This window comes from Sphingobium sp. LB126 (assembly GCF_002795205.1).
GTDB lineage: Bacteria > Pseudomonadota > Alphaproteobacteria > Sphingomonadales > Sphingomonadaceae > Sphingobium > Sphingobium chungbukense.
In genome coordinates, this window is the sequence record NZ_NETV01000003.1 from 57672 (window position 1) to 282894 (window position 225223).

Annotated in this window: 228 protein-coding genes and 11 pseudogenes (2 of these 239 only partly in view); 137 read left to right on the top strand and 102 right to left on the bottom strand. The window is 63.0% G+C overall.

Annotated features, from left to right (window positions below; all coding sequences use genetic code 11):
• The 3 genes in view from CAF53_RS21705 to CAF53_RS21715 are tightly spaced (each overlapping or abutting the next) and all read left to right on the top strand, a layout consistent with a single transcriptional unit that may run on beyond the window.
• Positions 1-260, top strand: the end of a protein-coding gene (locus tag CAF53_RS21705; RefSeq protein ID WP_100239605.1) for a CusA/CzcA family heavy metal efflux RND transporter. It extends 2812 nt beyond the left edge of the window; the window shows 260 of its 3072 coding nt (coding positions 2813-3072); its start codon lies off the left edge, out of view; its stop codon occupies positions 258-260.
• Positions 253-552: a DUF3240 family protein gene (locus tag CAF53_RS21710; RefSeq protein ID WP_020819433.1), complete on the top strand. Its 300-nt coding sequence runs from the start codon at positions 253-255 to the stop codon at positions 550-552. The genes CAF53_RS21705 and CAF53_RS21710 overlap by 8 nt, the downstream gene beginning before the upstream one ends.
• Complete coding sequence (locus CAF53_RS21715; protein WP_020819434.1) at positions 549-1796, top strand: TolC family protein; 1248 nt, start codon at positions 549-551, stop codon at positions 1794-1796. The genes CAF53_RS21710 and CAF53_RS21715 overlap by 4 nt, the downstream gene beginning before the upstream one ends.
• 7 nt (positions 1797-1803) lie before the next feature.
• Here the strand turns inward: CAF53_RS21715 and CAF53_RS21720 are convergent, their stop codons facing one another.
• The 7 genes from CAF53_RS21720 to CAF53_RS21750 form a co-directional block, all read right to left on the bottom strand.
• On the bottom strand, positions 1804-2664 hold the full coding sequence (locus tag CAF53_RS21720; protein ID WP_020819435.1) for a class I SAM-dependent methyltransferase: 861 nt from the start codon (positions 2662-2664) through the stop codon (positions 1804-1806).
• Complete coding sequence (locus CAF53_RS21725; protein ID WP_237229880.1) at positions 2661-4085, bottom strand: efflux transporter outer membrane subunit; 1425 nt, start codon at positions 4083-4085, stop codon at positions 2661-2663. Before CAF53_RS21725 ends, CAF53_RS21720 begins: the two co-directional genes overlap by 4 nt.
• Before the next feature lie 98 nt (positions 4086-4183).
• Entirely contained in the window at positions 4184-5308 is a 1125-nt protein-coding gene (locus CAF53_RS21730; protein ID WP_020819437.1) for an ABC transporter permease, read from the bottom strand.
• A gap of 6 nt (positions 5309-5314) precedes the next feature.
• Positions 5315-6472: an ABC transporter permease gene (locus CAF53_RS21735; RefSeq protein WP_021223102.1), complete on the bottom strand. Its 1158-nt coding sequence runs from the start codon at positions 6470-6472 to the stop codon at positions 5315-5317.
• Positions 6469-8241, bottom strand: a complete 1773-nt coding sequence (locus CAF53_RS21740; protein ID WP_020819439.1) for an ATP-binding cassette domain-containing protein — start codon at positions 8239-8241, stop codon at positions 6469-6471. Before CAF53_RS21740 ends, CAF53_RS21735 begins: the two co-directional genes overlap by 4 nt.
• Position 8242: 1 nt before the next feature.
• A complete protein-coding gene (gene hlyD / locus CAF53_RS21745; protein ID WP_020819440.1) occupies positions 8243-9274 on the bottom strand; it encodes a secretion protein HlyD in 1032 nt (343 codons plus the stop codon).
• On the bottom strand, positions 9271-9879 hold the full coding sequence (locus CAF53_RS21750) for a TetR/AcrR family transcriptional regulator (protein ID WP_020819441.1): 609 nt from the start codon (positions 9877-9879) through the stop codon (positions 9271-9273). Before CAF53_RS21750 ends, hlyD begins: the two co-directional genes overlap by 4 nt.
• Before the next feature lie 231 nt (positions 9880-10110).
• On the opposite strand from CAF53_RS21750, the gene CAF53_RS21755 reads away from it, so the two are divergent.
• The 9 genes from CAF53_RS21755 (at position 10111) to CAF53_RS28325 (ending at position 16791) form a co-directional block, all read left to right on the top strand.
• Positions 10111-10455: a metalloregulator ArsR/SmtB family transcription factor gene (locus tag CAF53_RS21755; RefSeq protein ID WP_025160953.1), complete on the top strand. Its 345-nt coding sequence runs from the start codon at positions 10111-10113 to the stop codon at positions 10453-10455.
• A 10-nt stretch (positions 10456-10465) separates the two neighbouring features.
• Complete coding sequence (locus CAF53_RS21760) at positions 10466-11002, top strand: arsenate reductase ArsC (RefSeq protein WP_020819443.1); 537 nt, start codon at positions 10466-10468, stop codon at positions 11000-11002.
• Positions 10999-11445: an arsenate reductase (glutaredoxin) gene (gene arsC, locus CAF53_RS21765; protein ID WP_020819444.1), complete on the top strand. Its 447-nt coding sequence runs from the start codon at positions 10999-11001 to the stop codon at positions 11443-11445. The genes CAF53_RS21760 and arsC overlap by 4 nt, the downstream gene beginning before the upstream one ends.
• Positions 11446-11458: 13 nt before the next feature.
• The gene (gene arsB / locus CAF53_RS21770) at positions 11459-12532 is read left to right on the top strand and encodes an ACR3 family arsenite efflux transporter (protein WP_025160954.1); all 1074 of its coding nucleotides are present in this window, start codon (positions 11459-11461) and stop codon (positions 12530-12532) included.
• On the top strand, positions 12529-13311 hold the full coding sequence (arsH, locus tag CAF53_RS21775) for an arsenical resistance protein ArsH (protein WP_021223100.1): 783 nt from the start codon (positions 12529-12531) through the stop codon (positions 13309-13311). The genes arsB and arsH overlap by 4 nt, the downstream gene beginning before the upstream one ends.
• Before the next feature lie 412 nt (positions 13312-13723).
• Positions 13724-14701, top strand: coding sequence for a hypothetical protein (locus tag CAF53_RS21780; protein WP_037485697.1), 978 nt, complete (start codon positions 13724-13726; stop codon positions 14699-14701).
• On the top strand, positions 14698-15051 hold the full coding sequence (locus CAF53_RS21785) for a DUF3768 domain-containing protein (protein ID WP_020818778.1): 354 nt from the start codon (positions 14698-14700) through the stop codon (positions 15049-15051). Before CAF53_RS21780 ends, CAF53_RS21785 begins: the two co-directional genes overlap by 4 nt.
• Positions 15052-15135: 84 nt before the next feature.
• Positions 15136-16014: an ATP-binding protein gene (locus CAF53_RS28320; protein WP_020818777.1), complete on the top strand. Its 879-nt coding sequence runs from the start codon at positions 15136-15138 to the stop codon at positions 16012-16014.
• 225 nt (positions 16015-16239) lie between these two features.
• Complete coding sequence (locus CAF53_RS28325) at positions 16240-16791, top strand: hypothetical protein (protein ID WP_020818776.1); 552 nt, start codon at positions 16240-16242, stop codon at positions 16789-16791.
• Between the two features lie 362 nt (positions 16792-17153).
• Here the strand turns inward: CAF53_RS28325 and istB (CAF53_RS21795) are convergent, their stop codons facing one another.
• A complete protein-coding gene (istB, locus tag CAF53_RS21795) occupies positions 17154-17882 on the bottom strand; it encodes an IS21-like element helper ATPase IstB (protein ID WP_066698823.1) in 729 nt (242 codons plus the stop codon).
• Entirely contained in the window at positions 17869-19407 is a 1539-nt protein-coding gene (gene istA, locus CAF53_RS21800) for an IS21 family transposase (RefSeq protein ID WP_066698826.1), read from the bottom strand. Before istA (CAF53_RS21800) ends, istB (CAF53_RS21795) begins: the two co-directional genes overlap by 14 nt.
• A gap of 189 nt (positions 19408-19596) precedes the next feature.
• Here istA (CAF53_RS21800) and CAF53_RS21805 point away from each other — a divergent pair, with 189 nt between their 5' ends.
• From CAF53_RS21805 to CAF53_RS21835, 7 genes are all read left to right on the top strand, one after another.
• A complete protein-coding gene (locus CAF53_RS21805; RefSeq protein WP_020818775.1) occupies positions 19597-20061 on the top strand; it encodes a DUF736 domain-containing protein in 465 nt (154 codons plus the stop codon).
• A 191-nt stretch (positions 20062-20252) separates the two neighbouring features.
• Entirely contained in the window at positions 20253-20519 is a 267-nt protein-coding gene (locus CAF53_RS21810; protein WP_020818770.1) for an AbrB/MazE/SpoVT family DNA-binding domain-containing protein, read from the top strand.
• 11 nt (positions 20520-20530) lie between these two features.
• Positions 20531-20929 (top strand): type II toxin-antitoxin system VapC family toxin, encoded by a 399-nt coding sequence (locus tag CAF53_RS21815; RefSeq protein ID WP_197672744.1) that lies wholly within the window; start codon positions 20531-20533, stop codon positions 20927-20929.
• A gap of 208 nt (positions 20930-21137) precedes the next feature.
• Positions 21138-21656: a hypothetical protein gene (locus CAF53_RS21820; RefSeq protein ID WP_020818772.1), complete on the top strand. Its 519-nt coding sequence runs from the start codon at positions 21138-21140 to the stop codon at positions 21654-21656.
• Positions 21653-22126 (top strand): DUF6878 family protein, encoded by a 474-nt coding sequence (locus CAF53_RS21825; RefSeq protein WP_015460584.1) that lies wholly within the window; start codon positions 21653-21655, stop codon positions 22124-22126. The genes CAF53_RS21820 and CAF53_RS21825 overlap by 4 nt, the downstream gene beginning before the upstream one ends.
• A 3-nt stretch (positions 22127-22129) precedes the next feature.
• Complete coding sequence (locus tag CAF53_RS21830; protein ID WP_015460585.1) at positions 22130-22519, top strand: hypothetical protein; 390 nt, start codon at positions 22130-22132, stop codon at positions 22517-22519.
• Between the two features lie 4 nt (positions 22520-22523).
• Positions 22524-22829 carry a hypothetical protein gene (locus tag CAF53_RS21835; RefSeq protein WP_015460586.1) on the top strand — a complete coding sequence of 102 codons (306 nt, stop codon included), beginning with the start codon at positions 22524-22526 and terminating at the stop codon, positions 22827-22829.
• Positions 22830-22968: 139 nt separating this feature from the next.
• Here CAF53_RS21835 and CAF53_RS21840 read toward each other — a convergent pair whose 3' ends face one another.
• Positions 22969-23841, bottom strand: coding sequence for a nucleotidyl transferase AbiEii/AbiGii toxin family protein (locus tag CAF53_RS21840; protein ID WP_015460587.1), 873 nt, complete (start codon positions 23839-23841; stop codon positions 22969-22971).
• Entirely contained in the window at positions 23834-24505 is a 672-nt protein-coding gene (locus CAF53_RS21845; RefSeq protein WP_020818773.1) for a hypothetical protein, read from the bottom strand. Before CAF53_RS21845 ends, CAF53_RS21840 begins: the two co-directional genes overlap by 8 nt.
• A 312-nt stretch (positions 24506-24817) precedes the next feature.
• Here CAF53_RS21845 and CAF53_RS21850 point away from each other — a divergent pair, with 312 nt between their 5' ends.
• The 9 genes from CAF53_RS21850 to CAF53_RS21895 all read left to right on the top strand — a co-directional run bounded on the left by CAF53_RS21850 (position 24818) and on the right by CAF53_RS21895 (position 31858).
• Positions 24818-25513: a hypothetical protein gene (locus tag CAF53_RS21850; protein WP_015460589.1), complete on the top strand. Its 696-nt coding sequence runs from the start codon at positions 24818-24820 to the stop codon at positions 25511-25513.
• 11 nt (positions 25514-25524) lie between these two features.
• Positions 25525-25809 (top strand): hypothetical protein, encoded by a 285-nt coding sequence (locus tag CAF53_RS21855; protein ID WP_015460590.1) that lies wholly within the window; start codon positions 25525-25527, stop codon positions 25807-25809.
• A 390-nt stretch (positions 25810-26199) separates the two neighbouring features.
• Positions 26200-26739 (top strand): DUF736 domain-containing protein, encoded by a 540-nt coding sequence (locus CAF53_RS21860; protein WP_015460591.1) that lies wholly within the window; start codon positions 26200-26202, stop codon positions 26737-26739.
• A 168-nt stretch (positions 26740-26907) separates the two neighbouring features.
• Positions 26908-27222 (top strand): type II toxin-antitoxin system prevent-host-death family antitoxin, encoded by a 315-nt coding sequence (locus CAF53_RS21865; protein ID WP_031297199.1) that lies wholly within the window; start codon positions 26908-26910, stop codon positions 27220-27222.
• A gap of 871 nt (positions 27223-28093) precedes the next feature.
• A complete protein-coding gene (locus CAF53_RS21875) occupies positions 28094-28423 on the top strand; it encodes a single-stranded DNA-binding protein (protein ID WP_100239606.1) in 330 nt (109 codons plus the stop codon).
• Positions 28424-28476: 53 nt separating this feature from the next.
• A complete protein-coding gene (locus tag CAF53_RS21880; RefSeq protein WP_020818465.1) occupies positions 28477-28806 on the top strand; it encodes a hypothetical protein in 330 nt (109 codons plus the stop codon).
• Between the two features lie 32 nt (positions 28807-28838).
• Positions 28839-29441 carry a hypothetical protein gene (locus CAF53_RS21885; protein WP_020818466.1) on the top strand — a complete coding sequence of 201 codons (603 nt, stop codon included), beginning with the start codon at positions 28839-28841 and terminating at the stop codon, positions 29439-29441.
• A gap of 670 nt (positions 29442-30111) precedes the next feature.
• Positions 30112-31110 (top strand): DUF2493 domain-containing protein, encoded by a 999-nt coding sequence (locus CAF53_RS21890; RefSeq protein ID WP_020818467.1) that lies wholly within the window; start codon positions 30112-30114, stop codon positions 31108-31110.
• A 181-nt stretch (positions 31111-31291) separates the two neighbouring features.
• Positions 31292-31858 carry a hypothetical protein gene (locus CAF53_RS21895; protein WP_020818468.1) on the top strand — a complete coding sequence of 189 codons (567 nt, stop codon included), beginning with the start codon at positions 31292-31294 and terminating at the stop codon, positions 31856-31858.
• A 2-nt stretch (positions 31859-31860) separates the two neighbouring features.
• Here the strand turns inward: CAF53_RS21895 and CAF53_RS21900 are convergent, their stop codons facing one another.
• Positions 31861-32124 (bottom strand): hypothetical protein, encoded by a 264-nt coding sequence (locus tag CAF53_RS21900; protein ID WP_015460598.1) that lies wholly within the window; start codon positions 32122-32124, stop codon positions 31861-31863.
• Between the two features lie 585 nt (positions 32125-32709).
• On the opposite strand from CAF53_RS21900, the gene CAF53_RS21905 reads away from it, so the two are divergent.
• From CAF53_RS21905 to CAF53_RS21915, 3 genes are all read left to right on the top strand, one after another.
• Positions 32710-33921, top strand: a complete 1212-nt coding sequence (locus CAF53_RS21905) for an IS256 family transposase (protein ID WP_011950834.1) — start codon at positions 32710-32712, stop codon at positions 33919-33921.
• Positions 33922-34152: 231 nt separating this feature from the next.
• Complete coding sequence (locus CAF53_RS21910) at positions 34153-34644, top strand: hypothetical protein (protein WP_020818469.1); 492 nt, start codon at positions 34153-34155, stop codon at positions 34642-34644.
• 366 nt (positions 34645-35010) lie between these two features.
• The gene (locus CAF53_RS21915; RefSeq protein WP_020818470.1) at positions 35011-35235 is read left to right on the top strand and encodes a hypothetical protein; all 225 of its coding nucleotides are present in this window, start codon (positions 35011-35013) and stop codon (positions 35233-35235) included.
• A gap of 119 nt (positions 35236-35354) precedes the next feature.
• On the opposite strand, the gene CAF53_RS21920 is transcribed toward CAF53_RS21915, so the two are convergent.
• The gene (locus CAF53_RS21920) at positions 35355-35573 is read right to left on the bottom strand and encodes a hypothetical protein (protein WP_020818471.1); all 219 of its coding nucleotides are present in this window, start codon (positions 35571-35573) and stop codon (positions 35355-35357) included.
• Between the two features lie 554 nt (positions 35574-36127).
• On the opposite strand from CAF53_RS21920, the gene CAF53_RS21925 reads away from it, so the two are divergent.
• The 5 genes from CAF53_RS21925 (at position 36128) to CAF53_RS21945 (ending at position 42760) form a co-directional block, all read left to right on the top strand.
• On the top strand, positions 36128-36418 hold the full coding sequence (locus CAF53_RS21925) for a hypothetical protein (protein ID WP_025160433.1): 291 nt from the start codon (positions 36128-36130) through the stop codon (positions 36416-36418).
• Entirely contained in the window at positions 36408-38714 is a 2307-nt protein-coding gene (locus CAF53_RS21930) for a type IV secretion system DNA-binding domain-containing protein (RefSeq protein ID WP_020818473.1), read from the top strand. Before CAF53_RS21925 ends, CAF53_RS21930 begins: the two co-directional genes overlap by 11 nt.
• Positions 38714-41785, top strand: a complete 3072-nt coding sequence (gene mobF / locus CAF53_RS21935) for a MobF family relaxase (RefSeq protein ID WP_020818474.1) — start codon at positions 38714-38716, stop codon at positions 41783-41785. Before CAF53_RS21930 ends, mobF begins: the two co-directional genes overlap by 1 nt.
• Positions 41786-41834: 49 nt before the next feature.
• The gene (locus CAF53_RS21940) at positions 41835-42035 is read left to right on the top strand and encodes a hypothetical protein (RefSeq protein WP_020818475.1); all 201 of its coding nucleotides are present in this window, start codon (positions 41835-41837) and stop codon (positions 42033-42035) included.
• Positions 42036-42190: 155 nt separating this feature from the next.
• Complete coding sequence (locus tag CAF53_RS21945; protein WP_239659584.1) at positions 42191-42760, top strand: hypothetical protein; 570 nt, start codon at positions 42191-42193, stop codon at positions 42758-42760.
• A gap of 20 nt (positions 42761-42780) precedes the next feature.
• Here CAF53_RS21945 and CAF53_RS21950 read toward each other — a convergent pair whose 3' ends face one another.
• Positions 42781-43980 carry a tyrosine-type recombinase/integrase gene (locus CAF53_RS21950; protein ID WP_020818477.1) on the bottom strand — a complete coding sequence of 400 codons (1200 nt, stop codon included), beginning with the start codon at positions 43978-43980 and terminating at the stop codon, positions 42781-42783.
• 145 nt (positions 43981-44125) lie between these two features.
• Positions 44126-44656: a hypothetical protein gene (locus CAF53_RS28330; RefSeq protein ID WP_063619123.1), complete on the bottom strand. Its 531-nt coding sequence runs from the start codon at positions 44654-44656 to the stop codon at positions 44126-44128.
• 132 nt (positions 44657-44788) lie between these two features.
• On the opposite strand from CAF53_RS28330, the gene CAF53_RS21965 reads away from it, so the two are divergent.
• Together CAF53_RS21965 and CAF53_RS21970 are read left to right on the top strand one after the other, a co-directional pair.
• Positions 44789-45463: a hypothetical protein gene (locus CAF53_RS21965; RefSeq protein WP_020818478.1), complete on the top strand. Its 675-nt coding sequence runs from the start codon at positions 44789-44791 to the stop codon at positions 45461-45463.
• The gene (locus CAF53_RS21970) at positions 45456-46319 is read left to right on the top strand and encodes a nucleotidyl transferase AbiEii/AbiGii toxin family protein (protein ID WP_020818479.1); all 864 of its coding nucleotides are present in this window, start codon (positions 45456-45458) and stop codon (positions 46317-46319) included. Before CAF53_RS21965 ends, CAF53_RS21970 begins: the two co-directional genes overlap by 8 nt.
• Before the next feature lie 20 nt (positions 46320-46339).
• On the opposite strand, the gene CAF53_RS21975 is transcribed toward CAF53_RS21970, so the two are convergent.
• Positions 46340-46939 carry a hypothetical protein gene (locus tag CAF53_RS21975; RefSeq protein ID WP_020818480.1) on the bottom strand — a complete coding sequence of 200 codons (600 nt, stop codon included), beginning with the start codon at positions 46937-46939 and terminating at the stop codon, positions 46340-46342.
• A 178-nt stretch (positions 46940-47117) separates the two neighbouring features.
• Here CAF53_RS21975 and CAF53_RS21980 point away from each other — a divergent pair, with 178 nt between their 5' ends.
• The 3 genes from CAF53_RS21980 (at position 47118) to CAF53_RS21990 (ending at position 49417) form a co-directional block, all read left to right on the top strand.
• Complete coding sequence (locus tag CAF53_RS21980; protein ID WP_020818481.1) at positions 47118-48038, top strand: hypothetical protein; 921 nt, start codon at positions 47118-47120, stop codon at positions 48036-48038.
• A gap of 282 nt (positions 48039-48320) precedes the next feature.
• Positions 48321-48794: an Hsp20 family protein gene (locus CAF53_RS21985; RefSeq protein ID WP_020818482.1), complete on the top strand. Its 474-nt coding sequence runs from the start codon at positions 48321-48323 to the stop codon at positions 48792-48794.
• Positions 48795-48898: 104 nt separating this feature from the next.
• Entirely contained in the window at positions 48899-49417 is a 519-nt protein-coding gene (locus CAF53_RS21990; RefSeq protein WP_025160432.1) for an Hsp20/alpha crystallin family protein, read from the top strand.
• A 123-nt stretch (positions 49418-49540) separates the two neighbouring features.
• Here CAF53_RS21990 and CAF53_RS21995 read toward each other — a convergent pair whose 3' ends face one another.
• From CAF53_RS21995 to CAF53_RS28335, 3 genes are read right to left on the bottom strand one after another with little or no spacing between them, the layout of a single operon-like run.
• Positions 49541-49957 (bottom strand): hypothetical protein, encoded by a 417-nt coding sequence (locus tag CAF53_RS21995; RefSeq protein WP_100239607.1) that lies wholly within the window; start codon positions 49955-49957, stop codon positions 49541-49543.
• On the bottom strand, positions 49921-50190 hold the full coding sequence (locus CAF53_RS22000; RefSeq protein ID WP_020818485.1) for an usg protein: 270 nt from the start codon (positions 50188-50190) through the stop codon (positions 49921-49923). Before CAF53_RS22000 ends, CAF53_RS21995 begins: the two co-directional genes overlap by 37 nt.
• Positions 50187-50423 (bottom strand): hypothetical protein, encoded by a 237-nt coding sequence (locus tag CAF53_RS28335; protein WP_021224284.1) that lies wholly within the window; start codon positions 50421-50423, stop codon positions 50187-50189. The genes CAF53_RS22000 and CAF53_RS28335 overlap by 4 nt, the downstream gene beginning before the upstream one ends.
• 272 nt (positions 50424-50695) lie before the next feature.
• On the opposite strand from CAF53_RS28335, the gene groES reads away from it, so the two are divergent.
• Both groES and groL read left to right on the top strand, forming a co-directional pair.
• Positions 50696-51010 carry a co-chaperone GroES gene (groES, locus tag CAF53_RS22010; protein WP_037485676.1) on the top strand — a complete coding sequence of 105 codons (315 nt, stop codon included), beginning with the start codon at positions 50696-50698 and terminating at the stop codon, positions 51008-51010.
• 56 nt (positions 51011-51066) lie between these two features.
• Positions 51067-52686, top strand: a complete 1620-nt coding sequence (gene groL, locus CAF53_RS22015; protein ID WP_020818487.1) for a chaperonin GroEL — start codon at positions 51067-51069, stop codon at positions 52684-52686.
• A gap of 393 nt (positions 52687-53079) precedes the next feature.
• On the opposite strand, the gene istB (CAF53_RS22020) is transcribed toward groL, so the two are convergent.
• Positions 53080-53889, bottom strand: coding sequence for an IS21-like element helper ATPase IstB (gene istB, locus CAF53_RS22020; protein WP_024018982.1), 810 nt, complete (start codon positions 53887-53889; stop codon positions 53080-53082).
• Positions 53889-55352 carry an IS21 family transposase gene (gene istA, locus CAF53_RS22025; protein WP_162833671.1) on the bottom strand — a complete coding sequence of 488 codons (1464 nt, stop codon included), beginning with the start codon at positions 55350-55352 and terminating at the stop codon, positions 53889-53891. The genes istB (CAF53_RS22020) and istA (CAF53_RS22025) overlap by 1 nt, the downstream gene beginning before the upstream one ends.
• Before the next feature lie 283 nt (positions 55353-55635).
• Here istA (CAF53_RS22025) and CAF53_RS22030 point away from each other — a divergent pair, with 283 nt between their 5' ends.
• Positions 55636-56022 carry an STAS/SEC14 domain-containing protein gene (locus CAF53_RS22030; protein WP_020818488.1) on the top strand — a complete coding sequence of 129 codons (387 nt, stop codon included), beginning with the start codon at positions 55636-55638 and terminating at the stop codon, positions 56020-56022.
• A gap of 46 nt (positions 56023-56068) precedes the next feature.
• Here CAF53_RS22030 and CAF53_RS22035 read toward each other — a convergent pair whose 3' ends face one another.
• Positions 56069-56497: a hypothetical protein gene (locus tag CAF53_RS22035; protein ID WP_125445839.1), complete on the bottom strand. Its 429-nt coding sequence runs from the start codon at positions 56495-56497 to the stop codon at positions 56069-56071.
• A gap of 135 nt (positions 56498-56632) precedes the next feature.
• Between CAF53_RS22035 and CAF53_RS22040 the strand changes: the two genes are divergently transcribed.
• Positions 56633-56839, top strand: coding sequence for a hypothetical protein (locus tag CAF53_RS22040; protein WP_020818490.1), 207 nt, complete (start codon positions 56633-56635; stop codon positions 56837-56839).
• Between the two features lie 6 nt (positions 56840-56845).
• Here the strand turns inward: CAF53_RS22040 and CAF53_RS22045 are convergent, their stop codons facing one another.
• The 6 genes and pseudogenes from CAF53_RS22045 to istA (CAF53_RS22070) form a co-directional block, all read right to left on the bottom strand.
• On the bottom strand, positions 56846-59647 hold the full coding sequence (locus tag CAF53_RS22045; protein WP_020818491.1) for a conjugal transfer protein TraG N-terminal domain-containing protein: 2802 nt from the start codon (positions 59645-59647) through the stop codon (positions 56846-56848).
• 16 nt (positions 59648-59663) lie between these two features.
• The gene (locus CAF53_RS22050) at positions 59664-61064 is read right to left on the bottom strand and encodes a conjugal transfer protein TraH (protein ID WP_025160431.1); all 1401 of its coding nucleotides are present in this window, start codon (positions 61062-61064) and stop codon (positions 59664-59666) included.
• 65 nt (positions 61065-61129) lie between these two features.
• Positions 61130-61951: a conjugal transfer protein TraF gene (locus CAF53_RS22055; protein WP_025160430.1), complete on the bottom strand. Its 822-nt coding sequence runs from the start codon at positions 61949-61951 to the stop codon at positions 61130-61132.
• Between the two features lie 145 nt (positions 61952-62096).
• Positions 62097-62309 (bottom strand): annotated as a pseudogene (locus CAF53_RS28340) (conjugal transfer protein TraN); the annotation flags it as partial.
• 81 nt (positions 62310-62390) lie between these two features.
• Entirely contained in the window at positions 62391-63173 is a 783-nt protein-coding gene (gene istB, locus CAF53_RS22065; RefSeq protein WP_100236963.1) for an IS21-like element helper ATPase IstB, read from the bottom strand.
• Positions 63163-64686 carry an IS21 family transposase gene (gene istA, locus CAF53_RS22070; protein ID WP_100236964.1) on the bottom strand — a complete coding sequence of 508 codons (1524 nt, stop codon included), beginning with the start codon at positions 64684-64686 and terminating at the stop codon, positions 63163-63165. Before istA (CAF53_RS22070) ends, istB (CAF53_RS22065) begins: the two co-directional genes overlap by 11 nt.
• Before the next feature lie 536 nt (positions 64687-65222).
• On the opposite strand from istA (CAF53_RS22070), the gene CAF53_RS22075 reads away from it, so the two are divergent.
• Positions 65223-65672 (top strand): hypothetical protein, encoded by a 450-nt coding sequence (locus CAF53_RS22075; RefSeq protein WP_020818510.1) that lies wholly within the window; start codon positions 65223-65225, stop codon positions 65670-65672.
• A gap of 167 nt (positions 65673-65839) precedes the next feature.
• Entirely contained in the window at positions 65840-66334 is a 495-nt protein-coding gene (locus tag CAF53_RS22080; protein WP_020818511.1) for a hypothetical protein, read from the top strand.
• Positions 66335-66374: 40 nt separating this feature from the next.
• Here CAF53_RS22080 and CAF53_RS22085 read toward each other — a convergent pair whose 3' ends face one another.
• The gene (locus CAF53_RS22085) at positions 66375-67328 is read right to left on the bottom strand and encodes a transglycosylase SLT domain-containing protein (protein ID WP_021223069.1); all 954 of its coding nucleotides are present in this window, start codon (positions 67326-67328) and stop codon (positions 66375-66377) included.
• Between the two features lie 110 nt (positions 67329-67438).
• Here CAF53_RS22085 and CAF53_RS22090 point away from each other — a divergent pair, with 110 nt between their 5' ends.
• From CAF53_RS22090 to CAF53_RS22135, 10 genes and pseudogenes are all read left to right on the top strand, one after another.
• Entirely contained in the window at positions 67439-68734 is a 1296-nt protein-coding gene (locus tag CAF53_RS22090) for a hypothetical protein (protein WP_020818513.1), read from the top strand.
• 100 nt (positions 68735-68834) lie between these two features.
• On the top strand, positions 68835-69359 hold the full coding sequence (locus tag CAF53_RS22095; protein WP_037485683.1) for a hypothetical protein: 525 nt from the start codon (positions 68835-68837) through the stop codon (positions 69357-69359).
• 284 nt (positions 69360-69643) lie between these two features.
• A pseudogene (locus CAF53_RS29245) lies at positions 69644-69874 on the top strand (CopG family ribbon-helix-helix protein); the annotation flags it as partial.
• A 124-nt stretch (positions 69875-69998) separates the two neighbouring features.
• The gene (locus tag CAF53_RS22105; RefSeq protein WP_021224639.1) at positions 69999-70262 is read left to right on the top strand and encodes a type II toxin-antitoxin system RelB/DinJ family antitoxin; all 264 of its coding nucleotides are present in this window, start codon (positions 69999-70001) and stop codon (positions 70260-70262) included.
• Complete coding sequence (locus CAF53_RS22110; protein WP_020818517.1) at positions 70249-70530, top strand: type II toxin-antitoxin system YafQ family toxin; 282 nt, start codon at positions 70249-70251, stop codon at positions 70528-70530. Before CAF53_RS22105 ends, CAF53_RS22110 begins: the two co-directional genes overlap by 14 nt.
• Positions 70531-70561: 31 nt before the next feature.
• Positions 70562-70744 carry a hypothetical protein gene (locus CAF53_RS28350; protein ID WP_020818518.1) on the top strand — a complete coding sequence of 61 codons (183 nt, stop codon included), beginning with the start codon at positions 70562-70564 and terminating at the stop codon, positions 70742-70744.
• Entirely contained in the window at positions 70741-71109 is a 369-nt protein-coding gene (locus CAF53_RS22120; RefSeq protein WP_020818519.1) for a hypothetical protein, read from the top strand. The genes CAF53_RS28350 and CAF53_RS22120 overlap by 4 nt, the downstream gene beginning before the upstream one ends.
• 37 nt (positions 71110-71146) lie before the next feature.
• A complete protein-coding gene (locus CAF53_RS22125) occupies positions 71147-71518 on the top strand; it encodes a hypothetical protein (protein WP_020818520.1) in 372 nt (123 codons plus the stop codon).
• Positions 71515-71775, top strand: coding sequence for a hypothetical protein (locus tag CAF53_RS22130; protein WP_020818521.1), 261 nt, complete (start codon positions 71515-71517; stop codon positions 71773-71775). The genes CAF53_RS22125 and CAF53_RS22130 overlap by 4 nt, the downstream gene beginning before the upstream one ends.
• Positions 71772-72745 (top strand): annotated as a pseudogene (locus CAF53_RS22135) (tyrosine-type recombinase/integrase). The gene CAF53_RS22130 and the pseudogene CAF53_RS22135 overlap by 4 nt, the downstream one beginning before the upstream one ends.
• Before the next feature lie 10 nt (positions 72746-72755).
• Here CAF53_RS22135 and CAF53_RS27630 read toward each other — a convergent pair.
• The 3 genes from CAF53_RS27630 to CAF53_RS22150 form a co-directional block, all read right to left on the bottom strand.
• A complete protein-coding gene (locus CAF53_RS27630; RefSeq protein WP_197672745.1) occupies positions 72756-73019 on the bottom strand; it encodes a hypothetical protein in 264 nt (87 codons plus the stop codon).
• 426 nt (positions 73020-73445) lie between these two features.
• Entirely contained in the window at positions 73446-73658 is a 213-nt protein-coding gene (locus CAF53_RS22145; protein WP_020818524.1) for a hypothetical protein, read from the bottom strand.
• A 167-nt stretch (positions 73659-73825) separates the two neighbouring features.
• A complete protein-coding gene (locus CAF53_RS22150) occupies positions 73826-76099 on the bottom strand; it encodes a TonB-dependent receptor (protein ID WP_235589629.1) in 2274 nt (757 codons plus the stop codon).
• 589 nt (positions 76100-76688) lie between these two features.
• Here CAF53_RS22150 and CAF53_RS22155 point away from each other — a divergent pair.
• From CAF53_RS22155 to CAF53_RS22175, 6 genes are all read left to right on the top strand, one after another.
• A complete protein-coding gene (locus CAF53_RS22155; protein ID WP_235589628.1) occupies positions 76689-77210 on the top strand; it encodes a helix-turn-helix transcriptional regulator in 522 nt (173 codons plus the stop codon).
• A gap of 83 nt (positions 77211-77293) precedes the next feature.
• Positions 77294-77602, top strand: a complete 309-nt coding sequence (locus tag CAF53_RS22160) for a hypothetical protein (protein WP_020818527.1) — start codon at positions 77294-77296, stop codon at positions 77600-77602.
• Positions 77603-77643: 41 nt separating this feature from the next.
• Positions 77644-78117 (top strand): hypothetical protein, encoded by a 474-nt coding sequence (locus CAF53_RS27635; protein WP_020818528.1) that lies wholly within the window; start codon positions 77644-77646, stop codon positions 78115-78117.
• Positions 78118-78239: 122 nt separating this feature from the next.
• Positions 78240-79079 carry a JAB domain-containing protein gene (locus CAF53_RS27640; protein WP_158500939.1) on the top strand — a complete coding sequence of 280 codons (840 nt, stop codon included), beginning with the start codon at positions 78240-78242 and terminating at the stop codon, positions 79077-79079.
• Between the two features lie 500 nt (positions 79080-79579).
• A complete protein-coding gene (locus CAF53_RS22170; protein ID WP_020818598.1) occupies positions 79580-80032 on the top strand; it encodes a MucR family transcriptional regulator in 453 nt (150 codons plus the stop codon).
• On the top strand, positions 80029-80457 hold the full coding sequence (locus tag CAF53_RS22175; RefSeq protein ID WP_020818599.1) for a hypothetical protein: 429 nt from the start codon (positions 80029-80031) through the stop codon (positions 80455-80457). The genes CAF53_RS22170 and CAF53_RS22175 overlap by 4 nt, the downstream gene beginning before the upstream one ends.
• 226 nt (positions 80458-80683) lie before the next feature.
• On the opposite strand, the gene CAF53_RS22180 is transcribed toward CAF53_RS22175, so the two are convergent.
• Together CAF53_RS22180 and CAF53_RS22185 are read right to left on the bottom strand one after the other, a co-directional pair.
• Complete coding sequence (locus CAF53_RS22180) at positions 80684-82057, bottom strand: hypothetical protein (RefSeq protein ID WP_031293519.1); 1374 nt, start codon at positions 82055-82057, stop codon at positions 80684-80686.
• Entirely contained in the window at positions 82058-82627 is a 570-nt protein-coding gene (locus tag CAF53_RS22185; protein ID WP_013849886.1) for a recombinase family protein, read from the bottom strand.
• Positions 82628-82767: 140 nt separating this feature from the next.
• On the opposite strand from CAF53_RS22185, the gene CAF53_RS22190 reads away from it, so the two are divergent.
• Positions 82768-85737: a Tn3 family transposase gene (locus tag CAF53_RS22190; RefSeq protein ID WP_015449292.1), complete on the top strand. Its 2970-nt coding sequence runs from the start codon at positions 82768-82770 to the stop codon at positions 85735-85737.
• Between the two features lie 243 nt (positions 85738-85980).
• Here the strand turns inward: CAF53_RS22190 and CAF53_RS22195 are convergent, their stop codons facing one another.
• From CAF53_RS22195 to CAF53_RS22240, 10 genes are all read right to left on the bottom strand, one after another.
• Positions 85981-86766 carry a 2OG-Fe dioxygenase family protein gene (locus CAF53_RS22195; RefSeq protein WP_100239608.1) on the bottom strand — a complete coding sequence of 262 codons (786 nt, stop codon included), beginning with the start codon at positions 86764-86766 and terminating at the stop codon, positions 85981-85983.
• Positions 86763-86909 carry a DUF2474 domain-containing protein gene (locus tag CAF53_RS22200; protein ID WP_100239609.1) on the bottom strand — a complete coding sequence of 49 codons (147 nt, stop codon included), beginning with the start codon at positions 86907-86909 and terminating at the stop codon, positions 86763-86765. Before CAF53_RS22200 ends, CAF53_RS22195 begins: the two co-directional genes overlap by 4 nt.
• Positions 86909-87916, bottom strand: coding sequence for a cytochrome d ubiquinol oxidase subunit II (gene cydB / locus CAF53_RS22205; protein WP_100239610.1), 1008 nt, complete (start codon positions 87914-87916; stop codon positions 86909-86911). The genes CAF53_RS22200 and cydB overlap by 1 nt, the downstream gene beginning before the upstream one ends.
• A gap of 2 nt (positions 87917-87918) precedes the next feature.
• Entirely contained in the window at positions 87919-89340 is a 1422-nt protein-coding gene (locus tag CAF53_RS22210) for a cytochrome ubiquinol oxidase subunit I (protein ID WP_100239611.1), read from the bottom strand.
• Positions 89328-90326, bottom strand: a complete 999-nt coding sequence (locus CAF53_RS22215) for a carbon-nitrogen hydrolase family protein (RefSeq protein WP_100239612.1) — start codon at positions 90324-90326, stop codon at positions 89328-89330. Before CAF53_RS22215 ends, CAF53_RS22210 begins: the two co-directional genes overlap by 13 nt.
• Positions 90327-90345: 19 nt before the next feature.
• On the bottom strand, positions 90346-91725 hold the full coding sequence (locus CAF53_RS22220) for a PLP-dependent aminotransferase family protein (protein WP_100239613.1): 1380 nt from the start codon (positions 91723-91725) through the stop codon (positions 90346-90348).
• A 204-nt stretch (positions 91726-91929) separates the two neighbouring features.
• The gene (locus CAF53_RS22225) at positions 91930-93426 is read right to left on the bottom strand and encodes a catalase (protein WP_100239614.1); all 1497 of its coding nucleotides are present in this window, start codon (positions 93424-93426) and stop codon (positions 91930-91932) included.
• A 147-nt stretch (positions 93427-93573) separates the two neighbouring features.
• Positions 93574-94704 (bottom strand): histidinol-phosphate transaminase, encoded by a 1131-nt coding sequence (hisC, locus tag CAF53_RS22230; RefSeq protein ID WP_100239615.1) that lies wholly within the window; start codon positions 94702-94704, stop codon positions 93574-93576.
• Positions 94697-95413, bottom strand: coding sequence for a sterol desaturase family protein (locus CAF53_RS22235; RefSeq protein ID WP_242443566.1), 717 nt, complete (start codon positions 95411-95413; stop codon positions 94697-94699). Before CAF53_RS22235 ends, hisC begins: the two co-directional genes overlap by 8 nt.
• Positions 95414-95613: 200 nt before the next feature.
• On the bottom strand, positions 95614-97014 hold the full coding sequence (locus tag CAF53_RS22240; protein WP_100239617.1) for a PLP-dependent aminotransferase family protein: 1401 nt from the start codon (positions 97012-97014) through the stop codon (positions 95614-95616).
• A gap of 112 nt (positions 97015-97126) precedes the next feature.
• Between CAF53_RS22240 and hemA the strand changes: the two genes are divergently transcribed.
• The 4 genes from hemA to CAF53_RS22260 are packed head-to-tail and all read left to right on the top strand — an operon-like array spanning position 97127 to position 101285.
• Positions 97127-98350, top strand: a complete 1224-nt coding sequence (hemA, locus tag CAF53_RS22245) for a 5-aminolevulinate synthase (RefSeq protein ID WP_100239618.1) — start codon at positions 97127-97129, stop codon at positions 98348-98350.
• A 13-nt stretch (positions 98351-98363) separates the two neighbouring features.
• Positions 98364-100349 (top strand): DUF2849 domain-containing protein, encoded by a 1986-nt coding sequence (locus tag CAF53_RS22250; RefSeq protein WP_100239619.1) that lies wholly within the window; start codon positions 98364-98366, stop codon positions 100347-100349.
• Entirely contained in the window at positions 100336-100899 is a 564-nt protein-coding gene (locus CAF53_RS22255; RefSeq protein WP_100239620.1) for a DUF934 domain-containing protein, read from the top strand. The genes CAF53_RS22250 and CAF53_RS22255 overlap by 14 nt, the downstream gene beginning before the upstream one ends.
• Before the next feature lie 56 nt (positions 100900-100955).
• A complete protein-coding gene (locus CAF53_RS22260; protein WP_242443567.1) occupies positions 100956-101285 on the top strand; it encodes a DUF983 domain-containing protein in 330 nt (109 codons plus the stop codon).
• Between the two features lie 58 nt (positions 101286-101343).
• Here CAF53_RS22260 and CAF53_RS22265 read toward each other — a convergent pair whose 3' ends face one another.
• The 7 genes from CAF53_RS22265 to CAF53_RS22295 form a co-directional block, all read right to left on the bottom strand.
• Positions 101344-101697, bottom strand: a complete 354-nt coding sequence (locus CAF53_RS22265) for a hypothetical protein (RefSeq protein WP_157801339.1) — start codon at positions 101695-101697, stop codon at positions 101344-101346.
• Entirely contained in the window at positions 101678-101839 is a 162-nt protein-coding gene (locus CAF53_RS27775) for a ribbon-helix-helix domain-containing protein (RefSeq protein ID WP_242443568.1), read from the bottom strand. Before CAF53_RS27775 ends, CAF53_RS22265 begins: the two co-directional genes overlap by 20 nt.
• Before the next feature lie 278 nt (positions 101840-102117).
• Positions 102118-102501, bottom strand: coding sequence for a hypothetical protein (locus CAF53_RS22275; protein WP_100239623.1), 384 nt, complete (start codon positions 102499-102501; stop codon positions 102118-102120).
• Positions 102502-102651: 150 nt separating this feature from the next.
• Positions 102652-103656, bottom strand: coding sequence for an aliphatic sulfonate ABC transporter substrate-binding protein (locus CAF53_RS22280; RefSeq protein WP_197707532.1), 1005 nt, complete (start codon positions 103654-103656; stop codon positions 102652-102654).
• Positions 103653-104471 carry an ATP-binding cassette domain-containing protein gene (locus CAF53_RS22285; protein ID WP_100239625.1) on the bottom strand — a complete coding sequence of 273 codons (819 nt, stop codon included), beginning with the start codon at positions 104469-104471 and terminating at the stop codon, positions 103653-103655. Before CAF53_RS22285 ends, CAF53_RS22280 begins: the two co-directional genes overlap by 4 nt.
• 8 nt (positions 104472-104479) lie before the next feature.
• Positions 104480-105148: an ABC transporter permease subunit gene (locus CAF53_RS22290; RefSeq protein WP_198771971.1), complete on the bottom strand. Its 669-nt coding sequence runs from the start codon at positions 105146-105148 to the stop codon at positions 104480-104482.
• A gap of 363 nt (positions 105149-105511) precedes the next feature.
• Positions 105512-107035, bottom strand: coding sequence for an MFS transporter (locus tag CAF53_RS22295; protein ID WP_100239627.1), 1524 nt, complete (start codon positions 107033-107035; stop codon positions 105512-105514).
• A gap of 208 nt (positions 107036-107243) precedes the next feature.
• Here CAF53_RS22295 and CAF53_RS22300 point away from each other — a divergent pair, with 208 nt between their 5' ends.
• Both CAF53_RS22300 and CAF53_RS22305 read left to right on the top strand, forming a co-directional pair.
• Positions 107244-108161 carry a LysR substrate-binding domain-containing protein gene (locus CAF53_RS22300; RefSeq protein ID WP_100239628.1) on the top strand — a complete coding sequence of 306 codons (918 nt, stop codon included), beginning with the start codon at positions 107244-107246 and terminating at the stop codon, positions 108159-108161.
• Between the two features lie 76 nt (positions 108162-108237).
• On the top strand, positions 108238-109056 hold the full coding sequence (locus CAF53_RS22305; RefSeq protein WP_100239629.1) for a metallophosphoesterase family protein: 819 nt from the start codon (positions 108238-108240) through the stop codon (positions 109054-109056).
• Between the two features lie 16 nt (positions 109057-109072).
• On the opposite strand, the pseudogene CAF53_RS22310 reads toward CAF53_RS22305, so the two are convergent.
• The 6 genes and pseudogenes from CAF53_RS22310 to CAF53_RS22335 all read right to left on the bottom strand — a co-directional run.
• Positions 109073-109956: pseudogene (locus CAF53_RS22310) on the bottom strand (aminotransferase class I/II-fold pyridoxal phosphate-dependent enzyme); the annotation flags it as partial.
• Positions 109957-110074: 118 nt separating this feature from the next.
• Positions 110075-111280 (bottom strand): MFS transporter, encoded by a 1206-nt coding sequence (locus CAF53_RS22315; protein WP_100239630.1) that lies wholly within the window; start codon positions 111278-111280, stop codon positions 110075-110077.
• Positions 111277-112209: a hypothetical protein gene (locus tag CAF53_RS22320; RefSeq protein ID WP_197707533.1), complete on the bottom strand. Its 933-nt coding sequence runs from the start codon at positions 112207-112209 to the stop codon at positions 111277-111279. Before CAF53_RS22320 ends, CAF53_RS22315 begins: the two co-directional genes overlap by 4 nt.
• 60 nt (positions 112210-112269) lie before the next feature.
• Positions 112270-112977 (bottom strand): HAD-IA family hydrolase, encoded by a 708-nt coding sequence (locus tag CAF53_RS22325; protein WP_100239631.1) that lies wholly within the window; start codon positions 112975-112977, stop codon positions 112270-112272.
• Positions 112974-113879 (bottom strand): 4-hydroxy-tetrahydrodipicolinate synthase, encoded by a 906-nt coding sequence (gene dapA, locus CAF53_RS22330; protein WP_197707555.1) that lies wholly within the window; start codon positions 113877-113879, stop codon positions 112974-112976. The genes CAF53_RS22325 and dapA overlap by 4 nt, the downstream gene beginning before the upstream one ends.
• A gap of 68 nt (positions 113880-113947) precedes the next feature.
• Positions 113948-114598 carry a 2-dehydro-3-deoxy-6-phosphogalactonate aldolase gene (locus CAF53_RS22335; RefSeq protein WP_100239633.1) on the bottom strand — a complete coding sequence of 217 codons (651 nt, stop codon included), beginning with the start codon at positions 114596-114598 and terminating at the stop codon, positions 113948-113950.
• Positions 114599-115009: 411 nt separating this feature from the next.
• Here CAF53_RS22335 and cyoA point away from each other — a divergent pair, with 411 nt between their 5' ends.
• From cyoA to CAF53_RS22385, 10 genes and pseudogenes are all read left to right on the top strand, one after another.
• On the top strand, positions 115010-115936 hold the full coding sequence (cyoA, locus tag CAF53_RS22340; RefSeq protein ID WP_242443570.1) for a ubiquinol oxidase subunit II: 927 nt from the start codon (positions 115010-115012) through the stop codon (positions 115934-115936).
• Positions 115936-117912: a cytochrome o ubiquinol oxidase subunit I gene (gene cyoB, locus CAF53_RS22345; RefSeq protein WP_198771972.1), complete on the top strand. Its 1977-nt coding sequence runs from the start codon at positions 115936-115938 to the stop codon at positions 117910-117912. The genes cyoA and cyoB overlap by 1 nt, the downstream gene beginning before the upstream one ends.
• A 2-nt stretch (positions 117913-117914) precedes the next feature.
• Positions 117915-118535, top strand: a complete 621-nt coding sequence (gene cyoC, locus CAF53_RS22350; RefSeq protein ID WP_100239634.1) for a cytochrome o ubiquinol oxidase subunit III — start codon at positions 117915-117917, stop codon at positions 118533-118535.
• Entirely contained in the window at positions 118535-118906 is a 372-nt protein-coding gene (cyoD, locus tag CAF53_RS22355) for a cytochrome o ubiquinol oxidase subunit IV (RefSeq protein ID WP_100239635.1), read from the top strand. Before cyoC ends, cyoD begins: the two co-directional genes overlap by 1 nt.
• Positions 118907-119073: 167 nt before the next feature.
• Positions 119074-120282: pseudogene (locus CAF53_RS22360) on the top strand (malic enzyme-like NAD(P)-binding protein); the annotation flags it as partial.
• 57 nt (positions 120283-120339) lie between these two features.
• The gene (locus CAF53_RS22365; protein WP_100239637.1) at positions 120340-121506 is read left to right on the top strand and encodes a phosphoserine transaminase; all 1167 of its coding nucleotides are present in this window, start codon (positions 120340-120342) and stop codon (positions 121504-121506) included.
• Positions 121506-122702 (top strand): aspartate aminotransferase family protein, encoded by a 1197-nt coding sequence (locus CAF53_RS22370; RefSeq protein WP_100239638.1) that lies wholly within the window; start codon positions 121506-121508, stop codon positions 122700-122702. The genes CAF53_RS22365 and CAF53_RS22370 overlap by 1 nt, the downstream gene beginning before the upstream one ends.
• An 11-nt stretch (positions 122703-122713) precedes the next feature.
• Positions 122714-123919 carry an amino acid aminotransferase gene (locus CAF53_RS22375; RefSeq protein ID WP_197707534.1) on the top strand — a complete coding sequence of 402 codons (1206 nt, stop codon included), beginning with the start codon at positions 122714-122716 and terminating at the stop codon, positions 123917-123919.
• A gap of 85 nt (positions 123920-124004) precedes the next feature.
• Positions 124005-125396 (top strand): PLP-dependent aminotransferase family protein, encoded by a 1392-nt coding sequence (locus CAF53_RS22380; RefSeq protein ID WP_242443571.1) that lies wholly within the window; start codon positions 124005-124007, stop codon positions 125394-125396.
• A 221-nt stretch (positions 125397-125617) separates the two neighbouring features.
• Positions 125618-126868, top strand: coding sequence for a DUF6438 domain-containing protein (locus CAF53_RS22385; protein WP_157801340.1), 1251 nt, complete (start codon positions 125618-125620; stop codon positions 126866-126868).
• Between the two features lie 57 nt (positions 126869-126925).
• Here the strand turns inward: CAF53_RS22385 and CAF53_RS22390 are convergent, their stop codons facing one another.
• Positions 126926-127384 (bottom strand): Rrf2 family transcriptional regulator, encoded by a 459-nt coding sequence (locus CAF53_RS22390; protein ID WP_100239641.1) that lies wholly within the window; start codon positions 127382-127384, stop codon positions 126926-126928.
• A 110-nt stretch (positions 127385-127494) separates the two neighbouring features.
• On the opposite strand from CAF53_RS22390, the gene CAF53_RS22395 reads away from it, so the two are divergent.
• The 6 genes from CAF53_RS22395 to CAF53_RS29095 all read left to right on the top strand — a co-directional run bounded on the left by CAF53_RS22395 (position 127495) and on the right by CAF53_RS29095 (position 131325).
• On the top strand, positions 127495-127929 hold the full coding sequence (locus CAF53_RS22395; RefSeq protein ID WP_100239642.1) for a group III truncated hemoglobin: 435 nt from the start codon (positions 127495-127497) through the stop codon (positions 127927-127929).
• The gene (locus tag CAF53_RS22400) at positions 127926-128612 is read left to right on the top strand and encodes an alternative oxidase (protein ID WP_100239643.1); all 687 of its coding nucleotides are present in this window, start codon (positions 127926-127928) and stop codon (positions 128610-128612) included. The genes CAF53_RS22395 and CAF53_RS22400 overlap by 4 nt, the downstream gene beginning before the upstream one ends.
• 1 nt (position 128613) lies before the next feature.
• On the top strand, positions 128614-128886 hold the full coding sequence (locus tag CAF53_RS22405) for a DUF1971 domain-containing protein (protein WP_100239644.1): 273 nt from the start codon (positions 128614-128616) through the stop codon (positions 128884-128886).
• 37 nt (positions 128887-128923) lie between these two features.
• Positions 128924-130135: an NO-inducible flavohemoprotein gene (gene hmpA / locus CAF53_RS22410; RefSeq protein ID WP_100239645.1), complete on the top strand. Its 1212-nt coding sequence runs from the start codon at positions 128924-128926 to the stop codon at positions 130133-130135.
• 14 nt (positions 130136-130149) lie between these two features.
• On the top strand, positions 130150-130614 hold the full coding sequence (locus tag CAF53_RS22415) for a hypothetical protein (protein WP_100239646.1): 465 nt from the start codon (positions 130150-130152) through the stop codon (positions 130612-130614).
• A gap of 168 nt (positions 130615-130782) precedes the next feature.
• Positions 130783-131325 (top strand): TetR/AcrR family transcriptional regulator, encoded by a 543-nt coding sequence (locus CAF53_RS29095; RefSeq protein ID WP_197707535.1) that lies wholly within the window; start codon positions 130783-130785, stop codon positions 131323-131325.
• A 258-nt stretch (positions 131326-131583) separates the two neighbouring features.
• Here the strand turns inward: CAF53_RS29095 and CAF53_RS22425 are convergent, their stop codons facing one another.
• Together CAF53_RS22425 and CAF53_RS22430 are read right to left on the bottom strand one after the other, a co-directional pair.
• Positions 131584-133836 (bottom strand): nitric-oxide reductase large subunit, encoded by a 2253-nt coding sequence (locus CAF53_RS22425; RefSeq protein ID WP_100239648.1) that lies wholly within the window; start codon positions 133834-133836, stop codon positions 131584-131586.
• Positions 133837-133877: 41 nt separating this feature from the next.
• Complete coding sequence (locus tag CAF53_RS22430; protein ID WP_100237111.1) at positions 133878-134225, bottom strand: cupin; 348 nt, start codon at positions 134223-134225, stop codon at positions 133878-133880.
• A gap of 87 nt (positions 134226-134312) precedes the next feature.
• Here CAF53_RS22430 and CAF53_RS22435 point away from each other — a divergent pair, with 87 nt between their 5' ends.
• The 3 genes from CAF53_RS22435 to CAF53_RS29100 all read left to right on the top strand — a co-directional run bounded on the left by CAF53_RS22435 (position 134313) and on the right by CAF53_RS29100 (position 136512).
• The gene (locus CAF53_RS22435; RefSeq protein WP_242443572.1) at positions 134313-135251 is read left to right on the top strand and encodes a Crp/Fnr family transcriptional regulator; all 939 of its coding nucleotides are present in this window, start codon (positions 134313-134315) and stop codon (positions 135249-135251) included.
• 378 nt (positions 135252-135629) lie between these two features.
• On the top strand, positions 135630-136256 hold the full coding sequence (locus CAF53_RS22440) for a DJ-1/PfpI family protein (protein WP_100237113.1): 627 nt from the start codon (positions 135630-135632) through the stop codon (positions 136254-136256).
• 121 nt (positions 136257-136377) lie between these two features.
• Positions 136378-136512, top strand: a complete 135-nt coding sequence (locus CAF53_RS29100) for a hypothetical protein (RefSeq protein WP_277949214.1) — start codon at positions 136378-136380, stop codon at positions 136510-136512.
• A gap of 143 nt (positions 136513-136655) precedes the next feature.
• Here the strand turns inward: CAF53_RS29100 and CAF53_RS22445 are convergent, their stop codons facing one another.
• The 3 genes from CAF53_RS22445 to CAF53_RS22455 form a co-directional block, all read right to left on the bottom strand.
• Positions 136656-138044, bottom strand: coding sequence for a pyridoxal-dependent decarboxylase (locus CAF53_RS22445; protein ID WP_197707536.1), 1389 nt, complete (start codon positions 138042-138044; stop codon positions 136656-136658).
• 60 nt (positions 138045-138104) lie between these two features.
• Positions 138105-138512 carry a hypothetical protein gene (locus CAF53_RS27220; RefSeq protein ID WP_157801341.1) on the bottom strand — a complete coding sequence of 136 codons (408 nt, stop codon included), beginning with the start codon at positions 138510-138512 and terminating at the stop codon, positions 138105-138107.
• A 236-nt stretch (positions 138513-138748) separates the two neighbouring features.
• Positions 138749-139681 (bottom strand): LysR family transcriptional regulator, encoded by a 933-nt coding sequence (locus CAF53_RS22455; RefSeq protein ID WP_100239651.1) that lies wholly within the window; start codon positions 139679-139681, stop codon positions 138749-138751.
• A 231-nt stretch (positions 139682-139912) separates the two neighbouring features.
• Here CAF53_RS22455 and CAF53_RS22460 point away from each other — a divergent pair, with 231 nt between their 5' ends.
• From CAF53_RS22460 to CAF53_RS22475, 4 genes are all read left to right on the top strand, one after another.
• Positions 139913-140935, top strand: a complete 1023-nt coding sequence (locus tag CAF53_RS22460; RefSeq protein WP_100239652.1) for a nitrilase-related carbon-nitrogen hydrolase — start codon at positions 139913-139915, stop codon at positions 140933-140935.
• A 111-nt stretch (positions 140936-141046) separates the two neighbouring features.
• Positions 141047-141823: an alpha/beta hydrolase gene (locus CAF53_RS22465; RefSeq protein ID WP_100239856.1), complete on the top strand. Its 777-nt coding sequence runs from the start codon at positions 141047-141049 to the stop codon at positions 141821-141823.
• A 30-nt stretch (positions 141824-141853) separates the two neighbouring features.
• Complete coding sequence (locus CAF53_RS22470; protein ID WP_100239653.1) at positions 141854-142201, top strand: RidA family protein; 348 nt, start codon at positions 141854-141856, stop codon at positions 142199-142201.
• A 119-nt stretch (positions 142202-142320) separates the two neighbouring features.
• Positions 142321-143493, top strand: coding sequence for a benzoate/H(+) symporter BenE family transporter (locus tag CAF53_RS22475; protein ID WP_100239654.1), 1173 nt, complete (start codon positions 142321-142323; stop codon positions 143491-143493).
• 163 nt (positions 143494-143656) lie between these two features.
• Here CAF53_RS22475 and CAF53_RS28360 read toward each other — a convergent pair whose 3' ends face one another.
• The 3 genes from CAF53_RS28360 to CAF53_RS22490 all read right to left on the bottom strand — a co-directional run bounded on the left by CAF53_RS28360 (position 143657) and on the right by CAF53_RS22490 (position 145218).
• A complete protein-coding gene (locus CAF53_RS28360; protein WP_275503972.1) occupies positions 143657-143983 on the bottom strand; it encodes an HU family DNA-binding protein in 327 nt (108 codons plus the stop codon).
• Positions 143984-144029: 46 nt separating this feature from the next.
• Positions 144030-144206 (bottom strand): hypothetical protein, encoded by a 177-nt coding sequence (locus tag CAF53_RS27645; RefSeq protein WP_197707538.1) that lies wholly within the window; start codon positions 144204-144206, stop codon positions 144030-144032.
• Between the two features lie 550 nt (positions 144207-144756).
• The gene (locus CAF53_RS22490; protein ID WP_100239657.1) at positions 144757-145218 is read right to left on the bottom strand and encodes an SRPBCC domain-containing protein; all 462 of its coding nucleotides are present in this window, start codon (positions 145216-145218) and stop codon (positions 144757-144759) included.
• Positions 145219-145369: 151 nt separating this feature from the next.
• On the opposite strand from CAF53_RS22490, the gene CAF53_RS22495 reads away from it, so the two are divergent.
• From CAF53_RS22495 to CAF53_RS22515, 5 genes are all read left to right on the top strand, one after another.
• Positions 145370-146698: an FAD-dependent oxidoreductase gene (locus CAF53_RS22495; protein ID WP_100239658.1), complete on the top strand. Its 1329-nt coding sequence runs from the start codon at positions 145370-145372 to the stop codon at positions 146696-146698.
• Between the two features lie 2 nt (positions 146699-146700).
• The gene (locus CAF53_RS22500) at positions 146701-147000 is read left to right on the top strand and encodes a hypothetical protein (protein ID WP_100239659.1); all 300 of its coding nucleotides are present in this window, start codon (positions 146701-146703) and stop codon (positions 146998-147000) included.
• A gap of 56 nt (positions 147001-147056) precedes the next feature.
• Entirely contained in the window at positions 147057-147545 is a 489-nt protein-coding gene (locus tag CAF53_RS22505; protein WP_100239660.1) for an MSMEG_0572/Sll0783 family nitrogen starvation response protein, read from the top strand.
• Between the two features lie 138 nt (positions 147546-147683).
• A complete protein-coding gene (locus CAF53_RS22510) occupies positions 147684-149099 on the top strand; it encodes a DUF1116 domain-containing protein (RefSeq protein WP_100239661.1) in 1416 nt (471 codons plus the stop codon).
• 93 nt (positions 149100-149192) lie between these two features.
• On the top strand, positions 149193-149918 hold the full coding sequence (locus CAF53_RS22515) for a DUF2877 domain-containing protein (protein ID WP_197707539.1): 726 nt from the start codon (positions 149193-149195) through the stop codon (positions 149916-149918).
• Between the two features lie 35 nt (positions 149919-149953).
• Here the strand turns inward: CAF53_RS22515 and CAF53_RS22520 are convergent, their stop codons facing one another.
• Together CAF53_RS22520 and CAF53_RS22525 are read right to left on the bottom strand one after the other, a co-directional pair.
• On the bottom strand, positions 149954-151168 hold the full coding sequence (locus tag CAF53_RS22520) for an MSMEG_0565 family glycosyltransferase (protein WP_157801343.1): 1215 nt from the start codon (positions 151166-151168) through the stop codon (positions 149954-149956).
• 28 nt (positions 151169-151196) lie between these two features.
• Positions 151197-152723, bottom strand: a complete 1527-nt coding sequence (locus CAF53_RS22525; protein ID WP_100239664.1) for a protein FdrA — start codon at positions 152721-152723, stop codon at positions 151197-151199.
• A gap of 239 nt (positions 152724-152962) precedes the next feature.
• On the opposite strand from CAF53_RS22525, the gene CAF53_RS22530 reads away from it, so the two are divergent.
• Positions 152963-153586 carry a hypothetical protein gene (locus CAF53_RS22530; RefSeq protein WP_100239665.1) on the top strand — a complete coding sequence of 208 codons (624 nt, stop codon included), beginning with the start codon at positions 152963-152965 and terminating at the stop codon, positions 153584-153586.
• A gap of 146 nt (positions 153587-153732) precedes the next feature.
• Entirely contained in the window at positions 153733-154392 is a 660-nt protein-coding gene (locus CAF53_RS22535; RefSeq protein WP_100239666.1) for a cupin domain-containing protein, read from the top strand.
• 60 nt (positions 154393-154452) lie between these two features.
• Here CAF53_RS22535 and CAF53_RS22540 read toward each other — a convergent pair whose 3' ends face one another.
• From CAF53_RS22540 to CAF53_RS22570, 7 genes are all read right to left on the bottom strand, one after another.
• A complete protein-coding gene (locus tag CAF53_RS22540) occupies positions 154453-155973 on the bottom strand; it encodes a lyase family protein (RefSeq protein WP_197707540.1) in 1521 nt (506 codons plus the stop codon).
• Entirely contained in the window at positions 155970-156986 is a 1017-nt protein-coding gene (locus tag CAF53_RS22545) for a pyridoxal-phosphate dependent enzyme (RefSeq protein ID WP_100239668.1), read from the bottom strand. The genes CAF53_RS22540 and CAF53_RS22545 overlap by 4 nt, the downstream gene beginning before the upstream one ends.
• Complete coding sequence (locus CAF53_RS22550) at positions 156983-158314, bottom strand: adenylosuccinate lyase family protein (protein WP_100239669.1); 1332 nt, start codon at positions 158312-158314, stop codon at positions 156983-156985. The genes CAF53_RS22545 and CAF53_RS22550 overlap by 4 nt, the downstream gene beginning before the upstream one ends.
• Positions 158311-159225, bottom strand: a complete 915-nt coding sequence (locus CAF53_RS22555; RefSeq protein WP_100239670.1) for a hypothetical protein — start codon at positions 159223-159225, stop codon at positions 158311-158313. Before CAF53_RS22555 ends, CAF53_RS22550 begins: the two co-directional genes overlap by 4 nt.
• Entirely contained in the window at positions 159212-160018 is an 807-nt protein-coding gene (locus tag CAF53_RS22560) for a phosphosulfolactate synthase (RefSeq protein WP_100239671.1), read from the bottom strand. The genes CAF53_RS22555 and CAF53_RS22560 overlap by 14 nt, the downstream gene beginning before the upstream one ends.
• 327 nt (positions 160019-160345) lie before the next feature.
• Complete coding sequence (locus CAF53_RS22565) at positions 160346-160756, bottom strand: OsmC family protein (protein ID WP_100239672.1); 411 nt, start codon at positions 160754-160756, stop codon at positions 160346-160348.
• 74 nt (positions 160757-160830) lie between these two features.
• Positions 160831-162228 carry a PLP-dependent aminotransferase family protein gene (locus CAF53_RS22570; protein WP_100239673.1) on the bottom strand — a complete coding sequence of 466 codons (1398 nt, stop codon included), beginning with the start codon at positions 162226-162228 and terminating at the stop codon, positions 160831-160833.
• Positions 162229-162581: 353 nt separating this feature from the next.
• Between CAF53_RS22570 and CAF53_RS22575 the strand changes: the two genes are divergently transcribed.
• The 5 genes from CAF53_RS22575 to CAF53_RS22595 are packed head-to-tail and all read left to right on the top strand — an operon-like array spanning position 162582 to position 167271.
• Positions 162582-163592, top strand: coding sequence for a Nit6803 family nitrilase (locus CAF53_RS22575; protein ID WP_100239674.1), 1011 nt, complete (start codon positions 162582-162584; stop codon positions 163590-163592).
• Entirely contained in the window at positions 163582-164679 is a 1098-nt protein-coding gene (locus tag CAF53_RS22580; protein WP_100239675.1) for an MSMEG_0568 family radical SAM protein, read from the top strand. Before CAF53_RS22575 ends, CAF53_RS22580 begins: the two co-directional genes overlap by 11 nt.
• Positions 164676-165224, top strand: coding sequence for an MSMEG_0567/Sll0786 family nitrogen starvation N-acetyltransferase (locus CAF53_RS22585; protein WP_100239676.1), 549 nt, complete (start codon positions 164676-164678; stop codon positions 165222-165224). Before CAF53_RS22580 ends, CAF53_RS22585 begins: the two co-directional genes overlap by 4 nt.
• A complete protein-coding gene (locus tag CAF53_RS22590; RefSeq protein WP_100239677.1) occupies positions 165221-166219 on the top strand; it encodes a sll0787 family AIR synthase-like protein in 999 nt (332 codons plus the stop codon). The genes CAF53_RS22585 and CAF53_RS22590 overlap by 4 nt, the downstream gene beginning before the upstream one ends.
• Positions 166216-167271 carry a Pnap_2097 family protein gene (locus tag CAF53_RS22595; protein WP_197707541.1) on the top strand — a complete coding sequence of 352 codons (1056 nt, stop codon included), beginning with the start codon at positions 166216-166218 and terminating at the stop codon, positions 167269-167271. The genes CAF53_RS22590 and CAF53_RS22595 overlap by 4 nt, the downstream gene beginning before the upstream one ends.
• A 102-nt stretch (positions 167272-167373) precedes the next feature.
• Here CAF53_RS22595 and glyA read toward each other — a convergent pair whose 3' ends face one another.
• Positions 167374-168687: a serine hydroxymethyltransferase gene (glyA, locus tag CAF53_RS22600; RefSeq protein WP_100239678.1), complete on the bottom strand. Its 1314-nt coding sequence runs from the start codon at positions 168685-168687 to the stop codon at positions 167374-167376.
• 951 nt (positions 168688-169638) lie between these two features.
• Here glyA and istA (CAF53_RS22605) point away from each other — a divergent pair.
• Positions 169639-170955 (top strand): annotated as a pseudogene (istA, locus tag CAF53_RS22605) (IS21 family transposase); the annotation flags it as partial.
• A 71-nt stretch (positions 170956-171026) separates the two neighbouring features.
• Here the strand turns inward: istA (CAF53_RS22605) and istB (CAF53_RS22610) are convergent.
• On the bottom strand, positions 171027-171887 hold the full coding sequence (istB, locus tag CAF53_RS22610; protein ID WP_067739292.1) for an IS21-like element helper ATPase IstB: 861 nt from the start codon (positions 171885-171887) through the stop codon (positions 171027-171029).
• Positions 171884-173146: an IS21 family transposase gene (gene istA / locus CAF53_RS22615; protein WP_067739295.1), complete on the bottom strand. Its 1263-nt coding sequence runs from the start codon at positions 173144-173146 to the stop codon at positions 171884-171886. Before istA (CAF53_RS22615) ends, istB (CAF53_RS22610) begins: the two co-directional genes overlap by 4 nt.
• A gap of 151 nt (positions 173147-173297) precedes the next feature.
• Between istA (CAF53_RS22615) and CAF53_RS22620 the strand changes: the two are divergent.
• Both CAF53_RS22620 and istB (CAF53_RS22625) read left to right on the top strand, forming a co-directional pair.
• A pseudogene (locus CAF53_RS22620) lies at positions 173298-173528 on the top strand (IS21 family transposase); the annotation flags it as partial.
• The gene (gene istB / locus CAF53_RS22625; RefSeq protein WP_066698823.1) at positions 173515-174243 is read left to right on the top strand and encodes an IS21-like element helper ATPase IstB; all 729 of its coding nucleotides are present in this window, start codon (positions 173515-173517) and stop codon (positions 174241-174243) included. The pseudogene CAF53_RS22620 and the gene istB (CAF53_RS22625), both read left to right, overlap by 14 nt.
• A gap of 347 nt (positions 174244-174590) precedes the next feature.
• On the opposite strand, the gene CAF53_RS22630 is transcribed toward istB (CAF53_RS22625), so the two are convergent.
• The 3 genes from CAF53_RS22630 to CAF53_RS22645 form a co-directional block, all read right to left on the bottom strand.
• Positions 174591-175997 carry a PLP-dependent aminotransferase family protein gene (locus tag CAF53_RS22630; RefSeq protein ID WP_019054406.1) on the bottom strand — a complete coding sequence of 469 codons (1407 nt, stop codon included), beginning with the start codon at positions 175995-175997 and terminating at the stop codon, positions 174591-174593.
• Between the two features lie 388 nt (positions 175998-176385).
• Positions 176386-176814, bottom strand: a complete 429-nt coding sequence (locus tag CAF53_RS22640) for a DUF983 domain-containing protein (RefSeq protein ID WP_026149967.1) — start codon at positions 176812-176814, stop codon at positions 176386-176388.
• Between the two features lie 371 nt (positions 176815-177185).
• Entirely contained in the window at positions 177186-178007 is an 822-nt protein-coding gene (locus CAF53_RS22645; protein ID WP_081609996.1) for a glutaredoxin family protein, read from the bottom strand.
• A 74-nt stretch (positions 178008-178081) separates the two neighbouring features.
• Here CAF53_RS22645 and CAF53_RS22650 point away from each other — a divergent pair.
• Positions 178082-178336: pseudogene (locus CAF53_RS22650) on the top strand (MerR family transcriptional regulator); the annotation flags it as partial.
• 66 nt (positions 178337-178402) lie between these two features.
• A protein-coding gene (locus CAF53_RS22655; protein ID WP_086012684.1) for an IS3 family transposase occupies positions 178403-179574 on the top strand; the annotation gives its coding sequence in 2 pieces (ribosomal slippage) (positions 178403-178667 and positions 178667-179574; 1173 coding nt in all).
• 160 nt (positions 179575-179734) lie between these two features.
• Here CAF53_RS22655 and CAF53_RS22660 read toward each other — a convergent pair.
• Both CAF53_RS22660 and CAF53_RS22665 read right to left on the bottom strand, forming a co-directional pair.
• Positions 179735-180397 carry an aminotransferase class I/II-fold pyridoxal phosphate-dependent enzyme gene (locus tag CAF53_RS22660; protein ID WP_100239680.1) on the bottom strand — a complete coding sequence of 221 codons (663 nt, stop codon included), beginning with the start codon at positions 180395-180397 and terminating at the stop codon, positions 179735-179737.
• Positions 180398-180418: 21 nt separating this feature from the next.
• Positions 180419-183592 (bottom strand): Tn3 family transposase, encoded by a 3174-nt coding sequence (locus tag CAF53_RS22665; protein ID WP_100239681.1) that lies wholly within the window; start codon positions 183590-183592, stop codon positions 180419-180421.
• On the opposite strand from CAF53_RS22665, the gene CAF53_RS22670 reads away from it, so the two are divergent.
• Positions 183591-184232 carry a recombinase family protein gene (locus CAF53_RS22670; protein WP_100239682.1) on the top strand — a complete coding sequence of 214 codons (642 nt, stop codon included), beginning with the start codon at positions 183591-183593 and terminating at the stop codon, positions 184230-184232. The genes CAF53_RS22665 and CAF53_RS22670 overlap by 2 nt on opposite strands.
• A 9-nt stretch (positions 184233-184241) precedes the next feature.
• Here CAF53_RS22670 and CAF53_RS22675 read toward each other — a convergent pair whose 3' ends face one another.
• From CAF53_RS22675 to mdlC, 4 genes are read right to left on the bottom strand one after another with little or no spacing between them, the layout of a single operon-like run.
• On the bottom strand, positions 184242-185483 hold the full coding sequence (locus CAF53_RS22675; RefSeq protein ID WP_100239683.1) for an MFS transporter: 1242 nt from the start codon (positions 185481-185483) through the stop codon (positions 184242-184244).
• Positions 185483-187663 carry a TonB-dependent receptor gene (locus CAF53_RS22680; RefSeq protein ID WP_011950713.1) on the bottom strand — a complete coding sequence of 727 codons (2181 nt, stop codon included), beginning with the start codon at positions 187661-187663 and terminating at the stop codon, positions 185483-185485. The genes CAF53_RS22675 and CAF53_RS22680 overlap by 1 nt, the downstream gene beginning before the upstream one ends.
• Before the next feature lie 51 nt (positions 187664-187714).
• Positions 187715-189154, bottom strand: a complete 1440-nt coding sequence (locus CAF53_RS22685) for an aldehyde dehydrogenase (RefSeq protein WP_011950712.1) — start codon at positions 189152-189154, stop codon at positions 187715-187717.
• A 31-nt stretch (positions 189155-189185) separates the two neighbouring features.
• Positions 189186-190787 (bottom strand): benzoylformate decarboxylase, encoded by a 1602-nt coding sequence (gene mdlC, locus CAF53_RS22690; protein WP_011950711.1) that lies wholly within the window; start codon positions 190785-190787, stop codon positions 189186-189188.
• Between the two features lie 284 nt (positions 190788-191071).
• Between mdlC and CAF53_RS22695 the strand changes: the two genes are divergently transcribed.
• The 3 genes from CAF53_RS22695 to CAF53_RS22705 are packed head-to-tail and all read left to right on the top strand — an operon-like array spanning position 191072 to position 194292.
• On the top strand, positions 191072-192484 hold the full coding sequence (locus tag CAF53_RS22695; RefSeq protein ID WP_011950710.1) for an FAD-binding oxidoreductase: 1413 nt from the start codon (positions 191072-191074) through the stop codon (positions 192482-192484).
• Between the two features lie 13 nt (positions 192485-192497).
• On the top strand, positions 192498-193319 hold the full coding sequence (locus tag CAF53_RS22700) for a class I SAM-dependent methyltransferase (protein WP_011950709.1): 822 nt from the start codon (positions 192498-192500) through the stop codon (positions 193317-193319).
• Between the two features lie 52 nt (positions 193320-193371).
• Complete coding sequence (locus CAF53_RS22705; protein WP_100239685.1) at positions 193372-194292, top strand: LysR family transcriptional regulator; 921 nt, start codon at positions 193372-193374, stop codon at positions 194290-194292.
• Positions 194293-194404: 112 nt separating this feature from the next.
• Here the strand turns inward: CAF53_RS22705 and CAF53_RS22710 are convergent, their stop codons facing one another.
• The 7 genes from CAF53_RS22710 to CAF53_RS22740 form a co-directional block, all read right to left on the bottom strand.
• Positions 194405-195112 (bottom strand): EthD domain-containing protein, encoded by a 708-nt coding sequence (locus CAF53_RS22710; RefSeq protein WP_011950706.1) that lies wholly within the window; start codon positions 195110-195112, stop codon positions 194405-194407.
• 24 nt (positions 195113-195136) lie between these two features.
• Complete coding sequence (locus tag CAF53_RS22715) at positions 195137-196822, bottom strand: CocE/NonD family hydrolase (protein WP_011950705.1); 1686 nt, start codon at positions 196820-196822, stop codon at positions 195137-195139.
• A 28-nt stretch (positions 196823-196850) separates the two neighbouring features.
• A complete protein-coding gene (locus tag CAF53_RS22720; protein WP_041380309.1) occupies positions 196851-197783 on the bottom strand; it encodes a 3-keto-5-aminohexanoate cleavage protein in 933 nt (310 codons plus the stop codon).
• 43 nt (positions 197784-197826) lie between these two features.
• On the bottom strand, positions 197827-198732 hold the full coding sequence (locus CAF53_RS22725; RefSeq protein WP_041380311.1) for a 3-hydroxyacyl-CoA dehydrogenase family protein: 906 nt from the start codon (positions 198730-198732) through the stop codon (positions 197827-197829).
• Positions 198729-199529, bottom strand: a complete 801-nt coding sequence (locus tag CAF53_RS22730) for an SDR family oxidoreductase (RefSeq protein ID WP_011950702.1) — start codon at positions 199527-199529, stop codon at positions 198729-198731. The genes CAF53_RS22725 and CAF53_RS22730 overlap by 4 nt, the downstream gene beginning before the upstream one ends.
• The gene (locus CAF53_RS22735; RefSeq protein WP_041380312.1) at positions 199526-199876 is read right to left on the bottom strand and encodes a cupin domain-containing protein; all 351 of its coding nucleotides are present in this window, start codon (positions 199874-199876) and stop codon (positions 199526-199528) included. The genes CAF53_RS22730 and CAF53_RS22735 overlap by 4 nt, the downstream gene beginning before the upstream one ends.
• Before the next feature lie 84 nt (positions 199877-199960).
• Complete coding sequence (locus CAF53_RS22740) at positions 199961-200833, bottom strand: cyclase family protein (protein ID WP_197707542.1); 873 nt, start codon at positions 200831-200833, stop codon at positions 199961-199963.
• Positions 200834-200953: 120 nt separating this feature from the next.
• On the opposite strand from CAF53_RS22740, the gene CAF53_RS22745 reads away from it, so the two are divergent.
• Positions 200954-201718: an IclR family transcriptional regulator gene (locus CAF53_RS22745; protein ID WP_011950699.1), complete on the top strand. Its 765-nt coding sequence runs from the start codon at positions 200954-200956 to the stop codon at positions 201716-201718.
• On the opposite strand, the gene CAF53_RS22750 is transcribed toward CAF53_RS22745, so the two are convergent.
• Positions 201715-202164, bottom strand: coding sequence for a MarR family transcriptional regulator (locus CAF53_RS22750; RefSeq protein WP_011950698.1), 450 nt, complete (start codon positions 202162-202164; stop codon positions 201715-201717). The two genes, CAF53_RS22745 and CAF53_RS22750, sit on opposite strands and share 4 nt — an antisense overlap.
• Positions 202165-202252: 88 nt before the next feature.
• On the opposite strand from CAF53_RS22750, the gene CAF53_RS22755 reads away from it, so the two are divergent.
• Genes CAF53_RS22755 through CAF53_RS22775 form a run of 5 tightly spaced genes read left to right on the top strand, consistent with a single transcriptional unit; the run spans position 202253 to position 207346 of the window.
• A complete protein-coding gene (locus CAF53_RS22755) occupies positions 202253-203941 on the top strand; it encodes an FAD-dependent oxidoreductase (protein ID WP_011950697.1) in 1689 nt (562 codons plus the stop codon).
• Positions 203938-204996 carry a maleylacetate reductase gene (locus CAF53_RS22760; RefSeq protein WP_011950696.1) on the top strand — a complete coding sequence of 353 codons (1059 nt, stop codon included), beginning with the start codon at positions 203938-203940 and terminating at the stop codon, positions 204994-204996. The genes CAF53_RS22755 and CAF53_RS22760 overlap by 4 nt, the downstream gene beginning before the upstream one ends.
• Positions 204997-205056: 60 nt before the next feature.
• The gene (locus CAF53_RS22765; RefSeq protein ID WP_011950695.1) at positions 205057-205986 is read left to right on the top strand and encodes an intradiol ring-cleavage dioxygenase; all 930 of its coding nucleotides are present in this window, start codon (positions 205057-205059) and stop codon (positions 205984-205986) included.
• Positions 205983-206693, top strand: coding sequence for a CoA transferase subunit A (locus tag CAF53_RS22770; protein ID WP_100239688.1), 711 nt, complete (start codon positions 205983-205985; stop codon positions 206691-206693). The genes CAF53_RS22765 and CAF53_RS22770 overlap by 4 nt, the downstream gene beginning before the upstream one ends.
• A complete protein-coding gene (locus tag CAF53_RS22775) occupies positions 206693-207346 on the top strand; it encodes a 3-oxoacid CoA-transferase subunit B (protein ID WP_100239689.1) in 654 nt (217 codons plus the stop codon). Before CAF53_RS22770 ends, CAF53_RS22775 begins: the two co-directional genes overlap by 1 nt.
• Before the next feature lie 23 nt (positions 207347-207369).
• On the opposite strand, the pseudogene CAF53_RS22780 reads toward CAF53_RS22775, so the two are convergent.
• Positions 207370-207686: pseudogene (locus tag CAF53_RS22780) on the bottom strand (transposase); the annotation flags it as partial.
• 374 nt (positions 207687-208060) lie between these two features.
• Here CAF53_RS22780 and CAF53_RS22785 point away from each other — a divergent pair.
• The 10 genes from CAF53_RS22785 to CAF53_RS22830 all read left to right on the top strand — a co-directional run bounded on the left by CAF53_RS22785 (position 208061) and on the right by CAF53_RS22830 (position 215732).
• Positions 208061-209563, top strand: coding sequence for a 2-hydroxymuconic semialdehyde dehydrogenase (locus tag CAF53_RS22785; protein WP_100239690.1), 1503 nt, complete (start codon positions 208061-208063; stop codon positions 209561-209563).
• A gap of 28 nt (positions 209564-209591) precedes the next feature.
• Positions 209592-209807, top strand: coding sequence for a hypothetical protein (locus tag CAF53_RS22790; protein ID WP_100239691.1), 216 nt, complete (start codon positions 209592-209594; stop codon positions 209805-209807).
• 1 nt (position 209808) lies between these two features.
• Positions 209809-210714 (top strand): VOC family protein, encoded by a 906-nt coding sequence (locus CAF53_RS22795; RefSeq protein ID WP_100239692.1) that lies wholly within the window; start codon positions 209809-209811, stop codon positions 210712-210714.
• A 19-nt stretch (positions 210715-210733) separates the two neighbouring features.
• Complete coding sequence (locus CAF53_RS22800) at positions 210734-211378, top strand: class II aldolase/adducin family protein (RefSeq protein WP_277949220.1); 645 nt, start codon at positions 210734-210736, stop codon at positions 211376-211378.
• A complete protein-coding gene (locus CAF53_RS22805; RefSeq protein ID WP_100239694.1) occupies positions 211375-212172 on the top strand; it encodes a fumarylacetoacetate hydrolase family protein in 798 nt (265 codons plus the stop codon). The genes CAF53_RS22800 and CAF53_RS22805 overlap by 4 nt, the downstream gene beginning before the upstream one ends.
• Complete coding sequence (locus CAF53_RS22810; RefSeq protein ID WP_100239695.1) at positions 212169-213107, top strand: acetaldehyde dehydrogenase (acetylating); 939 nt, start codon at positions 212169-212171, stop codon at positions 213105-213107. The genes CAF53_RS22805 and CAF53_RS22810 overlap by 4 nt, the downstream gene beginning before the upstream one ends.
• 14 nt (positions 213108-213121) lie before the next feature.
• Entirely contained in the window at positions 213122-214162 is a 1041-nt protein-coding gene (gene dmpG, locus CAF53_RS22815) for a 4-hydroxy-2-oxovalerate aldolase (protein ID WP_100239860.1), read from the top strand.
• Entirely contained in the window at positions 214155-214922 is a 768-nt protein-coding gene (locus CAF53_RS22820; RefSeq protein WP_100239696.1) for a fumarylacetoacetate hydrolase family protein, read from the top strand. The genes dmpG and CAF53_RS22820 overlap by 8 nt, the downstream gene beginning before the upstream one ends.
• Positions 214923-214975: 53 nt before the next feature.
• Entirely contained in the window at positions 214976-215443 is a 468-nt protein-coding gene (locus tag CAF53_RS22825; RefSeq protein ID WP_157801346.1) for a MarR family winged helix-turn-helix transcriptional regulator, read from the top strand.
• Positions 215444-215540: 97 nt separating this feature from the next.
• A complete protein-coding gene (locus CAF53_RS22830) occupies positions 215541-215732 on the top strand; it encodes a 2-hydroxymuconate tautomerase family protein (RefSeq protein ID WP_100239698.1) in 192 nt (63 codons plus the stop codon).
• 163 nt (positions 215733-215895) lie between these two features.
• On the opposite strand, the gene gtdA is transcribed toward CAF53_RS22830, so the two are convergent.
• From gtdA to CAF53_RS22845, 3 genes are read right to left on the bottom strand one after another with little or no spacing between them, the layout of a single operon-like run.
• A complete protein-coding gene (gtdA, locus tag CAF53_RS22835) occupies positions 215896-216966 on the bottom strand; it encodes a gentisate 1,2-dioxygenase (protein WP_100239699.1) in 1071 nt (356 codons plus the stop codon).
• A 10-nt stretch (positions 216967-216976) separates the two neighbouring features.
• Positions 216977-217477, bottom strand: coding sequence for an aromatic-ring-hydroxylating dioxygenase subunit beta (locus tag CAF53_RS22840; RefSeq protein ID WP_242443574.1), 501 nt, complete (start codon positions 217475-217477; stop codon positions 216977-216979).
• Positions 217478-218731, bottom strand: coding sequence for an aromatic ring-hydroxylating dioxygenase subunit alpha (locus tag CAF53_RS22845; protein WP_100239701.1), 1254 nt, complete (start codon positions 218729-218731; stop codon positions 217478-217480).
• Positions 218732-218823: 92 nt separating this feature from the next.
• Between CAF53_RS22845 and CAF53_RS22850 the strand changes: the two genes are divergently transcribed.
• The 4 genes and pseudogenes from CAF53_RS22850 to CAF53_RS27230 form a co-directional block, all read left to right on the top strand.
• On the top strand, positions 218824-219582 hold the full coding sequence (locus tag CAF53_RS22850) for an IclR family transcriptional regulator (RefSeq protein WP_197707543.1): 759 nt from the start codon (positions 218824-218826) through the stop codon (positions 219580-219582).
• Positions 219583-219597: 15 nt separating this feature from the next.
• Positions 219598-220305 (top strand): fumarylacetoacetate hydrolase family protein, encoded by a 708-nt coding sequence (locus CAF53_RS22855; RefSeq protein WP_100239861.1) that lies wholly within the window; start codon positions 219598-219600, stop codon positions 220303-220305.
• The gene (maiA, locus tag CAF53_RS22860; RefSeq protein ID WP_100239703.1) at positions 220302-220934 is read left to right on the top strand and encodes a maleylacetoacetate isomerase; all 633 of its coding nucleotides are present in this window, start codon (positions 220302-220304) and stop codon (positions 220932-220934) included. Before CAF53_RS22855 ends, maiA begins: the two co-directional genes overlap by 4 nt.
• Before the next feature lie 115 nt (positions 220935-221049).
• Positions 221050-221175, top strand: a pseudogene (locus CAF53_RS27230) (IS3 family transposase); the annotation flags it as partial.
• 28 nt (positions 221176-221203) lie between these two features.
• On the opposite strand, the gene CAF53_RS22865 reads toward CAF53_RS27230, so the two are convergent.
• The gene (locus CAF53_RS22865; RefSeq protein WP_081435224.1) at positions 221204-221485 is read right to left on the bottom strand and encodes an SDR family NAD(P)-dependent oxidoreductase; all 282 of its coding nucleotides are present in this window, start codon (positions 221483-221485) and stop codon (positions 221204-221206) included.
• Between the two features lie 36 nt (positions 221486-221521).
• On the opposite strand from CAF53_RS22865, the pseudogene CAF53_RS22870 reads away from it, so the two are divergent.
• Positions 221522-222044: pseudogene (locus tag CAF53_RS22870) on the top strand (transposase); the annotation flags it as partial.
• Here the strand turns inward: CAF53_RS22870 and CAF53_RS28365 are convergent.
• Entirely contained in the window at positions 221984-222334 is a 351-nt protein-coding gene (locus CAF53_RS28365) for a tyrosine-type recombinase/integrase (protein WP_347337870.1), read from the bottom strand. The pseudogene CAF53_RS22870 and the gene CAF53_RS28365 overlap by 61 nt on opposite strands.
• A gap of 87 nt (positions 222335-222421) precedes the next feature.
• Positions 222422-222901: an Arm DNA-binding domain-containing protein gene (locus CAF53_RS28370; protein WP_011950688.1), complete on the bottom strand. Its 480-nt coding sequence runs from the start codon at positions 222899-222901 to the stop codon at positions 222422-222424.
• Positions 222902-223166: 265 nt separating this feature from the next.
• Here CAF53_RS28370 and CAF53_RS22880 point away from each other — a divergent pair, with 265 nt between their 5' ends.
• Complete coding sequence (locus CAF53_RS22880; protein WP_011950687.1) at positions 223167-223514, top strand: hypothetical protein; 348 nt, start codon at positions 223167-223169, stop codon at positions 223512-223514.
• A gap of 501 nt (positions 223515-224015) precedes the next feature.
• On the top strand, positions 224016-225223 hold the 5' portion of the coding sequence (locus CAF53_RS22890) for a Tn3 family transposase (RefSeq protein WP_100239704.1). Its footprint extends 1711 nt past the window's final position; 1208 of the gene's 2919 nt are visible here — the first part of the coding sequence; its start codon is at positions 224016-224018; its stop codon lies beyond the right edge, outside the window.

The window sequence follows — 225223 nt, forward strand, 5'->3', positions numbered from 1 at the left end:
GCGCCGATGGGCGGAGCATGACCGAGACGGTGCGCCTCGGCGCCGAACGGCGCCTGCGTCCCGTCCTGATGACCGCCAGCATCACGGCCTTCGGCCTTGTGCCGCTGCTGTTCGCGACCGGCCCGGGATCGGAGATCCAGCGCCCCCTCGCCATCGTCGTGATCGGCGGCCTCATCACCTCCACCCTGCTGACGCTCATTCTGCTGCCGATCCTGTTCGAGCGTTTCGGCGAAAGCGCGGGAGAAACCGACAATGGCTGACATCCTGCTGACCTTCCATTGCGCCTCGCATGACGCCGATAGCGTGACTGACGCACTCCGCGCCGCCTGCGACGCGCCGATCCATATCGCCGAGCAGGCGGTGCGCGGCTGGGACTTCGGCGACGCCAGCACGGCGGAACGGGTGTCGGGCCTTCTGCGCCGCAACGCGCTGGAACTGATTGTCGATGAGGACGCTCTGGGGACACTGGTTGACGCGGTCACCCAATCGAAGCGGTCGCTGCCAGTGCGCTGGCACGTAGTCCCGGTGTCAGCCCGGGGGAGGATCGCATGAGATCGCCGATCATCCTCGGGGCGCTTGTCGCATTGCTCACACCCGCTGGGGCGCTTGCCCAGCGCGCCGATTTGCCGCCGAGCGAAAAGGTTGCCGAAGCGCTGGACAATCATCCGGCCGTGGCGGCCGCGCGGGCACGGGTGGACGCCGCCCGTGCCGACCGCGACATGCTGGCGAAGGGGACCCATGAGATTGCCGTTACCGGCAGCTATGTTCGCCGCAGCGTGGACAGGGAAGGCGGCTATGACGAGTTCGACGCCACGATCGCCCGACCGTTCCGCCTGCCGGGCAAGGCGGCGCTCGATCGCGAGGCGGGCGCCCTGGGCATAGAGGTCGCGGAAAACCGGATGGAGGATGCCCGGCATCAGACGGCTTTGCTGCTCTCCGGCTATTGGAACGACTGGCTGGTCGCCGGCGCGCTGTATCGCAACGACCTCGATACGGTGCGCTGGCTGGAAAAGGAGCTGTCCGCGCTGCGCCGGCGCGTGGCGCTGCGCGATGCGGCGGCGCTCGATGTTGATCAGGCCATGGCGGCAATGGCTCAGGCCCAGGCCCAGGCCGCGAACTCGCTCGCGGCGCGCGAACAGGCGCGTGTGGCGCTTGCCGCGAATTTTCCAGAAATACCGCTGCCCATCGAGCCGCCGGAAACGTCCGTCGCGATGGTTCCGGCCCAGAGACTTGCGGCGATGCGGGATCTGGTGATCGAACGCAGCCATGAAATCCGCGCCGCCGAGCGCGAGGCGCAGCGGCTGGCGGTCGTTGCGCAGCGTGTTCGCGCGGACCGGATTGCCGATCCGTCCTTCGGCGTCCGGCTGTTCAGTGAGCGGAGCGGCATGGAGCAGGGCGCGGGGGTGGTCATGTCGATGCCGCTGGGCGGCGGTCACAGACGCGCGGCGGCGGACCGGGCTTCCGCGGAAGGCAATGCCGCGCAGCTTGAGCATATGTCCGTCCAGCGGACCGTGAGGGCCATCGCGGATGCCGATCTGTCCAGCGCCACATTGCGGCTGGAGGCGTGGAAAAACACGGATCTGTCAGCGCAAAGCGCCGCTAGTGCGCTGGCCCGAACCGAACGTGGCTACCAGCTCGGCCAGATCGACCTTGCCGACCTGCTCTATGCCCGCCGTCAGGCGGGTGAAGCGCGCCGGTCCGAGATCATGGCGCGATCGGAAGCGGCCCGCGCCCTGCTCAAGCTGGAAATCGATTCGCATAGCCTGTGGGTGGTTCACGATGAGGATGGCGGTTGACGCCAGGTCACGCGCGGGCGCTCACCAGCCAGGCTTTCGCGCCCATGCGAACACCTTCATTATCGCAATTGCGCTCGAACAGTTCGACCAGGCTGCGGTGAACGGCTGCGCGTGTGTCGTCCCCGCTCGCCCGGACGAGATCGCCGACCTGCATGCCGTCGAGCACGAAGCGGGTGGCGCTCTCGGGATCGCTGCCGGGTCCGCCGACGCGCTGCTCGCCCGTCCAGGCGTCGAACGATATGTCACAGAAGCCGGCGCTTTGCAGAAGATCGGTGACATAATCCTGCTCGCCCAGCGCGAAGGGGCCGGGCTCGCGCGGCTGCGGCGTGGGCAGGTCGATATGCCGGCGGATCGCGGCCATGACATTGCGCTGCCACGGATTGTCGGCGATCGGCGCCCACACCGCGATGTCGAGCCGTCCACCGGCACGCAGCATCCGGCGCAGATTGGCGAATGCGGCATAGGGTTCGGGAAAGAACATCGTGCCGAAGCGGGAATGCAGCCGGTCGAAGGGGGCTTCTTCGGGCATGGCCGTCGCGGCGTCGCCTTGTTCGAAGCGGATGTTGGCAAGACCGGCGCGCTGCGCCCGATCCGTTGCCGCCGCCACCAGTTCGGGCGATATGTCGAGGCCGAGCGCCAATCCCGTGTTGCCCGTCCTTTCGGCGATCCGCCTCGTCGTCCAGCCGCCGCCGCAGCCGATATCGACCACCTTCTCCCCGGCAACATAGGCTGCTCGCGCGAGCAGCGCTGCGCCGATCGGTTCGATCATGCTCTCGAAACGGTCGAGCTGGGCGAGCCAGCGTGTGCCCGCTTCCCCCGCCCAGTCGTGCGCGGCCGGTTCCTTGCTGTTCCCGTCAGCGTCATTCATTGCCCTTCTCCCACTGTGGCACCAATTGAAACGTGTTTGGAAGTCGGCGCATCGGGCAAGTCCCAGCCCCCACCGATCGCCTTGTACAACGCCACCAGTTGCACCGCCGTTGTGGCATGCGCGCGGGCACAGGCGGTTTCAGCTTCGTGCAGGAGGCGCTCGGCCGCAAGCAGTTCAATCCCCGCGATATCGCCGGCGGCAAAACGGGCCTCGGCGTGGCCGACACTTCGACGCGCAGCGTCCAGCGCCGTTTGACGCCGCGCGAGCGCATCGCGTCCGGCGTCATAGTCGCTCAAGGCGCGCTCCGCGTCGCCCAATGCGGCCAGGACGGCCTGTTCATAGCCCAGCGCGGCCTGCCGCTGAACGGCCTCCCGCGCGCGTATCTCCGCGCGCACGCGGCCGCCGTCGAACAAGCGCCAGGAAATGAGCGGCAGGATGGAGTAGCGGGTGCTGGAGGTGTCGAACCAGTCGCCCGTGCTAAGCGCCTGAAATCCGCCGCCCGCTGCGATAGAGAGCTTGGGAAACAGTTCGGTGGTCGCCACGCCGATATCGGCGGTGCTGGCGGCGAGGCGCCGTTCGGCAGCCAGAACATCGGGGCGACGCCGCAATATATCGGCCCGTTCCCCCACGGGCAGCGCCGGCAGTATGAGAGACGATGCAGTTGCATCGAGCAGCTTGAGTTCACGTTCCGGCGGTGAGCCGAGCAGGACACCAAGGCCGAGCACTGCCGCACGCTGCCGCGCCTCTATGCCCGGCAGCAGGGCGTTGGCGGCGGCCCAGCGTTCATGGGTTGCGTCCACGTCGGCACCGGCAACATCGCCGAGCGCCGCGCGACCGCGCATGAGTTCCAGCGTCTGGTGCAGCGTCGCCACCGTCGCCCGCTGCGCGCGTAATTCTTCTCTGGCGCCGGTCGCCTCGAACCATGCGCGTGCGACTTCGGCCGCGATCCGCATACGCACGCCCTGCGCCTCCGCTTCACTTGCCTGCAAGCGGGCGTTCGCGCCTTCCAGCGCCCGCCGGTTCGCGCCGAACAGGTCGAGTTCCCAGGCCGCGTCGAAGCCGGCATCGTAGATCGTCTGAGACGCATCGAGGCCGGGAATGGACCCAACGGGCAGCGGGCCGTTCTCGCTTTGCCGACGCTGGTTCACACTGGCGCCAGCAGAAACCGTGGGCAGTTGCCGGCCAGCGGCGCGGTCTCGCAGCGCGCGCGCCTCGTCGATCCGTGCGGTGGCTTGACGGATATCGAGATTTTGCGCCAGTGCGGTATCGACCAGCCTCTCCAGTTCGGGATCGCCCAGGGCCCTCCACCAGCGGTCCAGGTCCGTTGGCGCCGACGCTTCCCCAACCGGCCGGCTCCAGCCACTACCCGTGTCAACGGCAGGTGGCGCCCGGTAGTTGGGGCCGACCATACAGGCCGTCAACGAACTGCAGCCAGCTATCAATATTGCGTAGCGCGACCATCGCGGGGAACGTCCGCCCGTATCAGACAATGACGGCGCATGACTGTGGCGGGGCGATCTCATTGCAGGCGTCCTCGAACGAAGATGGTGGCCATGGTGAGCGACACCAGGGCGATCATCGCCAATGGCCAGAGGCTGGCAAATATGTCGCCCGGCGCCATGGCTTTGAGAAAGCTGCCCTCGACGATGACCAGGAAATGGGTGAGTGGAATCGCCTGCGCCAGCCATTGCAGCAGCATGGGCATGTTCTCGACCGGCGTGGCAAATCCCGACATCAGGACGGATGGCACGCCGATGGCGAAGGCGCCCAGGATGGCCTGTTGCTGGGTCGCGCTGATCGCCGAAATCATCAGACCGATGCCCACCACCGACAGGATGAACAGGACCAGGCTGACAAACAGCAGCGCGAACGACCCGTTGAACGGAATCCGGAACGGTCCCGCGGCCGCGGCCATCATCAGAAGTCCGAGCATGGTGCCGATGACCAGCGCCGGCAAGGATTTGGACAGGATGATTTCCGGCGTGGAGGTTGGTGAGACCAGCAACTGGTCGAAGGTTCCCAGTTCGCGTTCACGGGCGATCGACAGCGAGGTTATGAGCAGTGCGCTGAAGAACGCCAGGATGCCGGAGAGGCCCGGGACGATGAACCAGCGATACGTCAGATTGGGATTGAACCAGTTGCGTACCGCCACTGGCGTCGCAGGACCTGTGCCGGGGTTGGCCTCCGCGCCGACTTCGGCGGCGATGGCGGAGAGATAACTGGCGGTGATCTGTCCCGAATTGCTGCGCCGGCCGTCGATCAACAGCTGGATACGGCCGCTGTCTCCGGCAGCGATTGCGCGCGAAAAGTCCGGCTGGATGTCGAGCGCCGCGATCACCTTGCCCTGGTCGATCAGGCGTCCCAGTTCCTGACCGTCGGTCACGCGATAGACCTGGGTAATGAAGTCGGCCCGATCGAGCCGCGCGATCAGTTCATGCGACCAGCGGCCCGCATCCTGATTATGCACGGCAATATCGACGTTGCGCACTTCGAGCGTCGCGGCGAAGGCGAACACCAGCAGTTGCAGCAGCGGCGGCATGAACACCACCATGCGGCTGCGCGGATCGCGCAGGATGCTCAGCACTTCCTTGACGAACTGGGCTCGCAGCCGGGTGAAAGAGAGATAGCCATTGTGCCGCGTCATGGCTCGTCACTCCAGATTCTTGCGCGTGGCGCGCTTGGCCAGGAGGAAAAACAGGACGCCGATGGCGCCCATCGCCAGCAGGTTCGGCACGAAGACGGCCCAGATGTCGCCGGCCAGAAAGACGGTTTTTAGCGAAGAGACGAAATAGCGCGCCGGTATCGCCCAGGTGATGGCCCGGATCGGCGCGGGCATCGCGTCGATCTCATAGAGAAAGCCCGACAGCATGAAGGCCGGCAGAAAACCGGAGAACAAGGCGATCTGCGCGGCCAGGAACTGGTTGCGGGTGACAGACGAAATCAGCAGCCCTTGGCCCAGCGCCGGCACCATGAAGGTGGCCGAAAGCAGCAGGAGCGCCGCCAGCGATCCGCGCAGCGGCACGCCGAACACGAAGACCGCCAGCGCGGTCGCACCGAGCGTGGCCAGCATGCCGAGCGCAAAATAGGGCAGGAGCTTGCCGATCAGGATCTCCGCGACCGATGCGGGCGTGGAGAGCACCGCTTCCATCGTGCCGCGCTCCCATTCGCGCGCCACCACCAGCGCGGTCAGCATGGTGCCGATGATGGTCATGACGATGGCGATCGCGCCGGGCACCAGCGCGCGGCGGCTTTCCAGTTCGGCGTTGAACCAGTAGCGCGGCTCCATCGTGACGGCTGCGCGTGGCGTCTCGCCATCAAGCCCGCCCCGCCAGGTCTGCACCACGCCCTGCGCATAGTTGGTGACATAGTTGGCGGTATTGGGCTGCGAACCGTCGGCGATGATCTGCACCAGAGGCCGCGTGCCGCGATCGGCCAGGCGCTGCTCGAAATCCTGCGGGATCACCACAAATCCGCGCAAATCGCCCGAGACGACCTGGTCGGCGACTTCGCGCCGGTCATGGGCGAAGGTGACGTCCAGATAACGGGTGCCGGCGAAGGCGGCGGCCAGCGATTGCGCCGAAGCAGATTCGGATTCCTGCACGACGCCGATGCGCACCGCGCGCACATCGAGTGATACCGCATAGGAAAACAGCAGCAGCAGCACGACCGGAAGGGCGAAGGCGATCAGCAGCGTGGACGGGTCGCGCATCGCCTGCAGGCTTTCCTTGAACACCAGCGCCCAAAGGCGCTTCGGATCGAAGCGGCGCATGGCTTGAAGGTCCGTTCGCGATCCGCCCGCGCCGTTCATGCGGCAACTCCGCTGCGGGCTTCGTCAGCGCGGTCCTCGGCTTCGACCAGATGAATGAAGGCGTCTTCCATGGTCGGGTCCGGACGGAGATCGCTTACCGCGCTGCGTTTGAGGGCGTCCGGCGTGTCGAGCGCGATCAGCCGGGCGCGATAGAGCATCGCCACCCGGTCGCAATATTCCGCCTCGTCCATGAAATGGGTGGTGACCATCACCGTCACCCCCTTGCGGGCAAGGCCGTTGATATGGGTCCAGAATTCGCGGCGCGTGATGGGATCGACGCCCGAAGTCGGTTCATCCAGGAACAGCACGGGCGGGCGGTGCATCACCGCGCAGGCCAGCGCCAGACGTTGCCTGACCCCGAGCGGCAGGGACTCCGGCGCCGCCGACAGCCAGGGTTGCAGCCCGAAGATGTCGATCATCTCGTCGATCCGCGCCTGCCGCGCGGCGCCTTTCAGGCCATAGACGCCCGCGGAGAACTCCAGGTTCTGCCGCACGGACAGCAAACCATAGAGCGAGAATTTCTGCGCCATATAGCCAAGCTGGCCTTTGGCAGCACCGGTCGCCCGGCGCAGGTCCAGCCCCACCACCTGCGCTTCGCCGCTGGTGGGTTTGAGCAGGCCGCACAGCATCTTGAAGGTGGTCGATTTGCCGGCGCCGTTCGGCCCGAGCAGACCGAATATCTCGCCCTTGCGGACCTCGAAGCTCACCATGTCGGTGGCGGTGAAATCGCCGAAACGCTTGGTCAGATCGCGGCAGGAGACGGCAACGTCTGAAGCCAGTTCGACCGGCGGCATCCCTTCGGCAAGCGCCGATGTGCCGCCCGGACCGCCGCCCAGAAGATCAATGAAAGCATCCTCGAAGCGGGCAGGCACCGCTTTCAGTTGTGCGCCGACCCGATCGGCGAGCGCGCTAATTTGCTCGGTTCCCGCATCGGCGCGCAGCACCACGCGGACGCCGGCGCCCTGGATCACCCCGTCGCCGACACTGTCCAGGCTGAGCACTTCGGCTAGCACGGCCCGCCGCCGCTCGCCGACCTGTTCCAGCCGAAAGCTCCGGCTTGTAAGGCGCGCGGTCAGCTCTCCGGGCGGTCCGTCATAGGCGAGCCGCCCTTCGTTGAGCAGCAGCACGCTGTCGCAGCGTTCGGCTTCGTCGAGATAGGCGGTCGACCAGACTACGGCCATCCCTTCGTCGGTCAGCGCCTGCACCATGCGCCACAGATCCTGACGGCTGACCGGATCGACACCGACACCCGGTTCATCGAGCAGCAGGACAGCAGGCCGGGCCATCAATGCGCAGGCGAGACCCAGCTTCTGCTTCATGCCGCCGGAGAGCTTGCCCGCCAGGCGTCCGGTAAAGGGGGCAAGACGTGTGAAGTCGAGCAGTTGGGCGAACAGGTCGGCGTGTCCATCGGCGGCCATACCGCGCAACTGCGCATAGAGCCGCATATTCTCCATGACCGACAGGTCTTCGTAGAGGCCAAAGCGTTGCGGCATGTAGCCGGTCGCGACATGGATGGCGTCATTGTCGTCCACCACATCGAAGCCCGCTACCCTGGCGTGGCCGCTGTTCGGCACCAGCAGTCCTGTCAGGATACGCATCAAGGTGGTCTTGCCCGCGCCGTCCGGCCCGACCAGCCCGGTCAGTCGGCCATAGCTTATCTGCGCGCTGAGATCCTGTAACGCAGGCGCACTGCCGAAATGCTTGCTCAACCTGTCGATGACGACCGCGACATCGCCATTTTGCTCCTGTGGCGCGGTGGCGGGCGGCACGTCAGCGGCCTTTGGCGCGCGCGCCGGAGGTTTGTCCGACTACGACCTCGATCGTTACCGGCATGCCCTGACGCAGCGCGGCATCGGCATTGGTGACCACGATCCGCAGACGATAGACCAGATCCGTGCGCAGATCGGTCGTTTCTACCGTTTTGGGCGTGAACTCGGCGCGAGGCGAAATGAACCCGATCTGGCCTTGATAGAGTTTGTCGGAGGAATCGCTGCGAACGCGCACCCGCATTCCGGGCGCGATACGCCCCAGATCCGGTTCGCCGACATAAGCCCGCACATAAACCGGAGCATCAAGGCTGAGGCTATAGACCGGGCTTTGGCTGACAGCCATGCTGCCGGGTTCGCGCACCCGTGCGATGATCGTGCCGGTGCCGGGTGCAAGCAGAACCGTGTCGGCGAGCGCGGTGGCGGCTTGAGCCCGTGCTGCCTGTGCGGCGGCGAGGCGCGCTTGCCCCGCCGCGATGTCTTCCTTGCGGAAGCCTTCGGCGGCTTGCGAATGCGCGGCCCGGGCCGCCTTGACACTGGCGGCGGCCTGATCGCGCGCAGTGCGCGCGGCATCGACCGTCTTTTGACTGGCGGCTCCCGACGCGAGCAACTGGCTCTGCCGATCAAAATTACGCTCCGTGTCCCTGGCGACGGCCAGGGCCTGATTGAGGGCCTCCTGCGCCTGCGCAATCTCCTGCGGCCGCAGCCCGCGGCGCAGTTTGTCGAGGTCTGCCTGTGCGGCCGCTACGGCGGCGTCGGCGGCCGCGAGCGCTTCCTCGAACGGCTGCGCGTCGAGAGTCGCCATATGTGCGCCCGGCTCGACATGATCGCCTTCATCGAACAGCATCTGCGCGACGCGGCCGGACTGGCGGAAGGCCAATTGCACCTCCCGGATGTCGACATTGCCGTACAGATTGAGGGCGTCGCCGTCGCGGCTGCCCCGCTGCATCCACAGCCATCCAGCACCGATGATCACGATGACGGCCGCAATGATCAGGATCCGCTTTGTCGTGCCGGACAGGCGGATGTTCTTCATGATGATGCTCCGACGCCGCGCAGATAGATGGCGAACACGCCGGGCGCATCGCTGCGGATGCGGGTCACATCGTCCGCCAGCATGGATTGCATGACCAGGCCCTGGACCGTGCCGATGAACAGGGTGGCCGCGGCTTCCGGATCGAGGTCCGCATGCAGTTCGCCCCGTGCCTTTCCGGCGTCGAGCAGGGTATGCAGCCGTTCGCCATAATGGCGGATCAGGGTCTGGGCCATGCGCTTGGGAAGCGTCTCGCCCGGTCGCTGCAACTCCCCGAACAGCATTCGCGGTACACCCGGGTGATCAGACACGAAATCGATATGCGTCATGAAAACCGCTTCAAGCGCGGCAGCCGGAGAGGCGGCTTCCTCGACCGCCTTGTCCACGCGGCCGAGCAAGCGCTCGGTCACCCAGGACATCACCGCCTGCAGGATGGCGTCCTTGGTCGGGAAGTGGCGGAAGAGCGCGCCCTGGGTCAGACCCATCCGCTGGGCGATGGCCGTCGTGGTGATGTCGCTCGGGTTCTGTTCCGCGGCCAGGCCGACCACCGCCTCCACGGTCGCCGCCCGTCGCTCGTCAGCGGGAAGATGTCTGGACCGCCCGTTCATAGCTTGCGCCTTCAAAAGATAGTAATCTATTACTATCTATCTGTCATGAGCGTCTGGCGCAAGATGGTTCCGCCTGGATCGAGGCTGTCGGCCCATCCGCATGAGTGCATCATGGTCACTCAGACCATCGGCCATCTCCATAGTGGTATATGATTCTATACTTCTCGAAATGTAGATTGACCGCGCAGGCGCCTACTATTATTCGATGAGTTTGGAAGGATGGAATCGACCATGAAGGAGTTCAATCCGCAGGACTCGGCCGTCGAGGCGCTTGGCGCGCTGGCGCATGACACGCGCCTGTCTGTCTTTCGTATGTTGGTGAAGGCAGGGCCCGATGGACTGATCGCCGGCGCCATCGCGCAGGCCGCCAATGTGCCTCCGTCCACCATGTCGCATCATCTGGGTATTCTTGAACGGGCGGGACTCGTGGAGTCCGAGCGGGAAAGCCGGCTCATCCACTATCGCGCCGATTATGAGGGGATGCGCCGGCTGCTGGCCTTCCTGATGGAGGACTGCTGCCAGGGCGTCCCTGAAATGTGCGCCGATCTGTTCGGCGAGCTCGACTGCAAGGCCTGAGGTTACTCCCATGTCCGACACGATCGGCCCCGGCAAGACCTACAACGTGCTCTTCCTGTGCACCGGTAACAGCGCCCGCTCGATCTTGGGCGAAGCCATCATGAACAAGCTGGGGGAAGGGCGTTTCCGCGCCTGGAGCGCCGGCAGCCAGCCCAGGGGCGAAGTCCATCCGATGGCGCTCTCGGTTTTGAACGGGCTTGGGTTCGACACAGCGGGCATGCGTTCGAAAAGCTGGGACGAGTTCGCCGTGCCGGACGCGCCGCAATTCGATTTCATCTTCACCGTCTGCGATAACGCCGCAGGCGAAACATGTCCCGTGTGGATCGGCCATCCGATGACGGCGCACTGGGGCATCGAGGATCCGGCCGCCGTCGAAGGCGATGATCAGCGCGAGGCCTTCATGCAGGCCCTGCGCTACTTGCAGAACCGTATTTCGCTGTTCCTCGCGCTCCCGCTCGCCAGCCTCGACGAGATGGCGATGCGGCGCAAACTCAGGGAAATCGGCCAGAGCGAGGGCGCCAGCGTCAGGGCAGGAGCATGCGAATGACCCACCCGGAGACGCCTGTCGACATCGTCATCTACCACAATCCTGAATGCGGAACCTCGCGCAATGCGCTGGCCATGATCCGCAATGCCGGCATCGAACCGCATGTCATCGAGTACCTCAAGACTCCGCCTTCGCGTGCCTTGCTGGCAAGCCTCATCGTCCGCGCCAGCGTCACCCCGCGCGCCCTGCTGCGCGAGAAGGGCACGCCCTTTGCCGAACTGGGACTCGACAATCCGGATCTCACTGATGCGCAGTTGATCGATGCGATGATGGAACATCCGATCCTCATCAATCGGCCGCTGGTCGTCTCGCCGCTGGGCGTGAAGCTTTGCCGTCCGTCCGAGGAGGTCCTCGACCTCCTACCGGCTGACCAGCGCAGCGCCTTCGCCAAGGAAGACGGCGAACAGGTGATCGATGCCGCCGGCAGGCGTGTCACCGGTTGAACGAGGGATCAAGATGACCGCACAGCCCAGGCGTGAACGCCTGTCGTTTCTCGATCGGTATCTCACCTTGTGGATTTTCCTCGCCATGGCGCTCGGCGTGGGTCTGGGATCGACCTTCGAAGGATTGCCAAGGGCGATCGACAGCCTGTCCTGGGGGACCACCAACCTGCCCATCGCCATCGGCCTGATCCTGATGATGTATCCGCCGCTCGCGCGGGTGCGCTATGAGGAACTGCCGCGCGTGTTCGAAGACAAGCGGGTGCTGGCGATCTCGTTGATCCAGAACTGGATCATCGGCCCGGTGCTGATGTTTGCGCTCGCCGTCATCTTCCTCAGCGACAAGCCGGAATATATGACAGGCCTGATCCTTATCGGCCTCGCCCGTTGCATTGCCATGGTCATCGTCTGGAACCATCTCGCCAAGGGCGACAACCAGTATGTGGCTGCGCTGGTCGCGTTCAATTCAATCTTCCAGATCCTGTTCTTCAGCGTTTACGCCTGGTTCTTCCTCGCCTTTTTGCCGCCGCTGCTCGGGCTGGAGGGCAGCGTTATCAATGTCAGCTTCTGGACCATCGCCGAGGCGGTGCTGATCTATCTCGGCATTCCCTTTCTGGCTGGATTTCTCTCCCGCAAATGGCTGGTCAAGGCTAGGGGGAATGAATGGTATGAAACCTGCTTTCTGCCCAGGATCGGCCCGATCACGCTCGTCGCGCTGCTGTTCACCATCGTCGCCATGTTCAGCCTCAAGGGCAATGAGATCGTGACACTGCCGGGTGACATACTGCGGATCGCCATCCCGCTCACCATCTACTTCGTGGTTCAATTCAGCATCAGCTTCTTCATGGGCAAGCTGATCGAGAGCGACTATCCGCGCACGACGGCGGTGGCGTTCACGGCCGCGGGCAACAATTTCGAACTGGCGATTGCGGTCGCCATCGCCGCCTTTGGACTGGCTTCCCCGGTCGCCTTCGCTGCGGTGATCGGGCCGCTGGTCGAGGTTCCGGTGCTGATCCTGCTGGTCAACGCCGCCTTCTGGTTCGGGCGGCGCTGGTTCCCCGACAGCGTGCCGGCGGAGGTCCGGGCATGAACGAGACGAACCACAGCCGATTGCGGACGCTTGCCGATCCCGACCGTCTTCCAGCGCTCAAGCCTGACTATGTTCATCGGCGTCCAGCCCTGGGCCTGGGGGATCTCAATCCGCCGCCGCGCATCCTGCTGCTCTACGGATCCTTGCGCGAACGGTCCTATTCGCGGCTTGTGGTGGAAGAGGCGGCGCGTCTGCTCCAGTTCTTCGGCTGCGAAACGCGGATTTTCGATCCCTCCGATTTGCCGATGCCCGATCAGGTCCAGGATGACGATCATCCGGCGGTTCACGAACTGCGGGCGCATGCGCTCTGGTCCGAGGGCCAGGTCTGGTGCAGCCCGGAACGGCACGGCCAGATCACCGGGATCATGAAATCGCAGATCGATCACCTGCCGCTGGCTTTGAAGGGCATGCGCCCGACGCAGGGTCGCGCCCTTGCCGTCATGCAGGTCTCCGCAGGTTCACAATCGTTCAACAGCGTGAACAGCTTGCGCGTCCTCGGCCGCTGGATGCGGATGTTCACCATCCCCAACCAGTCGAGCGTCGCCAAAGCCTTCACCGAGTTCGACGAGGCCGGGCGGATGAAGCCGTCGAGCTATTACGACCGGATCGTCGACGTGATGGAGGAACTGGTGCGTTTCACTGTCCTGCTCCGCCCGCATGTCGATCAACTGGTCGATCGCTATTCGGAGCGGGTCGAAACGGATCGACCGGTCATTGCTCCGGCGGAAATCCTCGCCTCGATCGATGGGACTCTGGTTCCGCCACGACAGAAGGCATGATGCCCAATGGCCCCGCGCGTCTCGGTATCCAGAACGAACTGGCAGACATTTATGGCCGTTTGAGTGCCTTCGACTGACCGGGTCTGGACGAGGGCGTGACGGCTTGCTGCTATGCCGAGTCCGAAAGGAGCTGGATCGCCGGTGCCCAGGATGGGGCGTGGGCGGCTTTCTACATCAGCGGCGATGCGACGGATTATGGGAATGGTTCGAGGCTGAGCGCACTTTTCCGCAAAACGCCGCCGATGACGCCTGTTGTGCGCCGGCGGTGCCAATAGCGAAATCAGGCTGCCGCGGCCAACGGCGCGCAACAATATCTCATGGACGTGGATCGATGCCGGAGCCGTCCAGATGAGAGGGGAGTGGGAAGGAGTGATCGAGCCAAAGCTCTGCTCAAGCCCATTTGGATATCCCCATGTGCGATCTCACCTCAATCCCGGCCGAGGCCGGCTCCGCTCCCGCGCGCCTGCTCGATTATATTCGCGTCGATGCGCCGCAGCCCGTCGTCCTGGCCTATGGCATCGGTGTCGACAGCACCGCGCTTCTTCTCGAACTTGAAAGCCGGGGCACGCCGCCTGACCTCGTGATCACCGGGGATCCTGGCGTCGAGAAGCCGGAAACTTATGCCTATCAGAAGATGATCGCCGCCTGGATGGCGGCGCGAGGAATTCCCTATGTGACGGTGCGCTACACACCGCGCCGTTTCAAGCATTGGCCGCCCTATTTCGATCTGCTGTCCAACGTTCTGACGAACGCCACCTTGCCGAGCATTTCGCTGGGGCGCCATTCGTGCTCGCTCAAATGGAAGGTCGCCCCGCAGGACGCCTTTCTCAAGCAGTGGGAACCGGCCAAGGACGCCTGGGCGCGCGGCCAGAAGGTCGTTCGCCTTATCGGCTACGACGCATCGCCGGCTGACACGCGGCGCTATACCCATGCCTCGACCATCACGAGCGATCTTTTCGAATGCCGCTACCCACTGCGCGAATGGGGCTGGGATCGCGCGGCCTGCATCGCCCGGATCGAAGCCGCTCAGCTTCCCGTCCCGCCAAAATCGAGCTGCTTCATCTGCGGGGCGATGAAGCCGGACGAAGTTCGCGCCCTTCCGTCCTGGTGTCTGCGCCTCATCGTGCTGGTCGAGGCGAGAGCGGCCCCGCGTCTCAGGACCGTCGAAGGCCTGTGGCGCCGCTCGACGCGCACGCGGCCCGGGCGCATGACCGATTTCATCCGCGCCGAAGAGTTGCTGCCGGCCGCCGACATCGACGCGATCATCCACGACGCGCCTGCCGACCTCATCCGGTTCCAGGATGTGGCGGCCCATGTCCCGCTCCCCGACCGTCCGGCCATGGCGGAGTGGCTCGAGCAGTTCAACGCCGGCCTGAAGGAGGCAGCATGACCATCTCCGTTACAGAACAGATCGCCCGTTTGAACGACCGTTGCCGCCAGGGTTTCGATCCGACCGCTCGCCTTGTCGTGACCCGCGCCTGCCTCGCTCGTCTCGCAGGCGAAGAAGACGCGGTTCGTGAAATCATTGCCCAGGCTGAACTCCTCGCCGCCGTCCGCCGGTATGACTTTGGCCCCGGCGACGGCCCGGAACGAGACTTCGGCGCCTTCGATCTTCGGGGCGAACGCATCTTCTTCAAGATCGACTATTATGATCCCGCCCTCGAATTCGGATCGGAAGATCCAGCGGACGCATCGCTCACGCGGCGCGTGCTCACGATCATGCTCGCCGAGGATTATTGAGGGCTTCGATCGCGCCCTTCGGCGGTCCGGGAAAAGGGGAGGGGGACTGCAGGCGGAGAATTTCCACTTGTCGAGGAGCCCCAGATGTCCCTTCCCGCCACGATCAACAGCCAGGTCGATCCTGCCGCCGTCACCAGAGTCACCCGCCTCTTCAATAACACGCTCGGCGATATTCTCTCCGAGCTTATCCAGAACGCACGCCGGGCGGGTGCGAGCGCGGTCGACCTCAAGGTCATCGACGCCGATGGGACTGCGTTTCTCGCCATTGCCGACGATGGCGCCGGGATCGAGGATCCATCGGTCATTCTCGCCCTCGGTCGGTCGGGTTGGGGTGACGAGATCGCGCGGCGGGAGGATCCTGCCGGCATGGGCGTGTTCAGCCTTGCCGGTCGCGATGTCGAGATTCGCTCCTGCCCGCGCTCGACTGGCGAGGGCTGGTCGATCCGCATCGCTTCAGGCGATTGGGAGTCCGGCGCGCCCATCGCCGTTGCGCCCTGCACCCACCCGTTCGGAACCGAGATCCGGGTGCCGATTGACGCGCAATGGCTCAAGTCACTCGAGACTATTGCACAAAGCGCCGCGCGTTATTGCCCGCTTCCGGTTCGGCTCGACGGCCAGGATCTACTCCGCGAGGACTGGCTGAAGGGCGCAGAGACGATCATCGAGCAGGACGGCGTCCGCATCGGCATCTATCGCAACTATCTTCACCGGCATTTCAGCCCGAGCATCAACTTCCATGGCGTGACTGTCGCGTCGCTCCTTCCAACGGTCGCGGAAAAGGATCGCCACTGGGCGGCCAAGATCGACATCGTCGATGCTCCGGAATTGCAGCTCGTACTCCCGGCCCGCAAGGAGATGGTCGAGAATGGCGCGCTGCAGAGCCTGCGCGCGGCGATCCGCCTCGCCATCTACCGGCATATCCAGGCGCTCGGCAGTCATCGTCTGGCCTTCGCGGACTGGTGAGAGGCGGCCGATCTCGATGTTCAGCTTCCCGAGGCACGGGGTGAGCTATTCTCATGGACGCCGGCGGTCGCCGACTACAATAGCGGGTCCGGTCGCCAGCACCTGACCTCGACGGACGATCTCGTCCTGATCGATGATTTTGGGCCACCGCTCGAGCAGTGCGCTGCTTTCGCGCTCTCGAAGGACGGCCGCTATGAGGGACGGCTCGCCGAATCCGACGAGGCGATGGTGGGCTATGGCTGGTATGACCGGCTTCCCCGGATCACTGATCTCCGCTTCGAGATCGACAAGGGGGGCGAGACGCTTGTGCTCGGTGGGTCGGACCTTCCCGGTATCGACAGCGGCACGGTCGAGCGACTGGATCTCGTGCTGACGATTTCTGGCCCCGCCCCTGAAACGCTTCATATACCGGCGCCTGTCGCCATCGAATATGACGATGGCCTCTTCTGGAGCTTTGAGGAGGCTAATATTCTCCTGGCGGCACCCACGGCCGTCACGCCTGCCGAACTGGTCGATCTGCTCGACGGCGCCTGCTTTTGCGCCAGCGACGATCGCGAGGCTGATAGCTGGGATACGCAGCACGATCGTTTCCTGCTCGATGCGCAGGAAATGGCGACCCGTCTCCTTCTGGGCGATGAAGCGGCCCTGCTCGAGCGCCTGCGCGCCGTCCTCGCCTACCGGACCCAATGGTTCGTTCCGGAAGGCTCCCGGTTCGTCGCCGTTATCGGACGCGAGGCCATGGATCTACGGATTGAGCGGGTTTCGGCGAGCAGCTGATCTGCTGCCCGACGATTGGCGTCGGGGGTGGGGTTGATCAGGCCGGGACCAGGCGGGGGCTGTTCGGATCGATCCATGGATCGACCGGATCGTCCCGAGGCCGCGGACGCGGGCCTCGGCTATGGCGCTTGCGCGCTGGCTCGGCCGAACGGCCGAGGATGTAAATAGGCGTCGAACCGGGACCCCATATCGGCGTCGAAGAGGGACCCCCTTTGGTGATGTCGGGCGGTTGTCCCGGTAGTCCATAGGAGGGACCCACGGCCGACGCCGCGCGCCTCCCCAAGCGCTGGCGGTGGCGGCCGTGGGAGGTTCCTGTGGACCCACCGGGTCAACCGCCGGGTGGGGGGTCCGGGGGGAGGGTTTTAGCTGCGGTTCCTGAGCCGCCAGCTATCGTTGCCGGTCTCGACGATGTCGCAGTGATGGGTGATGCGGTCGAGCAGCGCGGCCGTCATCTTCGGGTCGCCGAACACGGTTGGCCATTCGCCGAACGCCAGGTTGGTGGTGATGATCACCGAGGTGCGCTCGTAGAGCTTGCTAACAAGGTGGAACAGCAGTTGGCCGCCGGAGCGTGCGAACGGCAGATAGCCGAGCTCATCGAGCACGACGAGGTCGAGACGCGAGAGCTGGGCCGCGAGTGCGCCGGCCTTGCCGAGACGGCTCTCCTCCTCGAGCCGGTTCACCAGATCGACGGTGTTGAAGTAGCGGCCGCGGGCACCGGCACGCACCACGCTGGCGGTGATGGCAACCGCAAGATGGGTCTTGCCGGTCCCGGTGCCGCCGACCAGGACGATGTTGCGCTGGCCGGGCAGGAACGCGCCAGCATGGAGCGAGCGCACCAGCTCCTCGTTGATGGGCGTGCCTTCGAACACGAACGCGTCGAGGTCCTTCACCACCGGCAGCTTGGCCGCACTCATGCGATAGCGGATCGATGCCGCGTGGCGGTGAGCTGCCTCGGCACGCAGCAGATCGGTCAGGATCTCCATGGCGGTGCGCTTGCGCTGCACGCCGGTGGTGACCGCCTCATCGAACGCGCTGGCCATGCCCTTAAGACCGAGGCCGCTCATCGCGGCGATCATCTCATGCCGCTGCACGGGCGCCTCGCAGCAGGTCGTAGCGGGCGCAGTCGGCGGTCGGTGGGTGGCTGAGCGCGAGTGCGTCGGACGTGGTGATCGTCCTCGGCCGGGGCGGCTCACGCCGCCGCGCCAGGATGTTGAGGATCACATCGTCGCTGGCAGCGCCGGCAGCAAGCGCTTCGCGGATCGCAGCCTCGACCGCCTCAAGGCCGTCGGTGAGCACGGCGGACAACACGCGCACGAAGCGCCGGTCGGCTTCATCGCCAGTCCCGAGCTTGCGCCTGAGCCGTGCAAGCGCTGGCGGCAACTCCCAGCCCTGGAACGGTGCCCCGTTCCTGAGTGCGCCCGGCTTCTTGGCCAGCACTGGCAGGTAGTGCCAAGGATCGAGGATCATCCGATCCCGGCCGAAGAAGCGGGGATGCTCGGCCACGACCTCGTCGTCCAGGCGGACCACGATCCGGTCGGCGTAAGCGCGCACCTGCACCGCCCGCCGTGCCGCCTTGGCCATGACCGAGTAGCGGTTGCGGTCGAAGTTTATGAGGCAGGTGCCGGTCACCGCGTGCGGCGTCTCGTGGAAGCCGTCGAACGGCGCCAACATCGCCTGGAGCGCCGGACGTTCGGCGTCCCATGCCTGGGCGATGGTCAGCTCCTTCTGATCGGGGTGCTGGTGCAGCGCCGCCCACCGGCGGCACTCCGCCTCCAGCCACCCGTTCAGCTCCTCCAAGCTGGCGAAGCGTAGCCGGGGCTGGAAGAACCGCCCGCGCATCGTCTGCACCTGATGCTCAACCTGGCCCTTCTCCCAACCTGCTGCCGGCGAGCAGGCGGTGGGCTCGACCATGTAGTGGTCGGCCATGATCAGGAAGCGCCGGTTGAAGACCCGCTCCTTGCCAGTGAACACGGTCGTCACCGCGGTCTTCATGTTGTCGTAGATCCCGCGCGTCGGCACGCCGCCGAAGAACGCGAACGCCCGCGCATGGGCATCGAACACCATCTCCTGCGTCTCACGGGGATAGGCTCTCACGTACACAGCCCGCGACGCGCACAGCCGCATATGTGCGACCTTCACGCGCATCGGCTTGCCGGCGATCTCCACATCCTCGTGGCTCCAGTCGAACTGGTATGCCTCGCCGGGCCGGAACATCAGCGGGATGAACGCCGCAGCGCCGTCACCTGCATCCTTGCGCCGCTCGTCCAGCCAGCGCTTCGCATAACGCCGGACAGCATCGTAGGAGACCGTCAAACGCTCTCCTGAGCTTGTCGGTAGGCCCTCGCGCACCAGCAGATCGTGGATCCGCGTCATCCGCAGCCGTTCGCGCCGGGGCCGCACCTCGTTCTCGGCCAGCAGAGCGTCCAAGCGCTCCTGGAAAGGGCCGATCCGGGGAAGTGGCTGCACCGAGCGCCGATACGCGAAGCCCGCCTCAGGAGCGCGGATCGCCTTCCTCACCACTTTGCGCGACAACCGCAGATCCCGCGCGATCGCCTTGATCGACTTGCCATCGGCGTGCTCGCGCCGGATCCTTACTACCGTCTCCAAAATCAACATCCCGATCCCGCCGTCTGGTCATCACCAAACGGACGCACCTAAACCATCGAGATGGGGGTCCCTTTTAGACGCCGATCACCCCCATAACGGGGTCCTTCTTGCACGCCGATCCACAGGCCGAGGAGAGGAGGGGGAGGAAGGACGGTGTCCCGGACACAGTGTTCGAGACCATCATCCAGGAGACTTTCCATGAACATTGGTTCGATCAAGCAGAATGAAGGCGGTATTTTCGTCGGCAAGATCGAGACGCTGACGATTGCGATGACGATTGCGCTGCGCGAGGTGCACTCGGCCAATCCGAAGGCGCCGAAGTTCGAGGTGCTGGCGCTGTCGGCATCGCGGGCGTGGGTGCAGGTTGGGGCGCTGTTCGAGCTGTTCTCGAACGGCACGGGCGAGGCGTTCCTCAACGGGAAGATCGAGGATCCGAGCCTGGCGGCGCCGCTTTACATTTCCGCGTTCCGCCAGGAGGACGGCAGCTACAACGTGGTCTGGTCGCGTCCGACGCGGCGGCGCGACCTCGCCTCGGAGATGGCGCGCAAGGCCGATGACGCGCTGCCGCCGCTGCCCGGCGAAGGCGAAACCGCCGGCGCGCCGGCCCAGGGCGCCGAGGCCGGCCTCGGCCAATCCTCCGCAGAGCACGCCTTTGCAAGCTGAGCACCGTCCAGTCGTTGCTTCAAGAGGCCCTCGCTTCCATCGCGGAGCGGGGGCCTTTTGTATTTCTCCATGACAGAGGGCCGCATCACGCTCGGCTCCGGTGACTGGTACGGCAACACCCGGCATGGGCTACAATCTTGACATTTCCCCAGTACAATGCATATGTTCATGCATATGCAAAGGAGGTCGATATGGCCCGGAAAAAAGCAGTTTCCGTCCCTCCACGAGAAGCCAAACTGTTCCGGAACAACAAGAGTCAGGCTCTGCGCATCCCTGCCGATTTCGAACTTCCGGGTGACCGCGTGATGATCCATCGCGATGGCGACCGCCTCATTATCGAACCGGTACGCCGCAAGAATCTTCTGGAAGTCCTCGCATCCCTGCAGCCGCTCGGGCCCGATGATCAGTTTCCCGATGTCGAGGACACATTGCTCCCGATAAAGGCCATCGACCTGTGAGCGGGCTCTATATGCTCGACACCAATACCGTCTCCGAGCTTGCCCGCAATCCGCAAGGATCGGTTGCCGCACGCATCGCCGAAGTGGGCCCGGATGCGATCTGTGTCAGCATCATCACCGCGGCGGAACTCCGCTACGGCTGCGCCAGAGCGGGTTCGCCGCGGCTGCTGGCGCAGATCGAGGCCATTCTGGACAGCCTCCAGATCCTTGCCCTCGATGTCCCCGCCGACACTGAATATGCCGGTATTCGCGCAGAGCTGGAAGCAGCCGGCAAGCCTATCGGGCCAAATGACTGGTTCATCGCTGCCCATGCCTATGCCCTGGAAGCGGTGCTGGTGACCGCGAATATCACAGACTTCTCGCGGATACGCGCACTCAAAGTCGAGAACTGGATCGCCGACCTTCATTGACCGGATGCCGGGCAATCACCGCATGGCTTTCGTCTAGCGCATCGGCTCGCTCCAGCGGCGGGCCGCCGCCACACGCTTCGCGATCGACCCTAACCCTTGAGATGACCTTCAGCTCCATAGCGGATCGGGGGGCCTTTGCCGTCCATTGACCTCATGGCCGGAGAGAGGAGGGGGGTGTGCCTTTGTGTTCACGCAACAGGAGAAGGCCATGTCCGACATCATCGACCTCGGCGGCGCGCCCGGACACGAGGATTGCGCGCAGCTCGGCCACACCCCCGACTTCGAGCGCCTCAACCGGCTTGAGGTCGCCGCCTATCGGGCCGCCGTCATCGCCCGCTTCGGCCCGCCCCCGGACGGGTGTGCCCTCGTCTTTATCACCAACCGGCACGACTTCGGCATCTATCGCACGCTCGGTCTCAAGGTCGATGCGGGCGCTTATCGTCGCGATCCCTCGGTCGCGGCCTATGTCGAGGCCGCCCAGGACGGTCTCGCCAGCTGGGTCGAAGCCGGTTTCGCGCCGCCGGTCCGCTACGACGACGGCCGTGCCCCCGCGGTCGACCGGGACCGTATCGACGACATCGTCATGGGTGCGTTGCTCGCGACGCGGCCCGACCCGTTGGGACGGTTCCCCATTCCCGACTTCGAGATCCTTCATCGCAATCTCGCCGCCGCCTACCCTCGCTGCGCCGAGGCCGCGAACCGCTCGCTTGAGGAGACACCAGTATGATACCGACGCAACTTACCTCCGACCAGGCCGCCATTCAGGCTCGTATCGAGGCCGAGATCGCAGAGCATGCCGCCGCCGTCCGGCGTGTCGAAGCGCGCTGCAAGAGCGCGTTCCTGCCTATCCTGCGGGAGCATGGTATCACACGCGTCGACATCAGCTATGATGGTGGCGGTGATGAAGGCATGATGGGCGATGTCACCGCCTATGGCGGCCAGTCTGTCCGGGAATTGCCTTCGGTGCTGTGCGACCATTACGCCGTCGACTATGGTGGAAACGTTCGCAGTTCCGCATTGCAACTGGAGGACGCCCTGTCGTCTTTTGCTGAAAATGCCGTCTGCGACCATCATGGTGGCTGGGAAAATGGCGAGGGCGCCTACGGAGAGATCGTCATCGATGTCGCCTCGGGAGGCGTGACCATCACGCATAATGCCCGGTTCATCGACTACGACACCACCGAGACGGAGCTGTGATCCATGTCTCACTGCTATTTTCATGCGCTCAGCTCGGCGCGCCGCTGGGGCGGCGTGCCGGGCGACTATATCGCCCTTCATCAATGGTTCGATGAATCCAAGAAGATCATCGCTGATCCGCGCCACCGGGCGCTCAGGCACCATGCCGAGGGGATTTTCCTGCTCGAGACGATTTTTGGCGTGACCGTTCGCAACAGCGACGGACGTCAGGTGCCGGTGCGTCTGATCGGGGAGGCGCACGTCACCGAAGATCTGGGGCGCATTCCGTCTTTCGCCGACTGGGCACGGCTCATCCAGCCGATGCCCTGGATGTTGCGCGGCAATCCCGCCGGCTCGCCGGGGCTGGATCCTGCTATTTCCGGTTCACCCGCACCCAACGCTGCTGTAGCCTGATCTCATGGATCAGGGACCCTTCAGCAAGGCCGCCGCAGACAACGCCCTCGATCGTCTCATCGCAATTGCCCGATCCGACACCGGCCAATCACGCCGGGTCGCAAACTTCCTTCTGGCCTGGTGGAACGGCGAGGATTGCGGGCACTTTCCTATCGCCGATCTGTTCGGCGTCGACGCGACGATCGCGACCCACATCACGACGATCGTCGGTTTCCTCGGTCAACATGAAGGCGCGATCTATCCGGATGCCTTCGGCTGCAAGGCCGAGATGATCGAACTGGTCGGCCGCTGGCGGGATTTCGGCGACTAGAAGTTTTCCAACGTGCAGAGCAACCCGCTCGTTATCGATCTCCTACTGTTGCTCGGGCAGGAGATGACCCGAGTTGCCATCGCGCACGGTTCCATAGGTCTTGAGTCAGGCGTCGAGCGCTTGCCCTGGCGACGGGCAATCATGCATTCGCATTCTGTCCGGGGGGCGGAACCAGCCGGTCCAGCTTCGCCATGAAGAAGCGCTCGCTCCACAGGTCGATCGATTTGAGTTCAGCCGGACGCAGGAAGCGGCGCACATCTTCGGCCGCCGCTTTCCAGTCGAGACCGGCGATCGTGCTGCCCAGCGCGTCCTTCAGCCAGGGCATATTGACGGCAATGCTCTCGTCACCAGCCCACGGTCCGGCTTGAATCAGCGCCGCGCGCAGGAGCGGCAGATTGGGGGCAGTTCCCTTTGCGACATACCAGGAGAAATCGTACCAGTCCCTACCTTTGAGGAAGCCCCGGCAGAGCAGCGCATGGATCTTGAGCGCGAAGTTGGACGGCAGATCCTGATGTCGCACTTCATAGTCGGCCGGAAAATCGAGATAGGTGGCATCTTCGCCGGAGCCGGCGGGGGGATTGACATCGATTTCCAACTTGATGCGGATCGTCCGGGGCTTGCCTGTCCCGGCAAAGATAAGGTCGAGCTGGCTGGCGATCGAATCATTCTTGAGGAGCGCCTGGCGGATCGCGCTGTCCATTTTCGCCTTGGGCCGCGCGTCGAGCTTCAGGCCGAACTGGCCGAACACGTCGACCAGAACCGTGAGATAAGGCGACCAATCGAAATCCGGATCGGGCGCGCGGAGGAGGAAATCGAGGTCTTCTGAAAAACGCGGCAGGCCATGAAGGATACGCAGCGAGGTGCCTCCCTGAAACAGGGCGACATCGAAGAAATCGCCGCGCCACAGGGCGTAAAGCGCGATCTCCTGGAGGATTTCCTTGACGGCATTTTCCTCTTCGAGGGCGTTGGCCGCATCGTAGCTGCGCAGCTTTTCCTGGATGATGTCAATCATGATTGGAAGCCTTTCGGGCCATGACGGCGTATTCGAGCGCGGCGAGAAAGGCGTTCTCGGCCTTGTGCTTGTAGGTGGATCTGAGCTTGGCGAAATCCTTTCGTCGAAGCGAGACGAGCCTGTCCGGGTCGATCCGCATGCCATGGGTCAGCCATTCGACCCCGCTCCATTGTTCCTTGCGCAGGGCAACCAAGTCCATCAGCGCCCGCAAAGGCTGGGCGACGAAGGCGGTGAGTTTGCCCATCTGGACCCGATCAACGCCGATCAGGAACCGATAATCGGCAATGGCGAGAGGGTGGAAGCTGAACGCCCCGAAGTCCGGCGTGTCGAAGTGCAGCGTTTTGCGTCCCGGTGTCACGCTGGCGGTGGTGAAAACCGCTTCGGGAATCCAGCCATGCCAGGTCAGCGCGCTTTCGAGCGAGATATAGCTGCCTGGTACGAGACTCTGGGCAATGGCGAAGGGATGTACGGTTTGGCTGCGATAGTCTCGCCCCAGAAGATATGTGCCGCGCTTCACCCGAAGCAGGGAGCCATCCTTGAGGGCACGGTTTACGAGGCCGTAGCGCCGCGCATCCCCGCCGCCCAGCAACCGCCCAAGCTGGCGTTCGCTCAGGATATGGTCGGCCAGCCCTGCTGCCGTGATCTGCTGTGCCAAGGATGACATGAATTTCCTCATACTTCCAAATTGTGAAAGTTTCCAGAAATTATCGGATGAGCGGCCAGAATGAGCAAAACCTTCCCCGGCGCGCCGCAGGCCTTGTCTCCCGACGTGCTGGTGTCGGCGATACGCTTGGACTCGCTGACGGTGCCCACGCCTTCTGTAAGCCACTGACCGAGACCGAGGCTCTCCTCCGCGCGCCTCGCCGCATCTGCGCTTCGCGCACGCAAAGAGGAGCAGGGAAGGGGGAAGGGGCAGGACATGTCTCCGAGGCCGGAGACCTGACTGTCCCGAACCTATTTTTCGCGAGGAGCGAACATGGCCAACCATTTCGTCAAAGCGAGCTTTGTGCTCACCGTTACCGAGGCCGAGGCCGAAGTCCTGCGCCAGATCGAAGATGCTACAGGAATTCTCGATGATTCTGGTTTCGAGCAGGATGAACTTGCCGCAGCTTATGCCGCGCTCGGCGAATCCTTCACGTCGTGCTTCCCGTCGATCGAGGCCGATCCCTTCGGTGGATTTCGCGCGATCTTCAGCGATCTCGATTATCCACGCCTCAGCTTCTCGCTGCAGGTCGATCCGTCCGATGGGTCAGGCCGTTGCAAGGTCTGGTTCTACGGCGACCAGGTCGATGTCGAAACCGCCGCGCTGCTGATCCAGGCGACCGCGAAATCGGCTCTGCCGTTTGGCTTCGAATATGCGCTCGATTGCGATCGCCTGCGCCCCGGTGAGTTCGGCGGCGGCTATGTCGTCATCCGCGAAGACGGGCTCGAGTTCGCAGGTTCGTCCCGGCTCCTCGATCGCGCTATCGCGCGCGGTCACCACGAAGGTGTCGACGGATACGTCCTTGTCACGCGCGACGCAGAGGCCGGCCTGCTCTTCTGGAACAGCCATTCGGGCTTCGGCTCGCTTGCTGGCGCCACGGTGTTTTCCGAGGCCGAGGCCGCGAACTTCGATCCGCCCATTGCCGACGACCAGCCCGAATGGCTGGCGCTCCCGGCCCCACTCAACTGAAGGAGCCGCACATGCGCTACATCATCGCCCTTTATGAGATTGACCGCGCCTATGGTGGAGCAGAAGAGGGTGGCTGGTGGTACGACACCGGCGAGTTGGCCCGCCTTCTCGCGCTGGCGCCGACCGAAGCGCGGGCCATCCAGTTGGCTGACCGCGCCAACCGCCTGCTCGAACGGCTACAGCGTCATCGTCGCCGCGTCGATTCCGTCCTTTATGATGGCGGCCGTTATACTGCCATCGTCTTCGAATGGACGGCGCCCCCGGCCTTTCCCGAGGTCCGGCCGCACTACGCCTGAACGCGACTGTCCGCCGTTGACGGGCCACCATCCCAGATTGCGGTCCTGCGGAATAGCTGCGCACGGAAGAAGCCCAGTCGAATTCCGGCATCCTGGAGCCAACTCGCCAAAGCCAGCGGCCTGACGCGCGAGCGTTTCGCGATGGCCGATCATCTCCTGCGTCTGATCTGCTGCCCGACGATTGGCGTCGGGGGTGGGGTTGATCAGGCCGGGACCAGGCGGGGGCTGTTCGGATCGATCCATGGATCGACCGGATCGTCCCGAGGCCGCGGACGCGGGCCTCGGCTATGGCGCTTGCGCGCTGGCTCGGCCGAACGGCCGAGGAGAGGAGGGGGAGGAAGGACGGTGTCCCGGACACAGTGTTCGAGACCATCATCCAGGAGACTTTCCATGAACATTGGTTCGATCAAGCAGAATGAAGGCGGTATTTTCGTCGGCAAGATCGAGACGCTGACGATTGCGATGACGATTGCGCTGCGCGAGGTGCACTCGGCCAATCCGAAGGCGCCGAAGTTCGAGGTGCTGGCGCTGTCGGCATCGCGGGCGTGGGTGCAGGTTGGGGCGCTGTTCGAGCTGTTCTCGAACGGCACGGGCGAGGCGTTCCTCAACGGGAAGATCGAGGATCCGAGCCTGGCGGCGCCGCTTTACATTTCCGCGTTCCGCCAGGAGGACGGCAGCTACAACGTGGTCTGGTCGCGTCCGACGCGGCGGCGCGACCTCGCCTCGGAGATGGCGCGCAAGGCCGATGACGCGCTGCCGCCGCTGCCCGGCGAAGGCGAAACCGCCGGCGCGCCGGCCCAGGGCGCCGAGGCCGGCCTCGGCCAGTCGTCGGCAGAGCACGCCTTTGGTGGCGAACAGCCCGAAGGCGGCCGGCGTCAGCGTCGTCAGCGTACGGCCGAACAGGTGGAGGAACCCGAAACCGTCAGCTGAAATCCCCCCGTCGTGCCCGGTCCCGCGCCTCCAGGCCGGGCACGATTCCCGCAGGGTCCGCTTCGTTTCACGCGAAGCGGACCCTGTTCTTGTTTGGCGGCGGTATTTCTCGAACTTACTAAAATTGCCATATTTGGTATATGCCGATTATTCCGCCTGGACCGTGCCATGAATGCGGAAACCTTGCGGTCGACAACGAAGAAGAAAGTTCCGCGGACGGCCTTCCACAATCATACCGGTCAATATCCGGATATCAGCCAGCGAGAACCAATCACCGTCACAAAACATGGGCGTCCAGACATCACTATTGTCGAGGCCGCCTATTTCGAACGGCTCGCCGCTGGACAGATTCTTGCGGTGTTCGATCTTAACGCCGCCGATGCCGATCAAATGCCCGACGCGCATCGGGATCTTTTCGAGGCCGCGAAGCCCTCCGCCGAAGAAATAGGACAGGACGTTTGGAACGATGACGCCGCTCCTTAAGGTCGGCGACATCCTCCACTGTGTCTATCTCTTCACCCGTGACCAGTAGGCCGGTCGGGACGAGGGCATCAAGACACGTCCAGTCATTGTGATCGCTGTGCAGAGTCAGCGCGCTTTCACGGCCGCGATCGCCACGAAGAGCGACAAGGCGGGCCAGGAGCTGGCCATTCCCGACGCCGTTGGCGATCCCGCCGGCTCGCGCACGGCACGTCAGTGGTCATCGACCAGTATAATCATTTCACCTGGCTCGGCTTCGATATCCGCCCCGTTACAGCCGAACCTTCCCGGTTCCCATCCGGCGGCCGTGACAGTCCCCACCGCAGCACCGGTGATCACCTGCCGCCGTGACGGCTGCGATCAGCGGCGCCCTTCCTGCCGAAGCGCGGGATCCGGCGCGCTCGCCCGGGACGGACCCGCCGGCCAATCTCATCGTCTCTGGAATGTGGCCCGGCCTCCGGCTGCAGGCGGCCCGCGGGATCATCGAGGCGGTCGGCGCACACCGCGCCCACTGGCGGCCGCCTTGACCGGAGCCCGCGACCGGGCAAAGCAGGAGGCCCATCGCCCGGCCATCGGCCGCGCTGGTTGAGGGCAAGCGGCCGGGATCGAGCCTTCCACAGTCGGTGCGTCCCCGTCTCCTGTCCGCCATCCGGCCACCCGCTTGTCGGGATGAACGCTACGCCCGTGCGGGACCGTCGCAACCCCCGATTTTGCGGCCGTGTTGAGGCCTGGCGGCCTCTGCCCGCACCACCCGAAAAATCGCAGGTTCCCCGTCGCTGGCGCTCCGGTGCGGCGCTCCCTCGTTCACGGGCTTTCGCGACTGTTCATCCCAGCGGGGTCGGCCCGCTGACGGACACGCGAAAGGTACACGACCATGAACAAGGTTTTTCTCTCAGGCCGCATCACCTCTGACATCAGCCGCTTCGGCACCGACAGCAAGGGCGGCGTCAGCTTCAGCCTCGTCACCTCCAAGCCGGTGATCAAGGACGGCCAGGTCCAGAAGGGCGACAACGGCTACACCGAGACCTACGACGAGTTCCACACGGTGAAGGCCTTCAACGGCCTCGGCAAGTCGGTCGCCAACCACAAGAAGAAAGGCGACAAGCTGATGGTCGTCGGCGAGATCCGCTACAGCCGCAACGAGCGCGATGGGCGCACCTACTACAACACCGACATCGTCGCCGAGGAAATCGAGTTCCTCTGATCCCTGACGGGCGGCCGTCAGCGGCCGCCCTCCTCATTTCCACGGAGAGCACAATGTTCCATCTCGCCACCTTCGATGAGATCGCCGGCATTGCCCACGGCATCGAGACCACGAACCCCGCCATGGTCGACCGCATCCGGCGTGCGGCAGACCGCCTCAACCGCTACGAGATCGCCGCACGCCTCGCCCAGGCGATTGCCGAAGCCGCCGACGCGGCCCACGTCCGCGCGTTCGAACAAGCCCAGTTCGGCGAAGCGAGTGCCGATGCGATCGTCGACAGCGAATATTACGACGACCTCGCCGCGGCCTGGTCGCTGGTCGCCGGCGAGCACCAGCTGATCAGCCCCGATGCCATCTTCGCGCATGACGGGTCAGTTCACTGACCCGTCCTTCCGCTCAAGCAAGGATTCCGCTCATGGCCACACAGCCCGCCCCCAGACCCGCCGTACAGCATTGCTACGGCGTCCTTCTCCATCACCGCCTCGCCTGGTGGCTCGTCGAGTTTCCCGAACTCGACGCGGCGCCGGTTCGCGCGCGCAAGCTCTCGGGCCGGCTCACGCCGGCCCTCGCCGACTGGCTTCGCTCGGAGACCGGCGATGCCGGTCTTCCCGCCGAGGTCACGGCCCTGCACCCGGACAGCCGTTGCTGGTCGGGCGAATTCTCCTGTGTGCGCGCCGCCGGGAGCGTCGATCTGTATGACATCGACGCGCATCCCTGGGGCAGCGATGCCGGCGAACTCGAGCTTCGGTTGGCGCGCACGATGATCGATGCGACGATCCGGCCGCTTCCGTCCGGCTTCACCTCGGTCTTCTTCGATCTTCCTTCGGAGAATCAGCCGGTGCTTGCCATTCGCCTCAGCGGCTATAGCTGCGCCACCTTTGAGCTGATGACCGCTCGATACATGCCGACCTATCGGCCGCGCTCGCCGTGGCGCGACATTTCGAACGACGCCGTCTCCGACAGTGGCAGCGACATCCTTGGGTGGCGTGAGGCCGCGGACTGGATCGGCCCCGTCTGATCGCTGCCGACGTCGAATGTCCGGGACGGGTGCCAGCCATGTCCCGGGCGCCGGCGTGACCACCCCTCGCACGGCGGAAGCCGCGATGCCGAAGTTCCTGCCGGCATGAGCGCATTGGCTCGCAGGATATTGCCCATATGCCTGATCTCGGGGCGCTGCGCTCCCGATTGCGGCATGGCGCAACATGGGGATGGGGCGGTTGCATGGATGGTTGGCGCATCCCGTCCTTCGCCAGGGCAGAAGGACGGGACCGGGGCTCTATTCGCTAAGCCGCCGCCCGCGCATGCGCGCGGTCCCCGGCTAACCTCACGGAGCCGAGGCCTGAGCCTCGTCTCCGCCCGTCCGGGTTACGATCCCGCTTGCGGTTGTTCTCGCCGGTGAGGTTTTACACCCCTATTCCTCTCTTGTGTCTGCCTAGTGTGGCATGCGGGGTTGGCGGTCCGTCGAGCATGAGCGGTCCCCCCCAATTTTGACGGCGCCGCCGCGCCGCTGACGCGTCCCGGCAACCCCGACAAAATCGGTTCCCCCACTCCCCGCTGGCGCGGCGTTAACCGGGGTCCGGCCTGTGGCCGGCTTCCCGGTTAACGTGCCTGACCTCCCTGACCACCGCATGCCCTGAGTCAGGTCTCATCCGAGGGGATGAGACAGCAAAAACGCCATGGAGGCTCACATGACCAAGTCTTTCACGAACTTCGCCGACCTCGCCAGCTTCATCGCCGGCGAAACCGGCCATCACGGCCAGAGTTCGATCTACGAGGGTGCTTTCATCGAGCACGACGAACGCGCCAAGCTGTCGCCCGTCGACGAGACCGAGCAACGCGAGATGCCCGATCCCGAGCAAGCCCGCGCAGCGGTGGAAATGGTGATGGCGACGCTGTTCGACGTGTTTCGCGACACGCGGCTCGAGCCTTTCGCGAGCGACCTCGCCTGGGGCTTCGTCAACAGCTTCCATGTCGTCGCCAAGCGTCTCAGCGACCGCGAGGACGACGCGGCCAAGGAGCTCGGAGATCTCGCCCGCAGCTTCGATCCGAGCGAGATCTACGCCTCGCAGCTCGAGGAGGCGCAGCTGCTGTGCCAGACACTGCAGGGGTGCCGCGATGCGATGGAATGCATGCGCGACCATGCCGCCGAAGTCTATCGCGTCGAGACTGGCCGTCCCTACTCGCCGACCCGCGGCAGCCGGGTGTCGAGCGGGGTCACCGCCTCGATGATCGATGCCCGCAACTATCTCGCCGAGCGCGCCCGCGAGCGCCGCGAACAGTTCGCGCCCGAAGGTCCCGTCGTCGCCTTCTCCGGCGGTCAGGTCTGGGACGATCACGAGATGCTCTGGCGCGGTCTCGACTCCATCAAGGCCCGCGTGCCGGAAATGATCCTCGCGACCACCGCGCAGACCAAAGGCTGCGACGCGATCGCCCAGGCCTGGGCGGCAGCGCGCGGCGTGAAGGTCATCCTGTTCCGGCTGGATCGCCGTCTCGGCGCCAAGGCCGCCTTCGTCCGCAACGATCGCCTGCTGGCGCTCAAGCCGGTCGAAGCGGTCATCTGCGAGGGGTCGGGCATCCAGATGAACCTCGCGCAGAAGCTGCGGCAGGCCGGCGTTCCGCTCCATGTCGTGAAGCTGGACCAGCAGGCCCCGCGCCCGGCACCGCAGCGTCAGCAGCGCTGGGCCTGAGCCCGCGCCCGAGAGAGGCTCCGGCATCCGCCGGGGCCTCTCTCTTCCTTTTGCGCGCGACATGCGGAGCGCGGGGGCATCGAACCCCCGCGCTCCGCCGGGGCGAACGCCATGCGGCATCAAGCCGCGTCCAGAGAAAAGGGGGATGAAAGGGTGGCGGTTTGCCCAAGGAGACAAAGTCATGTCCATCCTCTTTCGCATCGCCGTTCCTGCCGACGACACCCTCGCGCCGGTTGCCGTCATCACTGCCCGCCAACTCGCCGCGCTGCGCCGCATCCTTCGCGCCGAAGGCGACCGAATCGGCACCGCGCTCATCGAACCCGACGACATCATCGGCGACAGTTTCGAGGTCCGGGTCTGCCCGCTCGCGCTGGCCACGGTGACGGCCATCTTCGACCATGATCCGGCGGTGATCAGCGTGGTCGAGGAAGCGCAGTTTCGTGCCCGCCGGGTCTGCGTTCACCACTGCGCCAACTCGGCCGAAATAACCATGAGGGTCGCGCTTACATCCGATAGCGGGCTTGAACTCGATCTTGCCTATGGCAACGCCTATGCGCTTCTCGAAGCCTTGGGCGTGGACGCCGAGAGCGTAGGAGAGATCGCCCTTTCGCAGCTCAGGGAGCGCATTGCCGACCCGGCTACGTCACGGCGCGCGATGCGCTTTGGCGTCGAACAGTATCTGCCCCGGCTGAAGCGTCTGGCGGATAGCGCCGATGGAACGGACGACGCCCGCCTCGCCTGGGCCTGATTTCAATGAATTTCCCGCGACAGATCATTGCGAGGGCCGCCCAGCAATCGGTCGATCGCCATCTGCAAATGCGGGGTGCAATTGGTGTCCCGGATCGAATCGAGCACGCCCAGAGCCTCGCGCATCAAGACCAGCGCATAAGCGCGCTGCATCCTCGCATCGCCACCATCGCCTTGCCCAATTTCGCCGCGCAGCATTCGGATCGATAGCATGACCTGCTCCACGAAATGTCGATCCGATGCCTCCAAATCTTCCGGCTTGATCATCCGACTTCCCCTCGCCTCCGCCGAGGCGGAAACGAGAGAGCCATTCCCGCCCAACGCTCCCGCGCGAAGGCGCGGGAGCCGGGGCTTAAGAACACGTCGAGACATGCGCCTACGCTTTTAGAGCCGAGGCTCCTGGACATATGCGCAGGCACCCCGGCGTGAAATCACACCGTGTGCCGTTCTCGACAGGGTTCTTAAGCCCCGGCGCTGCCGTTTTTGCAGCACGCCGAAGCGCCTAGCACAGCGACGAGGACCAACCAAGCGGCACCCCGTTCGCCGGAGTAGCGCCGGGGATTTACTGCCGGGTTACCCGCTCGACTTGCCGGGCAGGAGGCAAGCACGCGTTCGCACATCTCGGCATCAGACGGGGCTTCATCGCCATAGCATGACGCTGGGTGTTCCTCGGCCGTCAAGGATCAGCGGTCGTTAGCGTCCGCGCTCGTGGTGTAATTTCTGGTGTAGATTGAGATGATCGCATGGGGTGGGGCATGCCCCACCCCATGCGATTTCGATCTCGGTGGCCACCGGGCTCATCGGTAAGGTGGAGTTACCACACTTCACACGCCCACCGAGGAGTTGATCCCGATGACCGACGACAGACTACCGCTTGCCGAGCTGATGGCGAAGACTGGAGATGGAGATTTCCTGCGCACGATCGCCGAGAGCGTATTACAGATCATCATGGAGGCCGACGTCGATGGCCTGGTCGGCGCTAGCCGACACGAGCGCTCCGGCGACCGGACGACCTGGCGGAACGGCTACCGCGACCGCAGCCTCGATACCCGGCTCGGCACGCTCAACCTGAGGATTCCCAAGCTACGGACCGGCGCCTACTTCCCTGGCTTCCTGGAACCCAGGAAGACCGTCGAGAAGGCGCTGGTCGCGGTGATCCAGGAGGCGTGGATCGCCGGCGTCAGCACCCGGCGTGTCGACGAGCTGGTGCAGGCCATGGGCATGACCGGCATCTCCAAATCCTCGGTGTCCAAGCTGTGCAAGGATATCGACGAACGTGTCCATGCCTTCCTTAAGCGGCCGCTCACCGGCGACTGGCCCTACCTCTGGCTCGATGCTACCTACCTCAAGGTGCGCGAGGGCGGGCGGATCGTCAGTGTCGCCGCGATAATAGCCGTTGCCGTCAACACCGAGGGCAAGCGCGAAATCGTTGGCCTTCACATTGGACCCTCCGAAGCCGAGCCATTCTGGTCGAGCTTCCTCAAGGACCTCGCACGCCGCGGACTGACCGGCGTGAAGCTGGTCATCTCCGATGCCCACGAGGGCCTCAAGGCAGCGATCACTCGCGTGCTCAGCGCCACCTGGCAGCGGTGCCGCGTCCACTTCATGCGCAATGCCCTGGCCTACGTGCCCAAGGGCCAGAACACCGTCGTCGCCGCTGCCATCCGCCAGGTCTTCCTCCAGCCCGACCATGCCGCCGCGACACAGGTCTGGCGCCAGGTCGCCGACCAGTTGCGTACCCGCTGGCCAAAGCTCGGCGCCTGCATGGACGATGCCGAGCACGACGTGCTGGCCTACATGACCTTCCCCGAGCAGCACCGCGTCAAATTACATTCCACCAATCCACTGGAACGCCTGAACAAGGAAGTGAAGCGCCGCGCCGATGTCGTCGGCATCTTCCCGAACGAGGATAGCATCATCCGCCTCGTCGGCGCCGTCCTGCTGGAGCAGAATGACGAATACCAGCTCCAGCACCGCTACATGCAGATCGAGGGCATGGCCGCCCTTGCTACACCAATGATCGAGGAGGCACAGCCGCTACAGATTACACCCAAGGCCGCCTGAAAATGCAGCCCGCTGGCCACACCCAATTCTACACCACATTGACGGACGCGACCCAGCGGTCCCCCCGATTTTGCCGCCGCTCCGCTGCGCTACCCGGCAACAAAATCGGTTCCCCCGCTGCCCGCTTCGCGGCGGCCATGCCGTCCCTGACCGCCTCAACACCGCGTCCCGCTGAGCCCATCCTCATCGATGAGAGATGGGGAGCACGGCATCATTCTGATGGAGGCTCTTATGGACAACCTTTCCGACGATCTCCGGGCGCTGTTCAACGCTCCGATCTGCCCGTACTGCGCGACGCTCTACGATCCTGAGCAATATGACGAGGTCGATGAATGCGCCCGCTGTTCGAACTGCTGCAGGGCATACCAGGTCGCGGCCGAACACCGCCCACCACAGCCGCACATTCCGCAAGATGACCCGCTGTCGGCAGCCGCCCAATCAGATAGTCTGGCCCAGTTTCGGGACGAGGCGGGCCGCGTTTCGAAAGCCATGATGCGCCAGACCGCCGGAGGAAGCTACCAAATGTACGAACGCTGGTTCACAGAAGCGCTCGGGCCTGCCATCGACAAGCTCGATCCGGTGCTCCGGCCCCAGGCAATCACGATCGCCAGCGAGCTTGGCTATATCGCCGATACCGAGGTCATGGCGGCCGGCTTCGGTCCAGGCCTATGCTCGATCAGCGGCATCGATGAGCATTTTTGCCATTGCGGCCGGCATCCCTGACGACATCGGGGCCGGGTATCCGCTCGGCCCCTTCTTCTCATCCATCGCCGAACTCGTTCCGGCTCGCTCGCGTGCCGCGCGGACCCGTCGGTCCGCACGCCGCTACGCCTTGCCGCAGCGTCCCGACGAGGGGAAACATCTCTCACAGACTTCCCATTATGTCGGACGGCCGAGACCGCCTCAAGGACGGTGGGGCCCCACCATTTTCTTCGGCGGATCGAGCGCGGCGCTTCTCCTTCGGCGTTGGCGGCCGCCGAAGAAAATCGTGACCCCCACCGCCGCTCACGCGGTCGCTTCGCGATCCTTGACCCGGCCTCGGCCGCCCGACGCGCCGCTCCTGTCATTCAAGACCGACAGGAGCCTATCATGCAGATCATCTCGACCAGCGCCGCCGCCGACAACGCCGCCTTCTTCGCCGCCATCGCGAATGCCGAACGCCGCGCGCTTCACAGCTACTTCGACCAGCATGTCGTGGCGGACGAGGAGGCCGGCTACATCACCATCGACGAGGGCGATTACGGCGCGCTGCCGATGACGATCATAGACCGGATCGTCCACAGCGTGCCGGGCGGACGGCTTGACGAATTCTGAGACAGATGGGGAGGGGCGCGTCTGCGCCTCTCCCTTTTTTTGCTGTGGGGTCAGAACGGACATGGAGGGCATCGAGCCCTCCATGTCCGTGCCGCGAGCATGCTCGCGGCGGGGGCTGTTCACGCCGTCAGGCGCTTTTCCACTTCGTCTATCCCGAGGCTCCGAATCCGGCCGAGAAGGTTCCCCAGCCGCTTTGTCTCGAGTTTGAGAAGACCGGTCTTCTCGATGGCCTGAATGGCTGCCTCGCGTTCCTTCTCTTCCAGTCTTTGCCGCCGCTCTTCGAGCTTGCGGACATCCTTTTCGATCGCGGCTCTTTCCTGTTCCAATGTGCGTGCCATGAAGGGCCTCTTGGTTCACGCTGATCGGGCTATGAACCGCGACACTATAGCCTCTCGCGACCGGCCTCGAAAGCGGAACGTCGCCGATGTTTTTCGGTGCACTTTTCCTCGTGCAAACAAATCCCATCAGCGTCGTTCACAACGCTAAGACGCGCAGACTGGCAGTCTCGCTTCGCGTAATCACGCCTTGCACGCCGTTCCGTCCAAAGGACGGCGAGGCGCCCCGCCGAAGGCATTTTTCATCCCAGACCATCTGTGTCACATGACGACCCGAGGGTGGAGATCTGCCCTGGTACAGAGCAGCACACCCTACGCACCAGGGTGCAGGAGCTTTCTTCGCGTTTTCAAGAAGATGAGGCGAAAACCGCGCGTGTTCGCCTGTGGGACGCATGTGGCGCCCACACGCAAACCGCTATTTTGCGGGCATTTCAGTGTGTTACGCGAGAACACGGGCCGCTCGCCAGATCGAGAATTCTTGCCATGCGGGCATGGCTGAACTATAAGACGGGCAGGTTTCTGAGACCCCACCAGCCTCCCTGCTAGGAGGCCTGGTTTTGATGACCCCCAACAAGCATTGCACGGTCAGGCTCGACCGCAGCAAATATGACCGTCTAGTCGCGATCGCGGCCGAGCGCGAATGCACCGCCTCAGACCTCATCCGGCACGCGGTCGACGCCTTCCTTGGAGCCGGCCAGATTCTCGCTGGAAGCCAGCGGCGGCTCGCGCGGATCAACGAGTTTCAGCACCTCGCTCTCGACATCATCATCCGCGAGCAATTCCCCGAATATCGCGATCGCATCCTCGCTGAAACCGACAAGCGTCTGGAGACCTACCATGGCGCGTAAGGACATTCGATCGAACGGGCGCAACATCCCCCTCATTCATCACAGCGCGCGCGGAAATGTGCAGCGCAACTCAGGCAATTTCACGCGCGGAAGCCAGCTCCTCACGCACGAGATGCTGATGTGGTTCTCGGGCGCGAAGCTGCCCTTCCTGCTATGGTTTTTTGTCTTCCTCATAGCCTTCTGCCTCATCCTCGCCGTGAAGCTCGACGAGCACGGCGTCCAGCTCATCGGAATGAAGCTCTATTCGGCCTTGTGGAACTGGATCGACCTCGATCCGAACAAGCGCGTCAACGTCACGCTTCCCAGCGGAGACGTCCTTCGCACCGTGATGCCGGCAGTCCCCTACATCCCCGAGGTGATCAGGGCATGGACCGTCGCCATGAGAGGACTGTTGGGCGCGTTCCTCATCTCGGCCTTCATCACCATTCCGTTGACCATTTGGTTCATCGACATCTCGCATCGACGCGGCCGCGCGATCCTTCAGGAACGGCATGAACGCGGCGCCATGCTTGTCGACCACGATATCCTTCTCAACGAGATCAATGAATATAATCGCGAGAAGTTCGAAACCGAGGCGGTCGAACTCTTTCCCGGGAAGTCGCCGCGGGACGTCCTCGCGCTTCCCTTCGCCGTGCGCAAGGCAGCCGGAATCCACCATCCCTACAAGCTCGCCGACATCCCTTTCCCCCATCGGCTCGAGCAGTCGCATGCGATGCTATTCGGAACGACCGGCGCCGGGAAAACGACACAGCTTCGCGATCTGATTGTGCAGATGCGCCAGCGCCAGGACAACGCCGTCGTTTTCGACCTCACGGGCGCCTACGTCGAAGCGTTCTACGACCCGGAACGCGACACGATCCTCAACCCGATGGACCAGCGCTGTCCCGCCTGGACCATCTTCAACGACTGCACGAGCTACAGTCATTTCACGGCAGCGGCTGCCTCTCTCGTTCCGTCCGACGGCGGATCGTCCGAGCCCTTCTGGGCGCTCGCCGCGCGCACTCTCTTCATCGAAATGTGCATCAAGCTCCGCGAGCGCGGCCAAACGACCAATCTCGCTCTCTCCGACAATCTGATGACGGCCGACCTGAAGCGCGTGCACCGCTATCTGGCCAACACAATCGCGGACCCGCTGACCGCCCCGGAAGCTGCACGGATGGCGGAATCGATCCGGGCTGTCTTCAATACCAATGCGCAGGTCCTGCGGTTCCTCCCCGACGAGGGCGAGCCTTACTCCATTCGCAGGTGGATGACGGCCGACAAAAGGCCCGGCGCCATCCTCTTCATCACCTCCGATTATGAGGACCTGGAGCTGAACCGTCCGCTCCTGACGCTCTGGACGAACCTGTCCATCACGAGCCTCATGTCGATGCCGCGGACGAACAGTCTGCGCACCTGGTTCGTGTTCGACGAACTCGCCGCGCTCCACCGTCTGCCGGCCATCGAGAAGGGACTTCAGACCGCACGCAATTTTGGCGGAGCAATGCTCCTCGGCCTCCACAGCTTTCCGAAGCTCGTCGAGGTCTACGGCGAAGAAGGCGCTCGAAATCTTGCTTCGCTAGCACGCACCAAGCTGATCCTCGCCACCGGCGAATATAAGACCGCCGAAGAATGCTCCCTCTACATCGGAAACCGTGAGGTTCGCCAGATGGATGAGGCCTATTCTTACGGCTATAACAACACGCGCGACGCTTCGACGCTGACTCCGCGAAAGCAGGTCGAACCGCTTGTCCTTCCCGACGACATCACCAACCTTCCGGCGCTTCACGGATATGTCAAATATCCGGACGGATTCCCCGCAGGACGGATCAAGCTCGAATGGAAACGATACCCCGTTGTCGCCGAGGGCTTCATGCCTCGCGCCAATGTTCAACCCGTTCGATCAAGGCGCGGAGAAGGGGCGTTCGAGGAGGATGGGGCAGGGGAAGCCGGCGGGCGGGACGGCTCGTTGCTGGTGATCGACGAGATTCTGGAATCTCCCAATCTCGCGCGGGATTTGGCCGCCGGGATATTGTCGGCGGAAGCAGAAGAAGAGGGGAACGCGGCGGCACGGGCGGCGCAGGGCACGGACGACCGCGGTGATCAGGGATCGGTAAAGGGTGAAAGCGCCGAAAAGGCGCCCGCGGCACCGGCCCGATCAGACGAGCAGGCTGTTGCGGCGCGGGATCGCGACGATCGGAGCGATGGCCATCGGCAGGGTCAGGGGACGCCCCAGGTCGAGGATCAGACGCTCGCCGAACTGCGTCAGGACTTCTCGGCCGGCCGTGACGACAACGATCTCGATATGGGCATCTGATGCTCTCCGTCGCCCCGATCCGCTCGGCCGCCGGGTCCGCGAATTATTTCGCGAAGGACGACTATTACACCGTCGAGGATTCGTCCGAGGTCAGCGCCTGGGCAGGGGAAGGGGCCGACATCGCTGGTCTCTCTGGCGAGGTGTCGAAGGACGCCTTCGAAGGGATTCTAAACGGGTTCCTGCCGAGCGGGGAAGGGGTCGCCCAGGTCGAGAACCGCCGGCACGGCCTCGACCTTACCTTTTCGATGCCGAAGTCCGCGTCGGTGATGGCCTATGTCGCCGGCGACAAGCGCGTGCTCTCCGCCAACATGGCGGCCGTCAAGCAGACGATGGCCTGGGTCGAAAAGAACCTTGCCGAAGGCCGGCGCGACGTCGACGGCCGCAAGGTTCCGGTCCAGACCGGCAATCTCGTCTATGCGCTCTTCCAGCACGATACCAGCCGGGCGCTCGATCCGCAGGGCCATATTCACGCTGTGATCGGCAACATGACGCAGATGCCCGATGGCAAGTGGCAAGCCCTTCACGCCGACAAGATCTGGAGCCACAACAGCATCATCGGCGCGATTTACCACAGCTACCTGCGGACGGCGCTCGAGAAGATCGGCTACACTGTAGAGCTTCGCGGCAAGCACGGAACCTTCGAGATCGTCGGCGTGCCAAAGGCCGCGCGTGAGGAGTTCAGCCAACGGCGCGAGGACATTCTCAACAAGGCGGCCGAAACCGGCATAACATCCCACAAGGGCCGCGACCAGATCACGATCAATACCCGCGATCCCAAGCTCGACGTCGAGGATCGCGGCGCGCTCAGGCAAAGCTGGATCGAGCGGGCCGCTGCGCTCGGTTTCGACGGAAAGGACCTGCGCGCGGCCGCGGAAGCGCGTGCTGGCATGATGACCGCGGTCGGGCCGCTCGAGCGCGGCTATCGCGCGATCGTCGATGCCATCGATCTCGCGCGCAGCCGGCTCGGCGATTTCCTTCGCCCACACGACCCGTTAGTCGACCATGCGCTCGCGCGCGCGGTCAAGTCACCCGAAGAGGCCCGCACGCAACTCGCGGTCGCATCGGCCGTCCGCATCCTGTCCGAACGCGAGGCGGCCTGGCCGCTTCATATGGTGTCGAAGACTGCGCTCGATCTCGGTCTCAAAGGCGTCACCGTCGAAAGCGTCGAGCGCCGGATCGATCAGCTCGTCCAGAATCGGCAGATCGTGATGGGAACTGCCCATGCCACGGACCGCGACGGCAAGATGGTGACGACCCAGGAGGCGCTGCGCATCGAGGAGAAGATCCTCGACCTGGTGAAGGAAGGCAATGGCGCCGCAAATCCCGTCCTGTCTGCTGCCGACGCGCCCGCGCGCCTTCAGGCAGTCGCGGAGCATCCACTCAATCCCGGGCAGCTTGCCGCCGCGACCCTGATCCTCTCCTCTGACGATCGCACGATCACGATCCAGGGAAAGGCGGGCACGGGCAAGTCCACGATGCTGCAGGCGGTCTCGCGCGTCGCGGAGGCCGAAGGCCGTACGATCCGGGGTCTCGCGTTCCAGAACAAAATGGTCGGCGATCTCGCCGAGGGCGCCGGCATCCAGGCCCAGACGATCGCCTCCTTTGTCCTCGCCCACGAGCGCTTCATCGCCGAACGGAACACGCCGCGCTATGAAGCGGCGCGGGAAAGGCTCGCCGGCACCATGCTCCTCGTGGACGAGACCTCGATGGTCTCGGCAAGCGATATGCTGAAGCTTCACCAGATCAGCGCGGCGATGGGCGTCGACAAGCTCGTCCTCGTCGGCGACAGGCAGCAGCTCTCCTCGATCGACTGGGGCAAGGCCTTCGCCATGATCCAGGCTGCCGGCGCGACGATGGTGCGGATGACCCAGAATATCCGCATCGGGAAGCCGGGCCAGCCGCTAACCGAAGAGCAGCAGAAGCTGAAGGTTGTCGCCGAACTCGCGAACGTGGGAAAGGCGGGCGCCGCCATGAAGGTGCTCGGCGAGCATATCGTGGAAGAGAAGGATCCGGCCGCCGCCGCGGCCGATAGTTGGCTCGGCCTTTCACCGGAAGAGCGTGAGGCGACCGCCGTATTCGCATCAGGCAGAGACGCGCGCGAGACTATCAACAAGCGCATTCAAGCCGGATTGATCGCCGAAGGAAGCGTCAAGGGCGAGGCGCTCCAGCTCACAGTCTATGATCGAGTGAATACGACGCGCGAGGAATTGCGCTATGCGTCGACCTATCGCCCCGGCCAGACCCTCGAGGTGGGTCGGGGCGGGGCGCAGGATGTCGGCATCCAGGCCGGGCGATACGATGTCCTCAAGGTCCATGCCAGTGGCAAGGTCGACCTCGCAGACGGACGGCGCAGGATCCGCTTCGATCCGCAGAAGCTGTCGCCGGCAGAGCAGCGGGACCGGCTCCAGCTCTCCGAGAAAAAGCCGCTCGATATCCACGAGGGCGACCGCATCCGCTGGACCGCGAACGACAAGGGCCGCGGGCTTCACAACGCCACCCTCGCCCGGGTGGTGAGCGTCGACGGCTCCGGCGTCACGGTAGAGACGGCGGGCAAGGAGCAACTGACCCTGCCGATGGGCGATCCGATGCTCTCGCGCCTCGACCTCGCCTACTCGCTGAACATGCATATGGCGCAAGGCATCACAACCGACAGGGCGATCGGCGTCATGTCCTCATTCGAGCGTTTCCTGTCCAACCAGCGCCTGTTCAATGTCCTCGTGACGCGCGTGCGCGACGGCCTGACGATGATCGTTGACGACAAGGAGAAGCTGGCACGGCAGCTCGACATGAACCCGGGCAACAAGACCTCTTCGCTCGAAACCGTCGGCCGCCTCGACATAGATGGGAACATGGCCAAGGGCGCGAAGGCGCGCGAGGATTTCAATCCCGGCCCGATCGACGGCGTCGACCTGTCCGATCTCCCGCCGCTGCCTGACGACCTGCCCCCGCTCCCTGACGCCGGCGCCGCAGCGCCGGTCGGAAAGGACCAGGCAGCGAAGCCCGAACCGAAGCCCGACCGGGCGGAACAATTGCCGCCGCTGCCCGAGCGCAGCCTCGGCCTCGATTTGTAGCATGAAGCCGCCGGCGCGGCGCCGGGGGCGAAAGGAAGGAGACGAAACGATGGCATGGGAATTTGAGCAGGCCGGCAAGTTCGGCAGCGAGAAGGCGGCTGACGATTATGCCAGGCGCAACAATCTCGATCCGCGCGATGTGCAGATCACCCGCAAAGGCGGGGAAGTGGAGCTCAGCATCCGCCGATCGGCGCTCGACGGGCGCAACCTGCGCGACAATGGCGAAGGCCGGCGGGATGGGTGGGGCTGAAGGAGGCGGTCATGGAATTCACTCAGCGCCGCGGCGACGCGCCCCCTCGGGCAATCGGAGGATAACCGCGCATGGGCATCGACGATCGAGACTATATGCGCGAGCGGCAGCGCGCGCGGAGCGGAAGCACGCGCTGGAATGACCGAGCCGGGCGCGTGGAGGGCGCCTGGTTCGACCCGGCCATTCGAAGCTTCGACTATCAACGCGGACGCTGGCGGGGCTCCAGGCGTTCCAGCCCTGTTCGATATATTCCCTTTGCCCTGAGCCTCCTCCTCATTCTGATCCCCCTCTACGGCGAAGCTCAACGGGCGGGCTGGCTGCCGGATCGCGAGGCGGCGATGCCATTTCCGGAATCAGGGTCGGTAACTGTGGCGAGTTGGGCGATGCACGAACCCGTTAGCAGCTTCCTCACCGTCGAGACGGCGGACAGCAATGCCGTCGTGCAGCTCATCGACCCGACCACCGGCCGACACGCCATTTCGATCTATGTCTCGAAAAATGACCGGATTCGCGTGCCGGTGCCGCAGGGCACATTCCGGCTCCGGCTCATCGAAGGTCAGAAGTGGCACGGACCGGTGCGCTATTTCGGGTCGAATACATCCTACGAGACAGCCGCTGAACTCATGATCTTTGCACCTCGGGCCGGCCACATCATTGACCTTCATCGGAGGCCCGATGGCAATCTCAAAACGCGTATGATGTTGTCGCGCCCCGAAGCTCTGTGATTCCGGACGCGTAAGTGTGGTCAGCGGCGCACGCGCGATAGGACCCGGGCGGCGACATTGCTGCGAACCGCGAGCTTGCGGCCATAGCGTAATGCCGTAGCGGGCGAGCTCCAGCGCAGCGCCTGGGCTATTCCCGCGCCGTCCTCTCCGGCAGCAAAAAGGTCCTGGGTCAGGCCGACGCGAAGGGAGTGAGTGGACAATGCCTGCACCGCGGCGGTCAACTCGCTGGCGGGGAGACTCACCAATCCCAGTTCGAATGCTGCAAGCGCGACGCGTCGGTAGATGCCGTTGACGCCCTGGCGTGTCAGCGGCGCCGTTCCGATGGAATAGGTCGTTCGGGCGAGCGCCGTTTCAGAATCGCTGGCGCGTACGCGCCGCCGATCGACTCCGACCCTGCGGAACAGGGGGCCTTCCTCGATACCGCTCGCTTCCAGCCAGGCGCCGACCCGCCGCATGGTCTCGGCCGACAGCCATGCCCAGGCGCCTTCGCCTTCCTGGTCGGTCTTGGAGAAGGGGATGAACAGCGTCGCCGAACCATCCTGCTGGGGATCGATATGCACAGCTTCGACCACCGTGAGTTCGCTTACGCGCAGCCCCGCGTCATATCCGAGCGATAGCAGGGCAGCGTCGCGCAGCCCCTGCAGGTCGCCGCCGCAGGCATCGAGAAGCGCAGCGAGGGTGAATCCCTTGGTGACATGGCTGTCCAGTGCCTTGCCGAGCCGCAATGGCGCTGCCTGGCGCTGCAAGGCTCCTCTGCGCCTGCGGACGGCCTTGAGCGCCGCGCGCACCATCGGTGCGTCGGTAGGCGCGGCTTCGCCCGCCAATCCCATCATGCGGTGGACCGTGCCGAGGCTAGCGATCCGGCGCGCGAGCGTCGCGGGCTTCTTGCCCCTGCCATCGAGCGCATTCACATAGCGAACCAGATCTTCGGGATCGGCGGGCAGCGGTGAGCGGCCTTCCTCACCGCACCAGCCGCTCCAGCAGTCGAGATCGGCGGCGATCGCCGCCTTTGTCGCGTCGGCCATGGCCGCCAGCGTCGTCTCGAGTCCGAGTTGGCTGATCGGCGGCAGATCCGCTGGAACGATGCTGGCGATCGTGCGCAGCAGCCGCATGTCGACGGTCTCGGGATCCGCGTTTGGCGATCGCGTCGGCAGCGCGGCATCGTTGGTCCGGACCACCACGATTTCGGCGTCGGAACGGCTGGCGGGTTTTTCGGCCATCGTTGCTACGCGCCCTTGCGCCGGGCATTGTGCTCATGCGGCACAAGGCGCGGCACATTTGTGCCGCGTGATTTCGCTGCCATTTTCGCGATCGTCATTTTGGCCCTTCCCTGCTGTTTCCGCGCACTTGTTCTTACCATAACGATCAATTATGGTAAGTGACAGATCGCGCGGGGAGGGCGGTTTTTGGGGCTGTTTTACAAGCTTTTCCGATAATGCTGATCAGAGCGCGATATCGACGCGCGTGCAGGACGGTCACGATGCCCGACGGATCCATCCGACAGAAACGCCAAAAGACATAGTGATGCTCATGGCGGCCGAAAAAGCCCTCGACCCCGAATTCTGCCGGAATGGCGCGCCATCGCGTTTCGCGCCTAGCGATCCGATCGAAGCAGTCGAAGAGGCCGCGAATGTAGGCATCCGCCTTGGGCCTCGCCCCAGCGGTCGCGTACAGGCATAAATTTCGCCCAGCCGCCCTCCGGCGCATTGAATGCCTGCGTAAGCTCTGCCTTGAGGCGACCAAACTGCTCGGCTTGAGCCGTTCCTTGTCCCGGCGGATGAGGTCGCGGACATATTCGCTGACATTTTCGTAGGAGCCTTCGGCGCCGACATGTGCCATGACGAAATCGCCTAGTGCGCCCCTGATCCGAACATTGAGCGTAACAGGCTTGCTCATGGCGATAACCTCCTGTTTGATATTCTGGACAGGATCAAGGGCAGACTAAGCAATGCTGGGTGCCTCCGCTGCTTCCCGCCCTTCGTCAGAAAATTCTGGAAACTTTCATACATTGGAAGTATCGGGAATTTCATGTCCTCCCTGGCGCAACAGATCACGGCAGCGGGTCTGGCCGATCATATCCTCAGCGAACGCCAGCTCGGCAATCTGCTGGGCGGCGGAGACGCCCGGCGCTACGGCCTGGTCAATCGGGCGCTCAAGGATGGTTCCCTGCTCCGCGTGAAGCGCGGCACCTACCTGCTGGCTAAGCGCTATCGGGCCGAAACCATCCATCCCTTCGCCATTGCGCAAGGTCTGATGCCGGGTAGCTATGTCTCTTTCGAAAGCGCGCTCGCCCATCATGGCTGGATCCCCGAAGCGGTCTTTGTGACCGCGGGAGTGACGCCTGGCCGCAAAACGCTCCGCTTTGAAACGACAGACTTCGGCACGTTCAGCTTTCATCCGCTCGCTATCGCGGATTATCAGTTCCTGGCCGGCGTCGATCGCGTGCAGATGGGCAAGCTCATCGCCTTCGTCGCACAGCCGCTGCGGGCCTTGTTGGACCTCGTTGCCCTGCGCAAGCAGCAGTGGGCGGGCATCGAGTGGCTGACCCATGGCATGCGGATCGACGAGGACATGCTCCTCGGGCTCCGACGGAAGGATTTCGCCAAGCTGAAACCGGTCTACAAGCACAAGGCCGTGAACAGCTTCCTCGCCGCGCTCGAAAGCACTGTCATGGCCAGGAAGGTCCGCTCAGCACATGATTGACATCATCCAGGAGAAACTGCGCCGCTACGATCCCGCCAATGCGCTAGAGGAAGAGAATGCGGTCAAGGAAATCCTCCAGGAAATCGCGCTCTATGCCCTTTGGCGCGGCGACTTCTTCGACGTCGCGCTATTCCAGGGCGGCACGTCCCTGCGCATCCTGAACAGCCTACCGCGCTTCTCGGAAGATCTCGACTTCCTGCTGCGCCAGGCCGACCCAGACTTCGACTGGACGCCTTATCTCAAGACCCTGATCGAGGTGTTCGGCCAGTTCGGGCTGAAGCTCGATGCTCTGCCCAGGGCGAAGATGGACACGGCTATCCGCCAGGCGCTGATCAAGAACGATTCCATCGCGAGCCAACTCGACCTGTCTTTTGCGGGCGCTGGTAAGCCAAAGACGATCCGGATCAAGCTAGAGATCGACGTCAACCCACCTGCGGGTTCGGGCGAGGCGTCCAGCTATCTCGATTTTCCAGCGGACCACGAAGTTCGGCACCAGGATCTGCCGTCCAATTTCGCTCTCAAGATTCATGCCTTGCTATGCCGGGGTTTCCTCAAGGGTCGGGACTGGTTCGATTTCTCCTGGTATGTCGCCAAGGGAGTAACGCTCAATCTGGCCCTCCTGCGCAATGCCCTCATCCAGGCCGGTCCCTGGGCGGGAGATAATCACATCGCCGTCGACATGCCCTGGCTGAACGAAGCGCTGGGCAGCACGATTGCGAAGATCGACTGGAAGGCCGCCGCTGACGACGTGCGGCGTTTCCTGCGGCCGGCCGAACTCAGGTCGCTTGATCTGTGGAGTGAGCGCTTTTTCCTCGCCAAACTGGAAAAACTGACGTCGACTTCTGGTCACGCTTGAGCGGCAAACCTCCAGCGCTATCATGACACCGCCGCGCGAGGCTGGCCGTGCATTCCGCGAATGTAGAAGTCTCGCTGATGCTCACTCGTGGCGACGTTGGGATGCAGCGCGGCCCGGACGGCGGGCGTTATCGTATAGACCGCATGTCGCTGCGCCCCGCGGTTCTCATGATCCACCAGGAAACCCTGATAGTGGCGTTCGATAAGACCCGCCCGCACCAGCTCGGACACGGCCCGGCTGATCGCCGTCATGCCCGTATCCCGAATGCGCTCGCTGACTTGCGCTTCCACGATCCGTTCAGCTTCAGCCGTGTCGGCCGGCAGCTCGCCCTTCGCGGCGAGCGCCGCCCGCACCTTGCCGGCGGTCGCGCGACGCTGATGGTACCGCGCCCCGCTCGGCGCGATCGCGGTCGCCAGCCATTCACGGATCGGTACCAGAGCCTCGCCATCGCGCACGAGCGGCCCGGCCTGCCCATTCGCCCGGGCGACCCGCGAAATAAGGTCGAGCACCATGAAGGTGTAGCGCGGACGCGCTGAATGTTCGGCGATCGTGCGGACGATATCGGGTATTCCGATTGTCCGGCGGGCGGGCGGAGGTGCGAAAAGGTCCTGCTGAAACATGGAACGAATCAAGCACAAAGTTAGACTCATGTGAATCCCCCAATTACTCACAAAGACGGTCATTTGGCGATTTTGCCACCAGTGTCACTTTACCGCTGGGCAAGGTAAAGTGACGTAGTTGTCATTGTTCGGCGCTTCCCTCTCTCACGCGCGGATGAAGCTGTGCTAGAGCGTGGCGATGGATCTGGACCAGTTTCGCTCCTCCGCTGCCTCCATAGCCGCGCCGGTCGCTCGCCCATTGTTCCGGCTCACAACGGATCTCGACCTGCCGCCGCTGCCCGGGCATGCGGCCGCATCCTCGCGCCACTCCATGGCGAACCTGCTGGAGGAACTCATCGACGCTGCGGGCTGCAATGAAATTCCAGCCCCCGCCCGCGCACCCGATCAGCCCTCTATCGTTGACCTGTTCGGAGCGTTGAAGACGGCCGCTGCCGGCTTCGAAGTGGCTCCCGGCGTGGGCCTTGCCGAACACTTCTGGACGCACCCGGTCGCTCTACATAATGGCGAGGCCGCCGCCTCCCTTCTGCGCACCGCACGCAACGGGCATTCCATACACGGTTTCGCCGTCCTCTATGCCACCGATGTCCGGCCGCCATTGCTCTATGGCCCCAATATGTCGCCGCTGCGTGTGACAGGAACGATCGGCACCGAAAGCGACATCGAGGGTCCTTACCTCGCGCTCGTTGCCTTCGAAGGCGAGCCGGACGGTCGCGCCGCAGCGATCGAAGCGTACGCAGCCCCGATCTTCCATGCTCGACGGTTCATCCTCGTTCGTTCGGAACTCGATCGGGATGTGCTCCGCGCTCTCGAGCATCTTCAAGCGGCGCTGGATGCCCACGGCGTCGAATGTGCGATCCACCGCGTCCGACCGGGTGCAGACGACGAACGAACCCTGATTGAATTGGTCATCTCGAACGCGGTAGGTGGCCGGCGCATGCGGCTGGCGATCGATGCGACGCGTGAGGCCACGCGGTGCCAGGCCGAGCGTACATCTCCCGGGTTCGTGGTAACGCACCGGAACTGGAGGGACGGCAGCTTCATCGCTTGGCTCGCGCAAACGGTAATAGCTGACGGTCGAACAATCCCCGCAATTGCATAACCAGGCCCATCGCGAGAGGCAGGCTCGCGTCACTATCCTCGCTACCCCATCGCGATGCGGTTCCGTCTCCGCCTGCAGCGGGTTCAATATCCGCTTTTTCGTGGAAGCCAGCGCGGTTCGATCAGAGGTACCGCCAACGTGCGATCAGGCTCTTGAATCGAACTTTGGCCTCACTAGCTCTGCAATACCGGACGCCATCCGGGTCCGGATGGACATAGAGGGCGTCGGCTCTCGCATACCGACGCTTCTCATGCCCAAATTGCTTCGTTGGAGGATTTGGAAATGAGAACCAACTTCGACTTTACGCCGTACAGGCGATCAACGGTCGGCTTTGACCGTCTTTTCAACCTGCTTGAGGCGGGAGCACGCGAGGACGACGGCTATCCGCTCTTCGATATTGTGAAGCTTGGCGATGACAGCTTCCGCATCACCTTGGCGATCGCAGGGTTCAGACCCGACGACATCGAGATCGTGGCGCAGCAGAACCAGCTCACCGTGACCGGCAAGCGCGCCGATGATGCGGACAAGGGAGAGTATCTCCACCGAGGCATCGCGTCTCGATCGTTCGAGCGACGCTTCCAGCTTGCCGACTTCATCGAGGTCGGAGCGGCGAGCTTCGAACATGGACTGCTCTCGATCGAACTCCGGCGTGTCGTTCCTGAAGCAATGAAGCCGCGCCGAATCGAAATCGGCGGCGGAGCCCCGGACGGTCGCCAAATCGGCGAGGCGAAGGAGAAGGCGAGCGAAGTTGCCTGATCCCGCCGCCGGCCTGCCGGCGCCGCTTTCGTCCCTCCCGCCAGCGGCGGCCGGCAGGTGCCGGCAGGTATCGACAGGATCCAGCCAGAAAGGAGATGCTTATCATGGCTTTTCGTGATCTCATTCCCTGGAGCCGGCAGGAAAACCGGCTGCCTGTCTCGGTCAGCGCCGAACAGGACCGGGACACTCATCCGCTGCAATCGCTTCACCGCGAGGTGAACCGTCTCTTCGACGACGTCTTGCGTGGCTTCAACATGCCCGCCTTTGCCGGGTTTGATCGGCGCGCCGGCTGGCCTCACCTAGAGCTCGGCGAGACGGACAAGGAAATCCGTGTAACGGCCGAACTTCCCGGCCTGGATGAGAAGAATGTGGAGGTGCTGGTCGAGGACGGCGCGCTCACTCTTCGCGGCGAGAAGAAGGCCGAGGTCGAGGACAAGGACCGCGGCTATTCTGAACGAAGCTATGGCCGCTTCGAACGTCGGATCAGCCTTCCGAACGGTGTCGAACACGACAGGGCGAGCGCAACGTTCAAGAACGGCGTCCTGACTGTGACAGTGCCACGCTCCGATAAGCCCGACGAGAGTGTGCGCCGAATTCCGATCAATGGCGGTGCGGCGTCATGAGATAGGCCGGGGGCGCTCTGCTCCCGGCCACCGGCGCTCCGAAGCTCCTGCCCCGGAATTTCAGGAAGCACCATGAGCCAATTTCTCGATTAGCGGGCGGAAACGGGTCTGGTTACCAGACCGTCACCTGGCTTCACGGTCCTGGCGGTGCGCTGCCAGGTCGAGGGCGGTGAGAACACGGTCGATCACTGCTGCTTTGCTCGCGGCCTTTGGAAGTTCGCGAACGGCGAATTGCTGCATCTTCGTCAGATCGTCTCTGGGAATGCTAATCTCGATCGGTAGCATGCCCAACCGTTCGGGATCGACACCCTGTGCGGCTCGGCCCGATGCAAGCAGATGATCGAGCAGCCGCTTACGATCGGCAAAAGTCCAGCGCAGCGCCTCGAGCTCCTGCGGACTGATGGATAGCAACGCGATCGCGAACTCCATGATATCGTCGAACGGCAGGCGCACGCGCGCACCATCCTTGCGGCCGCGTCGCATCCGCTTGAACACCCCTTGATTCACTGAATCGAAATCACGCCGTCGACGGCGTTCCATTCCGTAGGGCGTATCAGCCCTTCATGGGCTATGCGCACAGAATGGAGCGCCGCCTCGATCTCGCGACGCCAGTGGTCGAGAAAATCGAACAGCACGGGAAAGTCTGGAGCGAGATCATATTCCTGCCAGACGAATAGCTGGAGAAGCGAAGGCGCGTCCGGACGATAATAGTGGATTTCCGCAGTCGTCAGGCCATAGCCGCGCAGCTGCGCAATAAATCCCCGGTCGATCACGGCGACGGCTGCGGCCGCTCATGGCCCTGATCAAGCGTGTGCATCGCCGCAAGAATTTCGTCGACTGGGATGGGACGCCTTGCTCCAGGGGGCTTGCGCAAGCCAGGCTGGTTTCTGACCGCGGACCTGTCGGACGCCCAGGACGCCAGAATTGCGCGCTTCACTTCCGGTTCCAGGCTCGGATGCCGGGCAACTTCAAAGGGATGAAGAAAACGGGAAAATGGTTGCGACATTGCTGTGCCTCCTTTCCTTCTCGTCGCTCCATTGTTGTTCGTGGCGCCACGTCCACCGCTGCAAATCTTGGTGCGCGCGTGAGTCGCGTCAAGAGGGCATTCGCGATGACCAAGGCACTGAAATCAGGGCAATTGGCACTCACTCGCGCAGAGTGCCAATATTTTTCGTTGCACCCCTTGAACGGAAAAATCTCCTTTCCTAGCTTCGGAAAGCCTGTCGTTCAGATGAACGAGAGGGCCATCACATATTGTTTTGCATCCGGAGGTTATGCATGCATTTCCGCCCCTTGCACGACCGTGTGGTCGTCCGCCGCATTGAAGCCGAGGAAAAAACCTCGGGCGGCATCATCATCCCCGACACCGCCAAGGAAAAGCCGCAGGAAGGCGAAGTCGTCGCCGTCGGTCCCGGCGCGCGCGATGACAACGGCAATCTCATCGAACTCGCCGTGAAAGCCGGCGACCGGGTCCTTTTCGGCAAATGGTCGGGGACCGAGGTCAAGATCGACGGCGAGGACCTGCTCATCATGAAGGAAAGCGACATCCTCGGCGTGATCGACAATGTCGTCCCGCTCAAGCAGGCGGCCTAGCAGGACCGCCATTCCTCAAGCATTCAGGAAGGAACAAGGAAAGGAGTTAAGCCAAGATGGCTGCCAAGGAAGTGAAATTTGCGTCGGACGCGCGTGATCGCATGCTGCGCGGCGTGGATACGCTTGCGAATGCAGTAAAGGTCACGCTCGGTCCCAAGGGCCGCAATGTCGTGATCGAGAAGAGCTTCGGCGCTCCGCGCATTACCAAGGACGGCGTCACCGTCGCCAAGGAGATCGAGCTCAAGGACAAGTTCGAGAACATGGGCGCGCAGATGCTGCGCGAAGTGGCCTCGAAGCAGAACGACAAGGCGGGTGACGGAACCACCACGGCCACTGTGCTCGCCCAGTCGATCGTGCGCGAGGGCTCGAAGGCGGTGGCCGCCGGCATGAACCCGATGGACCTGAAGCGCGGCATCGATCTGGCGGTCGGCGCCGTGGTCCAGGATCTCGCTGCGCATGCCAAGAAGGTCAGCGCCAACAGCGAGATCGCCCAGGTCGCCACCATATCGGCCAATGGCGATGCTGAAGTCGGCCGCATTCTCGCTGAAGCCATGGAGAAGGTCGGCAATGAGGGCGTCATCACAGTCGAGGAGGCGAAGAGCCTCGCGACCGAGCTCGAAACGGTCGAGGGCATGCAGTTCGATCGCGGCTATCTCTCGCCCTATTTCGTGACCAACGCCGAGAAGCTCAAGGTCGAGCTCGAGGACCCCTATATTCTCATCCACGAGAAGAAGCTGTCCAACCTGCAGGCCCTCATTCCGCTGCTGGAGCAGGTGGTTCAGTCGGGCCGGCCGCTTCTCATTATCGCCGAGGACGTCGAAGGCGAGGCGCTGGCCACGCTCGTCGTCAACAAGCTCCGCGGTGGGCTCAAGGTCGCGGCCGTCAAGGCGCCTGGCTTCGGCGATCGCCGCAAAGCGATGCTCGAGGATATCGCAATCCTCACCGCCGGCAATGTGGTCAGCGAGGAACTCGGCACGAAGCTGGAAAACGTAACGCTGGGGATGCTCGGCCGCGCCAAGAAGATCATCATCGACAAGGACAACACCACCGTCGTCGATGGCGCAGGCGCACGCTCGGACATCGATGCCCGGGTCGCGCAGATCCGTGCTCAGATCGAGACCACGACCAGCGACTATGACCGCGAAAAGCTGCAGGAGCGCGTAGCCAAGCTAGCAGGCGGCGTCGCGGTCATTCGCGTCGGCGGTGCGACCGAAGTCGAGGTCAAGGAAAAGAAGGATCGTGTCGATGACGCGCTCCACGCCACTCGCGCCGCGGTCGAGGAAGGCATCCTGCCGGGCGGCGGCATCGCTCTGCTCCGCGCGCTGAAGGCACTCGACGGTCTCAAGGCGGCCAACGACGACCAGCAGTCCGGCATCGACATCGTCAGGCGGGCTCTGCGCTCGCCGGCGCGGCAGATCGCCGACAATGCGGGCGAGGACGGCGCCTTCATCGTGGGCAAGCTTCTGGAAAGCAGCGACTACAACTGGGGCTTCAACGCCGCCACCGGCGAATATGAAGACCTGGTGAAGTCGGGCGTCATCGATCCGGCCAAGGTCGTGCGTACCGCCCTCCAGGACGCCGCCTCGGTCGCCTCGCTGCTCATCACTACCGAGGCGCTCGTGGCCGAGCTTCCAAAGGAAGATAAGGCCGCGCCGATGCCGGCGATGGATTACTGACCTCCTGGGCGGGAGGGCATGGCCTTCCCGCCCTTGCTCGCACATCTCTCGAATGCAAGCGGGCCTGCTACATCGACTATCTCCCATTTCTGACCGGACCGGAATCAGGGTAGCTTCGGTCGAGAAATTTCGTAGGATTGTAGGGCGACATTTACGGAGGCCGGTTGGCGTCAATTATGATGGCCGGTAAGCGGCCGCACCGAGTGGTGGGATTTGGGTATCACGCGAGCCTTGTAGTGGCAACGGGCCTTGGGCAACCGGATGTTGGTAATTGTCGCTGGCGCCGGTGGTGAAGGCAGCTGTGGCATTGCGGGAGTAATTGACGGTGGCGACAATTACCTGGTGTCGCAATGCCTTATGCGGAATGCTCCCTGGACGCGAGGTTGGCGACAATTACGATGGCCGGTCCGATGCCGGGCCGGTTGGGTGATTATTGGCTGGTTCGATGCGACTGATGGCGGAGCGTTTTCGGTAGCTCTCGCCGTTCATCTCGATGATGGTTGAGTGGTGAACGAGGCGGTCGATGGCGGCGACACTCATGGCGGGATCTGGAAAAACGTTGTCCCAAGCGGAAAATGGCTGGTTGGCGGTGATCGCGATCGAATGGCGCTCGTAGCGATGGGCGATGAGCTCGAACAGGGCGCTGGTCTCGACCTGATCCTTGCGGACATAGGACAGATCGTCGAGCACGATGAGGTCGTACTTGTCGAGTTTGTCGAGCATGGAGGGCAGACTGAGATCGCGGCGCGCAGCCTGAAGTTTCTGGACCATATCGGTGGTGGAGCAGAACAGGACCCGGCGCCCAGTATCGATAAGCGTATGGCTGATCGCCGAGATGGCGTGCGTCTTGCCGGTGCCCGACTGTCCGAAGAACAACAGGTTGCCCCCATTGTCGATCCAACCATCGCCTGTTGCGAGCGAGAGCAGATGGGGTTTGCGCACACCAGGGGCAGCGTCGAAATCGAAGGTGGCGAAGGTCTTGCCTGCTGACAGGCCGGACTGGTCCCGATGCCGCTGGATACGCCGCGTGGTGCGTTCGGCCATCTCGATCTCGAGAAGCGAGGCGAGCAGTTGAACAGCAGGCCATCCATCCCGATCGGCGGTATCGGTAAGCCGCTTCCAGTTGCGGTTGATGCTGGGCAGGCGCAGGGCCTTGAGCATGGTGGGCAGCACGGCTGCGGCTTGATCCTTGGTCCGGGTCATCAGCGCAACTCCATGCTGGTAAGCAGGCTGTTATATCCGCGCGGATCCGGTGGTGGGATCGTCACCTCGTGCCTGGCTCGAAGGGTCGGAAGAAACTCCTGCCTGAGCGCGGTGACATCGGGGAGACGACCAGCATCGAGTGCCGCGTCGATGCGCAGAGCCAGCGCGTCGACACAATCTCCTCTTGCCGCGATATCGAGCAGGGCGACGGTGTCACGGCAGGCTTGGTGGGCATCAAGCTGGTCGTCGAAGGCTTGCCATGCCCGCCTGTAGGCGTGGGCGGGGAACAGGGCGTCGCGGTATACCAGGTTCCGCAATGCCCCGGGCTTGCGCCTCAGGTTGGCGATCATGTGGCGAAAATCGATCTGGTGGCCTCTTTGGGGATGCGGCATACGGACCCGTGGGGTGGTCATCACCTTGTCGGGGCCGAGGAATAGATCGATGCGGTCATCGAAGAGATGGGCGTGCAGCCGACGACCGACCAGGCGGGAGGGGACCGAATAGATGACCCTGTCGATAGGAACGGTGCCGTTACGGCTGACATCAACCGCGATCATGGCAAAGTCTGTGGTGCGGTGTGCTGGCAGGCGTCCCAGCAGGCGGCGTTCCTCGTCGACGAGCCTGGCCTTGCGGCGGTTCTGCTTGGCGACTTCGGCTTCTACAAAATCGCGCCAGGCGCCGAGGCTGTCGAAGTCCCGGCTGCCCCGGCGACGCAGGGCTTGGTCGAGGCGTCGCTTGAGATGGCCATGAGGGCCTTCGATCGAGCCGTTCTCGTGGGCCTCGCCGCGGTTGTTGCGGGTCGCGATCATGCCGTAATGACGGCAAAGGTCGTCGTAGCTGCGGGTGAAATCCCGCTGCGCATCGGCGTCGAGGTTCTTGTAGGCAGCGGACAGGGAATCGCTGCGGTGCTCGACCGGGACGCCGCCCAGCTTCCACAGCGCATCCTGCAGATGCTCGGACAGGGCGGCAAAGCTCTCGCCCCCCAGTACGACAGCGGCATGCTCCCAGCCACTGCAGGCCAGGCGGAAATGATAGAGCCGGTGGGCGAAAGGCTCGCCGGTGATGGTGACCTTCAGGTCGTCGCAGACCGTGAAATCCGATAGGCCCTGCCGCCCGCTCTCGTGGCGCTGCGGGAAGAATATCTCCTTCTCCTCGCCATGCAGCGCCCGCCAGCGGGCAATCCGACGTTCGAGCGTGCGCCTGATCCTGTCGGGAACGGCCTCTTCGCCAAACTCGTCCTGTAGCGTCTCGAAGATGGTGACGGCGAGAATGCCGTCGATCTTGAGCAACTCCTCGATACGGGGCCAGAAAGGCTCAAGAGGATCGGCGCGGGTGCGCCAATGGCGTCCCTGCTTCTTCTGGGAAGGCAAGCGCGGATCGTTCTCGATCCGGCGTGCGCTACGCTCGCTAATACCGGCCTTGGCGGCCGCAACGGACTGGGTGTGATGGCGACGTTCAACCATGAAAAGAAATACCTGCTGATCGGAAAGGTGGTGGCCCGGCATCGCAACCCATCGCTTCAATGTTCGATGAGTGTTCCGATACCACCGCTCGCCGCAGCCCGATCCGCACTCCCGCCCAGGGGAGAAAAGATCGCCATCGGTTGTCTGGCCTGCTCTCCGGTCGGGGCTCCGCCCCTCCCTGCGATCAGGCCAGACAACCGATCCTACCGGCCATCATAGTTGCCGCTGAACCGGCCATCGTAAATGTCGCCGCGCAGTAGGATGGTGCTGGCAGGAGATCAGAATGCACGAGTTTATCGACAGTTCGGACGACGTGCTCGCCCTCGCAGTCTCAGGCAAGATCACCGGCTCGGATCTTGACGCGATCATGACCCGATTGGACAGCGCGATGGCGCGACACGAAAAGGTGCATATGTTCGTTGAGACGCGGACGATCGACGGCATCGAATTGTCGGGCTTGCCCGCTTACACCGCCCGGGCAATGCCCCTCTTCGGGAAGCTCAACCGCTTCGGACGCGTTGCCATCGTTGCAGATCAGGCCTGGATTCGCTTGGCCAGCCGCCTTGAAAGCGCAATTCTCCCGTTCATCAGCTACCGCGTGTTCGAGCCCGATCAGCGCGCCGAGGCACTCGCCTGGGTTGACCCTGCGAAGACGCAAAGCGGGGCCTGAACACGAGCTGCAGCACTGAGATCGGCCGCTTGGTCCACGATCCCTGCTATCTTGACGCGGGGCGATCAAGCACCGGACATCCCCTCGCAGCCTCGCGATGGATCGCGGCAACCATGGCATTTTGGCGGTCGCTTCTCTCCCGCTGAAAGCGGTCAACCGCCGCTTGCCGCGCCCGAGCCTCATCAACTGTGAGATCCGTCTTTCCCAGATCCGGCAATTCGCTTCCGGCTTTCGCGCTCTGCGCGCGATACCATTGAACGAATTCCTGGGTGAGCTCGGGCGAAAACGCCCCGCCGTGCCGCTCGGCATAAGCAGCCTCCGCTTCGATCGCAGAGGCCATATCCCGGAGTTTCATCGCCGCCGCCTGTGCCTTGGCGGCGCACTCCCGTGGTGGCAGCGCACTCTCCTTTGCCGTCGCAAGGCCACCTTGGGCCAGGAGGGCGCTACCGGCAATGACAACTGCCATCCATTTCATCTCGAACCCCCTCCGCGCAACCTTGCGTTTGACCATTCCTAATCGGGCAAAGCGGCGCGCCGTATGGCCGTTCGGACAGTGCCGCCCCTTGTGAACAAAGATTGAACATGCTAGTGAACTTCCTGGGAGTTCACCATGCGAACCGTGAAATTCGACATCGAAACCTATAATAGGACCAAGGCTTCGGGCACGCCGGTCTGCACGCATGTTGACGAGGAATATTGCGAAATAGGGACGGCTGTCGATCACGATGGCAATCCTACGCTCGGCGGTCGCATCGGCTATGCATTGGCCTATCTGCTCATGGCTGGCTGCGTCGGCTATTTCGTCCTGTTCGTCTAAAGCTCCTCATTCTCGCAGCTTGGGATCATGGAAGAAGCCATGGTCCCTGCCCCGGTTTACCTCGCTTTGAACATCGACCGCGCCTTGGATGCGTTGACCGCGCATGGATTGGGCAGCCTCACGCGTCAGGTCGATATCCGCCCTGCCCTCTTCGATTATGTCCGCTGCCGTCGATGACTGGCCGCCTCCGGGACCGGCCGGCACTCCGGCTAGCCCGCGAGGCTGGTAGGCCGCCCGAACGTCGGCAGCGCTATCGACGGAGGGATGGTGCACATCGACGAGATCGGGCGCATGGAGCCTGCCCTCGATCTCGGACCGGATCGACGCCTGCTTTTCGTCCATCCAGCGCGTGATCATCTCCTGCCGAACCGCTCGCTGCTGATCGGTCAAGTCGGTCGCCCAGAGCTCCGGCGCGTCGAGCCCCGGATTTGCGACCTGCTGGTGGCGATACCATTGGGCGAGATCCTGACTCAGGTTCTCGCTCAATTGCATTCCATGCGTCTCCGCATAGCTCGCGTCGCGCGAGAGCTGCTGCGACAGCTCATCGAGCCGTCGCGCGGTTTCCGAATAGGATTTCGCCAGAGCCAGGGAATCTTCGGTGCTGACCGACGACGAATCCGTCCTTGAGCCACGGGCGAAGACACCGCTCCGAGCATAGGTGCCTTCCGACGTCGAAGCGCCGCTACCGTTCGCATGCTCGTCACGAACCCCGCTTGACGAGGTGTTGCCGCTCTCACTGCTCCGAGAATCGTCCGTCGTCCAATTCATGGTGTCCATCTGGCTACCCGACTTGGACACATTGATTCCGAGCCCCGGCAGCCCGCGCCCACCCGAGCCTCCGTTGCCGCCACCGCGGCGGCCGCCAAGGCCGGCCGAAAGTGCTCCACCGATCTGATCGGATATCTGCGCTTGGCGATCGTGCCGCCCCGAAACGCGCTCGCTTTGCGAAATCGTCGATCGCTCTTCCAGGCCCTGGGTACTGCTGCCCGTGCGCCGATCGAACTGCTCTACAGAGGCATTCGCCTGATTGCCGCTGCTCGATTCCCAACCCCGCGTATGCTCGGTTGAGCTTCCGAACGTGCTGCGGTTCGCATGGGTCGCGGTCAGAATCTCGTTGGCGGCATTCTCATAGGCACGCGCCTGGCGATGCGCCTCGCTGGCCATTTCGCGCCATTCAGCGACCGATCCCGATGTCATCGTCGGCGTGAACCCAAGGCGCGAGATGGCCGCGGATGTATCATATACCTCCTGGCCGTTGCCGAACCCCGTCACCATGGCGCCATTGTCCTGACGCCACCCGAAGCTGGCGCCGCCGCCCATATAGGTGGGCGCCGTCGACCATTGATCGGCCTGCCGCATGTTCGACGTGGCATTCGCCCAGCTCACGTTGCCATACGAATAGTTGCCGGTCGTCTGTTCCAGCGCCGCCGCTTCCGCAGCGTTCTGCGCCGGCGCGAGCATGGACATGGAATGCCCGGCAATCGACATCGCGCCGCGCGCGAGGCCTGCCGCGAGAAAGGGCACGCTCATAAGCATGAAGCCAGCGATCGTGGCGGTCTCGCCATTCACCGCCCCGATCCCCGCATAGCTTGCGAGCGTAACGCCGCCTTCCGCGACGCCTGTCGCTGCCGACGTCGCCCGCGTCATGCAGATCATGTGAAGGATGACGTAAAGCGGCCCCCATGCGGCGAGATAGAAGAACCCTGTCACATAGCCCTTCAGCGTCGAGACGCCCGTCTGAGGCATCAGGAAGAGCGGGAAAACGACCGGGAACATGGCGAAGAAGACCACCGTCAGCACGATGTTCAAAATCGGAACCCATGCCATCGCCTGCTGAGCGATCGAATTATAGGTGTTGCGCGCCTGAATGTCGGCACGGGTCTGCGCGAAGGTGTCGATCTCTGCGGCGCCCGTCCCGCCGGACATCGAATTTCGGGCCTGCATGAAAGCATTGATTGCTGTGTTCTGGCGCATCACCTCAGCAAAGTTGTTGCTCGTGCCCGTGAAGGCCGCACTGACGATGGGAACGTCGTGTTTGAGCTTGTCCGCCGCCAGAGCGTTGCTGAGCTTGGGATAGACCTCCTTGCCCCAAAGAGGCGCGTTGGCCTCGATCATTGGACCCCATTGCGCGTCGAGCGCCTGGTACGCCTGCCGGCAAGTGATGATGAAGCTGTTAACCGTTCCGTCACCTTGTCGCTCAAGCCATTGCTGCGATCGGGCTTCCGAGCCCGGCCCGACCGCAGCCCAGAGATCGGGCGCCTTCGCAAGATTGGTCAGCGACTTCTGATAAAGCATCACATCGCCGAACAGGCAGTTCTTGAAATGGTTTTCGAGGTTGGTCGAGAACTCCGCATCGCGAATGATGAAGTTGCGCGTCGCATCGAACAGTCGCGCGCCATACACCATGCCGTTCGTCGAGTAGTTGAGCTCGCTCGGCATGACGAAGACGGTCTCGGCCGTCCGCGTCAGCCAATCGCCCACCTGTGTCGTGAAGCTCGCAAGCACCCCCAATCCCATCGGTACATTGTCGACCGTCGATGGCGTCAGGCCCGGGTTGATGCGATCCGTTACCTTGATGTCCACCGTCGGGACCATCAGGCAAAGATAAATGGCCGTCGCTTGCAGGAACCAGTTCAGCCACGCCTTATAGTTGAGCGTGAAGGCCACCACGAGCAGCGAATAGATGAGGCCCATGACCATGACGACGCGGATGAGCGAGCGATAGCCACCGCCTCCCGACCACGCCGCGACTGCGTTGAAGATGTTTACGAGATACTCGCCGCCACCAACCGTGAAGACCTCAAGCATCGGTCTGCCCCCGCGCCTAGTTCAGACCCTGTGCGTTGAGGCCGCGCGAAAAGTTCAGCGCGGCCGCCATACCGGGCGTCATGGAATTCTGGAGCGTCGATTCCAGCATAATGCTTCGGTTGATGATCTGCATCGTCACCTGGAGCTTGTTGTTCAGCCGGACGTCCCGTTGGCTGAATTTCGCCCGGGTAGACGCGATTTGCTGTTTCCACTGCGTCGCGGTCTCTTGATCGAAGGTCTGATAATGAACCTTCGCCTGCTCGACCCGGTCGAGCATATTGTCGAGCATCGCCGAAAGCAGGTCGACGGCGACGATCTCGGACAGCGTCTCGATCTCGCCTTCCGTCAACGCATAATGCGCATAGGCCTGAACTCCCAGGATCTTATAGATCGGAACCGTGGCGAGGTTGAGGAGCTGCTTCTCGGCGGCGTCCAGCGGAGTATCGGAGCGGATCTTGTCGCTCATCGACCTGATCATCGTGGCGATCCGCGGCCGCAGCGCGGACGAAGCGGGGACGGAGAGCGTCTGCTCCCCCACATCGTAGCAATTCTCGTCGTTGCACTTCAGTATCTTGACGGGCGGCGCGTCGGCCGTGCCATCGAGCAACGCAGTGACGACCGCTTCTTCGGCAGGTCCGAACATCACGACCTTCCCGCCCACGCTCGGATCGGTCGACGGCGTGGTCACGACCGTTCCCACCAGCGTCATGATATATTCGGAGAATGTCTTGTCGAATGCGCCGAACTTCGCCGATTTCTTAAGGGCCTCCCATGTGTAGTTATGCGGTTCTCCGACCAGCTGGTCTTTCATCGACGCGTCTGTGTTTCCCGCGATGGTCGAATCCCGCCTGTTGCCGTTGTTGCAACCCTGGCGGGCTGCCGCCCAGTCCGAGAATACGCCCTGGCTGTTGCCGACGGCTTCGCAGATCGTCGCGCGCGTGGTCTCCATCTGCGGCCAGATTCCGCCGACCAGCGCCTGCGCCGTCTCGCAGCTCGAGATGTTCATCTGATTGAGGAGCTGCGCCTTCTGGCTGAACTCGTCCATCACCTTGCCGATCTCCGGCGAAACAGAATCGATGGCGAGCTTGAAGGCAAAGCCGAGCGCATTGTTGGCGGTCGCCTTCAGCATCGCGATGATCTCGCTGGCATTGATGAAGGAGAAGCTCCCACTGAAGAGGTCGATACCTCCACATCCCGCACGCGCGCTCGGAAGCTGAAGATTGAACGGCTGGACGCTTTTCTGCGGGAAGCGGGTCCAGACATTACCCAGCGAGTAATAGCCCGCCGATTGACCCTGAAACGCCGATGGGCCGGTGACGTTCGCCGCGCCGCCCACGTCCGAAAAGAAGCTGTTCATCTCGGAGGCGACGTCGGCCCGGGCGGTCCCGGTGCACGCGAGATTGGCCATAGCCAATATTCCCGCCCAGGCAGCGGACGAGCGAAGCACACGGCCGATCAAGCCGCGACGGCGAACCTGTTCCATCAGAAGTCGCTCCCCACCTTGGTGTTCGTCAGCGCGAAAATGCGATCCATGATCTCGTCGGCGCTGAGAATCCCATATCCCACCGGAATCGTGCGTTTGGTGACGGTGTCGAACAGTACGAGCGCCGGCGTCTCGTTACCCGGGACGCCCATGCGCGCGCGCTGGCCCGCATCGACGACATAATTTGGAAAATCGCGGCTCGGCCCGCCGTCCATCGAAACCGCCATCACCGCCATGCCGTGACTGTCGGCCACCGATCGCAGGATCGGTGAAAACAGGTCGCATGCGCCGCAGCTCTGCGCATAAAAGTAGAAGAGCCCGTAGCGTTGGCTAAGGTTCGCCATAACCGCATCGCGATCGGCGCGCCGGTTATCGAGCCAGGCTCGCTTGCCCACCGTCGAAACAGGCCGCTGCAGCGTGTAGTCGAGATCGGGGTTCTGCCACAGCGCGCGCTGCCAGGTGTCTGAGAAGGTCGAAGCACGGTCGAGCTGCTCGCGCTGAAATCGGACGTAAGCGATGACATTTTCCTCGGTCGGATCGAGGATCGCCCGTGCCTTGAGCTCGTCGAGCTGGCGGGTGATGGCGGACATGCGCTCGACCGCGCTCGACGGGACCGGGACGGCTTGCTTCTCCGGCTCCGTCGCTCGCGGCTTGCTGCAATAGAACCATTGACCGAGCCTGCGTTCTGCACAGTAAAAGTCATCGCCGGCATCGGCCCGCTCGACGCCATCCGACGCTCCATCGCGCGGCTGGGCCGCCGCGGGAACAGCCAGGCCAGCGAGCGAAAGCGCCAGAAGCGGCGCCGCCATGATTGGATGCATGGACAAACTTCCTTTCTGATAGATGCTCTCACCCACGAGCCTCATGCGCGGGAGGGAACGGGAAAGGTCGGCCGCGGCGGAGACGTCCGTAGGCGCCGCGCCGGTCGATTCCACCGAAACGCTGCGCATCGCGTCCTTGACCATGCTATTTGCCGTGCAGGTCATAGTACCCCTGAATTTTCAGCTGGATCTGGGTCATCGTCTCGACTTCGTCCGGAAGCCGCGCGGCATCGACGAACTCGGCATAGACCTCGGTGAAATCCATGAGGGAAAGGTCGAGCCTGGCGAATTCCTCGATCGTAAAGCCAAGGCACTGCTCCTTCTTGGGAGCGCCCCAGGGCTTGCTGAGCTGAATTTGTTGATTACCGTTGAGAAGTGACCCGGGATTTCCACCGAGAAGTGACCCGCCTGATATTATGTTTCGGATGTCATTGATGGGTCAAGGTGCAGGTTTCTCCTTTCTGGGTTTGGCCTGGTGGGCCGAGCTGTTTTTGAACCGGAAGCTGTCGTTGCCGGTTTCCAGGATATGGCAGTGATGGGTGAGCCGATCGAGGAGCGCGGTGGTCATCTTGGCGTCACCGAACACGGTGGCCCATTCGCTGAAGCTCAGGTTGGTGGTGATGATGACGCTGGTGCGTTCGTATAATTTGCTCAGCAGGTGGAAGAGCAGTGCGCCGCCTGATGCGCTGAACGGCAGATAGCCTAGCTCGTCGAGGACGACGAGGTCGGAGTGGACGAGCCGGTTGGCGATCTGCCCGGCGCGCCCCTGGGCCTTTTCCTGTTCCAGGGCATTGACCAGCTCGACCGTGGAGAAGAAGCGGACGCGCTTTCGATGATGCTCGATAGCCTGAACACCCAGCGCCGTGGCGACATGGGTTTTGCCGGTGCCCGGTCCGCCGACCAGCACGATATTGTCGGCAACGTCGATGAAGTCGCAGCGGTGCAACTGGCGCACCAGCGCCTCATTCACCTCGCTGCTGGCAAAGTCGAAGCCGGCGAGGTCGCGATAGGCGGGGAACCGCGCGACCTTGAGCTGATAGGCCACAGACCGCACCTCGCGTTCGGCTGTTTCGGCTTTCAGCAACTGGGAGAGGATCGGCACCGCCGCCTCGAAGGCGGGCGATCCCTGCTGCATGAGGTCGGTCACAGCCTGGGCCATGCCGGGCATTTTCAGGCCGCGCAGCATCACGACGAGGGCGCCGGTGGCGGGATCATGACGCATGACGGTTCTCCCGGCGCAGGGCATCGTAGCGTTCGACATTGGCCATCGGCTCACTGACCAGCCTCAACGCCTGTGGCGCCGTCACCGGCGGCGTCGAGAGCGGCTTTCCATCAAGCAGCCGGTGCAGCAGGTTGAGGATGTGCGTCTTGGTCGGAACGCCTGCATCCAGCGCCATGGCGACGGCGGTCAGCACCGCCTGCTCGTCATGATGGAGGACCAGCGCCAGGATCTCGACCATCTCCCTGTCGCCGCCGGGGTTGCGCAGCAGATGCCGTTGCAACCGCTGGAAGGCATCGGGCAGTTCGAGGAACGGCGCGCCGTTGCGCAGGGCGCCGGGCTTGCGTTGAACGACGGCGAGATAATGACGCCAGTCATAGACGGTGTGGCCGGGACCATCATGGGATCGGTCGATGATGCGCTGATGCTCGCATATGACCTGTCCCTCTGCGACGACCAGGAAGCGATCGGGATAAACCCGAAGGCTGACGGGCCGATTGGCGAAGGACGCCGGAACGCTGTAACGGTTGCGTTCCAGGTGGATCAGGCAGGTTGGCGAGACCCGTTTGCCATATTCGACAAAGCCATCGAACGGTCTGCCCACCGGCATCAGGCTTTCCACTTCATCGCCCCAGGCATCGGCGACCGAACCCGGTTCGATCCCGTGCGGGATATCCTGCCACAGCGCCTTGCAGCGCTCCTCCAGCCACAGGTTCAGGGCATCCAGGCTTTCCGCCTGCGGCGTGGGTTGCCATAGCCGATGACGGGCATCCTGGACATTCTTCTCGACCTGGCCCTTTTCCCAGCCCGCTGCCGGATTACAGAACTCGGCCTCGAACAGATAGTGACTGACCATGGTGAGGAAGCGGTTGTTGACGTTGCGCTCCTTGCCGCGCCCGACCTTGTCGATGGCGGTGCGCATATTGTCGTAAATCCCACGGCGCGGAACGCCGCCCAGCACGCGGAATGCGTGATTATGGGCATCGAACAGCATCTCGTGGGTCTGGAGCAAATAGGCCCGCACGAGGAAGGCCCGGCTGTAGCTGAGCTTGAAGTGCGCCACCTGCAGCTTGGTGCGCACGCCGCCGATGATCGCCCAGTCCTCGCTCCAATCGAACTGGAATGCTTCCCCCGGTGCGAAGGACAGCGGCACGAATGTCCCGCGCCCGCTCATCTGTTGCTCACGACGATAATCATCGCGCCAGTCCCGGGCAAAGGCCGCCACCCGATTGTAGGAGCCGTCATAGCCCAGGCTGACCAGATCAGCATGCAGCTGCTTCATCGTCCGCTTCTGCTTGCGGGTCCGACCCATCTCCCGTCTCAGCCAGGCTGACAGCCGCTCCGCGAACGGGTCCAGTTTGCTCGGCCGATCGGGCACCTTGAACCGCGGCTCGATCGTGTCCGAACGTAGATATTTACGGATCGTATTACGTGACAGCCCGGTACGCCGCGCAATCTCGCGGATCGAAAGATGATCGCGGAAATGCCAGCGCCGGATAACGCTCAATAACGCCATGTCCAACACTCCATGACCCCTCGCTCGTCAATGCCAGGGGTGAGTTCAACATGGGTCACTTCTCAGTGGAAATATCGGCCCTTCCCGGGTCACTTCTCAACGGTAATCAACAAGGAGGCGAACAGGAGGGCGGCGATCACGACGATCGCCAACTCTGCGCGCCCGGTCTCTTTCAGGACTGACTGCATGTTGGGTTCCCTTCAATTGGAGACGCGACGAGAACCGCGCCCAGGGAAAGCTGACCAACCCGCGGCCGGGTCGTCACGGGCAGCCGGGGTGACGGGGGAAGAATCTTTCGCCGATCGAGGCCCTGCCCCGAACGCCGGGCGGCCTGCCCGCTCATTCGGGGCATGGCGCCCCGGATTACGGGGCAGACTGGCCCGGAATGCGGGACAACTTGCCCCGGAAATTGCGGCGCTGGTGGCGTCCCGGTAGACTCGGGGCTACGACTCAGCAGATATTAACCATCGAGACTCCAGGCTCCGTCGCAGTAGTCAGCGCCATGCTGCCTTTCAGGAAGAAGGATTCATCTCGACGTGGGGACGACGGCCGCCGAACACGAAGGCTTTGTGCTCGATGTCTCCGGATATCTCTTTCGGCTGACCACCGAGTGCCTGCGCCTATTCTCCAATGAGACGAACGAGCATCAGACGCTCGTATCGCTGGTCGCGGCGCGGCTCGCCGAACCGGGTGCCGCGGGCAGGCATGAAGTGCGCACGATGCGCGAGCATTTCGCGGCGATTCCGACCCATGGCGACGTGAAAATCCGGCTTCCGCTCTCTGATGCGAATGCCCAGGCGCTTGAGGAAATGCGGCAGGCTCTCGGCCGCCGCCTCGACACCACACTGACGATCGGCGACGCGCTTTCGGCGCTGCTGTTCGACTATGTCGTCGAGCTCAAGACCTCGCAGATACTGGACCGGTTGTCGCTTGAGCAGCGCCTTGACGGGGGCGAACCGGGGCGCACGAGCACGCGGCTAAACTAGGAAATCGCCCGATCTTCGCGAGCTATATCGCGGTATCTGCGCTGGAATATTGCGCTCACTCTGGCTCCAACGACGCTTGCAAAGCGGGATTCACCGTGTTTGCCTTGTCCCCTAACGGGGAGGTTCGGGGGCTAATGTCGTCTCGCGCCACAGCTGGATCATAGTTCGTGCTCGAGCCGGATGACGAAACGATCCTGCGCGATTTCGTACCGCTCATTCGGTGCATGATGGACCGAAAGGACATCCCGCAACGCAAGCTCGCCGCCCTCACCGGCATCAGCAAGACGCGCCTGGGACTGCTGCTGCACAGCGACCCCACGAAGCGGTCGCCCATGACTGTGGACGAGCTTCAGATCATCCTGCACGCGCTCGGAACCGACATCGTCGCGGCCTATGTGCGCATCAAGGCAAGCGGGACGATCCCGCAGCCCCTGATCGAGCGCCATGACGTGCTCTTCACAATGATCTGCGACGCATTCGTCGACATGCCGGAAGGCCTGATCGTTCTGCTCGAAGAACTCGAAGGCATCGATGGCTCGGAAGTCCGCCCGGAATGGGCGGTGCCGGTCAGGCGAGCCGTCGTCCGGAAACTGCTGGACGAGGTGAGCGCCAAGCTGGCCCGCCGTGCACGCCTGGCCGAGAGCGATGACTTCCGGATCTAGCCCGACCGGATTCGGCGCCGGGCCCTTCCCCGCCGCGCTCCTAGAAGAGCGAGACGCTCGCGACGCGCGCGGGCGGCACCGACCGAGGCGGGAAGACGCTTGCGGTCTGGCGCGGCAGCACGGTTGCTTGCCGGTAGACGCCGCTCAAGCGCGCCCAGTTCATGAGGACATTGTCGACATAGGCCTGCGTCTCGGCGATGCGCGGCACGAGCCCGCCACGGACGCGGCCAGGCCCGGCATTGTATGCGGCAAGCGCCAGATGATAATGGCCGAACCTGTCGAGTTGCTGGCGAAGATATCTCGCTCCGCCGCGCAGATTATCCTCGACGCTATAGCGGTTCACTCCCAGCGAGGCAGCCGTCCCGGGCATCAGCTGGGTCAGGCCGAAGGCGTTCTTGGGCGACAGCGCATCGGTGCGATAGCGGCTTTCGCGAATGATCATCGCATCGAACAACCCGACCGGAATGCCGTATTCGCACGCGATCCCGCTCATCAGCTGATAATAGCTGGCGCGCCTGCTCTCAGCGTCCGCCCTCAAGAATCCTGTCGGCCGATAGGGAAGGACGCCGCAGCCTGGCTCGAAGCGATTGGCCGCGAAATCGAAGCTCGCGCCGCCGCGCATCCACGCAGGAACGGGGATGGCAGGCGCCGGCGGCAACCATTCGGCGGAGGCGGCCGAGCCTTCACTCCCGGCGCTTCCGCTTGCTGCCTGCTCGAGCGCAACGCCGCTGTTCGTGAAGCTGTTCGCCATCTGGAATTCCACCCACCGGCGGCTGAGGTCATGCACCCGAAAGTCCGGCGGACGGGCACCGGTCGACACCGGGTTGGGCACGCTCGGGGGTTCGGCGGCTGCATCCGGCCGGCTCTCCGGCCCGGGCGCGGTCATCGTGATGAGCTGCACTCTGCGCGCGGGCTTGGCCTCTTTCCCCTGGGCTGCCGCGCCCCCCGACACGACCAGCGCCACAATGCCGAAACCGATCCCCAACGCCCTCATTGCACCCTCCCTGCTACCGAAACAGGCCAAGGGAAGATCAGCGGCCGCCGGGTTGTCAATCCGCGTGCCCGAGCAGTGTCAGCCTCAAAAATCAAGATCAGGAGGCGCCGATGTGGCTGATCCCGCGCAATACGGACGGGACCCGCGCAGGGAGAATTGCGCTTCCCGCGCCCGTCCGAGAGGCTCTCGTCCGCTGGTATGTCGGACAGGGTTCGCGCGCCGACGAGGAAGCGGGGATCATGCTTGTCCAGCAGGCGCGCATCGGCGAGAGGTGGATCGCCTGCGACTGTTTGTCGGCCGACGCTCCGCCCCCGATCCTGACGCCGGCGTTCCTGTCGGAAGCAGAAACCTACTATCTGCGCCGTCTCACCAGCGTTAACCGTCCCGAACACAGGGCGGACTGCCCGTTCTTCCGCGATCAGGCCACCAACCGGCTGAGCGAAGTGCGAACGCAGGAGAGCCCGGCCGATCCGCCGACCGGCTATTTCGAGGTGCTGCGCCCGGCGCCCGAGAAGCTGGCGCAGCGTCCCGAAGAGGAAAGCAGCGACGACAGAACGCGCCAGGCCTCGGTGCCAAGGCTCGCCCGATTGCTCTGGCGTCTTATCAACCTCTCCGGTCTCAATCGTACGCTCTGCCTCTCCGACGAGAACCCGGAACATTCGATCAGCGACGAGTTCAAGACGCTGGCCATCGCGGCGCAGCGCGTCGAAATCGCACCGGGCATCGAGCTCGGCCGTGCCCTCTGGACGCATGCACAGGCGCTCCACAGCAAGCGCATCTATGCCCGCTTGCGCGAGCTCTCCCGAGTCTGGCCGCCCGGGCATGCGCCCCAGGGCTTCCTCGCGCTCTTCACGCAGAAGTTCGAAGGTTCGACGATCCATGTCGCCGGGAGCGATCCTGTCGTGCTGGCGAACCGCGTCCAGTCCCCCTCGATCCGCGGGAACACGATCAAGGGCCCCTATCTGACGATCGTCGTGGCGGGCCAATATCCCGAAGCGCATGGCTATGCGCCGCTTCGCGGCTATGCCCAGCCGATCTACTCGGGAAAGCGCTTCATCCCTGTCGATTCCGAGTTCGAGCGCGCGGTGCTGCGTGACCTGCTGCGGCTGCGCTGGTCCTTCGATCGCGCAGGGCTCGACCTTCTCCTCGAAAAGCCCGTGTTCGACACGCTCACGCCAATCGGATCATGCCGCCCGGATTTTCTGTTGGAAGCGCGCTCGCGCAGCACCGGCGAAACGCGGGAGATCATCGTCGAGGCAATGGGATCCACCGATGAAACCTATCTCGCCGCGAAAGCCGTGACCCACCCCCGCATGCAGCAGATCGCCCCGGTTCTGTGCGTCTCTCCGGACGACGTGGAAGAGGCGCGGATCGCGCCGCTCGTGCGGAAGGCGTTCGGCTTGTGACCGGCCCCTCTCGTTCCGTTTCGAGAGAGCGGCCTCGGACCGATGGCGCCTGCCGCTTTCTCATCGCCCGTTCATGGCATTCTGTCTGGAGGATAACGCTGTGCAGGACCGGTCCGCCGATTATGCGGCGCTCGCCGCTCACCTCAATCCCGACGATCCTGGCGACGGCGCCCGCCAGATCGATGCCACCATCATCGCCTATCAGCGTGCCCGATGCCGGCCCGGCAACCACGGACAGCTCGTGCGGCACCTCGGCATGCTGCTCATGCTGATCGCTGAAACGATCGCCGTGTTTCATGGGATGCTATGGCTCGAGCCGACCGCGCTCGCGCCCTATTTGGGCTTCATCCTAGAGGTTCCGCTTTGGACCGCGGCTCCTGTTGCGGCCATAGCCATCTGGCTCGCCTTTTTCCTGTCCTACCGCATCGAAGAGAAATCTGGTCAGGAGCTGCCGGAGCCGCCCGCCGCGATCCGCGACTGGCTCGAGGCGCACGACCATCGCCACGGAATTGCCTGGTGGCACGAGACGAGATGGCCTTGGCCCAAGCTGCGCGCCCACCGGCGCGAAATATTCGGCTATGTGATCTGGCGCAGAACGCCTCTGCCCTTGCGAGCTGCACCTTGAGGGTTGGCGGGCGTCGGCAGCTTAGGGAAGGGGCGCGGAGAGTGGCGCAAAGCTATCACCCTCGGTGGGCACGAATTCCGCAAACGTGCTCGCCTTCTGGGAATGTGGTCCGAAAAGCATCCGAAATCCCCGGCCCTAACATCCTGACGAAGCCTGACAGCGGACATAGCCAGACTGACGCGGACACATCGAACTCGCCGTCGCGGTCGACGCTAGAATTGGTCGGCGCAGCCCAGATAAGGTAGCTTAGCGCAAGGTATGCCTGGTGCTACGGAGGTCGCGCTATGGTGGCGCCAACATCAATCATACTCGATGACGCCCTTAAGGGGCGCGTCCAGCACCTGGCCGAAGTGCGTCGACGCAGCTCGCATTGGATCATGCGCGAAGCCATCGCACAGTATGTCGAACGTGAGGAAAAGCGCGAGGCATTCCGCCAGGACGCCATACGGGTGTGGGACGAATATCAGCAGACGGGCCTGCATCTGACGCTTGAGGAAGCCGATGCCTGGTTGGCGAAGCTCGAAGCCGGCGAGGACGCCTCTCAATGTCAGGGTGCGATGCAGCAACCGGATTCACCTCTAGCAATTTCACCCAAAGTGTATTACACTGAAATACAGATTTCAGATGCAGGAGTTTATCATGGCGGCAAGCCGTATGGTGCAGGCTCGCGTTCCTGGCGACATTCAGGATGCGGCCAGTCAGGTTATTCGGGCTTCGGGCCTGACGGTCAGCGACGTGGTGCGCGTGTTGATGACCCGGATCGCGCAGGACAAGGAGATTCCGGCGGCGCTGTTCCAGCCCAACGCGGAAACGCTGGCCGCCTTCGCCGAGGTCGAGCGCGGCGGCCTCGAGCGGTTTGCGTCCGTGGATGCGCTGTTCGCCGATCTTCATGCGGACGATTGAGCGCACCACGGCGTTTCGCCGGGACTTCAAGCGCGAGGCGAAAGGGCCGCGCCGCAATGTGCTGGATACCGATTTGCGGCGGATTATCGAGGCGCTGGCTACGGATGCGCCGCTGGAAGCGCGGCACCGGGATCATGCCTTGACCGGCAACTGGAAGGACTATCGGGACTGCCATGTAAAGCCCGACCTGGTGTTGATCTACCGGCTCATTGACGATGACCGGCTGATCCTCGCCCGTCTCGGCTCCCATTCGCAGCTCGATCTGTAGGCAGATGGCTTGCCGCCGATATGGAGGCCCTATGACCGATGAACTACCCGACAATCCGCCGATGGACGAAGCGTTCATGGCTGGCATGAGGCCATCCCGGCGTGGGCGCAGCGCCGAGCTGCTGACTATCGCCGACCGCGCCGCGGCGCATGTGAAGCGTCCCTATGTTGACCATGCCGAATTGCTCTACGACGAAAACGGGTTACCGAAATGATCCCCGGCACTTCGGCCACGACACCCCCGCAGCGCCGCCCAGTCATTCTGCACGTCAGCTTCGATGAGGCCGGCGCGGCGATCGGCCGCTTGCTCGCCATCGCCATGCCGCCGACGCGCGCGGCCGAGACCGGCGCATCATGGAAGGTCGCGGATTTTCTCCTGGCCTGGTGGAACGGCGACGAGTGCGGGCATTTCCCGATCATCCACTTGTGCAACGTCGATGCCGTTATTGCCGAGGATATGCTTACGATCATGGCCTATCTGGCGCAGGAGTCGACGACCTACGCCGATGCCTGGGGCTACCGCGACGCGATGGGCGACCTTTGGGTGCGCTATCGTGGCGACCCGGCCGAGGCCGTTTAAACGTGCCGGAGATCCACCGCCATCAATGGGAGGCGATATGACCGACGACGAGCTTCTGGACGACAACGCGGCCGAGCGCGCCCAAGCGGCGGCGCTGCGCGACCAGGCCCGCGCCGGGGGCTTGCGCTTCGAGGCGTATCTTACCAAAGATCAGGCCGACTGGCTGTTGGAGCAGATCGAACGGGGCAGGTTTGCCGATCCTTCCGAGGCGGTGTTCCTGACCGTCCAGAACTTCATCGAAATGGAGCCGCACGGCGATCTACGCGACGAGTTGCTGCGGCGTCGTATTCAGGCCGCGATAGATGATCCGCGGCCGGGGATTCCGCACGAAGAAGTCTGCGCCAAAATAGAGCAATGGATCGCCAAGCCGCGTCCCGAACCGGCGCGGTGGCAGAGGGCGGCGCAATGACCGCGCCCTCCCCTGCCCGGTTCAGCGCCGAGGACCGCGCCGTGCTGCTGGCCGTGAAAGGCGTCGGCCCCACGGTTCTTGAGCGCCTGGAAACGCTTGGCATCGCCAGCATGGAAGCCCTGGCGTGCCAGGGCGCGGACGAGGTGTGCCGGCGCATCGCGGCGATGCTGGGCGCAAGCTGCTGGTCGAACAGTCCGATGGCGCGCGGCGCGATCGAGCGGGCGATCGACGCGGCCCGCCAGGAGCGCGCGCGATGAATCAGCTCGCCCCCCTGGCCTCGCCTGCATCGTCGCTGCGCTGGCGCTGCCGGCGTTGATCGCGGCGGCCGACGAGCGCGCGCAGCTTCGATTCCTTGAGTTCTTCGCCGTTGCGATCCGCAATCCCCACACGCGCCGCGCCTATATGCGCGCGGCGGGCGAGTTCCTGGCCTGGTGTGAGGCGCGCGGTGTCGCCTCGCTCGCCCAGGTGCAGCCGCTCCACTTCGCGGACTGGATCGAGGCGCTAGGCGGCGAGCTGGCCCCGCCCAGCGTCAAGCAGCAGCTCGCCGGCGTGCGCCGCCTGTTCGACTGGCTGGTGACAGGCCAGGCCGTGCCGGTGAACCCCGCCGCGTCGGTGCGCGGGCCGGCGCACAGCGCGCGGCGCGGCAAGACGCCCGTTCTCGCCCCCGACGAGGCGCGCCAGATACTCGACACCATAGACGTTGCCACCCATGCCGGCTTGCGCGACCGCGCGCTTATCGGCCTCATGGTCTATAGCTTCGCGCGGATCGGCGCGGCCGTCGCCATGACCGTTGACGATGCTTTCGTCCAGAACCGCCGCCTATGGGTCCGCCTGCACGAAAAGGGCGGCAAGCGGCACGAAATGCCGTGCCACCACAACCTTGAGGAATATCTGCTCGCCTATATCGACGGCTGCGGCTTGCGCGAGCGCGCCAGGGGGCCGCTGTTCCGCACGATCGCGCGCGGCACTAAGCGCCTAAGCGATGCCCCCCTCGCCCAAGCCAATGCTTTCTTGATGGTGCGCCGCCGCGCGACCGCGGCGGGCATCGGCACCGCGATCGGCAACCACTCGTTCCGCGCGACCGGCATCACGACCTATTTGAAGAACGGCGGCACCTTGGAGACGGCCGCGACTATGGCGAACCACAGCTCCACCCGCACGACGCAGCTCTACCACCGGCGATCCGATGACGTGACGCTGGACGAAGTGGAGCGGGTGTTGATTTGAGCCGGCAGGATCAGGCGTGGCGGCTGATATTCGCGCCGTGGTCGCCTTGCATCATCTGCATGGCGCTCTGTAGCATCGCCAGGGTCATGGCGTCGTTTCGGGATTGGGCGCCTGCAATGCCGTCCCGCGCGAGCTGCACGAAGTTGACCCGTTCCCAATCATCGAGCGCGATCGGTGCGCCCTGCCCTGTCCCAACGGGTATCTTCACCGTCATTCCGAGAAACGCCGAGCTGTCATCCAGCGACATTTCGCCTCTTTTGATCTTGCCGTTCATCCAGTCGAACAGCTCCTGGCGCGTCATGCTGGTGAAATCAGGCGGCGCGGCGCTGCCTGGCCCGGTTTGAGCGGTGCTTGCCGGCGCGGTGGAGAGAGCCGCCGAGAATGAGGACGAGCTGGTGCGATCGGCCGATGATGGACGCTGACTCGCGGCCAGATAGTTGTTCGCTGTTTCAATTCGCACGAGAACGCCCTTTCCGCCAAGCCAATCGCGGACGATTGCAGGACATGGTTAATTTCAGGTGAAACGGCGTGGGATTTGAGCCGGCGAGAGACCGGACCTTAAGTATCGCCCCGCGCGGTCGCATTGTTCACGGGTAGACTATTTTCGCCGGGGGCCTTGAAGTGACGACGATCGGTGCAGCTACCAGCGCGATGCCCTATATAAAATCGCGCCGCCCAGATTGAATTATCGGTCAAGGCATCAAATGGACGCTTCACCGCTGAGGAAGTTACCGCAAGGCTTGAGGCGCGCGACGTCAGACAGCTTCGCCACGCGCAGAGCTATGAAAACCTCCTTGATGGCAAGGGGACGTATTTCGGCCACTCCGTTGGCAATAAGACCGTTTGGAAGCCGGAACTGGCGGCGCAGCAGATCAACGCTGCCCGCGCCGCTCGCGTAAAGCCTTATCTGCACATGTCCGGCCCCGTCAGCATCGAGGCGCTGAACGTCGATTCCGCCGTCAGAGCGCAGGGGATGATGAGGCAGCGCGCGGGGATCCAGATGTTCGGCCTAGAGCAAACGGTACGTCTGCCGTGTACCACGACCGGTTGTCGATCTATGGCATTACTCATGCCGCAAAATCACCACCGCGCCTCGAGCGCGATCCCCAGCACGCGCGGGTTTCCAAGGACCGCACGCGGTAGCCCGTCGAGGCGATAGTGATAATATCGATCGTCGAAAAGGTTGCTGGCAAAAGCGGACATCGTCCAGTGCCCTGTCTCATAGGCGACCCGCGCGTTCACCAGCGTGCGTCCGCTGGCCCGCGATGCGCTTTGTGGTAGGCGAACCTCGGTAAAAACCGCTGAACGATGGCTGGCGTTCAAGTTAATGGCCACTCGATCGACGGGACGAATGTTGACGCCGCCGGCGAGCGTCCAGCGCGGAGCATGAGCGAATTCAAGGCCGTCATAGTCCGTCACGCTGCCGACCGTCGTGGCAAATTCATCGAACCTCGTGCGCGAGTAGCCCACCGAGGCGTACCAGTCGAAAGCGCCGCTGGGGCTGTGCGTCGCCTCGATCTCGAACCCATAGAGATGGGACGAGCCGGCATTGACGATATGCGTGTCGTATATGCTCATGCCGAAGTTCGCTGAAACCTGCTGATCCTTCCAGTCGACATAGAAGGCGTTGGCATTCAATGTCAGCCGCCCATCGAGCCACGCGGAACGCAGCGACAGCTCGTAGTTCCAGGTGAATTCAGGATCGTAGGAAAAGGTCGCCGAACGCGCGATATTGCCGCTCGAGCCGCCTGACCGATAGCCTCGTTGGACCGTGAAACCAGTCTTGAGGTTCGGCGTCCAGGCCATTTGGATCCCCGCCTTCGGCAAGAACGCATCGAAGGTCCGATCGGTAGCGGCGGCCGAACCGCTCGCTTGGGCTACGATGCCGGCAACGCCCTGGTTGATTGCAACCACCGCGCGGTACAGCGGCGACCCGGTGGAGCCGAAAGCCCTCGGATCAGGATAGGCCCCCGCGAACCGCGCGGTCTGATCGATGCCCAAGCTGTTCGTTTCGTGGTCGTAGCGAAACCCCACGGTGAACATGAGCCTCTCGGTCAGCCTGAATTGAACATCGCCGAACAGGGCATAAGATCGCACGTGACCAGAGGCATCCGCTGAGAAATCGACCGGAATCGCTGCCAGCGCCCGGCTGTAGAGTCCGGCAACCAACTGCGCAGTCGGCGCGTCGATGCCACTGCTTCGCAGCAATGCGCTTATCGTGTCGACCGGCGTCGGAACGCTGTCATCGCTCGCCGTCGCGCTTCGGTTCCTTCGATCGTAGAAGAATGCCCCCATCAATCCGCTGAGGCGATCCCCCTCATAGTTCAGCCGGAGTTCCTGGGAGAACGTCCGATAGCGATTCTGCTGGTCGTAGGCGCCCCCATCGGCGGCCGTCATGTCGTTGTCGGAGCGATTGAACTCGCTAATCTCATTGAAGGCCGTGATCGCCGTCAGGGAGAGACCTGCGCCCAAATCGAAGCGCAGATCCGCGGTCGCGATATCGGTGCTCGCCTCACTGTCGTTAGGACTGTCGGAGAAGTTCCACCGACGGTCGAAAAAGTCGGGCACAGACGTATCGGTGAAGCTGAACGAATAGCCGCTGTAGCGGTCATAGCGCGTGTAGCCGAACCGCGCCTCGAAGCCCGGAACGGCCGTCGGCGTCCACAAGAGCTTTGCTCGGACCTGGGTCGTATCAAGAGGATTCTCGTGCGCGCGCCGTGTCGGATTCCAGGTAAATCCGTCGGCGTCTCGCTTTTCCACGCTGACGCGGAATGCGAGCTCTCCGGATACGATCGGACCGCCCAGCGCGGCGGCGAACTGCGTCTCATCGGCGTCCGTTATCATGGCGCGAGCGCGCAGCTCCCATTCCATTGTCGGTTCGGCTGTCCGCATGATGACCGCCCCGGCCAGGGCGTTCAGCCCTAGCAAGGTCGACTGTGGGCCTCGCATAATCTCGACCTGGCGGACGTCCCACATATCCGCCGGCGACGCATGAACCATGGCGGCCGGCACGGCAGCTCCATCGACAAATATCGTGGCGAGAGCTGCCCCCTCGCCGCCCATGATCCCGCGGTCGGCGATGCCTCGGATAGTGAACCCGCCGGCGCTGAACGTCTCCGTCACATTCGCCGTGCGCGCGTACACCTCCTGGAGTGATAACAGATTCTCCTCCTCGATGCGCCGAGCGGTGGTCACGGCCACGCTGCTGGGCGTGTCCTGCAGGGATCTCCGTGCTTTCTCCCCTGTCACGATGATTTCGGAGTAGGTGCCGACATGGCGCTCCTGCGCACGCGCAAAGCCACTCCAAGACAGAGCGGCCAGACCCACCACTCCCCACAACAAACAACGCACCACGATGGCCCCCCAAAGCAAATCCTTCGCCAGTAGATAAAGGCGTCGCCCGCTTGCAACAGGATTGATGAAAGGTTCGGCGATTGCCCGCGCGACCTGTGTTTCAGCCCGTGCAATCCGTGACTTTTTGCGGTGACGGCGAGACCAGACCCGCTTTGGGGAGCGTAGCTGGAGAGGCTACAGCAAATCTTGTTCGCAACTTGACTATCGTCAATGATGCGAACCGGGACGGTCGCATTGCCCGAGAATTCGAAGGGGGGAATCTTGAATAGTCGACCCATAGCCTTTGCGGCGGGAAGAAATAGCCGATGAATGGCCGACAAAAGGTCTTTCCGCCTGTGCATCGGGGGAGCCGCTTGTCAGGCCTCACCGCCGATGGCGCGTTCTCGGTCTCTTGCGCACCCGCACGAGCCATCATGGCTTTGCTCACATGCCAAGGGGTGGCGATCAGGAGCAAAATCGGATTACGTCGCCGCCATGTCTTGTCGAACGCATCCTTCCGGACGGGCCTGCCCGAAGCCGTCAGCGGGACCGCGCAGCCTCGCGCCACCCCTATGATCGCTCCTCGGCGAGAACGAAGACGGTGATGTCGATGACGATGCACGAAGATGACGACCTGGCACGCTGGCTGCGCCTGACCGAAAAGCAGCGCGCCTGTCTCGACCTGCTCATCGAGCGTAAGACCTCGAAAGAGATCGCTCGGATCCTCGGAATTTCCAAGCCGACCGTGGACCAGCGCATCACCGCTGCCCGGATCATCCTCGGCGCGGCCAATCGCGACGAGGCAGCTCTCATCTACGCGCGTCTCAAACAGCTATATGACCGGATCACATATGACTCGGTGCAGGTTCCCTCGCCGCCGACGCTGGTGCCATCCGACTTTCCGGACGGCGATCCCGAACCGGTCCTGAAGCTGAGCGACAGTGCGGCGCCCACCTTCGGCGCCGGCCAGGGATCGAGGGACTTCTTCCTGCCGTTCCGGGACGGATGGAGACACGATCACAGCATTCAGGCGCGCGTCATGATCATGGTGGGAATTCTCGTCGCCTTGGTCATCGTCGTTTTCCTGGGGCTCGGCATCGCGGAAGCGCTGACGCGGCTCGTCTCCAACTGAACCTGTTCAACTTGACCCACGGTTCGCCGGCGCGCGGGTGCGCGCCCGGCAAAGGAGAACTTATGCCTCAATCCATACCTCTGATGGCCGCCCGCCTGCAGCGCGACGTGCCGACTGCTGAATCCAAGGTCGACGACGCCATCATCGCCCTGTCGTCGCTGATGACGAGCATGGTGACCGCGCGGCGCGAAAGCGGTGCGCCCGCGAAGACCGGCCAGGCGACCATCCTGCGCCTCGCCAAGGCGCAGATGTCGCTTGTCGATGTGAGCAGCGACGTCCTGCGGATCCATGGCGACCTGCTCGAAATCGGCAAGGAAATGGGCAGTTACGATCTGCGCGATTGCCCCTCCGGCTCGGCGGAAACGACCCCGCATCTCGCGGCCGTAGCCTGACGGCGATTGACCGGGAGCGACTGGCATGAAAAGCGGGAACGATGCGCATAGCAATCTTCATCGCCCTTCTGTTGGTGGCTCTCGGCTACGCCGCCTGGCGGGGCGGTGCTCCGGAGCGGGTCATGGTGGGGATTGCCATCCTGATGGTCCTGCTCGATCGCCTGCTGGTCTCGACAGGTCAGGTGGAATATCATTCGGTCGACCTGGGTTACCTGGTGATCGACCTGATTGGTTCGGCGGCGACCATCGCCTTGGCGCTTCTGGCGCATCGCTTCTGGCCCATGATCGTTGCCGTCCTCCATGTCCTGCCGCTGCTGGCGCACATCAGCCGGGCGCTCGACGTCTCGATGAACCCGATTGCCTATCTCACGATGCAGGTCGCTTCGTCCTGGCTGCTCCCGCCCCTTCTCATCCTCGCAACCTGGCGGCACCAGCAGCGCTTGCGGCGCAGCGGCAGCGATCCGTCCTGGCACGTTTTCTGGCGTCCATCGAGCCGAATGACGGTGAGCGGCTAGCCGCCGCGCTGCTGCAGGAATTCCGCAGCATCGGACGGATCCTGGCCCAAACGCCAGAAGCGCTCGAGCGGGTTCTGGGTCACCACCCTTCGATCGCGGATATCCTGCTCGGCGCCCGGGACATGTTCCTTGAGGGTCTGCAGGCCGACCTGACAACGCAGCCGGTCGACCCTGCCTGCCCCAAGCTCGGCCAATATCTCATGGCCTCGATGGGATCGCTGCCGGACGAGGTGCTGCGCATCCTTTTCCTGGACGCTTCCTACCGCCTGATCGCGGACGAGCAATTGCACCATGGGTCCGTCCGGCAGCTCGAGCTTTATCCCAGAACGATCTTTCGGCGCGCGATCGAGCACGGCGCCACCGGACTCATTCTCGTCCACAATCACCCGAGCGGCGACGCGACCCCGAGCGAAAACGACATCGTCGCGACGCGCAGGCTTTCCGACCTTGGTCGATCGCTCGATATCGAGATCGTCGATCATATTGTCGTCACGGCGACCCACGCCCAGCGCGTCGCAGCGAGCGGGCGCATAGGATCTGATCGTGCGCCCGCCTGCGCCCATGTTCTGCGCGACAATCCCGGGTCGGGAGGCGGCGGACAACAGCAAAGTGCGTCAACCGCGCTCGCAAATGCGCGCCGAGCCTATAAGCGCCGCCAGTTCCGCCGAGAGCTGATCGGGTCGCCAAAGCTCTTCGGCGAACCGGCCTGGGACATGCTGATCGACCTCTTCATTCACGAAAGCGAGGGCAAGAAGGTGGCAACGAGCGCCCTTTGCCTCGCTTCGACCGCGCCTCCCAGCACTGCGCTGCGGCTGGTCAACAAGCTTTGCGAGGCAAAGCTGCTCGTGAAGATAGACGATCCCGACGATGGCAGGCGCCAGTTTGTCGAACTGACGCCCGACACGGCCGCGCGTCTCGAAAACTATTTTGGCGCGGATGAGGGAGGGATGCAGGAGGGTTGAGGCGCCGTCTGGAAATGGATTGGACGGGCGCAGCGTTGGGGGGAGGAGAATCCCGGAGAGGTTCACGATCGCATTGCCGCCGGCTCGCGACGTTAAATTGCTGTTAACCATCCTGTCCTATTTCGAGGCAAGGGGGCCAGCGGCAGGTCGCGGTGTGGGGGTAACGCGACCTGCCAATCAGGCAATGACATCAGGGACTGATCATTCGAAGCGCCGGGCGCACTTCGGGCCTACCGCACCGGGCTGAATCATCTCGCGCGGCGCACCGATCGCCAAACCAGGTCCGGGCGAGCGGTCGGCAGGCAAATGGCGAATGGCGCTACGAACCAGCATTAGCCGGCGGACAGGATAAAGCGCCGCTTCAAAGCGACCTGGCCTCGGTTGCAATCGATTATTGGACTGTTCGCCGTATCATTTTCACCGATGGACGCGCTTAATTCGAGCAGATAACAGGTCCCGCCGCGATCATTACGGATGCGGCGGTAAGCAGGAGCAGGGCTGTGAGCGAGGAAGCGGGGCGCAACGAGAATCTCATTACTTTGACGGCTGACATCGTTGCGGCGCATGTGACGAACAACAAGGTCGAAGTCGGCGATATTCCTCGGCTGATCGGATCGGTTTACGACGCTCTCGCCAGCGTCGGCCAGCCCGGCAAGCCTGAGCAACAGGCCCCAGTCCCCGCGGTTTCGATCCGCGCTTCGATAAAGCCGGATTACATCGTCTGTCTGGAGGACGGCAAGAAGCTCAAAATGCTGAAACGCCACCTGATGACCCACTATCAGATGACCCCTGACCAGTACCGGGCGAAGTGGGGGCTGCCTGCCGACTATCCCATGGTCGCGCCAAATTATGCCGAGCAGCGCCGCGAGCTCGCGAAGAAGATCGGCCTCGGCCGGCAACCGACCGTCCGCCGCGGCCGCGGCAAGCGCAAGAAGCTCTCCATCGCTACATGAGTATCGTGGCCGCAGGGCTGATATTCCTCTGCACGCCCACCCTTGTCGCCGATGGCGATGGCCCGGTCTGGTGTGCCGAGGGTCCACGCATCCGCATCGCGGGCATCGCCGCGCGCGAACTGGATGGTACTTGCCGTCGCGGCCATCCCTGTCCCCGCGCTGGACCGATCGCGGCGCGCAATGCATTGGTGGAGCTGCTTGGCGGCTCGCGCGGTGAGGTTCGGATCGCCAACGCAGGCATCAGCCATATCCGCGTCCGCGCAGCGCCAATGCGCTGTCTCTCGACCGGTCCGGCGGGCGGCGCCAGAACCGGTGCCTTCTGCACTCTTGCCGATGGCCGCAACCTCAGCTGCGCGATGCTTGCGACCGGCACCGTCGCGCGCTGGGAGCGCTACTGGCGTTCCGACCAGCGTTGCCGGCCCTGACAACGCCAGATCTCCTGAGCAATATTTACATCGTGGCCGGATATGTACCTACCGGTGGAGTAATAAATTCTGGAATAAAGTGTCGGTTTGTTTCCAACAGCCCCGGGGGGTCGAAAGGATCAAGAGTCTTGTTCTCGCGAGTATGAATTCCTTTACTGAGGGCATCGCGTGGAAGGTACGCCAGACAACGCTAAGCGAGAACATTTCAAGAACCGCATGATGGCCGTTACCGCCGGAGGTCGCTAAGCCCCAGTTCTTCCCACATCCATGTAAAGTCATAGGTGCCCATCGGATCGGCGGTGCCCGATTTTGCCGCGCCATTTTCGATATATTTGAGCCAGTCGGCTACCTTTACCCGCCCCGCCTTTGTACAGGCCAGAACGCGTGGCGTCTTGTGGCTGAGGGCTGGGACCGGCTCATCGAGCGTTTTCGTATATTCACGGGTCAGCATATCGTGAACGATGCGCTCCATTTCATGCGGTGGAATATCCAGCGCCTCGTCCTGTGGCGTGCGGGCGGCATCGTCGGCCATAACCTGATCGAGCGTCCGGATTTCGGCCATAGGCGCGCTCACGCAATCACCAAGCCATTCGCCCATCTGGGTAATTGCTCGCTCCGCGCGGGCGGCACTGTTTACCTCGACGATCAGCTTGCGCCCTGCCAGTTCCACATTGGCAAAAACCGGCGTGCCGTCATCCATGGTCGTGACGAAGGCCCGCTTGCCTTTGGTCGCTTGCGGCTTCTTGTTCTTCGTCGCTGGTGCCAGCCAGTTCCAGAAACTGTCGCTGGCAGGTTCCAGCCATTGTGCCGCGTTCAGCCTTCGGATCAGGCTCTTGCCGACCACGCCTTTCGCCAGCGGAAAAACGATACGGTGGAACACCAGGTCATCGCCGTCGGCGTTGACCATATCCGGCGCGCTGCCGGGCATGGCCTTGCCCAGACAGTCGAGCAGCCACATGTTCGTGAACATCGGTCCCGATGCTCCCAGAAGCGCGTCCCGATCGGACGGGTCCAATTCCGCAGTGTCCTGAGTTTCGTCGGCAAGTCGGGAAAATGCCTCGACCACTCGCACGGCGCCCTCAGCGCTGAACGGCAACAGCGCTCCGGAAATGCCATGGCGCCCGTTCACGTCGACAACCCTTGCGGCGATCTTGTCCCAGTTGACCAGGGTCTGGGTTGCACCGTGTTCGCGCACCGTCACCGGAGCAACGTCGCGCAGCAGATCGCGCAAGGTCATCGACTGACCAGGCACGACTTCGCTGACCTCATAGAGCGACATGACCGTATCGCGTAACGCGCGCATATAGGCCTTGTTCGGCGCCTTTTCGTTCCAGCCCCGGCGCTTGAGATAGTCATCGACCAGATTGCGACCGTCGGGTTCCAGTTCCTGCGTAAGCAGATCTTCAAAGGCGCAGCCCCATAGCGGCCCTTGCCAGTGATCGCCAATTATCTCGAATATGGCGTCAGGCTCGAGTCCGGTCGCTTCGCTCGCCGGATCGAGATGCGCGGACAGCATTTCGGCCAATGCCTCATCCCATGGCGCGCGATCCGCATATTTCATCAGGCCGGAAAGATCGTGAGCCGATTTCGATCTGGACATTCAGATGGGCCTTTCCACGCCGAGGCGGCGCATTTCTCGATAGATGGTCGATCGGCCGATGCCGAGTTGTCGTGCTGCTTCTGTCGGCGAGATGCTCGCTTCGACCAGTTTGATGGCGGCATGTACCTTGGACATGTCGAGCGGCTGACGGCCGGGCAACTTGCCTTTGGCGCGCGCGGCGGCGATCCCATCCCTGGTTCGCTCGGAGATCAGTCTCCGCTCGAAATGGGCGATGGCCCCGAACACATGGAAGATGAGTTCGCCGGCGGCCGACGATGTGTCGATCTTTTCCTCAAGACTCAGGAGCGCGATGCCCTGGCCGCGTAGCGTCTCGACCGTGGTGAGCAATTCGGCGAGCGAGCGCCCAAGCCGATCGAGGCGGACCACCGCCAGCGTGTCGCCCTTGCGGGCATAGGCGATCAGTTCGGCCAGACCGGGCCGCTCCATGCTCTTGCCCGACATGACGTCGGTGAACACCTTGATCGCGCCGGCCTCCTCCAGACGCATGGTCTGTCCAGCCACGTCCTGATCGCCGGTGCTGACGCGGGCATAACCCAGAATATCGCCCATCCCGTGCGTCTCCCAAACGGTCGTTCTGTGGACGATCTGAAGGGCGATCGCTTCGCCCCATCCATATCCGTCCACATACTATGTCTCTTTACTCATGGCTGTCCATAGGCCCAGATGACCTTTTGTGGACGGGAATCGGAATGACGAAGCGTAAGCATCAACTCCTGACCGAGAGCGAACGCGATCAGATCCTCGCCATCCCGAGCGAGCGCGACCATCTAGCCCGGCTCTACACCTTCGAGCCTTCGGACATCGAGATCATCGGCGCACGACGGGAGCGACGGAACCAGTTGGGTGTCGCGCTGCAACTCGCGCTCTTGCGGCACCCGGGCATCACACTGGCGCAGTTGATACAGGACAAGGGAGCGATACCCCATGATCTCGCCGCCTTCGTCGCGGAACAACTTGGTCTACACGTAACCGACCTGGCCAACTATGCAGCGCGGGATCAGACGATGACGGACCATGCCCGCGAGCTGGCGATGCGAGCGGGCCTTCGTGGACCAACCCGCGCCGACATTCCCTTCATGATCGAAGCGGCCGCGAAAACGGCATGGGCGACCGACAAGGGGATGACGATAGCGATCGGCGTTGTCACCGCCCTTCGCGAGGCCCGGATTCTACTGCCGTCCATCTCCACCATCGAACGCGCCAGTAGTGCGGGACGCGCGCGTGCCCGCAAGCAGGCTGCCTACGCCCTGATCGCTGATCTTAGCGCCGAACAGGTCCACGCCCTCGACCAGGTCTTTGACGACGCCGGCGGCATGAGCCAACTCGCTTCGCTCAAGACCATTCCCGTTGCGGCCAGGCCCGATCACATCCGCCAGATTCTCGACCGCCTGCGGCAAGTGCGGAAGATCGGCATCTCCCCGGACGTGGCTGGCCGCATCCATGCCGACCGATTTCGGCAATATGTCAGGGAAGGCCGCGCTTCGCCTGCCTATATGATCGAGCGATATATTCCCTCCCGACGGCGCGCTACGCTGGTTGCGTTCCTGCTCGACCTCGAGGAACGACTGACCGATAACGCCTTGGAGATGGCGGACAAGCTGATCGGCAGCATCTTCACCCGCGCGAAGAACGCCCAGGCGCGCAGCTATGCCACCACGTCAAAGAATGTGGCGCGGCTGATGCTGATCTTTCGCAGGACAATCGACGCATTGACCGATGCGGTCGATACCGGCGAAGATCCAATGGAGGCCCTGGACGCATCGGTCGGGTGGAACACCCTCCTGAAGGCGAGGCCAGAAGTGGCGACAATCGCGGAAACCGCCAACCTTGATCCGCTGACGGTGGCGGCCGACCGCTATGCGACGTTGCGCAAGTTCGCCCCCGACCTGCTTGAGGCGCTCCAGTTCAGGGCCGGAAAGGGCAGTGCAAAAACGATCGCCGCCATCGAGATGCTGCGCGACCTCAACAGGTCGGGCAAACGCGATCTGCCTGCCGACGCTCCGATGCCCTTCCGCAAGGAATGGCGGAAAATCGTCGTGGGCGATGACGGCAAGATCAACCGGCGTCTCTGGGAAATCGCGACGATCGCGCATCTGCGCAACAAGCTGCGTTCCGGGGATGTCTGGGTGGAGCGATCGGCAGGATACCGCCGGTTCGACAGCTACCTGCTCAGCGAACCCCAGGCGAAGCCGATCGTGTCGGCTCTCGGTCTGCCACCCACAGCCGGCGAATGGCTCGAACAGCGGGGCCGCGAACTTGACTGGCGGCTTAAGAAATTTGCCCAGCGCCTGAAGCGCGACGCTCTGGAGGGTGTGCGATATCGCGACGACCGCCTCCAGATATCCCCCGTTCGCACGATCGCGACGCCCGACGCCGAAGCGCTGGCCGACCGGCTCGATGCCATGATGCCACGCATCCGCATCACCGAGCTACTGCATGAGGTGGCGCAGGAAACCGGCTTTCTTGCGGCGTTCACCAACCTGCGTACCGGCGAGCCGTGTCCCAATGAAAACGCGCTGCTCGCCACGATCCTCGCCGATGCGACCAATCTCGGCCTGTCGCGCATGGCGGCGGCGAGTCAGGGCGTCACGCGCGATCAGCTCCTCTGGACCCATGACGCCTATATCCGCGACGACAGCTACCGCGCGGCGCTGGCCCTCCTCATCAACGCGCACCACCGCCTGCCATTCTCACGAGTATGGGGCGACGGCACCACGTCCAGTTCCGATGGCCAGTTCTTCAGGGCCGCGAAGCGCGGCGCGTCGGGCGGCGATATCAACGCCCGCTATGGCGTCGATCATGGCTTCAGCTTCTACACCCATAATTCTGATCAGCGCGCGCCCTACCACGTCAAAGTGATCTCGGCCGCGACGCATGAGGCGCCCTATGTCCTCGACGGCCTCACCAGCCACGGCACCGATCTCAGGATCGTCGAGCATTACACCGACACCGGCGGGGCGACCGATCATGTCTTCGCCCTGTGCGCGATGCTGGGATTTCGCTTCTGCCCGCGCCTGCGCGACTTCCCCGACAGGCGGCTCGCGCCGATCGCGCCGGTCACGGCCTATCCGTCCATCACCCCGCTGTTGGGCAAGCGTATCCGCACCGACATCATCGGTGAGCAATGGGAAGACGTGCTGCGCCTCGTAGGGTCGATCAAGGCCGGCCATGTCGCGCCATCGGTCATGCTGCGAAAGCTCGCTGCCTACGAACGGCAGAACCAGCTCGATGTCGCGCTACAGGAAATCGGCAAGATCGAGCGGACGCTGTTCATGCTGGACTGGCTAGAAAATCCCGATCTGCGCCGGCGATGCCATGCCGGTCTCAACAACAGCGAGCAGCGCCATGCCCTGACGCAGGCGATCTACACATTCCGCCAGGGCCGCATCATCGACCGCAGCCACGAGGCGCAGCAATATCGGGCGTCCGGCCTCAATCTGCTCGTCGCCGCGATCGTCTATTGGAACACGATCTACATGGATGCCGCCGCCCAGCATCTACGATCAACATCGGTCGCGGTGCCTGATGATCTACTCGCCCATACGTCCCCAGTAGGTTGGGAGCATATTGCTTTCTCGGGCGATTTCCTCTGGGATCGAGCAGCCGCTTCCGCTGGCCGCAAGGCCCTCAATCTGCCGCCGGATAGCCGCGCCGCCTAAGCGTTCGCTGATTGTTCGCCCTTAGCGTTGTTTAGCGTACCATCCACGCTATGCCCTCATATGGGGCGACGCTGCAGACGGTTGCGCGGCAGGCTCGCCCGGGCCACCTCTGCCTTCCCTGTGGTCAGGCCCTCCGTGTAGATTGTCGGGAATCATGGATTGAGGCGCTTGGCATAGTGGAGAGGCCGCCGCTTCACCGCGGTCGCAGATGATGCGTCAATGTGGCGCGCCGGCGATCCCTCGTCAGCGATGGTTCGCTGAGGCAGACGATCGCGATTGGCTGATCTGCTGAGGCTGGAAGGTCAACACCAGCGCGTCGCGGATCGCGGGCGCGCTTGGATTCGTCGGCTTGATCGAGGTCACCACATGCTGCACTCGCCGGTCGTCGACAATCACCATTTCCAATGGTGAATCCAGTTCGATTTCGGCGATCCTGCGGCCATCCATACCGCGAATGCCGGTTACGCCACCCAGCATATTCTGGCGTGCAACGAGCATCATGATGACGAGTGCGACCCCGTCCCGATGCAGGCCTTCGGGTGTCGGCGTCGCACTCTCGAAGGTCTTCGCCTCAATCCGGAACTGGTGCATTTCGGCATGCCAACATGGGTTGGGCGTGTCCACGATCCGGCGTCCCAGTGCGTCGCCCAGGCGCAGGAGTGCGTCCGTGATCGGTTGGTCCGCGATCTGCGGTTCGACTGGCGAGAACCAACGATCGACGCCGCCATTGAGCTGGTTGTGAAGCCGGCTCTGATAATGCGGCTGGTGCGGCTTGCGAACGACCGCACCCCATTCGACGGCAAAAGCGGCGAACCGGCGCTTTCGGTAAGTCCCTCCGTCTCCCATCCATCGATCGGGATCGAGCCGTTCCCAGCTCTCGGCGTAGGGACGAAAGCTTCCGGACGGCACGCCGAGCAATTCGCCGCACTGCGCCGACGAAATATACGCGAACCCGCGGGTCTTGAGCTCGTAGATCAGTCGGCTCGCAATATCGTCATGCTTCACGAGACCGGAAGTCTGGCGTGTCATCCAGTCGTCAGCCCCGCAAGCCCCATCAGCCAGCGAAACGCCATGGCGACCACGCCAAGGGCCAGGACGCTTGCCGCCCAGATCAGCACCAGCCAGCCGAAACGGCCGAGCCACAGGCGGCGCGAGTGAGACGCGGAGCGCATCAGTGATACCCCTCCCCCGCCCGGACCTTGCCGCGGAACACGTAATAGGACCAGGCGGTGTAGGCGAGGATGAACGGGATGATGAACAGCGCGCCGACCAGCGTGAAGCCCATGCTCTCCGGCGGCGAGGCCGCCTCCCAGATCGAGATGCCCGGCGGAATGATGTGCGGCCAGAGGCTGATCGCCAGCCCGGTATAGCCGAGGAACAGCAGGAACAGCGCCAGAACGAACGGCGCGGCCTGGCTGTCGCGAGAGAGCGACCGCAGGATCAGGCCGGTAGCGATCAGCACCAGCAGCGGCACGGGCATGAGGTAGAAGAGGTTCGGCAGCGAAAACCAGCGTGTCGCCACATCCGGATGCGTAAAGGGCGTCCAAAGGCTGACGACGATGATGAACGCGAACAGCACGAGAGTGACGGGCCGGGCGAGCACCCGCATGCGCTGCTGAAGCGCGCCTTCCGTCTTCATCACAAGCCAGGTACTGCCGAGCAATGCGTAAGCGACGAGCAGCCCGGCGCCGGTGAACAGGCTGAACGGCGTCAGCCAGTCGAACAGGCCGCCGGCATAAGCGCCCTTCTCGACCCGGAAGCCGTTGATGAAGGCGCCGAGTGCCACGCCCTGGGAGAAGGTGGCGATATACGAGCCCCATGCGAACGCCTGGTCCCAGAAGGCCTTGTGGCCTTCGTCCGCCTTGAACCGGAACTCGAAGGCCACGCCGCGCCAGATCAGGCCGGCTAGCATCAGCACCAGCGGGAGGTAGAGAGCGCTCAGGATGACCGAATAGGCGAGCGGGAACGCAGCCAGAAGTGCGGCGCCGCCCAGCACCAGCCAGGTCTCGTTGCCGTCCCAGACCGGCGCCACGGTGTTGACCATGGTGTCACGGTCCTCGCGGGCAGGGACGAACGGCGACAGGATCCCGATCCCGAGATCGAAGCCATCCATGATGACGTACATCATCAGGCCGAAGGCGATGATGATCGCCCAGATGAGCGGAAGGTCGATACCCATCGTCAGTCTCCCTGGCCAATCGGGTCGATGTCGTCGCGGGCCGCGGAAAGCGGCCGTGCGGGTCGCAGGGCCTGGCCTTTCTCATGCTCGACCGCACCATCTCCGCTTGCGTGCGGCCCTTTGGCGGCCAGCTTCAGCATGTAGCTGATGCCGGTGCCGAACACCGCGCAGTACATGACGATGAACAGGATCAGCGTCGACGACAGCGCGAGCGCGCTGTGGTTGGACACCGCATCCTTCGTGCGCATCACCCCATAGACGACCCATGGCTGACGGCCGATCTCCGTCGTCATCCAGCCGGCGAGGATCGCAATGCTGCCCGACGGTCCCATCAGCAGGGCAAAGCGGAGGAACGCGCGGTTCTCGTACAATCGGCGGCGCCAGCGTAGCCAGAGCGCCCAGACCCCGAGCAGCAGCATGAGCATGCCGAGCCCGACCATCACGCGGAAGGTCCAGAAGACGATGGTCGAGTTGGGCCGATCCTCCGGCGCGAACTCCTTCAGGCCCGGAATCTGGCCATAGAGCTCATGGGTGAGGATCAGGCTGCCGAGATAGGGCACCTCGACCGCATAATGCGTCTCCTGCGCCTTCATGTCGGGCACGCCGAACAGGATCAGCGGCACGCTTTCGCCCTTCTTGCTCTCCCAATGGCCCTCGACCGCGGCGATCTTGGCGGGCTGGTACTTGAGCGTGTTGAGCCCATGCGCGTCGCCAACCGCGATCTGGATCGGCGCGACGATGAGCATCATCCACATCGCCATGGAGAGCATAGTGCGCACGGCCGGGGTGTCGCGCCGCTTGAGCAGGTGCCATGCACCGGAGGCGCCGACGAACAGCGCCGTCGAGAGATAGGCCGCGATCGTCATATGGACGAGGCGATAGGGGAAGGACGGGTTGAAGATGACCTTCAGCCAGTCGACCGGCACGACGCGGCCGTTTATGATCTCGAAGCCCTGCGGCGTCTGCATCCAGCTGTTGGAAGCGAGGATCCAGGTCGCCGAGATGAGCGTCCCGATCGCCACCATGATCGTCGCGAAGAAATGCAGCCCGGGCCCGACCTTGTTCCAGCCGAACAGCATGACGCCGAGGAACCCGGCCTCGAGGAAGAAGGCGGTGAGCACCTCATAAGCGAGCAGCGGCCCGGTGATGCTGCCGGCGAAGGCGGAGAAATAGCTCCAGTTGGTGCCGAACTGATAGGCCATGACCAGGCCGGAAACCACGCCCATGGCGAAGTTGACGGCGAAGATCCCGGACCAGAAATGGTAGAGGTCGCGATAGACCGTGTCCTTCTTCCACAGCCACAGCCCCTCCAGCACGGCCAGATAGCTGGCGAGACCAATGGTGATCGCTGGAAAGATAATGTGGAAGGAAACCGTGAAGCCGAACTGGATACGGGCCAGTTCGAGCGCCGTTAATCCGAACATTCCATCGTCTCCCCTGCCGCACCATCGACGTCTTGTGGAGCCAGACTATCGCCCTGCCGCGCGAATAAAACCGCCGATTTCTCTCGCGTATCCACGGATAGCTGGAAGACATCGGGCCGGGCATAATGACCGACGACATCGAGGTCATATTTGCCGCGGACGATCATCTTGCGATCGATATCGGCAATGCGGATCATCTCGCCCGAGAAATCCGGCTCGACGAGCACATTGCCGAGCGGATCGACGATGCACGACCCGCCGCGAATGAGCACCGTCTTGGGATCATCGCCCTGGATAGCTTCGTAGCCGGGCGGAGCGTCCGCGCGGGTGAGATATTGGCAGGCCGAGATCACGAAGCAGCGGCCCTCGATCGCGATCGTGCGCATCGTCGGCAACCAGGTGTCGCGATCGTCGACGGTCGGCGCGCAATAGAGCTCGATGCCCTGCGCATACATCGCCGTTCGCAGCAGCGGCATGTAATTTTCCCAGCAGATCACGCTGCCGATACGGCCGAGCGGTGTCTTGGCCACGCCGATGGTCGAGCCGTCGCCGAAACCCCAGACCAGCCGCTCGAGCGCCGTCGGCATCAGCTTGCGATGCCTGGAAAGCAACCGGCCGTTCGGCCCGTAGGTGAGCGCGCTGCAATAAAGCGTGCCGCCATCGCGTTCGATCACGCCGACGACGAGGTGGATGGAGTTCAAGAGGGCGATCTCGCCGAGCCGTGCGGCTTCGGGACCGGGTATTTCGATCGCGCTCTCATAATAAAGGCGGAAGTCCTCCCTGCCCTTCTGGCTCCGGCTGCCGAGCCGGGCCCCGAAGTCCAGGCCCTTTGGATAGCCACCCACAAACGCCTCGGGAAACAGGACGAGCGACGCACCCGAGCTGGCCGCATCGCGCGCGAGGTCGGCAAGCTTGGCGATGGTCTTCGGCGTGTCGAAGAGAATGGGAGCGGCCTGAACAACAGCGGCCTTGAACGTGTCGGTCATGGGACGATCCTCAAGGGTGCTAGACAACGGCCTTTGTGCCGAGCGACGGCTCGGAGATCAGGCTCGCCAACTGGGTCAGTCCATCTTCCAGAGCGCCCCTGTCGGGCGCGACGCCGATGGAGACCCGGACGGCTTCTACGGGGTGCGCGGTGATCGCGAAGGTCGAGGCCGGCACGATCGAGACGCCGGCGCGATCGGCATGGTCGGCAAAGTCCGAGGCGCGCCAATGCTCGGGAAGAAAGAGCCAGAGGTGATGGCCATGGGGGTCGGCCGAAAAGCGACATCCCGCGAGAATGTCGGCGGCCAGTTTCTGGCGCACCACATTCTCCTCGGCGATCGCGTTGGTCACTTCATCCAGCGCGCCCTCGACGATCCAGCGGCTCGCCAGCGCAGACATGAGCGGCGGCGCCATGAGGATCGTCGCACGCAATACGGCGGCGAGCCGGCGAGCCTTTCCCGCGTTCGGCGCGATCACATAGGCGATGCGCAGCGCCGGCGTCACGCATTTGGACAGCGTGGCGATATGCCAGGTGATATCGTCTGCCAGCTCGACCATCGCGGGCAAGCGCACCGGACGCAGCGGCGCATAGGGATCGTCCTCGAAGATCACGACGCCATATTCGCGGGCCAGCGCAACCAGCGCGCGCCGCCGCTCTTCGGGCAAGGTCGCGGTGGTGGGGTTGTCGATCGTCGGCACGACGTAGAGCGCCTTCGGCTTCTTGTCCCGGCACGCCTTTTCGAAAGCGTCGGGGATGATGCCGTACTCGTCCATCGCGAGGGGTTCCAGGACGAGGCCTTTCTGGGCCGCGACCGCCTTGATGCCCGGATAGGTCATCGCGCCGGCTGCCACGACATCGCCGGACGACAGCAAAAGCTCGCAGATCGCGAAGAGTGCGCATTGCGCGCCTCCCGTCACGATGATCCGCTCGGGCGTCACCGGCTCGATGCGCCTGGCAAGCCAGGAAGCGGCCGCCTTGCGATCGGCCTCGATGCCGTTGCTCTCCTGATAATGGAGCGTCATCAGCCCTCGCGGGCTGCCGAGCACGCCGGTGACGCCCTGGGGAAATATCTTGCGGAAATCGGTCGAACTGGGCTGCGGCGGGATATTCATGCTCAGATCAAGAACCGGCGGGGGCTGTTCGGGCGCCTCGCCGCCGTCCATGGTCTCGCTGATAAAGGTTCCCCGGCCGGCATGCGCCTGGATCAGCCCACGCCTGCGCGCCTCGTTGAAGGCCCGAGTGACGGTCGTGAGGTCAACGTCCAGCGCCTCGGCGATCGCACGCTGCGACGGAACGCGCTCGCCGCGCGCCACCCGGCCGGACCGGATATCCGCCTCCAATGCGTCGACGATGCCGAGATATTTCATCGGCGAGGCTTCATTGAGGTGCGGTCGCCACATAGGCTCAATCCCTCATCGTGATGTATGGCAATGGAACATACATTGCTAAATAGCATGTATGGCTCACGAGGAAAAGAGCAGATTACAACCCAGATCCGGCTCTTTGGCGACGCAGGCTCCGGAGCGGGGCAGGAACAGGTTTTCAAGCAGGGCGAACCCGACGGCGCGCGGAGGAACATCCCCCGCGCTCCGCTGTCAGCGCACTCAGCCTTCGCCCATGCCCTCCGCGGGCTTGGGGGCCGCGCCGGAGCGCACCTTGTCGTCAATGCGCTGGCCGACGCCCGCATCGACACTCTTCCAATATTCGATGGCGCGCCCCAGCACCGGCTCGCGCACACCGCCGAGCAGGCTCGCGGCAACCTGGTCGACCAGCGCGGTACGCTGCGCATCGTTGAACACGGTGCGTACCAAGGCGCCTGCCTGACCGAAGTCGTCGTCCTCGGCGTGCAGCGTATAGGCGCTGCGCACCATCTCGCCATCGGCTTCCCAGCCGTCTTCGGTCGGCCCCGTCTCGTCGGCCCAGGACCGGCCGCCGACGTTCGGCACATAGGTTGGCGCGGCACCGCTATGGTCGAATGCCATCTGGCCATCGAACATATAGGTGTTCACCGGAACCTTGGGCCGGTTGACCGGCAGCTGGTGGAAGTTGGTGCCGATCCGGTTGCGCTGCGCGTCGTTATAGGCGAACGCGCGAGCCAGCAGCATCTTGTCGGGCGAGAGGCCGATGCCCGGCACCGTGTTCCCCGGCGAGAAGGCCGCCTGCTCGATCTGGGCGAAGAAGTTCACCGGATTGCGGTTGAGCGTCATCGTGCCGACCGGGATCAGCGGATAGTCGGCATGCGACCAGGTCTTGGTCAGGTCGAACGGGTTGAAGCGATAGGTCGCTGCATCCGCATAGGGCATGATCTGCACCGATAGGTTCCAGACCGGATATTCGCCGCGCGCGATCGCCTCGAACAGGTCGCGGCGGTGATAGTCCGCATCGGCGCCGGCCATGGCGGCCGCCTCGGCGTTGTCGAAGAAGCGCATGCCCTGGGCGGTATGGAAATGATATTTCACCCAGAATTTCTCTCCCGCGGCGTTGATCCACATATAGGTGTGCGACCCATAGCCGTTCATGTGGCGCCAGCTGCGCGGCAGCCCGCGCTCGCCCATCAGATAGGTGACCTGGTGCGCCGTCTCCGGATTGCTGGTCCAGAAGTCCCACTGCATGTGGTTGTCGCGCAACCCCGAGTCCGGCAGGCGGCGCTGGCTGCGGATAAAGTGCGGGAACTTGATCCCGTCACGGATGAAGAAGACCGGCGTGTTGTTGCCGACCAGGTCGTAATTGCCTTCGTCGGTGTAGAATTTGAGGCTGAAGCCGCGCACGTCGCGCCAGGTATCCGGGCTCCCGGACTCGCCCGCCACGGTCGAGAAGCGGGCAAGCATATCGGTCTTTGCCCCCTTCTGGAATAAGGCCGCCTTGGTATAGGCCGAGAGATCCTCGGTGGTCTCCAACACGCCGAACGCGCCGGATCCCTTCGCATGCGGCTGGCGCTCCGGCACCTTCTCGCGATTGAAGTGCGCCATCTGCTCGAGAAAGTGGACGTCATGGAGGAGAATGGGGCCATTCGGGCCGATGGTCAGGGAATTGCGGTCGCTTCGGGCCGGAGCGCCGCTGCCCGTCGTCGAGCCCGCCGCTGTTACGCTGTTGTCAGCCATTGGAATTTTCCTCTTATCTGCTGCTGGAATTCAATTCTTGAAGACGATGTCTTCCTAGCGATTGTTCTTCCTTTTTGCTCACGAAGATAATCCGCCACAGTGATCGAATGACGACATGACAGCGTTGCGGATAGCGCGGCCTGAGCTTCAGCCGGGTATCTTGGCGTTCCCTCTGGTCTCGTTATCGTTCAACGCCGGCGCAGCGGCATCTTTCGCAATCCGATCGATCGCGCGGAGCAGGCCATCATTCTCGAGCGTCGTCCCGATCGTGATTCGCAGGCACGCGTCGAGGCGCGCCTGGTCGAACCATCGGACATGGATATGCTCCGCCGCGAGCGCTTCACAGAGACCGGACGCCGGACCCAGGCTCTCTGGCACCCGCGTCAGCACGAAATTGGCCTCGGACGGAAAGACATGGAAGCCCCGCCCGCGCAACGCGTCCGAGAGGCGCTGACGTTCGCCACGGACAAACTCCCAGCTTTTGCGGGTCGTCTCGACATCGCCGAACGCGACGGTCGCGACATGCTGGGCGATCGCATCGACATTGTAGCTGTCGCGGACTTTCGTGAGCATCGGGTCGACCAGGCTCGCTGCGCCCAGGCCGTAGCCGAGACGAAGACCTGCCAGGGAGTGGCCCTTGCTCAAGGTGCGCACGAGAAGGAGATTGGGGTGATAGTCGAGCAGCGACACGAGGTTATGCGCATGCACGGGATCCATGAAATCGACATAGGCCTCGTCGACCAGCAACACGCCCTGAAACTCGGCAGCTAGCCGTGCGATCGTGCCGGACGGGATGAGCAGGCCCGAGGGCGCCTGCGGGTTCGCGAGCAGCGCCAATCGTGCGCCGGCCTTGTTCCAGCGCTCGGCGAGATCCGCGGGGAGCTGCCAATCGTCTTCGAGTACGGCGCGGGCGACCGGACAATCCTGGATCGACGCGAGCACACCATAGAGATTGTAGCCCGGCTCGACGACGCCAATGGCATGCCCGGGGGCTGCGAAGGTCGTGATCGCCAGCCGGAGCAACTCGTCGCTGCCGTTGGTGGCGATCACCTGCTCCACATCGCAGCGATGGTAATTGGCGATGGCGCCGCGAAGTTTCGCGGCTCTCGGGTCGGGATAGCGCTGGAGCATCGCCGGGGTGATGTCCGAAAGCGCCTGCATCACCGCATTCGACGGGGCCAGCGGGTTTTCGTTCGTATTGAGCTTGATCGCGGGCGCGCATGGCTGCTCTCCCGGCACATAGCCGGTCATGCGGCGGATATTGGAGCGCTCATACATCGCGTGACAGCCCGTCCTTTCCGGAACGCACCGGGACCGGCGCGGCGGACATGCGGGCAACCCATGGCCAGCGGCGCCCGGCCGCCTCGTCATAGCCCAGGTTGAAGACGGTCGGGCTTTTCATCGGCCGGTCGCGACGCTCGTAGAGCGTTCCGAACAATCGGTCCCAGGTGAAATTGGTGATGCCGTAATTGCCGTTCTCATCATGGAAATGATGGGCAAGGTGGCGCGCCTTCATCTCCGCGAACAGGCGATTGCGCGGCTTGTAGGGGAGATGCTCGACGCAGTGAACGAACTCGTAGAAGCAGGTGATCAGCAGACCCGCTGCGAATGCCATCATCGCGGCGCCGAAGCCGCCGATGAACCAACCGATCGGCATCGTCGCCACGGCGATGGTCGGAAGCGTTGTATAGAGCGCGCCGAACAGAACCTCGAGATGGTTCGGGTCGATGTGGTGATCGTAGTGGATGCGCTTCCACACGCCCGCCGTCAGCGGCGACTTGAACATCCAGCGACTGTGCAACACCCAGCGGTGCAGCACGTACCAGACCAGCGGATAGATGAGGCCTGCCGCGACCACCGCCGCGACGTTTTGCAGGATGGTCGACGGCCGCATCCAGGCGAGGACGCCCGCGGCTAGCGCGAGCAGCAGATACGCCCACACCGCCGGATATTGGAAAAAGGCGACCGTCAGGCTGCGAAGCGTCATACGATCCAGTTGATGTCGGCGCTTCCATATCGGTTGCTGCATAGCGTCATGTGTCCCTTCATGCGCCGAACCGCACGATTCCGGCTTCGGGGGGCGGCAGGGAGCCGGGCGCCGTGGCTAATGGGGTGCCCCAGCAATCGTGCGATTCGACGCCTGATTATATGCAGATTGATTGCATACACTGTCAATGCAATTCCGCGCTACACGACCAGCGAGGACATGGCGGGAGACTGCTGCAGGAGGTCCGCGATCGTGGAAAGACCCTCGCTCAGGCGATCGCGCGTTTCAGGCGCTCCGAGCCCGAGGCGGACAGCTTCGACCGGCTGGATGACCGTGAAGGAATCGCTCGGCACGACGCCGATGCCGGCCTGGCGGAGCCTGGCGGCGAATTCTCCGCGCGTCCAGGGGGGCGAGAGCGGGAGCCAGGAATGGAAGGCATGCTTCGCCGTCACCAGCCCATGATCGGCAAGCAGGCGGTCAGCGATCGCGCGCCGCGCCTCGGTTTCAGCCCGGATGGCAGCGACCACCTGACCCGCCAGCCCGGTCTCGATCCAGCGCGTGGCGATCGCCGCGCCGAGCGGCGAGGCGATCGATGTCGTCGCTCGAACGGCGCCGGACAGCCGCACCGCGGCCCGCAGGTCCGGCACGACCACATAGGCGACCCGCAGCGCCGGCGAGAGGCATTTAGACAGGCCGGCGACATGGTAGACGATCTCGGGCGCCAGCGCCGCAAGTGGCGGGAGTGCGCTTCCGGACAGTTTCCCATAGGCGTCGTCCTCGATGATCGAGACGCCATATTCGCGGGCGATCTCGACAATCGCCTTTCGCCTGTCGAGCGGAACGGTCGCGGTCGTCGGGTTGTGAAGTGTCGGCGTGCAATAGAGGATACGCGGCTTGCGCGTGCGGCAAACCGTCCGGAAATCGTCGGGATCCAGCCCGTCGCGATCGATTGCAACCGGCGCGAGCTCGATCGACAGGTGGGCCGCCAGCGAACGAAAGCCCGGATAGGTCAGCGCCTCCACGGCGATCGGACCGGCCTTGGCGCCGAGCGCAGTGACCAACGACAGGAGCGCGCTCTGCGCGCCTGGACAAACCAGCAGACGGTCGATCGACACATCGGGCAGGCGATCCGCCAGCCAGTCCACGCCGGCCTGTCGATCGATCCCGGCGCCGCCGACATCCTGATAGCGCAGGATCAGATCCATGCCGCCATCGGCTTCGAGGTCTCCAATGCCCGCCCAGAGCTGCGCGCCGAGCGACGGATCATCGAATTTCGGCGGTAGGTTCATGCCCATGTCGACGAGACCGGATGCAGGGCGCATCGGGACGCGGCTGGCCCGCCCCGCGCGCACATAGGTTCCCTGCCCGACCCGCCCCTCGATCAGACCGCGCTTGCGCGCCTCCGCATAGGCCCGGCTCACGGTCGTGAAGTCGATGTCGAGCGCGTCGGCGAGCGCGCGCTGGGGCGGCAGCCGGTCGCCGGCGGCGAGCGCCCCCTTCTGGATATCGCTGGCGAGCGAGTCCGCGATGGCGAGATAGAGCGGACTCGCTCCTGCCGCGATTATAGGGCGCCATTCGTGCGCGGGCCGTTCGTCATCCATTGTGCAAACTTTCGTGTCCATATATATGGATATTGTATGTTGCATTGATTCGGCGCAAGACCGAAATGTGTTCCCCACCCCTGCAAGGGATAGCAGAAGCAAGGCAAAGACCATGGATTATGTTGCGCGGTTTGAATCGCTGATCGGCGAGATGAAGCTCGACGGACGGTATCGCACTTTCATCGAGCTCGAACGGTTGGCGGGCGAATTCCCCACCGCCTTGTGGCGCCAGCCCGATGGCGACGCTCGTCGCGTCACGGTCTGGTGCAGCAACGACTATCTCGGCATGGGGCAGAACCGCGACGTCCTGGCCGCCATGCACGGCGCCATCGACCAGTTCGGGGCGGGCACCGGCGGCACGCGCAACATCTCCGGCACCAATCGCAGCCACGTGGCTCTTGAGACGGAGCTGGCCGATCTCCACGACAAGGAGGCCGCGCTGATCTTCACGTCGGGCTGGATCTCCAATCTGGCGGCACTCGGCACGCTGGGCCGGATCCTGCCCGATTGCGCGATCTTCTCCGACGCGCTCAATCATAATTCGATGATCGAGGGCATTCGCCGCTCGGGCGCCGAACGTTTCATCTTCCGTCACAATGACGCCGCGCACCTCGATGAGCTGATGAGCGCAATCGACCCCGATCGTCCGAAGATCGTGGCGTTCGAGAGCGTCTATTCGATGGACGGCGACGTGGCGCCGATCGCGGCGATCTGCGACGTCGCCGACAAGCATGGCGCGATCACCTATCTGGACGAGGTCCATGCCGTCGGCCTCTACGGTCCGCGCGGCGGCGGCATTGCCGAGCGCGAGGGGCTTGCGCATCGGCTGACCGTGATCGAAGGCACGCTCGCCAAGGCGTTCGGCGTGATGGGCGGCTATGTCGCCAGCTCCTCGCTCCTCGTCGACGTGATCCGCAGCTGCGCCGACAGCTTCATCTTCACCACCTCGATCTGCCCGCATCTGGCGGCCGGCGCCGCGGCCGCGATCCGGCACCTGAAGGACAGCGGAGAAGAACGCGCGCGGCAGCATGCAGCGGTGAGCCGGCTGATCGCGATGCTGCGTGCGGCCGACATGCCGGTCCCCGACACGCAGAGCCATATCGTGCCGTTGATCATCGGCGACGCGCATCTCTGCAAGGCGACCAGCGACCTGCTTCTCGCCGAGCACGACATCTACGTCCAACCGATCAACTATCCGACCGTCGCGCGTGGCCAGGAGCGCCTGCGCCTCACGCCGACCCCGTTTCACACCGAAGCGCATATGAAGGCGCTGGTCGATGGCCTTGTCGCCGCGCGCGCCCGGCTGGGATGGAACAACCGGCTGCTCGCCGCCTGAACGAGGAAAAGTGATGGCAACGCATTTTGTAACGGCCAGCCGGCTGCGCGATGGCGCGTCGGTATGGCTTGGTGACGCCGCAACCTGGGTCGATACCGTCGAGGCGGCGACGCGGTTCGAACAAGACATGCTTGAGACCGCGCTCGAGGCGGCCCGCGCGGACCAGGCGGAGCACCGCGTCGTGGACGTGCACTCCGCGCCCGCGCCCCTCACCTATCGCGAGCAGATCCGTGCCCATGGGCCGAGTGTCCGATCGGACCTCGGGACCCAGGCGGGGCGGCCGGCGCGCGCCGACACCCTCCCCCCGCCACCGTCGGCGCTCGACCGGTCGCCCTACGCGGGCATCTATCGTTACGACGAATATGACCGCCAGTTCCTCCGCGACCGGGCCGCGCAGTTCCGGCGCCAGGTCGAGCGGCGGCTCGCCGGCGAGTTGACCGAGGACGAGTTCAAGCCGCTTAGGCTGATGAACGGGCTCTATCTGCAGCTCCATGGCTACATGCTGCGCGCCGCTTTACCCTATGGCGTGGTGAGCGCCGCGCAGTTGCGCCAGCTCGCTTATGTCGCGCGCCATTTCGACCGCGGTTACGGGCATTTCACCACCCGCCAGAACATCCAGTTCAACTGGATCCGGCTGGAGGATACGCCCGACATCCTCGCGCTGCTGGCCGAGGCCGATCTTCACGCCATCCAGACCAGCGGCAATTGCGTCCGCAACGTCACGACCGACCATTTCGCCGGCGCGGCCGCGGAAGAGGTGATCGATCCGCGCCTGTTCGCCGAGATCCTGCGGCAATGGTCGACAGACCATCCCGAATTCACCTACCTGCCGCGCAAGTTCAAGATCGCCATTACCGGTGGCCCGATCGATCGGGCGGCGATCCACGTCCACGACATCGGCATCATGGCGCACCGAAACGAAGCTGGCGAGCCCGGCTTCAGCTTCTATGCCGGCGGCGGGCTCGGGCGCACACCGGTGGTGGGCGTGCGGGTGCGCGACTGGCTGCCGGTCAAGGATCTGCTACGCTATGTCGAGGCGATCCTGCGGACCTACAACGCGCTCGGCCGGCGCGATAACATCTACAAGGCGCGCATCAAGATCCTCATCAAGGAGATGAAATCCGAAGCCTTCATCCAGATGATCGAGGACGAATTCGCCGCGATGGCGGCGGACTATAACGTCCTCGAACCGGAGATCATCGCCGCCCTCCAGGCTCGGTTCGTCGAGCCGCCGTTCGAAAGCCTCCCGGCCGAGTCCGAAGCGCTCGAGGCAGCCCGTAGCCGTGACACCGCCTTCGCGGCCTGGCTGGAGACGAACAGCTATCCGCACCGCGTGCCAGGCTATGCCTGCGTGACGGTTTCGCTCAAGCCAACGGGGGGCATCCCTGGCGATGTCAGCTCCGAGGAAATGGAGCGCATTGCCGATCTGGCCGACGCCTATTCCTTCGGTGAGATCCGTGTCTCCCACGAACAGAACCTCGTCCTCCCGCATGTCCGCCGTGACGATCTCCATACCCTATGGTCGGGGTTGGTCGAGGCAGGGCTCGCCAGCGCCAATATCGGCCTGTTGACGGATATCATCGCCTGCCCCGGCCTCGATTATTGCAGCCTGGCGACATCGCGATCGATCCCCGTCGCCCAGCGCATCGCGGAGCGCTTCGCCGCTCCCGGACGGCAGCGTGAGATCGGACCGCTCGACCTCAACATCTCCGGCTGCATCAACGCCTGCGGCCATCATCATGTCGCCCATATCGGCCTGCTCGGGGTCGATAAGGCCGGCGAGGAATTTTATCAGATCACGCTCGGCGGCGCGTCCGACGACAAGGCTTCGATCGGCTCGATCATCGGGCCGGCGATTTCTTCGGAGAAAGTCGTCGATACGATCGACGCGATCGTCGACGCCTATATTGCGCGTCGCGAACCCGGCGAACGCTTCATCGACACCTATCGCCGCCTGGGCGCCGCACCGTTCAAGGCGGCCGCCTATGCTGGCGATTGAACGGAGGCTGCTGATGCCCGTCATCGACATGGAGGCAAGGCCGGTCTCCGATACCTGGATCGACGGCGCCCTCGATCATCGGATCGCGGCCGAGCCGCTGGTTGTGCCGATCGCGACGCTCGTGGTGCTTTCTCCGGGGGAGGTCGAGGAGGCCCGGCCGATCGGCGTGCGCGTCACGCCGGGCGCCGAGATCGAGCGCCTGTTCGCCATGGTCGATCATCTCGATTTGATCGTGATCGAGTTTCCGAGCTTCCGTGATGGTCGTGGCTTCACGCTCGCAACGACACTTCGCGGCCGCCACCGGTTCACGGGCGACCTCCGTGCCTCGGGCCAAGTCCTGCCGGACCAGTTCGCGGCGCTATGCGCCTGCGGGTTTTCGACGATTGAGACCTCCGCATCCCATCCGCCGGAACAGTGGCAACGTGCGCTCGCCGCGACGGGCGCAACGGACCGGTCGGCAGGACCGTTGCTGAAACGCCTGCTCACCCGGAGCGATACGGCCCAACAGGAGATGCTGCACCTTCCAACAGAAGCTGGGGAGCCTGGATGAGCGGGACAGTACATCGCCTGGCGGCCGGGTCTGGCAGAGGGTTGAGGTTCGGTCCTATGCGGACAGGTCTTCGCGGACGGTGCCCGCGCTGCGGGAAGGGTCGGCTGTTTACCGGCTTCCTGACGCTGCGGGATGGGTGCGAGACGTGCGGGCTCGATTTCACCGAAACGGAATCCGCGGACGGACCGGCCTTCTTCGTGATCTGCTTCGGATGCTTTCCGGCGGTGATCTTCGCGCTGCTGCTCGAGATCCTGTTCAACCCACCCTATTGGGTCCATTTCCTGACATCGGGACCGGTGTTGCTGCTGGGTTGCCTGATGCCTCTGCGCCCGATGAAGGGCTGGTTGTTCTGCAGAACCTACCTCGCGAACATCCGTAAGAAGTGACGCTGGCGCACCTCGGAGATCGCGCGCGGCCGCGCCTCAGCGCGGCGGTTTCCTGAACTCACGAGTGGAAGCGGCTTTGCTCTCTCGAAATCCACCAGTCCATTTTCGCGTTGGCTTCGACGTCCGACAACTCGGGAAACGGCTCGCCCAGATGGACAAGCGCGCTCTCGACATCGCCTGCGGCATCATCTTCACCGTTGCGCTCGAGGAGCACCAAGGCCGCGCGTAGATGGTGCATCGCGGCTTCGTTGCGTGGATCAGCTTCAGCAGTCTCGTTCTGCTCGAGAACAGCGACCGCCAGCCTCAAATATGGAACGGCGTGTAAACGCTCCGCCTCGACGAGCAATTTGACCGCCTCAGCCGCGAGAGACGTTGCGGCCACCACATTAGCTTCAGGGCTCACCGTTGGCATGGTCCTCACCCGCCTCCTTTTCTCGGCGTCTAAGCTCGGCCTGGACCGCTTCGCGGATGAAGGAGGCGATGCGTCGGCTACCCACCAGCGCCTCGATACGCTGAAGGGTTTCTACAGGTAGCCTGATCGTTGTCGGCTTCATTCCTAAAGGCGGACGTCCCATCGCTCCCGTCGCTATCGACGACGGGACCAACCTCAAAGCAGATCATGTAGACGCTATCGTTTTTACGATTAAACGCCATCGTTTATTAGATAAACGATGGCGTTTAATCTCGCAAGATGGATTCCACACTCTTTGCAAACGGGGAACCGGAGCAGGATGTGGAATCGGCCGAACCCGCCCACCCTGGGTGATTCGGGTTGTTCCTTTCTTTCGGGTGCGGCGTGAAGACAGCATTCCGTCATGGCAGGCACGATCGCCTAGGCTATTGAATGCGTCGCAAACATGATCTTGGTCGAGCGAGCGGCGATCCGGAATGGCTGCACCATCGGGGAGACGAGGTATCTGGCCGCCGAGCGCCCGTCGTGCAGCAATTCGAGCAATGTCATCTCGTCGCCAGTGGGGCAGGCATCGGGGGCGTTCGATGCCTCGAAGCGCCGGCCAAGGCCTGCCTCGAATATCGAGAAGAGGCCGTCGAAGACTGGGGCGAGCAGGCCCAGATAGGATCGTTCGAGCTCCGCATAGAGGCTGCTCTGGACAGGCAAGCCCTGGTCGCGTGCTTGCCGCCACCGACGCGCGGCCGCCAGGATCGGCCAATCCAGTTCCGTTTCCGGCACGGCAGCCAGCTTGAACGCGCGACTCATCACACTCCTCCAGACACTCCCCTTTTTCCACGCTCGCGTTTTGCGAGTCATTCGCTGCGCCTACTGTGCGGTTATGTCAGGAACAAGACGGATCGCTCCCTGGAGCGGTGAAGCGGGGGAGAACCTCGCCGACGAATGCGCGACGATCCATTATCGCCCTCCCGCCCCAGATGGTGCCGGCGCCCGCCATGCCGCAGAGCGGACATCGACGGCCTTCGGGATCAGCTTGAGCTTAAAGAACAGGTCCGCAATCTCCTGTTCCTTTCCAAGCGTTTCATCGGAGATCGCGCCAGCGCCGAACTCGCTGCGGTCTGCCGCGCGCTCCGCGACTTCCCGGGACACGCCGATCTGAGCGGCGAGAATCGCGGCGAACGCCTTGCGATTTCTCTGAGCCCACTGACCGGCCTCGTTGACCGCCGAGAGGGCCGCCTCGAGGACAAGCGGGTTATGCTCGGCCAGCGGCCTTGCGGCCATGTAGAACATGATATTGGGCGCCAGGCCCGTCGCGTCGGTGATTGAGCGCGCTGCAGTGTTCAGTTCGGCCGCGGAAAGATAGGGATCCCAAGTCCCCCATGCGTCGATCGCGCCACGCTCGAACGCCGCTCCTGCGTCGGCCGGCGTCAAATAGACGGGTACGATGTCGCTATAGCCAAGGCCACTCGTTTCAAGCGCGCGAAGGACGAGATAGTGGACATTGGATCCCTTGACGAAGGCGACGCGCTTGCCCTTCAGGTCTGCGACCGTTCTGATGGTGCTGCCCTTGGGAACGATGATGGCTTCGCTTCTGGGCGATGGGGGCTCGCATCCGGCATAGAGGATGTCGGCGGCGGCCGCCTGGGCAAAGATCGGCGGCGTCTCCCCGACCGGTCCGAAGTCGGCGGCGCCGAGATTGATGGCTTCGAGCATTTGCGGACCGGCGACGAACTCCTTCCAGGCCACGGACCAGCCCAAAGGATCGAGCTTGCGCTCGAGGATGCCCGAATCCTTCAAGTACATGATAGTGCCGATTCCCTTCTGGAATCCGACCCTCAAGGTCTTGCGGTCGGCGCTGCAGCTGGTCAGCGCCGCGAAGCCGCCAACCGCCAGCGATCCTGCAAATATGCCGAATCCTCTGCGGGTTATCATGTGTAGTTCCTTCCGGATATTCAGGATCAATTGTCTTCGGTGAGCAGCTCTTCGAGAATGCTGCTTTGGATCTTCGCGAGTTCGGCTGAATCGCGCGTTCTCGGACGGGCGACGCCAACGCGGACGTCTTTCACGATGCTGCCGTCGTCGATAACCAGGACACGATCAGCAAGGCTCACCGCCTCCTGGACGTCATGCGTCACAAGGATGGCCGTGAAACCCAACTTGGCCCACACCCGCGCCAGCAGCGACTGCATGGAAAGGCGGGTCAATGCATCGAGCGCCCCGAGCGGCTCGTCGAGGAGCAGGATGCGTGGCCGGCTTACGAGCGCTCTCGCCAGCGCGACCCGTTGACGCTGCCCACCAGACAAGGCCGATGGCCATTCGAACTGCTTGCTCTCCAGGCCGACCTCGCGAAGCACGTCGCTCGCCAACGCCTTTGAGTGTGCCTTGTCGGCTTCGCGAATTCCTACCTCGACGTTCGCGAGCACGCGCGCCCAGGGCAATAGCCTTGGCTCCTGGAACATCATCCGGAGATAACCGCCTTCCCCCTCCCCGCCCCCGATCCGGTCGAACGCGATGGTGCCGGCATCGGGCGTCTCAAGTCCGGCGATCAGCCGCAACAGCGTGCTCTTTCCTGATCCAGAGCGCCCTACCACCGCGACGAACTGACCCGATGGGATCTCAAGGTCGATGGCGCGCACTACTTCCGTCTCGCCAAATCGCTTTCGGATGCCCAGTATGGACAGTGCGGTGCCGCCGTCCGCGAGTGCGTCCGCGCCGGGTGTGTCGCCCGATGCCGCGGCGCCCGATAGCCTCTCCTTGATGTGGCGGATGTCCTGCATCTGTGACGCTATCCGCCGTGGAACGCCGGGTGCCACGAGAGGGTCAGCCGTTCCATGATGCCGGCGGCTGTGTCGGCCAGCTTCCCGAGCAGGGCGTAGATGACGATGCTCAGGATGACGACGTCGGTCTGCATGAACTCGCGAGCCTGCATCGCCATGTATCCGAGGCCGGAGGACGCTGCGATCGTCTCGGCGACGACCAACGTCAGCCACATGATGCCGAGCGCGAAGCGCAGGCCCACAAAGATGGACGGAAGCGCGCCGGGGAAGATCACCCGGCGGAACAGCGTCGGTCCACTCATACCGTAGATGCGCCCCATCTCGATGAGCTGGGGATCGACCGAGCGGACGCCATGAAGCGTGTTCAGATAGATCGGGAAAAATACGCCGAAGGCGACAAGGAACAGCTTTGCGGTTTCGTCTATGCCGAACCAGAGAATGACCAGCGGGATGAGCGCGAGATGCGGAATATTCCGGATCATCTGCAGGGTCGTGTCGGTCATCTTGGCGCTCAGGCTCGACAGGCCATTAGCCAGGCCGAGCGCGAAACCGATCGTTCCGCCAACCAGGAATCCGATGCCGGCGCGCCAGAAACTGACCCCAAGGTTCCGCTGAAGCTCACCGGAGAGTAGCAGCCGATATCCCGCCGCCACGATGCTGGTCGGGGCCGGGAGCATCCGTTCCGGGAACACGCCGCTCGTAGATGCGACCTGCCAGGCGCCAACAATGCACAATGGCACCAGCCATTGGATGAACGTGTCGGAAATCTGGGTTTTCGCCCTCTCTCCCTTCCGGATCGCGGAATGGGACCTCATGGCAAACAGGGGGCGAATGAGTTGTCCATTATAGGAAACTGCTATGTCTTATACGATATGCCGTCAACCTTGCGTGCGGCTCGAAGAGCCCACCTTTTGGGTGAAGCGCGATGCACGCGAAGCTGAGCGGGTGGAGCCGTTTGCGCGAGCAGCAAGCCCCAGCCCAATCCATCCGATAGAGCCATCTGCGGCTGCGATCGGAGTCTCCTGGCGATCTCGGTTAAGCTAGCGCACCTCCCGCATCAGCCTTCCGACGAGGATAGCCGCGATCGCGGCACCGATGGCGGCGGCTATAAGCGCCGTCGAAAAGCCGGCACGATAGGCAAGCTGCGCTTGGGCTATCGCTAGTTCGCGCGCAGTTCCCGTCAAACCGGCAAGGGCCTGTGGCAGATCTCCGGAAACGACGGCGTCGGCAAATCGACGATCAATGGTGCATCCCGCCCCGGACCGGCATGCCGAGGCGGTCAGATGCCCACGTGTGGCTGTCGACAAGATGCCGCTGAGCAGCGCGAAAGCGAGGAGGATACCGGAGAATCGCGAAGTCGTGCTGATCCCCGAAGCCATTCCCGCCCGGTCGCGCGGCGCCACGCCCATGATCGCCTTCTGGGTTTCGCCATTGAGCAGGCCGCCGCCAGCACCAAGGATGAGCATGCCGACCATCACGATCATCGACTGGCCCAGAGAAGCACCCCAGCTGGTCAATGCGTTGCCGGCAGCAACCACTAATAGGCCGAGAACGAGGACTTGCCGCGATACGAGTCGACGACCGAGCTTCCGTCCGACATAGGGAAAGGCGAGCATCGCCAACGCGAATGGCAACATGGCGAAACCGGCTTCAAGCGGCCCTCTGCCCATCCCGTTCTGTAGAAACTGGGGCAGCAGCGAAGCCATCACCTGGGCGGAACCGGCATAGGCGAACATCGCCAGCACCGCGCCGATGAAGGCGGGTCGGCGGAAAAGCTGGAGATCGAGCATGGGGCGGACTTGGGCACGCTCGACGGCGACGAACAGCGCGAAACCGCAGATGCCCAGCGCGAACCCGATCAGCGTCACCGGTGCCCCCCAGCCATGTTCCTGGCCGTAGATCAGGGCCGCGGTCAGGAAGAACATGGAGAGGGCGAACAGTGCTATTCCAGCAGGATCGGGCTTCCCGGCATCTGGATCGCGCGATTCCTCGATCAGCAGTACAACGGCGGTACACAGCGCAATGCAGATCGGCGCATTGATGAAGAACGCCCACCGCCAGCCGAGCAGGTTGGCGATGACACCGCCAATGATCGGAGAAAGCGCCATGGTCAGCCCCATCATGCCGCCCCAGATCGCCCAGGCGCGGCTGCGTTCGGCTTCTCCATGAAAGCTATGGCCGATGATCGCCAACGCCGGCGCAAGAAGGAATGCGGCGCCAACGCCCTGAAGGGCGCGCGCCACGGACAGCCCCAGTGCCGTCGTGGCGATACCGCAAAGGATCGATGCGACGGCAAAGAACACGACGCCCGCAAAGAAGACACGGCGTCGTCCGAACCTATCGGCAATGCTGCCCGCCGGCAGCAGCAGCGACGCGAAACACAGCACATAGGAGCCGATCACCCATTCGATATCGGCGAAGCTCGCGCCGAGATCCCGTGCGATCGTCGGGAGGACGATCCCGACCACGTTGGTGTCGAGCACGGTCATGGCGCAGCCAGTGGACGCGGTGAGCAGCACCAGCATCGGATTGACCGCGCGCCGCACCTGAGCAGTGGGGATCATATCGCCTTCCCTCCGAGGTAGCGGGTCGGCAGCTCGCAAGCGGGAGCGGATACAAGGAGAGAGAAGGCAAGGCCCTCCCGGCGGTGGCGGGCTCTAGGCATGAGGGGTTCCGATCAATTCGGCGCTGCTTATGGCGCCGGCCAGAATTCATGTCATTGTCAGAGAAATACAATTTAATTAGGTATATCCTAATTAAAAGGAACGCCCCATGGAGCTTCGGCACCTACGCTATTTTGTGACGCTCGCTGAGGAGCTTCATTTCGCACGCGCAGCAGAACGCCTGGGGATCGCGCCTCCGACGCTCACCGTTCAGATTCAGGAGATCGAGCGGACGCTGGCAACCAGGCTCTTTGCGCGGACCAAGCGCTCGGTCGCGCTGACCGCAGCGGGAGCCATCTTCCTTGACGAAGCGCGGGCGGTTCTCGCCCGTTTCGCACAGGCCGAGAGTGTCGGGCGCCGCGCGGGCCGCGGCGAGGTCGGTCGGATCGAGATCGGCTATGTCGGTTCGGCGGCCTATGCCAGCGTCCTGCAGGCCCAGATCCGCCAGTATCGCGCGGCCTGGCCCGGCGTTGAGGTCAACGCCCATGAACTCGCCATGGCCGGTCTTCCCGCCAGTGTCGGCGACGGGTCCATTGATATCGGGTTCATCCGGCTGCCATTACCGCTTCCCGCCGGCGTCAGCCGGCACGTGCTCCTGCGGGATGAATTCTGTGTCGCGCTGCCAGCCGAGCATCCGCTCGCCTCCACGCGAGGGCGCATTCGGGCAGCCCAGCTCGCGGGTGAAGCCTTCATCCCGCCTGAACAGACCGCCGGCACGTATGAGATCGGGCGGCGCGGCCACTTCTCCCCGCGCATCATGGACGCGCCAGGCAATCTGATCGCAGTCCTGGCCCAGGTATCGCTTGGCGCCGGGGTGTCGATCCTTCCGAGCGTGGTGGCTTCCGTGGTCCGGATGCCGAACCTGGTGTTTCGGCCAATCGCCGGCGAGCAGATCGTGTCGGAGGTCGCTGCGATTTTCCGGACCCATGACCCCTCGCCTGCCGTCAGGCAATTCGTGCGTCAGCTTCTCCAGGCGGAGGCAATCGAAATGCACTTCGGATCGTCCGACGACGCGACAACTGATTGAGCCGTGCGCCATCAGTGCTTGAGAGCCGGCCAGCCGTTTCTTATGAGGCACGCTGACTCGCATCTCCGAACACCCCATGGTTCCCGTTCAAGGGGTGGCGGTTTCGGCGGTTCCATCACGATTGAGCTCGCCGCAAAGGTATCTTCTGATGATCGACGTAACCTTGTTGCCCAGCCCGGAAACCACGAATGCCGATCTCGTCTACGCGATCGGCGATGTACATGGACGGCTCGATCTGTTGGACAAGATGGAGCGCGCGGTCGCCGCTGATATCCAGGCCGTGAAGCCGTCGAAGCCCGTCATCTGCTACCTTGGCGACTATATCGATCGAGGCCCTCACTCCGGCCAGGTCATAGACCGGTTATCCAGTCCGTTCGAGGACGATGTTTCGCGGGTTTTTCTTCGGGGAAACCATGAGGACCGGATGATCGACTTCCTGGAGGCGCCGAGAGAGAACGGCCCCGGATGGATGAAATATGGGGGGATGGACGCGTTCGAGAGCTATGGCCTGAGCGTACCGGAGATACATGATGACGATGATTGGCTGACACTGCGCGATAGGCTGTTGGAGGTGCTGCCCGCCAGCCATCAGGAATTTCTGCAGGGACTTCGGCTCGGTTTGGTCTGGCGCGACTATCTGTTCGTTCACGCCGGCGTCGATCCGGCCCGGCCGTTATCGATGCAGGCCCCTCACGATCTCATGTGGATCCGCGAACCGTTCCTCAGTTCCGACCAAGATTGGGGCATGAGGGTCGTGCACGGGCATGTGATCGTTGACGAGCCCGTGTTTCGGGCGAACCGCATCGGGATCGATACCGGCGCCTATAAATCGGGTCGACTGACCTGTCTCGCGATCGACGAACTCGGAACCCGCGTCATCGAGGCTGCCGAGTAAGCCGCTCATCTGGTCGTCAGGCGCTAATCCCCGCTGCGCGGCCCGAAGCCTGGAATATATCCAGAACCTCTTCCACCTGAGCATCGCTGTGCTCGGCACATGACGAGCACCACAGAATGAACATACCTGCTGGTGTTGCAGGCGGACGCGCGGTGTTCACGTAGGGTCCGGCTTCCAGCAGCCCCTGCCATAACGCGATGGCCTGTGCCATGTCGGTCAGGATTACCGCGATGGTGGCCGATTGCGCCTGCTCCGTGCCAGGCTTTTAGCCCATCTCGCGCAAACCCTGATGCAGGCGGCGGGCGTTCTTCGAGAGATGCGCGCGCTTCTCCCTCCGGTGTATCGTTTTACGGATTGAGGTGGCTGCGGCCGCGACCACCCTTCGGCGGCAGCAACGCAGTGAATATATGACGGCGGCCGATCAGTCACAGCAGGTCGAATTTCAGGTGTTCGATACGCAAAAGCCGCCGACGGTACCAACCGACTTGGAAAAGGTGCCCATCACGAAATCAATGTCGCCTTCGCGCCCAAGCTCCTCGAAGACGCCTTTTAGGTCGTCGAGTTTTCCTGGCCGAGCCGGCAAACGGCTCAGGCGCTGGTCGAGGTCGTCAACCGGGTTATGGCGGAACCGCACGTCCTCTGCAGCACAGCGAGCAATCAACATGGATCGAGGCGTGGCTGTCGGCGTCGAGGATGATATAATCGTCCTTCCCGCCATCGTCGAAATCATGCCCAGGTGGGCTTAATAGCCTGTCGAAAGGACGATCGCGTGTTCCGTCCCGTAGAACTCGTTGAGCCGGCCTCGCAGTCAGCGTGTCCGGAATAGGTGCTGTTCAAAACGCGGCTCCTCGCGGTGCCGCCACCGAACTTGTCGAGCGCATTCTTGCCCGCAGCAGCAACTCAAGAATCGCCCTCGCACGCATTCAGTCCACTAAATGCCTGATCCGCACTGTCATTGGTTGCGCGCGAAGGGCGGCAGGGCATTATCCTGTGCCCTTTTATCTCGCGACAGCAGCGCTCACCGGGGCGCAGGAAGCTCAGATCGAAACGCGGCGAAGGCGAGGAGTCCGATAACAAGCTCGGCCACCATGAATATGCCGAAGGCGATGCTGAAGCCCGCTGGCATGAGGGCACCGAACGCAAGGCTTCCAAGGCCGAAGCCGATGAAAAGCGTGAAGACGTTGAGCCCCATCGCCTGACCGGCGCGAGGACCGCCAAGCGCCGTTACGATGCCTCCGAACAGCGGCTGGGTCATGTCGTAGCCGAGCGAGAGCAACGCGGCTACCAGGGGAACCAGGATCAGCGGCGGATCTGCCAGCAGTAAGCCAACCCCAAGGCCACCGGCGAGCAATCCCCAGGGGATCAGGTGGGCCCTCCCCCACCGGTCCGCCGCACGACCGATCGCCGGGCCAAGGAGGAAGCCAGGAATGCCATAGCCGAGAAGCGCTAGCCCGACGGTCGTTGGGCTGAGCGCATAGTGCCGCTCGAGATAGACGCCGAGCCAGGTGAACACGCCCGAGTGGAAGATCGAATTGAGGAAGACATAGGCGTAGGTTCTTCGCCCCCGCGCGGTGCCGAGCAACTCCTTATAGCCGCGCAGCACGTCTCCAAGCGTGCCCATCACGGGCTGGGCAGCGCTCGCGATCAGCGGACGACTTGATGACAGCAGCACCAGGAGCACGAACCCGCAGCCGCCAGCGAGCAGGAATAACCCCTGCCATCCGATCGCCGGCACTACCAACGCCCCCACCGGCGCACCGAACGCCATCCCGCCCGCCATCGCCCCGAAGATCCAGCCGAGCGCCCGGCCTCGTTGCTCATAGGGATAGAGCCTCCCCACCAACGCCAGCGCCAAAGGCACCACCCCACTCGCGCCAATGCCGGTGAGCAGACGCCAGAGCGCCAGTTGGTCGATGGAGTGCGCCGTCGCGGTGAGGATCGTCAGAATCGAGAAGGCTCCGAGCGATGCGAACATCACCCTGTGGATACCGACCCGGTCCGCGAGCAAGCCGTAGGCGAGCGTCGCAATCCCATAGGGGATCAAATAAGCTGGCACGATCAACCCCACGGTCTCGACGGGCGCGTGCATGCGCAGCGACAAGGTCGGGATGATCGGCGCCACCATATAGGCCTGGAAGAAGATGATGAACGTCGCCAGTGCGAGCAGGCGCAACAGCCGCTCGTGCGCCTTGTTGCGCGTCGGGGGGATCTTGGTTTCGATCATTCGGATGGACCTTTGCAATCGTTTGGCTGGGCGGGCAGCCCGTCGAAGGGTACCGTCGCCCGGCAGCCGAGAAGCGCGTGGAGCGGCTGGTCGTCACTCACGCGCCGGAACAGCCCGGGAGATTGCCAGCGCGCATGGCCGTCGAGGTTGCGCGCGCCGCGCCCTTCCCTGAGATCGTCAATCCAGATCGTCCGCGTCTCGAGCGAGATGCGCGTGAGGCCGGTATGGTTGCCGACCCCTGCATGGGCATGGGCGCCAGAGAAGGCGATCAACGTGCCAGGATCGATCACCACCGGCACCGCCCGCCAGCCGGACGGATCCTCGGCGAGATGCGGGATGGCCTGATCGGCATCGACCGCATTGCGGCCAAGCGCATGCGACCGGTCCAGAAGCGCCCTTAGATCAAAATCGCCGCTCGTGTTGCGGACCGGCCGGTCCCAGAGGTCCGGATAGAAGGCAAAGGTACGCCCAGCGGTGATCGGGTAGACCGGACCCCACCAGTTGGTCTGGGCATAAATATTCGAGCCCCAGGTGTCGCGATGGAAAGCGATCGTCGCGGTGGTCCGGGCACGCGGCGCCTGGGCCGGCTCATCCTGATGGGGTTGGAAGCGCAGATGGAGCCGATCCCGGGCAAGACGATGCGGGTCGATGCCCACTGCTTCGAAGACACCGCGCCATAGCTCGCGGACCTCGCGCGATGCGCTGAAGGCTTTCTCGCATCCATGGAAGCGTTGGGTTTGAGCGGCATGATCGCAATGCAGATGCACCAGCGGCGGCGCGTAGGGATGAAGCTCGGCCTCGATCAGCTCGCGTGCGAAGGCGATCAAGGCCGCCGTCGCCGGGAGGCCAGCGAACTTGATGATCTCGCCTGAATAGATCCGCACATGGAAGCCCGTGGGATCGAGCGGCGCGCTTCCTATCGTGTACATGGCGGATAAGCGTCGGAGTTGTTGTCGCCGCCGCGCCGCCCGCACGCTAGGCAGCCAGCCTCAGAGCGCGGCAAGCGCATCGGGAAGCTCCGCGAAGGACGTCAGCACCTGGCCCGGATCGGCGCCCGCCGGTACGATCGCCCCCTCGTCCAGGTGCATCAGGAGGCAGGGAACTCTTGCGGCGCGCGCCGTGGTCAGATCGACCACGGTGTCGCCGACGAACGCGGCCGGACCAACACCCGTCCGCCGGATGGCTTCGAGCAGTGGTGCCGGGTCCGGCTTTCGGACATCCAGCGTGTCTCCGCAGACAACCGAAGGAAAGCGGCCCTTCCAGCCCATGGCGTCCAGGAACGGACGGGTGAGATAGTCGAGCTTGTTGGTGCAGATCGCGAGCTGAACGCCATCAGCCTCTAGTGCTGAAAGCGCCTCCTCGACGCCTGGCCATGGTCGGCTACGATCCGCCAAATGGGCTTCATATTGGCCGACGAAGCGCGCAAACCCCTCCGTGAAGATCGGTTCGGTAACCCCGCCCGTGGCGGTGAGCGCGCGTTTCACCAGCTCATGAACGCCATCGCCGAGCATCGATCGCACCTGCGCGACATCGAGCGTTGGCCGGGAAAGCGCCTTCAGCATGACATCGACCGCGTCCGCGATGTCGGGCACCGCATCCGCGAGTGTTCCGTCCAGGTCGAACACGACCGTCCGGACCCGGAACCTATGGACTCCGCTACCTGCGCTTGCCTGTGCGTGACGACGGGCGCCGGTCATATCGCGTAATCCAGCGCTTCCTCGCGCAAACCCTCGATGGCCGCGCGCAACGCCTCTTCCACGATCACCTGGCCCGCCGGGGTGAGCGGCGTGAGCGGCAAGCGATGATGCGGAGCGAGACGGCCCAGCTGCCCCAGGGCCCATTTGACCGGAATGGGATTGGACTCGATGAACAGTGCCTTGTTCAATGGCGCGATCGCGCTGCTGATCCAGCGGGCCGTCAGCGCGTCGCCGGCGCGCGCCGCGGCGCACAGCCTGCGCATCGCCGCGGGAAGAACATTGGCGGTGACCGAGATGTTGCCGCGCGCGCCATGGAGCATCAGCGCGGCGGCTGTCTCGTCATCGCCGCTGAAGACCGCGAAGCGCGCCGGCAGCCGCCGGAGCAGCCCGATCCCGCGTCCAATATCGCCCGTCGCGTCCTTGAGGCCGACGATGTTGGGGATTTCGGCGAGCCGCATCACCGTGTCGTCGGCTAGGTCCGTGATCGTGCGGCCCGGCACATTGTAGATGATCAGCGGCAGGTCGACGGCTTCTGCAATAGCGCGAAAATGGGCGTACAGCCCGTCCTGGGTCGGCTTGTTGTAATAGGGCACGACCGAAAGCGCGGCGACGACACCCGCCTCCCGCGCCGCCTCGGTCAACTCGATCGCGGCAGCGGTCGCGTTGGAGCCGGCGCCGGCGATGATCGGAATCCGGCCCGCCGCGTGATCGACGGCTGCGCGGATGACGTTCTTGTGCTCGCCCATCGTCATGGTCGCGGCCTCGCCGGTCGATCCCATGATCACCAGGGCATCGGTCCGCTCCTCGACATGCCAGTCGATCAGCGAGCGCAGCGATGTCCAGTCGAGACTGCCATCCGCATGGAGCGGCGTGACAAGAGCGGGAATACTACCCGAGGGCAGAACCCGACGCGCATCGAAGCGGCTGCCGCCAATCGCGGCCACGATCTCGCTTCCTGCCATCGCCGCGCCTATGCCGCCTGCGTGGCGTGCCAGGCCGCGACATAGGCCTGGGCGCGCGCACGCACCTCTTCCACAGTGCGGCCCGGAGCATAGAGCCGGCCACCAGTACCAAAGCCGCTCGCGCCTGCCTCGACATAGTCGGCCATGGTCTCGGGCACGATCCCGCCCGTCGGGAAGAGCGGAATATGCTTGGCGAAGACGGCGCGCCACGCCTTGAGCGCGGCGGGCGGGATCGCCTCAGCGGGGAAGACCTTGAGACCGACGGCACCGGCCGCCATCGCTGCGAAACCCTCGGTCGGGGTCGCGACGCCGGGGACGCAGGGCAAATCCGCCCAATACGCGGCGCGCACGACGTCCAGGTCGGCATGCGGCATCACGATGAGGCGTCCGCCGGCATCCTGGACCTTCTTCACGTCGACCGGATCCATCACGGTCCCGGCACCGATCAGCGCCCTGTCTCCAAACCGCTTCGAGAGGCGCCGGATGCTTTCATAAGGGTCGGGAGAGTTGAGCGGCACCTCGATCAGTTTGAATCCCGCCTCGACCAGTACTTCTCCCACGCCTTCGACCTCATCCGGCGTGATCCAGCGGAGCACGGCGATCAACGGCGTGCTCGCGAGCGCGGCGTTGAAAATGGCCTTGGGGGTCAGATCGGTCATGAGGTTTCCCTTCAATGTATGGTCGCGGGTGACCTTAATGTATGGCCTTCGACGACTTGTATGGGTGCAATCCCGATGGGGTTCCGCTTGGTGCAGGGTCTTGCGATTCTCGCCTTGCGGTTGGAATTTTCATCCGTAGTGCGCGGAACGGTCATCGAAAACTGCATTAAGTAGGGCTTGATACAGGTCATATAGTATGGCTATGGCGCATACATAAGAGGCGCACTCGTCTTTGTCGAGTCGGAACCGTCGTCATTGCCAAGCAAAACGGCTCCCGCGCCTTGGGACGAGAAGCGTGATCGAAAGGAACGCAGCGTTGACGGTTGGGACTGTTATGCCCGACGCCGGGCCTCGAGCTCGGCAAATGGGCCGTATGCCGGATGGCGGTGCTCCCGTTGGGGAGCGCCGATCGTGAGACGGCTCTTGTCATCAGCGCGCGCCCTCGTGCCGCTTGCCGCGCTGCTCCTTGCGGGCTGTGACGACTATGCGCTGCTCTTCCCGAAGGGCGATGTCGGCGTCCAGGAGCGCAGCCTCATCCTGATCGCGCTTGGGATCATGCTGGCGGTGGTGATCCCGGTGATCATCCTCACCCTGGTGTTCGCCTGGCGCTACCGCGCGACCAACACCAAGGCGAACTATCAGCCGAAATGGTCGCACTCGAACGGGATCGAGTTCGTCATCTGGACGATCCCCTGCCTGATCGTGCTCTTTCTCGCGGTCATGATCTGGGAGACCACCCACAAGCTCGATCCCTATCAGCCGCTCGACTCGAAGGTGCCGCCTGTGCGGGTCGAAGTCGTCGCGCTGAACTGGAAGTGGCTCTTCATCTACCCGGATTATGGCATTGCCACGGTGAATGAGCTTCCGATCCCGGCCGGCACCCCGATCAACTTCAAGCTCACCGCTGATTCGATCATGAACAGCTTCTTCATCCCGCACCTGGGCAGCCAAGTCTACGCGATGGGAGGCATGCAGACCCAGCTCCACCTGATCGCGGATCATCCCGGCACCTATCCCGGACGTTCCTCGGCCTATAGCGGCTCCGGCTTCTCGGACATGCACTTCCAGGCTGTCGCGACCGATCGCGCGACCTTCGATGCCTGGGTCCGCAAGGTGCAGCGGTCGCAGCGGGTTCTCGACAAGGCGAGCTACACCGAACTGGCCAAGCCGAGCATCAAGAATGCGCCCACCACCTACGCCCGCGTCGATCCGGAGCTCTTCGACGACATCGTCAACCAATATATGCCTGCGATGACGCATCCCGCCCACGGCATGGCCAAGATGGCCATGGTCGAAGGCCCGATGCGCGGCCCGCAGCGCGCCAAGACTGCGGAGTAATGACCATGCTCGGAAAACTGAGCCTGGACGCGATCCCCCTGCATGAGCCCATCATCATGGGCACGGGTATCGTCGTCGCACTGGGGGGCCTTGTGGTCCTCGCCCTTCTCACCCGCTATCGCTGCTGGGGCTATCTCTGGAAGGAATGGATCACCTCGGTCGACCATAAGAAGGTCGGCGTGATGTATTTCATCCTGGGGCTAGTGATGCTGCTGCGCGGGTTCGCCGACGCGATCATGATGCGCCTCCAGCAGGCGGTGGCCGCCGGCGGCGCGGAAGGCTATCTGCCGCCGCATCATTACGACCAGATCTTCACCGCGCACGGCGTGATCATGATCTTCTTCGTGGCGACGCCCTTTATCCTCGGATTGATGAACGTCGTCGTCCCACTGCAGCTCGGCGCGCGCGACGTCGCCTTCCCCTTCGTCAACTCGCTCGGCTTCTGGCTGTCGGCGATGGGCGCGGTGCTTGTCATGATCTCGATGTGGGTGGGCGATTTCGCCGCCACCGGCTGGGTTGCCTATCCGCCGCTCTCCGAGCTCGGATATAGTCCGACCGTCGGCGTGGATTATTATATCTGGTCCCTCCAGATATCAGGGTTGGGAACGACTCTGGCCGGCGTCAATTTCATCGCGACCATCTTCAAGATGCGCGCGCCGGGCATGAACCTGATGAAGATGCCGGTCTTCTGCTGGACCGCGCTCATCACCAACATCCTGATCGTCGCCATTTTCCCGGTGCTGACCGCCACGCTCGCGATGCTCGCGGCCGACCGCTACCTCGGCATGCATTTCTTCACCAACGAGCTTGGTGGAAATGCGATGATGTACATCAACCTGATCTGGATTTGGGGCCACCCGGAAGTCTATGTCCTGATCCTGCCTTGCTTCGGCGTCTATTCCGAAGTCATCGCCGCCTTCTCGGGTAAGCCGCTGTTCGGCTACAAGTCGATGGTCTACGCGACCTCGTCGATCGGCGTGCTCAGCTTCCTGGTGTGGCTGCACCATTTCTTCACCATGGGATCGGGCGCCAACGTCAACGCCTTTTTCGGCATCATGACGACAATCATCTCGATTCCGACCGGCGTGAAGCTCTTCAACTGGCTCTTCACCATGTATCGCGGTCGCATCCGTTTCCACTCGGCGACGCTGTGGACGATCGGCTTCATGATCACCTTCGCTGTCGGCGGAATGACCGGCGTGCTGCTGGCGGTGCCAGGCGCGGACTTCGTGCTGCACAACTCGCTGTTCCTGGTGGCCCACTTCCACAACGTCATCATCGGCGGCGTGGTCTATGGGTGCCTGGCCGGCATGGCCTTCTGGTTCCCCAAGGTGTTCGGCTTCACGCTGAACGAGTTCTGGGGGAAGGTCAGCTTCTGGCTCTGGCTGGTCGGCTACTGGCTCGCCTTCACGCCGCTCTATGTCCTGGGCTTCATGGGCATGACCCGGCGCATGAACCACTATGACATGCCCGAGTGGCAGCCTTGGCTGCAGGTCGCGCTGGTCGGCGCGGTCATCATCGGCCTTGGTATCCTGGCGATCCTGATCCAGCTCTATGTCAGCATCCGCGACCGCGAGCTGAACCGCGACCTGACCGGGGATCCCTGGGACGCGCGCAGCCTGGAATGGTCGCGCCCGTCGCCGGTGCCCTTCTACAATTTCGCGCACATTCCGGAGATCACGTCGCTCGAACAGCATTGGGAGAACAAGGAAAAGGGTCGCGTGGAAGTGCGCCGCTACGAGGACATCCACATGCCGAAGAACACGGCGGCGGGCTTCATAATCTCGGTCTGGGGGTTCATCCTATGCTTCGCGCTCGTCTGGCACATGTGGGCGATCGCCGGGTTGAGCCTGCTCGCGACCATCGTGACTTTCATCCTGCGCACCTATGACCGTGACACCGATTATTGGGTGCCCGCGGACGAGGTCGCCCGCATCGAAGGCGCCTGGCACGCCTCGATGAAGGAGGCCGCATAACCATGAACATGCACTCACCCGCCGTCTCCGGCGGCCATCACCCGCACGGCCACGACCACGGACATGACAGCGGATCCACGACCGTTCTCGGTTTCTGGATCTACCTGATGAGCGACTGCCTCATCTTTTGCAGCCTGTTCGCGACGTTCGGCGTGCTGGCGGAAAGTTATGCCGGCGGCCCCACCGGCCGCGAGCTGTTCGACCTGCCCTATGTCGCGGCCGAGACCGTGTTGCTGCTGATCAGCAGCTTCACCTTCGGCATGGCGATGCTGAACCTGCACGCGGCGCGCACCCGCAAGGTGATCCGCTGGCTGGCGATCACCTTCCTGTTCGGCGCCGCCTTCATCGCGATGGAGGTGAATGAGTTCGCGCACCTTATCGCCGAGGGCGCGGGGCCGGGGCGCAGCGCGTTCCTGTCCGCCTATTTCACGCTTGTAGGCACGCACGGCCTGCACGTCACCTCGGGCCTGATCTGGCTTGCCGTGATGATCGACCAGACAAGGCGTTTCGGGCTCGACGCGGTGGTCCGCCGCCGCCTCGCCTGCCTCAGCCTGTTCTGGCACTTCCTCGACCTGATCTGGATCTGCGTGTTCACCTTCGTCTACCTGCACGGAGTTCTCTGATGTCCGTCTCCCCCACGCGCGCCGCGCATCGTGAGGCGTCTCACGGAACCCTCGCTTCCTACACGATCGGCTTTATCGTCTGTCTGGTCCTGACCGGACTGTCGTTCGGGGCGGTGATGAGCGGCATGGTCCCGCACGACCGCATCCTGCCGGCGATCGTCGTGCTGGCGGTCGTGCAGCTGATCGTCCAGCTCGTGCTCTTCCTGCATCTCGGCTCCGCGCCGGAGCAGCGCAACAACACGGTGATCTTCGTCCTCACAGGCATGCTGATCGCGATCATCGTCGCAGGATCCTTGTGGGTGATGCACAACGCCAACACCAACATGATGCCGATGCAGATGAGCGTGGAAAGGGCCCGCGCGAAGGACTGACGCTCGAAAGATCAACGTCCATCGGGGCGGATGGACCTACCCTTGAGAACAATCGAAGCAGGTGATGCGGCCACGGGCCGCATCGCCCAAGGAGGTGGATTTCCATGCCCCAGACTGTGACCAATGCCCTCGCCGCGTCGCCCAGCGAGGATACCCTTTCCGAACGGCTGTTATCGGGCGCGCTCGACTATCACCGCTACCCGCGGCCCGGTAAGCTCCAGATCCAGCCGACCAAGCCGCTCGTCGGGCTCGACGATCTCTCGTTCGCCTATTCGCCCGGTGTCGCTGCGGCCTGCATGGCGATCCATGCGGACGAGTCCGAAGCGGTGCAGCTCACCGGACGCAGCAATCTGGTCGCGGTCATCTCGAATGGCAGCGCTGTTCTTGGTCTCGGCGACATCGGCCCCCTCGCCTCGAAGCCGGTGATGGAAGGCAAGGCCGTCCTGTTCAAGAGGTTCGCCGATATCGATGCGTTCGACCTAGAGATCTCGTCGCGCAGCGTCGAGGAGATCGTCACGGTCATCGCCGCGCTCGAGCCGACATTCGGCGGCATCAACCTTGAGGACATCAAGGCGCCGGAATGCTTCGAGATCGAGAGGCGATTGCGCGATCGGATGGGGATTCCCGTCTTCCATGACGACCAGCATGGCACTGCGATCATCGTATCGGCGGCGGTCCTGAATGCGCTGCGCCGCGCCGGCAAGACTATCGCACAGGCCAGGATCGTCACTTCGGGCGCCGGTGCGGCAGCGCTTGCCTGCCTGGATCTGCTGATCGCGCTTGGCGCGCGCCGCGAGAACATCACCGTCACCGACCTTATGGGCGTCGTCCATTCCGGGCGCACCGGGCTCATGGATCCCTGGAAGCGTGCCCATGCGCGCGACACGGATCTGCGCACGCTGGCCGAGGCGATCGACGGGGCCGACATCTTTCTCGGCTTGTCGGCGGCCGGCGTCCTCAAGGCCGACATGGTCGCCCGGATGGCCCGCGACCCGCTGATCATGGCGCTCGCCAATCCGATCCCCGAGATCATGCCCGGGCTCGTGCAGCAGGTGCGCGGCGATGCGATGATCTGCACTGGCCGGTCCGACTTCCCCAACCAGGTCAACAATGTCCTGTGCTTCCCGCACATCTTCCGGGGGGCGCTCGATTGCGGCGCGACCGAGATCACCAAGGGGATGGAGCTGGCGGCCGTTCACGCGCTGGCCGCGCTGGCCAGCGAAGGGGTTGAAACCGCGCATACGCCGCTCATTCCATCCCCGTTCGATCCACGACTTGCAATTGGCATTGCGCCGGCTGTGGCCGGCGCCGCGGCCGCGAGCGGCGTCGCCACGCGGCCGATCGCCGATCTCGCAGCCTATGCCGAAGCCCTCGCGCGTCGCCTCCGCGACGCTGTGCCCCTCGCCTCCTGATCTTGCCTGGAGATATTGCCCATGAACGCCACCGCTCCGGCTGTACGCCCCGCAACTCCCAATTTCTCGTCCGGTCCCTGCGCGAAGCGCCCCGGCTGGACGCTCGCCGCGCTCGAAGGCGCCCTGACCGGGCGTTCGCATCGCTCGAAGCCCGGCCAGGCCAAGCTGCGTGAGGCGATCGAGCTGACGCGGGCCGTGCTCGGCATCCCGGACACCCACCGGATTGCGATCACGCCGGCGTCCGACACCGGCGCGGTCGAAATGGCGATGTGGAGCTTGCTCGGCCCGCGCGGCGTCGACGTAGCCGCCTGGGAGAGCTTCGGCCAGGATTGGATCACCGATGCCACCAATCAGCTGAAGCTGGCCGACTGCCGGACGTTCACGGCACCCTATGGCGAACTCCCCGACCTCAACCAATGGGATCCGGATCGCGACCTCGTCTTCACCTGGAACGGGACCACCTCGGGCGTGCGGGTGCCGAACGGTGACTGGATCCCCGACGATCGCGGCGGGCTCACGATCTGCGACGCGACGTCGGCGGCGTTCGCGATGGAGCTGCCCTGGGAAAAGCTCGATGTGACGACCTGGTCGTGGCAGAAAATCCTCGGCGGCGAAGGTGCGCATGGCATCATCGTCATGAGTCCGCGAGCCATCGAGCGCCTCGAAAGCTACACGCCGGCATGGCCGATGCCGAAGCTGTTCCGCATGAAGTCGGGCGGCAAGGTCAATGAAGCCTTCTTCCAGGGGAGCACGATCAACACCCCGTCCCTGCTCGCGGTCGAGGACGCGATCGACGGCCTGCGCTGGGCGCAGGCGATCGGTGGGCTCCCCGAGCTGATCCGGCGCTGCGAGGCGAATGCCGCGTGCGTCGCGGAATGGGTGGCACGCAACCCCTGGTGCGGGTTCCTGGTCGAGCGTCTCGAAATTCGCTCGCCGAGCTCCATCTGCCTCAAGATCGTGGATCCGGCGCTGGCCGCCGATCCCGCGCTCCAGGCCAGGACAGCGTCGGCGATCGTGGCGTTCCTCGACAAGGAGGGCGTCGCATACGACATCGGCGCCTATCGCACGGCGCCGCCGGGGTTCCGCTTCTGGGCTGGCGCGACCGTCGAGACCGCCGATCTCGCCATCGCCCTCGAGTGGCTTTCCTTCGCCTATGCGCGCGTCACCATCGGAGAGGAGGTCGCCTGATGGACGGACACGACTTCCTCTATCCTTGCTTCTCGCGGGCCGATCTCGCGTTCGAGCGCGGCGACGGTGCCTGGCTCTTCACCGCCGATGGTCAGCGCTATCTCGATTGCGCCACCGGCATCGCGGTCACCGGGTTGGGCCACTCGCATCGCCGCTTGGTCGACGTGGTCACGCGCCAGGCCGCGAAGCTCTGGCACGTCTCGAACGCGTACCGGATTCCCCAGCAGGAACAGCTCGCCGAGAAGCTGTGCGCCGCCACCTTCGCGGATCGCGTGTTCTTCAACAATTCGGGCGCCGAGGCGGTCGAGACCGCGATCAAGACAGCGCGGCGCTATCACCATGTGAACGGACGCCCGGAGCGGTGGCGGCTCGTGACCTTCGAAGGAGCCTTCCACGGACGCACGCTGGCCACCGTAGCGGCTGGTGGTCAGGCAAAATATCTCGAGGGCTTCGGCGCACCCGTCGACGGCTTTGATCAGGTTCCCTTCGGCGATCTCGACGCACTTGCCGCGGCTTGTGGGCCGGAGACGGCCGGCGTCCTGATCGAGCCGGTCCAGGGCGAGAGCGGCGTCCGCACGCTTGCCGAGGGTGCACTCGCCCGCATTCGAGCTCTCTGCGACCGCCATGGCCTGTTGCTGGTTCTCGACGAGGTGCAGACGGGAATCGGCCGGACAGGTCATCTGTTCGCCTACCAGGCATCCGGGGTCACGCCGGATATCCTCGCCAGCGCCAAGGGCCTGGGCAATGGGTTCCCGGTGGCGGCATGTCTCGCCACGGAAGCGGCGGCGGCCGGCATGACACCGGGTACGCATGGCAGCACCTTCGGCGGAAATCCGCTGGCCATGGCGGTGGCCAGTGAGGTGCTCGACATCATGCTGGAACCGGGTTTCATCGAGACTGTGCGCCGGACCGGAGAGCAACTGCGCATCAAACTCGACGACTTGGCCGCAAGCTATCCTGAGCTTTTCGAATGTGCACGCGGCGAGGGATTGCTCCTTGGCCTCAAGTGCAGGCGTCCGGTCCGTGAGGTCATGATGGCCGTTCGCGATCAGGGCGTGCTCAGCGTCGTCGCCGGCGACGATGTCCTGCGCATCCTGCCCCCGCTCACCCTGTCGATACCCGATGCGAAGGAGCTGGTCGTCCGATTGCACGCGGCCGCGCTCGCCCTGTCCAACCCTGCCGACATTGCCGCGTAAGAAGGTTCAAGATGTCACAACCGTTGCTCGCGGCGTTGCAGCCGCCTCCAGCCGACCCCATTCTCGCGCTCGGCAGCCTGTTCGCCGCAGACACCCGGCCCAACAAGCTCGACCTGGGCATCGGGGTCTACAAGGACGAGGCAGGCGAGACGCCCATCATGCTGAGCGTAAAGCAGGCCGAGCGCCAGTTGCTGGCAAGCAGGACGACCAAGCGGTATGTCGGTGCGCGCGGCGACCGGCAATTTGCCGCCGCCATGCTCGATGTGACGTTCGGCGCCGCGACGGAAGCGAGCAGGATCGCTTCGCTGCAGGCGCCCGGCGGGACGGGGGCGCTGCGGATCCTGGCACAGCTCCTTGCCGAGGCGAGGCCGAAGGCGACCGTATGGTTGCCCAGCCCGACCTGGCTGAACCATCAGGCTATCTTCGCGGCCGTTGGTTTGAAGACGGCTTACTACCCCTATTACGATACCGAGCAGTCGACCGTACGGTTCGACTCTCTCTGTGACCGGCTGGGGAGCGCGACGCCCGGCGACGTGGTTCTCCTGCACGGATGCTGCCACAATCCAAGCGGTGCCGACTTGGACGAGGCCCAGTGGCGGACGCTCGCGACGCTCTTTCTCGAGCGCGATCTGATCCCGTTCGTCGATATCGCCTATCAGGGGTTTGGACGCGGGCTGGACGAAGATGCCCGAGGGCTCCGTATCCTGGCGGCGCGCCTGCCGGAGTTGCTTGCCGCATCGTCCTGCTCGAAGAATTTCGGGCTGTACTCGGAGCGTGTGGGCTGTGCGCTGGTGCTGGCGCGGAACCCTCGTGAGGCGGAGATCGCGGCCGCACGCATGACGGTTCATGCCCGCACCATCTACTCGATGCCCCCCGACCATGGTGCGGCGATCGTCCGCACCATCCTCGAGGACGTCGACCTGTTGACCAACTGGCATGACGAGCTGACGTCGATCCGCGAGGATATGAACGAGAAGCGGGCACGTCTCGCGGAAGCGTTTCTTCAGGCCTCCGGCAGCGACGAGTTCGCCTATCTCGCTTACGGCTTTGGGATGTTCTCACTATTGAAACTGTCGCGAGCGCAGATCGAGGAGGCCCGTGCAGCATTTGGAATCTATATCGTCGAGGACGGTCGGATCAATGTGGCGGGTCTTCCGGTGGCGAGGATCGACGCTTTCGTCGAGTCCATCCTCACCATCCGCAAATCGCCGCACTGAGTGGGCTGCATCTTGCACGCACATGTTCATCGGCTCCGCCTGCCCGCCGCGCCGCGCGCATCCTTTCCAATCGGTGTCGCCTAAGATGAGCCTGTGGCGCCCAAGAATCGCCGAGAACGCCCGGATGAAATATCTGGGCATTGTGGAAGCCCTGGAGGCAGATGTCCGCTCGGGCCGGATACGGGTCGGCGATCGGCTGCCGCCGCAACGGATGATCGCCGATGCGCTCGGCGTCGACCTCACGACGGTCACGCGCGCATTCAACGAAGCACGGCGCCGCGGATTGGTCGATGCGCGGGCGGGCCGCGGCACTTTTGTACGGGGTGCGGATGTGAGGGATTGGCAACCTGGCCGTCTTGCCGGCGCGCCGTTGGTCGATCTCAGCATGAACGTGCCGCCCCAGCCGTCTGCGGTCGACCTGCAGAAGGAAATCACGGCCGGGATCGGCCATGTTCTCGCCGGCCCCCGCAGCTTGGCGCATCTTCAATATCAGACCAGCACCGGAGGTGTGCGGGATCGGCTTGCCGCAGCCGCTTGGCTCGCCCCGCGCCTTGGCGCAGTCTCGCCTGATCGGCTTCTCGTCGTCAGCGGCGCGCAAAGTGCGCTCTATGCCATCTGCGAAACGCTGCTACGCGCGGGAAATGTCATTGCCACCGGCATGGTCACCTATCCAGGGTTGAAATCGGTGATCGGACAGAAGGGCCTCGTAACGGCCCCTGTCGCTATGGATACGGGCGGGATCGTTCCCGAGGCCTTCGAGGAAGTTTGCCGAGCCCGGGCGCCGGTGGTCCTCTATGTCGTACCCTCGATCGACAGCCCGACCACCGCAACGTTGTCGGAGGAGCGGCGGCAGCGGATCGCGGACATCGCCCGCAAGCATAAGATCGCCATCATCGAGGACGACCCTTATGCGCCTCTGCGGAAGCTAACGCTTCCCGCATTTGCGAGGCTCGCGAGCGACATCACATGGCATGTCGCCACGCTCTCGAAATGCGCGACGCCGTCGCTCAGGATCGCCCATGTCGTCGCACCTAGCGAGATGGACGCCCAACGGCTGGCGCGGGCAATCCGGACCACGACACTGATGGCTTCCCCGCTGCTCGCGGCGCTCGCCACCCGTTGGATCCGGGAAGGCACCCTGACTGAAATCGTGGCCGCCATAAGGACCGAGAATGCGGAACGGCAACACATGGCGGCGGCGATCATCGGCGAGGAGAATTTCGCAGCCGACCCCGATGGGCACCATCTATGGCTGCATATGCCGTCTCATTGGCGCGCTGCCGCGTTCGCTGACCATGCCGAGCGCAGCGGCGTCGCCGTCGTCCCAGGATCGACCTTCTCAGTGACGCCGGATCCGGTCGAAGCCGTGCGGGTCTCGCTTGGTTCGGCGCCGGACCGCGACGTACTCAAGGACGGCTTGTCCCTTTTGGCTGGGCTGATGGCCCAGCCCTCGTTGACGACAAAGGCGATCGTCTAACGTTCTCGAGACGAGTTCATCGGGACTTCTTAATCGTGGGGCAATTCACGACCTGGTAGCCCGAAATGGATGCAAGAGCGGAGCAGGGTAAGGGCCATATGACAATCATGAAGCAGATTGGCTGCGCGTTTCTATTGACGCTGGCTTTCAGCGCGAATGCGGCCGAAGCAGCGCCGGCGCGACATGTTGTCCGGGACACTTCGCGGAGTGAGCTTGAAGATATGAAAATCACCCTGCAGCGGTCGGCCTGCTTAGGCATCTGCCCTGACTATAAGGTCACGATCCATGGGGACGGGCGCATCGTTTTCACCACCGAAACCTCGCCCACCGATCGCGTCGCCGGCCTTCATCGCAAGTTCGCTCCGGTGCGCGGCGTCTTCTTGCCAGGCACCCATGAGGACCGGGTAGATCCCAGGGCGGTCGCCGTCCTGTTCGATCGGTTCCAGGCCGCGAATTTCTTCGGGCTTCGCAACCAATACCGGGCAAGCGTCACCGATCATCCGACCTATACGCTGACGCTCGACATGGGCAAACGGCACAAGACGGTCGAGGACTATGTCGGGCGTGAGGTCGGCATGCCGGCGGCGGTCACGGATCTCGAGAAAGCGGTGGACGAACTGGCGGGAACGGCCCGCTGGGTGCGCGGCACGCAGGCGCTCATTCCGCTGCTCGAGAATGAGCATTTCGATTTTGCTTCGGCGGATGCAGCGGAGCTTTTGGTCGAAGGGGTGCAAGGGAATGCCGACGAAGATCTGCTGGTCGCCCTATTCGACCGTGGCGCGCCACTGAGCGTTCCGGTTGGCCGCGACGGCTCGACCTCTCAGCCGGGCGGCGATGAAGCGCCTGCCGGCATCCGTTTGCTGGAGGGTTCGATCAAGGCCGGGCGCCCGAAGCTCTTCTCGCGGCTCGCCTCTACCGGCTGGCTCGACCGGCTGGGCAAGGATGCGGCCGCGCAGCTGTTCGCGCAGAACGCCGGCGGCTGCTCGGCCGATCTCGTCGACGCGGTCGCGAGTGCGGGCGTCGACATCGACGCGCCAGAAACGATCAATCCGAATGCGGATGCCCGGGAGGCCCAGGGCGGGACAGCGCTCATGAAGCTCGGGACCAGCTACGGCTGCAAGGACGAGACCCGCAGGCTTGCTGCCGCCGAGCGGTTGATCGCGAAGGGCGCAAACCCGAACCGGATCGACAGCCTTGGGCGAAATAGCCTCTACGGTGTCGAGAATGTCGCGCTGCTCGACCTGCTCCTTCAGCATGGGGCGGATGCCACGATCAAGGACCGCGAGGGCCTCAGCATGATCTTCGGAAGCTGGACCGATGATATCGTCATCCGGCTGATCGAGGCAGGAGCAAGTCCTGTCGGGAACTATGGCTTCGATAGCAACCGGACGCTGCTCGAGGAGACCAAGGCGCGCCGTATGCCGAAGGTCGCCGCCTGGCTCGCATCGCACATCACCACAGCTGAGCGCTAAGTTCAAAACAGGGTGGGACGGCTTGGACAAGCGAGAGGAAGCTTGGCCGGACCTCGTCTAGATCGGCGATACCGGTACGTCGGGGTTCGCAGCCAATGCCATGCCCGCCAGCAGCCGGCCTAGATCCTCTCGCTTGGTCATAAGGTCTGCGAGAGTGTATCGGTCCAATACGCCGAGAAAGGCCGAAAGCGCCTCCTTGAGAACGCCCGTGAGGCCACAGGCCGGCGCGATGACGCAGCTCCCGCAGTCGACCAGATCGAATCCGTCCTCGGTGTGGCGGACCAGCGCGCCGATATTTATGTCTTCCGGTGCTCGCCCGAGGCGGATGCCCCCGAAGCGGCCACGCACGGTCTCGACATAGCCCGAGCGCGCCAATTCGTTGACCACCTTCATCAGGTGGTTCTGCGAGATGCCATAGGCCCGCGCTACCTCGGCGATCGAGCACAGCCGCTCGGGCTGCGCGCCGAGATGGAGCAGCACGCGCATCGAGTAATCCGTGAATAGCGTCAGCTTCATGCCTGCTCCCGCGAGGCCAAAAAACGGCTCGCCTCAAATTAGGTATTCTTGTTGCATGTTTCAAAGTCGAGGGATAGATGCATCCTTGATACATGATTGGAGCATGAGTCGTGGACGGCGTCCCGGAGATCGACGAAGCAGGGCTGGAAAGGTTGATCGACGCCTTTTATGCGCGCATTCGCGTCGACGCCGAACTCGGACCGATTTTCAACGACGCGATCGAGGACTGGCCGGAGCATCTCGACAAGCTGGTTTCCTTCTGGTCGTCGGTGATGCTGACCACCGGCCGATACAAAGGCCAGCCGGTGCCAGCGCACAAGAAACACCAGCATCGCCTGGCCCCCGCGCTGTTCGAGCGCTGGCTCACGCTGTGGGCGGAGGTCACGAACGAGCAGATGACAGCTCGCGCCGCGGCTGCGTTACAGGCGAAGGCAGCTCGCATCGCCGAGAGCCTGCAGCTTGCTCTGTTTTTCCGGCCGGATCGCCGACCGGTTCCTCGGCCCGCCCCAGCGACGGACCATCTCAAAAGGAGCGTCCTGTCATGACCGACATCCCTCTTGTCGACCTTACGGTCCATCACCAGCCGCGCGACCTGCGCGACCGCATCGCGCTCGGTTTCACCAAGGTATTGCGCTTTTGCGCCGATACGTTCTTCGCCAAGCGCTACGGTCATCGCGCGATCGTGCTGGAGACGGTTGCCGCCGTGCCGGGCATGGTCGGCGCGACGATCAACCACCTCAAATGCCTACGCCGGATGTGCGACGACAAGGGCTGGATCCGCACCTTGATGGAGGAAGCGGAGAATGAGCGCATGCATCTGATGACTTTCATCGAGATCGCCAAACCGACCCTGTTCGAGCGGCTGGTCATTCTTGGCGTTCAGTGGGTCTTCTATCTCGCCTTCTTCGCGCTCTACCTCGTCAGCCCTCGGACCGCGCACCGCATCGTCGGCTATTTCGAGGAAGAAGCGGTGATCAGCTATACGCACTTTCTCAAGGAGATCGATGAGGGTCGCAGCCCTAATGTGCCGGCGCCGACGATCGCACGACACTATTGGAAGCTACCGGATAACGCCACGCTGCGGGACGTCGTGCTGGTAGTGCGCGCGGACGAAGCGCATCATCGTGATGTGAACCACGGCTTCGCGAGCGAACTGGCAGGCTTGGACACCGCCGCTGGCGTGGCTCCTTACCCCACGCACGCCGAAGACATCCGGCTGGCCGCCTGACATGGCCGCCCTGCCCTATCGGTCCACGCCGGTCTTCGACCAGGACACATTGCCGGTTGCATTGCGTGGTCGGCACAACACCAAGGCCGGCGTGTGGGGTTTGGTGCGGGTGATCGAGGGGCAGTTGCGGCTCACCTATCTCGACCCGTCGTCCGAAATCCTTCTCGATCCCGAGACACCGGGATTGGTCCTTCCTCAGCAACCGCATTTCGTCGAGCCGATTGGACCGATGAGGATGCGGGTCGATTTCTACGATCAGTTGCCGACCGGCTGAACCTACTTTCCTTTCCAACCCGTCACAGGAGACGTTGATGTCGCAGACAATCAACGAGCGCACGATCGCGCTCGTCAAGGCCACCGTACCCGCACTCGAAGCCAGCGGGCTCGAGATCGTGCGCGAGATGTACGCCCGCATGTTCGAGAACCCAGAGATCCGCGACCTGTTCAACCAGTCGCATCAGGATGCCGCGGGCGCTCAGCCGCGCGCACTGACGGCGGCGATCCTCGCCTATGCCAGCAATATCGACAATCTCACGGCGCTCGCGCCCGCGGTCGAGCGGATCGCGCAGAAGCATGTCGGCCTCCAGATCTTGCCCGAGCATTATCCGCACGTCGGAGAAGCACTGCTCGGTGCCATCAAGGCCGTGCTCGGCGAGGCTGCGACGGAGGAAATCCTGGCGGCCTGGGGCGATGCCTATTGGTTCCTAGCCAAGGTTCTAATGGCGCGCGAAGCGAACATCTATCGCGAGCATGAGACCGCCGAAGGCGGCTGGACCGGCTGGCGCGATTTCCGCGTCGAGGAGGTGATCCGCGAGAGCAGCGTGATCAGTTCCTTCATCCTGCGTCCGGTCGACGGTCGCGCAGTCATCCGCCACAAAGCAGGGCAGTATCTGACCTTCTGGTTCGAGATTCCGGGGCATCCCCCGATTAAGCGCAACTACTCGATCTCGAACGCGCCCAACGGCGAGTTCTATCGCATCTCGGTGAAGCGCGAGCCGCACGGGCTGGCCTCGATCTGGCTGCACGATCACGCGAAGCCGGGGACGATCCTCAAGGTCTCGCCGCCGGCCGGCGAGTTCTTTCTTGCCGAGCATCCCGAACGCCCTGTTGTCCTTCTGTCGGGCGGTGTCGGTCTGACCCCGATGGTCGCGATGCTCGAGACGCTGGTCGAGAGGTATCCGGGCACGCCCGCCCACTATATTCACGGAACCCATGACCGCGATACACACGCGATGCGCGACCATGTTCGCGAGTTGGTGAACGGCGGGACGGTCGTGCAAGTGACCGACTTCCACCAGACGCCACTGGTCGGCGAGCTGGCAGGCCAGGATTATGACCGAGCCGGGATCATAACCGACGAGTGGTTGATTGCCAGCACTCCCGTCGCGGAGGCGGATTACTATATCTGCGGCCCGCGTCCGTTCCTGCGCGCGGCTGTATCGGCGTTGTCCCTTGCCGGAGTGCCGTCCGACCGTATCCACTACGAGTTCTTCGGCCCCGCCGACGAATTGCTGGCCGCCTGATTGGGAAGATTCGGATGGACGATGTCATTGTCGCTCGCGCGCTGCATGTCCTGGCGATCCTGCTGTGGATCGGCGGCGTGGGCTTCGTGACTTGCGTGGTGATGCCGTCCATTCGCCACGATCACGATCCAGACTGCCGGCTCGCCGCCTTTCACCGGATCGAAGGGCGGTTTGCCGGACAGGCACGCCTATGGGTGCTGCTCGCGGGCACGTCAGGTCTCTGGATGGTCTATCGGTTCGAAATGTGGGGTCGGTTCGCCGATCCCCATTTCTGGTGGATGCATGCCATGGTCGGAGTCTGGGCGATCTTCGCTCTCATGCTTTTCATCGTCGAGCCGCTATTCCTTCACGATCGCATGAGGCGTTCCGCTTCACCCGCCGCGGACTTCATGCGGATGGAACGCATGCACCGCCTGCTGCTTGCCCTCTCGCTCATCGCGCTACTGGGAGCGGTGGCCGGCAGCCACGGACTGATGTGATCGCATCCCGGTATCAGTTGCGTTCGAGCAGCATAGGCCTGCCATAAATCGCCATCCTTTTGCCGTGCCGAGCGGGTAAACGAGAGGTCTCGATTCCCGGCACGAAAGGCGTTGGTAAAAGTGGGCCGTAAACGGCAGTTCGACATAGACGAAGCCCTCGACACCGCCATGCGCGAATTCTGGCTCAAGGGTTACGAAGGGACCTCGCTGTCCGATCTCACTGCGGCGATCGGAATCGAACGGCCGAGCCTCTATCGGGTGTTCGCGAGCAAGGAGGAATTGTTCGGCCAGACTCTCGAACGCTACCGACGACAGCATCTCGAATTCGTGGAACAGGCACTCGAAATTCCTTCGATCGAGATTGCGATCGAGACGTTTATCTGTCGGTTCATCGAGGTTATCGCCGACCCCGACACGCCACTGGGCTGCCTGACCTTGAATGGTGCGATTGCATGCGCACCGGAACATGAGACGATCCGGCAGAAGCTCGTGAATTACCGCGCCTATTATGAAGGCGTATTGCGTCGACGCTTCGAAGCCGCGCTTGCGAAGGATGAACTCGTCGACAACGCCGCACCAGAGGTACTCGCCCATTTCGTCATCTCGGTTTGTGGTGGTCTGGCACTTCAGGCCAAGTCCGGCGATCTTCGAGAAACCTTGTGCGCAACCACGAAGATGGCCCTTAGCTGCATCTCGCAGCAGCTTCGATAGGATCTGCATGGAACCCAACTTGAAGGGTATGACGCCCTAGATCAGCTGTGATCTGGCGTACCCTCCTTCAGCCCGGCACCATGAGGTCTTTCAAGTTGGGCAAGTGCGTTGGACTGCGCCCTCGGTCCGGGAACGGGATGTTCGACCGATTCGAGCACCCATTCGTAGATTTTGCTTCACGCCTATGAGGGCATGACCTGTAGAGACGGCTTGGGACAGTCCTCCCCTGCACGCCCACCCTTTGACCGCCCTTCTTGGCTATGTCCGCGTGCCCTGACGCCACAGCCCGAGGATCACGATCTGCCACGCGACTGCTATGGCGCCTGCGATGAACACCACGTCGCCAAAGGTACGGATCCAGCGCAGCGTCTCAAGAAAGCCTTGCTGGAGGAACGCGTCGCTGCGCGCATACCACATGCCGGTGGTGACACTGGCTTCGAACTGGAACAGGCCAACCGGAAGCAGGCTGGTGAAGATCATCAGCACTAGCCCCGCGTTCAACCCCCAGAAGCCGGTCTGCATCAGCCGCTCGTTGAAGGCGATGTCGGACCTGATGTAGCGCAGCACCAGAAGGGTGAACCCGAGCGCCAGGAAGCCATAGACTCCGAACAGCGCCGCGTGGGCGTGGACCGCGGTCGTGTTCAGCCCCTGAAGGTAGAACAGTGCGACCGGCGTGTTGATCATGAAGCCGAAGACGCCGGCACCCAGCATGTTCCAGAAGGCGACCGCGATGAAGCACATCAGCGGCCAGCGCATCGCGCGCATCCAGGGGGCGTGATTGCGCAGGCTCCAGCGCTCCCATGCTTCGTAGCCGAGCACGATCAGCGGCACCACCTCAAGCGCGCTGAACGCCGCGCCGACCGCCAGGATGGGCGTGGTCGTGCCCGAAAAATAAAGGTGGTGGAAAGTGCCAGGCACGCCGCCCACCATGAACAAGGAGGCCGAAGCGAGGCTGGCGGCGGTCGCGATCCGCCGTGACACCAGGCCCATGGAGGCGAAGATGAAGGCGATCGCAGCGGTGGCGAACACTTCGAAAATGCCCTCCACCCACAGGTGGACCACCCACCAGCGCCAATATTCCATGATCGTGATGTGGGTGCGCTCGCCGTAGAACAGTCCCGAGCCGTAGAAGAGACCGATCGCGACGGTGGAGACGGTGAGCAGCGCCAGCAGGCTTTTGTCGCCTCCATCCTTCGCGCGCAGCGCCGGCAGCATGCCGCGCAGCATCAACGTAAGCCAGAACAGCAGCCCGCCGAACAGTGCGATCTGCCATACGCGGCCCAGGTCGAGGAACTCATATCCCTGATGCCCGAACCAGAAACTGAGATTGGCAGGCAAGGCATGCGAGAGCGCTAGAAAATTGCCGATGAAGGATCCGGCGACGACAAGGATCAGCGCCCAGAACAGGATGTCGACGCCGAGCTTCTGATACTTGGGGTCACCGCCGTTGATCACCGGCGCAAGAAACAGACCGGCGGCGAGGAACGCCGTCGCGATCCATAGTATCGCGCTCTGCACATGCCAGGTGCGGGTCAGCGCATAGGGAAACCATTGCGAGACATCGATGCCGTAGAAGCTTTGTCCTTCGATCGTGTAGTGCGCGGTGAAGCCGCCGATGAAAACCTGGAAGATGAACAGCGCGGCGACGACGAACAGATATTTGCCGAGCGATCGCTGCGACGGGGTGAGCGCGGCCAGCGTCAGCGGGTCCCTGTCCGCCGCGACGAGCGGCGTATCGTCGTGACGGCGCAGGAACGCCCAGCCCCAGATCAGCGTGCCGACGCCCGCGATCAGGATGACGACGCAGGCAAGCGACCAGAGGATGTTCTCCGGCGTCGGCTGGTTGCCGATCAGCGGTTCGGGTGGCCAGTTGTTGGTGTAGGTGGCGACCGTCCCGGGCCGTTCCGTCGCGGCGGCCCAGGCCGTCCAGAAGAAGAAATCGGCGAGCTTGGCGCGGCTTTCCGGGCTTGGGAGCGTCCCCTCTTTCATCGCATAATTATCGCGCATCTCCTGAAGCGCGGGATCATTGCCGTAGAGCCGGCTATAATGGTCGGCAGTCAGCGCGATCGCGCGGGCGCGGCGATCCGACACCGTGAGGACGCCTGTCGCGGCATCATGGCCGTTGTGGCGATATTCCTGCCGCAGGCGATAGGTCAGCGCGGCCTTCTGCTCGACACCCAGCGTATCGAACGCCTTGCCGTAGGTCTCCCACGCGGCGAGATCCAGCCATGCGACCAGTTCGCGATGGAGCCAGTCGGCACTCCAGTCAGGAGCCTGGTAGGCGCCGTGGCCCCAGATCGAGCCGAGTTCCATCCCACCTGTACTTTGCCAGGCCGCTTGACCCGCCAGGATGTCGTCATGGGTCATTAGCACCGAGCCGGAGGGCGTGACGACCCTGGCGGGGATAGGTGGAGCCTTGCGATAGACTTCAACGCCCGATACGCCCAATATCGTGAAGGTCACGGCCAGGACCGCGATCAAAGTCCACCAAAGCTTGCGATACTCGCCCACTGTTTCCCCCCCTGTCGTTACCACCGCGTCGTACCAGTCGCTCAGGCCGGTTCAGGCCCTCCGCCATGGGATTCATCGAACATGATCGTCAGAAGCAAGGAACTGTCGACGATCGCTTCTACCGCGTGCGGGGCACCCGGATCGAGGAAGAGCCAGTCGCCGGTTCGAAGCTCCGGCGGCGTGCTACCCTCAAAGCGTACATGACCCGCAATACAGTAAAGCGTCATCGAACCGGCAACGTGGTGCGGTGCGATTGATTGGCCGGCGCGAATGACCAGGTGAACGGCCTCGAAGGATGGTGTGCGTGCCAACGCCACAGTCCGTGTGGTCTTATCGCCGAGCGGTGCCAGGCGAAACACCTCTCCTGGTCGGGAATGCGGCAGCGCCACAATCAGTCCGCCTGCGCTGCGCGCATCGCGCGGCTTACGCCGCCTATCAGCCTTGAGAGTTCCGCAAAAAATCGCTGGGTTGCGGTCTTGAGCGGAGCGCTGTTTCGTTCGCACGACACAGGATGTCGCAAATCAAGCGGGCCCGATCCGATCACTTCACCGCATTCTGGACAGAGCATTGCGATACCTCAGCCGTTATTTTCCGCTAGACGGTTTTCGTTCCAGCCGCAGCCCGAATCTAGCATAGTCGAGGGATTCGAGGTTGCGCTGGCGCAAACTGCTCCACTTTTGCGAACCCGCTCTTACAAGGAAGCCATGATTGCTCGGAATCCCGTTAGCGCAGATCCGATCTCGGGCATCGCGCTGTTCACGGCGTTGCCGCCGGATGTGCGAGCGCAAGCGGTTGCGATCGCGCGCAAGCGGGATATCCCCCGTGACGTACGGGTCTTTGACCAGGGACAGCCGGCCGGCCGTGCACACGCCCTATTGTCCGGGAGTGTCCGGATTACCCAGTCGGGGAGCGACGGCGGCGAGATACTGGTCCGGTTCATTGGTCCGGGCGAAATTTTCGGTTGTGTTCCTTTGTTGACTGATGGCCTCTATCCCGCCGACGCAACGACGATGGTTGATTCGATCGAGATCAGCTGGAGTCCCGTCGATCTCCTGGAGCTGATGCGGCAGCATTCCACGATTGCGATCAATATGACCGCCATTCTCGGCACGCGGTTGAGCGAAGCGCAGGAAAGGTTGCGCGAGCTTGCCACGCAGAACGTCGACCGACGGATCGCGCGGGCCTTGCTAAGGCTAGCCGACCAAGCCGGAAGACGAATGAATGACGGCATCCGGATCGAGTTTCCCCTGCGGCGCAAGGATATCGCCGATATTGCCGGCACTACGCTCCATACCGCCAGCCGGGTCGTTGCAGGGTGGGAACGGCGTGGCTTGATTGCGAGCCATAATCAACAATTGGTCCTGCTATCTCTCGATAAGATTCGTGAGATCGCCGACGGTGCTGCCGGGCATTAGGTCAACCGATGCCAAGCGAAGCCGAGCCCAGCGGCGCCTTCCGCCTCGATGAACCAGACCGCAGCAGCCTTGCGTTCATTGCGCCATCTATCACAACCAACAGCCGCGACGGATTCCGATTCGTCGTCACCGATATCCACGCATTGAAGAAGGCAGAGCGTTCAAGTGAGCTCAGGGAGACTGACGTCCTTCCACGAGGGAGGATGCGTTCTCTGTCCTCTGATCAACGTGTGTCGCCGGCAGTGTAAGGGCGAAAACATTACCCTCATTATTCACAGATATGAAATTCAGTATTCCGAAATACTGCTATTACAGCACTACCATAGATGGCGGAACATACCCTATAATGAATAATATGCATTTTTTGAGAGAAGTACGATGACAAAGCGTGTTCTATTGTTACTTGCTGACGGATTTGAGCCCCTGGAAGCAGCCGGATTTACCGATGTTCTCGGCTGGGCGAATCTTGATGGAGAAGAGGGAATAGAGCTCGTTTCTGCAGGCTTGCGGTCGCCGCTCAAGGCGACATTCGGATTCTCAGTTTTGCCCCAGGCACTGGTGGCAGACCTTGATCTGGATGGATTTGATGCCGTTGCCGTTCCAGGGGGATTTGAAGGTGCGGGCTTCTATAACGACGCTTTGTCGCAGCCATTTACCGACATTATTCGCAGATTTGTGGAGAGGCAGCAAACCGTGGCGGCCGTTTGCGTCGCATCCCTATCATTGGGTGCAGCTGGAGTGTTGAATGGCCGACGCGCTACGGTTTATCACCAGATCGGCGGCAAGCGGCGAGCTCAGCTCGAAGGTTATGGAGCGCAGTTTGTCGACGAAGCCGTTGTCGTCGACGGCACGTTGATTACCTCGACTGGTCCAGGCACCGCGATCGAGGTTGCCTTTGAACTGCTGACAACCCTAACATCGCAAGCGAACTCAGATCATATCCGCAAACTGATGCGGATCCCAGAACCCGCGGAATCGTGGCGTCGCACGCCTCAGGTGCCCTGAGCTTGAAATAGCGGTCTGGCGGATGGCCGTCCGACTATTGACAGCGCGTATCCGGGTTCGATCGGGCCTTTCGCACGCTAGCCGAAACCCGAAGGTGCCTTCGGCCTCGATGAAAAGGTTCATGGAGGCGGGTGTTGTGTCGGCCCCTTCCAGTCGAGCCGATCCACTCATCGACCTCTGCTGGGGTTCGCCGACATCGTCGACCCGCCGCAAGGACGCGAAGCGCATCATCGATATAGTGCTCGCCTGCCTCTGAGAGCCCGACACTGCGAGTGGTCATCCAATTCTGTCCGGCGATCCCTGGCAGACCGCGCACGTACCCACCCACTCGAAACCGATCGGCATCTGCCTCGATCGGATCCGCGGCGGCCCAACCGCCGCGGACATCCGTATCGCGCTTCAGTTCTTCACGTCACGCAACAGTCCAACCAATAGCGCGACGAGCTTGTCGAGATTTTCCTGGTTCGTGCGCCAGCTTGAGAAACTCAGCCTGAACGCCGGGCGTCCTTCCCATCGGGTCATACCGAACCAAGCAACACCGGAAGCCTGAGCGGCCCGGCAAATGCGCTGGGTGCGCTCGTCGTCGTCCGCGCGCACCAGCACCTGGTTCAGCACCACATCATTCAGAATCTCATAGCCTTCGGCTCGGAGACGTTCAGCGACATGCTGCGCCTGCGAAATGTTGCGGTCCACGAGTTGACGAAGGCCATCTCGGCCTAGCGTCCGCAATGCCGCCCAGATCGGGATGCCGCGGGCGCGACGCGAGAACTCGAGTGTCAGGTTCTGCTGCGCGGAGGCGGAGGTCGGCGCGTATACCGCCTCGGAGGACATCGCGGTCGCCATGTTGTCCGCTTCCCGGCAAATAGCGAAGGCACCGTCATAGGGCGTGTTCAACCATTTGTGGCCGTCCGCCGTCCAACTGTCCGCCCACTCCACGCCATCGCACAGCGCCCGCGAGGACGAGGCGCGCGCCCAAAGGCCGAACGCCCCATCGACATGCACCCACGCCCCACGTGCCTGCGCCATGGGGATGAGCTTGGCGAAATCATCGAAGCTACCGGTGTTCACCTCGCCCGCCTGAAGGCATAGGATTGTCAGATCGTCCGCATCGGGTACTTGCTCGACGATCGCACGGCCCGATCCGTCGACCGGCAGTCGCACGAGATTGTCGAGACCGAAGCCCAGAATGCGAAGCGCCTTGATGACGGCCACATGCGCCGTCTCCGGCAGCATGACCCTCACCACCGGCGCGCCTTGTGCGCCGTGGCGGTCCCAATTCCAGCCAGCACGCGCGAGCAGCGCCCGGCGGGCTGCTGCGAGACAGGCGATGGTGCAGGCAGTGGCACTCGTGCCGAAGCCCACCCCGGCGGACCGGGGAAGGTCTAGGGCTTCCAAAATCCAGCGAGCCGCCTGTGTTTCGATCACGTCGGAGACCGGCGAGCTGTCGAACGTCGATGCGCGCTGGTCCCAAGCGAGCACTAGCCGCTCGGCGGCAGCGGCGGCCGGGAGAACGCCACCGATTACATAGCCGAAATAGTTGGGACCCGTGCTCGCGGATGTCGCGGGAGAGCCGATATCGTCGAGAAGCCGCAGTGTGTCCGTAGCCGTCATCCCGTGTTCGGGGAAATCCTCCTGGAACGCGGAGAGCGCTTCGAGGGCCTCGGGTGCCGGCCAGGCGCGGCGGTTGCCGATCGTAGCTGTATAGGAACGCGCGCGTTCGTCAGCAGCTTGCAACAGGTTGATTTCGTCGCCATCAGCCGTGCCTGCGACGCCATTCAATTGATCCAACACATACTCCATGGATGAGTGATTCCGGGTTGCCTGAGGCGGCCGGTTCTGCCCGTCCCCTTACATCGACGCTAGAGAGAGCAGCGCTTGCGTCAATGTCCCATCGACCGTCTCGAAGCCGTCCAGAACATCGAAGTGATTCTTGCCCGGGATCTCCAGCGGGGCACCTTTGTTTCCCATCGCGGCCCATGCCTCGAGGAAGTTGTTGGACTGATTGCCGAAGGCTGTAGTCTCTGCGCCGCCCCAGGCTGCGATCAGCGGCGTTGCGCATGCCTTCACGATGCGGATTGGGCTGATGTTGAGGATCTCCTGACCGCTCAGGCGAAGCGCTGCCTGAAGCCAGCTATGGACGAACGGCGCCATGTCGAACAGCCTCGAGATCGAAAGGCCTCCTTTGACGACATCGTGCGCGAGTCTAAAATGGGATGAGGGTATCAGCCGGAAGCGCTTGGATTCGGTTTCCAGCATTGCCTCCTTGGCAAGAACGGCAGGCGTTCGGATGGCGAGCTCGTCGCAGCACAGGGGGCAGGTGAAGGCCACCGCATCCGGCGTCGCTTCAAGCCAATCGTTAAGCGCGCCGCATTCATCGGACTCGAAGTGGCTGAAGCCGAAATGGCGGATCTTCGAGACGTCGACAACGCTGCCCGCTGCCTCGCGTATCGTTGCCCTGCCAGCCTCATGATGATGACTTCTATCGAGTCGCATTAGGTCACGGTTGCCGGTTCAAGCTCATAGCGAGCCAGTATCTCGAGCTTCGCACGCAGCCCGACGATCAGATGATCGACCAAACCGCGCACGCGCGCGGAGATGCGATCTCCTTCGCGGTGGAGGATATGGACTGGCAAGGGTGGAGCTTCCCAGTCGGTGAGGATCGCCTTGAGCGAACCCGCGCGCAGTTGGTGGGCGATTTGATCTGAGCAGGCCTGGGTCAACCCGAAACCAGCCTCAGCCGCAGTTATCCCGCTCTCGTGAGCGTTCACGAAGAACCTTGGACGGACCCGCTTGGTGAATGCTTCCCCACCTCTTCCGAACTGCCAGTTCAACCCGGCGCCTAGCGCTGTGATGCCGATGGTCTCGTGCGCGTCCAGATCTTCTGGCCGCTGCGGAATACCGTGGGCCTCGAGATAGGAAGGTGCCCCACAGACGATCCGCCGAACAGCACCAACGCGGACCGCACGAAGGCTGGAGTCGGCGAGCGCTCCGACACGGACCGCGATGTCCTGGTTTTCGTCGGAAAGCTGGACCACGCGATCCACATAGAGCGTCGCGATCTCCATGCCGGGATGGAGGCGGAGGAATGCGACGAGAAGGTCCGATACGAACAGCCGGCCGAAGAGGACGGACGCGGTGACGTTGACGCGTCCGCGCAATTCCCCGTGGATGCCGCGGGCCGCATCGCCAGCGTCATCCACCGCGGCGAGGATGCGGCGCGCGTCGTCGACGTAGCGCTGGCCGGCCTCGGTAAGCCGGACGCTACGAGTGGTGCGGGCGACGAGCTTGACGTTGAGCTGGGTCTCCAGGTCGGTGACGATACGAGTGATCGCCGGTGCCGAGAGGCCGAGTTGGCGTCCAGCCGTTGCAAAGCCTCCTTGCTCGGCGATGGCGACGATGACCTGCATGGCGCGCAATGTGTCCATTATTCACGATTCCGGAAAAATCATTTCAGCAAAGTCTATATTCCCTATTCTATTGGAATTCACCAAAATCCAACACGAACCCGAGGTCATCGGTGTGGATCGTGCGGCTGAAGCTGCCCCGAGTGGGAAAATCGGAGCAATCTCCTCGCGCCGACACTCGCTGGTCCGATTGCCCGAAGGTTTGCGCGATCGGTCGATCTCGCATGCTCCGTTCGTAAGGAAAGGCCACCAATGACAGATTCCCGTACCGTCCGCGCTGCGGCCGTTCAGATCGCTCCGGCGCTGGATACACTGGCGAACACCGTCGATCGCGTACTCGCCGCGGTCTCGGAAGCGGCCTCGAAGGGGGCGGAGCTCGTCGTCTTCCCCGAGACGTTCCTCCCTTGGTATCCCTATTTCTCGATCGTGCACGGTCCGGCGCTAATCGGTGACGAGCACCTCCGCCTTTACAAGAATGGCGTCGTTGCGCCTGGCCCGGTCACGGAGGCACTGTCCGCTGCCGCGCGGCAGCACCACATTGTCATCTCGATCGGCATCAACGAGCGCGATCACGGCACGCTTTACAACAGCCTGCTGATTTTCGACGCCGACGGCACGCTTCGCCTCAAGCATCGCAAGCTCTCACCGGCTTATCACGAGCGCATGATCTGGGGCGTGGGCGACGGCTCGACGTTGAAGGTGATCGACACTGCGGTCGGCCGCGTGGGCGGTCTTATCTGCTGGGAGCATTACAATCCCCTCGCTCGCTACGCGCTGATGGCGCAGCATGAGGACATCCACGTCTCGATGTTCCCCGGTGCGCTGTTCGGCCCGACCTTTGCGGACCAGACCGAGGTGCAGATCCGGAACCATGCTCTCGAGAGTGGCTGCTTCGTCGTCAACGCGACAGGGTGGCTCACCGAGGAGCAGATTGCGGAGATTTCGGGCGAGCACGGCGCGGCGGGCATGATCCGTGGCGGCAGCATCACCGCGATCATCGATCCGGAAGGCCGACATGTCGTGCCGCCGCTGACCTCCGGCGAGGGTATCCTGATCGCCGACCTCAACATGGACCTGAACCTCGGCCGCAAGCGTCTGATGGACTCGGTCGGCCACTTCTCCCGCCCCGAACTGCTGCGCCTGCTGATGACGAACCCGGCGACATCCCCCGCCGTGACCGCCCAGGACCTGACACCGGAGCAGGTGTCCAAGGCGCTCAAGCTGGTGGGTGCCGATGGCGCCGGCACCGCCCTCGCCGCTCAGACGGAAGCCTGATCCCGAGGGTTCGCGCGCACCATGCCGCCCCCCTGGCATGGTGCGCGCGACTTGTCGTTGCTGCCCGCATAGCTTCGTGCAACGATCGCGCACAATGGGACCGCTGTGACCATGATCGAAAGCTTCTCACACCAGGGATATACGCTGTCCTACACGATCGAAGGCACGGGCCCGATCCTGCTCTTTCTCCACGGCCTGGGCGGCAATGGCGAGAACTGGGTGCTGCAGCGAAAGGCGTTTGCCCCTTCGCATCGTGTCGTCGCGCTGGATCTTCCTGGCCACGGTCGTTCGGGCGGCCGCGACGTCTCGTTCATCCGCTATTGGGAAGCGATCGAGGCGCTTTGCGATCATCTCAACGCCGAGCGGATCGCGATATGCGGCCTGTCCAAGGGGGCCAGGGCCGGGATGATGTTCGCGGCGCGATTTCCCGATCGCGTCGAGCGTATCGCGGTCGTCAACGCCTTCGTTCATCTCACGCCCGCCGACAGGCAGGCCCGGCTTGCGCTCTACGATCTGCTCGTCCAGCCTAGTGGAGAGCGCGCCTGGGCCGAAACTCTCCTCGCCGCCATGGGCGTGAACGAGCACCGGGCGATCGTGCGAGGATTCCTGAAATCGCTCGACAGCATCGACCCGAAACATATCCGCGCACGGTTCCAGGAACTGATCGACTTCGACCAGCGCCCCGAGCTGGCCGACATCCGATGCCCGGTGCTGCTCGTGCGCGGCGAGCAGGACGGCTTCGTACCGCCCTATTGCGTGGAGGAGTTGCACCAGCTTCTCGACAATTCCTCGATTGCGCGGCTGCCGCACTGCGGCCACCTCCCCTATCTTGAGGATCCGGCCGCGTTCAACGCGCTGCTCGCGCGCTTCCTCGACGCCACCGCATAGTCGACATCTCATTCAAAACGAGAAGATTCAATGGACATCCAGCGCCTGAAGCCCGGTCGACGCATGAGCCAGGCCGTCATCCACAATGGCACCGTCTATCTGGCCGGCCAGATAGGCGCTCCGGGAGAGGATATTGCGGCCCAGGTACGGGCTATCCTTGCGACGATTGACGATCTGCTTGCGCAAGCGGGCACGGATCGCTCGCGGCTGCTTCAAGCAACGATATGGCTCGCCAATATCACCGATTATGACGTGATGAACCGGATATGGGAGGACTGGATCGGCGACTCCCCTGCCCCGGCGCGCGCGACTGCGCAGGCGCAACTCGCCCGAGCTGACTGGAAGGTTGAGATCATCGTCACTGCAGCCCTTCGTTGAAGGAGCCTCACATGACGCTTGGGTGCGCTTTCATGGCCGTCGGACCGTCCGCTCGCGCAGCATCACGGTTCTTGTCAACGCAGGTGACGAACCGGCACGGGCAGGGTTAGGGGGGCCGGATGCTTCGTTCGCTGCCCCCATTGCACGCATGGTCTTCCGCTCTCATCGCCGCACTAATTGGCTTCGGTGGTACCGTGGCGTTGGTCGTGCAAGCGATGCGGACGTTGGGGGCATCCGTTGAACAGACCGGTTCGGCCGTCACGGCGCTCTGTCTTGGGATCGCGATTGCCGGCGCGGCGCTTTCCACGAAATTGCGGATGCCGATCGTACTGGCTTGGTCGACACCGGGGGCGGCGCTTTTGGCTGCGACGACGCCTGGGCAGACTTGGCCGGTCGCGATCGGTGCATTCCTGGTCAGCGGCTTGCTGATGGTCTGTCTCGGTGCCGTACCAGCCCTTGGCAGGCTGGCGGAACGCATTCCTGCATCGGTTGCATCGGCCATGCTGGGCGGTGTCTTGCTCCCATTCTGCCTCGGGCTGTTCAAGATTGGAGGAAGCGATCCGCTTCTGGTCACGATCATTGTCGCCGTCTACCTTGCAGCGCGCCAGCGGGTTCCGCTCTACGCATTGCTGCTCGTCCTCGCCGCGGGCGCCCTCTTGACCGCTTTGCGGGGTGACATCGCGCACCTACCTACGGGAGCAGCATTTGGTGTGCTTTTCCCTGTCGCACCCCAATTCGATGCGCGCGCGATCATCAGCCTCGGTGTTCCATTGTTCCTAGTCACCCTCGTCTCGCAAAATCTGCCGGGGCTGGTAGTGCTGCGAACGGCTGATTTCCGCCCAAAGCCTGGCCTATTGTTGGCGGGAACCGGCCTTGCATCCCTTGCGGCGGCGCCGTTCGGCGCACACTCGGTCAATCTCGCGGCGCTCACAGCGGCGATCTGCACTAGCGAGGAAGCCCATCCTGATCGGACTCGGCGGTGGATCGTCGGCATTATGTATGCCGGCTTTTACCTGCTTCTAGCGCTGTTCGCCCCGTTGCTTGTGCGGTTCTTCCTGGCGTTGCCGCACAACGTGATTGCAGCTTTGACGGGGATCGCCTTGATCCCGGCCTTGGTCGGCGCGCTCGAGACGGCGCTTGCGGCAAGGGAGGATCGCGACGCGGCCATTGTGACATTCCTCGCCACGGGGTCGGGCTTGGCGCTTTTCGGCCTTGGCGCAGCCTTTTGGGGATTGGTGACAGGCTTTGCGGCCTTGGCAGCCAAAACGATATTGCGAACGAAGGCGTCGTAGCGATCTCGTCCCCGGTGGCCGGGCCATCGCCGAGGAGGCGAATGGAGCCTTCCTCTCCGCGTCGCCGGGCGGGTCGGCGAGGAGTGCCACGAGCTGATCGAGAAACCCAGCGCACCATCGATATGTTGCGGGGCGCCGGTGCGCGGCGCCCCGTTCCGATCGATCAGGGGTTCAGGCGATCCTTGACGGCCTTGGCCGGCGCGAATGTCAGCTTCTTCGACGCGGCGATCTGGATCGACTCGCCCGTCGAAGGATTGCGGCCCTCGCGTGCCGACGATTCCTTCAGCTTGAACTTGCCGAAGCCGTTCAACGAAATCTCCTGGCCAGCGGCCGCTGCAGTTACGATCGCGGAGAATACCTCGTCGACGATCTTGCGCGCGTCGGCTTTGGACAGGTCTCGTCCGGAAGCAATTTGCTCGGCGAGTTCGGTGTTGTTCATAGATACTCCTGTTTGACTGGGGCTTCTCGCATAGACTGCCTCGGAGGACATCGCACTCGCCATGTCGCTCGCGTCCCGGCAGATGGAGAAGGCGCCATCATAGGGCGTGTTCAGCCACTTGTGACCATCCGCCGTCAAGCTTTCCGCCCACTCGACGCCATCGCACAGCTCCCGCGAGGACGAAGCGCGCGCCCAACCGCACGAGATTGTCGAGACCGAAAATCAGAATGCGAAGGGCCTTGATGACGGCCACATGGGCGGTCTTCGGCAGCATGCCCCTCACCACCGGCGCGCCTTATGCGCCGTGGCGGTCCCAATTCCAGCCTGCGCGCGCGAGTAGCGCCCGACGCGCCGCCGCGAGACAGGCAATAGTGCAGGCCGTGGCGCTGGTGCCGAAGCCCACCCCGGCGGACCGGGGAAGGTCCAGTGCCTCTAATATCCAGCGCGCCGCCTGGATTTCGATTGCGTCGGCAACCGGCGACGTGTCGAGGGTAGACGCGCACTTCTCCCAGGCGAACACCAAGCGCACAGCCGCCGCGGCGGCAGGAAGAACACCGCCAATCACATAGCTAAAATAGTTCGGCCCTGTGGTCGCCGCAGTTGCGGGAGAACCGATTTCGTCCAGCAGCCGCAGTGTCTCGACATCGGTTCTCCAGTGTTTCGGAGATCTTCCTGAAAAGCGACAAGCGCTTCCAGCGCTTCTGGATCCGGCCAAGCACGGCGGCTGCCGATGGTTGCAGCATAGGTCCGCGCCCGTTCGTCCGCCTCTCTCAGCAGGTCGATCTCCGGCAGATCCGCGAGCTGCAGGCCATTTCTCTGGCCTTTCATTCGAGCAGGTTCGCAAGGTTCTTGAGCGTCGACTCCATGCCCTTGAGGTGATCTTCCTGAGCGATGCCCTCCGGCACATTCTCTGCAAGGAAGGTCACCTTGGTTCCGCCCGTCACCGGCCGCATCGTGGTTGTGAGAGTCATCGTCCCAGAAAATGCGGGATAATCGGTCTCGAACGTGATCGCCTCGACAATTCGCTCCTCGGGATAAATTTCCAGGAAACGCGCGTGAACAACGTCGCGCCCGACTGCCGTTTTGCCGGGGCGGCTGCTCGGATCCTCATAAGCCAGCGTCATCCGGTACCCACCCCCTGGACGTGGATCGAATGCATGAAGCTCGGCCGACATCCCCGTGGGTGGCCGCCAGTTCACCAGAACCTCAGGATCGAAGAAGGCCCGAAATATCGCGCGCTGGGTCGCGAGAATGATTCGAGAGGTGGTGTGCGTCGCGGAGCTCATGGTCGATGCGCTCCTAACCTGTGTGGCGGCGCTCGCCAACGACAACTCGATCCCGCTGCATTCCCCTTGACGGGGTTTGGCCTCGTATCTACTTTAGGAAAAAAGCATTCCCTATACGATACGGTGACAAATCCGAGGCGAGGATCGCATTATGAAAATTGTGGTAATTGGTGGTGGTGCTGCTGGTTTAGGCGCTGCGGGTGCAGCGTTAGGTGTCGATCCTTCTGCCGAGATGGTTGTCTACACCCAGTTCGAAGACGTTGCCTATAGTCCCTGCGGTATTCCCTTCGTCCATGGCAAGGAAATCGAGTCCTTCGATCGGCTGTTCCTCGCAACCAAGCAGCAGTATCAGGAACAGGGTATCGACGTTCACTACGAGACGACGGTCGATAGCATCGACACCAAGCGTCATGTGATCAAGGTCGCGGGAGAAGGCGAAGTTCGATACGACAAGCTGGTTCTCGCCACCGGCTGGAATTACCGGGATCCCAACCTCCCCGGCGGCGATCTCAAAGGCATCTACCGGGTCAAGAACATCCAGCGTGCCAAGGAATGGGACTCGTTCCTCGACACGGTCAAGTCGGCCGTTGTCGTAGAGTGCGGCCTGATCGCGGTCGAAATGGTGACCGCTCTGGTCCACCGCGGCATCAAGGTCACGGTTGTCGATCCGGGCCCCTGGCCGATGGCCGAAGTGGTTGATCCCGACATCATCGATCCCGTCCGCGCAGGCTGGGCGGAAGCAGGCGTGACCACGCTCTGGGGTGAGCAGGTCACCGCGTTCGGTGGTGATGGCACCCTTTCCTATGTAGAGACTACTGCCGGTCGAATCGAAGCGCAGCTCGCTGTCATCGGCACACGCAAGGTGCCCAATAGCGATCTCGCGCGCGCCGCCGGGATCGAACTTGGCGGCACCGGCGGCATCGTAGTCGATGCGCGGATGCGGACTTCGGCACCGGATGTTTTCGCGGCGGGCGATTGCACGGAAATCCCGCACGGCGTTTCGAACGTGTCGCTGCAAGGCCTGTCCGGGAGCCACGCTTATGCGCAAGGGAAGACCGCCGGCATCAACGCCGCGGGCGGCACCCGCGAGTATCAATCGGTCTATGTGCCCTGGGCAATGCTCGCCGGCGAATGGATGATCGGCGGCGTGTCGTTCGGCGAGACCACCGCCAGCGCCGTCGGGATGGACTATGTCAGTGGCGTGGCAAAGGGCATCACCCGCGCGCGCTACTATCCGGGCGTGAAGCCCATCACGGTGAAGTTGCTGGCGGATCCGGCGACGCGCTGCCTGATCGGCGCGCAGATGGTCGGCGGGGAAGGCGTGAAGGAGCGAGCCGACTTCCTTGCGGTCGCTATCCGAGCCGGCATCTCGGTCGACGATCTCGCCACGATGGAGAATGTGTATTCGCCCGCCATCGGCGCGCTCAACGAGCCGATCCAGATGGCAGCTCTGGCCGTCCAGCAGAATTTCCGGAGGTAAGCATGTCATTCACGGAGTGGCTGCGCACCAATTCGCAGCAATATCTCCTGGCAGATGCGCAGCAGCGTATCGGCCGGAAGAACGGCGTCACCGTCTACGGCAAGCCGCGCACGCTGAAGGACCGGTTCTGGCGCTATATTTTCGTGCCGACGTACAAGATGCTGCCGAACGGGCTGCGCCAGTATCTTATCCACGCGATGCCGGGGAGCCATCGCCGGCCCTGGCCCAAGCAGAGCCCCCGTCCCCGGCCTCCCCATCCGTTCGTGCGGATCGACGGGCAGGACCGATCGCCCAGGAAATAAGCCACTGAACTGCCACTTTCGGGCGACGCCCGGATGATTTTCGTAAGGAGAGAACTATGCCGAAGACAGTGACAATTCCCGCTCCCAAGGAAGGCGATATCCTCTTCAATGTGGAGGAAAAGGTTTTTCCGGATCTCAAGGCCAACGAAGGCGACAAGGCCTTGATCCTCATGCACACCGTCCCGTTCGAGGGGTCGGTGGGCTTCGTGAACATGCTGACGGCCACGCGCCTGCGCCGCAAGGGTTTCGAGCTGTCATTCGTGCTCTACGGTCCGGGCGTCCTGATGGCAGCGGCGACGCGGGGCTATCCAGCGGTCGGCACCGAGGCCTTCCCCGGCAATCTCCAGTATAATCGTCAGCTCAAGACGCTGATGGACGAAGGCGCGAAGGTCTATGCCTGCCGCTTCGCCATGGGCGCCCTGTACGGCATGCGCGAAGACGACCTGATCCCGGGCGTCATTCCGATCAATCCACTCGACGTGCTCGATATCAACATCCAGGCTTGGCGGGACCGCGCCCTGATCTTCTCGACCTGGACGGTCTGAGCTCAATCCACGCCACTCCCGAAGCAGCAAGCCTGGACAGGCTTGCTGCTTTTTCTTTGTCACGGGTGCGTTATCCTCCGCGGAAGATTTCGCGTTTTCATATCGGTTTCCTCCCCCAGTGCATAAGACGCCCGAACGATGAAACGACCCGACCAAGACCCAGTGCCCCGCCTGCCCGGCGAGGTTCGCGTTATCAATGTCGGGCTGCCGATCTTCGCGGACGCGCTGCGCGATCAAGGCGCCCCGGTCGTGGATGTCGACTGGCGCATTCCTGCCGGTGGCGACGGCGGATTGGTTTCCGCGCTCGGGCGGCTGCTCGGTCCCAAGGCGACCCGGATCGACGCGGCGAACGCCCGGGTACTCGGTCATCTGAACGCCAGCCCGATCATAAGGACCGTCGAGCGCGCGGGCGCGGTCATCGAAGGACTCGGTGAGCGGACTCTCCTGCATTGCGGTCCCGCGATCACCTGGGACGACATGATCGATCCGCTGCGCCGGTCGGCGACCGCTGCGATCGTCGCCGAAGGCTGGGCCAACAATGTCGCGACGGCCGCAGAACTCGCCCAAGCCGGTGAAGTCATGTTCAAGCCCGCCAACGATCACCAGACCGTGGTCCCGATGGCCACCGTGATCGGCCCCTCTGCGCCGGTCTACGTCGTGGAAAACGCGCACGGCGGCACCACCGCTTTCTCCAGCGTCAACCAGGGCGCGGGCGAAGCCCCCTGGTTCGGCGTCAACAACGAAGCAGGCATCGACCGACTGAAGCTGGTGCGCGACGTGATCGGGCCTGTGCTGGCGGAAGCGCTGAAGCGCCGTGGCGGGATCGATATCCTCGACCTCGCCGCACAGGGGGTCGCGATGGCCGACGACGTCCATATGCGCATCCAGGCGACGACCAACCTCGTGCTGCGGGACTTGCTGCCCGCACTTGTTCGATCGAGCCATCCGTTGACCGCCGTCGCCGCTGATTTCCTAGCCGGCAACCCGCTCACGACGCTGAACATGGCAATGGCGGCGGCAAAGGCGCTGGCGGACGCGGCGGCAAGGGTCGACGGCACCAGTATCGTGACGACCATGGCGCGCAACGGCTCTTCCTTCGGGATTCGGCTGGGCAATCGTCCCTGGATCGTGACTGACGCCCCGCCGGTCAGAAGCGCATTGTTCAGACCCGGATTCGGTCCCGAATGCGCTGCTCCCGACATCGGAGACAGCGCGGTTCTCGAACTCATCGGACTTGGCGCCGCGGTCGCGGGGAACACGCCGGCGGCAGCCACCTTCCTTGGCGGTGCAAACGACGCGCTCGCCCTCACCCAAGCCATGGAGACCATCAGCGTAGGTGAAAGCGACCGATTTCGGATGCCCTATCTGTCGAACAAGGGTGCTCCCTTGGGTCTCGACGTCCGCCGGATCGCCGAGCTCTCGGTCACACCCGGGATCAGCACCGGTATCGTGCATGCGACAGACGGTTTGGGGCAGATCGGCGCTGGGATCGCCCGCGCGCCGCTCGCCTGTTTCGTGCAGGCGGCACTCGAGCTCGACGAAAGGATCGCCTAAGTGACAAGATCGGCGCGCGCGGTCTATCAGGGCGAGGCGATCGCGGAATTGTGCAGCGAGGCTGCCCGCAGCGGACCATTGCCGGGCAAAGTCGTGGGAAACTTCGCCGGCGGTTTTTACGTGCGGATCGACGATAGCATCTTCGCGGTCGTCGGGCCGAGGATCTGGCCAGGCCCGATCCATCTCGTCCTCGATAGCAATCCACCGCCGGTTGTTGACGGCGCGGCCGTCTATCTGGATCCCCGGCGCCTCACCTTTTCGGAAGGGACGATCGATATCGCGTCGGCAAGCGTCTATGTGCCGCGTACGCCTCCGGCACGCGAACTCGGCATCGCAGCCCCGTGGATGACATTCTGGGCTGCTGCAGAGCAGCGTCCCAATGATCTTGGCGCAACCTGGCATGATGTACAGGCCGCGACTGAAAATGGAGATTTAGAAGGCGCCGCCGCGGTTCTTGAGGGACGCGGTACCGGGCTCACGCCGTCGGGCGACGACGCGCTTGCGGGCCTCTTGCTGTTCTACCATTGGACAGGATGGCGCCCGGCACGGCTCACAGCGATCGCGACAAGGGCCCGGACGACGGATCTCAGCCGCAATTTCCTGCGATGGGCCGCGCGCGGACAGAGCATCGCACCGGTGCATATGCTCTTTTCTGATAGCGGAGATGCCCTCTGCCCCTCGGCCCCGCAGCGCCGCGGAGAATTCGAGCAAGCAGCACATATCGTGCGCGGCATAGGCCATTGTTCTGGTGCCGCGCTCCTGGCTGGGCTCGGGCTGGCCGCCGCAGCCTGGAAAAGCGACGGCAGCGACGATTCCTGAGAGCGTCGTCGCTCCGGCCTGCGGACGGGTGGTCCTTAGGCGGAGAGCCCGACCCGTTCGGCGGCGTTCATTGCGCTCCATATGCGGTCATATTGCGCGATGTGCTGGCGGGCGGTCCGATCCCATCCATAGTTGGCGACGAGCGCCGTGCCTTCGGCCGCGAGCCGCCGGCGCGTGTTGGGTTCGTCCATCAGCCGTGCCATGCCGAGGGCGAGCGACCCGCTGTCGCCGGCTCGGGTGAGGATCGCGTTCTGGCCATCGTCCAGAAACTCACGAAAGACGTCGATGTCGGACGCGACCACGGGGAGGCCGGCACTCGCCGCCTCCATGATGACCAGTCCCCACCCCTCATTGATCGAAGGGAACACGAAGCCGTCGGCGACCGCCAGCCACTCGACCAGCTCGGCCTGGGCAACCGTCCGCAGCAGGACGACATCGCGTCCCAGCTCAAGGCCGAGCCCAGGCAAGGAGGCCAGCACCTCTTCGCTATAGGCCGAATAGTCCTGGAAACTATGGCCACCGATGATGGCGAGCACCGGCGAGATGGCACGCCGGGACTTGAGCCGTGAGAGCGCCTCGGCAAGGAAACGGCTGCCCTTGCGCGGCTCGATGCCGCCGATCGTGAGATAAAGGAAACGATCCTCCGCGCCGACCCTGCGGCGCAGCTCCTTGCGGCGGGTGTCATCAAGGCTGCACCGGAAGTTCTCGGGCCAGACCCCGTTCGTGACGATGTCGGCCTCCACGCCATAATCTGCGTGCAGGCGCTCTTGCCAGACCTTGCTTACCACCAGGACATCGTCCGGCTCGAGGATCGCCTGACGCTGGCAATCGATAAGAGCTTCGGTGGTGAAGTCGTCGACATGGTGCACCGTGCGCACCAGCCGGAAGGGGGCGCCAGCGTCACGGATCCGGGCGGCCGCGCGCGCCGAGATGCAGTCCTGGCTGTGCACGATGTCGAAACGCTCGCGCAGCGGCTCCAGCCCCTTGGTCAGCGTATCGATCCAACTGAAGACGCGAGCCTCCAGCGTATCCTTGACCTCTGGCGGACGAATATATTCGACGGGAACGCCGACTTCGCGAAACAGCGAACCCTGCTCCCCCATCGCCACCACCGTCACATCGATCCCCTGAGCCTGCAGCGCCTCGGCCAGCTCCAACGTGTGCACGACGCCGCCGCGCGGCTTGGTGGAATAGGTGGTGAGCGCAACGCGGGGGCCGCGCGCGGCGAGGGAGGCAGGCAGAGACGACATTATGTGTTGGTCCATTCGCATATCGGAATCAGGAGGTTTGAGTTTCGGTCTCGACCGCGATCGAAGGCTGGCGAAGCGCGATCGCGACTGCGGCGTACGCCGCCCGCGCGGTGGTTGGAGCAAGGATGGCCCCTGCCCGTTCGAGCTGACGGCGCTGCTTCTCAAGATCCTGTGGGTCCGTTGGCGTGCCAATGACACACACGAGCACAACGGCGCCGGAGGCGACGACGTCGGCGACCGCAGGCGCCAGCACACTCGCGGGATCAGGGTGCGAGCCTTCGCCGATCACGAGGTCGAGCAGGACGACCGCCACCGTGGGATCCGCTGCCTGCTCCAGCAAGAGCACCACTCGCGCAGCGGCGTCGATCATCGGGTGAGGCTTGCCGCGCGTATGATCCTCATCCCCCATATCGAGCAGTAGATGCGCGGGGCGTTTGATCGGATCGAACGGCGAGGACGCGATCCGCTCGATCGGTGCGAGATGACGGACCGCGATCGCCGCTGCCTCTTCGCAAAGGGTTCCGCCGCTGAACAGGCCGACCACCCGCGTCCGCTCCGGCGATAGACGGGTTGCTGCCGCCGCGACCTGCTCCGTCAGATATGCGTCGAGCGGCGGCGGCGGAAATCCGAGCATTCCCGCGATCGCATATGTGCCCTGCTCGAGGGTGGAATAGACACCCTTTCGGGCCATCAGGCTTTCGTCGGTCGTTCCGAGCAGGACCGCGACGATCGGTTTGCTTGCGCGATCGAGCAGCCCGGCCGCCGCTGCCGCGTCCGCCTGCTTGGATATGAGAATGATGGCGCTCGTTGTCTCGTCCCTTTCGAAGGCCTCCAGCGCCATATGCGCGGAAAGGCCACCTATGTCGGCGGTGAGGTCATGTGCACCGACTCCGATCGCGTGCGATGTCCCGATCCCCATGTGATCGAGGAGGCACATGACCGCCTGGGCACCGGTGCCCGAGGCGGCGATGATGCCAACCGGGCCGGGTCGAACGCGATTGGCAAAACCGAACCCGATGCCGCCGATCCAGGATGTCCCGGCACCTGGCCCCATGACGAACAGTCCGAGCATCCGCCCACGCTGCTTGAGCGCAAGCTCATCGGCCAGTTCGACGCCGTCGCTGAACAGCATCACATGGAGTCCCTCGGACAGCGCCTTTTGCGCTTCCAGTGCGGCATAGGGTCCGGGCACCGATATCATCGCGACATTGGCTGCGCGATCTTCACGCAGCGCTGTCCGCAGATCTGCTGGCGGCGTTTCCCGGTCGCCCTTTGATTGAGGTTCGGAGGCGAACAGGCTGGCCTCGGCGCGCGCCAATGCGCGCTGCGCTGAAGCCCCATCCTCCGCGCGAACGGCGAGGACGAGGTCGTTGGCTTGCGCATCGAGTTCGTTTTCAGCGAAACCCTCGGCGTGCAATTGTTGAAGGTTGGCTGGGGTGGCCATGAATGCCCCAGCCCACTCTACGCCGCTCGCCTCCAGCATCGCCCGCGTTGCGGCCATCTGTCGGACACTGTCCTTGTAGGCCCCGCGGTGTACGGTGAGGAGAAGTCTCAAGACTGGCGCCTTCTCGGGTGTCGGACAGAGATAGGGCTGGTGTTCACGGCAACGAAGCGCCTCGCCTTTCCTGCCACCGGGCCTCTCGCCGCATTGGCGCCTCTTTGCCGGCGCTGCGCGCCCCGAAGCCCCGGGTGCGTATCTTATAGTGATTTCATTTTTCCTATGCGATATTGCGACCCCATGTCAAACGTGGTTGCGGTCGTATGGAGCGGCCGGCCCTCCAGGAATTCTGATCCATGCACGGCACGTCGTCGACCATAACCAGGCCTGTCCAGGACGAATGGGCGGAATGCGAACAGGAATTGCACGCCACCGCGATGCCCGATGTGCAGCGCTACGAAAATGATCTGAGGGCCCTGCGCGCGGAGGCTGACCGCTTGCAGGATCTGGGCACGTTCGATCAGCTGGTCGACGCGTGGCCGAGCGCCTCGGAGACCGGTGCCGATCGGCGGCTTCGACTTGTACGTGGCGCGGCCTTTGCGCGCCGCGCCCGGGATATCCAAGCGGCCACGGATGCGCGTCGGATCGAAGAGCGTATCGCGAGCGCCCGCGCAGCCGGCGAGACATGGGTGGTGCTTCAGGAGACCGGAAACCAGGGCGCCAAGGCGGCTGCGCCGTTCAGCACGGCGGCAATGCATCTCGCAAGCGGCCTGGCGACAGTTTCGATGGCGCAATATGCGACCATGACCAATACTCTTGTTTACTCACTCACGATCATTCGTCTGAATACCAAATCCGGCGCGCTCATCGACGCGACGCCGGGACTCGAGGATTGGCTGGAAACGAAGGATCGCGGCGAGCTGGACGCGGCGATCGATCGATGGCGTCGACGTATCGAGACGGGAGATGTCGAAGTTTGAAGAAGAGGCATGGGCGGCGCCTGCTGCCCGTTCGGATGCGGGGCGATTATCGCGCATGACGTTTAGCGGCACCGCCTCTTGCCTCACCGCGTCGCATGACGCAGGTCTGCAATTTCACCGACTGATGGTTTGCCCTGGAGAGAATATTGGCGACACGCGCAAAGAAGGAAGGCAACCCGAAGCCGCGAGCTGCTGCCCCGAAAAAGGCTCCGGCTCCGACAGGCAACGATGATGTCGACGTCATCGTCAGCAAGGTTGGCAAGAAGATCGAGGCGCTACGGCGCAAGAAAAGACTGTCGCTCCAGAATCTCGCCGACATCAGCGACGTGTCGCCGGGCGCGATTCATAAGATCGAACGTAGCGGCATGGTCCCGACGATCACGACGCTGCTGAAGCTCGCCACGGCGCTCGGCGTCACCGTCGGCTATTTCGTGGAAGAAGACGAGAACGCTTCGGCCCCCTTCCTGTTTACCCCCGCCGGGCATCGCCAGCCGGTCTACACCCCCCATGAAGGACTTACCCTCGGCAGCATCACAGGATCCTACCGCCAGTTCGTGACCGCCGCGGCGGTCGCGACCATGGCTCCCGGCGCGTCGAGCGGGGACCAAATTCTGAACCACACCGGAGAAGAGCTGATCTTTGTGCTGTCCGGAGAGGTCGTGTTCCGGATGGACGAGGAAGATTACGTCCTCAAGCCTGGTGACGCTCTGCATTTTCAGGGCGGGGTTCCGCATCACTGGGAGAACCGGGGAACGGAACCGGCGCAGTTGATCTGGTATGTTTTCCGCAACCGCGAGGGTGCCTGAACGGCACCGCCAGGCTGGAAGTCGACTGCAATTATGCAATCGGCCTCCGACTTTCGTCCCCTAGAGGTTGGCCATAGCTTCGACACGCTGGAGCAATTGCTGTTCCACCAGCTCGAAACGGGCAAGATTCTCGCTAGCTTGCCGACCAAGGTCAGATGCTGTCTGGGCGAAGCGCGCCGCCATGTCGGCTACGACCGCCGGTGCCGCACCTCCCTGGGCCGATCGGCTGGAAACGATCTGGCGAGGATCCAACGCGGAAGCGAGCTTGTCGGCGTCGAGCGAAAGATCGAGGCCCGCCACCTGCTGTCCGGCCTGCCGGATTGCCTCGACATCGATATCGATCCCGCGCTGGCCGGCTGCGCTTGCCGCACGAACCGCGTGGCCGACGATCTTGTATGCGCTGCGGTAATCGATCCCGCATTCGACCATGACATATTCGGCGAGGTCGGTCGCCTGGCTGAAGCCGGCTTCGAGCGACTTCCACAGCCGATCCTCGTTGACCGTCAAGGTTTCGACGACGCCGCGGCTGAGGTTGCTGATCTTGACCGCATAGTCCAACGCACGCGGGAGCTCGCCATAGGCAAAGATCAGATTGTCGCTGCGGGCCGAAGGGGTTTTCACGACCGCCAGGAACCCCGAGAGCCGGCCGATAAGCATTCCGCTTCCGCCGCGGATGATGGTGAGAGCGTAAGGATTGCGCTTCTGCGGCATCAGCACCGACGAACGGGTATAGGGACCGGCCAGGTCCACATAGTTGAATTCCTGGCTCGACCAGATCTCGAGATCCTCGGCGAGCTTCGACTGGTTCGAGAGCAGGCTGACGCCGGTCGACAGGATATCGATGAACGTGTCGACCTGCCACATCGCGTCGCGGGTGTGCTCGATCACGCCGTCGAAACCGAGCAACGATGCAAGATAGCCGCGGTCCGCGAGCAAGTGGCTGCCATTGACACAGCCGGCGCCGCCTGGACTGCGGTTGACTGCCTGGAGGGCGGATAGCAGCCGATCGCTGTCGCGCAGCGCCGGCGGGACGAATCCTAGCAGATAGTGCCCGAAAGTCGAAGGCTGGGCTTGCTGGAGATAGGTCTGGTCCGCCATGAAACTTTCACGATGGCGGTTCGCGACAGTGCAGGCGGCCTCGGCGAAGGAGGCGCCAGATTTCAGCAGCTCGGCCGTCAGCCGGCGCAGCACGATGCGGAAGGCGACACGCGCCGCCTCGCGTCGAGGCCGGCCTGCGTGGAGCCATCCTGCGCAATCGCCGATCCGCTCGGCGAAGAAGCGCTCGCGAGAATTATAGGCCTCGCCATAATGCGGATCATAGGGGAAGTCGCTTGCGTCCCTGCGGTGGGCCTCCAGCAGCACGGACAGGAGCTTACGCGCAACATCGTCTGAGATGACTGCCCGATGATGCAGGTCGAGGACATGCGCGAAGTCTGCGATGTTCAAGCCGTGGTGCAATACGCCAGCATCGGCGATCTCCCACCCGAACCCGGCCTCGATCAGCTCCGGCGCTGGTCCATCGGCGGAAGGACCTTCAACGCGGGGCGCTGCCCGTTCTTCTCCGGTGGGGAGCATGCTCATTTGATTTCCTTATGATCGGGCGAAGGATGACCGGGCGTTCCCAGCCGATCGGCGACCGCCAGAGAGCCGCCGGTATGCCAATAGAGGATCGGCCGGTTGGTCTCCGGCAGCAGGTCGCAAAGCCAGCGTAGCGCCTTGCCGTTATAGGTTGTGTCGATGAGCAATCCCGAACACCGCATTATGTCGTCGACGAATGCCGCATCGTCCGAGTCATAGTGATTGAAACCGGCCCCTCGCCCGTCCACCAGCTCCCAGCGGCAGTTCACGTTCGCGAGACGCGAGCGCCCTGCCCCACAGGCCCGCGCCTTGGCGTCGATTCCCTCCCGCAATTCCTCGGGTGGACGGGAGACGCTGACACCGATCAGTTCCAGATCGAGCGGCGTCTCCTTTTCGTCACCTTCGAAGTTGAACAGAAAGCCGGCCAGCAGCCCCGCGATGCTGCCGCCCGAACCGACGGGAATGACCAGGGTAACGGCGTCGACCCCGACTTGCCTGAGCTGGCGTCGTACCTCTCCCGCGGCATGGGCATATCCGAATGCCCCGACTACCGTGGCACCGCCACGCGGCACAGGATAGGGACGCCGGCCTTGCCCGCGCAAGGTTTCCGCGAGAGCATCCGCCACGTCCTCCATCCTCGCGCGATCAGGAGACCCGGTGTAGCGAATGGCGGCCCCGGCCGCCTCGCCGGCGGCCAATGCCGCGGGCTTCGGATCGGGCTCTGTTCCATAGCTGACCTGGATGGTCGCCAGACCGCGGGCGGCGCAGGCGGCCGCCATGAGCGCCGCGAAATTCGATGTCGGACCGCCGCACAGCACAACCGTGTCGCAGGCCTGCGCTTCGGCATCACCGAGCAGATATTCGATCGTCCGGACCTTGTTCCCGCCCCAGGAATAGCCGGTGAGATCGTCGCGCTTGACCCAAAATGCCTTGCGGCCAAGTGCTGCCCCAAGATCGGGGCGATGCTGGAGTGGGGTCGGCAGCGCGGCAAGCGGGAGGCGCGGCGGCGCGATCATCGCCAATGCTCCGGCTCCGCCTCGCGGCGCTGCCGGGAAGACGAGATTACGCGGTCGACCATTTCTGGCCCCGACCCCAAATCGATATCGGCGATTGCGGCAAGTTCGGCAGGCGTCGCTACTCCTTCCAGTGCGTCTGCAAGCGAGAGCCGCTCATCGCGGATGCGTCGGTACGCCTGCTGCAGCGTCTGCTGCGCGACATGCTTACCCAGGCGTGCCGTCATCAACCTCAGCAGATGCTCAGACGCCGGCACGAGTGCCAGATTGCGAGCCATGGCCTGGGTATCGACTTCGAGCCCGTCGAGGAGGTCTCGCGTTAGCGAGCTGGTAGCGAGGACAGAATGGGCGAGCGTGGGGAAGACCGACCATTCGAGCTTCCAGGCCCGGCCATCTCGCTCATGTTCATGGATCATGGCATCGGCGAGAAGCGCGCTCTGCGCGCGCGCAAGCTGGGCCAGTGTGACGATCTGCTCGCTGTTCTCCGGATTGCGCTTGTGCGGCATGGTGATGCTGCCGACCGTCCTGGCGGCTGGACGCTCGCCAAGTTCGCTGATCTCGCGACGTTGAAGGCCATAGACCTCATTGGCGATCCGGGCGAGCGTGTTGACCGCCATCGCGGACACGTTTGCGAATTCGACGAACCGGTCCCGCGCTGAAAGCCAGGAGATGGCAGGTTCGGCCAGTCCGACATTTCTGCAAAAGGCTGTCCGCAACGGAAGGCCCTTGGCTCCGAAAAAACCGAGCGTTCCGACCGCACCCGCGAACTGGCCCGTCAGCCAGCGATCGCGCCCGTCGTGGAATCTGGACAGATCGCGTCCAACCTGATCGGCCCAGCTCGCAATCTTGAAGCCCAGCGGGATAGGTGAGCCGAGCTGGCCGTGGGTTCGGCCTGCCATCGGCGTTAGACGATGGGTCGCGGCAAGGTCGAGAAGCCTGTCTTCGATCGCGCGCAGGTCGCGCCAGAGGAGAGAGCCGGTCGCGGCAAGTTCAAGCGCCTGCGACGTGTCGGTGATGTCCTGGACGGTCGCGCCATAATAGACGTACGGCGCCGCGGAGGGCGATAGCAGATCCTGCAACACCTCGATCATGCCGAGAGTCGAATGACCGGTCCTGCGCGTCGCTTCAGCGATGCGATCAATGGGAAGCTTGCGGTCCCTCAGGGCGGCTATTTCCAGCGCGGCTTCCGCCGGGATCAGGTCCAGCTCGGCCTGGGCTTGAGCCAATGCGATGATGACGTCGAGCCAGCGGTCGACCCTGACCGGCTCGTCGAAGATGGCATGGCTTTCCGGCGTCGACCAGAGATGGCCGAATATCCGGGAATCGATCATGTGCGCGTCCACGGCACGTCAACTTTGGAAAGGATATGGACGAGGGCCTTGCGCACCTCATCCAGCGACGAACCCCAGGGGACGTAGGTCGCGAGGTCACGTGCCTCGACTCCCTCCTGGATCAGGCAGCAGCGGGTGATGGTCCTCGCCGGATCGAGGTGCTTGCCGAGAAAACGGGTCGGACAGATATCCACCACTGGCGCCTGGGTGCCGTAGAACCAGCGGTGGATCTGCTGCGACCGGTCGCAGCCGAGGAGAATCCAGTCCACCTTGCGTGGACGCTCGTCGAGATAGGCGACCTTCGTGTCTGGAAATTCGAGGCCTGATCCGCGGCAAGGCACCAGCACCTCGGCGGGTAGCGGACTGACATGCGCTGCGAGTTCTTCTCGGCTGTCGACCAGGACCGGAACTGGCACGATCGGCGGCAGGTCTTCGGCCACCGCAAGAACCCTTTCCACCTGATCGAGCAGCTTCGACGGAAAGGGCGGGACAATGTCGAAGACATTGAGGAGCAGCGGCGCCGGATTGAGGATGAAGCTCACATGGCCGTACTCGCCCTCCACGATCACGCAGGGCACGTCCGGGTTCTTGACCGCCACCAGTGCAAGTTGGGACGGAATGGCGGTATCGATCCTGGGTTCGTAGAAATATCGACAGCTGGCCGCCGGAGCGACGACCCGAACGCCCGTGATGACCGAGAAGAGCGCCTTGCTCTCAGGACGATCGACCTCGACGAGCGCGCATTCTTCGCCGAGCCGGGCGACGATGAATCGCGTGCGCATATAGGCTTCACGCCCGAGGAAGTGCTGCTCCAGCCATGCCGGTTCCAGGCTCTCGACATCGCTGCTGATTGCCACCTGCCGATAGCGTGTAGGCATGATGTTCTGCGCCGAGGGGTCAAGCGTGAACAACGCGGCGCCCCTCCCTATCGACGTCGGCCAGCAGCTGGAGCGTGTCAGCGCGCAGTCCCAGACGCAGGGTCTCAAGGCTGATCACGTCGTCGACGAGAATGTTGCCCAGGTTGACCTCCGGACCGAACTCCCGGATCAGAAAGGCCTGCTGCGCCCGTTGCGGAGCTTCGAAGATCAGCTTGTCGACGAACCTGCTGCGCGTGACTGCATGGAGGATATCGTTCCGGATTTTGCCATATTCGTCATACAGGCCGACGGTTCCGCTTTCCCGCCCCTCGATCACGATCCAGCGTGCGCCGGCCTGGGCGTCCGTCTCAAGCTGGCTGACCCATTCGACCGAGGTCAGGCGTTTGGTGGGATCCTTGCTGCCGATCTCGGAGAGAACCTCGAACCCGAGGGCGTTCGCGCGTTCGATCAGAGCGAGCTTGTCGTGGAAGGGAATGTCGGTTGCACCATCGGAAACCTCAACGCAGTCGAAGCCCCTTTCAGCGGCAAATTCGAAGAAGGCCTCGGTGCGTCCTCGTAGCCACGCGATTTCGAGCAGAGTGCCCCCGGTACAGGTCTTGATGCCGGCGGCTTTCAGAAGCGCGATTTTTGCCGGCGCAGTCGGGTCGACGTATGAGGTACCAAAGCCGAACTTCCAGACGTCGATATAGCGCGCAGCGGATTCCAGGATCGCCTGGACATCGTTCGTCGTACTGCCTTTGTCGAGGATATGGGTGATACCGGTTTTGCGGGGCTTCGATGATCTTGCGGGGAGGTCAAGGAAGGTGGGAAGCTGGCTGGCGGGCATAAGCGCCGCTCTCCTTACTCGTTCTTTTTGATACTATAGTGAATGATGTAATTCCCATACGACATATCGTCAATGGCGAGACTCGCGGCTAGCACGCAAAAAGCCCCTTGATCCGGAGAGGGATCGACTGCGCGCGCCCTTGTTAAGCCATTATTGTTGGTGGGATTTTCCAAGTCAGCGCCCGAGGATTCCTTGCGGGCTCGTCAGTCGACCGAGGTCAGATGGAAAATACGATGACAGTCATCGGCGCAATTTATCAACGCAACATTGCATTTCGCCATTTCCACAGCTCTGCCAGCTTGTGAGATTTGAGCGCCTTGCTTGAAATTACGTTGCGATCAACTCGTGGGCGATCACGATATCGAGATCGGATTTTAGCGTGTTGGTAACGTAGCAGACCCGCTGCGCCTGTCGTATGAGACCGTCCAACGCGGCCGGGTCGCAAGCGACGCGCGCATCGATACGGACGGCACTAAAGCGCGGCCCGTCATAGATGCCCGTCGCCGTGACATTGATTGCATCAACAACGACCGATCGGTTGCGGGCGCTGAAGGCCAATGCCAGCGTAAAGCAGGAGGCGATCGAGGATAGAAAGAGCTCGGTCGGCTGCGGCCCGCGGTCGGTACCGCCCACATTTTCGGGCTCATCCACGACCAGGGTGAACCGCCCAGCCTGCACCTCACAGGAAAGGCCTCCCCGCCATTCACTGACCACCGACCGTTCGCGGTTCGCGGACATACTCTCTCCTGTTATTTGGGTTTGGGCGAGATCCGGCGCGGTCTATCGCCCCGCCATCTGGCCGAATCCGCGCCTCAGAGGAATGAAGTCACCGTAGCCGGCATCGCCTCCAATGCGTGCGCTGCGCATTCGAGGGCTCGCTCCACGGTCGAGCGCGGCGCTGGTCCGCCAAGGCAAATGCGCACCGCTTCCGGCGGGGTTCCGGACACGGTGAACGCGTCGCTCGGGACGATCCCCACGCCCGTCGAGCGCATGTGACCGACAAAAGCCGACCGCGTCCATCCGGCGGGAAGTGACAACCAGATGTTGAAGCTGTCCGGATCTCCTTCAAGGCGTTGGTCGGCAAGGATCCGGTGCGCGAGTTTCTGTCGTTCCTCCGTCTCGACGCGAACTGCGCGCAGGATGGCATCGGCGGTTCCATCTTCGATCCAGCGTGTCGCGAGAGCCAGGGTGATAGGCGAGGCAATGACGGTCGCTGAACGCACCGCCGATGCGAACCCCCAGGTCGACCGCTTCTCCGGCACGACGACATAGGCCGTGCGCAATCCTGCTCCGATGCATTTTGCCAGCGAGGCAACATACCAGGTGAGATCCGGCGCCAGGGATGCGATGGTCGGCGGCGTCCCCTGTGCGATGAAGCCGTAGGCATCGTCTTCGATGATTGCGACATCGAAGCGCCGGGCGATCTCCACGATCTGCTGCCGACGCGCGAGCGAGATGGTGAGGTTGGTCGGATTCTGAAGCGTGGGGTTCAGATAGAGGGCCTTGGGCGAAAAGCGCGCGCAGGCGTCTGCGAATGCCTCCGGGTCAATCCCTTCGTGATCCATCGGGAGGCCGTGGAGATCTACGCCGACGAGCGCCGCGACGGCCCTTACACCCGGATAAGTCAGGTTCTCGCTGAGCAGCACATCGCCAGGCTTGGTAAGAGCGCTCAGAATTCCCAGCAACGCAGCGTGTGCGCCTGGGGTGACATAGACCTGCTCGATGGCGGGAACGAGGCCGCGACGCGCCAGCCAATGCAGCGCCGCCTCCTTGTCACGCGTTCCTCCACCAAAGGATCGGTAACGGAGCATCGGAAGAATATCCTGTCCGATCGCATCCCAACCAGCTCGCATGCGCTCGATCAGTTCAGGATTGTGCGGCTCCGGCGGCAGGTTCATCGAAAGATCGGTGTCGTCTGCATGAGCCCGGGATAGCGTGGTCACGTCAGACCGCGCTGCCGTGCGCTGAGTCGGCAGGACGAAAGTCCCCTGCCCCTGCCGCGCCTCGACCAAGCCGCGTTTCTGCGCCTCTCCATAACCGCGGGCTACGGTCGTGAAGTCGATCCCCAGACGCGCCGCAAGCAAGCGCTGGGCGGGCAGACGGTCGCCCGCGACCAGGCGCCCGGCCTGCACGTCCGATGCGATACGGTCGGAAAGGGCGAGGTAACGCGGCCTGGCTGAGGTTGAAAGATCGGGCGTCCAGTCGTGCATGAGCTCATTGCTTCAAAGTCTATGATGGATTGACCGTACAGTGTTGCGCGCACTGAGGCCAGCCCGACAGGAGCTTCTCATGACAGGTGGCAGCGCGCTGGTTGACGGCATTGTGCAGCGCGGAATGATAAGAAACCCAAGCAGTTGTGTTGACGGCTTTCCGCAAGGGGTTTAGGCCTCATGATAGGAGAATGAACGGACATAAGACGGCATCATGAGTCGACACTATCGCCGCAATGATGTGGGCATTGACTGCATCATATCCAATCAATTTCCCGTTTCATATCGCGGGTTGGTTGCACCTGCCCCTTGCCAAAAGAGCGAAATTGTCCCTGCAACCTGAGAGGAAAGTCATGTCTGAAAAACGTGTGATCCGAGCTGCCGCCGTACAGATCGCCCCCGATCTTGAAACACCGCTGGGCACGCTCGATCGCGTCCTGGCAGCGATCTCCGATGCCGCCGAAAAGGGCGTCCAGTTTATCGTCTTCCCCGAGACGTTCGTCCCCTATTACCCCTATTTCTCCTTCGTGCGCCCGCCGATGACCAGCGGTGGCGACCATATGCGCTTCTATGAAAATGCCGTCGTGGTGCCCGGCCCGGTCACCGAGGCGGTCAGCCAGGCCGCACGGCGGCACAAGATGGTCATCGTGCTCGGCGTCAACGAACTCGACCATGGCACAATCTACAATGCCCAGCTGATCTTCGACACCGATGGCCAGCTCCTGCTCAAGCGCCGCAAGCTGACCGCCACCTTCCATGAGCGCATGATCTGGGGCGGCGGCGATGGTGCCGGCCTCAAGGTTGTCGACACCGCCGTGGGCCGGGTCGGCGCGCTCGCCTGCTGGGAGCATTATAACCCGCTGGCGCGCTACGCGCTGATGGCGCAGCACGAGGAAATTCACGCCGGGCAGTTCCCGGGCTCGCTTGTCGGCGACATATTCGGCGAACAGACCGAGGTGACGATCCGACACCATGCCCTGGAAAGCGGCTGCTTCGTGGTCAATTCGACGGGCTGGCTGACCGAGGAGCAGATCGCATCCATCTCGCCCGATGAAGGGCTGCAGCGCGGCCTGCGCGGCGGCTGCATGACGGCGATCATCTCGCCGGAAGGCAAGCATGTCGTCCCGCCGCTGACGTCGGGTGAAGGCCTTCTGGTCGCCGACCTGGACATGAGCCTCATCATCAAGCGCAAGCGCATGATGGATTCGGTCGGACACTATGCTCGTCCCGAACTCCTGTCGCTCCTGATCAACGACCAGCCGGCAGTCCCGATGCGCCGCGCCGGTTCGATCCGCACCGTCCCTCATGCCGTGGTGAACACGGAGGCAGGCGAAGATCAGGGGGCACTCGAGAATGTCGACTGAGTCCTTGATCAACGAGTTGCAGTCCTTCGGGATTCGGCTCGTCGATCCCAAGAGCTCGGGGGTTAGCCGGCGCGGTGGCGCCGGCCCTTCCGACCATATGCCGGTGACGATCGACGGTACCACCGTGATGGTGCCGGTTCACAATGCGCCGGCTTTCGAGAGCCCCTACCAGGCGGACAGTCCTGACGCGGCGGGCCTGAGCCGACTGAGCCGGGACGGCGTGCAACTCGCCGCGATTTCCTTCCCCACGAAGCCCAAATTCTATGAGCTTTCGACAGCGGATGGGGTTCCCTATTCGCATATCGCTACCCTGCACGGCCGCGATGTCCTGGCTACGACGATCCTGCAGACCTGCATACGCTACCAGAGCCGCACCAAGGCCTGCCAATTCTGCGCAATCGGCCAGTCTCTGGCGGCTGGCCGGACGATAGAGCGCAAGACGCCCGCCCAGCTGGCCGAGGTCGCCAAGGCCGCTGTCGAACTGGACCATGTGCGCCACATGGTCATGACAACCGGCACGCCACCGGGCGCCGATCGAGGCGCCGCGATCCTCGCGGAGAGCGCCGCGGGCGTGAAGGCTGCAGTCGATCTGCCAATCCAGGCCCAGTGTGAGCCGCCAGACGACGATCTGTGGTTCACGCGTCTGAAGGATGCCGGCGTCGACTCGCTCGGCATGCATCTCGAGGTCGTGACGCCAGAGGTTCGCGCACGCATCATGCCCGGCAAGGCCCAGGTCTCGCTCGAACGCTATTTCGACGCCTTCCAAGCCGCGATCGAGGTGTTCGGATGGGGACAGGTCTCGACATTCATCCTCGCGGGCCTCGGGGACAGTCGCGAGGACCTCCTCGAGGTCTGCCGACGGCTTGTCGAGATCGGGGTTTATCCGTTCGTGGTGCCCTTCGTTCCGATCGCGGGTACTCCACTCGAGAGCCATCCGTCGCCGAAACCGACCTTCATGCACAGCGTGCTCCAGCCGCTCGGTGTGATGCTGCGCGACGCGGGCATGCAGTCGAGCGATATCAAGGCGGGGTGCGGGCGATGCGGCGCTTGCTCGGCTCTTTCGACCTATGAACGGCGCGCGTCATGAGCGCCGTAGCGCAACAGACCGTGCCGGCACCTTCGGTGCGCATCAAATGGGCGACAGCGGAGTGGGAGCGCGCCGCGGCTTTTGCGCTGCGACGTGAAATTTTTTGCGAGGAGCAAGGGGTTTTCGCGGCGGACGATCGCGACGAGATTGACGAGATCGCCATCGCGCTGGTGGCCGTTGCGCAGGACGAGATTGGAGCTTCCCGGGTGGTAGGCACGGTGCGGATCCACGAGGATCCGACCGAGCTCCACACATGGTGGGGATCCCGCCTCGCCGTCGATCAGGCCTATCGAGGTCGCGCTGGTGGGCGGATCGGTTCCGACCTCATTCGCCTGGCTGTTTCCTCGGCGCATGCCCGTGGATGTAGACGCTTTCTGGCGAATGTGCAGAGCCAGAACGGCCTTCTCTTCCAGCGGCTGCATTGGCGCTCGATGAAGGAGTTCGACCTGTTTGGCAGGCCGCATCACCGAATGGAAGCTGATCTGGAATACTATCCGCCCTTCGATACGCCCCAGGTGGGTTTCCTGTCCCGCGGACGCGGATGAGCACGGCAGGCATTGACCTGGGCGCTCTCGCCCGATCGCTGCGCGAGAGCCGCAGCTTCGTCGCCAAGGCAGACATCGCCGAGGTGGTGAAGTCCCTGGGGATAGACACCGGTGCAATCGCGGTCGGTGACGATTGTGCTGCGATCCCCGATGGCGACGGCTATCTGCTGTTCGCGATCGAGGGATTCATCAACGAGTTCGTTGCCAGCGATCCCTGGTTCGCGGGCTGGTGCGGCGTGATGGTCAACGTCTCCGATATCGCGGCGATGGGCGGTCGTCCCCTGGCAACGGTGAATGCCGTCTGGTCGGACGGACAAGACGGTGCCCTGCCCATCCTCGAGGGCTTGCGTGACGCATCGCGCGCCTTTGATGTCCCTATGGTCGGTGGGCATAGTAATCTACGGACGAAGAACAGCCAGCTTGCGCTCTCGATTCTCGGTCGCGCGAAGAAGCTGCTGACGAGCTTCGATGCAGTACCAGGCGATCATCTGGTGGCCGCCATCGATCTGCGTGGTCGGTATCGCGACCCTTATCCAAACTGGGATGCGGCCACCTCCGCGCCAACCGCGCGCCTGCGCGGTGATCTCGAGTTGCTGCCGGAGATCGCCGAAGCTGGGCTTGCAAGAGCGGCCAAGGACATCAGCCAGGGTGGCATCGTCGGCACTGCAACGATGCTCGCAGAATGTTCAGGCGTTGGTGCAATTATCGACATCGATGCGATCCCAATGCCACCAGGCGTCGGGATGGAGCGCTGGCTCCAGACTTTTCCGAGTTTCGGCTATCTGCTCGCGGTCGGCCCCGATCAGTTAGATGCGGTTCTAGCCCGGTTTCATACCAGAGACATCGCAGCCGCGCCGATCGGCATTATCACCCAGGATCTCGCTGTACAGATTGAGTTCGACGGACACCGGGAAACAGTCTGGGACTTGTCTGACCGGCCGTTGATCGGATGTGCTCCCGTTTCAGCAACCAGCCACATCGAGATACCGGCATGACGGGCGCTGTCCGCCCCATCGGCAAGGTTCATCATGACGCCTTGCGCGAACCCTGCCCTGCGTGCGGCCAGAAATTGTTGTTGAGCGCCTTTGGCCGGTTGCAGGATCGCTGCGAGCATTGTGGCTATGACCCGGTGGCATCCCCCGTCGTGCCGCCCAGCCCAACCGGAACGCCTCGGGCGGCGCAAACGTCTTCGTGGCTGAGCAGCCGCAGGGAGACGATCCTGCTCGGCATGCCGCAGTTGAGCCTGCAAGGTCTCTCGGAGACGTGGTTGCTCAAGCAGCTTGGGCACCAGCACTGGATGATGCTCGCGAACTTGGCCGGCCAGAAGGCTCCGAGCTTCATCGATGAGCGCGGAGACCCCGTCTATGCCGCATTCTGCGCGATTTCGATTCAGGATGGCGATTTCGGTTCTGCTCGGGAGAACGATGAGCTGATGGTGCGATCGCGCCTGCGACGCGTGACTCAGACCCAGATGTTGAGCCGCCATCGGTTGCTCGTGGCCGGCCGCCCTATCGGGCAGGTTGAAATGGTATCGGTCTTTGTCCGGAGGGGGCTAACCGGCGGCAATCACACTGTTTCGCGTTTCGTCGTGCCGGGCCTGCCCAAGCCGGAACCCTATCGCGGCCGGGAAGACCTTCCCGGTCGGGCGGCTGCCATGCGCGCGGGCCATCTTAAAGAGCATATGGGCTTTGCGCTGGACCGCCCCATAGGGACACCAGTTGTCCCGATCGATCCTTGCCCGGCACAGGATTTCAACGGCGCGGGTTTTCTCTATTTCAGCAGCTTCGCCTCATTTGTGGATCGCGCGGAATGGCAGTTCGCTCGCGACTGCGCGCAAACGGCAACGACCGTGCGGCGCGACATCTTCTTCGCTGGGAATCTTGACCCAGGCGAGACCCTGACGGTTGGCCTTGTCGATCAACGATATGCTCAAGGGCTCGGCGACCTCAAGCCAGGTAGCCAGACTCTTTCGCATCATTGCCGGCTTGTGCGGACAGGAGACAATCAGCCGATAGCCGAGGTTTTTACGATCCGGCAGATCAGCTGATCGTTGAGGTATCCGGACGAAACCTTCCGATCAGTGGGCCGTGTTGTGAGCTATCCGGATCACGGGAAATAAGGGGCAGGCATTTGCCCGCCCCTCGAGTGCTCAAAGCTCCGGGTAAATCGGGAAGCGCTCGCACAGTGCACGGGCCCGCTCTCGGACGTTCCGCTCAACCTGATCGTCGCCCTGTTCTCCATTCTCGCGCAACCCATCGAGCACGTCGGCGACCATGTTGCCTATTTCGTGGAACTCGTCCGTGCCGAAGCCGCGCGTGGTGCCTGCCGGCGAGCCGACGCGGATACCGCTGGTTTTGACAGGTGGCATTGGATCGTTGGGGATGCCGTTCTTGTTGCAGGTGATCCCCGCCCGCTCCAGCGCCTCGTCCGCATCCTTACCGGTAACGCCGAGTGGACGGAGATCGACCAGCGCGAGATGAGTGTCCGTGCCACCGGCAACGAGATCCGCGCCGCGCTCCTTGAGCGTGGCCGCCAACACCTTGGCGTTCTCGACGACAGCACCGGCATACGCCTTGAATTCGGGTTGCAGTGCTTCGCCAAACGCCACTGCCTTTGCGGCAATCACATGCATCAGAGGGCCACCCTGAAGGCCAGGGAAGACAGCTGAATTGATCTTCTTGGCAATAGCTTCGTCGTCGGTGAAGATCGCACCGCCACGCGGGCCGCGCAGCGTCTTGTGCGTGGTCGTGGTCACCACATGGGCGTGGCCGAAGGGCGTTGGATGTACGCCGCCCGCGACGAGCCCGGCGAAATGCGCCATGTCGACCATGAACAGTGCGCCGACCTCGTCCGCGATCGCGCGGAAGCGCGCAAAGTCGAGGATCCGCGGATAGGCCGAGCCGCCGGTGATGATGAGCTTCGGCTCGTGCTCCTTGGCCAGCCGCTCGACCTGGTCGAAGTCGATCAGGTGGTCGTCAGGGCGTACAGAATATGGGACCGCGTTGAACCACTTGCCACTCATCGCCGCACGGGCTCCATGGGTTAGGTGGCCGCCGGCATCGAGGCTGAGGCCCATGATTGTGTCGCCAGGCTTGGTCAGCGCCAGCATCACCGCGCCGTTAGCCTGCGCACCCGAATGCGGCTGGACGTTGGCGAAGCCGCAGTTGAAGAGCTGCTTGGCGCGATCGATCGCGAGCTGCTCCACCTCGTCCGATGGGTGACAGCCTTGATAATAGCGCTTGCCCGGATAACCCTCGGCGTACTTGTTGGTGAAGACGCTACCCTGCGCCTCCAGCACCGCCTTGGAGACAATGTTCTCGGATGCGATCAGCTCGATTTGGTGCTGCTCGCGATCGAGCTCATTCGCGACACCGGCGAACACGGCCGGATCGGCTTCGGAAAGAGATCGGGTGAAATAGCTTTCGAGGTGGGCGTGGGCGGCGCTTATGGGACTGGTGCTCATCAATTCCTCCGTAGGGCGCGGGAGCGGAATCGGATGATGCCAACATCGGCATATGCGCCGCTCGCCGCTTGCAGTTGCGGGGTCGGAGCCAGAATCTACCCTGAGGGGCATCCTCCGGCTTCCCGTCTTCGCCCTGCCGCCACGCTTGGGATGGGTCACCTCGCTGTTGCTCAATCGCGGGTTAGAAATGCTGCGTCAAGCACGATATAAAGGTATGTTTATGTCGTTATAGCTTTGCCCATCGCACGAGACGACGCTCTATCGGGAAACGGGCAACGACCATAAGCGGCACTTATATGCCTCATCATAGCATTGAGGTGCCCGCACGCAGCAACTCAGCGCCCGCCCCTTGAGCGCAACAAGCGGCTGGGACATTCTGTGCCCAGATAGGAAGAAGTTCGGTCGAGCCATAGGCTTCTAGGAGCCTACCGAATAACTGCCCGATCTAGTTGCCGACGCATCCCGCAAGTGGCGGCTACTCTTTGAAACTGTGAACGCGAAACTGACTGAATTTTCGCTACGATGGCGCTGAAGCTCGGATTTCCGAAACCGAGCTAGTGACGGTATTTTGAACCAATACGGTTTATCGACCCGCGGCCGCGCGCGAACGGAAACCGGCGTTTGGATCAGCCTAAACTTCAATAGGAAGGGCACGTCAGCGACCGAACGACACAGCCTTGAAAGGCAACGCCGGATCGCCGTGAGCCGTTGTTGCCGGAGGGGATACCAGGGAAGTGCAGCTGACAGAATGTCCGCAGGATTGGCCCTCGAAGCTTTTAAGATCGAGCGGATGGCGCTATATGGGGTGCAAGGAAATGGCCCCTGAAGCAGCGATTTGTGGATCGGCGTGCAAGAAGGACCCCGTTATGGGGGTGATCGGCGTCTAAAAGGGACCCCCATCTCGATGGTTTAGGTGCGTCCGTTTGGTGATGACCAGACGGCGGGATCGGGATGTTGATTTTGGAGACGGTAGTAAGGATCCGGCGCGAGCACGCCGATGGCAAGTCGATCAAGGCGATCGCGCGGGATCTGCGGTTGTCGCGCAAAGTGGTGAGGAAGGCGATCCGCGCTCCTGAGGCGGGCTTCGCGTATCGGCGCTCGGTGCAGCCACTTCCCCGGATCGGCCCTTTCCAGGAGCGCTTGGACGCTCTGCTGGCCGAGAACGAGGTGCGGCCCCGGCGCGAACGGCTGCGGATGACGCGGATCCACGATCTGCTGGTGCGCGAGGGCCTACCGACAAGCTCAGGAGAGCGTTTGACGGTCTCCTACGATGCTGTCCGGCGTTATGCGAAGCGCTGGCTGGACGAGCGGCGCAAGGATGCAGGTGACGGCGCTGCGGCGTTCATCCCGCTGATGTTCCGGCCCGGCGAGGCATACCAGTTCGACTGGAGCCACGAGGATGTGGAGATCGCCGGCAAGCCGATGCGCGTGAAGGTCGCACATATGCGGCTGTGCGCGTCGCGGGCTGTGTACGTGAGAGCCTATCCCCGTGAGACGCAGGAGATGGTGTTCGATGCCCATGCGCGGGCGTTCGCGTTCTTCGGCGGCGTGCCGACGCGCGGGATCTACGACAACATGAAGACCGCGGTGACGACCGTGTTCACTGGCAAGGAGCGGGTCTTCAACCGGCGCTTCCTGATCATGGCCGACCACTACATGGTCGAGCCCACCGCCTGCTCGCCGGCAGCAGGTTGGGAGAAGGGCCAGGTTGAGCATCAGGTGCAGACGATGCGCGGGCGGTTCTTCCAGCCCCGGCTACGCTTCGCCAGCTTGGAGGAGCTGAACGGGTGGCTGGAGGCGGAGTGCCGCCGGTGGGCGGCGCTGCACCAGCACCCCGATCAGAAGGAGCTGACCATCGCCCAGGCATGGGACGCCGAACGTCCGGCGCTCCAGGCGATGTTGGCGCCGTTCGACGGCTTCCACGAGACGCCGCACGCGGTGACCGGCACCTGCCTCATAAACTTCGACCGCAACCGCTACTCGGTCATGGCCAAGGCGGCACGGCGGGCGGTGCAGGTGCGCGCTTACGCCGACCGGATCGTGGTCCGCCTGGACGACGAGGTCGTGGCCGAGCATCCCCGCTTCTTCGGCCGGGATCGGATGATCCTCGATCCTTGGCACTACCTGCCAGTGCTGGCCAAGAAGCCGGGCGCACTCAGGAACGGGGCACCGTTCCAGGGCTGGGAGTTGCCGCCAGCGCTTGCACGGCTCAGGCGCAAGCTCGGGACTGGCGATGAAGCCGACCGGCGCTTCGTGCGCGTGTTGTCAACGGGCGCCGAAGATTCCGCAAAAGTGGGCATCTAAAATTCCCTAGTTTGGCGGGACGGTTGTGTCGGTGATCAGCCGTGATGGAGATCGGGATTTTCCTTTGCTGGCGGGCGGCCACGCCGTTTGGGCAAGGGCGGCGGGTTGATGGACGGTGCCATGCGCGCATGCTCGGGCAGCAGGTCAGCGTGCTGTCGCATGCGATAGCTGGAGCCCTCGATCTGGATGACCACCGCGTGGTGAAGGAGGCGGTCGAGCAGCGCGGTGGCCACCACCGGATCGCCAAAGACATCACCCCATTCGGCAAAGCCGCGGTTGGATGTCAGGATCATAGCGCCCTTTTCGTATCGGGCATTGACGAGTTGGAAGAACAGGTTGCCACCGCCCGGCGTAACAGGGAGATACCCGATCTCGTCTACGACGAGCAGCGCGGATCGGCATAGGAAGCGGATCCTTTCGCGCAGCGTGCCCTCCCGTTCCGCCTTGGTCAGTGAAGCGATCAGATCGGCGAGCGGGATGAAGTAGACGCTCTTGCCCGCCTTCACGGCCTCGACTGCAAGAGCAGTGGCGATATGGCTTTTTCCGGTACCGGGCGGACCCAACAGATGCACCACCTCGGCCCGGTTGATGAAGTCCAGGCCAGCGAGCGCCAGGATGCGGTTCCGGTCGAGCGATGGCTGGAAGGAGAAGTCATATCCGTCCAGCGTCTTGATGATCGGCAGCCTTGCCATGCGCAGGGCCGCCTTGATCCTGCGGTTCTCCCGGAGCGATAGTTCTTCGTTCAGCAATATGTCGATGGCCTCGATGCCATCGATTTTGCCCTGCTCTATGCCGCGCAGGGTGGCGTCGAGCATCTCCAGAGCGCGTGGCATTTTGAGATGGACCAGGCTGCGGCGGATATTATCGACGCGGGATGCGGCACCCCCTTGGTTCATGGCCGTTCTCCCCGCGCCAGTTGGCTGCCGATCGCCTGATAGATGGCCAGGGAGCGCACAGCGACATGCTCGCCTATACGACCGATGGCGATTACCTCTTTGCCATGGATACGGCGCTTGGCGCCGCTGCCGCCTGTCCGATGCGCAGGATCGATCCTACACTGCCGACGCCCCTCAAGAACCGGGTGCTCGGCAATGACCTGGCCCAGGTCTACGATCCTGATCTTGTCAGGCAACTGCTGGATTTCGACGACGCGCCGAGTGCGATCGGGAACGCTGTAGTAATTGCCGCCGACAGAGACCATCCCATCATGGCTGACGCGGCGCTCCAGCTTCAGAACGGCGTCAAAGCGACCCGCCGGGAGCAGCTGCAACTCAGGCTGCTCGGCGGCGAAGGCTTCAACAATAATCCGCTGCGTCGTCCCGTGGACACGGACATTGGCGACGGTATCGAGCCAGTCGATTAGCTGGACATTGAGATCGTCCAGATTGCGGAAGCTGCGGCCCAGGAAGAAGTCCTTGCGGATATAGCTGAACGGCCGCTCGACCTTTCCCTTGGTCTTGGCCCGATAGGGACGGCAGGCGCGTGGCACGAAGCGGTAATGCCCCGCCAGGGCCAGCAATGATCGATTGTAGATGATATGGCCCTGATCATCTTCGCCGGTTACGGCGGTTTTCATGCGATCGTAGAGGATTTCGATCGGGACGCCACCGAGCGCTTCAAAGGCCTGCATATGACAGCGCAACAGAGTTTGGAGATCCTGGTGCATGACGTAGCGTGCAAACAGGAAGCGCGAATGTCCCAGCACCAAGCTGAATAGCCAGACGATCCGGCTGACGCCGGGCTCATCGGTAAATTCGACGACGAACCGGGCAAAGTCGACCTGTGCCTGCACGCCAGGCGGCGTCTCGAACCGAACCTCGAAGGGCTTGGGGCCGTTTTCCGGTCGAATCGCTGCCAGGAACCGCTTTACCGCAGTATAGGCGCCCATATACCCCAGCTCACGGATTTCCCGCGTCAGACGCGCCGCCGTCAGATCGGGAAAGGCCACCACTCGCTCACGCAAAAATTCTAGATAGGGTGCCAGTTTGTTCGGTCGACCCAGCATGCGTGGGCCGTAAACCGGGGCCTCGACACCCCGTTCGATATATTTTCGGATGGTCTTGGGATCGCGACCAGTGCGTCGGGCAATGGCGGATATCGATACGCCCTGCCGATGTAATTCGAGGATCATCATCAATTCTCCAAGTCGGATCATCGGCCCCGTCTCCGCGTCTGCAAAGGAGATGAGGACAATGTCGGCTCATCTCATTCTGCCGGGGCTAGCCCCGGCAGAATGAGATGAAGGGGCCACCAACTAGGGAATTTTCAAAGCCCACTTTTGCGGAGAATTGCATGACCGATGACACGTGTTGTCCGCCGTGCTCACCGACGGCCTTGAGGCGGTCGAGGCTGCGATCCGCGAAGCGCTTGCTGCCGGCGCTGCCAGCGACGATGTGATCCTCAACATCCTGGCGCGGCGGCGTGAGCCGCCCCGGCCGAGGACGATCACCACGTCCGACGCACTCGCGCTCAGCCACCCACCGACCGCCGACTGCGCCCGCTACGACCTGCTGCGAGGCGCCCGTGCAGCGGCATGAGATGATCGCCGCGATGAGCGGCCTCGGTCTTAAGGGCATGGCCAGCGCGTTCGATGAGGCGGTCACCACCGGCGTGCAGCGCAAGCGCACCGCCATGGAGATCCTGACCGATCTGCTGCGTGCCGAGGCAGCTCACCGCCACGCGGCATCGATCCGCTATCGCATGAGTGCGGCCAAGCTGCCGGTGGTGAAGGACCTCGACGCGTTCGTGTTCGAAGGCACGCCCATCAACGAGGAGCTGGTGCGCTCGCTCCATGCTGGCGCGTTCCTGCCCGGCCAGCGCAACATCGTCCTGGTCGGCGGCACCGGGACCGGCAAGACCCATCTTGCGGTTGCCATCACCGCCAGCGTGGTGCGTGCCGGTGCCCGCGGCCGCTACTTCAACACCGTCGATCTGGTGAACCGGCTCGAGGAGGAGAGCCGTCTCGGCAAGGCCGGCGCACTCGCGGCCCAGCTCTCGCGTCTCGACCTCGTCGTGCTCGATGAGCTCGGCTATCTGCCGTTCGCACGCTCCGGCGGCCAACTGCTGTTCCACCTTGTTAGCAAGCTCTACGAGCGCACCTCGGTGATCATCACCACCAACCTGGCGTTCGGCGAATGGCCAACCGTGTTCGGCGACCCGAAGATGACGGCCGCGCTGCTCGACCGCATCACCCATCACTGCGACATCGTCGAGACCGGCAACGATAGCTGGCGGCTCAGGAACCGCAGCTAAAACCCTCCCCCCGGACCCCCCACCCGGCGGTTGACCCGGTGGGTCCACAGGAACCTCCCACGGCCGCCACCGCCAGCGCTTGGGGAGGCGCGCGGCGTCGGCCGTGGGTCCCTCCTATGGACTACCGGGACAACCGCCCGACATCACCAAAGGGGGTCCCTCTTCGACGCCGATATGGGGTCCCGGTTCGACGCCTATTTACAGCGAATTGTACACGGGCCAGAAAAAGGGCTTCGTCTCCCATTTCGGGGATCCTCACTTAATTGTTCGGGCCGGTATCAAGCGGCCGTTGCATCCTGAACATCATCACCATCGCCAACTTATATGAGACACACAACAAAGTGAGTTTAGACAAGCGACAGCTTGCGGGAAGCGTTCGGTGCTGCCAGTGCACCAAGAAGGCGCAGGCCTCGTTCCAGTCGCTCTCTGGTAATCGTTCCACCGATCGAAACGCGAAGCGCAGGAGAGGCCTTTGACCGGTCCACTGCAAAAGCCTCGCTGCCTACGATCGATAGGCCATACGGGCGTAGCGTATTCACGATTTCACCTTGATCCGCTTCAGGATGCAAGGGCATCCAGAGGTGGTAGCCCTCAGGCTGAGCGTGGTAGCTGTCGGGGTCAAGAAACTTGGCGACGATTTCCTGCCGTTGCCACGCCTCGGCGCGCACTGCCTCGGTCAACTGCCGAAACACGCCGGTTCCGATCCAATCGGCGACGATCGCGGCGTTGAGTGGAGGTGCCATCACGGCCGTCTCATGCAGATCGGCAGCGAGCCGCCATGCTTGCGCGACGGTGGGTGCGCGAAGCCAGGCGATCCGCAGCCCCGGAGAGATGATTTTGGAGACGCTGGCAATATGCCATGTCCGTTCGGGTGCGAATGTTGCTATGGGCGCCAATGGCCGCTCTGGCAGCAGACCGTATGCGTCGTCTTCGATCACGACAAGGCCCTGCCGTGTCGCTACCTGGGCAAGAGACTCTCGGCGCTCGACGCTCATGGTCGCGGTGGTGGGATTGTCGTTTGTCGGCACGACGTAGACGGCATGAACAGCGCCTTCCAGGCAGGCCGCTTCGAGTGCGTTCGGATCCAGTCCTTCCCGATCGGATGACACAGGGCAAAGCCGGAGGCCATAGCGGCGCGCAACCGACAGGAATCCGGGATAGGCGTATTCCGCAACCGCTACCGTGTCGCCAGCGCGGAGTTCGGCACTGACGATTGCATGAAGCGCGTGCTGCCCTCCTGCGGTAACAAGCACCGTATCGTCGTGGCACGGGACGCCACGGGAGCCGAGAAGGTCCGCTCCGGCTTCGCGGGCCAAGATCATCCCACCGCTCGGCTGATACTGGAAAGGTGCAACCACATCCGAGCGCGTCAGCAGCTCCTCGGCAGATCGTCTGAACGCCTCCGTCAGCATACCCGGGATCTCCGGGGGGGCGTTCATGCCGGTATCCGCAGGCTCACTATATCTGATCTTTGGCGTCTCCGCCTTCTTCTGGCGAACGAAACTACCGCGCCGACCGTTGCCCTCGATCAAACCCAATTGGCGCGCTTCGCCGTAGGCTCGGGTCACCGTTGTCAGATCAACACCCAAGGCTTCTGCAAGCAAACGCTGGGGTGGCAAGCGAGTCCCGTCAGCGAGAACACCGGTTTCGATATCACGGCGCAGCGCATCAGCGATCGCGAGGTACTTAGGACCGGGCGTGCCTTGGATGTTTGGATTCCACCCCTGCATCGGAAACTCAACGACAGAACTCATGCAAATAGCCCGTTAGTATGGTTTAAAACACCTACAATGTTGAAGCGTTGTCTAGTCACGATGGAAGAATGGGGGTCGCCCATGGAGTACGTTTCTCGCCATCTCGCCGGCGTCGTACCTTGCAAGTGCACCGCCAGGCGCGTCCTCGTCCCAGAAACTGGGATCTGCATACTGAGCGAGCGCCGACTCGTACCGGGAGAGCGTCTGCGAATGCGTTCGGAGCAATCCGTTGGCTACAGCAAGCTCAGGAAAGTCCTCAGCGTTCCCATCCAGAACGAGTTTCGCCAAGTCGTCGCGACTCAGCCCCTTGAAGTAGTTAGCAACGAACTCTCGTGCCATATTGTCAGAGGCCGTCGGACGAGTTGCTACATCAGTGGATGACATGAATTCAATCCCGCTCTGAAGCATCGCGGGCGTTCAGGTCTGCCCACAACTTCTCAGTGCCAGCTTCGGTCGCCTTGTTGACGTACTGTGAGGCTACAAGCCAGCCTTTGATGTATTGGAGTGGCAGCACACAGCCCAGACCCAGCAAGGGAAACGATGTAAGCAGATGAACCCAAAAAGGTGGCTCGTACTTTACCTGCAACCATACAACGAAGAACGTGAGCGGAAACGCGACGATGCAAAGCGAGAAGAACGCTGGCCCGTCGTCCGGAGCAGCAAAACCATAGTCTAGACCACAATTTGGACATTTGCGCTCCAGCTTCAACCATTTGCGGTACATCGAAGCTTGTCCGCACTTGGGGCACAAGCCCTTCAGCCCACAGCGGTAGATCCACTGGGCTTTGCTCGATTGCTCCACATTAAGATCAGGCATTGGTGTCCGCCACTCAGTCTCGTTTGATTCGAGGCGCATATAAAGAAGAATATTCCTCCATGCAATATGCCATGCAAACACATCCATGTTGAGATATTCCGGGCGGATTGTATGCGCGGATCGATCCTCGCTGGTGCCCGATCATGCGAGCCGATGCTCAACCCTGGGATCTGAAAACCGATCTAAGCATTTACGACAAACCGATGGTATGACGCGCGCTGGATCTCACCGCGCAATTGCCAGGTAGTGCATCGCAGCCCCCCCCCCCCCCCTATGAAGCCAGGGCTTAAGACACTGCTCCAAACACGCAGGGCTGGTCCATGCGTCCCATTGTCGCGCCGCACGCGCCACTTGGAACGCCCCCTCAACGGCTAAGCAGCAGAGGCGTCTTCCATCGCCGCGGATTGGTGCGGCATCGCAAAAGCACTTGCTTCGCCAGTCCCGAGCGCGGCCAAACTCATCCAAACCGCCATCGCTATCATCATCAGGTTTTCCGTTAAGGACAGGAAGCCAAGCGGCACGTTGCTGGAGCTGCCCACACAGGCACATTTCAACTCGCGCTTGTCGAGATAGACGGCCTTAAACACCGACACTGCTCCCACCGTCCCGATGAACAATGCTATCGGAATCGACACCCAATCGAGCACGCCCGCGATCATCAGCACGGCGGCCAGCGCTTCTGCGAAGGGGTAGATGTAGGAGTATGGCACCCAGCGTTTCGCCAGCAGGTCGTAGTTCAGGAACATGGTTGCGAAGCTCTCGACATTCTGGAGCTTGAGCAATGCCAACACCGCCATGCTGAACCCTATGAACCATTCGCCAGCCCGTAGGGTGAGAGGCGTGCCATAGACGGCATGGCTGGCGCCAAGCGCCATCAGCGCGGTCACCGCAAACAGCACTGCGACAGGCTTGTAGGTAATTGCCTTCGGGTTCGCGGCCGACTTCCCGAAGTAGCGGCGAAGGTCATCGTAGCCGCCAATCCGCTCACCATTGATGAAGATCTGAGGGGTCGTCTCCACCCCATGCTGCTCCTTGAAGGCATCGGTAGCTTCCCGCGTGATCAGCCATTTATCCTCGACCTTGAGACCTTGGCGACGCAAGAGGTCCTTCGCCTTGAGCCCATAGGGGCAGACGTGTTTGTCGAGCACCATCCGATATAGGACGGCTTTGCGGGGCTGGACTGGAGAGGTCATTGCGGCAGCTTTCGACTCGTTTTCGCTTGAACTGCCGCCTATATGGGTTCCGTACCATAGTACGGAGTCAAGGGGTGCGGGAAGTGACAATCGCGCGTTTGGCGCGCGAAGGCGGCGTTGGTGTCGAGACTGTCCGCTATTATCAGCGCCGTGGCCTTCTCGACACGCCCGAGCGACCGAGCAGTACCGGGATGTCCGGCGGCTTTCGACGCTATGGAGGCGAGCACGTGCGGCGGCTTCACTTCATCCGTTCCGCGCAAGCAGCGGGTTTCACCTTGGAGCAAATTGGCGAACTACTGGCGCTAGACGCGACCGACGATCGCGCGCGGGTATGATCTGCCCCCGCCTGAGTGGTCCATCGACTATGATAGTCTGGATCACGAAAGGGACGACGAATGCCGAGCAAGAAGCACAAGCCGGAAGAGATTATCGGGAAGCTGCGTGAAGTTGAGATCGTGTTGGCGCAGGGTGGGACGACGGCCGAAGCCTGCCGCCGGATCGCGGTCACCGAGCAGACCTATTATCGTTGGCGCAAGGAATATGGCGGCCTGAAGACCGACCAGGCGCGACGTATGAAGGATCTGGAGAAGGAGAACCTGCGGCTTCGGCGGGCGATCTCGGACCTGACGCTGGACAAGCTAATCCTTCAGGAGGCCGCCCGGGGAAACTTCTAAGCCCCGCGCGGCGGCGACGCTGTATCGATCAGTTGCGGCGCGAGCTGCCAGTGTCCGAGCGGCGGATCTGCCGGGTGCTCGGGCAACATCGGTCGACGCATCGCAAAGTGCCGCGCGGGGCGGACGACGAGCAGCAGCTAACCGAGGACATCATCGCGCTGGCCAAGCAATATGGTCGCTATGGCTACCGCCGGGTGACGGCGCTGCTTCGCCATGCGGGGTGGACGGTGAACCTCAAACGCGTCGAGCGGATCTGGCGCAAGGAGGGTCTGAAGGTCCCGCAGCGCCAGCCGAAGCGCGGTCGGCTGTGGCTTAACGACGGCTCCTGCATCAGGCTCAGGCCGGAATATCCGGGGCACGTGTGGGCCTATGACTTCGTTGAAGGGCGCACCCATGACGGCCGCAAGTTCCGGATCCTGACGATCATCGACGAGGCCAGCCGGGAGTGCCTGGCGCTCATCGTGGCGCGCCAGCTCAAACATGAAGATGTGTTGGCCGCCTTGGCGGAGCTGTTCGTCACGCGCGGCCCGCCCGCGCACATACGGTCGGATAATGGCGCCGAATTTATCGCCAATGCCGTGCAGATCTGGCTCGCCCAGATCGGCGTGAAGACCCTGTATATCGCGCCCGGCTCACCGTGGGAGAACGGCTATAACGAGAGCTTCAACGGATCGCTTCGCGACGAACTGCTCAACGGCGAGATCTTCTACAGCCTCGCCGAGGCCAAGGTGCTGATCGAGGCCTGGCGGCGGCACTACAACACCGTTCGACCGCACAGCAGCTTGGGTTACCGGCCACCGGCCCCGGAAACCGCGACACCGCCATTGCCGTCGTCCGGTTCCGCTTCGCTCCACCTACCGACGACAATGGCGGCGGAAGCAACAATGCACTAACAATCAAACCGGACCACTCGGTGGGGGCCGATCAGAAGGACGATGCCGTCGAGCAGCGTCTGACGGCCGACATTGTCAGGCTGGCGACGAATTATGGCCGGTACGGCTATGTGGCGTTGGCGAGGGCGAATTAATGTCCGGTGCCCCGGCGGCGGCTCCGTCAGCAAACAGTTCCCACCTTGCCTGAGGCCAATATTGCTTCAATCGCCGCTAACAGTCGATCGTTCTCCGCTATCGTGCCGATACTGATCCGGAGCCAGTCCGTGAGACGCGAGAAGTTGAGCCAGCGAACATGGATATTCTGCCCGGCGAGCCTCATCTGCAGGGCCTTTGCGCCGTTGAATGTCGCCGGGATATGCGCGAGCAGGAAGTTCCCCTGCGAAGGCAGCGTTTCGATACCGAGCTTGCCGAGCGCTTGCGCTAACCGGCCGCGTTCGCCTCGCACCAGGATCCAACTCTCCCGCGCACGCTGCGTGTCGCCGAACGCGGCGCGACCGAGATGCTGGGTGATCACATCGACATTGTAGCTATCGCGGACTTTGTGCAGCATGGGCGCAACAAGCTCGGCAGCTCCCAGGCCATAGCCCAGGCGCAAGCCGGCCAGCGAATGCCCCTTGCTCAGGGTCCGTGCGATCAGCAGGTTGGGTATGCGACCGATCTCGCGAACCAGCTCGTAGCCAAGGGAAGCATCCACGAAATCGACATAGGCTTCATCCACCAGCAGGACCCCATGGAAGGCCGGGTCCGTCCCCGCAAAGGGGCGGAATGCGACATAGGAATTCTGGCAAGGTATTGAGTTGCTGATAAATTCCCTCATTTTCATTCCCCAATTTACGGCCTGGTTTCAGAGGCCCTGTTTCAGGGGGAGGATACCGAAGCTGTCTGCAAGCTTCTTGTCGGAGAAATCGTATTCGCCCAGCATGTTGATGTGCGCCCAGGATTGCGGCGAATGGGCCTTGATACTCTGCATCATTTCGGCGTGCGTTTCGGGATCGGCGGCGCGTAGCCTGGTTTCGAGATAGAGATAATTCCAGCAGATGATGGCGTTCTTGATCAGGCGGTTGCAGGCTTCGGCTACCTGCTGATCCTCCTGGACGGTAAAGATGAACTCACGCGGACTGCCGACGGCCACCGCTCGGGTAAACCGGTTGGCCAGTTCGACCTTGTTGAGCATGGCTTCGATATCCATTCGCAGTTCGACGCCATCGATGTAGCGCAGGATGAACAGGGTTTTGACGATGCGTCCGAAAGCTTTGAGGGCGGTGTAAAGACTGTTCTGCCTGGAATATGAATTGAGCCGCCGGAATATATCCGACGCCGTGGTTTCCTTGAGCCTGATGGTGACCATGAGCCGGAGAATTTCGTCCCAGTGGGTACGGATGATGTTTTCGTCAACATATTTGTCGGGTTGGACGGCCCAGTTCTTCCGATTTTCGTGCGTCATGGACCTGAAGCCATACAGGGTTTGATGCTTCAGGCCCTTGATCCTGGGGGCATAGGCAATGTCGATGAGATAGGTGGCGCCGAAGATCGCTTCGGAATAGCCATGGGTGTCCGTCGAATGGATCGTCGATTTCACCACGTCGTTGTGCATCAGACCGTCGATGACGTAGGCGCTGTCGCGTTCGGCGGCGCTGAAGACGGTGGAATACCAGAGCAAGATCTTGTCGCTGACATAGGTGTAGGCGCTGCTTCCCTGACCTTTCCCAAAATATTTGAAGGAATGGCTGGCATCGAGGCTATCGCCGGTTACCTCGAACTTCTGGCCGTCACTGGCCGTGTGGGTCTCACCGGCATGGCGCCGGTAGATTTCCGGGAGATCGAGGCTGTCCATGAGGGCGAGGATGCGATCGTTGGCAGCAACAAGATTTTCGCGGGAGAAGTGCCAGTTGACGGCGTGATCCAGAGCGTCCTCCTTGATCGCACCGGATATTCGGGCCATTTTCCGCAGGCCGATCCCGCATCCCAGGCCAATGACGCCGGCCAGGAGAACGGCGGTCGAAACCGGGCGGGCGTATTGCTGGCGCAGATGCGACAGGCTGTCGGCAAAACCGCTAGCGACGTTGACCGTGTTGAGGATCTCGGAGAGCGGCACATAGTGCCGTTGCGGAAAGAGCCTGGAAAGGGCAGTCGTCTCGATCTCCTCCTGCTTGGGCGTGTTGAGCTTGATGTGGCCGGCAGCCGCGACCGTCGCATGAAGGTTTCTGCCGTCTGCGATATTGCTGTTGGTGAGGAGAAACTGGTCGCTCAGGGCTTGCTTCAACGTCGCAAGCACGGCGTTCGGGTCCGAGAAACGCGCCATTCCGGCGCGTTCCAGTAATTGCTCACGATCGCGCTGCCAGCGCTCTGTCCCGATCAGATAGCTATCCAGGGGCTGATATCTGTGAGATTGGGGCAGGTTTACACCGCCGGCTTTGATCGCCCTGGCGACGTGCTGGAACAGCATGACCTTATAAAGCGACGGCCTGAATTCCGCGCCACTTCCCACGGCCTTGCGCTCGTCGGGATCGAGAAAGCCTGATGGCGCCGATCGCGTCACCTGGCCATCGGCCTTGCGGAAATGCACCAGCGCCGCCAGCAGCGGCTTGATATGTGTTTCCGTCTGGAAGGACAGAGACTTCATGACACCCGACACCTGGTTTTGCAGGCGTCGGGATCTGGCTTCAAGAATGTCGTAATAGCGGGCGTCCTCGTTCTGCGATACGCTCGCGTCATCCTTCATGTCTTTCAGAATGGCATCGGACAACACTGGCGCCGCATCGACCGGGAACAGCAAGAGATGCAGGCTCTGCAGCTTGTCAGCGTCTGTGAGGTCGGCTTCGAACACACCGCGCAGGGTGGCCATGGCCGATTGGAAATGATCTTCGAAAGCCTGTATCTGGGCCCGGAGCTTTGCGGCCTGAGACTTTCTCTCGACATAGCACCAGTCCTTGAACTCGCGGCTTGCCGCAGTCTCGGTAGCCTTAACGGAGCTGAGTAGCGTGGCCACCAGATTGTCCTGCAGCGAGAAGTATTGATGGACGACGAAGGCGATGAGGTGAAGATAGCGGTCTGCCGGCTTTCGACGCCGCAGATCGTGGGGATCCGATTTCATGACGGCAAGCGCGTAATTGCGGGCGCTGCTTCGATCCCAACCCAGGGCCGTAATGACCGGTTCGAGCTTGTGAAACAGGTCGGAGAGCTCCGTGTGATTGGCCAGCCTGTCCTTGACCGAACGGGGACGAACGGATTGTGAATTCTGCTTGAGGGCCGCCAGACGGCTCCGCGCGATCCCGTCTGTTTCCTCACCATCACCCAGAAGCAGGTCGAGTTCCCGGCCGAGTGCCGGTGGCAGGTGGGCATCGACCAGAGCCATCTCGCGCGTTCTGGACCGCCCGATCGCCAACAGGATCAAATCCTGCAGGCGCCGGTAGCCCGGCAAGGCAATCCGATTTGTCAGCAGATGGTCGACGGCAGCCTGGAAGATAACCTTCGGTTTCTCGTGAGCCCTGACCTTCTGGTCGATCATGAGAGACAGATGCGCTTCACCATCGCCACCGAGCGTCCGGAAACCGGCCAGGCGCTCTATTATCCGCTCGTGGCGTTGACGTGTCCGGTCGGGATAGGCGGCGGGTGCAAACATTCCCGCGTCATGCCCCAGCCGACTGGAGACATGTGCAATGTCGTTGTCGTGGAATGTTTCGGGGGCAAAGCAGCGCCGGCCATGACGGAAGTAGCCGGCATTTAAACAGAACCCGACCTGGTGGGCTGGATCCCGCAGTCGCTCGATCTCTTTTTGAAAGCCGAGTGGCAAATCGAAGGCAGCCTTGCGCTGGGCAGCGTTCATCCGGGGCGGTGTGTCGAAAGCGTTCTGTTCGCCGGGCGAGAGAATTTGCATGCGTGGCATAAGCTGCGTCTCTTTTCGTTTTGGATAGGGTTTGCTATCCTTTATCTGTGAGACGGGATATGATACAAAATCGATCATGCTGGCGGGCTGTTTCGCCAGCGTCACACAAACGACCGTCTGTGAAACACTCATGAAGCTCGGATATGCGCGGATTTCCAAAGCAGACGGCTCGCAGACCCTCGACCTTCAGATGGATGCGCTCACGGCGGCCGATGTCACTCCCGACCACGTCTACAAGGACGAAGCGTCTGGAAAGCGGGATGATCGTCCGGGGCTGGAAGCCTGCCTGAAAGCGCTACGGCCAGGCGACACACTTTATATATGGAAGCTTGACCGGCTGGGACGCGATCTCAAGCATTTGGTCACGACCGTACGCAGTCTGTCTGAACGAGGCGTCGGGCTTTGCGTCCTCACCGGCCAGGGCGCCGATATAGACACCAGCACATCAAGCGGCAAACTGATATTCGGGATATTCGCGGCACTGGCCGAGTTCGAGGGCGATCTCATTCGCGAACGCACAATGGCGGGTCTCGCCGCTGCCCGCGCACGCGGACGTAAAGGCGGCCGCCAATTCGAGCTGACCAAAAACCAGATCCGCCTGGCCCAGTCTGCGATGGCCAATCGCGACACGAATATCGCTGACCTATGCCGTGAACTCGGCATTAGCCGCGCGACGCTCTATCGCTACGTCGGACCGAACGGCCAGTTGCGCGATCATGCAAAGCGGGTCCTCAAAGTCGCGTCCGGCACTCCGAATGCCCTCAGTGCTTGACCGAAATTCCTATGTCGCGTTCGGTACTTTTGCGGGGATGGACCCAGACTTGCGCGCCACGATCGCAGCCGCCGCAGCGGCGATCAGCAGCAGGGGAATCGCGCCGAGCAATACGCCCTGCTGGCCGATACCCGCCTGCAGCGCGACGCCGATCACGAGTGGCGAGACGATCCCGCCTAATCGCCCGGCACCATGCGCCCACCCCAGCCCGGCTCCGCGAACCGGTGCGGGATAGCATAGCGCGGAAATGGCGTAGACGAGCATCTGGCCGCCGAAGAGGAAGGCGCCGATCATGCCCACGCTGACCATCGCCCCGCTCGGTGCGCGCGCGAGCGCCAGCCATGCGAAGGCGATCATCATTCCCAGGAATGCGGACAGCACGACGCCACGGCCCGGCCGTCGATCATAGGCGGTCGATAGCAGCAGCCCCCCGGCCACAGCCGAAAGAGCAAGCACGACCAGCGAAATGCCGATGGTTTCCGGCGGCAGATTACGGGCGGCCAGCAATGTCGGCAACCAGCTGCCGATCATGTAATATAGCGCCGAGACGATGAAGTTCATGGTCCATATGGCGGCTGTCGTCATCGCCATTCCATTCCCGAACAAGATGGCCCGTATCGGTGCCGACGCCTCGGATCGTGGGGTTGAAGATATATGTCTGGGCACGATGGCGAGCACAAAGGGCACGAGCAGCAACGTGCCGAGCGCCCCGGTGACGAAGAAATCGCGCCAGCCAAGCGCGCCTCCCCCTACCGCCAGCATCATTCCGCTCGCCAGCGATCCGATGCTACCCCCGCTAGAAGAAATGGCGACCGCGCTGGCCGCATTCTCGCGCGGGGCGCAGCTTGCCGCCAGCGCCATTATGTTGGGATAGACCATGCCGATCCCGATGCCCGTCAGCACGCGGACCAGCAGCAGGGCGCCGAAGCTGGTGACGGTGATCGTCAGCAGCGAAAAGCACGCTGCCACCACCATCCCGATGATCAGGGCGTTCCGCCGACCGACCCGGTCACCCCAGCGCCCCCCGAGGGTCGCGCCCGCGAAAAATCCGAGCATCACGGCGGTCACGCTGACGCCGAACGCCCGCTTGTCGAGCGCCAGTTCCGCCGCCAGCCCGGGACCGGTGACGCCGATGCTGGCCAGATCGAACCCCTCGGTCAGTGCGATAAGCGTGCAGACCGCCAGCACCGGGCGGTTCCACCGACCGCCCGCTGCCTCCGTGTCCGCCTGCTCCGGGCCGCGCGCCGTCATCAAAAGTCCACGGTCAGCGACGCGCCATAGGTGCGCGGCGGCTCGTAGGTGATGCCCGTACCGGCGGCGACGGAGCCGATGAACGTGGGAATGGCCTTGTTGGTCAGGTTGCGCCCCCAGATGCGTACGCCCACGCCGCTTTCGCCGAACCGCCATCCCAAAGATGCGTTAAGCTTGGCGTAGCCGTCGACGCGCCGGATATTATCTGCTTCCGGATAATAGCCGTCATTATAATAGAGCGTGACGTTGGCGGTCAGCTTTCCGGAAGACAGCTCACGCGCATAGTCCAGCCCGATGTTTCCCGAAAAATCCGACGTGAACGGCAGCCGGTTCCCCTTGGCCTGGAAAACGCCGCTGGCGTTGCCGCCGCCCGGAAGCGGGGTGTTGATCACCGCGTTGGGAAAATCGCCGAAGCGGTCATGAATGAGGCTGGCCCCACCCTGTAGCGTCAACCCCGGCGCCAGGATCAGGGAAAGGTCGACATCCGCCCCGTAGACCGTCGCGGACGACCCGTTGCGGATACCAAGCGTGCCGCCCGAAGCGCCGATGAAATACGCGACCTGAATGTTGGAATAGTCATAATAGAAGACCGCCGAATTGATCCGCAGCCGACGATCGAACAAATCCAGTTTCGCTCCGAATTCGAAGGCGTCCAACACCTCGGGCTCATAGGGCGCCGCGCCCGGTGTGGTGACGTTGAAGCCGCCACTCTTGAAGCCCCGGTTGTAGGACAGATACAGCAACACGTCGGGTGTCGGCTGATAATCGAGCGCCGCGCGCCAGGTCAGCTTGTTGTAGCGTCGGCTGTCGTCCTGCGCCGCCGTCGCCAGCGTCGGCCCCGAGATCAGCGCCACGATGCTGCCGGTGTCGATGCTGCGCTTCTCCGTGGTGTAGCGCAGACCTGCCGTCGCCCGAAGCTGGTCGGTCAACGGAACCGTCAGCTGTCCGAAGGCAGCCAGCGACTCCGTCGACTGATTGCCGTCAACCGTCACTGTTCGTGGCGCCGGAGCGGTCGGCGGATAATTGGTCAGGATGCTGGGCTCGAAGCCGCTTTTCGACCAGAAATAATAGCCGCCGACCAGCCAGTCGATCGTCGACCCCCTTGTCGAATGAAGCTGCAACTCCTGGCTGAACTGACGGTCCTGCTGAGTGTTGTCGATGAACACCAGATTGGCGGGAGTACGGTCGAGATCCACGACGGAATGGAATGTAGAACGGCGATAGGCCGAAATACTGGTCAACCCGATGGCGCCGACATCCTGATCGACGCGCAGGCTGGCACCGCCCGCATCCAGGCTCTTGATCGACTGCGTGTTGTTGTTCGTGTCGAAGGGACCGGACGGCGGATTGGGATCATTGCGCGCGGGAGCGCCGGGGAACATGCGGGCTTCTGGATAGCTGCCCCTTGTGCGTGCATAGTCCGCGCTGAAAGTCACCTTCGTACCATCGGCGGGAAGGAAGACCATCTTGCCGCGAAGCGCCAGATCGTCCCTCACCGTATTGGCATCTTCGCCACGGGCGAAATTGTAACCGAAACCGTCCCCCTGATGCGCATAGCGCCCGGCAAGCGAAACACGGACCGTGTCGGAGCCACCGGCGATATAGGCGTCGGCAGAGACCGTGTCGTAATTACCGTAGCTGATCGCCCCGTTTCCGCTGAAACCGGGTTCGGGCTCGCGCGTCACGATCTGGATCAGTCCGCCGGTGGCGTTGCGTCCGAACAACGTCCCCTGCGGCCCCTTGAGCACCTCGATCCGCTCGATCCCGGTCAGCGAGAATATCGATGCGGGCGACGATGCCTGGTAGACACCGTCCACATACAGGGCCACGGTATTTTCAATGCCCGGACCGATGACGCTCGTGCCGATGCCACGAAGTCGGGGCAGCAGATAGCCCGCCTGTGCCGGCATCTGCAGCGACGGCGTGACCGTGGAAAGATCCTGCGCAGTCAGGACGCCTGTCGCCTGCAGACGCGACGCCGACAGGGCGGTGATGGCGATCGGCACATTCTGAAGATTTTCGCCCCGGCGTTGCGCGGTGACGATGATCTCCTCGACCTGGGTGTCGGACGTTGCCTGTTCCTGTGGCGGCTCGACCGCCTGCCCTTGTGCGAAGGACGGAGCGGCGTACATCGCGAGAGGCGCAGCCATCGTTGCGATACAATATTTATGATAGTTCATGACATCTCCTGATAGACGCGTTTGCCGCGCTCGGGATTGGTTTGCGGGCTGTCAGAAAGGGTATTGCCCTGGCTCGAGTCCGATTGTGATGAGCCGTAGCTCGGTGAATTCGGCAATCCCCGCCTTGCCGCCAAACCGGCCGTAGCCAGAGGACTTCATGCCGCCGAAGGGGAATTGGGCCTCGTCGTGAATGGTCGGGCCGTTGATGTGACAGATGCCGCTCTGGACCTGCGCCGCCAGGCGCAGCCCCCGTCCGATGTCGCGCGTGTAAATGGCGGCGGACAGACCATATTCGGTATCGTTGGCGACGCGCAGCGCCTCCGCTTCGCCCTTCACGCGGACAATTGTCGTGACCGGCCCGAAGCATTCCTCGTGATAGATCGCCATGTCCGGCGTTACGCGATCGACGAAGGCGGCGGAAAGATAGTTGCCTTGCGCGGGGGCGACCTCGTGCAGGACGGCACCTTTGGCGGTCGCATCCGCGACAATGCGTGACACGGTGGTCGTCGCGGACGGATCGACGAGCGAGCCCAGCGCGACGGGACCGCCGCGTGGATCGGCAGCCGTGAGGCCCGCGATCCGCGCCTTGAACTTGTCGACAAAGGCGTCGGCGATCGACTCGTCAACGACCACCCGCTCGGTCGCCATGCAGACTTGTCCCGAATTCATGTACGCACCAAATGTCGCCGCAGAGGCGGCTTCGTCCAGATCGGCATCGTCCAGGATGATGAGTGGCGATTTGCCGCCCAGTTCCAGCAGCACCGGCTTCATCTGCTCGGCGCAGAGTTTGGCGATGATCTTTCCGGTTCGCGTCGATCCGGTGAAATTGACCCGGCGAATGGCGGGATGCGCGATCAGCGCGCCGACAACATCGGGCGCATCGGCTGGCGCGTTGTTGACGAGGATCAGGACATCCTCCGGCACACCAGCCTCGTGCATGGTTTCGATCAGCATTTCATGCGTGCGCGGGCAGAGCTCCGAAGCCTTGACGATCACGGCGTTGCCACAAGCAAGCGCCATGGCGAAGGACCTAACGCCCAGGATGATCGGCGCGTTCCAGGGCGCGAAGCCCAGAACCACGCCGACCGGCGTCCTGATCGTCATCGCCAACATGCCAGGCTTGTCAGACGGAATCGTTTCCCCGCCGACCTGAGTCGTCATCGCCGCCGCCTCGCGCAGAGTGCCACAACCGTGGGCAATATCGAAATTGGCCCAGGGCGCACCCGCGCCGACCTCGCTGGTCTCCGTCTCCATGATGCTTGGCCCGCGCTCGGCCAGCAGGTCTGCCGCGCGCATGAGAATATTGCGGCGCGCGTTCGGTCCCAGCGCGGCCCATGCGGGCTGCGCGGCGCTCGCGCGGTCGCAGGCCGCGGTCGCGTCGGCAACCGTCATCGCGCAGCCCTGGCTCACTGTCTGGCCGGTAAGCGGGCTGGCCCGATCGAATGTGGCCGCCAGGCTGCCGGTCGGCTTTATCAGGGTTTCTGTATTCATAACCATCTCTCCCAGATACTTTTCTTACAGTTCAGGCGACCGAGACTTCGACAAGCGTCGGCCCTTTTGCCGCAAAGCTGGCGAGCAGTGCTCCGTCGATATCCTCAAGCGACCCAGCGGCGAAGCTTTCGACGCCGTAGCCTCGTGCGAGCGCGCAGAAATCGATGTCGGGCAATTCCGTACCGACGGTGCGGTCCAGCCCGAAATGACGGCCGAAATGATGCAGCGCCTCGTACCGCCGGTTCTTGACGATGACGAAGCTGATCGGCAGCTTCTGCTGCGCCGCCGTCCACAGCGCCTGGATCGAATAGGAACTGGAGCCGTCGCCGATCAGCGCGATGATCTTTTCGCCCGGACGCCCCATCGCCATGCCGACCGCCGCCGGCAAGCCATAGCCCAGCCCCCCGCTGGCCCCGGTGTAGAAGGTGTCGCGATCGATGATCGGCAGGCGCGCCTGCATCGCTCCGCGCGAACCGGGCGCCTCTTCCACGATCACGCTTCCCGCCGGGCGCAAGGCGGCCAGCCGCTCCATCAGATGGGCGTCGGTAAATGCGCCGCCCATATCGAGCGCCGGCGGCGCCGGGCGACGCGGCGGCGCGGATCGCGCGGCTGGTTCCGGTCCCGCCAGCAACGCCGCGACCCCGACAGCGGTGTCGGTGACGATCGACGTGCCGACCGGCGCCCAGCTTGCCGCGACCGGGTCATTGACCAGCTGGATCATATGAGCGCCTTCAGGAATATGCGGGCCCTCTCCATCGACATGGTAGGTGGAAAGTGGCCCGCCCAGCGTGAGAATGAAGTCGGTCTCACCAAGGCGGGCGACGATTGCCGCGCGGTCGCCGGGCAGGAAGCCCGCGAACAGCGGATGGTCCTCTGGAAAATTGTTGCGACCGCAGAGAGGGGCGACCCATACAGGCGCCTGGTGGCGCTCGGCCAGGGTGATCACACCATCCCATGCGCCGTCACGCGCCACACCACCGTTCACAACGATCGTGGGCTTTTTGGCTGCTGCCATCGCACGGGCAGCCTCGGCAAGGACCGCAGGGTCGCCCGCATAGCGCGCATGGACATCCCGCGTGGCCAGGGGCGGACAGGGGCGGTCCCAGTCATCGACCGGAATCGAAACGAAAGTCGGACCATAAGGCGGCTGCATGGCCACATAATAAGCGCGCGCGATGGCAGCAGGGACGTCTTCGGCGCGGGCGGGCTCACAGCTCCACTTTACATAGGGCCGGGGAAACTCCGTCGCCCGTTCGGCGAACAGGAACGGTTCGTAAGGCAGAATGGACCGTGATTGCTGCCCGGCGGTGACCACCAGAGGCGTCTGATTGCGATAGCTGGTGAACAGGTTGCCCAGTGCGTGGCCCAAGCCCGCGGCAGAGTGCAGATTGATGAACGCCGCATTGCCTGTGGCCAGCGCATAGCCATCCGCCACGCCCAATACGACCGATTCCTGAAGCGCGAGTACATAACGGAAATCATCGGGGAAATCACGGTACATCGGCAATTCGGTCGACCCCGGATTGCCGAAGATTGTCGTCATTCCCAGCGACCGCATCAGGTCAAGCGTGACGTCGCGGACGGTTGATGCTGCTGGAGTCGAGGCAGTGTTCTGAATGAGTGAACTAGTCATGCGTAATTACGTCCCCAACACAGGCATGATCCTGCCGACATGATTATGTTGCAGGAAATATGCTCGGCTGACCCGTACAAGGTCCAACGCGAAGTTTGGCAGCAGCCATACGCATCGCGCATGGCCATGCGCCAACCGTCGCGACATGCGGATACGGCATGAGGCTGGCCGAAATCCGCATTGGATCAACACAGCGGCAGGATACAAATGATCTGCACACATTCAGGCCGTACGCCCCCGCATGAGGCGACGGCGTCAGAAGTACAGAGGAGGGATTTCAGGGGATGGCCGACATCATCGAACTGCTGCGCGAACGACTTGGCGAAGCGTCCGTCACTTTGGCAGACGAGATTGAAAGCCGTCACATGAGTGACTGGCACGTCCCGGCTGAACCCGGCACCAAGCCGGTCGCGCTGGTACGCCCGCGCACACCCCAGGAAGTATCAGCGGTACTGGCTGCATGTACTGAAACCAGAACGCCGGTCGTGCCGCAAGGTGGGCTGACCGGGCTGGTCGGTGGTGCCACCGCGATCGATGGCGCGGTCCTGTTGTCGCTCGACCGGATGCGAGAGATCCTCGAACTCGACGCGACAGCCGGCACGATAACTGTCGAAGCCGGCGTTCCACTTCAGGCGATTCAGGAAGCCGCCGACGCGGTAGATCTCCTCTATCCGCTCGACATCGGATCGCGCGGCTCGTGCCTGATCGGCGGCAACGTGGCCACCAATGCTGGCGGCAACCGGGTGTTGCGCTACGGGATGACGCGCGATCTGGTATTGGGCATGGAAGTCGTTCTGGCCGACGGTACGATCGTGACGACGCTCAACAAGATGCTCAAGAACAACGTGGGCTACGACCTCAAGCAGTTCTTCATCGGCAGCGAAGGAACTCTGGGCGTTGTTACCAAAGTCGTGCTGCGACTGTTCCCCAAGCCGCGCTCCACGGCGACCGCCCTGTGCGCGTTCGACGATTTCGACAACGTCTACGCCTTTCTGCGCCGGATGCGGGCGGGCTTGGCTGACACGATGTCGAGCTTCGAAGTGATGTGGCCGAGCTTTTTCGAAGCGGCGCTGGACAAAGGCAACCATCGCCGCCCCTTCGCCGGTCAACACGCCGCTTATGTCCTGCTGGAAATGATGGGCACCGATCCTGAGCAGGACGGCGAGCATTTCGAGGCCGTGATCGGTTCGGCCATTGAGGCGGGCGAGGTGAGTGACGTGGTTTTGGCACAATCGATCGGCGAAGCCGACCGCTTCTGGGCAATCCGCGATATGTCGGGTGAACTGGACGGCGCTTTGGCGCCGCTCGTTGCGTTCGACATCAGCATCGAGACCGGAAGGATCGCGGCCTTTCTCGACGAGTGCGAACGCCGATGCCGCGAGCGCTGGTCGTCGGCGCGGATGTACAATTTCGGCCATCTGGCTGACAGCAACATTCACATGTTCGTCACGGTCGAGGAACGTCCGTTTCCCGAACACGAGATCGAACAGGTCATCTACGAATGCACGCAAGACTGGGGTGGATCGATCTCGGCAGAGATCGGCATCGGACTGCTCAAGCGGCCCTATCTCGCCTATTCGCGAAGCGAGGCAGAAATTGCGCTGATGCGGCGGGTGAAGTCGGCGCTTGATCCCCTGAACATCCTCAACCCTACCAAGGTCTTTGAACCGCTGGACATCAAACTCGCGGCAGAATGAGAAGGCAAAAACGATGACGAGTGCCAGCAGCCAATCCCCTTCGCCGATGCAGCGCATCTGGAGCTTGGGCGATTATCACCGCATCGCGGTCGAGCATCAGATCGTCAGCGAACTACTGGTTGCGAATATGGACGTGCGCGCAAACCAGCAGGTCCTCGACATCGCTTGCGGAACCGGTAACAGCGCGATCGCCGCCGCCCGCCGTCGCGCTGTCGTCACCGGCATCGACATCGCCCCTCCGCTGCTGGAGCGGGCGCGTCTGCGCAGCGAGGCTGAGGGTCTGGATTCGATCACCTACGATCATGGCGACGCCATTCAGGGCCTTCCCTACGACGATGGCCGCTTCGACGTCGTTCTCTCCACACTTGGGTTGAGCTTCTTCCCCGACCACCAGCAATCGATCGACGAATGCCTGCGCGTCCTGCGGCCCGGTGGAAAGATCGGCATCGTCGCCTGGGCCGAACCCAGCATGCCGACCGAATTCTATCATCTGGGCCGCGATAACAATGCGATACCCGAAGGTCGGCATATCAACCCTGCCTATTACATAACCCGCGGCCCCTATCTTGCGAATATCGTTGGCGATCGCGTCAGCGATGTCCGCATTCGACAGAGCAATTTCGAAGCCACTTATGCGACGATCGACGATTATCTTGATCTTGGGACGCAATTCCACGGCCCGACAATAGCCCGTTTCGCATCACTGCAAGACGATGCGCAGCGCGCTGAATACAGGCAGAAGCAGTACGAAATACTCGAGCGCTACAACCGCGCGGTGGACGGCACCTTTGCCCTCAGCTATGATTATACTGAGATAATTCTGGTCAAGCGCTAAGCCGTGACAATGCAGTCAGTTGACGTTTGGCGCAGGGGTCGATTGGACTGACATGATTGATTTTTCCGAGCGGCGATTGCGCGCGTTCATGGAGGTGGTGGAAGCGCGCAGCATCGGCCGCGCCGCCATCGCCATGAACATGAGCCAGTCGGCGCTCAGCAGGCTGATACAAGCGCTGGAGGAGATGCATGGCATCGACCTCTTCCAGCGTTTGCCGACTGGGGTAGTATTGACTCCTGCTGGCGAGGCGCTGGTTCCTCACGCCCGCTTACTGCTGTTCGAGATGCGCCAGGCCAGCGATTCCTTGCAGGCAATTCGCGGCTTGAAGCGCGGTGTCGCGCGGGTCGGAGCGGTGGCTGCCATAACCCGTTCGATCTTGCCAGGTGCCGTACGCCGAATGCTGGACGAAACGCCCGGCCTGCTGGTTCAGGTGACCGACTCGCTCGATGACCGGCTGGCCTCTGCCCTTACCGGCAATCAGATCGACCTGATGATCAGCGGCAAGGTCGAGTTGCAGGGCGAAATCCATCTGGTCGGCGAATGCCAGTTTGATGACACATACAGCATCATCTGCGCCAACGACCATGCGCTTGCCAAAGCTTCCACGGTCTCCATCGCGGATGTCCTGTCATTGCCTTGGGTGATGCCGCCGCTCGGCGCCACGCCGCGCGTCCTGTTTGAGGACATCGTCCGCCGCCTGGGCATTGAAATGCCGGCTGTCGATATAGAAAGCAGTTCGCCCAATGCGATCGCATCGTTCGTCATCGGGACGGGCCGTCTCGGCTGGATGCCGACCCCGTTGTTCACCAACGAACTGAGCGCCGGAAGCGTACATCGAATCCGGATAGCGGAGTTCGAACTTGCACGGCGGTTTTTCATCTATCGTCGCGCCAAGGGATTGCTGCCGGCCCCTGCGCGCGAACTTGTGCGGCATCTTCCCATGGTCGGCCGAGATCAAATACAGCAGTCTTGATGCCTAGGCTGACCGGGGAGCCGGTTTCGATCAATGCAGTTAGTGATCGGCCGGCCCCTCGTCAGCGACCGGCTGATCGGAACGGGGGCGCACGAAGCGCCTCCGTTCGGGTTTACATGCGGATGCGTCCGCCCACTACTACGATCGAGAGGCACTCGCCGATATCCACCAGCTTCTTCTCGCCGTCTGCCAAGCCCTGACGAACGAGCGCATCAGCATCAGCGAATGAATCGAAGAACGTGGCGGCGACGCCATCGAAGTCCTGAGGCGGCATGATCGCTGTAGGATGCCCCTCCGTGGGGATATTGTGGATGCGCTTCTTGGCCAGAGCGCGATAGGCATCGTTGCTGGCCAGCGAACGACCATAATCGGCCCATTGGACCTGGAATTCCTCCGGCGTCATGTCCCGACGACGACGCACGTAGTCGAACGTCTTGTGCGTCAGTTCCTCGCTGGTTGAAGAGAACTGCTCTTCCTCATCAAGAAAGACGAGAAGAGCACGCGTCAGGTCGTTGAAGTTCTCTTCGTCGGGCCGGATAGTCGAAAGATATCCCTCATCCTCCATGATATTCATCATGCGGGTCAAATTATCGAAGCACAGTTCCACCACGGAATCACGGGTCTTATCATGGCGGTACAGCGTTGCGATATCAACGTTGTCCTCAGGCAGCATCGTCCGGTTTTGCGTGGCGTGCAGGATGTTCGCCGCGATCGCAGGCAGTGAAGTTGCCATGGGCGCATGGACATTGGCCATGTAGTGGAAAAACTCCGGGCGGCTCAGCGTGGGCCGGCGGCAGGATGCAATCATCGCCTTCAACATTTATCGTCTCCTAAATTAAGCTATTCAAGCCTTTGGGATTATTGGCAGCAGGATGTGGGAGTCATATTCCCCCCCGCTATGCACGATATGCGTACCGGCGTTGCGGGTCTTGAGGTGCGAATTGCTCGCGGGGTCGTCCAGATAACGGTAGATGTCCTTCCCCTTGATGACGACGCGCAGCGTCTCACCGGCGCGGAACAGCGTGGAGGACGGCCAAACTCCGATTTCCACCGGCACGATCTCCCCGGGCACGAGGCGCTGTTCGCTTTGATGGCGATGAAAAGGTTCAGCCTCGGTCGACCGTTCGGGATCAAGTTCGCGGTGGCTTGCGCGCAGCCAGCCAAGCGCGACGGGGCCATCCACATGCGTGGCGAAGAACGGGAAGCCCACCGGATCGCCCGCCTTGTCCAGCTTCTGGACCGCCACGAACAAGTCCATGTCGTCCGACCCATCGGCCTCGACCCACAGCTTGAGCTTCATCGGCCCGGTAACCTCGGTGTCCTGCGCGAACTTGTGGTCGAAGGTCAGCGGCGTGTCACCATCGGCGGCATAGCGCGCGTCCCCCGCCGTGGCGGGCTTTTCACCAACCAGCGTGCGTGCAGCGGTGTCCAGATACATCGGCGTCCACGCGGTACGCGCCAGCGGCCATTCGCGTTCTTCCCGCGTTTCACCGACATAGGCGCTTTCACGAACCTCGATGGTGATCAGCGGTTGATCGGTGAAGCGGTCCTCCCGACCCAGCAGGAAACGATCGAAGAAGGCCCGCTGCAACTCGACATTTTCGGGCGCGTAGTACTGCTCCCACTTCTTGCGGCCATGCACGCGCAGCCACTTGTCCTTTGAGGCGATATTGCGCCACGCGTTGATCGTGCCCTTGGTATGCAGCCCCTGATCCGACCAGCTCGCGCCGACCAGGGCGGGAACCTGCACCGACTTGATGTCGGGGTTTTTGAACTTCCAGAACCCGTCGTCGAAGGGATGCGCGTCGAAGTTCGCGTTCATGTCCTCGGCGGTCTTGTTTGGCCAGCGCATGACCTGATCGATCAGTGCGGTGTGGCCGGTCTCGCGCATGCCGCCGTGATAGGCGAATTCGCGATAGCCATCGGACCATGCCTCCCAGGGAATGATCGCGGCCAGATGCGGTGGCTGCAACCCGGCGATCTGCCAGCAGACCACGCCCGGGTAGGAAACGCCGATGTAGCCGACCTTGCCGTTGCTCCACGACTGGACACCCGCCCATTCGCAAAGGTCGTACATGTCGCTGCGCTCGACATCGCCGAAATTGTAATAGATGCCCTCGTTGTTCCATGTGCCGCGCGGATCCGGGTAGATGACGGCATAGCCATGTTGCGTCCAGTACGCGGGATCGGGCGCTTCCCAGCCGGTGTGGTCCGAAATCAGGCCCGGCGCGACGTTCATAGCTTCGGGCAATTTGGAATTGGTCGCGTGCTTGCCGAATGCCGCCCAGCAAACGATCACGCCCAGTTCCGCGTCGTCGGCAGCGTCGGCGGGCAAATAGACATCCGCATAGAGCTTGACGCCATCGCGCATCGGCACCGACACATCGCGGAGGATGCGCATCCCATCGACCCGCTCTTCGCGCGGGTTCGGCGGATCACAGGCCTTGTTGCCATAACCGACAGTAATCTTGGGACCGTTGTCGGCGTGACGGGTCAGCAATTCCGCCGTCGTGAATGCGCCTTCGCTCATGATCTTCTCCTAACGAAACTTTTATTGTTCAGAAATTGACCCCATCACCGCCCTTGAGGCCGAGCATCTCGCGCGCCTCGTCGGGGGTGGCCGGCTCCAGCCCCATTTCGGCCAGGATGCGTTTGGCCTTCTGCACCTGCTGCGCGTTCGACACGGCAAGCTTCCCTCGCTCGATAAACAGGCTGTCTTCCAGTCCGACACGCACGTTTCCGCCCAGCAGTGCCGCCTGGGTAATGAAGGGCATCTGGTAACGCCCCGCCGCCAGTACCGACCACTGATAGCTGTCGCGCCCGAACAGACGGTCTGCCGTCCCCTTCATGAAGACCAGGTTTTCAAGATCGGCGCCGATGCCGCCCAGAATGCCGAAGATCATCTGAACGAAAAACGGCGGCTTCACCAATCCCCGATCCAGAAAATAGGCGAGGTTGTAGAGATGCCCGACATCATAGCATTCATGTTCGAACCGGGTGCCGTGATCGGCCAGAAGCTCGTAGTTGCGGCGGATGTCGGCGAAGGTGTTGCGGAAGATGAACTTCTCGGAGTCGAGGATGTACTGGTTTTCCCATGGAAATTTCCAATTCTCCACCTTGCGCCCCATGTCGTGGAACGCGAAGTTTATGGATCCCATGTTGAGCGAACACATTTCGGGCGAGAATGCGAGCGCGCCGGCCAGGCGGTCCTCCGGCGTCATGTCGGGGCTGCCGCCGGTGGTCAGGTTGATGACCGCGTCGGTGCCCTGCTTGATGACCGGCAGGAACTGGCGATAGACATCGGGGCTGCCGGTCGGCGCGCCGGTTTCGGGATCGCGCGCGTGGATGTGCAGGATCGCGGCGCCAGCCTCGGCAGCCTCGATGGCCTGTCGCGCCAGATCGGCAGGCGTGTAGGGCAGCGCGTCCGACAAGGTCGGGGTGTGGATTCCGCCCGTGATGGCACAGGTGATAATGACTTTGTTTGACGCCATGATGCTCAACTAATCCCTGAAAATGTTGCCCCGGCAAGGCCGTTCATGTTCCCACGCTCCGCGCATCGAGCAGATGGCGTACAAGCCGTGCGCGCACCGCCTGGATCGCCTCGGGACTCCATGTTCGGAATCCCTCGCCACTCTTGAACCCCAGCCTGCCTTCCGCGACCTGCTGTTCGAGAAATTCGTGCGGCCGGTCGTGCCGGTCGAGTTCGGGCATGATCGTGCGATGGATATCGAGCGTCAGGTCCAGACCGACCAGATCGGCATTCTCCAGCGGCCCCAGCACCGGAAGGCGCAGGCCGAAGCTGTGCTTAACGCAATCGTCCAGCGTGGCGGCATCGCAAATACCCTCTGCGACCATCGCGATCGCTTCGCGCCACAGCGCATGCTGCAAACGGTTGGCGACAAAGCCGGGCAAATCCTTGCGAATATGGGCCGGCCTTTTCCCGACGGAGGCGAGGAGCTCCATTGTCCGGGCGACTGTTTCCTCACTCGTGCCCGGGGCCTGGATCACCTCGACCAGCGGCACCAGCGTCGCCGGATTCCACCAGTGCGTCCCGACGATCCGGTGCGCCGTCGGCAACCCTTCGGCAATCGCGCCGCATGGAATGACGGAGCTATTACTGGCGAGGATCGCATCCGCCGGCGCCGCCTCAACAAGCTGCGCGAAGATGGCGCGCTTGAGCGGCAGCTTCTCAGGGGCGGCCTCCGTAACGAAGCCGGCGTCCGCTACGGCCTCGGCCAGATGCTCCACGGGCGTAACACGCTCTGCAAACGTCGGATCGTCGCCGAGCTGCGCCAGCCCCTGGCGCACCCGTTCGACCAGCGTACCGCGCGCGGCAGCGTCCGGTTCATGGACCGTCACCGCATGGCCAGCTGCGGCGAAAACCTGCGCGATGCCGGCTCCCATCAACCCGCCGCCGATGATCCCGATGCGCATCATCATCCCGCCGTATAGCCGCCATCGGCGTAGACGATGTGGCCCGTGTGGAAATCGGACGCCCTGGAGCAAAGGAAAAGCAGCGGCCCCGCAAGGTCCTCCGGCTCGCCGAGGCGGCCGATCGGCACGCGGGCAAGGAAACCGTTGCGCACGTTCGTGGCGTTGTCGTTATCCTCGAACATCCAGGCCGTGACCGGAGAACGGAATACCGTTGGCGCGATCGCGTTGACGGTAATCCCGTACTTGCCCCATTCGCAGCCCAGCGCCTTGGTCATGCCGTCGATCGCCGATTTGGAGGTGCAATAGGCCGAATATCCCGCCGGATGGCCAAGCTTGCCGCGCGCCGACGAGGTAAATACCACCTTCCCGCCCCTGCCCTGCTCGATCATCCGTTTTCCCGCCGCGCGCGCCATCAACCAGGCGCCATCGACATTCGCCGTCATTACCTTCTGGAAACGATCCGGCGCCATATCGACGATCGGCGAGACATCATTCATCCCCGAGGCGATCACGAGGATATCGACGCTGCCATAAGCTTCGACTGCGGCCGCGACGATCGCATCGCAGTCTGTCTCGGTATTCGGGCGGCGGTTGACCGGAACCGCTTCGATTCCGGCCTCGGCCAGTTCAGCAGTCAATGTCGCGAGTCCGTCCTTGCTGCCGGCCGTTACGACCAGCCGGGCACCCGACTTGCCAAGCGTGGCGCAGACCACCTTTCCGAAGGACCCCGTCGCGCCGACGATGATCGCCGACTTGCCCGCGACATCAAACAGGCTTCCCGTATCGATCCGGGGCAGGCTCATGCTGCTTTCACCGGAGAAGGCATCACTACCAGCATGGTCGCCATAATATTGCCGTCGTTGCGCACGGCACGCGCTTCGCCGCCGGGAATGAAGCAGCTGTCGAGCTTGCCCAAAACCTGCGTCTCGCCCGAGCCCAGTTCGATCGTCACTTCGCCCTCGATCACGACATAGATCTTCCCCAGCGGTCCTGCGTCCATTTCGGCGCCGCCACCTGGCAGGAAGTAGGACAGGCCCGTCCAGGCGAAGTCTGCGCCGCTGGCCTCAAGACCCTGCAGGCGAAGCGACCGCATGTCGTAATGCTTCGGCGCAATATAGGTTTTGGCGTCTGCAAGGCGCACGACTTCCATGTCCGATCCTCTCGATCTTCGGCTGCCTGCCGGTTTATGCTCCATCGGCGTGGCAGCCCCAGGGCCGCCACGCGCGAAGAGTGCTCAGTCGTTGTCCTTGCCGGTTTCGATCCGGAAATTGCCGGTAGGATCGACAATCGCCACAAGGCGGACGATGCAGCCATCGCCCTTCTTCCAGCGCCACGGGAAGGCGGCGAAGGTCACGCGCTTGCCGGTTACCTTGTCGATATCGCCACCGACATTCTCGAACCCGCAGATGCCCGCCGACAGGATCGCGTTGTGGCAGGGTTCCCACTCAGGGAAATCCTCGATCACCTTGCGGCCGGTCAACTGTTCATATTCGATATTGACCTGGGGGATGAGGCCATGCGGCGCGCCCGTGCCGTGCGGGCCGATCGCGGTGCCCAGCGGATGGTCGAGCGCCTGGGTGTCCGACCCGCACATCTTGACCTTCTTCTGCACGAACCACTCGCCCGCTTCCTTGTAGAAGCCCGGCGAGTAGGCGTAATAATGGCGGTTATCGCCGTAATATTTATGCCAGCCGGTGTTGACGATCACGATGTCGCCTTCTCGGATCTGCGGACGCGCATTCTCCAGGTCTTCCGCCGTGATCACTTCCCATTTCTTCTTGGGGATCGACACCACGACACCGGTGCCAAAGAAATAGGGCAACGGCACTTCGTCCATGAACGGCGTGCCCGGGACCACGTGCGCCGGGGCATCGATATGCGTCCCGGAATGCATGACGGTAGTGATCTTCTGCGTCAGCACGCCCGATCGGGACATGCCATGCAAGCGCTCGATCTTGACGTCCTCGAAATAGGGCCAGCACGGCTGTCCAAGGCCCCAAGGGTGCGACAGGTCGTAAAATTCAAGGCCCATGCTGTTGAGCAAATTGGACTCTTTGAACTGGCATAGCGTCTCATCGCGCCAATCGCCTTCTTCCCATCCGGGCATTCTACTCTCCTAGCGTGATGTACCGATATATGGTACTTTATGTATGAGAATATGGTATTCCAGGCTATGTGGACATGTCAACAGTGGACAAAGCACAAAGTGAATTGCAGAGAGGCTTCGATGGCAAACAGCGATGAAAAGGGAGGACCGGGCGTCGTAGCGCGCTCGGCGGCGATCATGCGGGCGCTGGCCAGTTCTCAGGACGGCTTCAGTCTGGGCCAGATAGCCAAGCAGGTCGGAATGGCACGGTCCACTGTACAGCGCCTGGTTTATGCGCTCGAATCCGAGGGTTTGGTAATGTCCGGTGCCGCTGCAGGGCAGATAACGCTCGGGCCGGAAATCTTGCGACTCGCCTCCTCGATGATGCCGGCTCTGGCGACGCGCGTGCGACCGATCATGACCAAGCTTTCGGAGCAGACGCAGGAGACCATCGATCTTGCGACCATTCGCCGTCGTGGCGTCCTATTCATCGACCAGATTCCCGGTCAGCACCGACTCGCGGCAGTTTCGCATGTCGGAGACCAGTTTCCGCTTCACTGCTCGTCGGTCGGCAAGGCGTTCCTGGCGCGCATGAAGCGCGCCGAAATTGAAGCGTTGATCGGAACCAGCTACGAGCGGCGGACGCCGCACACGCTGACCGAAATCGGTCCGCTTCTCGCCAGCCTGGAACAGACCGCGCAAACCGGCTTCGGCTTTGACGAGGAAGAACATTCCGAAGGCATCTGCGCGATCGGCTTCGTCCTGCGCGATGCATCCAGCCACTGGTACGGGCTCTCCATACCCGTTCCGCTTCAACGCTATACCGCCACGCGCGATCACCTGACCGCCATGCTGTCGCTTGCGCGCGAAGAACTTGCGCAATCGCTTCGGTCCGACCCCATCTAGATTTCGCACCCGTCTGCCAGATATGTCCGCAGTGCGCCGATCATCTCCGTGAACGCCGCGCTTCCGATCCCCTGCCTGGCTTCCGATTCGGCCTGTTCGATCGCAGCTCGAAACGCCTCCAGCCACTGACGGCCCTCCGCCGTGAACCGGACGATCCTGACCCGCGCATCTTCCGCAGACGTTTCGCGGAACACCAGGCCTATCGCTTCACACTGCACGACCAGTTCGCCCATCGCCTGTTTCGTCATGGCTGCGCGGCGGGCCAGCTCGGTGATCGCAGTCCCGTCCAGGTCCAGATTGCGTGTCAGGCCGATATGGCTCGTGCGAACCGCCGTATAGCCCTGCTGATGCAACAGGTCGAACACCCGGCCTTCAAACCGGGCAATGGCCCGATTGAGCAGACGCCCCATATTCTGCCGCCGCCATGCCTGATCGCCGTCCATCACGATTCAATATTCCTCCGGATCACCAATTTAGTAAGGTGGCTTGACTATTTTCAAGTCTAACGTATTTTTGAGGATAAGGAGAGGCGATATGGCAAATGTCGTGCAAGCATCGTGTGAAGTCCTGATTGTCGGCGGAGGACCATGCGGCCTGATGCTCGCGATCGAACTGGGCCGCCGCGGGGTCGACACCATCCTGATCGACGCCAAACCGGGAACGGCACGCAACCCCCAGGCGAACGCCACCCAGGCACGCACGATGGAGCATTATCGGCGCCTGGGCTTTGCCGATGAGGTACGCGCGCTGGGCCTACCCTCCGATTATCCCACCGACATCGCCTATTTCACCCGCTACGCTGATCGCGAGCTGGCGCGGTTCCGCCTCCCCTCGGCGCACGAGGCGCAGGCCTCCGTGCGCAGCATGGCAGGCTCATGGAGCGCTGCCGAGCTTCCCCATCGGGTGTCGCAGAAGTTTGTCGAAGAGGCCTTGCTGCGGCACGCCCGCAATCAATCGAGCGTGCGCATGATGCACAGCCACAGGCTAACCTCTTTTGCAGAAGCGGTGGATAGCGTGACCGCCAAAGTCGAACCGACCAAGGGTGGCGAAGCGCTGACGATCCATGCGCGCTATCTGGTGGGGGCCGATGGCGCGCGCAGCCAGATACGCCGCGCACTCGGAATCCAGATGGTGGGCGAAAGCGGCGTCCAGCGCGATTTCTTCGGTGGCCGAATGGCTGCAGTCTATTTGCGCGCCAAGGATTTCTACGCGGAAACGGGGCATGATCGTGCTTGGATGTATTGGGCGTTCAACACGCAGCGCAGGGGATGGCTGGCTGCGGTGGATGGCAACGGCGAGTTCTTCTTCAATACCCAGCTACGGACCGAGGAAGAGGAACGCCCTCTCGACAAGGCTTTCGTAACCGAACTTTTCACGCAGGCCACCGGCCGGCCAATCGATTTCGAGATTCTGGAAACCGGCGTCTGGATCGCTGGCCACTGCCTCGTGGCCGAATCACTCGGCCGGGACCGGGTGTGGATCGCCGGAGACGCCGCCCATCTGTTCACGCCTGCTGGTGGCAACGGCTACAACACGGCAGTTGAGGACGCGGTGAATCTGGCGTGGAAACTTGCCGCTGCAGCGCGCGGTCAAGCTGGACAGACGCTGCTCGAAAGCTACGATATCGAGCGCCGCCGCATCGCTACCCGCAACACCGGCTATGCCCGCGAACTGGCGCGATCCATTGGCGAGTTCGTGCCATCACCGCTGATCGAGCAGGACGGGCCGGAAGGCGATCTGGCCCGGCAGGAAGCAGGAGTCTATCTTGAGGCCCATGCGCGCCGTGAGTTCAATATTCCGGGCATCACCTTTGGCGGCCGCTATGACGGTTCACCCGTGATTGCATGCGAGGATGCCGCGCGCCCGCCTGACCAGATGAACGTCTATCAGCCGACCGCTCTACCCGGCGGACGCCCCCCTCATGCGTGGCTGCCTGATGGAACTAGCCTGTACGACCGGTTCGGGCCGGAATGGACGTTGCTCGTGCTTGCATCACCCGATGGGGCGACAGATGCGCTGCGCGCTGCCTTTGCGCTGGTCGGTCAGCAGCTCGATATCGTGCTGCTGCCGGACGAAGGCCTCGCCGCGCTCTATGAGCGGCGCATGGCGCTGATCCGGCCCGACCAGATTGTCGCATGGCGGGGTGATGCACTTCCCGATGATCCGGCGCAGCTCGTCCGACACTTGCTTGGGCACCACACTGCGGCAGTGGTTCCGGCATGATCGGCTTCGTCCACACAGCCCTTCCCGGTCGCGTCATCTTTGGCCATGACACCCTGCCCCGCGTCGCAGAGGAAGCGGAACGATCTGGCTTCAAACGGGCGCTGGTGCTGACGACGCCGCAGCAAGTCGATCAGGGCAAGGCCGTACTCGACCTGCTGGGCGAACGCGGATGCACCCTGTTCGACGGGGCGACGATGCACACGCCGGTTGAAGTTACCGAAAGGGCACTTTCCCTATTGGCGGATCATGGTGCCGATGGACTGGTATCGATCGGCGGCGGTTCGACCATCGGTCTGGGCAAGGCACTGGCGCTGCGCACCGGGCTGGACCAGATCGTCATTCCCACAACCTATGCGGGTTCGGAGATGACGTCGATTCTCGGCGAGACAAGGGACGGCAAGAAGACGACTCTCCGATCGCCCGACGTGCTGCCGGAAACCGTGATCTACGATGTGAGCCTGACGTACGGGCTGCCCACCGCGATGTCGGTCACATCCGGCATAAACGCCATCGCCCATGCCGCCGAAGCGCTCTACTCGGCTGAGGTCAGCCCCATTATCGCCATGATGGCGCAGGAAGGCATCCGCACGCTTGTCGAAGCGCTTCCAAGCATTGCGGCCAACCCGCGCGACGCAGCCGCGCGCGATCTTGCGCTGCGCGGTTCTTGGCTTTGCGGCACATGTCTGGGCAGCGTCGACATGGCCCTGCATCACAAGCTGGCGCATGTGCTGGGCGGCATTTTCGACCTGCCCCATGCCGAATTGCACACGGTGCTGCTTCCCCATGCGCTCGCCTATAACCTGCCGGCGGCACCCAAGGCGACCGAGCAGTTGCGCGCAGTCCTCGGCCAAGATCCCGCCACCATTCTGCGCGATCTGGCCGTGCGACTGGGAGCGCCGTCGTCGCTTGCGGCGCTGGGCATGCCGCGCGACGGCGTTGATCACGCAACGGTGGCGGCACTGCAGGCGCGCTATCCAAACCCCCGAACCCTCGAAGAACAGGGGATACGCGGGCTGCTCGAACGCGCTTGGGCGGGGGATGCTCCCCGCGCTTAGACGGGACGGCAGCCCCATTGCTTTGCCTGCAATCGACTTCCCGATCTGTGGAGACCATCCGTGACCACCAACGAAACGCCATCGGAAAACACCGCCCCTCAGGTTTTCCCCCTGTTCACCGAAGAGGGATCGGCGGAGGCCGTAAATGCACGCATCGGGCCATCAACCGGTCCACGCTTGCGCACCGTGATGGAAGCAGCAGTCCGCCACCTTCACTCTTTCGTTAAAGAGGTCGAACCGACTCATGACGAATGGGAAACCGCGATCGAGTTCCTTTCGGAGACCGGGCGGATGTGCACCGACTGGCGGCAGGAATATGTGCTGCTGTCCGACGTTCTTGGCGTGTCGATGCTGGTCGAAACGATCAACCATCGGCGAGGTGGAGGCGGAACCGAAAATACCGTGCTCGGCCCCTTCCATGTCCAGGGCGCCCCGCACTACCCGAACGGTGCCGACATCCGGCTGGACGAACGCGGCATACCGCTGGTGGTGCGCGGACAGGTGCGCGATGGTGAAGGACGTCCCATCGTCGGCGCAAAGATCGATGTCTGGCAGACCAACGAGGACGGCTTCTATGACGTCCAGCAACCGGATCAGCAGCCGCGCTGGAACTTGCGCGGGTTGTTCACCAGCGACGCGGAAGGCCGATACGGCTTCATCACCGCGCGGCCCCGCTTCTACCCGATCCCGGACGATGGCCCGGTCGGCAAGCTGCTCGGCGCTCTCGGCCGTCATCCCAATCGGCCAGCGCATATCCATTTCATCGTTACCGCGCCGGGATATGACCAGGTGGTGACGCATATCTTCGCGTCCGACTGCCCCTATCTCGAACAGGACGCGGTGTTTGGGGTCAAGGATACGTTGGTCGTCGATATCATTCCCCGCGACGATGCGTCCGCTGCCGCCGCATTTGGCGTGACAAACCCGTTTACGGCGATCGAATGGAATTTCGATCTCGTCCCCGCGCCCGGCTCGGACACCGTGTCATGACCAGCAAGATTTACGATAGCCCTGCCTCCGCCCTTTCCGGCCTGCTGTTTGACGGGATGACAATCATGTCAGGCGGTTTCGGCCTGTCGGGCAATCCCGAAAGCCTGATACCGCAAGTACGCGCAAGCGGCGTGAAGGAGTTGACCGTCATCTCCAACAACGCCGGCGCAGATGGCTTCGGCCTCTGGACGCTGCTGGAAAGCCGACAGGTACGGAAGATGATTTCCTCCTATGTCGGGGAAAACAAGCTGTTCGAGAGCCAGTATCTGTCGGGCGAGCTGGAACTGGAGCTGAATCCGCAAGGCACACTGGCCGAGCGTATCCGGGCGGGCGGCGCGGGCATTCCGGCGTTCTACACCAAGACCGGCGTCGGCACGGTCGTTGCCGAAGGAAAGCCGGTAGAGACATTCGAGGGCGAGGACTATATCCGCGAAACATGGCTGCGCGCCGACCTTTCGATCATCAAGGCGTGGCGGGCAGATCCGGCGGGCAACCTGATGTTTCGCAAGACGGCGCGCAACTTCAACCCGAACATGGCGACCGCGGGCATGGTCACGGTGGTCGAGGTCGAAGAGATCGTGGCCGAAGGGAGCTTAGACCCTGACTGTATCCACACCCCCGGCATCTATGTCGACCGCATTGTGCTGAGCACCATCAACGAAAAGCGGATCGAGCAGTTGACGGTCCGCGAAAGGGAAACGGTATAATGGGCTGGACCCGTGATCAGATGGCGGCCCGCGCCGCGCAGGAACTGCGTGACGGCTATTATGTGAATCTTGGCATCGGCATCCCGACGCTGGTGGCCAACCATCTGCCCGATGGCGTCAACGTCACGCTCCAGAGCGAGAATGGCATGCTGGGAATCGGGCCTTTCCCCTATGCGGGCGGGGCCGATCCCGACCTGATCAATGCCGGCAAGCAGACCATCACCGCATTGCCGACGTCGAGCTTCTTCTCTTCGGCCGACAGTTTCGCGATGATCCGTGGCGGCCATATCGACATGGCCGTGCTGGGGGCAATGGAAGTGGCCGCTAACGGCGATCTGGCTAACTGGACCATTCCCGGAAAGATGGTCAAGGGCATGGGTGGCGCTATGGACCTGGTCGCGGGCGTCAAGCGCGTGGTCGTGGTGATGGACCATGTGTCCAAGGACGGCAGCCCCAAGATTCTGCCAAGGTGCACCCTGCCACTGACCGGCAAGGCGTGTGTGGATCTCATAATCACCGACCTGGCAGTCATCGCGGTCGATCGCGTCCGGGGCGGCCTCACGCTTCTTGAACTGGCGCCCGGCGTGCACGTAGTCGACGTGATTGAAAAGACCGCCGCCCCAATTGCGGTCACGGATCGTCGCGCCGTCTGACCCCCGCCTTCGCGGGGCAGGCTCCGGCTCTTGGAAATGCCGTCCATGCCGAGCGCCTTGACCAGATCGTCGACTGAGCGGGTCGAGATACCCTGGATGAAGGCTTCCTAGATCACCTCTGTCAGCGCCCGCTCCGCCATACGGCGCGGCTCCGGTAGCCGGGGAAGTAGCTGGCCTTCCCGAGCTTGGGGATGCGCAACTCTACGGTCCCGGCCCGCGTCTGCCATTCGCGCTCGCGGTGACCATTGCGCTGGACAAGCCGCGTCGGCGACTTCTCGCCGTAGCCCGCCCCGGTCAGGTTGCCGACCTCCATCTCCATCAAGCGCTCGTGTCACGCAAAATATCGGCGTCAGGGGTATTCTCTGACCAGTGAACGCAGGTGCGTCATCGGATCAATCGTCGTGGTTCCTTCCATCAGGTTCGAGCGTCGCAACCCAAACCTATCCGAAAATCACGGTGACCAACTCAGCGCCCGGCTACACCACCTCCCGGGGCACGATCAGTTCCAAACCCACCCGCTGTCTGCTTTTTCGCCCGTGCCGCGGCCGCGTCTGGTCGCTCATCTGCGCCGATCGACAGAGTTCTAATTCGCCCGAAGCGCAAAGCCACGAAAGGACGTGCGCATCCCTATTTAACAGGAGCCACTTGCGCGGGCCAAATTTGAGACGTACACGTCCTCTTCATGGCATGAAGTGCCGAGTGGAGAGAAATCACATGAACGTTGAACCAATCGGTCGCCCATCTGGAGAGCCAAAGGCGGCGGTTCGGCAACTGCGAAACTTCGTTGGCGGATGCTACCTCGAAGACGGCAAGCCCTTCGACGTCGTCGATCCTGCGACCGGGAAGCAGCATGCCGTCGCCTACGAGGCGGACGCATCTGTCATCGATGCCGCCGTCCGCGCCGCCCGAGCGGCGGTGGAGGGGGAATGGGGCCGGATGACGCTCGCACGACGGCGTGTCCTGCTTACGAAAGTCGCGGACCTCATCGATGCGCGGTTTGACGAATTCCTGGCAGCAGAGATCGCAGACACCGGCAAGCCGCATTCGCTCGCATCACACCTCGACATCCCGCGCGGTGCAGCGAACTTCCGCGTCTTCGCCGATGCGGTCGCGAACCTGTCGGCAGAAACGTTCGTGATGGATACGCCCGACGGCGGCAAAGCATTGAACTACGCGGTGCGCAAGCCGCTTGGTGTTGTCGGCGTTATCTCCCCATGGAACCTGCCATTTCTGCTCATGACCTGGAAGGTGGCGCCCGCCATGGCGTGCGGCAACGCCGTCATTGTGAAGCCTTCCGAAGAAACCCCTTCCACTACGACCCTGCTCGGCGAGGTGATGAACGAAGCAGGTATTCCGGCGGGCGCATTCAACGTGGTCCATGGCTTCGGACCGGGCTCGGCGGGCGAACTTCTCACCGCACATGCCGGCATCCGTGCAATCACGTTCACCGGCGAGACTAGAACGGGCACGGCCATCATGAAATCGGCAGCTCCGACTGTGAAGGCCCTGTCCTTCGAACTCGGTGGAAAGAACGCTGCGGTCGTCTTCGAGGATGCGGATCTTGATTTGGCTGTCGCCGGACTTGCGCGCGCCGTCTTCCTCAATACGGGTCAAGTGTGCCTCGCGCCCGAGCGCATCTACGTCCAGCGAAACGTTTTTGATCGGTTCGTCGCCGCGATGAAGGTGAAGGCAGAAGCTTTACGGCCCGGCCTACCCAATGACGACGGGGTCGATTTCGGGCCGCTGATCTCTGCCGAACATCGCGGGAAAGTGCTGAGCTATTATGACCTCGCGGTCGAGGAAGGCGCCACCGTCATCACGGGCGGAGGCATCCCTGACCTGTCGGGCGACGCGGCTGGCGGCTTCTTCGTGGAACCTACGTTGTGGACCGGGCTCGCACATGAGGCACGCGTCTGCCGCGAAGAGATATTCGGGCCAGCTGCCGCGATCATTCCCTTCGATAGCGAGGACGAAGCGATCAGGATGGCGAACGACTCCGAATACGGGCTGGCTTCGTCAATCTGGACACGCGACCTCAGCCGCGCGCACCGTGTGGGCCAGGCGCTGGAGGTCGGCATCTCATGGGTCAATTGCTGGTTCCTGCGTGATCTGCGCACGCCATTCGGCGGCGCCAAGATGTCCGGCATCGGCCGCGAGGGCGGACATCACTCGATCGACTTCTATTCGGAACCCACGAACATCTGCATCAAACTCTGAACGAGTTCGAAAGTCACGGAGAGACACGATGGCAACGCTGAACAAGAATCCCGGCGCGACACCCGTCGAGGCCGCGCCCAAGACCAGATTCCACTCGAACGCCACCCTCCAGGCGCGGGCACTGCCGATCACACGTAAGTCCATCGCCAAGTCCCTCGGCTTCAAGCGCGGCGATCAGACAAGGATCTGGCACATCAGGCGAAAGTGCGCTCGTCCGGAAGCAACGCCGACCAAGGGCAAATGACATGGGCACCGATCTGCACGACATCAGCTATGTCAGGATAGGATCCGAAGATCTCGACGAAAGCGTACGCTTCGCAACTCACATCCTCGGCCTCGAGCTTATGGGCCGTGATGCATCCAGCGCCTATTTGCGCGGAGACTCCCGAGACCACAATATCGTTTACACCAAGGGGCGTTCATCGGGTCATGTCGTCGGATTCGAATTGCCGTCGATGGCGGCGATTGACGCCGCCGCAGCACAATTCGAGCAGGCCGGCATCAACGTCAGGCAAGGAACTTCCGACGAGCGCGAGCAGCGGCGTGCGCTGGGATTGATCACGCTCACCGATCCGACCGGCAATGTGATCGATCTGGTCGCGCAGCCGGCAGCAAGCGGTCGCCGATATTTCGGGGCGCGCGATGCCGGGATCACCTCATTCAGTCACATCGGGCTGCGTACCTCCGATCCCAGAATCGACGAACGGTTCTGGACGACCATGCTCAACGCAAAGGTCAGCGATTGGATCGGCGAAGCTCCGCTGCTCCGGATCGACGAGGTCCACCACAAGGTCGCGCTGTTCCCGTCGAGCTATGCCGGTATCCAGCACGTGAACTTTCAAGTGGAGTCCATCGACGACATCATGCGCTCCTATTACTTCCTGCAAACCAACAATGTGAAAATCGTGTTCGGCCCCGGCCGCCATCCGACTTCGGGCGCCCGCTTCCTCTACTTCCAGGGGCCCGATAATATTATTTACGAATATTCAACCGGCGTGCGCATGATCACTGCTGACGACGAGAAGACGTATGTCCCGCGGCAGTTCCCCATGGCGCCAACCAGCTTCTGCATGTGGGGGTCGCTGCCCGACATTCCCGAGTTCAAGACCAAAGCGGCCGCGTCCGGCGACGGCCTGTCCAATGCAGCCTGACGCGGCCCAGACGGTGCGCATGGCTTCGCGGGCCATGGCGCGGCACGGGCTCGCGCATGCGTATGGGCATGTGAGCCTGCGCCTCGACAACGCGAGGTTTCTGGTCAGCCCCGCACGCCCTTTGATCGCAGTCTCTCGCGATGATCCTGGCGTGGTTGTGACACTGAACGGCGATCTGCCGCAGGAAGCATTGCCGGAGGTGCGCATACACCGCGAGATCTACCGGCGCAGGCCATCCATAGGCGGGATAGTGCGGGTGCAGCCCCCCGCCATCATGGCCCTGTCGGCACTCGGGCGGACGCCAGGCGTGCATCATGGCCTTGGCACCTATTTCGCCCCAGCCGCTCCGTTATGGTCCGGCGTCGATCTCGTCCGCGACGACGACAGCGCGGTCCGCCTCGCCGTGGCGCTCGGCGATGCCGCGGCAATAGTGCTGCGCGGCAATGGGTGCGTGTGCGCGGCTGAAAGCCTGCCCGACGCTGCGAGCCTCGCATTCTTCCTTGAGGATGCCGCCCGACTCGATCTGGCGATCCTTTCGACGTCCCTGTCTTCCTCTGCCCTGCAATACTCGCCGGAGGAGAGCGCCCGCCGGGCCGTGCGCGCTGGCGCCCTGTTCGAGCGGATGTGGCAATTCCTGTGCACCGGAGATCCTGAATGGCAATGACCAACACGCCCTCTTTGACCAAGCGCTTCTCGGAAGCCCTGCGAGACGCCTATGCGGGCGCGCCCATACCGCCGATCCGCGACGCGTTGCCGGACGCAACGATCGACGACGCTTATGCGATTCAGGAGGCAAACACCGCGTTCTGGCAAGCCGCAGGGCGCATGCCGGTGGGCGCCAAGGTCGGGCTCACTGCCAAGGCGGTCCAGACTCAGCTCGGCGTCGATCAGCCAGATTTCGGCACGCTATTCGCGGACATGGCAGTCCCCGACGGCGAAACCATCGCGGCGGGTCGCCTTCTGCAGCCCAAGGTGGAAGCGGAGATCGCGTTCGTCTTGTCGAGGTCGCCCGATCCGCAACGCCTGACGACGGCCGAGTTGCTCGATTGCGTGGCCTATGCGCTTCCCGCGCTCGAGATCGTCGACAGCCGCATCGCGGATTGGAACATCCGGATCGTTGATACCGTCGCTGACAATGCGTCCTCAGGACTTTTTGTGCTCGGCACTTCGCCGGTCGCGTTGGCGGCCATCGATCTGCGCCTGTGCGGAATGGTTCTCGAACGCAATGGCGAACCCGTTTCGTTCGGGGCTGGCGCAGCGTGCCTTGGCAACCCATTGCACGCCCTGGGTTGGCTCGCCGCCAAAATGGCCGAGGTGGGGCGCCCGCTCGTCGCTGGCGACGTCATCCTCGCCGGGGCGCTCGGACCGATGGTCCCGGCGGTTCCCGGCGATCATTTCGAGGCGCGGATCGAGGGTCTGGGCAGTGTCCGCGTGACGTTTGGGAGAGAGCGGGCGTGAAGACAAAGGTAGCCATTATCGGCTCGGGGAATATCGGAACCGACCTGATGATCAAAATCATGAGGCTTTCAGAAATTCTTGAGATGGGCGCATTCGTCGGAATTGACGCGCTATCGGATGGCCTTCAGCGCGCTGCGCGGCTCGGCGTGCCGACCACGGCGGGCGGCATCGACGGGCTTCTGGCCATGCCCGAATTCGCCGAGATCGGCATCGTTTTCGATGCGACCTCGGCGGGCGCGCATAGCCGACATAGCGAACTGCTGCTTGCCCATGGCAAACGCGTCATCGACCTCACTCCGGCCGCGATCGGTCCCTACACGATCCCGCCGGTCAACGGGGACGCCAACCTCGACGCGCCGAACGTCAACATGGTAACTTGCGGCGGCCAGGCGACCATCCCGATCGTAGCCGCGATCAGTCGCGTCGCCCACGTCCGCTATGGAGAGATCGTGGCGTCGATCGCGTCGAAGAGCGCTGGCCCCGGGACCCGCGCCAACATCGACGAGTTCACCGAAACAACCAGCCAAGCGATTGAGCAGGTAGGCGGAGCCGACCGCGGCAAGGCCATCATCATCCTCAATCCGGCCGAGCCGCCGCCGATCATGCGTGACACGGTCTACTGCCTCTGCGACGAGGCTGACCAAGCTGATATCGAAGCGTCCGTGATCGAGATGGTCGAGCAGGTTCAAGCCTATGTGCCTGGCTACCGTCTTAAGCAGGCCATCCTGTTCGAGCACATCGGCTCGAACAGGCCGTTGCGTATCCCGGAGATGGACGGCGAATTCACGGGTCTGAAGGTGACCGTCTTCCTGGAGGTCGAAGGCGCAGCACACTATCTTCCCGCCTATGCCGGCAACCTCGACATTATGACGTCGGCCGCGCTCCGCACGGCCGAGAAGATTGCCGCGCGTGTTGCCAATCAGCTCCCGGCGTGAAGAAGGAATCGACGATGACGTTCGACCCTAAATCCCACAAGCTGTACATTCAGGATGTCACGCTTCGCGATGGCATGCACGCCATCCGTCACCAATACGGTCTCGACCAGGTCCGCGCGATCGCCAAGGCGTTGGACGCCGCGAAGGTTGACGCGATAGAGGTCGCGCACGGCGACGGTCTCTCCGGATCTTCGTTCAACTATGGCTTCGGACGCAATACGGACTGGGACTGGATCGCGGCGGTTGCCGAAGTCCTCGACCACAGTGTGCTGACGACCCTGCTGATACCCGGTATCGGGACTATCCACGATCTCAAGCACGCCTTCGAGCTCGGCGTCCGGTCGGTGCGGGTTGCGACGCACTGCACAGAAGCCGACGTCGCCAAGCAGCACATCGAACATGCTCGGGGCCTAGGGATGGATGTGTCAGGTTTCCTGATGATGAGCCACATGTCGGAACCCGATGCGCTTGCCGCACAGGCCAAGCTGATGGAAGGTTACGGAGCACATTGCGTCTACGTGACCGATAGTGGCGGCGCGATGACGATGGACCAATATGCAGCGCGGCTCCAAGCCTATGATCGTGTGCTCAAGCCGGAGACGCAGAGAGGCGTTCATGCCCATCACAACCTGTCGCTTGGCGTGGCAAACTCCATCGTCGCCGTGCAAAACGGCGCGGTGCGCGTCGATGCGAGCCTGGCTGGCATGGGTGCCGGAGCTGGCAACGCGCCTCTGGAAGTGTTCATCGCGGCAGCTGACATTCATGGCTGGAGCCACGGAACGGACCTCTTCGCCCTTATGGATGCTGCTGAGGACCTCGTGCGACCTATCCAGGACAGACCGGTACGCGTCGATCGGGAGACTCTGAGCCTTGGTTACGCTGGTGTGTATTCCTCTTTCCTGCGCCACGCGGAGAAGGCAGCGGCGGATTATGGGCTAGATACCCGCGCCATCCTGCTCGAGCTTGGGCGCCGTCGAATGGTCGGCGGCCAGGAAGATATGATCGTCGATGTCGCCTTGGACATGGCCAAAAACCGGGAGGCAACAAATGCTTGACCTTAATGCAATCGCACAGCGCCTCGATGAGGCAGCAATGTCCGCCACGGCGATATCGCAGCTGGATACGCCGCTCACACTGGAGGACGCATATCAGGTTCAGGCGGCCTCGATTGCACTGCGCTACGGCCGCGGCGAGCGCCGCGTGGGCATCAAGATGGGCTTCACCAGCCGTGCAAAGATGGCGCAGATGGGCATCGATGAGATGATCTGGGGTCGTCTCACCGATGCGATGCTCATCGACGATGGCGGAACCATAGATATCTCGCGCTACGTGCATCCGCGCGTCGAGCCGGAAATTGCCTTCATCCTTTCGGCGCCTCTCGCCGGTCGCGTGTCACCCGCTGCGGCGCTCGCGGCTGTCGGCGGCGTAGCGCCAGCGCTGGAGATCATCGATAGCCGGTACAAGAACTTCAAATTCTCGCTGACCGACGTCATCGCGGACAACAGCTCATCTTCCAGCTTTGTCGTGGGGCCATGGTCATCGCCGACCTCGGATATTTCCAATCTCGGCTTCGTCCTGGAGATTGACGGTGTTGCCAAGCAGATCGGATCCAGTGCGGCAATCCTCGGCCATCCGATACGCTCACTGGTGGCGGCGGCGAGGCTGGCCTTCGAGTCCGGCGAACCACTCCAGGCCGGCGACATTGTGATGGCCGGCGGCGCTACTGCCGCTGAGGCGCTCGCCGCTGGGCAGCATGTACGTCTGCGGGTGCAGCGCCTTGGGAGAGCGGAATTTCATATGGGATCCAGAACTTGAACCGGCCGGCGTTTCTTGGGCATAATAGGAACGCATATGAGCTGGGAGTACAAGTGGCGGATAACGAACTCGACGATTTCATAGCAGACTTCGACCTCCCGGGGGCGCCTGGTCACCTGCTTCGGAGGAATCACCAACGCTCCTACGAAATCTTCAACCGCCATGTGGGCGATGACGTAACCCGCCAGCAGATCGCGCTCCTGATTGCGCTGGCCAAACTTCCCGGCGCCTCCCAGCGTGATCTCGTCGATGCCACAGGAATCGACAAGAGCACGCTTAAGGAAATGCTCGGACGAATGGTCGCTCGCAAGTGGGTAGAACGCCGACGTGATCCGAAGGATAGCCGAGCTTGGACTTTGAAATTGGCCGAGGAAGGCATGTCGCTACTGAAGGAGCGCATGGCGCAAGTCGTTACAGCGCAGGCTGAAATCCTTGCCCCGCTCGCACCCGAAGACCAAAGGAAGTTCCTCCGATATTTGCGGATATTGATCGGGTTCGATGGGCCAGACAGATCCCGATGATCCACGACACGCTCGAAACCGAGGACTTAGCGCCCCACGGAACAGGTGATGATTTTGCCCTAAGCCCGAAGAACTATTGGACTTGAAAGGAAACAACATGCCGATCATTCACGCGGAGATAGTAGCAGGCCGTCCTTGGGAAAAAAGGCAGGAACTCATCGAACGGCTCACTGCGGCCGCAGTGGACTCGCTCGCTGTCGCACCTGAAAGCGTCCGCGTCATTGTTACGGAGGTCCAACCCCATCATTGGGCGATTGGCGGCAAACCCAAATCTCTGCCGACTGCCTGAGATCTCCCAACAATGGTGGTGAGCCCCTGGACTTGATGGGGTGGACACCCCCCTTCAGCATGGATGTGCCGTAGTGGAGATGTTGAACACCACTTTAGGCTTCTTCTCCGTCAGCGCCGTCGCCGCCCCCGTCATCGTCTGGCTCTAATCAACGCGTCCTGAGCTAACCCAGCTTTTCGCGCCACAAGGACAATTTCTCCTGCGTCGCCTTGTCAGAGAAACTGAACAGTATGAGATCCTGCTCCGCCACCAATATGCGCTCCGACCAGGACGGCGTCACGACGATCTCCCCCGGATGCAGCGGAAAGTGCTGACCATCGATCAAGAGTGAGCCTTCGCCCTCGACGACGACATGGATCATCGCGTCCGTACTGCGCATGGGGCGGGTGCGGAACGCGGCGGGCACCAGACGGGCAAATGCTGATATGGTGGCCATCACCGGTCCGCCGTCGGTCGGGTTGGTAAACTCCATCAGATAGGCATCATGCGGATGGGGGGCTTCGGAACGCCGGAGCACTTCAAGCGATTCGCGCCATTCGGCGAAGGGATAGATGAAAAGCGGGTTGGCCTGGCCCGCGACACGCCCCGAACGCGCGGGGCGCAGGTTGCGGCCCCAGCGGTGGAGGGAATCGCCCGCCGGGCGTGTCGTCGGCACCGCGCCACGATCTTCCCTATGTTCGGCGAAGCTCGCATCCAGTATTTGGACCAGAGGAATATCAAGCCCATCGAGCCAGATCATCGGATCGTCCGTCTCGTTACCATGATCGTGCCAGAGCATGGCAGGGGTCAGGACGAGGTCATATTTGTGCATATAGGCGCGCTCGCCGTCCAGCGCGGTAAAGGCGCCTTCGCCGTCCATGATGAAGCGCAAGGCGTTCTGCGTGTGGCGATGGGCCGGCGCGACTTCGCCCGGAAGGATAAGTTGAAGTCCCGCATAGAGCGTCTGGGTGATACGCGACTGACCGGGGAGCGCCGGGTTTTCCAGGATCAGAACACGGCGTTCGGCCTCTGCCGCCGTGATGAGTCCTCCCGCTTCCATGAGCAGTTCGCGGACCCGCGCAAACGACCAGGCTGCAGGCACAGCCTGCGTTAGGGGCGTGGTCGTCACCAGCCGGGCCAGCACCTTCCACAGGGGCGAAAGATGCTCGGGCTGGAGACGCTCGTAAAAGCCGTCGCGTACTGCTTCCAGATTGGAGAGGGGGGCGTCGGACAAGGGGGCGGGGGAACCGGCCATGGCGGTCTCCTTAAATCGGGTAGATGATCGAGTTGGGAATGAGTTCGCTGTCGAAGACACAGGTCTTGGCGGCGAATTTCAAACCCTGTGGCGTCTGCACGATCCGATCGACGTAGCGGCCCGCATTGAACAATTCGCTCGGCAGGTCGCGCTTGGTGCGGATCACCAGATAATTGGCTTCCGAGGCAATCTCTTCCCGGTCATTCATCGTGACAAGGGCAGGGCCGACGATATGGCGCTGATAATACGGCGCGTGGAACAGCGTACTCTGGATGCCGTAGACCCGATCCATCAGTGCCCCGCGACTCTGGAGATCCATGATCGAAAGCGGCAGGTTCTGATCGTAGTTTTCCCGCGCGACCACGCGATACCGGCAATCTTCCGTAAAGAAGGATGGCCAGCCGTCGAAATCGCCGCTGTCCAGACATGCGGCATAGCGGGCGTGCAGATCCATGACGTCGAGACGGATTTGGGCGTCCACGATCATGTCTTGGCTTTCAACAACAGCCATCTAGACCTCCATAACCTTGCGCCAGTAGCGGTACATGCCGCGGATGAGCGTTTCGGTGACCATGTGGTCGGTATTGCCGATCTCGGTCCCACCCAGTTCGCACATCGTCGAAAAGGCATGGTCCTGTTCGAACCCTTCCTGGCTGAATTCTATGACTTCGCCATCGTCGGCGGAGACGAAGCCCGCCGGACCGAAGAGATTGGCCTGCCGCATCCGGCGTTCGGTCATTTCCGGCGTGTCGTCCTCGAAGCCGAAATGGGTCCAGACGAAATCGAATTTGTCGGGGCCGACCGGGATGATCTGCCGCGTTGAGAGCGAATTGACCTGCTGTTGCAGGATGACGCTGGGAAACAGGGTCGTCATGCACACGGTGGGGCCGCCCCACCAGGGTTCCGGCACGATGTCGAGCATGCGCATGTCATGCAACTGCATCCGCTCGCGATAACTGGCGGTCTGTGCGGCGACCTCGGAATCCACCGTCTCGTTCCGTTTGGAAACCATGCAGGCATGGCGGCCATGCGAATCCATCACCAGTTCGGATTTATTGTCGGCGCGCCACAGGCCAAAGGTTACGAACCAGGTATGGAGAAGGCCGGGATGATAGGGATCCTTGATATTCTCCATCATCAGCTTCCAGTTCCCCGGAATGCGCTGACGGGAATAGCCGTGGAGGACCAGCTTGCGCCCGTCGAACGTGCGATCGACATAGCCCATTACGTCGGCGCCCAGATAATCCTCGAACGATTCCACATCGGGGTCGAAGGACGCGAAGACGAGGCCGTTATGCGTCGCGACTTTCAACCGGTTCAGGCCGTGCTCTTCAAGCGAGAAGTCTTCGGCCATCCCGCCCTTGCCCTTCACGCCGCGTTGAAACGGCACGCCGAGCAACTTGCCGTCATGGCTGTAGTTCCACTGATGATAGGGGCAGACCAGCGTCTTGACCTTGCCGGACCGCTCCTGACAGAATCGCATGGCGCGGTGGGCGCAGCGGTTTTCCAGGACATTGATCTCGCCACGGCGATTGCGGATCATGATGACGGAGCGTTCACCGATCGCAGTGCGCTTGAAAGAGCCGGCGTCCGGAACCTCTATTTCCAGACCGACATAACTCCAGTGGGGTCCGTAGAAGATGCGCTCCAGTTCCCGGGCATAGATGTCGCCATCGGTATAGACCGGCGACGGCACACGGCTGGAGCCCGGTCCGGACCATATGTCCTGCCCATCCAACGGAGGGCGCGTCACGACATCATCCATAATTGCCTCGTCAAGATTGGCTATTGCGCCAGGCCACCTCTCCGACGTATATGAACCATTAGTAAATCGATTGGCAAGTGGCAAACGACAAGATGACGGACAGTCGGCAAGAAGAACCCCTCGCAAGGCGCGGAATCCAGTCGCTCGAAATCGGGCTGGGTGTTCTTCAGGCTATTGCGCGCGGGTCGGGTCCGATGACCTTGAAAGAGGTTGCTACGGCAGCTGCGCTGCCGGCCAGCAATTGCCACCGCTATCTGGCGAGCCTCGCGCGATCGGGCTTCGTCGTCCAGAATGAGCGGACAAGCCGATACGATCTTGGTCCTGCACTGTTGCAGGCCGGCCTTGCCGCACTGGCTCGGGTCGATGCGATCGGCATCGCGACGGAAGCGCTGGAGCAGCTTGTCGATGAAACCGGACATACCGGCATGGTCGTGATCTGGGCGGAGGCCGGCCCCACGATCGTGCGATGGATACAGGGACGCCATGCCGTGCGCACCACGCTCGCGCCCGGTGCCACTCTGCCACTGCTGACGACGGCGACAGGACAGATGTTCCTGGCATACCTGCCGACGCGGCAGACCGTCGGTCTTGCGGCAGATGCTTCGCCTGACGAGGTAGCCGCGCTTCGGGAGCGCGCCCGGGCATCCGGCTGGGCACAGGTGTCGGGCGATCACATTCCGGGATTGGCAGCCGTCGCGGCGCCGGTGCTGGACTCATTCGGTGAGGCCGCAGCGGTGCTGACCCTGGTCAGCGCTGGAGAGCCGGTCTCGCAAGCGGGCCAGGATGCCCTGCGCGGTTACGCCGCCGGCGCATCCGCGCGCCTGGGCTGGGTAGTCCAGGCGAAAGACTAAGTTGAAAGGATAATGATGACTGCCATATTTACACTGCCGCCTCACCCGCTGGCGCTCATCGAGGGTAGTGACGAACGATTTCCCGTCGGGCGTATTTTCTGCGTCGGTCGCAACTACGCCGCACATGCCCGTGAAATGGGCAAGGACCCCGATCGCGATCCGCCCTTCTTCTTCACCAAGTTCGCCAACGCGATTGTCCCTGGCGACAGCACGGTTCCCTATCCGCCGGAAACCGCTAACTATCATTATGAAGCCGAACTGGTCATCGCCATCGGGCAGGAAGGTGCTGCTGTCGCGACCGAAGACGCGCTCGATCTCGTGTTCGGCTATGCGGTCGGGCTGGATATGACCCGCCGCGATATCCAGCTCGATGCCCGGGAAAAGGGGCGTCCCTGGGACCTGGGCAAGAATTTCGCCTGGTCTGCACCCATCGCCGCGATCCGCACTGTGCAGGACGGCGGACATATCACCTCGGGGCCGATCCGATTGACCGTGAATGGCGAGGTGAAGCAGGAAGCCGACATCGCCGATCTCATCTGGGACTGCCAGGAAACGATCGCCTATCTCAGCCGGTTCGAGCGGCTGTTGCCCGGCGACCTTATCTATACCGGTACGCCCGCTGGCGTCGGGCCGGTGCAGCCGGGCGATGTCATGGAGGTCACCATCGCGGGCCTGGCGCCGCTCAAGGTAACGGTCGGCCCCCGCGAAGCCGCCTTTGCATGATTCTGCTCCACGATTTCCTGCTGTCCTCGGCCAGCTACCGGGTGCGCATAGCGCTCAACCTCAAGGGGTTGGATTATGAGTCCCGCAGCTATCGGCTGCGGGGCGGGGAGCAGCGGGCGCCGGACTATCTCGGCCTCAACCCGGCTGGGCTGGTGCCCACGCTGCAAATCGACGGGCACATCCTGACGCAGAGCCTGGCGATCATCGACTATCTCGACGCGCGCTTTCCCGAACCGCGCCTGATCCCAGGCGATCCTGCCGAACGCGCCCGGATAATGTCGCTGGCGCTCACGATCGCCTGCGACATTCATCCGCTCAACAATCTGCGGGTGCTGGGATATCTTGAAGGCGATCTGCAACAGGATGAGGACGCCGTTCAGCGTTGGTATCGCCATTGGGTCGCCCTGGGCTTCGAGACCATCGAAGCTATGCTCAACGCCCGACCGGACACGCTGTTTGCGGCTGGCGATACGCCCGGCCTCGTCGAAATCTGCCTGGTGCCGCAGTTATATAACGCGCGTCGCTACAAGGTGCCGCTCGATCCCTATCCGCGCCTGACCGCACTGGCCGATAGAGCGGCGGCCCTGCCTGCCTTTGCGCAGGCGGCGGCGGGGATGCCGGACGTCTGACCGGGGAGTGACGCCGACATGAACCCTTTAACAGGGCCACCGTCATCCGAGCGACATTCAATAGCCGCTGCGCAATGCCGGTTATGGCGCGGCGATCCGTCTGCAACTCTTTTTGTTCGAACGCCGCGAGGAAGCCTGGCGGGACGTGTTCGATTACATCGGGATGTTCGACAACCCAGTCCGAAAGCAGGTCAGAAACGGGATGCTGTCGCCCGCCGAGTTCGAACAGCAGCGGGTTTGAAGGCGGAAGGCGTCTAGAAAACCAGGGGCTACTCAGAGCGCCCCCCGATCCGATCGACGGCTTGTGCAACGCCAGCCTTGGCGGCGTCGGCATCACCCGCATCAGCCTTCACCGCGAACGCCCTGCAACCCGCTGCCGCGATCTCGGCGACGACCGCGTCTGCCCGATCGGCGCTCTTCGAACAGGCCACAACAACCGTCGCGCCAAGCAACGCGAGAAGTCTGGCGCACGCCGCACCCATGCCGCGACTGCCTCCGGTTACCCGAATGGGCGTATTCGCGACTGAGCTGCCCCCGTCTGAGTGGTCCATCGACTATGATAGTCTGGATCACGAAAGGGACGACGAATGCCGAGCAAGAAGCACAAGCCAAAAGAGATCATCGGCAAGCTGCGTGAGGTGGAGATCGTGTTGGGTCAGGGCGGCACGACCGCCGAGGCGTGTCGGCGGATCGCAGTCAGCGAGCAGACCTATTATCGTTGGCGCAAGGAGTATGGCGGGCTGAAGACCGACCAGGCTCGGCGGATGAAGGATTTGGAGAAGGAGAATCTACGGCTGCGCCGCGCGGCTTCCGAGCTAACGCTGGACAAGCTGATCTTGCAGGAGGCGGCACGGGGAAACTTCTAAGCCCGCGCGGCGACGGCGATGCATAGATCAGCTGCGGCGTGAGCTGCCGGTATCCGAGCGGCGAATATGCCGGGTGCTCGGACAACATCGATCGACGCATCGCAAGGTGCCACGCGGGGCGGAAGACGAGCAGCGGCTGACTGACGACATCATCGCGCTGGCGAAGCAGTACGGGCGATATGGCTATCGCCGGGTGACCGCATTGCTGCGCGATGCCGGCTGGACGGTGAACCGCAAGCGTGTCGCGACCTTATCGAGTTCAGCAACAGCAAGATCGTTGAGCGGAATGGTCGTCGGCTCGCCATTCTTCGTCCGGTCGCCGGACAGCCGCATTTCGCGCCCCGCCCGGTCCAGTTCCTGCCAATGGAGACCGCTGATCTCTTCTCGGCGCTGGCCGGTGACAATCAGCAGCCGAACGATCGGTCCGAAGCATCGATGGCACTCCGGAACCTGCATCCAAACCCTCGCCAGTTCGCTATCGCTCAGCCACCGCTCGCGCGCCTTGACCGCTTTGGGCGTCTCCATACCTTCCATCGGACTTCTATCGATGTCGCCGCGGCTCACCGCCCATCGGAACAGGCGCCTCAGTACGGCAAAGACGTTACGGCGATTGGCTGCTGCTCACGGCATGCGATCAAAGACGGCAACGACGTCAACACGAGTGATCGCGGGAAGGGCTTTGTCCCTCAGCACCGGCTTGACGTGCAGGTGCAGCGATCGCGTTACAAGCGTCGACCACCCTTTTCCCTTGCAGCTTGCAGCGAACCGGTCGGCGTAGTTTGAGAAGGCCAGATCGACAGCCTCGCGGCGTCGCTGCTTATCGGCTTCGACCGGGTCGACGCCTTGATCGACGAGGCGAAGTAATCTCGTCGCTTCCTCGCGAGCGGTGAACGGCGTCCAGGGCGAGCCATGCCCGCCGATCGTATAGCGACGCGTCTTCGCCTCCCGTCCGCCCATGCGAAACTGGACGACGTAGGACGCAGACCCGCCAGCGCTGATCTTCAGTCCGAAGCCCTTCAATTCGTCGTCCCAAAGGAAGCCGGTAACGCCGCCTGCCTGGAGTGCGTCGAGGGTCCGCTTGGTGATTTTTCCCGTGGCCATGACGAACCTCATGTACCAAAAAAGTAATCACCCAGCAATCACCGAACCGGAAGTGGGCGGCGGCGCGCTTCGGCATAAACTACTGAAAACGCTGGGAAGGCGCTGCTAAGCCGTTGGCCTAAATTCGCACGTATCGGAGGTACGTGGCTACAAGCCCAACGATCGCGACCTCCAGGAGCTTGACCGGCTGCGCGGGGAGACGAGCCGGAATACGATTGCGCCCATAGCAGCCCGTGAAGTCGATGTCGTCCGCCGGTCATCCGGGATGGACCGCCAGAGCGACGGCAGTGGACTAGAACGGCCGGGTGCGCGGCGCGCCGATCGTGGCACCACGCCGAATGATCGCGCGGCCGACAGCCAGATGCGCGTGATGGAGGCAGTGATACGACGGACGTTGTTCGACAATCCCGAGGCGGTTGCGCGGGTGATGACAGTCGCCCGCACACAGCTCGATGCGGATATCGCGGCGGGCCGCAATATCCGACCGGCAATGGTCAAGGACGCCTCCCCCAGCGTTAGGCAGGATGTGGTCCGCGGCCGTGACCCAGACACACCCCCCATCCCTCGTCCGGGTCGCGAGCCCAAGCCTCAGGAACGCAGCCGCTCTCGGTGACTGGGAATCGGTCTTTGGTGCCGTAGCTCCTCTGCGACAAAATGGGTCCGGCGATCGCCTCCTGGTTTAAGAACCTGCACATTTGTTCGGATTGGACGAACATTTATCGTGATTGGCAAACCACGAGGGGCATAACTTGAGCCTGCCGGATATACTATGCGCGCGAACCGTCCCGCAAAGCGCGACAATCTTGCCAGATAATATAATCACCGTTATATCGAACGCGCCGGACATCGCTCACGGAGGCTCGAATTGCGCGAAGGATATAATCTCAAGACGCTTGGACCTCGGGCCGCCCAGCTGATCGTCGAACTCAACGAGCGCCGTCAGCCGATCTTTTCAGGGTTCTCGTGACGGCGGTGCAAAAAGTGCCGCTAAGCAAGTTATTGAATTATCTAAATAAAAGCCAATTATGAGTTGTAACCCATTGATATTTAAGGCGAGTGAGGTTTTTCGACCTTTCGTCTTCGGCGTGTAGGCTCGTCTTGGGAGGGTCGAGTCGTGGATGTGCCGCTTCGACAATATCTTGGTTGGGAACGCTTTCCGGCAAATTTGACCGAAGCTGAAGTCGCTTCCTTCTTCTCACTTTCCGGGGATCAACGGCGAGCCGTTTGCCGCCGCCGCCGCCCGTTGAACCGGTTGGGCCTGGCGCTGCAGATCGGCTTTCTTCGACTAACGGGGGCGTCGCTTAATTCCGTGGAGATGATCCCGCCGCAAGTCCTGGCTCATATCGGCGCGGAGCTCGGGATTGCACCACCCCGCCTTGCCTCAATCCGCGCGCTTTACCGCCGCCGCCGCACGTTGTTCGAGCACCACGACGCAGCGAAACAGGCGCTGGGTGTACGCGATCTCACCGAGCATGGGGAACGTGCGCTAAATGGCTTTCTGCGGCGTGAGGCCGGCGACAAATTTCTGGTCGACGAGTTGGAACAAGCCGCGCGCGCATGGCTCCATGATCACCACTATCTCCAATTGCCCGGGCGGCGGCTGCGGGGGTCGGCGGCAGCAGCCCGCCGCCAGCACGATGGCGGACTGTTGGTGAGCGCAGTGGCCGCTGTGGGGACAGAACAAGCGAAAGCCTGGCCGCTCATGCTGTCGGAGACGATGACGAACGGCAAGACGCGATTGGAATGGCTTCGAGACAGTCCTGCGTCCCGTAAAACCAAAGGGCTCGCCGACCACATCGCGAAGATCGATTTTCTGAAGAAGCTTGGAGCCGAGAAGCTCGACCTCGGCTTGGCGACCGGAATGCTAAAGGCCCAGGCGCGATCAATGCTCTACCGCAAGCCTGCGACACTCAAGCGGATGCGCGGCGAGCGCAAGATCCTCGAGATAGCCTGCTTTTTACGCCTGCAATTGCTGCGTCTCACAGACGATGGTCTGGGAATGATCGATTATCGGATCGCCGATCTCTGGCGCCAGGCCCGGACCCGCGCCGAGGCGGCGGTTGAGGTCGAACTGCACCAGCATCAGGCGTTGGTCATGGACTTGGCATGCCTTGTCGATGACGAGAACAGCTCCGATTCCACCGTGCGCGACCAGATGCGCAGAAGACTGGCGCCGTTCCTGCCGGCCGGCGCGCACGGTCCGTCCACGAAGGTTGACCGGGTCCGGCGGGAACTGGCGACAGCAGCCAGAGGTGCCAGTGAGTTGCTGGGCGCCGCTTCGTCGATCAGTCTGGATGTCCCATCGACGCACCCGCTTGCGCA

Coding starts and splice junctions, on each gene's coding strand:
- cyoC (WP_100239634.1), top strand. CDS start 117,915: ATGAACATGCACTCACCCGCCGTCTCCGGCGGCCATCACCCGCACGGC.
- CAF53_RS22730 (WP_011950702.1), bottom strand. CDS start 199,529: ATGAGCCTGCCCCGGATCGATACGGGAAGCCTGTTTGATGTCGCGGGC.
- CAF53_RS22755 (WP_011950697.1), top strand. CDS start 202,253: ATGGCAAATGTCGTGCAAGCATCGTGTGAAGTCCTGATTGTCGGCGGA.
- groL (WP_020818487.1), top strand. CDS start 51,067: ATGGCTGCCAAGGAAGTGAAATTTGCGTCGGACGCGCGTGATCGCATG.
- CAF53_RS22710 (WP_011950706.1), bottom strand. CDS start 195,112: ATGTTGAAGGCGATGATTGCATCCTGCCGCCGGCCCACGCTGAGCCGC.
- CAF53_RS28335 (WP_021224284.1), bottom strand. CDS start 50,423: ATGTCGCAACCATTTTCCCGTTTTCTTCATCCCTTTGAAGTTGCCCGG.
- CAF53_RS22630 (WP_019054406.1), bottom strand. CDS start 175,997: ATGAGTTCTGTCGTTGAGTTTCCGATGCAGGGGTGGAATCCAAACATC.
- CAF53_RS22160 (WP_020818527.1), top strand. CDS start 77,294: ATGGCCGCCCGCCTGCAGCGCGACGTGCCGACTGCTGAATCCAAGGTC.
- CAF53_RS22785 (WP_100239690.1), top strand. CDS start 208,061: ATGAACGTTGAACCAATCGGTCGCCCATCTGGAGAGCCAAAGGCGGCG.
- CAF53_RS21885 (WP_020818466.1), top strand. CDS start 28,839: ATGGCCACACAGCCCGCCCCCAGACCCGCCGTACAGCATTGCTACGGC.
- CAF53_RS22520 (WP_157801343.1), bottom strand. CDS start 151,168: ATGTCGTCTCTGCCTGCCTCCCTCGCCGCGCGCGGCCCCCGCGTTGCG.
- hisC (WP_100239615.1), bottom strand. CDS start 94,704: ATGTATGAGCGCTCCAATATCCGCCGCATGACCGGCTATGTGCCGGGA.
- CAF53_RS22470 (WP_100239653.1), top strand. CDS start 141,854: ATGGACATCCAGCGCCTGAAGCCCGGTCGACGCATGAGCCAGGCCGTC.
- CAF53_RS22040 (WP_020818490.1), top strand. CDS start 56,633: ATGCGAACCGTGAAATTCGACATCGAAACCTATAATAGGACCAAGGCT.
- CAF53_RS22595 (WP_197707541.1), top strand. CDS start 166,216: ATGACGGGCGCTGTCCGCCCCATCGGCAAGGTTCATCATGACGCCTTG.
- mdlC (WP_011950711.1), bottom strand. CDS start 190,787: ATGACTAGTTCACTCATTCAGAACACTGCCTCGACTCCAGCAGCATCA.
- CAF53_RS22550 (WP_100239669.1), bottom strand. CDS start 158,314: ATGATCGATTCCCGGATATTCGGCCATCTCTGGTCGACGCCGGAAAGC.
- CAF53_RS22675 (WP_100239683.1), bottom strand. CDS start 185,483: ATGACGGCGCGCGGCCCGGAGCAGGCGGACACGGAGGCAGCGGGCGGT.
- CAF53_RS21985 (WP_020818482.1), top strand. CDS start 48,321: ATGAGAACCAACTTCGACTTTACGCCGTACAGGCGATCAACGGTCGGC.
- CAF53_RS22240 (WP_100239617.1), bottom strand. CDS start 97,014: ATGGATGACGAACGGCCCGCGCACGAATGGCGCCCTATAATCGCGGCA.
- CAF53_RS21715 (WP_020819434.1), top strand. CDS start 549: ATGAGATCGCCGATCATCCTCGGGGCGCTTGTCGCATTGCTCACACCC.
- arsC (WP_020819444.1), top strand. CDS start 10,999: ATGACCCACCCGGAGACGCCTGTCGACATCGTCATCTACCACAATCCT.
- istB (WP_100236963.1), bottom strand. CDS start 63,173: ATGCGTCATGATCCCGCCACCGGCGCCCTCGTCGTGATGCTGCGCGGC.
- CAF53_RS22640 (WP_026149967.1), bottom strand. CDS start 176,814: ATGCCTGATCTTAATGTGGAGCAATCGAGCAAAGCCCAGTGGATCTAC.
- CAF53_RS29100 (WP_277949214.1), top strand. CDS start 136,378: ATGGAGGCGGGTGTTGTGTCGGCCCCTTCCAGTCGAGCCGATCCACTC.
- CAF53_RS22800 (WP_277949220.1), top strand. CDS start 210,734: ATGGCTTCGCGGGCCATGGCGCGGCACGGGCTCGCGCATGCGTATGGG.
- CAF53_RS22530 (WP_100239665.1), top strand. CDS start 152,963: ATGCACGGCACGTCGTCGACCATAACCAGGCCTGTCCAGGACGAATGG.
- CAF53_RS22255 (WP_100239620.1), top strand. CDS start 100,336: ATGCTGGCGATTGAACGGAGGCTGCTGATGCCCGTCATCGACATGGAG.
- CAF53_RS22090 (WP_020818513.1), top strand. CDS start 67,439: ATGTGGCTGATCCCGCGCAATACGGACGGGACCCGCGCAGGGAGAATT.
- CAF53_RS22715 (WP_011950705.1), bottom strand. CDS start 196,822: ATGAGCGAAGGCGCATTCACGACGGCGGAATTGCTGACCCGTCACGCC.
- CAF53_RS28370 (WP_011950688.1), bottom strand. CDS start 222,901: ATGGCCACGGGAAAAATCACCAAGCGGACCCTCGACGCACTCCAGGCA.
- CAF53_RS22770 (WP_100239688.1), top strand. CDS start 205,983: ATGACCAGCAAGATTTACGATAGCCCTGCCTCCGCCCTTTCCGGCCTG.
- CAF53_RS21975 (WP_020818480.1), bottom strand. CDS start 46,939: ATGTTTCAGCAGGACCTTTTCGCACCTCCGCCCGCCCGCCGGACAATC.
- CAF53_RS22840 (WP_242443574.1), bottom strand. CDS start 217,477: ATGGCTGTTGTTGAAAGCCAAGACATGATCGTGGACGCCCAAATCCGT.
- CAF53_RS22110 (WP_020818517.1), top strand. CDS start 70,249: ATGCGGACGATTGAGCGCACCACGGCGTTTCGCCGGGACTTCAAGCGC.
- CAF53_RS22030 (WP_020818488.1), top strand. CDS start 55,636: ATGCACGAGTTTATCGACAGTTCGGACGACGTGCTCGCCCTCGCAGTC.
- CAF53_RS21910 (WP_020818469.1), top strand. CDS start 34,153: ATGGACAACCTTTCCGACGATCTCCGGGCGCTGTTCAACGCTCCGATC.
- CAF53_RS27635 (WP_020818528.1), top strand. CDS start 77,644: ATGCGCATAGCAATCTTCATCGCCCTTCTGTTGGTGGCTCTCGGCTAC.
- CAF53_RS22390 (WP_100239641.1), bottom strand. CDS start 127,384: ATGAAGCTGACGCTATTCACGGATTACTCGATGCGCGTGCTGCTCCAT.
- CAF53_RS22560 (WP_100239671.1), bottom strand. CDS start 160,018: ATGCCCGCCAGCCAGCTTCCCACCTTCCTTGACCTCCCCGCAAGATCA.
- CAF53_RS22790 (WP_100239691.1), top strand. CDS start 209,592: ATGGCAACGCTGAACAAGAATCCCGGCGCGACACCCGTCGAGGCCGCG.
- CAF53_RS22795 (WP_100239692.1), top strand. CDS start 209,809: ATGGGCACCGATCTGCACGACATCAGCTATGTCAGGATAGGATCCGAA.
- CAF53_RS22275 (WP_100239623.1), bottom strand. CDS start 102,501: ATGAGTCGCGCGTTCAAGCTGGCTGCCGTGCCGGAAACGGAACTGGAT.
- CAF53_RS22405 (WP_100239644.1), top strand. CDS start 128,614: ATGGCCGCCCTGCCCTATCGGTCCACGCCGGTCTTCGACCAGGACACA.
- CAF53_RS21970 (WP_020818479.1), top strand. CDS start 45,456: ATGATTGACATCATCCAGGAGAAACTGCGCCGCTACGATCCCGCCAAT.
- CAF53_RS21760 (WP_020819443.1), top strand. CDS start 10,466: ATGTCCGACACGATCGGCCCCGGCAAGACCTACAACGTGCTCTTCCTG.
- CAF53_RS21890 (WP_020818467.1), top strand. CDS start 30,112: ATGACCAAGTCTTTCACGAACTTCGCCGACCTCGCCAGCTTCATCGCC.
- CAF53_RS22260 (WP_242443567.1), top strand. CDS start 100,956: ATGCGGACAGGTCTTCGCGGACGGTGCCCGCGCTGCGGGAAGGGTCGG.
- CAF53_RS21980 (WP_020818481.1), top strand. CDS start 47,118: ATGGATCTGGACCAGTTTCGCTCCTCCGCTGCCTCCATAGCCGCGCCG.
- CAF53_RS22590 (WP_100239677.1), top strand. CDS start 165,221: ATGAGCACGGCAGGCATTGACCTGGGCGCTCTCGCCCGATCGCTGCGC.
- CAF53_RS22740 (WP_197707542.1), bottom strand. CDS start 200,833: ATGCCCGGATGGGAAGAAGGCGATTGGCGCGATGAGACGCTATGCCAG.
- CAF53_RS22370 (WP_100239638.1), top strand. CDS start 121,506: ATGGACGGACACGACTTCCTCTATCCTTGCTTCTCGCGGGCCGATCTC.
- CAF53_RS22545 (WP_100239668.1), bottom strand. CDS start 156,986: ATGATCGCGCCGCCGCGCCTCCCGCTTGCCGCGCTGCCGACCCCACTC.
- CAF53_RS22200 (WP_100239609.1), bottom strand. CDS start 86,909: ATGCGCTCCGCGTCTCACTCGCGCCGCCTGTGGCTCGGCCGTTTCGGC.
- CAF53_RS21735 (WP_021223102.1), bottom strand. CDS start 6,472: ATGAACGGCGCGGGCGGATCGCGAACGGACCTTCAAGCCATGCGCCGC.
- CAF53_RS28320 (WP_020818777.1), top strand. CDS start 15,136: ATGTCCCTTCCCGCCACGATCAACAGCCAGGTCGATCCTGCCGCCGTC.
- CAF53_RS21875 (WP_100239606.1), top strand. CDS start 28,094: ATGAACAAGGTTTTTCTCTCAGGCCGCATCACCTCTGACATCAGCCGC.
- CAF53_RS22190 (WP_015449292.1), top strand. CDS start 82,768: ATGACGAAGCGTAAGCATCAACTCCTGACCGAGAGCGAACGCGATCAG.
- CAF53_RS22180 (WP_031293519.1), bottom strand. CDS start 82,057: ATGTCCAGATCGAAATCGGCTCACGATCTTTCCGGCCTGATGAAATAT.
- CAF53_RS22125 (WP_020818520.1), top strand. CDS start 71,147: ATGACCGACGACGAGCTTCTGGACGACAACGCGGCCGAGCGCGCCCAA.
- CAF53_RS22300 (WP_100239628.1), top strand. CDS start 107,244: ATGGAGCTTCGGCACCTACGCTATTTTGTGACGCTCGCTGAGGAGCTT.
- cydB (WP_100239610.1), bottom strand. CDS start 87,916: ATGGGTATCGACCTTCCGCTCATCTGGGCGATCATCATCGCCTTCGGC.
- CAF53_RS22385 (WP_157801340.1), top strand. CDS start 125,618: ATGAAAATCACCCTGCAGCGGTCGGCCTGCTTAGGCATCTGCCCTGAC.
- arsH (WP_021223100.1), top strand. CDS start 12,529: ATGAACGAGACGAACCACAGCCGATTGCGGACGCTTGCCGATCCCGAC.
- CAF53_RS22315 (WP_100239630.1), bottom strand. CDS start 111,280: ATGATCGAAACCAAGATCCCCCCGACGCGCAACAAGGCGCACGAGCGG.
- CAF53_RS22760 (WP_011950696.1), top strand. CDS start 203,938: ATGATCGGCTTCGTCCACACAGCCCTTCCCGGTCGCGTCATCTTTGGC.
- CAF53_RS22850 (WP_197707543.1), top strand. CDS start 218,824: ATGACGGACAGTCGGCAAGAAGAACCCCTCGCAAGGCGCGGAATCCAG.
- CAF53_RS22725 (WP_041380311.1), bottom strand. CDS start 198,732: ATGATGATGCGCATCGGGATCATCGGCGGCGGGTTGATGGGAGCCGGC.
- CAF53_RS21780 (WP_037485697.1), top strand. CDS start 13,724: ATGTGCGATCTCACCTCAATCCCGGCCGAGGCCGGCTCCGCTCCCGCG.
- CAF53_RS21855 (WP_015460590.1), top strand. CDS start 25,525: ATGCGCTACATCATCGCCCTTTATGAGATTGACCGCGCCTATGGTGGA.
- CAF53_RS21805 (WP_020818775.1), top strand. CDS start 19,597: ATGAACATTGGTTCGATCAAGCAGAATGAAGGCGGTATTTTCGTCGGC.
- CAF53_RS27220 (WP_157801341.1), bottom strand. CDS start 138,512: ATGCTGGAAACCGAATCCAAGCGCTTCCGGCTGATACCCTCATCCCAT.
- CAF53_RS22185 (WP_013849886.1), bottom strand. CDS start 82,627: ATGGGCGATATTCTGGGTTATGCCCGCGTCAGCACCGGCGATCAGGAC.
- CAF53_RS22455 (WP_100239651.1), bottom strand. CDS start 139,681: ATGGACACATTGCGCGCCATGCAGGTCATCGTCGCCATCGCCGAGCAA.
- hmpA (WP_100239645.1), top strand. CDS start 128,924: ATGTCGCAGACAATCAACGAGCGCACGATCGCGCTCGTCAAGGCCACC.
- CAF53_RS22685 (WP_011950712.1), bottom strand. CDS start 189,154: ATGAATACAGAAACCCTGATAAAGCCGACCGGCAGCCTGGCGGCCACA.
- CAF53_RS27640 (WP_158500939.1), top strand. CDS start 78,240: ATGTTCCTTGAGGGTCTGCAGGCCGACCTGACAACGCAGCCGGTCGAC.
- CAF53_RS21850 (WP_015460589.1), top strand. CDS start 24,818: ATGGCCAACCATTTCGTCAAAGCGAGCTTTGTGCTCACCGTTACCGAG.
- CAF53_RS22055 (WP_025160430.1), bottom strand. CDS start 61,951: ATGCATCCAATCATGGCGGCGCCGCTTCTGGCGCTTTCGCTCGCTGGC.
- CAF53_RS22105 (WP_021224639.1), top strand. CDS start 69,999: ATGGCGGCAAGCCGTATGGTGCAGGCTCGCGTTCCTGGCGACATTCAG.
- mobF (WP_020818474.1), top strand. CDS start 38,714: ATGCTCTCCGTCGCCCCGATCCGCTCGGCCGCCGGGTCCGCGAATTAT.
- CAF53_RS22220 (WP_100239613.1), bottom strand. CDS start 91,725: ATGTGGCGACCGCACCTCAATGAAGCCTCGCCGATGAAATATCTCGGC.
- CAF53_RS22365 (WP_100239637.1), top strand. CDS start 120,340: ATGAACGCCACCGCTCCGGCTGTACGCCCCGCAACTCCCAATTTCTCG.
- CAF53_RS22375 (WP_197707534.1), top strand. CDS start 122,714: ATGTCACAACCGTTGCTCGCGGCGTTGCAGCCGCCTCCAGCCGACCCC.
- groES (WP_037485676.1), top strand. CDS start 50,696: ATGCATTTCCGCCCCTTGCACGACCGTGTGGTCGTCCGCCGCATTGAA.
- CAF53_RS22130 (WP_020818521.1), top strand. CDS start 71,515: ATGACCGCGCCCTCCCCTGCCCGGTTCAGCGCCGAGGACCGCGCCGTG.
- CAF53_RS21900 (WP_015460598.1), bottom strand. CDS start 32,124: ATGATCAAGCCGGAAGATTTGGAGGCATCGGATCGACATTTCGTGGAG.
- CAF53_RS28325 (WP_020818776.1), top strand. CDS start 16,240: ATGGTGGGCTATGGCTGGTATGACCGGCTTCCCCGGATCACTGATCTC.
- CAF53_RS21865 (WP_031297199.1), top strand. CDS start 26,908: ATGAATGCGGAAACCTTGCGGTCGACAACGAAGAAGAAAGTTCCGCGG.
- CAF53_RS22645 (WP_081609996.1), bottom strand. CDS start 178,007: ATGACCTCTCCAGTCCAGCCCCGCAAAGCCGTCCTATATCGGATGGTG.
- CAF53_RS22695 (WP_011950710.1), top strand. CDS start 191,072: ATGGCCGACATCATCGAACTGCTGCGCGAACGACTTGGCGAAGCGTCC.
- CAF53_RS22565 (WP_100239672.1), bottom strand. CDS start 160,756: ATGTCCGCGAACCGCGAACGGTCGGTGGTCAGTGAATGGCGGGGAGGC.
- CAF53_RS27630 (WP_197672745.1), bottom strand. CDS start 73,019: ATGAACGGCAAGATCAAAAGAGGCGAAATGTCGCTGGATGACAGCTCG.
- CAF53_RS22175 (WP_020818599.1), top strand. CDS start 80,029: ATGAGTATCGTGGCCGCAGGGCTGATATTCCTCTGCACGCCCACCCTT.
- istB (WP_067739292.1), bottom strand. CDS start 171,887: ATGAACCAAGGGGGTGCCGCATCCCGCGTCGATAATATCCGCCGCAGC.
- CAF53_RS22210 (WP_100239611.1), bottom strand. CDS start 89,340: ATGTTCGGATTAACGGCGCTCGAACTGGCCCGTATCCAGTTCGGCTTC.
- CAF53_RS21860 (WP_015460591.1), top strand. CDS start 26,200: ATGAACATTGGTTCGATCAAGCAGAATGAAGGCGGTATTTTCGTCGGC.
- CAF53_RS22295 (WP_100239627.1), bottom strand. CDS start 107,035: ATGATCCCCACTGCTCAGGTGCGGCGCGCGGTCAATCCGATGCTGGTG.
- CAF53_RS21880 (WP_020818465.1), top strand. CDS start 28,477: ATGTTCCATCTCGCCACCTTCGATGAGATCGCCGGCATTGCCCACGGC.
- cyoD (WP_100239635.1), top strand. CDS start 118,535: ATGTCCGTCTCCCCCACGCGCGCCGCGCATCGTGAGGCGTCTCACGGA.
- CAF53_RS22320 (WP_197707533.1), bottom strand. CDS start 112,209: ATGTACACGATAGGAAGCGCGCCGCTCGATCCCACGGGCTTCCATGTG.
- CAF53_RS22415 (WP_100239646.1), top strand. CDS start 130,150: ATGGACGATGTCATTGTCGCTCGCGCGCTGCATGTCCTGGCGATCCTG.
- dmpG (WP_100239860.1), top strand. CDS start 213,122: ATGACGTTCGACCCTAAATCCCACAAGCTGTACATTCAGGATGTCACG.
- CAF53_RS21820 (WP_020818772.1), top strand. CDS start 21,138: ATGTCCGACATCATCGACCTCGGCGGCGCGCCCGGACACGAGGATTGC.
- istA (WP_066698826.1), bottom strand. CDS start 19,407: ATGTTGATTTTGGAGACGGTAGTAAGGATCCGGCGCGAGCACGCCGAT.
- CAF53_RS22735 (WP_041380312.1), bottom strand. CDS start 199,876: ATGGAAGTCGTGCGCCTTGCAGACGCCAAAACCTATATTGCGCCGAAG.
- CAF53_RS22855 (WP_100239861.1), top strand. CDS start 219,598: ATGACTGCCATATTTACACTGCCGCCTCACCCGCTGGCGCTCATCGAG.
- CAF53_RS22820 (WP_100239696.1), top strand. CDS start 214,155: ATGCTTGACCTTAATGCAATCGCACAGCGCCTCGATGAGGCAGCAATG.
- CAF53_RS22035 (WP_125445839.1), bottom strand. CDS start 56,497: ATGAAATGGATGGCAGTTGTCATTGCCGGTAGCGCCCTCCTGGCCCAA.
- CAF53_RS22265 (WP_157801339.1), bottom strand. CDS start 101,697: ATGCCAACGGTGAGCCCTGAAGCTAATGTGGTGGCCGCAACGTCTCTC.
- CAF53_RS21755 (WP_025160953.1), top strand. CDS start 10,111: ATGAAGGAGTTCAATCCGCAGGACTCGGCCGTCGAGGCGCTTGGCGCG.
- CAF53_RS21845 (WP_020818773.1), bottom strand. CDS start 24,505: ATGTCATCCTTGGCACAGCAGATCACGGCAGCAGGGCTGGCCGACCAT.
- glyA (WP_100239678.1), bottom strand. CDS start 168,687: ATGAGCACCAGTCCCATAAGCGCCGCCCACGCCCACCTCGAAAGCTAT.
- CAF53_RS21905 (WP_011950834.1), top strand. CDS start 32,710: ATGACCGACGACAGACTACCGCTTGCCGAGCTGATGGCGAAGACTGGA.
- CAF53_RS22570 (WP_100239673.1), bottom strand. CDS start 162,228: ATGCACGACTGGACGCCCGATCTTTCAACCTCAGCCAGGCCGCGTTAC.
- CAF53_RS21965 (WP_020818478.1), top strand. CDS start 44,789: ATGTCCTCCCTGGCGCAACAGATCACGGCAGCGGGTCTGGCCGATCAT.
- CAF53_RS21785 (WP_020818778.1), top strand. CDS start 14,698: ATGACCATCTCCGTTACAGAACAGATCGCCCGTTTGAACGACCGTTGC.
- CAF53_RS27775 (WP_242443568.1), bottom strand. CDS start 101,839: ATGAAGCCGACAACGATCAGGCTACCTGTAGAAACCCTTCAGCGTATC.
- CAF53_RS22660 (WP_100239680.1), bottom strand. CDS start 180,397: ATGAAAATGAGGGAATTTATCAGCAACTCAATACCTTGCCAGAATTCC.
- CAF53_RS22585 (WP_100239676.1), top strand. CDS start 164,676: ATGAGCGCCGTAGCGCAACAGACCGTGCCGGCACCTTCGGTGCGCATC.
- CAF53_RS21825 (WP_015460584.1), top strand. CDS start 21,653: ATGATACCGACGCAACTTACCTCCGACCAGGCCGCCATTCAGGCTCGT.
- CAF53_RS22500 (WP_100239659.1), top strand. CDS start 146,701: ATGTCATTCACGGAGTGGCTGCGCACCAATTCGCAGCAATATCTCCTG.
- CAF53_RS28330 (WP_063619123.1), bottom strand. CDS start 44,656: ATGAGCAAGCCTGTTACGCTCAATGTTCGGATCAGGGGCGCACTAGGC.
- CAF53_RS22720 (WP_041380309.1), bottom strand. CDS start 197,783: ATGGCGTCAAACAAAGTCATTATCACCTGTGCCATCACGGGCGGAATC.
- CAF53_RS22465 (WP_100239856.1), top strand. CDS start 141,047: ATGATCGAAAGCTTCTCACACCAGGGATATACGCTGTCCTACACGATC.
- CAF53_RS21995 (WP_100239607.1), bottom strand. CDS start 49,957: ATGGAACGCCGTCGACGGCGTGATTTCGATTCAGTGAATCAAGGGGTG.
- CAF53_RS22155 (WP_235589628.1), top strand. CDS start 76,689: ATGACGATGCACGAAGATGACGACCTGGCACGCTGGCTGCGCCTGACC.
- CAF53_RS22880 (WP_011950687.1), top strand. CDS start 223,167: ATGGACCGCCAGAGCGACGGCAGTGGACTAGAACGGCCGGGTGCGCGG.
- istA (WP_162833671.1), bottom strand. CDS start 55,352: ATGGTTGAACGTCGCCATCACACCCAGTCCGTTGCGGCCGCCAAGGCC.
- CAF53_RS28365 (WP_347337870.1), bottom strand. CDS start 222,334: ATGGAAGGTATGGAGACGCCCAAAGCGGTCAAGGCGCGCGAGCGGTGG.
- CAF53_RS22510 (WP_100239661.1), top strand. CDS start 147,684: ATGAAACGACCCGACCAAGACCCAGTGCCCCGCCTGCCCGGCGAGGTT.
- CAF53_RS22335 (WP_100239633.1), bottom strand. CDS start 114,598: ATGACCGATCTGACCCCCAAGGCCATTTTCAACGCCGCGCTCGCGAGC.
- CAF53_RS22195 (WP_100239608.1), bottom strand. CDS start 86,766: ATGACACGCCAGACTTCCGGTCTCGTGAAGCATGACGATATTGCGAGC.
- CAF53_RS28360 (WP_275503972.1), bottom strand. CDS start 143,983: ATGTCCTCCGAGGCAGTCTATGCGAGAAGCCCCAGTCAAACAGGAGTA.
- CAF53_RS22775 (WP_100239689.1), top strand. CDS start 206,693: ATGGGCTGGACCCGTGATCAGATGGCGGCCCGCGCCGCGCAGGAACTG.
- CAF53_RS22805 (WP_100239694.1), top strand. CDS start 211,375: ATGACCAACACGCCCTCTTTGACCAAGCGCTTCTCGGAAGCCCTGCGA.
- CAF53_RS21720 (WP_020819435.1), bottom strand. CDS start 2,664: ATGAATGACGCTGACGGGAACAGCAAGGAACCGGCCGCGCACGACTGG.
- CAF53_RS21835 (WP_015460586.1), top strand. CDS start 22,524: ATGGATCAGGGACCCTTCAGCAAGGCCGCCGCAGACAACGCCCTCGAT.
- CAF53_RS21990 (WP_025160432.1), top strand. CDS start 48,899: ATGGCTTTTCGTGATCTCATTCCCTGGAGCCGGCAGGAAAACCGGCTG.
- CAF53_RS22845 (WP_100239701.1), bottom strand. CDS start 218,731: ATGGATGATGTCGTGACGCGCCCTCCGTTGGATGGGCAGGACATATGG.
- CAF53_RS29095 (WP_197707535.1), top strand. CDS start 130,783: ATGCGCGAATTCTGGCTCAAGGGTTACGAAGGGACCTCGCTGTCCGAT.
- hemA (WP_100239618.1), top strand. CDS start 97,127: ATGGATTATGTTGCGCGGTTTGAATCGCTGATCGGCGAGATGAAGCTC.
- CAF53_RS22225 (WP_100239614.1), bottom strand. CDS start 93,426: ATGGCTGACAACAGCGTAACAGCGGCGGGCTCGACGACGGGCAGCGGC.
- CAF53_RS22865 (WP_081435224.1), bottom strand. CDS start 221,485: ATGGACCACTCAGACGGGGGCAGCTCAGTCGCGAATACGCCCATTCGG.
- arsB (WP_025160954.1), top strand. CDS start 11,459: ATGACCGCACAGCCCAGGCGTGAACGCCTGTCGTTTCTCGATCGGTAT.
- CAF53_RS22045 (WP_020818491.1), bottom strand. CDS start 59,647: ATGCTTGAGGTCTTCACGGTTGGTGGCGGCGAGTATCTCGTAAACATC.
- istB (WP_024018982.1), bottom strand. CDS start 53,889: ATGACCCGGACCAAGGATCAAGCCGCAGCCGTGCTGCCCACCATGCTC.
- istA (WP_100236964.1), bottom strand. CDS start 64,686: ATGGCGTTATTGAGCGTTATCCGGCGCTGGCATTTCCGCGATCATCTT.
- CAF53_RS21815 (WP_197672744.1), top strand. CDS start 20,531: ATGCTCGACACCAATACCGTCTCCGAGCTTGCCCGCAATCCGCAAGGA.
- CAF53_RS21920 (WP_020818471.1), bottom strand. CDS start 35,573: ATGGCACGCACATTGGAACAGGAAAGAGCCGCGATCGAAAAGGATGTC.
- CAF53_RS22665 (WP_100239681.1), bottom strand. CDS start 183,592: ATGAGTGTTTCACAGACGGTCGTTTGTGTGACGCTGGCGAAACAGCCC.
- CAF53_RS22215 (WP_100239612.1), bottom strand. CDS start 90,326: ATGACCGACACGTTCAAGGCCGCTGTTGTTCAGGCCGCTCCCATTCTC.
- CAF53_RS22460 (WP_100239652.1), top strand. CDS start 139,913: ATGACAGATTCCCGTACCGTCCGCGCTGCGGCCGTTCAGATCGCTCCG.
- CAF53_RS21710 (WP_020819433.1), top strand. CDS start 253: ATGGCTGACATCCTGCTGACCTTCCATTGCGCCTCGCATGACGCCGAT.
- CAF53_RS21895 (WP_020818468.1), top strand. CDS start 31,292: ATGTCCATCCTCTTTCGCATCGCCGTTCCTGCCGACGACACCCTCGCG.
- CAF53_RS22700 (WP_011950709.1), top strand. CDS start 192,498: ATGACGAGTGCCAGCAGCCAATCCCCTTCGCCGATGCAGCGCATCTGG.
- CAF53_RS21915 (WP_020818470.1), top strand. CDS start 35,011: ATGCAGATCATCTCGACCAGCGCCGCCGCCGACAACGCCGCCTTCTTC.
- CAF53_RS22120 (WP_020818519.1), top strand. CDS start 70,741: ATGATCCCCGGCACTTCGGCCACGACACCCCCGCAGCGCCGCCCAGTC.
- CAF53_RS27645 (WP_197707538.1), bottom strand. CDS start 144,206: ATGCTGCCGAAGACCGCCCATGTGGCCGTCATCAAGGCCCTTCGCATT.
- CAF53_RS22680 (WP_011950713.1), bottom strand. CDS start 187,663: ATGAACTATCATAAATATTGTATCGCAACGATGGCTGCGCCTCTCGCG.
- istA (WP_067739295.1), bottom strand. CDS start 173,146: ATGATCCGACTTGGAGAATTGATGATGATCCTCGAATTACATCGGCAG.
- CAF53_RS22305 (WP_100239629.1), top strand. CDS start 108,238: ATGGTTCCCGTTCAAGGGGTGGCGGTTTCGGCGGTTCCATCACGATTG.
- CAF53_RS22380 (WP_242443571.1), top strand. CDS start 124,005: ATGAGCCTGTGGCGCCCAAGAATCGCCGAGAACGCCCGGATGAAATAT.
- CAF53_RS22250 (WP_100239619.1), top strand. CDS start 98,364: ATGGCAACGCATTTTGTAACGGCCAGCCGGCTGCGCGATGGCGCGTCG.
- CAF53_RS22490 (WP_100239657.1), bottom strand. CDS start 145,218: ATGAGCTCCGCGACGCACACCACCTCTCGAATCATTCTCGCGACCCAG.
- CAF53_RS22705 (WP_100239685.1), top strand. CDS start 193,372: ATGATTGATTTTTCCGAGCGGCGATTGCGCGCGTTCATGGAGGTGGTG.
- CAF53_RS21950 (WP_020818477.1), bottom strand. CDS start 43,980: ATGGCCGAAAAACCCGCCAGCCGTTCCGACGCCGAAATCGTGGTGGTC.
- CAF53_RS21810 (WP_020818770.1), top strand. CDS start 20,253: ATGGCCCGGAAAAAAGCAGTTTCCGTCCCTCCACGAGAAGCCAAACTG.
- hlyD (WP_020819440.1), bottom strand. CDS start 9,274: ATGAAGAACATCCGCCTGTCCGGCACGACAAAGCGGATCCTGATCATT.
- CAF53_RS21750 (WP_020819441.1), bottom strand. CDS start 9,879: ATGAACGGGCGGTCCAGACATCTTCCCGCTGACGAGCGACGGGCGGCG.
- cyoB (WP_198771972.1), top strand. CDS start 115,936: ATGACCATGCTCGGAAAACTGAGCCTGGACGCGATCCCCCTGCATGAG.
- CAF53_RS22495 (WP_100239658.1), top strand. CDS start 145,370: ATGAAAATTGTGGTAATTGGTGGTGGTGCTGCTGGTTTAGGCGCTGCG.
- CAF53_RS22235 (WP_242443566.1), bottom strand. CDS start 95,413: ATGACGCTTCGCAGCCTGACGGTCGCCTTTTTCCAATATCCGGCGGTG.
- CAF53_RS28350 (WP_020818518.1), top strand. CDS start 70,562: ATGACCGATGAACTACCCGACAATCCGCCGATGGACGAAGCGTTCATG.
- maiA (WP_100239703.1), top strand. CDS start 220,302: ATGATTCTGCTCCACGATTTCCTGCTGTCCTCGGCCAGCTACCGGGTG.
- CAF53_RS21840 (WP_015460587.1), bottom strand. CDS start 23,841: ATGATTGACATCATCCAGGAAAAGCTGCGCAGCTACGATGCGGCCAAC.
- CAF53_RS22580 (WP_100239675.1), top strand. CDS start 163,582: ATGTCGACTGAGTCCTTGATCAACGAGTTGCAGTCCTTCGGGATTCGG.
- CAF53_RS22290 (WP_198771971.1), bottom strand. CDS start 105,148: ATGCTCCCGGCCCCGACCAGCATCGTGGCGGCGGGATATCGGCTGCTA.
- CAF53_RS22670 (WP_100239682.1), top strand. CDS start 183,591: ATGAAGCTCGGATATGCGCGGATTTCCAAAGCAGACGGCTCGCAGACC.
- CAF53_RS22745 (WP_011950699.1), top strand. CDS start 200,954: ATGGCAAACAGCGATGAAAAGGGAGGACCGGGCGTCGTAGCGCGCTCG.
- CAF53_RS22540 (WP_197707540.1), bottom strand. CDS start 155,973: ATGAGCATGCTCCCCACCGGAGAAGAACGGGCAGCGCCCCGCGTTGAA.
- CAF53_RS22475 (WP_100239654.1), top strand. CDS start 142,321: ATGCTTCGTTCGCTGCCCCCATTGCACGCATGGTCTTCCGCTCTCATC.
- CAF53_RS22285 (WP_100239625.1), bottom strand. CDS start 104,471: ATGCAGGACATCCGCCACATCAAGGAGAGGCTATCGGGCGCCGCGGCA.
- gtdA (WP_100239699.1), bottom strand. CDS start 216,966: ATGGCCGGTTCCCCCGCCCCCTTGTCCGACGCCCCCCTCTCCAATCTG.
- CAF53_RS21940 (WP_020818475.1), top strand. CDS start 41,835: ATGGCATGGGAATTTGAGCAGGCCGGCAAGTTCGGCAGCGAGAAGGCG.
- CAF53_RS21730 (WP_020819437.1), bottom strand. CDS start 5,308: ATGACGCGGCACAATGGCTATCTCTCTTTCACCCGGCTGCGAGCCCAG.
- CAF53_RS22085 (WP_021223069.1), bottom strand. CDS start 67,328: ATGAGGGCGTTGGGGATCGGTTTCGGCATTGTGGCGCTGGTCGTGTCG.
- CAF53_RS22575 (WP_100239674.1), top strand. CDS start 162,582: ATGTCTGAAAAACGTGTGATCCGAGCTGCCGCCGTACAGATCGCCCCC.
- CAF53_RS22830 (WP_100239698.1), top strand. CDS start 215,541: ATGCCGATCATTCACGCGGAGATAGTAGCAGGCCGTCCTTGGGAAAAA.
- CAF53_RS22440 (WP_100237113.1), top strand. CDS start 135,630: ATGACAAAGCGTGTTCTATTGTTACTTGCTGACGGATTTGAGCCCCTG.
- CAF53_RS21830 (WP_015460585.1), top strand. CDS start 22,130: ATGTCTCACTGCTATTTTCATGCGCTCAGCTCGGCGCGCCGCTGGGGC.
- CAF53_RS22505 (WP_100239660.1), top strand. CDS start 147,057: ATGCCGAAGACAGTGACAATTCCCGCTCCCAAGGAAGGCGATATCCTC.
- CAF53_RS22325 (WP_100239631.1), bottom strand. CDS start 112,977: ATGACCGGCGCCCGTCGTCACGCACAGGCAAGCGCAGGTAGCGGAGTC.
- CAF53_RS21930 (WP_020818473.1), top strand. CDS start 36,408: ATGGCGCGTAAGGACATTCGATCGAACGGGCGCAACATCCCCCTCATT.
- CAF53_RS22400 (WP_100239643.1), top strand. CDS start 127,926: ATGACCGACATCCCTCTTGTCGACCTTACGGTCCATCACCAGCCGCGC.